This is a genomic window from Nitrospira sp. (assembly GCA_030653545.1).
In the GTDB taxonomy this organism is placed as follows: Bacteria; Nitrospirota; Nitrospiria; order Nitrospirales; family Nitrospiraceae; genus Nitrospira_D.
On sequence record JAURZE010000005.1, the window covers coordinates 111,449 to 284,494 of the forward strand.

Here is a 173,046-nt window from a genome sequence, read left to right on the forward strand (position 1 = left end):
GAAGCTGGATAGGCTTTCTGGGACGGCCGGCCGTGACGGAGAGATGAGCGGAGTCTGCTTAACACGGGAGAATAGGCGATGAAAGTTGTGATTGCGCTGGACCGGTCTCGGCATGCTCGTGCGGCGTTTCAGTTGGTCCAGCAGATGCGTTGGCCGGCCGGATCGGTTGTGACTCTGCTTCATGTATTAGAAATCGTCACCATCTCCGGTGGCTGGCAGCTCCACTACCATCCTGAGTTATGGAAGCAGTTTGTGGGTGAACGGAAAAAAGTGTTCGGAAACGCTCAACGCTTTCTGGAGAGAATGGAAGCGCTGGTGCGTCCTGGAAGCGTCCGATTAGATGCGATGGTTAAATGGGGTCTGCCGCTGACAGGGATCATCGATGTCCTGAAAAAACAGCAGGCAGACCTTGTCGTCGTGGGCTCTCGCGGGCTCTCCGGTGTGCGGCGATTCCTGCTTGGAAGCGTGAGCGAGGGCGTGCTCCATTCGGCGCCGTGCTCGGTCCTGATCAGCCGAGGACCACGAAAGCGGGGCGCACAGCCGCCAGCCAAAGGCCTCAGGATCCTGTTGGCGGTCGATGAATCCGATCACGCGTTGGCGGCCGCACGATGGCTTCGAGCGCTGCGTCTATCGGCGGCGGAGGTGACCATTCTGCACGTCGTTGCGCCACCAGGCGATGGGACATCCCAGCTGCTGACTCTGACGGCACCGAAATTTCGTGAGGCCGCACAGGCCATGATTCGTGTGACAAAGGAGCGGGGGAGGCAGGTGTTGGAGCGGATGCGGAAGCTCGTGGCGCATCGCGGGCTGACCGTTCATCCAGCATTGGTCGAAGGTCATCCAGCAGAGGAAATCATCCAAGCCGCACAGCGAACGCATGCCGACCTGGTGATCCTCGGATCGCGGGGTATGACGGGGTTGAAGGGCGCGTTCCTCGGCAGTGTGTCACGGAAGGTGGCGCGGCATGCACCCTGTTCGGTGCTGGTGGTGAAAAGCTGAGTCTGAGAGACTCTCGAAGGCGCGCGACCAGGATTCCTGGCGTGGGCCTCTCGGATCATGGGGCTTTCTGGAAGAAAGCCTCTCCTGCTGTGATGTTGACGGATACGGCGCTCTGCCGGAACCCGCATTATCACCGGGATACGGGTAGGCCGAATACATTGGCCTATCCCGCGATGGCTGAACTGACCGGAGGGCTCTATGATGCCCTGTTGGAGTTGGATCGGGCGTCGCGCGCAAGGTCTTCCTCGCTCCCCGCTGGCGGAGGTCTGATCGGCGCCCGACACGATCAAGGATAGCTGTGACGAGAGGGCCTCTGTGTGAGCCGGAAACCGGGGTCACCACGAGGAGTCGATGAACTTATGACTTTTGAAGAAATCTTCTGGGGGTTTCTGATCGCGTTGGGCGCTGGAGCGCTCATCGGCCTGCAACGCCAGCAGTCCAGGGACGAGGAGAAAGGCCCCGGCGTCGGCGGCGTTCGGACCTTTCCGCTCATTGCGCTCGCGGGAGCCCTCTCCGCATTTATCGCACATACGATGGGGATGTGGCCCGTGCTGGGCGCCATGGGGGTGATCGGCGTCTTCCTGGCCATCTCGCAGTATCACGAGTCGAGCCGAAGTGCGGATCCAGGAGTTACCACGCAAGTGGCGGCCCTCATCACCTTTCTCCTGGGGGTCCTGGCTCTCTCGCCGGGGATTCCCTTGCCTGTCGGCGACCGCTATCTCCTGATTGTCGCCAGTGCCGGTGTGGTGATGGCCCTGCTGTCGTTCAAGGAGCCGCTGCACCAGGCGGTGGCCCGCATCTCCGATGACGATCTGTACGCGACGGCGAAGTTTGTGGTGCTCGCGGTGGTCGTTCTGCCGTTGCTGCCCAACCGCACCTATGGTCCCTTCAATGTCGTGAATCCTTTCCATGTGGCGCTCATGGTCGTGTTGATCGCAGGGATGAGTTTCCTCGGGTACATCGCGATGCGGATTGCCGGTCCGCGTCACGGTCTGCTGGCGACCGGCATGCTGGGGGGACTGATGTCCTCCACGGCCGTCACGATCAGCCTCGCGACGAAAGCGCGGGAATCATCGCCGGTGGTCGCGCTCGCCGCCGTGGCGACGCTGCTGGCCTCGAGCACGATGTTTCTCCGCATGCTCGTGGTGATCGGTGTGATCAATCCCGGTCTTCTCCCGGGTCTGGCATGGCCGTTGGGGATCATGGCGCTCGGCGGCTATGGGACGGCGCTGCTGTTCTATCTCAAGTCGCGTCAGGTTCTTCACGAGGTGCCTCCGGTGCTCTATTATAATCCGCTCGAACTGGGCACCGCGTTGAAGTTTGGCCTCTTCTATGCAGTCGTGATTGTCGTGGCCAAAGGCGCGCAGATCGGGCTCGGCGACCAGGGCCTCTACGCCTCCAGTGTGCTGGCCGGGACGACCGATGTCGACGCGATCACGCTCTCGGTGGCTCGGTTTCACCAGGAAGGATTGGATACGCGGACTGCGGCGACCGCGATCACGGCAGCGGCGATGACGAACACGATCGCCAAAGCGGCTCTTGCCGCCTGGTTCGGCGGCAAGGCGTTGGCCTGGCGTGTCGCCCTGGGCTTGGGGGTAGCCTTAGTCGGAGGCGCTGTGACGCTGGTCTTCACCACATAGCCCATAACGCAAAGTGGCTGGGAGCAATCATGGGGGGCATTATGTTCCGCTTGTACGCACAGAAGTCCCTATGTGGGTGCTTGTCCTGAACTGCGGCAGTTCAAGCCTGAAGGTCCGGGTGGTCGACAAAATCGGCGAAGCGGCAACCCTTACGCTGGCAGTCGATAGGGTGCGCGAAGCGCCGCGTGATCGACAGATTCTCGACCATTGCCAAGCCGTCCCGTGGGTCTTTGAACGTCTGGGCGGCTTGCGCGTCGAGTCCGTGGGGGTGCCATCTTTCAGCAACCCGTCCGCATCGACGCGACCATGTTGGCTGATATCGAGCGGCTCAGCGGGCTGGCGCTGTTGCACAACCCGGCGTGTGTGGCTGGGATCACCGCCGCCCAGCGCGTGCTGGGCCTTGCACAGCGGCAACTGGAGCGGGTATCGGAGGCCTATCGAGCCGATGCGTTGGAGCAGGATCTGGTTTTTCTGGGGTTGGTGGCCATGAAAGACCCTCTCCAGCCGAAGGCGAAAGCGGCTGTCCCACTCTTTCTGGACGCGGGGATTCGGACGGTGATGATCACGGGGGATCACAAGGACACGGCGGCGGCCATCACCGCGGGGCTGGGATTGATGAAGGCCGGGGAATAGCCTTAGCCGGGACGGACCTAGACCGTCTGTCCGACGATGAGATGGTGAACGTTGTTGCCCATGTCTCGGTCTATGCCCGCGTTTCGGCCGAGCCTAAGCTGCGCATCATTCAGGCCTGGAAGCGGCGAGTGGCGATCGTGGCCATGACCGGGGACGGCGTCATCGATGCTCCTGCGGTCAAAGCGGCCGACATAGGCGTGGCGATGGGGGGGCAACAGAACGGATGTGACCAAGGAAGCGGCCGACATGGTCGTGACGGACGACAGCTTCGCCTCCATTGCCGCAGCGGTGGAGGAGGGGCGAGGCGTCTTCGACAATATTCGCAAGACCGTTCACTTCCTGTTGCCCTGCAATGTGAGCGAAGTGCTGGTCATGCTGTTTGTCGCCTTGCCGGGATTGCCATTGCCGCTGCTGCCGATCCAGATTCTGTGGATGAATCTCGTGACTGATGGCATTCCAGCCCTGGCTTTGGCCGTTGATCCCAAGGCTCCTGATTTGATGCAGCGTCTGCCCCGCCTGCCTGACGCTCGGTTGCTGGATGGTGGGCGGCTGCTTGCGATTGGAGCCGAGGGATTGATGTTGAGCGTCATCGCCCTCGGAGGTTTCAGCTATAACTTGTACGGATCGCATCAAAATGTTGAGCAGGCAAGGACCGTGGCGTTTACCGTGATAGTCGTCGCGCAATTGGTTCAGGCCTTCAACTGCCGGTGCGACCGGTTTTCGCTATTTCAGCTAGGCATTGGGACAAACCGGACGCTTTTGTGGGCTTTCCTTTTTTCCTGTGCCATGCAGCAGATCGCCGTGCTGACGGGTCCCGTTGCCTCGCCCATCTTCAAGGTCGCGGTATTGCCGCTCGAAGACTGGGTGCTGATGGGAACGATGGGTGCCTTGGCCGTTTGTGGTCATGGAAGCGGTCAAGTGGCAAAGACGGCGAAGAGTCCTGATCGGACAGGATCGATTCACCTAGTTATGGTTACAAGTCACTCGGCGTTTGCGTCAGGTATGCGATGAGTTCCACCCTATGAAGGAAGAGTGAAGGGCGATCTGTACAAGGGTATGACCCGGTTCCGTGAGCGAGGCGGCTTGTTGATGGACAGGCTGGCTCAGGCTAAGACCCCGATTCGTCCGTCAGCAGTTCCGGGTAGGCCGGGAGGAGCGTCGAGCTGAGGAACCGCTGCCCCCGCATCACCCGGTCGATGGCGCTAGGAAGTTCGTCAGCCGATCGTTTTAGCACATAGCCCCTCGCCCCAAGCCGGAAGGCCTCGGCGATATAAGATGGCCGATCATGCACGGTGAGGAAGATGATCCGCATCTGCGGCATGGCGACGAGCAGCCGGCGGGCTGCTTCGAATCCGTTCATGTGCGGCATTGCAACGTCGAGAAGGATCACGTCGGGCTTGAGCGCCAGGGCAGCTTGGAGCAAAGCCGTTCCATCGTGTACAACACCGACGACGGAGGCCGCCTTGCCGGCTGCTTGTCCCACCACATCTTCCATTTCAGGATGATCGTCGGCTAACAGGATACGCGTTCCATTCATAGGCTCCCTCTGCGAATCGGCTTTCTCCAGGAGATAGATCTGAGCGAGGACTGCGCCCCTCGTGCGCTTTCATGATGCCCTCTGATGCTGCACGGGCTCCGAATAGCTGCAACACTCGTTTCTATACATCGGGGGTAGCTCGACCGGTACTGGAGAAAGACCTAGTTTGTCTAACCCGCACTTACTAGGTGGCATCAGCCTGGATGGAATGGTAAGAATCGGCTAGGGCTGGGTACTGGCGAGACCCAGTGTGATTGCATACCGCATCAATTCCGCAGTGGTATGGATGTCGAGCTCTTCCATCAGGCGCGTCTTGTGGAACTCTACGGTTTTCACGCTTACGTTGAGTAACGTCGCGATCTCCTTGGTCCCTTTCCCTTCCCCGATCAATTGGAGCACTTCTCGCTGCCGAGGAGTGAGTTCGGATGCGGCGCCTTTGATGGCGGGCGGGTTTTCCTGCTTCAACGCCCGTTCCAGCACCGGTTTGGCGATCGAAGGGGTGAGATAGAGCTGCCCTTGTAGGGCGGCATCGATCGCCAGCGGCAATTCCAGCGGCGCAGACCGTTTGAGCAAGTAACAGCTGGCCCCGGCGTGAAACGCCTCCGTGGCATACGTCGGGCTCGTCTGCATGGTCAGAAAGATGAGTTTGATGTGGGGGCGGAGCTTCTTGATTTGCCTGGCGGCATCGATCCCGTTGAGCAACGGCATGGCGATGTCCAAGATGATGAGGTCCGGCTCCAGCCGTTGTGCCGCGTCCACCAGCGCACGGCCATCCTCGACCGTGCCGACGACGTCGCAGGTTTCCTCCGCGAGCTTGCGCAGTCCTGCCAGCATCAGGCTGTGATCGTCGGCTAAGAGCACGCGCGGTCTTTGTGCGTCGGGATCCTTCATTCTAGTACACGCTACGCTCACTGATTGGGGGATGCAAGGCGTTCGATCGGTCCCGTTTGATCGGGTGCGTCAGGTGGCATCCCGGACCACGGCACCCATGCGTGCACCTCCGCTCCGTCTCCGAGATGCGACTGGACACGAAACCTACCCTTCAACAGCCGCACCCGCTCTTCCATACTGATGAGCCCGAGTCCGCCTGAGCGGGGTTCCGTTGCGTCCGGATCAAATCCCATTCCGTCGTCACGAATACATACGCCGACGCCGGCGGCGGTGCCGAGCAACCGGATCAGCACCTTCGAGGCCTCGGCATGTTTGAGCACGTTTTGCAGACTCTCTTGGGTTACGCGATACAGGCATGTGGCCACGTCCATCGGAAGGGACTTGGGAACGCCCCGCTGCACGTACTGGACATCCAATCCGCTACGGCGCCGGAACTCATCGACGTGGTCTCTGACCGCCGCCTCCAAGCCCAGGTGTTCGAGGAGCGAAGGATGCAACCGGTAGGCGAAGTTGTGCACGTCATCGGCCAGTTGGGCGGCGGTTTTTCGAAGGCTCGCCAGATGGACCTCGAGTCGCGCGTCAGACGGACGAGATCGCTCAAGCGAGCCAATCTCCACGGCAAGGACCGCGAGTCGCTGCGTGATGTCGTCGTGCAGTTCGCGCGCGATCCGTTGCCGCTCGTGATCCTGCGCCTTCAGCAGATTTTCGGTGAGTGCTTCGAGTTGCGCCTGATGCTGGCGCAGTTGGGCCTCGGCCTGTTTCCGTTCGGTAATGTCCTTTTCCGATCCGACCATGCGAACGGCCCGGCCCGCTTCGTCCCAAAGCGCGATCCCGCGGTCTAGGATCCACATCCAGCTTCTGTCTCCGCGACAAATGCGGTACTCCTCGCGAAACTCTTGCCGCTTTTTCGCGAGGTAGTCATCCAGATGGCTAAGGACACGGATGCGGTCGTCGGGGTGAATGCGTGCCGACCACTGTTCAATGGTCTCATGGCCGCCCTCTCCGTCGAGCCCGTGCATCTCTTTCCAGTGGGAGGAGTAGACGACGAGCCGGGTCGTCAAGTCCCAATCATAGACGCCGTCATGCGTCGCTTGAGTCACAAGCTCCCAGCGATCCAGGGCGGTTTTGAGCTCGGCCGTGCGCTGGGTGACGCGGGCATCGAGCTCTTCATTGGCGAGGCGCAACGCCTGTTCTGCGTGTGTCCGCTGTTCGGCTTCTTGCCGAAGGCTTGCGTGGGCGCGCTCCAGTTCGACCGAGCGCTTGGCAAACATCTTTCCGCCCCAGAGGGCCGACCAGATGGCGAAGAAGGCCACGCTCCGGTTCACGAAGGACCAGATGAAGGATCCTCCCGGCGGAGAGACCAGCAGACCGATGACCAGCAATAGCGAGCAGAGGATGCCGAGGACGAGCGCAACCCGCCAGCCTCCGAGCCAGAGAGAGGCGAGACAAATCGGCACGTAGAGCATGAAGACGGCAAAGCCGAGCGGCGTGATCCAGTCGAGTGCAAATACTGCAGCCGTGGTAGCCGTGAGAAATCCAAGCAGAGGCACGCAGGTTGGTGGCCGTATCGTCATCAGGAGAGTTCCTTCGGTAATACGCGGAGGATCTTAGGCGCCTCCAGTGGTCCTCGCAAGGGCTCTGGCCCCTCAAGAGGTCGCCCGGTGCTACTCCTGGTAGCAAACGAGAGCGAGAGCTAGGTGGATCCCTAGGTTGCGGCCGTGCCACAGCGGGGGGTCGAGAAAGCGGGAATGGTGGATCTGTTCCTGCTATTCCAGGGCCGGACTTCGTTCTAGAGGCATACCGGCATGAACCATAGAGAACAGCCGAGCCGGCGCGCCGCGAATCGACTGGGTGCGCATCCGCTGGGAGATTCTTCGTAACTATCTGGGTCGTTCCCCAGTTGGGTGGAGACGAGTGAATTCGTTACGGTGCTGCACATGATGCTAATCACATTAGGCAGAGCTCGACGGATCACCGACGTGATGTTGTCGCGTATCGCCCCGTCCTGCAAGCGGTTTTGTCGCAAGACGCCTCAGTCACCCGTTTCCGAATGGACAGAGAGGACGAAAGGCCCGCGCACAAGTCGCGGAAAATGTTTGCATTCATCCGCTTTCCGTCCGCCGTGCAGTAGCCCGGCACCGTTCATGCGGTGGTATCGGGCCACTCCACTCGCTGTGAGAAAGTAAGGACTGTGCTGATGGACGCTCGGTGGTGTGGAGGATCGGTATTTGTGAGGGCCAATGCTGAAGGAATGGCGACCTGCCCTCGGTGTCGGGGGTTCATGGTGCCGATGACCGCCGAAGACGGGGACGGTGTGCCATTCTGTGCGAGCGAGCAGCCTGGCTGGCGGTGCGTCAACTGCGGTGAGCGGATCGATCTGTTGATTGTCGCCAACCGATTGGCGATGCGCAGTGGCACGCTGATGGAGTCACGGCCTCGGACTTGACGAACACAACCCGCAGGGATAGCCGAAAAAGAAAGCCACGTACGAGCGGGACATGCCGGCGACGGAGCCGGAGAAAGGATGGCGATCATGGTCGATCAAAAGCACGGAGAGACGCCGGTGTGGTCCATCGTATTGGCCGGCGGCGAAGGTGAACGGGTTAAGCCCTTGGTGCAGCGATGGCTTGGACGGCACCGTCCGAAGCAATATTGCGCATTCGTGGGCACGCGCTCAATGTTGCAACATACCGTGGACCGCGCCGCCCAGATCAGCACCCTCCGTCGAACGGTTGTGGTCGCGGCGAGCCATCATGAAGCGGAGCTTCGCGATCAATTGGCCGGGCGGCAGGTCGAGCATCTGCTCCTGCAACCGGCCAACTGCGACACGGCAGCCGGCGTCTTTCTCCCTCTCACCTATGTGCGGGCGCGTGATCCGAAGGCGACGGTTGTGATTTTCCCCTCCGATCATTTTGTGTATCCGGAAGCCCGGTTTCTCCGTTTGGTACGGCAAGCCATTCAGGCGGCGGAACGAGGGGCCGATCGCCTGGTACTCCTCGGCGTCCGGCCTGACCGATTGGAGTTGGAGTACGGGTGGATCGAGCCGGCACCGGAACAAGCCGGTGAGAACGCTGTGGAGCCGGTTCGACGCGTGCAGAGATTTCTGGAGAAACCGGAGCCGGCCCGAGCCGACGAAGCGATGCGGAACGGAGCTTTGTGGAATACTCTGGTATTGGCGGCGAAGGCGGAGGTGCTGTGGGAGTTGGGATGGCGATGTTTCCCCGAGATACTTGCGCGGTTTCAGCGGCTCGGCGATGCGATCGGCGGCCCGCGGGAGGCGGCGGTTTTGGCGGAGATTTATGAGGGGATGCCCCTCGCAAACTTCTCCGCCGACTTACTGCAGCGTATGCCGGAGGCCGTTGCGGTGCTGGAGCTTGACGGCGTTTTGTGGAGCGATTGGGGGAAGCCCGAGCGGATTGCTGAGACTCTGCGCCGGATCGACAAGCAGCCGGCCTTTCCGCCGTATTGCCTGGAACGTCCGTTTGCGCCGCATCCGCTGCCGCTCCAGGCGGAGGTCCGTTGGGCTTTGTAACGGTCGATGTGAAAGGAGCGAGGATGAAAATCGGGATGAGTCGAAAGAAACGAACAGGATCGTCGAGTCCGGTCAACGGAGCGGCCCCCGTACCTGCGACCGGAGAAGACGGCGTGCAGGCGCGGATCGCCGTGAGAGCGTACGAGATTTATATGGAGCGGGGCTTTCGGGAGGGGCACGAACTGGATGACTGGCTCGAGGCGGAACGTGATGTGCTTGGCGGTCAGATGTAAGCCGCCGAGGGGACGGTCTGCGTCGGCACTCCCATAAAGAAGTGATTCCTGGCTCAGGAGTGAACAACAAGTAGGGTGGATATGTATGTGCTCGCGCTGAACAGTGGAAGTTCGTCGCTCAAATTATTGTTGTGCGAGGGCGAGGGATCGACGGGTTCGGTGAAGGACTTGCCGCAAAGCCTGCGGGTCGTGCTACGCGGAGCCATCGAGCGGATAGGCGGAGAGACGACAGGAACAGGCACAACCAAATAGGGGAAGAGGTCGATGGTTATATGGTGACCGTCGACGAAGAGGGACGGATCGCGCGTGAGACCCTGCGCTGTTTGATCCATGCGAAAGGAACTGCTGTATGAAGGAACACCGGTTCGACGACGAACGGCTCGCTGAGCGGGCGGCGGATTGCCGACGGGGCGACTCTGACTTTTCGCGATGGGCCGAAGGGTACGGCGTAATCCGGCACAGCGACGAGACTCAGGTCCGCGTCCATAATCTCCTGCACGCACGCAACTCTTCCGGCACAACCGGCGACGCGGTTAAGGTCTATGATCTGCTCATGGCGTTGGATCGGCTCACCAGCGCCGGCCTCTGGCTGGTCGTGCATCAGACGTATGCGAGGAACGTGTATCTGGACGGTCGTCCGTTGGACGTCGAAGACTTCAAGGTCCAACCCGATGGCCACACCGGCGGCTCGCTCAACATGGTACCGGCCTATGCCGGGTATCTCGCCGCCAACGTCCTGACCGGCCACACGCGCGCCTGGCTGATGGGGCAGGGGCACTGCGTGGCGGCCGTGGACTCGCTCAATCTTCTTGTCGGGAACATGACAAGTGCGCACGCCGAACGGTATGCGACGACGGACGAAGGACTCACGCGCTACGTGCGAGATTTCTATGCCTATCGCCTCCGGGAGGATGGCCGTCAAGATTCGCCGCTGGGCAGTCACGTGAACGCCCACACGGCGGGAGGGCTGGCGGAAGGCGGCTATCTGGGATTCGCCGAATTGCAGTACGTCCACATGCCCTTGCAGGGCGAACGATTGGTGGCGTTCCTCTCCGATGGCGCGTTTGAAGAACAACGGGGCAGCGATTGGGCGCCGCGCTGGTGGCGTGCTGAGGATTCTGGGCTCGTGATGCCGATCATGATCAAGAACGGCCGGCGTATCGATCAGCGGACGACGATGTCCCAGCAGGGCGGCGCGGCCTGGTTCAGCGAGCACCTGAAATTGAATGGGTTCGATCCGATCGTGTTCGACGGCCGCGATCCCGCCGCCTTTCTCTGGGCAATTCTTGAAATGGAGCGCCGCCTGGAAGAGGCCGCAGATTCTGTTCGATCCGGACAGAGCCGTTACCCGATTCTTTTGCCCTACGGTATCGCCGTCGCTCCGAAAGGGGCCGGATTTCCCGGGGAGGGCACCAACCTCGCCCATAACCTGCCCTTGATAGCCAACCCGCGCATCGACCGCCGTGCCGCTGATCTGTTTAACAAGGGAGCGAACCGGCTCTGGATTCCGCAGGCCGATCTCGCGGCTGCCGTGACCCTCTTTCAGCGGCACAAGACATCCGGCCGGGCAAGGGAACGCGATCATGTGCTGGCGCACCGGAACCTTCCTGCGGCGGAGATCCCCGATCCCCCATTTCGACCGGTGTCTGAGGAAGCGCGCCGCGCATTGCACGGTTGGCCTATGGCTTCGCCGATGACGGCCATCGACGGCATGTTCGTCGCAATTCTCAAGGCCAATCCCCATCTGCGGCCACGAGTCGGCAATCCGGATGAAATGCGATCGAATCGTTTGATTGAGACGCTTGAGCGTCTGAAGTTCAGGGTAACTGATCCGGAACCCGGCATTCCGGAATCTGAACAGGGCGCCGTCATCACCGCACTCAACGAGGAGGCGGTGGCATCTGCGGCCCTGGCCAACAAGGGCGGCATTAATCTGATCCATACCTACGAGGCTTTCGGCAGCAAGATGCACGGAGCGATCCGGCAGGAGATCATCTTCGCCAATCATTGTCAGGAAGCCGGGCGACCGCAACGCTGGCTCTCGATCCCGCTGATCCTGACTTCGCATACCTGGGAGAATGGGAAGAATGAGCAATCCCACCAAGATCCCAGCATGGCCGAAGCGATGCTGGGCGAGTTGTCGCATGTCTCTCGTGTGGTCTTTCCTGCGGACTTTAACACTGCGGCGATCGTCATGGAGCAGGTCTACCAGACCCATGGACAGTTCTGGACTGTGGTCGTGCCGAAAGCCGACACGCTGCCCGATCTATTCACGCCCGATGAAGCCCGGCGACTGGTAACCGACGGGGGCATGTTGGTAGATTGGGCCGGCCATGAGCCGGACCGCCCGCTGATTATTCTGACGGCGGTCGGGGCCTATCAACTCGGGGAAGTTCTGGCCGCCTCCAGGCGGCTGGCCGAGCGCGCGGTGGAGCACCGCGTCGTCTATCTGCTCGAGCCGGGCCGTTTCCGCGCGCCACGCAGTGACGGCGAGCAGGTCCATCAGGCTCCAACGGCGCTGCGCGAACAGCTCTTCCCGACCCAGGTCCAACCCCGGCTGTTCGTGACCCATACACGTCCGGAAGTCCTTCTCGGCGTGCTGGGGCCGCTGCACACGGGATCGCGCACGAGCGGACTGGGCTACATCAATCAGGGCGGAACGTTGAATACGCCGGGACTGTTCTTCCTCAACCGCTGTAGCTGGGCACACGTGCTGGCTGAAGCGGCCGAATTGCTGGAGGTGCCGCGAGCGCGGCTCCTGAGCGCGGAAGAAATCCAGGCGCTCGATGGGCAACGCAGCCCGCACGGCGTGATCATTCCGGAGGTGGAGGGGTGAGCGTGCATCACACGTTCGGCACAGGGCGGGGGGAGAAGACACCCGGGGCAGGACCGCATCCAGACAGGACCGGTCGATCGTCGCGATGCAGAACGTGGATCGACCATGCGCCTGCCGGGCACAGCCCATCAGGGCCCACTCGGTGAAAGGTGCCATGGAGGAGTCGCCCCAGTTCTCTGCTCAGATGACTCGCACGATGTCCGTCCTCCGAGCGTTTCAAGGAGCGGCATGGGACTTTTGGCATCACGGCTGCACGACGTTGGCGGCGTCGCTGGCCTTCTTCTCCCTGCTGTCGTTTTTCCCACTGGTGTTTTTGCTGCTCTCGCTGGCCAGCGGACTCAGCCACCAGATGATGGGACATGAGTATTTGCTTGGGCTGCTGCAAGGCTTCATGCCGGAGCTGGGCGATCAATTGGCCATGGAGGTAGGGAGGCTGGCTGGGGAAGACACCGTGCGCTGGGTCGCGGCGATCTCCTTTGTGTGGTTCGGCTTGCTGGTGTTCTACGAGGTGGACTATGCCGTGAACATCGTATTCGGCGCCGGCCATTTGCGGCATGCGTTCGGCGCCACGGCCATGGCCGTCGGCCTGCTCGGAATCGTCGGCTTATTCTTCACGCTGTCGTTTCTCGTGACGCAGATCTTGCGGATGCTGCTCCATCAGGCTTCCCGGATCGGCAACCTGGATTTCGAGGCGTTGCTGATCAATCATTTCATGCTGTCGTATCTGGCGCCGTTCGTTCTGGTCTTCGCCGTCGCCACGGGCCTCTATCGCTATGTGCCGAGAAGCCGCCCGGCGTGGCGGGAGGCCGCCATCGGAGGGATCGCGCTCACGCTGCTGTGGGAAGCGGCCAAACACCTGTTCAGTCTGTACCTGCAGACGCTGTCGGTCTACAGCCTCATGTACGGGTCCTTCCTCGTGATGGTGTTTTTCCTGCTGTGGGTGTATTACTCGGCGGCGTTGTTGTTGTTCGGCGCGGCGGTCGTGCATCGGTTGCAAATGGCCCGCGTGGCGCCATGTTCGCCATGAGCGATCACGCCGCACATGATTGGACCGAAGGAGAGGATACGACACGCATGATTCACACAGATTCACAGGCCGCGGCCGTAGCGTGAGGCTGACGCTCGGAAGAGATTGCGTACTGTCGCATGGTGGTGTGCGCTCGTGGTGTTTCACGGGTTACCCTGCTTGACGGCGTCTAGTTCGGCCAGGCGGCGCGGCGAAAGGCACTGGTGATCCTCCTGAAACCGACGACGAAATATGGCCTAGGTGCAACCATGGGAAACGACATGAATTTGACACACGACACCCCTTCTGGAGGATGCCGATGAGCCAAGACCTCTATCCCGTTCCCGAAGAGTTCCGAACGCAGGCCCATATCACCGAGCCTCGCTATCAGGACCTGTACCAACGCTCGGTCGAAGATCCCGAAGGCTTCTGGAGTGAACAGGCCAAAAGGTCTGTGAGCTGGTCCGGGCCTTGGAGCAGAGTGCTGGATTGGGACTTCAAGACCGGTCATATCCGCTGGTTCGAAGGCGGCAAGCTGAACGCCTGTTATAACTGCGTCGACCGGCATCTGGTCGAGCGCGGCGAACAGCCTGCGATCATCTGGGAGGGGAATGAGCCGGATCAGAGTCGCAGGATTACCTACCGCGAACTGCATGAACAGGTCTGCCGCGTGGCCAACGTGCTCAAGAAGCGGGGCATCGGCACAGGCGACCGAGTGTGCATTTACATGCCGATGATTCCCGAAGCCGTGTTTGCCATGCTGGCCTGCGCCCGTATCGGCGCCATCCATTCGGTGGTGTTCGCCGGGTTCTCGTCCGAGGCTTTCAAGCATCGCGTCCAGGACTGCGATGCCCGGCTGGTGGTCACCGCCGACGGCTATTGCCACGGCGCCAAGACGATTGACCACAAGAAGAAAACGGACCAGGCGCTGGAGGAATGTCCCGGCGTCAAGACCCTGCTGGTGGTCAAACATCGCGGCGCGGCGATCGCCTGGAACAGCGAACGCGACGTCTGGTATCACGAGGCCGTCGCCGACAGTTCGCCCGAATGCCCGGTCGTGGAAATGGACGCCGAAGCCCCGTTGTTCATTCTCTATACCTCCGGCTCGACCGGCAAGCCGAAAGGCCTGGTGCACACGACGGGAGGCTATCTGGTGTTCGCCGCCATCACGCATCAGTACACCTTCGACTACCATGAGGGCGAGGTGTACTGGTGTACCGCGGACGTCGGCTGGATCACCGGCCATACCTACATTGTGTATGGCCCATTGGCCAACGGCGCGACCACGCTGCTGTTCGAAGGCGTGCCCCATTATCCGGACTATTCCCGATTCTGGCAGGTCGTGGATAAGCACCGGGTCAATATTTTCTATACGGCGCCCACGGCGATACGCGCCCTGATGGCTGAAGGCGAGGAGCCGGTGAAGAAGACCAGCCGCCGGAGCCTGCGGGTGCTGGGCACGGTTGGGGAGCCTATCGATCCCAAGGCCTGGGAATGGTTTTATCGAGTCGTCGGGGAGCAGCGCTGTCCCATTGCGGACACCTGGTGGCAGACGGAAACCGGTGGTCTGCTCTTGACCCCTCTGCCAGGGGCCATGCCGTTGAAACCGGGGTCGGTGGCCAAGCCATTCTTCGGTGTGGTCCCGGCCCTGGTAGATGAGAAGGGCGCTATCCTTGAAGGCGAGGCCCAGGGCCGGCTGGTCATCACCCGCCCCTGGCCCGCGCTGGCGCGCACAATCTATGGCAATCATGAGCGCTTCATCAAAACCTATTTCAGCAGATTCCCAGGCCTCTATGACACGGAGGACGGCGCCCGGCGTGACGCGGACGGCTACTACTGGATCACCGGACGGGTCGATGACGTCTTGAATGTGTCCGGTCATCGCCTGGGGACCGCTGAGCTGGAGAGTGCGCTGGCCAAGCACCCGGATGTGGCCGAGGCCTCCGTGGTCGGGTACCCGCATGCGATCAAGGGGCAGGGTATCTATGCCTATGTGGTATTGAACGAAGGCGTCGCACCATCGGACGCATTACGCGCAGCACTCGTCGGACAGGTGCGCAGCGAAATCGGCCCCGTGGCCAAACCCGACGTCATCCAATGGGCCGAGGCTCTGCCCAAGACCCGCTCCGGAAAGATCATGCGCCGTATCTTGCGGAAAATTTCGGCGTATGAACTGAGTGACCTGGGGGATACCTCGACCCTGGCCGATCCCACCGTGGTCGAGGCCTTGATTGCAGGACGCAGGACACCATAACTAAATGATTCGCGCATCATCATCTCGATGACATGTGTCAGTTGAACGTATCTGTTTGGACAGCGCGGCGGAGAAGGTAGTGCGGAGCGCACACAAAGGAGGGGCCATGAACGAAGCGTTGATCAATCGAGTCCTTGTCGCCACCGATTTTTCCGCCTGCGCGCGGCGGGCGCTTGCGTATGGCGTCTATGTTGCGCGGATCTGGTCGGCGCATATGGACCTGCTCCATGTGGTGGAAATGCAGCCGGGGTTGGAGCTTGACGCGTCCGTTCCTGATCCGCTGGTTGAGCTGCGCCGGAAGGAGTCGGAGCGGCTCCTTGGCGACCTGGTTTCCCGCGTGAAACGAGAAGGTCCGAGCGTGGATGGGCGCCTGCGTCAGGGGATTCCCAGCGAGCAGATCTCGCAGGCCGCGCTCGAACAAGGGGCCGATCTTGTCGTCGTCGGCACCCATGGGAGGACCGGACTGGATCATATTCTGCTCGGCAGCACGGCGGAGCGCGTCATCAAGCAGACGCCCTGCCCGGTGCTCACTGTTCGGGCCGCCCGTATCCGGGAGGAGGAGAGAGACGAGAGCGCGCCGCCCCGTATCCAGCACATCCTGGCACCGGTCGACTTCTCCAGCCCGTCCCTCGAGGCGCTGGAGTATGCGACTCAGGTGGCCGATCGCTTCGGAGCCCGGCTCACGCTGCTGCACGTGCTGGAGCCGGTCTACCTCGATCTGGAATTAGGGCCTGGGCGGATCGAGGATGAGCCCCAGAAGCGGGCTCACCGGGGGGCTCAGTTGGATGAGCTCGCTCAGGCGGTGAAGCGGTGCGAGGTGGCGGCGGAGTCTCTGATTCTCGGAGGGATTCCGTCCGAGTCGATTCTAGCCTGTGCCCGCGGGCAGGGCTGCGATCTGATCGTCATGGGGACCCATGGACGGCGGGGGCTGATGCGCTTCTGGTACGGCAGTGTGGCAGAAGCCGTGCTCCGGCAGGCACCCTGTCCGGTGCTCACGGTTCGAAGCCCGAAGTTCAGTCCCGGCCAGCGTCGGGTAGTCCCATCGACGATGACCGCGTCATAAAAAAGGAGCGTAGACATGGAACCGCGTGACATTTACATCACCGAATTCGACCTGGCCCGCTTACAGGAACTGCTGGAGGTGGGCATCAGCTTCAAAGAACGAGACCGGGAGTATCTGGAGAGTTTGCAGAATGAGCTGGACCGCGCCCATATTGTGGAGCCGGCCGCAATTCCTCATGATGTGGTCACGATGAACTCTCGGATTCGCCTCAAGGATATGGATACAGAAGAGGAACACGCCTATACGCTGGTGTTCCCCGCGGACGCCGACATCGAGGCGAACAACATTTCGATTCTCGCCCCGGTCGGCACGGCGATCCTCGGATACAAGGCCGGCGACCTCATCGAATGGCCGGTGCCGGCAGGCGTGAAAACGCTCCGCATCAAAGAAGTGTTGTATCAACCCGAGGCCGCAGGCCGGTATGACCTATGAGAGCTAGGCTATGAGAGCCGGTGAGCGGCACGTTCGCTGTCGGGAACAGGAGGGTATCGCATGATCGAGGCCGACAGACCCGTCGTCGCTTATTTGTCCATGGAGATTGCCTTGGAGTCTTCGATTCCCACCTATTCTGGAGGACTCGGGGTTCTGGCCGGGGATACGCTCCGGGCGGCAGCCGACCTAGGCATCCACCTGGTGGGTGTCACGTTATCGCACCGCCGCGGCTATTTCCATCAGCGGGTGGACCCTCTCGGCCGGCAATCCGAGGAGCCGGTCTCCTGGTCCATGGATGACTTTCTCGAGCCGATGGAGCCCCGCGTGACGGTTGAACTCGAAGGCCGGCCCGTGCAAATCCGAGCCTGGCGTTACCAGATCATGGGAGCGTCGGGATCACGGGTTCCCGTGTATCTCCTGGACACGGACCTGGACGGGAACGCGCCGGAGGATCGCGCGCTGACGGATGTGCTGTATGGGGGCGATCTGGCCCACCGGCTCCGCCAGGAAGCGGTCCTCGGACTCGGCGGCGTCCGGATGCTGCGGGCCCTGGGGTACCGGACGATCACCAGGTTTCACCTCAACGAAGGGCACGCGGCGCTGTTGATCCTGGCGTTGCTGGAGGAGGAGTTCGCGCGGCGCGGAAGCAGCATCGCCCTGTCGCCTGATGTCATCGAGGAGGTCAGTGAACGCTGTGTCTTCACGACCCACACGCCGGTCCCAGCCGGGCATGACCAGTTTTCGCTCGATCTGGTGCGCCAGGTCCTGGGCGAGCGCCTGGCTGGTTGGCTCAAAGCGTGCGGCCAGGACCCGATCGTCAATCTGACCGATCTGGCGCTACGCGGTTCCCGGTTCATCAACGGCGTGGCCATGAAGCACGGGGAAGTATCGCGGGCGCTGTTCCCTGGGTACCCGATCCGCTCCATCACGAACGGCGTCCATGCGGTGACCTGGGCCGCGCCGTCGTTTCACGCGCTCTACGACCGGCTGCTTCCGGACTGGCGCCGCGACCAGTTATCGCTGCGCTATGCGGTGAGCATTCCCGAGGCGGACATCTGGGAGGCGCATATGGACGCCAAGCGCGCCCTGGTGGACACTGTGAACCGCGAGACCAACGCGGGCTTCGATCGCGATGTGCTGACCCTCGGCTTCGCCCGGCGGGCGACCGCCTACAAACGCTGGACGCTGGTGTTTCACGATCTGGACCGGCTGAAGCAGATTGTCGCGCAGCGGGCCGCCTGCAGATCGTCTTTGCCGGGAAGGCCCATCCGCGAGACCATGACGGCAAAGAAGTGATCCGGCAGATCCACGCCATGCGCGAGGCCCTCAAGGGCGTGATTCCCGTCGCGTACCTGGCCAACTACGACATGGCTTTGGCCAGGCAGGTCTGCGCCGGGGTGGACGTGTGGCTGAACACGCCTATCCCGCCGATGGAAGCCTCGGGGACGAGCGGCATGAAGGCGGCGATCAACGGCGTGCCCAGCCTCAGCGTGCTCGACGGCTGGTGGATCGAGGGGCATGTCGAAGATGTCACCGGCTGGTCGATCGGCGATAGCGTCGACGCCTGCCTGGCCTCGGCTTCGGGCATGGATGGCTGCCATGCCGACGCGCTCTATGACAAGCTGGCGACGAAGGTGGCGCCCTGCTTCTATGAGGATCGCTCGCGGTATATCGGCATCATGCGGCATGCGATCGCGTTGAACGGCGGCTTCTTCAACACGCATCGGATGATGGTCCAGTATGTCCATAATGCGTACCGCCTTCCCGATGAATCCGTTGAGTTTTTGCGGCTGGATCGGTCGAACCGGTGAGGGATGATGATGCTGACCGTAGACGATGAGGGCGCATCCTGAGTCGTCCTGCGGCTGTAACCTGGTTGCGAGATCGATGCTCTGACGAGAGGGGTGCTGGCGCATGGTGGTGCGCGCTCCTGGTATTCCAAGGGTTGTTCCTGCTTGACGGCGGCGGGTTCGCCCGGGTGGCGCGCGCGGAGTGGCGGCTGAGCGGGGAGTCGGATGCGGCCTGGACCGACACAGTGGTGCAGTACTCGGCGGCATTCGCGCAGGCGCTACAGAAAGATCCAAGCTTCCCTACCCTGGATGTGTCTCTCGTCGGGGGTGTCATCATTCAGGGGGATGTCTTTCGTCGGATATGCCGGAGATCGTAAACGTCGGTGCCAGTCCTCGCAAGGGCCATGGCGCCGCAAGAGGACGCCGGGCGCTCCTCCGCTGGGAGAGTTTTCGCCGCCAACTGGGGTGTTCCCCAGTTGTCCGCAGAGGAGCGAGGTCGGTACGGTGCCCAGGCCTGCGGCGCCACGCTCGACAGGATTTGCGACAGGACTCGACGGATCGGCGCAGCGCCGCTGTCGTGCATCGCCCCATCCTGCAGGTGCTTTTGTCGCAGGACGCGTCAGTCAGCAGCCACCGAGATGATGGCGCAGAGGGGAGAAGTCCGCGCACAAGTCGCAGAAAGGGGGAGCATTCTCCTGCCTCTCGTGCGTGGCGCGGCTGCTTGGCGCGAGTTATGCGGTGGTGCTTGGCTATTCCGCTGGCGCCCGGAGCGATCTCGAGCTGTTGATCGCCATCTCCAACGGTGTCCTGTTCACCCCGATGCATTCGTGGTGGGGCCGGATCGCCGATGAAGACATGCTCCTCGTGACCGCCTCCGTGCGGGCTCTCGCGTCGGAGCATCCGTATTTTAACCATTCGCTCCCCGCGCGAAGCCGCGTGCCGACGGGAGCGTGCGCCGCTTGATAAAGGAGAAGCCATGATTGCATCGCCTGCGCGGACCATCCTATTTGCGACCGACTTTTCGGACTGTGCCTTGCGCGCGCAGGATTATGCCCTGTATTGGGCGGGTCGTTTGCCGACCAGGATCGATGTGTTCCATGTGGTGGATTGCCCGCGATGGCTAGAGGATTCTCCGGAGGTCGCCGCCTTCCTCGTCAAGGTTCGGCGGGAAGTCGACCGGCAACTGGAGGATGTTCGGAAGCTCTGTGAGTCGAAAGGGTTAGAGGTCACGGTCCGCCAGGTCACGGGGCTTCCCGGCATCGAGATTCCTACGGCGGCCTTGGATACCGGGGTAGAGTTGATCGTGCTCGGCGCTCGGGGAAGCTCAGGGTCGTCGGGTCCCCTGTTGGGAGGCGTAGTGGAACGGGTGACCAAGACGGCGCCGTGCCCGGTGTTGACCGTTCCGCTCCCTGGAGAGCGCGCCGGCGCCCAGCCGGTTCCGCAGTCGCCTCCGGTGGTTCACCGTATCCTGGCGCCGGTGGATTTTTCGAAACCGTCCTTGGAATCGGTCGAATATGCGGTCGATCTGGCACAGAAGCTGGACGCGACGCTCGAGCTCGTGCATGTGGTCGAGCCGGGGTATCAGGATTTGAATAAGGCGGTGCTCGGCGAGGAGGACCAGACGGACGCGCCGCCGGTTCGGAACGACAATCGCCTGAGGGAACTGGTGTCACTGATCAAATCGTTCGGTCTGCCGGGCGATGCCCTGATCCGAGGTGGGGTGCCTTCCGATGCCATCCTGGCGTGCGCCCAGGAACAACGAAGCGATCTGATCGTGATGGGTACTCATGGGCGGCGAGGCTTTTCGCGGCTGCGGTTCGGCAGCGTGGTGGAAACGGTGCTCCGCCTCGCATCCTGTCCGGTTCTGACCGTAAAGGGGCCGAAGTTCGCTCCGGACCATCGCCGCGTGGTGCCGACTTCCTGGGAGGAGAAACGATGATGGCTGCGAACGCAAACGCACCGACGCCGCTCGTGCGCTGGTTTGAGGAGATCGGCATCGAGGATGTGCCCCTCGTCGGGGGCAAGAACGCTTCGTTGGGTGAGATGTATCGGGAGCTGGCCTCCAAGGGGATCAAGGTGCCGAACGGGTTCGCAGTCACCGCGGCCGCCTATCGGGAGTTTCTCCGCGAGGCGGGCCTTGAGGCGACGATCGTTGAGGCCTTGAAAGACCTGGATGCCCAGGATCTGGAGAATCTCCGCCGCCGGGGCAGCCGCATCCGCCAGGCGATGCTGGCAGCGACCATCCCGCATGCGCTGGAGCATGCGATCATCGAGGCCTACGCGCGATTGAGCGAGGGGGCGCCGGAGCCGGTCGACGTCGCCGTGCGGAGCAGCGCCACCGCGGAGGACCTGCCGGACGCCAGTTTCGCCGGACAGCAGGAAACGTATCTGAACGTTCAGGGACCGCGCGCGCTGCTCGATACCTGCAAGCGCTGCTTTGCGTCCTTGTTCACCGATCGCGCGATCGCCTATCGCGTCGAGAAAGGCTTCGATCATCACAAGGTCGCTCTGTCGGTTGGCGTGCAGCGCATGGTCCGCTCGGATCTCGCCGCTGCCGGCGTCATGTTTTCGATCGATACGGAGACCGGGTTCGAGCAGGCGGTGCTGATCAATGCCTCCTATGGCCTCGGCGAGAACGTCGTGCAGGGGTCGGTCAACCCGGATGAATTCTATGTGTTCAAGCCCACCTTGAAGGAGGGGTACCGCCCGATCCTCAGTAAACGCCTCGGCAGCAAAGAATTCAAACTGGTGTACGACGTCGGTGGAAGCAAAATGGTCAAGAACGTGCCGGTGCCTCCCGACGACCGGGCCAGATTCGCGATCACGGACGACGAGATCCTCACCCTCGCCCGTTGGGCCTGCGTGATCGAAGACCACTACCGTACCAAACGCGGCGTTGCCAGTCCGATGGATATGGAGTGGGCGAAGGATGGGCGCACCGGCGAGCTGTTCATCGTGCAGGCGCGTCCGGAGACGGTCCATTCGCAGCGGGATATCGAGGTCGTTGAGACCTATCGTCTTTCGGAGCGAAGCCGGGTTCTCGTCAGCGGGCGGAGTGTCGGCGGCAAGATCGGCCAGGGAACGGTGCGGGTGCTCAAATCTGTCCAACAGATCGAGCAGTTCCGCGACGGCGACATCCTGGTGACCGACAAGACCGACCCGGATTGGGTGCCCGTCATGAAGCGGGCCGCGGCCATCGTCACCAATCGCGGCGGCCGGACCTGCCATGCCGCCATTGTGAGTCGCGAATTGGGGTTGCCGGCCATCGTCGGTGCGGAGACCGCCACCGACCGGCTGAAAGACGGTCAGGTCGTGACGGTCTCGTGCGCAGAGGGTGAGACTGGGTTTGTCTACGAAGGCCGGCTGCCGGTCGAGATCGACCGCGTGAGCGTCAAGGATTTGGGCCGCCCCAAGACGGCCATCATGATGAACGTCGCCAATCCCGAGGAGGCGTTCCGGCTCTCATTCTTTCCCAACGACGGGGTCGGACTGGTTCGCGAGGAATTCATCATCGCCAACTCTATCAAGGCTCATCCGCTCGCCTTGGTGGAGTACGATCGCCTCGGCGACCCTGCGCTGAAATCGGAGATCGACCGGCTTACCACCGGCTATGCGGATAAGCCGCAGTTTTTCGTGGACAAGCTGGCCCAGGGCGTCGGGATGATCGCAGCGGCCTTCTATCCGAAGGACGTGATCGTCCGGCTCAGCGACTTCAAATCGAACGAGTATGCCAATCTGATCGGCGGCCGACAGTTCGAACCCGTCGAGGAGAATCCCATGCTCGGCTTTCGCGGCGCGTCGCGGTACTACGATCCGCGCTACCGGGAAGGGTTCGCGCTGGAATGCCGCGCCTTGCGCATGGTGCGGGATGAAATGGGCCTGACCAATGTGAAGGTCATGATTCCGTTCTGCCGGACGGTGGAGGAAGGCCGCCGGGTGCTCGACGAGATGGCGGCGCACGGGCTCAGGAGAGGCGAGCGGGGGTTGGAGGTGTATCTCATGTGCGAAATTCCCAGCAATGTTTTGCTCGCGGAAGAGTTCGCGGAGATCTGCGACGGGTTCTCGATCGGTTCAAACGATCTCACCCAGCTCACGCTGGGGGTGGATCGGGATTCGGAACTGGTCGCGGCGCTGTTCGACGAGCGGAATCCCGCCGTGAAGCGGATCATCGCAATGGCGATTCAGGCAGCCAAAGCCACAGGCAGGAAGATCGGCATCTGCGGGCAGGCGCCCAGCGACTATCCGGAATTCGCGCAATTCCTGGTGGAGCAGGGCATCGACAGTCTCTCGCTCAATCCGGATAGTGTGTTCAACACGACTGCAGCGGTTCTGGCGGTGGAGCGGAGTCATAGACGATGACGAACGGCGAGGCATCCCGGGCCGTGTCCCAGCTGCGGCTGATGGGAACAGAACCTGTAGGATCGGAGGACATCACGCATGCGCCTGCACACGAGGCTTGCCGGAAGTCAGGTGTCATGGGTATAAAGGCAGTCGTATGAGCGCGCCGGGTTGGATAGCACTTCGGACGTCGCCCTTGCTGTGGGCCTTGACGCTGACTCTCGGTCTGTTGATCGGCATCGGGCTCTACACGTTCGGCTACGCGCGCGGCGGGTCCTATCTGACGGACAATCCCGCCGCCTGCACCAACTGCCACGTGATGCGCGAGCAGTATGCCGGCTGGCTCAAAGGCAGCCACCGGTCGGTGGCGGTGTGCAATGACTGCCATACTCCGGATGGCGTGATCGCAAAGTACGCCGCTAAGGCGAGGTATGGCTTCTTGCATGCCTATGCGTTTACGACCGGCCGGTTTCCCGACGAAATCCAAATCACGCCGCACATGCATGCGTTGACCGAGCACGCCTGCTTGAAATGTCACGCGGCGATCGTGGAGGCCATGACGATCACGGGCGCCCCTCACGACAAGCCGGCGTGCCTGCGGTGCCACCGCGACGTCGGACATCAATAACTGCGAGGTCTTATGAAAGCGACACGCAAACTAGTGGTAGTGCTCATACTGACGATCGTGGCGACAGTCGCGGCCGTCGCGCTTCTCGTCAACATCTTCCAGCGCAAGCAGGAGGAACGAACCGGGTTCTTCCGCGTCGTCGAATTGACCGATGAGACTGATGACCCGGCTGTGTGGGGAAAGAATTTCCCGTTTCAGTATGACGCGTACGCGAGAACCGTCGATCAGGTGCGAACGCGCTTTGGCGGCAGCGAAGCGATTCCCCGGACCCCGACCGGGGCCGATCCCCGTTCCGTGGTCGCCCAATCCAAGCTTGAAGAGGATCCACGCTTGAAAACCATGTGGGCCGGGTATGCCTTCGCCCACGATTTTCGTGAAGAACGGGGCCATGCCTATATGTTGGATGATCAGACCTATACGGAACGCCAGATTGTCGCCAAGCAGCCGGGAACGTGTCTGCAATGCCACTCGTCGGCCTATACGGCCATGAAGAAGCTCGGCGAGGGGGACCTCACCAAGGGTTTCGAGAAGATGAACCGTCTGTCGTATGGCGACGCGCGTCCCTTGGTCACCCATCCGGTCTCCTGTATCGATTGCCACGCGCCCGATACGATGCAACTTCGCGTCACGCGCCCCGCCTTCATCGAAGGCCTGCGGGCGCTCAAGGAGCATGAGGGGGTTCAGAACTATGACGTCAATAAGATGGCGACCAGACAGGAAATGCGCTCCTTCGTCTGCGGCCAGTGCCATGTGGAATACTACTTCAAGGGTCCGGAAAAACGGTTGGTCTATCCCTGGGCCAACGGTCTCCGGGTCGACGAGATCCTGGCCTACTACGACGAGACGCAATTCAAAGACTGGATACATGCCGAGACCGGGGCGCCTGTGCTGAAGGCGCAGCACCCGGAATTCGAGATGTGGAACCAGGGCATCCATGCCCGCTCGGGGGTCGCCTGCGCCGATTGCCACATGCCGTACAAGCGCGAAGGGGCGATGAAGATCAGCGACCATCATATCCGCAGTCCGCTGTTGAATATCAATCGGGCGTGCCAGACGTGCCACAAGTGGCCGGAGGCGGAGCTGAAGGATCGTGTCGAGACGATTCAGCACCGGACCTTTGAGTTACGCAATCGGGCGATGGACGCGATCGTGGCGCTGATCCGCGATCTGGCCGCGGCCCGGAAAGGCGGCCGAGGCGACGGCGCACTCGCGCCCGCGCAAGCGCTTCAGCGGAAGGCGCAGTTCATGGTGGATTTCGTGGAAGCGGAAAATTCGATGGGGTTTCATGCCCCCCAGGAAGCCGCGCGGATTCTGGGTGAGGCGATCGACTACGCCCGTCAGGGACAATTGGCCGTGAGAGAAGATGCTGGACCGAAGCACTAGCAGATGCTGAAAAGGTCCGCCAGCGGCGTTCCCTGCCACCGCCGAAGCGCTTCGCGCAGGCAGGTCGCATCGCTCAGAGGCTCAACGCACGGCACACAGTGCGTTGAGCCTCTTCGTTCGCTGCGGCCTTGCTGGACGGCCTTGTTGAGCATCGTGCGTGGCTGTTTGGTGTCGCCTCACACATCACAATTTGCGATGGCTTTAGGAGTCAAAATTGGTTTTCCCGCAGCCTGCTCGACGCGGCCTTCTGACCGCGCCCTGGCGGTGGGGGTGATGATTCGACGCCTGAACCCCGGTTTCGCAGGTCGTCCGATCCGCCTTCTGCAAACGGCACGACTAGCCTGTCGCTCGGCGACGGTCGCACGGCGGGGCCAGCCATCACGAAGGTATTGAAGGAAATGGATATTCAGTGGTTTTAGCGTCTGCGGGGCCACAGGGGTGAAGAGGAAGCGACTACTCGGAACGTTCGCAGTTCCTGGTGGAGGAGGGGGATCGACAGCCCCTCTCCCTTAATTCCGAGACCGTCATGAACATCACCAACACGGTTCTCACGATCGAAGCGGCCTCGTGAGAAATAAAGGGCTAGTTCTGCATTGAGCGTCCAGAAGCAAACCGGCCATGAGGGGAATAGCATGAAAGCGGCAACGAAGAAAGCCACGGCCTGCCTGCTGTTACCGACGGACTTTCAGCAACCGGCTCGGCGAGCATTCAACTATGGGGTCAAGTTTGCGCGTCTGCTCGGGCTTCGAATGGAGATCCTGCATGTGATCAAGACCCCGTCCGACAGGTCAGCCCCCCCGATTGACAGCCGCTATCTGAGATCCCTTAAGACGTCGGCGATGCTCGATCTGGGACGGCTGGCGCGAATCGCGACGGAAGCTGGAGTTCAGGTCGAGCCGTGCCTGCAATTCGGAGTTCCCGATGCCTGTATCTTGCGACAGGCGAATCATGCGCATGTCGAGATCATCGTCATGGGGACCGAAGGACGTGCGGGATGGGATCGCTTGCGTCTCGGCAGCACGGCGCACCGCGTTGTTTCTCAGACCCCCTGCCCGGTACTGGCTGTTCATGGAGGGCTTGCCGGAGATGCCGCTCGCCACCCTGCCCGAGTGAAGCTGGAGCGGCTGCTGGCGGCGACGGATTTTTCGCCTGACGCGGATCAAGCGCTGCAGATTGTTTCCACGCTGGCGAGGTTGACGCAGGCCAAGGTCTGTGTCGTGCATGTTGCCGGTAAGGGGATGGGCAGGAAGAACGGGGAGCGGAAACTGAACGTCCTGCTGGACGGACTCCGGCGACAAGGCCTTGCGGTCGAAGGTGTCTGCCTTCCGGGCGAGCCGGTAGAGACGATTCTAAGCCAGGCGGCCGGATGGGAAGCCGACCTCATTTCGGTTGGCACGCAAGGCCGGCGGGGACTGTCGCGATTGATATTGGGCAGCGTGGCCGAAGGCGTCTTGAGACGGGCCGGTTGCCCTGTCTTGGTCGTCAAGCACGTGTCGCCGCTCATTCAGACGGGTGCTTCCCCTGAGCGGCGGCACAAAAACGCATGACGCTCACGATCGAATATCTCTTGCTCGGGGCGTCTGTGCTGCTGCTGCTGAGCGTGATCGCGAGCAAAGCTTCCGGTCGCCTGGGTGTCCCGGTGCTGCTGTTGTTCCTCATCATCGGGATGCTCGCGGGCTCCGACGGGCCCGGGGGCATTCACTTCGACAATCCGTGGCTCGCCCAGTCGCTCGGCGTCGTCGCGTTAGTGTTCATCCTGTTTGCGGGCGGGTTGGACACGGAATGGGCGAGCGTTCGCTCGCAACTCGGAAGAGGCGTGATGCTGTCCACGGTGGGTGTGGCGATCACGGCCGGTCTGGTCGCCTTGTTCGCGACGACGATCCTGGGGATGTCATGGCCGGAGGGGGTGCTGATCGGCGCCATCGTCTCCTCGACCGACGCGGCAGCGGTATTCGCCGTGATGCGGTCGCGATATGTGAGTCTCCGCGGTCCGTTGACGCCGCTCCTCGAACTCGAGTCCGGCAGCAACGACCCGATGGCGGTCTTTCTCACGATCGGGATGATCAGCCTGATCACCGGCGCCTCTTCGTCGGTGGCCGACCTGGTTCCGATGTTCATTCGTCAGATGGTGGTCGGCGCAGCCATCGGGTACGGTATGGGCAGGTTGATGGTGGTGCTTGTCAACCGGCTGCGGTTGGAATACGACGGGCTGTACCCGGTGTTGACCCTGTCCCTGGTTCTGCTGATCTATAGCGGGAGCGCCTGGCTGGGGGGCAATGGGTTTCTGGCCGTCTATCTGGCCGGGTTGATCATGGGGAACAGCGATTTCATCCACAAGCGCAGCCTGCTGCGGTTTCATGACGGACTGGCCTGGCTGATGCAGATCGCCATGTTTCTGACGCTGGGGTTGCAGGTGTTTCCGGCGCAACTCGTGCCGGTCGCCGGAACGGGACTGTTGCTGGCGCTCTTTCTGATGATCGTGGCCCGGCCTGCTGCCGTCTTCATGACACTCGGGTTCACGACGCTGACGCTGCGAGAGACAACGATGGTGGCCTGGGTCGGCTTGCGAGGGGCCGTACCGATCATTCTCGCCACATTCCCGCTCCTCGCGGGCATTCCCCAAGCTACGCTGATTTTCAACCTGGTGTTTTTCATCGTGCTGATGTCCGTCCTGCTCCAGGGCACGTCGATTCCGCTGGTCGCGCGCTGGCTCAAGGTGGATGAGCCGCTGCAGCGCCGTCTCAATGCCTCGCCAGTCTGGAATGCGCCGACCGGTCTCAAAAGCGGACTGGTCGAAATGACCATCCCAGAACCTTCCGTGGTGGTCGGTGAGCGGCTCATCGATATCGGTCTGCCCAAGTCCACGCTCGTCATCTTGATCGGGCGGAAGGGGCAATGCTTCGTTCCCGACGGCAGCACGGTGCTGGAAGCGAACGATTCGCTGTTGGTCTTCACCGATCAAGCCTCATCCTTCCGACTCCGCGCCCTGCTTGACGCCAGTCGTCACGTGGCGGAGGAGAGTCCCTCAAAGGGGCAAGGAGGGGCCGTCGTCTCGTGAAAGACAAAAGGAGAGGAATAATGGAGAACGCTCAGCGCGAACGTGATGTGCCGTCACAGGCCTCGATGGGCAGCCACCACCATCTGCCTGCCCACGAGGTGGTGCTGTTGCTCGAAACCGACCTGGCGAAAGGCCTGTCCTCCGAGGAGGCGGCGCGGCGGCTGGAACGATTCGGCCCGAACATCCTTCCGAAATTCAGGCGCCATGGTCCGCTGGTGCGATTTCTCTTTCAGTTTCACCACCCGCTGATCTATGTGCTGCTCGCGGCGACCGCTGTCACGGCATTCTTGGACGAGTGGGTTGATGCGGGGGTGATTTTCGGCGTTGTTCTGGTAAACGCCATCGTCGGGTTCATTCAGGAGTCGCGTGCGGAGGCGGCGCTCGATGCCCTCGCGTCCATGATGAAGACCGAAGCCAGAGTCCGGCGGGACGGACAGACGGTCCGGGTGCCCTCCGAGGACATCGTGCCCGGGGATGTGGTGCTGCTGGAATCCGGCGACAAGGTCCCGGCCGATCTGCGGCTGACGAGAGTTCGTGAATTGCGGGTGGACGAGTCCGCGCTGACCGGAGAATCGGTGCCAGTGGAAAAGACCGATCATGTCCTGCCACCCGAGACGGTCGTCGCGGACCGCAAGAACATGGTCTTTTCCGGCTCCCTCGTCACCTATGGACAGGGGACCGGCGTGGTGGTTGGGACCGGTGTGGCCACCGAGCTGGGGCGGATCCACCAGTTGATCGGCGAGACCACCGAGATCTCGACGCCGCTGACGAAGAAACTCGCCTCCTTCAGCAAAGTCCTGACCGTGGCGATTCTCGGACTCGCGGCTGTGACGTTTGCTCTTGGCTTGTGGCGCGGGCAGGCGGTCACGGAGGTGTTCATGGCGGCGGTCGCACTCGCGGTGGCTGCGATTCCGGAAGGGCTGCCGGCGGCGGTCACCATCACGTTGGCGATCGGGGTCAGCCGCATGGCCCGGCGCAATGCCATCATCCGCAAGTTGCCGGCGGTGGAAACGCTGGGCAGCACCACCGTCATCTGTTCGGACAAGACCGGCACCTTGACGAAGAACGAGATGACCGTTCAGGCGATCTTTGCCGGAGGGGAGTCCTTCGAGGTGGACGGCGCCGGCTATGAGCCGGCCGGTCGCATACTGCGTGGGGGCCAGGCGATCGAATCCACGGCCAAACCCGCGTTGCGCGAATGTCTCCTGGCCGGGGTGCTCTGTAACGATGCGGAGAATGTGGAGCGAGACGGGCGATGGACCATCGTGGGTGACCCGACCGAAGGCGCCTTGCTGGTGGCAGCGAAGAAAGCCGGGATTGATGTAAACCAGCTCAACGCGCAGTTCCCGCGCGTCGATGCCATCCCGTTCGAGTCTGAACGCCAATACATGGCGACTTTGCACCAAGCCGAAGGGGGACGTGAGGCCGTGGTCTATCTCAAGGGCGCGGTCGAGCGAACCCTTCGCCTCTGCGACCAGGCCCTCGCCGAGGACGGAACGGACCGGGCCCTTGACGCCCAGGCCGTGCTCACCCGAGTGGAGACTTATGCCGGACGAGGGCTGCGCGTGCTGGCCTTGGCCCGCAAATCCGTTCCGGCCGGGATGGCGATGCTGACGGACCGCGAGGTGGAAGGCGGCCTGACGTTTTTGGGACTCCAGGCCATGATGGACCCGCCGAGGCCGGAGGCCGTCGCGGCGGTGCGCGCCTGCCAGCAGGCGGGGATTGCGGTCAAAATGATCACGGGCGATCACGCGCTCACGGCCCGGGCGATCGCACAGCAGATCGGATTGGACGGTCGGAAAGATCACCAGAACGGGGAATTGATCGCGATGACCGGCCAGGAGTTGGCGGCCATTCCCCAGGCAGAGCTTGCGGACGCCGCCGACCGCACGGCGGTCTTCGCACGGGTCTCGCCCGAACAGAAGTTGCGGCTGGTCGAGGCCTTACAGGCGCGGCGCCATGTGGTGGCCATGACCGGCGACGGCGTGAACGATGCGCCGGCCTTGAAGCAGGCGGATATCGGCGTGGCGATGGGGCGTGGCGGGACCGAAGTAGCGAAGGAAGCCGCCGACATGGTGCTGACCGACGACAACTTCGCCTCCATCGAAGCGGCGGTCGAGGAAGGCCGGTGCGTGTTCGACAATCTCACGAAGTTCATCGTCTGGACGTTGCCGACCAACATGGGGGAAGGGCTGGTCCTGCTCACGGCGATTGCGTTCGGGGTGGTGCTTCCCATCCTCCCGGTGCAAATCCTCTGGATCAATATGACGACGGCGGTGGCGCTGGGACTGATGCTGGCCTTCGAACCCACGGAGCCAGGCATCATGATGCGGCCGCCGCGCGATCCCGGCCAGCCGATCCTGACGGGCGTGCTGATCGAACGGATCGTCCTGGTGTCGTTCTTGATGCTGGCCGGCGCCTACGGCGTGTTTCTCTGGGAGCTGGATCGGACTGAATCGATCCTCGCGGCCCGCACGGCGGCGGTGAACGTGATCGTCATGGCGGAGCTGTTCTACCTGTTCAATTGCCGTTCGCTGGAGCTCACCATGTTCCATGTCGGCCTGTTCAGCAATCCCTGGATCTGGCGCGGGGTGACCGTCATGACCGCGCTGCAACTCCTGTTCACCTATGTCCCGGCCATGAACCGGTTGTTTCATACGGCCCCGATCGACGGGTCCGCCTGGGGGCTGGTTCTGGCGGCGGCCGTGACCGTGTACGTCGTGGTAGAAGTGGAGACCTGGCTGCGGTTGCAGTGGAACCGGCGGACAGCGCCCGGCGCGCCGACCAGGAGGAGCACGGATGACGCTCAACACGCTGCGTGAGATGTTGTTGTGGTGCGCCGTGATCAATTATGGCCTGCTCCTGGGGTGGTTTCTGCTGTTCACCGTCGCACACGACTGGTTGTACCGGTGTCACGGCCGATGGTTCCGGCTGTCGAGTGAACAATTCGATGTGATCCACTATGCCGGAATGGCGCTGTACAAGATCGGCATCCTTGCCGTCAACCTGGTCCCGTATGTTGCCCTGCGTCTGGGTGGGTGAAGCGAAGGCAACGATCCCTGGTTGTGAACGTCGACCTCGCGACCCAGTGTCTGATTGGTCGTGATGGAGGAACCTGCACGGTTCATCTACGGTCTTCCCCCAAGCCAAACACCCGTACTGTCCCTCGCCCCCAAAGTGGGGGCGAGGGACAGTACGGGGCAGGTCCCTGAGCAATTTTGCTCATTCCGCTTTCCGTCTTTATGCCACACTAACAAGCGATGTAACGATAGCGTCTTCCTGGCAGAACGGTGCGAATCCAAATGCAAAGCCGCCGTCAGTCTATGTCGAGGCAAAAGCTGGCTGAGGCAGAAAAGTATGAATTGTTATCGCCGAGAGTCAGCGCATATTACTGAGAACCGGTCTGTTGTAGGGGGTGCTGGCGTGCCGGTATGACATGTGTGTGAGTGTGCCAATGCCCGTGGCAAACGCTGAAGGCGTCTGTCGATTTCATAACCTTATGGAGGTGATGTCTATGTATACGAGAGAGTCCCGTTTGGATGTTTCGATGAAAGCAATCGGCGTGGGTGTATTCGCGTTGCTCGTTGTCGGCTGCGCCCATCCGCCAACGTCTAGGTCCGGTGCCGTGCATGATATCAGAGTGATCGAAGGCCCCGAGCCTGTGGATGTGGTCGTCAATCCCGGCGATGAGGTGCGCTGGGTGAACGCAAGGAACCTTGCCGTTCGTGTGGACCTTGTGGGGATCAAGCGCGAAGACCTCTCTTGTGAGCGAGGGTTCTCCAACTTGTTCGGGATGTTCCGGGAGTCGGCCACGATCGATCCAAATAAAAGCGCCAGCGTCTGTTTCAGCACAGCTGGCGCCGTCGGTTACAACGTCAGAATGGATTCGGCGCTCCCGGGGGGGAAGAAAATCGTTCCTGGCGTCGTCAGGATCGGCGAGATGAAGAAATAGCTCTTCTTTAAGCCGGACTGCAGCGGGAGCATTCGAGTCTGGAGGGCGTATGACTGCGACGACAGGACTCCTCCGGCGAAAGGTGGTTAGCATTCCGTCTCTCCAGGTTCAAGGAGTAGACGGCTCGAAACAAAGAAGGCGCCCAGACAGCCTGGTTTGGACGCTCGCACTAGACCCGGCCGATGACGATGAATGAAGGAGGAAACAATGAAGCACGTGACGTTTGGACTCATAGCAGCGGGAGCGATCATGCTGGTCGGGACGGTTGCCTTCTCGGCGCCGGAGAAAGACCCGCTGAAGCCGCGTGTACCGGTGGATCAAACGGAGAGCGCGAAAAAGCTGACCACGCCGTTGTTCAAAGAGGCGAAGCAGGCTCCGGCGAAGATGGTCGAGGAGGGCAAGGCCCTCTACGATGGCAAAGGCACCTGTTTTAACTGCCACGGCAAGGCTGGTAAGGGCGATGGGGCGGCCGGCGCCATGTTGGACCCAGGGCCGCGTGACTTCACTAACTGTGAGTTCCAAAAGAAGCGGACCGACGGCGAGCTCTTCTGGGTCATGACGAACGGGATTCAAGGAACCGGAATGATGGCCCTGACCCCGATGGCGGTGACCGAAGAGGAAGCCTGGAAGACCATCGCGTATGTACGGAGCTTCTGTAAGTCGTGAGATGCCACTTTGGCGATTCGAACGGTGACGCGCGATAGAGCTTCCTGTGGATCGACATCACCGTGGCTTCGCGGCTGAATCTGATTTGCGTACAAGCCGTGCCAAGCACGATAAGCAGCAGGAACGGGAACCACAGCCATGAGTGGATCCGGATGTGTATCCGTGCTCCGGATCGCGGGCGGACTCGAGCCCGTCCGGCGGGCGCCTGGTTTCCGGCTTATTTGAAGGAGCCTGTCTCGGCAGTAAATCAGCCGACGGTTCTTCGGCAGAAGCGTGGAACCCTGTCGCATGCAGCGAGGACTTGATGCCGATGCGCTGAGACAGCCGAACTGGGAAGAAGGCCGTCACTTAATGGGTTCACTGCCAACCGAGGAGGGAGACGCTATGAGGCATGATGAAAGGCCGTTGATTGTAAATACTCCGGGGCGCGGGAGGGCTCGCCAAGCAGGATGGGGCATCGTCGGGGCAACCGGCCTTGCCGCGTTGTTGTTGATTGCCGCTCCCGGAGAATCGATTTTGGAGCAGGCCCAGGCGGCCGACGTTTTGAAGACCCTCAAACATGTGGCGAAGGGCACTATCACCAAGATCGAAGGGGGGACCTACTGGGTCAAACTCGGATCGGGCGTAGAGGTCAAGCTGCCGGTCTCCAAGGACACGAACATGGTCTGTCCTACAAGGCCGGACGAGCAGGATGAACTCTGGCAACCCAAGCAGGAGCCGGGCTCTACCGGGTTCCGGATCGGTGATTGTCCGTTCCAAGTCGGCGACGTGATTAAGGCCGAAACCACAGACATCGGGACCGTGACATTTATGCGAACGCTTGACCGTCCGGCGCCGACTACCACCCAGCGACTGGGACTGCCGCAGGGTTACCACGGACCGATCCTGATGCCGATCGAACGATGAGCCGACGGCCTGATCGGTTCGGAGCGAGCTCTGCACGTGAAGACGGCTGATGCGATGGTCCAGCTTCGCTTACATCATTCCTGACGTTGTGACCAGTATCGCAGAATCTTTTATGTAAGCAGGCTGACGAAATAGGGAGTAGTCAATGACACAGAAGAGAACGTTGCTCACCCTCGAAGCACTGGCCGAGTTGGCATTAGCTCAGCAGCCGCCTTGTCTCTCGCTGTACCAGCCGACCCATCGGCGGCATCCCGAGAATCAGCAGGACCCGATCCGGTTTCGCAATCTCCTCAAGGAGATGGAGACATCGCTGCGGCAAAAGTATCCGGGCGTCGAGACCCGGCTCCTTCTGGAACCGTTTGAAGCCCTCGCTCACGATCATGACTTCTGGAATCATACGCTGGATGGATTGGCCGTGCTAGGCGGGTCGGGCTTGTTTCGAGTGTTTCCGCTGCAGCGCACGGTGGCTGAATTGGCAGTCGTAGCTGACAGTTTTCACACCAAACCCTTGCGACGTTATCTTCAATCGGTTGATCGCTACCAGGTGCTCGGGCTGAGCCTGCGCAAGATTCAACTCTTCGAAGGGAACCGCGACGCACTCGACGAGATCGATCCGGCCCCGGAAGTAGTGCGGACGATCACCGATGATTTGGGCAATGAGCTGACCGAGCCGAACCAGTCGGTTGCCTCCTACGGCAGTGGCGGAGGGGTGAGCCGGCCCACGCCCCACAGCCAAGGCGGGCCGAAGGACGTGGAAGACATTGACGCGGACCGGTTCTTCCGTGCCATCGACCGCGCGGTGCTGGAGCACCATTCCAAGCTGTCAAGCCTGCCGTTGATCCTGGCGGCGTTGCCGGAGCATCATCATCGTTTCCACCAGGTCAGCCACAACCCATTTCTGGCGCCCGAGGGGATCATGGTCAACTCCCACTCCGTGCCGGAAGCAGACCTTCGGGCCCTCGCCTGGCAGGTCGTTGAACCGCAGTACCACGCGCGGCTGACCAAGCTAAGCGAGGAATTCGAACAGGCCCGGTCGAAGGGGTTGAGCAGTGATGACTTGGCGCAGGTTGCACAGGCGGCTGCCGCCGGACGGGTCGCGGCGCTTCTGATCGAAGCCGACCGCCAGATTGCCGGACGGCTGGACAGTGCGACCGGTCAGGTCGAGTGCGCTGACCTGAGTCACCCGCAGGTCGATGACCTGCTCGACGATCTGGGCGAGCTGGTTGAAAAGATGGGCGGTCGGGTCCTGGTTGTTCCGATCGAGCGGATGCCGGGGCAGACGGGACTGGCAGCTACCTACCGACATTGAAGAACCCATACTCACGAAGGAGAATCGCATGCAGATCCAAGTGAATACCGACCGTAACATCGAAGGGCACGAGGCGCTGGTCGCTCAGGTCCGTGGCGTCGTGAAAAGCGCCCTGAGCCGGCATGAAGATTTCATCACGCGAGTGGAGGTCCACCTGAGCGATGAGAACAGCAACAAGAAGGGTGGTAATGACGACATCCGTTGCGTGATGGAAGCTCGCCTTGAGGGCCGCCAGCCCGCCGCAATCACGCACCAGGCCGCAACCGTGGAACAAGCCGTCGACGGCGCGACCGATAAGTTGATTAGCTTGATCGAGAGCACTCTCGGGCGTCTGCGTGATCAAGCGATACGCAGGACTGACCCGCCTTTGTCCGGGCCGGAGCTCACTGAGCCGTCATGAGCGTCACGACGGCGAGTGTGTGTTGAATGATCGGCGAAGCCGGAATGTCCAACGGTCCTCCGCGGGCAGGCGTCTAATTCTGGCATTCCTGGCCCTGGTCCTCGGCACCTCCGATCTGGTGCGCCATACTTTCACCGTGGAAGAACCGCGCATCGAGATGGCGACGATCCCGGCCGATGTGCGATTGGTTGAAGCTATTTTGCTCAAGATCGAAGAAGCAACGCTTACCGATGAGTCTGTGCCGGTGGAATAATAGGCGCGGTCGCTCACTGGGGATCCTTTCAACAAGGCCTACAAGTGGACGCTGAGCTATGGTCTGCGGAATCTGATCTCTGCTGTCTGGCCTTGTGGCCACTGCGTGTCATGACTGACGTGATAACCCACTCCGGTGGAGGATTGGGTTTGTACTAATGTTGTGGAAAGACGGCATGACGAGACACACAGCGAACTACCCGAACTCTCCAGTCGGCAGCGAAGAGATGCTGGACGCGCTTCAGCACCACGCGTTCGAATATTTCCTGCATCGGACCAATCCGAAAAACGGTCTGGTGGCCGACAGGACGAAACCGGACGCCCCCGCGAGTATCGCCGCTGTCGGGTTTGCGCTGGCGTCCTATCCGGTCGGTGTCGAGCGCGCGTGGATAACGCGAGCCGAAGCCGTGAAGCGAACTCTGGCGGCATTACGGTTTTTCTGGAAAAGCCCGCAAGGCACGTCGGCACGCGCCACGGGCTACAAAGGGTTCTACTACCACTTCCTCGATATGAAGACCGGACGGCGGGCCGGGAAGTGTGAGCTTTCCACGGTCGACACCGGTTTCCTGCTCGCGGGAATGCTTGCCGCCGCAACCTATTTTGATCAGGAGAGTGCAGACGAGCAGGAGATCCGCACGCTGGCCGATGCGCTCTATCGCCGCACCAACTGGCAGTGGGCTCGTCATGGTAAAGCGACGATCATACACGGGTGGAAGCCGGAAAGCGGGTTTTTGAAGTACCGCTGGGAAGGCTACGACGAGGCTCTGCTCCTGTACGCACTGGGTCTTGGGTCGCCGACGTATCCGCTGCCGAAGGAAAGCTATTCGGCATGGATTTCAAGCTACGAGTGGAAGAAGATTTATGGGCACGAGTACCTCTATGGCAGCTCACTCTTCATCCATCAATACTCGCACATGTGGATCGACTTCCGCGGGATTCAGGACGCCTTCATGCGCGGCAAGGGCATCGACTACTTTGAGAACAGCCGGCGGGCAACCCACGTCCAGCAGCAGTACGCCGTGCATAACCCTTTTGAATTTGTGGGCTATAGCCAATACTTCTGGGGATTGACGGCGACCGATGGGCCCGGCTGGACGGTGCGAAAGGTCAAGGGTGTCGAGCGCTCATTTTTTGATTATGCAGCGCGCGGCGTGCCGTACGGCCCGGACGACGGGACCATTGCACCGTGGGCGGTGGTCGCCTCATTGCCCTTTGCGCCAGAAATCGTCCTGCCGACGGTGTTGAATTTTCAGAAGGTCTACCCGCAGGTGATGGGCCGGTATTGTTTCAAGTGCAGCTTTAATTTGACCTTCCCGCACAAGGCGCATGGCCGGCTCGGCTGGAACTCGCCCTACCACTACGGGATCAACGCGGGTCCGGTCGTGTTGATGTGCGAGAACTTCCGGTCAGAATTACTCTGGCGATTGACGAAGCGGTGTCCCTATATCGTCACGGGGTTGCGCCGGGCGGGATTTGTGAACGGATGGTTATGAGGAGATATACATGCGGAAGTTAAAAACAAAAACAAGCTTTCAATCCGCAATTGCTGAGGAAGATCGACGCCTATTGGCGTGCCGCAAACTACTGCACGTGCGCGGTTTCAAGGAAGAAGGCACCACCTCAACCCCATTCGACATGGTAGTGATGAACGACCTGGACCGCTTTCATCTTGTCGCCGACGTAATTGATCGCGTCCCTGCCCTTGGGCCGCGCGCCGCCAACGCCAAGCAAGCCATCCGGGACAAGTTGATCGAACATAAGCAATACATCGCCAAGCACGACCAGGATTTGCCGGAGATTCGCAATGGGAAATGGAGCGCGGGATCCCGTAAGGGATCCGCTAGTTGCCATGGATGACGAGGCCGTTAGGGTAAATCTAGGCACGGTCGTCTCGGTGCGCGGCAGTGTTGTGGATATCCAGTTCGAGCGGCAGTTGCCGCCTATCTATTCGTTGCTGCGCGCGGGGAAGGACGGGTGCATCGTTATCGAAGTGCTGTCGCAACTCGATGCGCGTCGCGTTCGCGGTATCGCGTTGACGCCTACGCAGGGGCTTGCGCGCGGTATGGCGGTCGAGGACACGGGTGGGCCGTTACAAGCGCCGGTGGGCAAAGGGATTCTCTCGCGTATGTTCGACGTGTTTGGCAAGCCGATCGATGGCCAGGGGGAGGTGTCGGACGTGGAGTGGCGCACCGTCCATCGCGCTCCGCCTCCGCTAGCACGGCGTTCCACCAAGTCTGAGGTCTTCGAGACGGGCATCAAGGCGATCGATGTGCTCATGCCGCTGGAGCGCGGCGGAAAGGCGGGCCTGTTCGGCGGGGCCGGGGTAGGCAAAACCGTCCTGCTCACCGAAATGATTCACAACATGGTCGGCCACCACGAGGGCGTGAGCCTGTTTTGCGGCATCGGCGAACGCTGTCGCGAAGGCGAGGAGCTGTACCGCGAAATGAAGGAAGCCGGGGTCCTGCCGAACATGGTGATGGTGTTCGGCCAGATGAACGAGCTCCCCGGCAGCCGTTTCCGCGTGGGCCACGCCGCGCTGACGATGGCCGAATATTTCCGGGACGACGAGCACCGCGACGTGCTGCTATTGATCGATAATATCTTTAGGTTCATCCAGGCAGGCATGGAGGTGTCCGGCTTGATGGGCCAAATGCCATCCCGCCTGGGCTATCAACCCACGATGGGCACCGAGTTGTCGCGGTTGGAGGAACGCATCGCCAATACTGACACCGGGGCCATCACCTCGATTCAGGCGGTGTATGTGCCAGCGGACGATTTCACCGATCCGGCGGCGGTGCATACGTTCTCGCATCTTTCTGCGTCGATCGTGCTCTCGCGGAAGCGGGCGAGCGAAGGACTGTACCCGGCCATCGACCCGCTACAATCCAATTCCAAGATGGCCACGCCGGGCGTCGTCGGCGAACGGCATTATGCCTTGGCGCAGGAAATCAGGCGGACACTCGCGCAATACGCGGAACTCAAGGACATCATTGCCATGCTCGGCCTGGAGCAGCTTTCGTCAGAGGACCGCAACGTCGTCGCCCGCGCCCGTCGGTTGGAGCGTTTTCTCACTCAGCCATTTTTTACGACCGAGCAGTTCACCAGCCTCAAAGGGAAATTCGTCAGCCTCAAGGACGCGCTGGACGGCTGTGAGCGGATCTTGCGCGATGAATTCAAGGACTACCCGGAGCGCGCGCTCTACATGATCGGGGCGGTGGATGAGGTGAACGGAAATGTGAAGCCCGGGCAGCCCGCAGCCTTAACCGAATCAGAGACTCAAGCCGAAGCCCTGAGCGACCCGAAGCCTGCCCCCGATCCACGTCCAAAGCCGGATCCACGCCGACGCCGAAGGTCGGACTGAGGCCCACACCAGATGACAGACATGCAGACGCTACGCATGAATCTTAAAGTCCTTTTGCCATTCCATGTGTTTGCCGAGAAGGCCGGCGTGACCCGCATTGTTGCGGAAACCCGAGAGGGTTCGTTTGGACTTTTGCCGCATCGACTCGACTGCGTGGCCGCGCTTGCGCCGGGGATTCTGATCTACGAAGACGAATCTGAGGGCGAGGTGTACGTCGCCGTGGATGAAGGGGTGCTGATCAAGACCGGCCCGGAGGTACTCGTTTCCGTACGCAACGCCATAGCCGGAACGGACCTCCGCCAACTGCGCGAGGCGGTGGAGCGGGAATTTCTGAGCTTAAACGAACGAGAGCAGAGTGTGCGCTCGATGCTGGCGAAAATGGAAAGCGGTTTCATCCGCCGTTTGGCGGACGTTCATCATGACTGACGAACGGCAACATCAACCGTTGAAGCCGAAGGCGCCGCTCAGTCAGGAGGTCGGCGCGAAGGCGGCACGCAAACTCCGGGCGCAGCGCCATGTTACGCGGACCGTTTGGTTTGGCCTGGGCATGATGGGGCTGGTCGGCTGGTCAGTGGCGATTCCGACGCTGCTCGGCGCAGCGCTTGGTCTCTGGTTGGACAGACACTATCCGGGAGGCCGATCCTGGACGCTGGCCCTGTTGCTTGTCGGCCTCGCAATCGGATGCTGGAATGCGTGGTATTGGGTGGCGAAGGAAGACAAGGAGATACGAGAGGAACAGGAGGATACTAATGAATGAAACGGTGAAATTGGTCCTGGCTTTGATGGCCGGCGTGTCGCTCGGAGCGATTTTTTTCGGCGGCCTTTGGTGGACCGTGCGCAGGGGCCTCTCCTCGGAACGTCCGGCGCCTTGGTTCTTCGTCAGCCTCCTGCTGCGAACGAGCATCGTCCTGGCCGGGTTTTATTTTGTCTCGGGCGGTCAGTGGGCCCGGCTGCTGGCCTGTCTCCTTGGGTTTGTCATTGTGCGTTTCATCGTGACGCGGCCTGCAGACCCGCCAGTTAAACACCACAACTCCTCAGCGAAGGAGGCTGGGTATGCGCCTTAGTCCCGACGAAATTATCTTCTGGCAGCAGGGGTTCCTTAAACTCAACGCCACCATTGCATTCACATGGGGGCTGATGCTTGTGCTGGCCGTCGGCGCCACGCTCATCACTCGCAAACTTTCCATCGGCCTGAAACGTGCCCGCTGGCAGAATCTTCTCGAAATCAGCGTCATCGCCATCGAGAAGCAAATTGAAGAGATCGGCCTGAGTCAGCCGCAGAAATATCTGGGCTTTCTGGGCACACTCTTCTTGTTCGTCGCCGCCGCCAGCCTCTGTACCGTCATTCCCGGCTACGAGCCGCCGACTGCTTCGCTTTCGACCACGGCGGCACTTGCGCTGTGCGTGTTTGTGGCCGTACCTCTTTTCGGCATTGAGGAGCGGGGTTTGGGCGACTACCTTAAGTCCTACGCGCAGCCGACGGTCATCATACTGCCGTTCAATATCATCAGCGAAATTTCCCGCACGCTGGCCCTGGCCGTCCGCCTGTTCGGCAATATGATGAGCGGGGCAATAATCATCGGTATTCTGCTCACCATTACTCCCTTCATCTTCCCGATCATCATGACGGCGCTCGGCTTGCTCACCGGCATGGTGCAGGCCTACATCTTCAGCATCCTCGCAGCCGTGTACATCGCGGCCGCCACGCGAGCCCGTAAGTCCAAGCCTGAACTTGGGCAAAACATTGAAGCATGAACTACGATTCAACAAAAGGAGATGCGATGGATAGCATGACGCTTATTGCAGTGGCCTCTATTGTCACCGCCGGCATTACCACAGGTCTCGGCACGATGGCTCCGGCACTGGGAGAAGGGAAGGCGGTCGCGATAGCGCTGAGCTCCCTGGCCCAGCAGCCTGATGCCTCCGCGACCATCACCCGGACCTTGTTCGTGGGCCTGGCGATGATCGAGTCTACAGCCATCTACTGTTTCGTGGTTTCGATGATTCTCATCTTCGCAAACCCGTTCTGGAACCACGTCATCGCCCAAGCCGGGGGAAAGTAATCGATGTTCATCGACTGGTTCACCGTCGTTGCGCAGGCGCTCAACTTTCTCATCCTCGTGTGGTTGATGAAGCGCTTCCTCTACAAGCCCATCCTCGATGCCATCGACGCGCGGGAAAAGCGTATCGCCACGGAACTTGCGGACGCCGCCGAAAAAAAGGTCGAAGCCAAAAAGGAGCGTGATGAGTTCAAGTACAAGAACGATGAGTTCGAGAAGCAGCGCGACGAGCTCATGAGCCAAGCGACGGACGAGGCAAAGGTCGAACGTCAGCGCCTCCTCGATGAGTCGCGGCAGGCAGCCGACGCCCTCCGTATTAAACGACAGGACGCGTTGAAACGCGAACAACAGAAACTCAACGACGAAATCGCCCGACGAACCCGGGAGGAAGTGTTTGCCATTGCGCGAAAGACGCTGTCGGACCTCGCCGGGGCCAGTCTGGAAGAACGCATGAGCGAGGTATTCACGCGCCGCGTGCGAGAGCTGAACGGTGAGGCGAAGGAAGGTCTAGCGAAGGCATTGAAAACATCGACCGACCCGGCGCTCGTATGCAGCGCCTTCGAGCTGCCATCGGAGCAACGAGCCGCGATGCAACAGGCGCTCAACGAAACCTTCTCCGCTGAAATCCACGTCCGTTTCGAGACCGCGCCGGACGTGATCAGCGGCATCGAACTCACTGCGAACGGACGAAAGGTCGGTTGGAGCATCGCGGATTATCTCGTGTCACTGGAAAAGAGTCTCGACGAATTGCTGAAAGACCAGTCCAAACTCCAGACGCAAGTGGAGACGAAGCGTACGTCCGAATCTGGACCAGACGCGTCCAAGCCGGAGCCTATGGTTGTGTCTAAAGACGCAATCAAGGAGCAGCTCAAACATGAAGTCGATGTTCAGCCGAAGTCTGGGACTAAGCCTGCGGATCCTGAGGAAGAAAAATGAGCACGCAGCCTAACTCTTTGCAACGGATCTTCGACTGCGCCTTCGCTGACCTAATCCAGGCACGCGAAACCTTCACGCCGCGACTGGCGCCGCACGAGGTAGGCACGGTCACCGGCGTCTCCACGGGCATCGCCCGGGTCTCCGGCCTTCCCAGCGTGGGCTTTGACGAGCTGGTGAAATTTCCAGGCGATGTGTTCGGCATCGCATTCAACGTGGATGAGAACGAAATCGGCGTCGTGCTGCTCGGCGAATACTGGCATCTGCACGCAGGCGATCACGTCGAGCGCACGGGTCAGGTCATGGACGTAGCTGTGGGAGACGAATTGGTGGGCCGCGTCATTGACCCGCTCGGCCGGCCGCTTGATGGATATGGGCCGGTAGCTGCCACAGAGCGCCTGCCCATCGAACGTCCCTCCGCGCTGATCTTGGACCGCGCGCCAGTCAGCGTGCCGCTCCAAACCGGACTGAAGGTCATTGACGCGCTCATTCCTATCGGTCGCGGCCAGCGCGAGTTGATTCTGGGCGACCGGCAGACGGGCAAAACCGCCATTGCGATCGACACCATCATCAACCAGCGGGACCAGAATGTCCTGTGCGTCTATTGTGCCATTGCCCAGCGGGCGTCCGGCGTGGCGAAAGTAATCGCTGCGCTGCGCGAAAAAGGTGCGATGGATTACACCGTGGTGGTGGTCACCGAGGGCAACGACCCGCCGGGCCTCGCTTACATCGCTCCGTACGCCGCCACCAGCATCGCGGAGCATTTCATGGAGCGAGGCCGCGATGTGCTGATCGTATACGATGATCTCACCCATCATGCCCGCGCCTATCGCGAGCTGTCTCTGTTGCTGCGGCGTCCGCCCGGTCGCGAAGCGTTCCCCGGCGACATCTTTTATATTCACTCGCGGCTGCTGGAGCGCGCTACGCACTTGCGCGAGGAACTCGGTGGAGGATCGCTAACGGCGTTGCCGATTATCGAGACCGAAGCGCAGAACATCTCCGCCTACATCCCGACCAATCTGATCTCCATTACGGACGGGCAGATCTACCTCTCACCGTCGCTGTTCCAATTGGGAGTGCTGCCGGCGGTCGAGGTGGGGAAATCCGTGTCGCGCGTTGGCGGTAAGGCGCAACGGGCGGCCTACCGCGCGGTGGCAGGCGACCTCAAGCTCGCCTACTCGCAGTTCGAGGAACTCGAGACCTTTGCCCGGTTCGGGGCCCGCCTGGATGACGACACTCGCATGATCATCGAACATGGACGGAGAATCCGCGCCTGCCTCAAGCAACCAGAATTCGCTCCGGTGTCCGTACCGGCGCAAATCGCCGTATTGGTGGCATTGACCGCGGAACTCTTCGACCGCATACCGCTTGACCAGATGACAATTGCCGAGCAGGCTGTGCGCGCGGCAGCGGCGGACATTCCGGCGGAGGTATGCGGGCGATTCGAAACCGGCAAAACGTTGAGCGATGAAGATCGCAAAACGATTATCGAAATCGCCCGCGCATCGCTCGTCCGTTTCCAGTCTATGCCAGGGTCAAAACCCGAACCCAAAGTCGAACCCACGTCTGAGGCGGACGCCAAACCGAGGCCCGGGTCGACGACAAAGCTGAAGTCAGAGGTGGAGGCCAAGGAGCCGTCATGAGCGACACAACAGCGAGCCTGCGTCGCAAGATCAACAGTGCTGGAGATCTCCAGTCCGTGGTCCGGACGATGAAAGCCCTGGCCGCCGCGAGCATCGGACAGTACGAACAATCGGTGCGCGCGTTGGCCGACTACTATCGGACAGTGGAATTAGGGTTGGCCGCATGCTTTCGAGAAATGGAGCCGAGCGTCTCGACGGTGGAACGGAAAAGACAAACCGATGCGGGTGCCATTGGCGCTGTCGTGTTCGGTTCCGACCAGGGTTTGGTGGGCCAGTTTAATGATGTGGTGGCCGATCATGCGGTGAAAATCCTGGGAGATCTGACGGACACACCGCAGATCTGGGCGGTCGGCGAGCGCGTTCATGAGCGCTTGATGGACAGGGGCCTGCCGCTGATCGGCCTTTTTACCGTGCCGAATTCCGTGAAAGCCATTACTCCACTCGTCGGCCAGATCCTCACGGAAAGCGAGGCGCACCGCAGCCATGGCGAGATTGTCGAACTTCACCTCTTCTACAACCACCCCTCATCCGGAGCGGTGTACGTGCCTGTCAATCAGCAGCTGCTGCCGTTGGACGAAACCTGGCGCCGCAAGCTGGCCGAGCTTTCCTGGCCCATGAACAACTTGCCCCAGGTCGTGGGTGGCAACACCACGACCTTACGGGCGCTCATCCGCGAATATCTTTTTGTCTCGCTCTTCCGGGCGTGCGCCGAATCCCTTGCGAGCGAGAACGCGAGCCGCCTAGCGGCGATGCAGCGCGCCGATAAGAACATCGACGAGCTGCTGGAGGACTTCAACGGGACATTCCATCGGTTGCGCCAGGGTGGCATTGACGAGGAATTGTTCGACGTCATCTCCGGATTTGAAGCGCTGGCGAACGGGGGGAAACCCGCGGAGCGAGGATTCACGCCAAAGAGAATTGAGCCAGGATATTCGAATCGACTGACGAAAACAAAGGCTGGATAGGCGGAACTGCATCCGTAATGCGGGGGGATCACTTGTTGCCTGCGGATTGGCGCAGATTAAATGAAGGGGGATGTGATGGGAACAACCATGAAAGCATTCGTGATGCAAGCCATCGGCAAGGTGGGATTCACGGAGAAGCCGATTCCGAACGAGGTCGGGCCCAACGACGCCATTATCAAGACGACCCGCGCGCTCGTGTGCACGTCGGATGTGCACACCGTGAAGGGTGCCATCGGGACACGGGAGAACCTCACGCTGGGGCATGAGGCTGTTGGCGTGGTGTACAAGCTCGGCAGCCAGGTCAAAGACTTTCGCGAAGGGGATCGCGTGGCGGTCAATGCGATCACGCCTTGCTACACCTGCGACAACTGCCTGCGGGGGTACTCCTCTCAGTGCGGGCAACTCCTGGGGGGCTGGAAGTTTGCCAACAGCAAGGACGGGAGCTTTGCCGAGTACTTTCACGTGAATGCCGCCTGCGGAAATCTGGTCCATATTCCCGATTCCGTGTCGGATGATAGCGCGGTCTACACGTGCGACATGATGTCAACCGGATTTATGGGGGCCGAGCGGGCGAACATTCCGCTAGGCGGAGCCGTAGCCGTGTTTGCCCAAGGGCCGGTCGGGTTGATGGCGACGGTCGGTGCGCGGTTACTTGGCGCCGGGTTGATTATTGCGGTGGAAAGCATACCCGGACGGCAGCAACTGGCCAAACAGTTCGGCGCCGACGTGGTGGTGGACTTTACCAAGCATGATCCGGTCGAGGAGATTCTACGGTTGACGGGAAATCAGGGAGTGGACTCGGCCATTGAGTGTCTTGGCGCCCAGGTGACCTTTGAAGCTTGCGTGAAAGCCACGCGTCCGGGCGGCACGATTTCTGTGGCAGGCTACTTTGGAGATGGCGACTACGTAAAGATTCCGCGGCTGGCCTGGGGCGTGGGCCTGGGCGACAAGACGATCCGCACGGGGCTCTGTCCAGGGGGGAGAGAACGGATGGACCGCCTGATCCGCTTGCTTGAAGCCGGGCGGCTGGACCCGAGGCCCATGACTACGCACCGGTTTGCATTCGACCAAGTCGATCGGGCATTTGCTCTGATGGAGACCAAGGAAGGCGGGATCATCAAGCCCTTGATTAGTTTTCACGGATGACAGTCTCGATTCCTTATCTCCAGGATAAAGAGGAGCACCATGGAACCATTGGCCATTCTCGGCGGGATCGCCCTAGTTATCGGTATCGTTGGCCTATTCGTGCTGCTGAAAGGTAGGAGAAAGAACGTCCGTTTGACCGGTGGGACGGATAGGTGACTCTGTTGTATTCAGACATAGGGAGGTCGGCTATGAACAAACACAGAATGGTGGGATCACGAAGGGTGCGCTGGGGTACCCTCGCTGTCCTGGGGCTGATGGGGTGGCCGATGATCGGTGCGACGCCGAGCGTCGCGCTGGACGTCGCATCTGCGCAGGAACCGCGCATCGAGATCGTCATCCGCGACTTCAAGTACGTGCGCACGAAGATGGAGTCGATTCGCGCGGGAACACCGATGGTGTTCGTGGTCCGCAACGAGGATTTCGTCACACATGGATTCATCTCGCCGCTCTTCTTGGGCCGTTCCCTTCAGGGTGGAGGAGAGGGTATCGAGGCGTTCGGGACAGGCATCGAAGGATTTCACATAGATCCGGGCAAGACTCTGATGATTCGCCTGACGCCGGATCAACAGGGCAAGATCACATTTCGATGTGACCTGCATCCAGAGGTGCAAGGCGAATTGTATCTGCTCGACGTGCCGGTCGGGTAACCGCTGAAACAGCGGATCGCGTTGGCTAACGGGGGCGGTGCGGGGGCACGGCCATACACAATATTGAGAGGTGATCTATGATCGGACAATCCGTGAAGCTGACGACCATCCGCGGGATCGAGATCGGCGTCCATTACTCCTGGTTCATCATCTTTTTCCTGATTACTTTTTCGCTGACCACTCGGTTTGCATCGGAGCATCCCCATTGGACGCTGGCGGAGCATTATGCGGTGGGAATCGCGACGAGCCTCCTGTTCTTTGCCTCGATCCTTCTGCATGAACTGGCGCACAGCTTCGTGGCTCTGGCCAAGGGCATCCCGGTCCGCTCTATCACGCTCTTCGTCTTCGGCGGCGTCGCGCAGATCGGCCGCGAGCCGGACCGGCCGATGACGGAGTTTCAGATCGCGATTGCCGGGCCGATCACCAGCGCGCTGCTGGCCGTCGGGTTCGGCGCGGTGGCGCATCTGGCCGGCGATGAGTTTGAACGGATCTCAGCGCTCGCCGGCTGGCTCGCGTCGATCAACCTGATGCTGGCGCTGTTCAACCTCGTGCCGGGCTTTCCGCTCGACGGCGGGCGGATCTTCCGGGCGCTGCTCTGGCGGGTGACGGGCAATCTGGCCACAGCCACCCGGATTGCAGCAGGCACGGGCCAAACGGTGGGGTACGCGTTCATGCTGGTCGGCATCTGGACCGTGTTCACCGTGAACTGGTTCAACGGGATCTGGCTGGCCTTCATCGGCTGGTTCTTGCTCAATGCCGCCCAGGAGAGCGTCCTGCAGATGAGCATGCGGTCAGCGTTGAGCGGCCTGACGGCCGAAGACATCATGGCGCGTGATTGTCCCACCGTGTCGGGTCAACTGAGTCTTGCGGACCTGGTGCACGAGCATATTTTACGGACAGGCCAGCGATGCTTTCTGGTCTCGCAGAACGGACGGCTCGAGGGCCTCGTGACGCTGCACCAGGTGAAGACCGTGCCTCAAGACCGATGGAGAGACAGTTTCGTGGAGCAGGCGATGACGCCGATGGACCGGCTGCATGCGGTGGCGCCGGAGACGGCGATTCTGGATGTCTTGAGAGTCATGGAACAACAGGATGTCAACCAGGTTCCGGTCACACAAGGCGGCCGGTTGCTGGGCATGATCACGCGGGATCACCTCCTGCGGGTGCTCTATGCCAATCTGGAGCTAGGGGGTCGTGAGGCACCGGCCTTCAGTGTGCGTGCCCCGGAACGGAACCGGACGTGAGGGGGAGAATCTGGCGATGAAAGTCCTGCTCGCCGTGGATCGTGTTTTCACGGAAGCGTCTCCCGCAAAGTCGCGCTGTAGGCACCCTGTTTGGTGCTTGTGGTGAGAAGCCAAAGACGATGAGTATCAGGTCGGTAAGGGAATCGGCCATGCTGACGGTAGGAGGAATGTTTCTATTGAGTGCAGTGATGAATCATATCGCAGGAACCAGATTGTCTCACTATGCCGATCAAATTGCCGGGCATTCCGGTCTAGGGCGACTGTGGATCGGGGTGGTGGTACTGGCGGGAGCCACCTGCTTGTCGGAAGTCTTCACCGCGGTCAACGACGTGCTGATTGACGCGCCGAATATTGCCGACGGCGATTTGTTCGGAAGCAATGCCTTCAACATGGCGATTCTGTTGATGGCGGATCTGGCCTACGGGAAAGGCCCTTTGCTGGCGGCCGTGGATCCGACCCACGCGATAACGGCCTTTGTGAGTATCTCGCTGATGAGTGTGGGCATGATGGGGATTGTCTATCGGGCGGAAAAGCGCTTCATGCTGATCGAGCCGGACAGTGTCTTGATGATCGTGGGCTATGGCTTGGGGATGCGATTCACTGCGAGTACCGGAGGAGACGGATATGAGATCTGACAACGTGAGTAGGCTGATATCCGAGGCGCCCGGTGTGGCCTCAGTTGCGTGGCATGTGCTCACTGCTCCGGACATTGCGCAGCAACTGACTGTTGATCCGCAGACGGGTTTGAGTGCCGATGAAGTCGCCCGGCGCCTGTCGACCTACGGGCTAAACGCCATTCAGGAGCATCGGGCCCGCAGTCCCTGGCGCATGCTGCTGGACCAGTTCACCGATTTCATGATCCTCGTCCTGATTGCTGCGGCGATCATCTCGGGCATGATCGGCGAGCCGCCGGATGCCATCGCCATCATGGTCATTGTGTTGCTCAACGGCGTGATCGGGTTCATCCAGGAATACCGGGCGGAGCGGGCGGTCGCCGCGCTCAAGTTGCTCGCGGCGCCGAATGCGAAGGTGCTGCGTGAGGGCAAGCCGGCGACGATCCCGGCCTCGCAGCTCGTCCCGGGCGACGTCGTAGTGCTGGAAGCCGGCGACGGTGTCCCTGCGGATGTGCGGTTGGTGGAAACGGTCCAGCTCAAAGTCGAAGAGGCGGCGCTCACCGGCGAATCCGTGCCGGTGGAGAAGCAGGCGCGGCCGCTGACCGAGGTGGAACTCCCGCTGGGCGACCGTCTCAACATGGCTTACAAGGGGACGCTCGTGACCTATGGGCGTGGGACCGGTCTCGTCGTCGGGACCGGCATGCACACGGAGTTGGGCAAGATCGCCACGCTGCTGCGGGAAGAAGAGGAGGTCAAAACTCCGCTCCAGAAGCGGCTGGCGCAGTTCGGCCAACGGCTGGCCCTGGCGGCCCTCGCGATCTGTGCGATCGTCTTTCTCGTCGGCGTGCTCCGCGGCGAGTCGATGATCCTCATGTTCCTGACCGCCATTAGCCTGGCGGTCGCCGCGATCCCTGAAGCGCTCCCGGCCGTCGTGACCGTATCGCTGGCCTTCGGCGCCCGCAAGATGGTGAAGAAACAGGCCTTGATCCGGCGACTGCCGGCGGTCGAGACGCTGGGGTCCGTGACCTACATCTGTTCGGACAAGACCGGGACCTTGACGCTGAACAAGATGCAGGTCGAGCAAGTCATCGTGGGGGGGCAGGCCGCGGAGCGGGTGCCATCCGTTGGGGAACAGGGAGAGGCGGGACGGTTATTCGGCCAGGCGCTCGCGCTCAGCAACGACGCCATGCGTCAGGACCAGGATCGTGTGCTGGGCGACCCGACCGAAGTGGCCCTCTATGTCGCCGCGCGTGAAGCCGGGTACGACAAGGAGGGGTTGCAGATCAACGCGCCACGGCTCGCCGAACTGCCTTTCGACTCGGATCGGAAATGCATGACGACCTTCCATCGGGAAGGAGAAGGTCTTATCGCGTTTACCAAGGGCGCGCCGGAGCAGGTGGTGGCTCAATGTGAGCAGATTCTAGTTGAATCGGGGCCTACTCCTGTGAAGCGAGAGACGATTCTCGAGGAAGCGGAACGGATGGCGGCCAATGGCCTGCGGGTGCTTGCGGTGGCGTTCCGTCGCTGGCCCGCCCTGCCGGGCGAATTGGCGCCACATCAAGCCGAGCGTGATCTGATCTTCCTGGGATTGGTCGGCCTGTTGGATCCGCCGCGGCCTGAAGCGCAGGAGGCGGTCAAACTCTGCCAGTCAGCCGGCATCACACCGGTGATGATTACCGGCGATCATCCGGCCACCGCCCGCGCGATCGCCGTGCGACTGGGAATCATTACGAACGACGATGTGGTCATGACCGGGCAGGAACTGGCGCCCTTGTCGATTGAGGTGTTCGAAGAGCACGTCGAGCGGATCAGGGTCTACGCACGGGCCGCGCCGGAGCAGAAGATCAAGATCGTGAAGGCCCTGCAAGACAAAGGCGAGTTCGTGGCCATGACGGGCGATGGTGTGAACGACGCGCCGGCGCTCAGGCGGGCCGACATCGGCATCGCCATGGGATTGACCGGCACGGATGTCGCGCGCGAAGCCTCGCACATGATTCTCCTGGACGATAACTTCGCGACGATCGTGAGTGCGGTGCGGGAGGGACGCCGGATCTTCGACAATATCCGCCGGTTCATCAAGTACACGATGACCAGCAACGCGGGCGAGATCTGGACGATTTTTCTCGCGCCGTTCCTGGGTTTGCCGATTCCGCTGTTGCCCATCCACATTTTGTGGATCAATCTCGTGACCGACGGATTGCCCGGCCTGGCGTTGGCCGCGGAACCGGAGGAACGGGGAATCATGCAGCGGCCGCCTCGTCCGCCGAAGGAGAGCATCTTCGCGCGCGGGATGTGGCAGGACATTCTCTGGGTGGGGTTGCTCATGGGGGGCGTGTCGCTGATCACGCAGGCCTGGGCCTATCATACCGGCCATGCCCACTGGCAGACGATGGTGTTTACGGTCTTGACCTTGTCGCAGATGGGCAACGTGCTGGCGATTCGCTCGGAGCGCGAGTCCTTCTTCACGCTGGGACCGTTGACGAATCGCCCCTTGTTGGGCGCCGTGCTCCTGACGTTCGCTTTGCAGCTGGGCACCATCTATATTCCCGCGCTCAATCCGATCTTCAAGACCGAGCCGCTGGATAGGGATGAATTACTGGTCTGTCTGGCCCTGTCGTCGGTGGTCTTTATCGGCGTCGAAATCCAGAAATGGTTGATGCGCCATGGGTGGATGACGCGAGCATGAGGTTATGTGCCTCGACGCGCGAGGCGGTCGCTACCCGCGTTCTCGATTCAGACGGCGGGGGTTGACCATACCGGCAGTTTCACCGGTGTTCAAAGTGGCTTCCTTGCCGATCGAAGATTGGATGCTGATGGGAGCGGCCAGTTTAGTACCTGTAGTCGTGATGGAGTTGATGAAAATGTTCCGACGTCGATGAAACGGATGTCGATGAGAGGCGATCATCAGAGTGCGGTCAGTCGGAATGTCGGCTTGTCATGCCGGATGGGATTCGGTATGATCGCTCGTGATGAGGACTACACTGTATGCGAGCCGTTCACGGGGCCAGTTGCTGGTAGTATTCTGTCTATGCCTCTGCGTCATGGCCCAGATGCTTGGGGCGCCGGTGACGCTGCTCAGCCCCGCCGATGCTTCTGATCTTCTCGGGTCGTCGGTGTTGGAAGGATTTTCCGTCGTCCCCCCATCGCCGGAACTTATTTTGCCGAAGATCTCAATTGGAATATTGGACTTCTCACCGTCTGTGTCTGTCCTCGTGATTGCCGCCACGTTGTTTCGTCCTCCTGTGCGCTAGTCTTGGGTTAACGTCCAGATTCTTTCAAATCGCGTCGTGTCAAGAGCGGTCAGGCCCTGTTTTTGTTTGCTTATGCGAACCGGCTTGGTTCCGCTGAACGGATAAGCGGGACCGCTTCCTCACGGGTGGCGGTGACCGTTTGAAATTCCCATTAGAGCACGTCAGAGCACGTCGCTCCAGGGAGGGCTGACGGCAAACGCGGCATTGATGAGGCCGACGTGGGAGTAGGCTTGGGGAAAGTTTCCGCATTGGGTATTTGTGGAGGGAATGAAGTGTTCGGAAAACAGCCCGACATGATTGGATGCCGTCAGTACGCGGTCGAGGATCGTACGTGCTTCATCCACGCACCCCAGGCGAGCGAGGGCTTGGGCGATCCAGAAGGAGCAGATGACGAAGGCGCCCTCCGGCTTCCCGAAGTCGTCGTTTCGCACATAGCGGTAGAAAAACCCGGTATCCTCGCCTCCGATGCGGAGCGACAGCTCGCGGGTGATGTGGGTGACCGTCGACTCGCACAGGGGGCGGTTCGGGTAGCCGAGGATCGGCAGCTGGGCCAGCGCGGCGTCGAAAGTGGGGTCAGTGGGGCCGTTCCGGACGGCCCCCTCGCGGACGGCGCGGAGCAAGGCGTCTTCCGCCTGGATTCGTCCGGCCGTGAGGCCGGTCGAGACGGAGGGGAGATGCCCGGCCTGTTTGATCCGTTCCAGTCGTTCGAGCCCGGCCCAGCACAGCAGATTCGTGAAGGAATGCTCCTGCCAGCCGTTGCGAATCTCCCAGAGACCGGCATCCGGCTGGCCGATACTGCGGACGCACAGCTTCGCCAGATGCGCCAGCAGGGCATCGAGATCTCTCGTGCGCAAATCGACATACCGTTCGTCGAAGAAGATCGGAGTGAAGGTCAGGATCATTTCGGCGTAGGCGTCGTTCTGCACGTGCTCCGCGGCCTGATTGTAGCTGCGCACCGGTCGGCTGCTCTGGTAGCCGGACCAATTCGGATGCTCCGTCTCGGGAAGCGGCAATCCTTGGCTGAGCGTATACACCGGCCGTAGCCGGTCGCGGGAATGTTCATGCGTATGCGCAATGTTCAACAGGAATTTCAGGAAGGATTCCATCTCTTCGAAATGGCCCAGGTTATGAAATGCCGTGAGCGCAAAATAGGCATCGCGCAGCCAGCAAAACCGATAATCCCAGTTGCGCTGTCCGCCCGGCTGTTCCGGAAGGCTCGTCGTGAGGGCCGCCAGGATAGCTCCCGTGTCTTCGAAACAGTGCAGCTTGAGCGCCAACGCCGAACGGATGACTTCCTGTTGGTGCAGCAGCGGCACCGAACAGTTTTTGACCCAGGTGCGCCAATAGCGGGCGGTCTGCTCCAGAAAGTCGTGCGTGACCTTGATGAGATCGTCTTCGATGCCGAGTCCCCAGGTCATGGCGAAATAGAATTTCTGTGTCAGCGCCATCGGGATCTCTTCGCAGAGATAGGTCAGCGGCATGTTGGTCAGCAGCCGGAGGACGTCACCGCGAATCTCGTAGCGGAGGTGGTTGCTGCCTCGCACGGGTTGCACCGGAGTCTTGTCCCAGCCGGAAACCGGACAGCAGTTGACCCGGATCGCCGGAGTGCCCTGGAGCGGTTCGACCATCCGGAACAGGGCCGACGGCCGGTAGATACGGCCGTATTGTTCGAAACGCGGACAGAAGTCGGTGATCTGGAAAGCGTCGCCGTTCGGCAACGTGACGGTGGTGATCAGAATGTTCGTGTTCGGCAGATAGCGCTGCTCGGACCTGAGGCCGGAGGGCGCGAGGGGGCTCGAGATCGAAAAATGCCCGCCGTCCGGATCCAGCAGCCGGCCGAAGACCGGGGGACTGTCCGGGCGTGGCGCGCACATCCATTCCACGCTGCCGTTCAAGCCGATCAGCGCCGAGGTTTGGCAATTGCCGACAAGGCCGTAGGGATACATGCCTTCACCATAGGCGATTTGCTGTCCGATGTAAACGAGAGGTGAACTATGCGGTTATCGCTGCGATTCCTGTTGCCGCTGGCCCTGGTGCTGGCGGGTCTGGCTTATGCCGTTATTCCTCTTGTCGATACGTTGACCCTCAAATGGTTCGTCCGGGATCTTGAAATCCGGTCGGCCCTGATCGGCCGCATGGTCGAAAGTCCTCTGGTCGATCTTCTGGCGACAGAGTCGAAGACCAAGCTGCTGAACTACTTCCATCGGATCATTCAGGACGAACGGCTGTACGCCGTCGGATTTTGCGACCGTGACGGCAAATTGATCTACAAGACTCTCACGTACCCCGACTCAATATCCTGTGATGGTGCGAGTACGCTCAAAACAGGTCAGACGGCCCTTCTGCGTTTCTCCCAGGGGGCTGTTCATGTCGCCGCCGTGGGCATCGAAGGGAACGGCAGGGACTGGGGACGCCTGATGCTCGTCCACGACATGAGCTGGATCGAGCGGCGGAGCAGCGATACGAAGTGGTATCTCTTCTACCTCTTCGCTGTCATCGGCGGCGTGATCTCACTGGTGACGGTTCTGGTCGCGCATCTGAGTTGGCGGGGATGGATCGCAGGTGTGCGGTCGATGCTTCGAGGAGAGGGCCTGGTCGCTTTGATCGGAGAGCCGACGCCCGGCGCCGACATGCATCCGGTCGCCCAGGATCTTCGCGCCCTCATACACGATCTCGAGGCGGACAAACGCATGCGGGACGAAAGTCAGTTGAGCTGGACCCCCGCCACGCTGAAGACCATTCTTCACGACCACCTTGCAGGCGACGAAGTGCTGATTGTCTCCAACCGCGAACCCTATATTCACAATTGGCACGATCAGCAGCTTGAAGTGCAGGTTCCGGCCAGCGGAGTGGTCACTGCGCTGGAGCCTGTCATGCGCGCCTGTTCCGGTGTGTGGATCGCGCACGGCAGCGGGACCGCCGATCGGGAGGTCGTTGATGCGCGGGGCCATGTCCGCGTACCGCCGGACCATCCCGAATACGAAATCAGACGGATCTGGATGTCAGCGGAAGAAGAGGCCGGCTATTACTATGGATTTGCCAACGAAGGCCTCTGGCCGCTCTGCCACCTGGCTCACGTCCGGCCAGTCTTTCGTTCTTCTGACTGGCAGCATTACAAAGAGATCAATGAACGGTTCGCCCTGGCCATCATCGAAGAGGCCAAGACCGATAATCCGGTCGTGCTCGTGCAGGATTACCATTTTGCGCTGGTGCCGAAGATGGTGCGCGATCATTTGCCGAACGCGACGATCATCACCTTCTGGCACATTCCCTGGCCCAACCCGGAGCGCTATGCCATCTGTCCCTGGTATCGGGACATTCTTGAAGGGCTCCTGGGGAGCAGCATTCTCGGATTTCACACGCGCTTCCATTGCAGCAACTTCATCGAGACGGTGGACCGGTCACTCGAAACGAGAATCGACCGGGACAGCTCCACTATTTCTTATCAGGGGAAAATGACGGCCGTAAATCCTTACCCGATCTCTATCGCATGGCCCGGGCAGCAGATGGCCCAGTGGCCGCCGGTCTCCGAGTGCAAGACTCGTATTCGCACATTGAATACGCTTTCCCACACGCACCGCCTCGGGGTCGGGGTCGAGCGCCTCGACTATACCAAAGGCATTCTGGAGCGGTTTCTGGCCATTGAGCGGTTGCTTGAATTGCAGCCGGAATGGATCGGCCGGTTTTCGTTTATCCAAATCGCCGCCCCCAGCCGGTCGAAAATCGAGGAGTACCAGCAGCTCAGCCGGAATGTGCTGGCGTCGGCCGAGCGCATCAACGCCCGATTCGGCCGCGAGGGCTATCGGCCCATTCATGTGCGGATCGAGCATCACGAACCGCAGGAGGTCAACGTCTACTACAGAGGCGCGGACTTTTGCATCGTCAGCAGTCTCCATGACGGCATGAATCTCGTCGCGAAGGAATTCGTCGCCGCGCGGGACGACGAGCAAGGCGTGCTGATTCTCAGCCAGTTCACCGGGGCGGCGACGGAGCTGCCTGAAGCGGTGCTCATCAATCCGTACAATATCGATCAATGCGCGGCGGCCATGCATCTGGCGCTCACCATGGCGCCGACCGAACAACGGGCGCGGATGCGCAGCATGCGCGGCATCGTGCAGGAGTTCAACGTGTACCGTTGGGCTGGCCGGATGCTGATGGATGCCGCCCGCATGCGGCAACGGGCGCGCATTGTGCGTCAGACAGGAGCACGAGACGTGCGGACGATCACGGGAGGACAGGCATGATGTATTTGCTCTCGCCTGAGGGACGGGAAGCGATGAGAGCCCTCGCTGGCCGGCCGATGCTCTACGCCTTCGATTTTGACGGGACGCTGGCCAAGATTTCTCCGGACCGCGAGTCGGTCAAACTCACCCGCTCGATCCATGAATGGCTGGTGGAATTGGCCAAGCGCGCTCCCTGCGCCGTGATCTCGGGACGGGCCCTCAGCGATTTGGCGCCGCGAGTGAACGGGGCCGTTCCGTATCTGATCGGCAACCACGGGTTGGAAAGTCCGTTGACGCCATCGGTGACGCTCCTGTGGGCCGATGGGATCTGTGCCGGGTGGAGAGCGGCGATCAAGGGGGAGTTGGCCCCGCAGTTGGCCGATCTCGGCATTGATGTGGAGGACAAGCGGTATTCACTGACGTTGCACTATCGGGAACATGAAGACCAGGACCGCGTCCGTCTGGCTGTGCTGGCGCTGCTGACTCAGCTGAGCCCGGCTCCTCGTCTGGTCATCGGGAAACAATCGATCAATCTCTTGCCTCCGGGGAAGGGAGGCAAGGGGGGGGCGGCCCTCGCATTGATGCGGCATCTTCGCCAGTCTGGCTTCTTCTTCATCGGAGATGACGAGACGGACGAGGATGTGTTTGGACTGACGGAGGGGCTGGTTATGGGTGTGCGAGTCGGGCTGCACGCCGGGTCCCGCGCGAAGTTGTATATCAAGCATCAAGGGGAGATCGAAGATGTCCTGCGGTTCCTGATTCATCGCCTGGATCGGACACCGGAACAGGGCCAGCACGCTGATCGACCGGCGATGATTCACCACAAGGAAGCGGAACATGACGGCTAAGGCGGTAGTCTTGTGCGCCTGCTGTTTCGCCCTCGCGGGTTGCGGGAATCAGGATAATCCGGTCCAGACCGTCGTAGCCCACCCGGTCAAAGGGACAGATGGCGGCCGGCCGATCGGACAGGATGATGTTCCGGTCGCGGGTCGTCGGCGCTATGTGGCCTTCGAGTCTCGTGCCGCGAACCTGACGGCACACGACACCAACGGGGTGACGGATGTGTTCGTCTACGACAATGACTCCAAGCAAACCGTGCGTGTCTCCATCAGCAGCAGCGGAGTTCAGGGGAACGGCGGGAGTTTTTCGCCCGCGCTCACGCCGGACGGACGGGTCGTGGTGTTCGAATCCTTAGCCTCAAATTTGGTGCCTGAGGATACGAATCGCCATCGGGACATCTTTGTCCATGATCGGACGACCGGCCTGACCGCCCGTGTGTCGGTGGACAGCCGCGGCAACCAAGCCAACAATTTCAGTCAAGCTTCGCACCTCAGCGCCGACGGCCGCTACATCGTGTTCGAATCCCTCGCGTCGAATCTGGCGCCGGGCGACACCAACGGCGTGATCGACGTGTTCGTGCGCGATCGGCAGACAGGACGAACCAGCCGGGTGTCTGTCGGCAACAACGGGACTCAGGCCAACAACGCCAGCGTCAATCCGACAATCAGCGAGGACGGCCGCTACGTTACGTTCGAGTCGATTGCCACTAATCTGCTGCCGGTCACGCCGGAGCAAGCGAAGCAGGTCTTTGTCTATGATCTGAAGACGGGAGCGATTCAGCGGGTGCCGGCCGGCTCCCGGGCGGCTGGTTGATCGCGCGCCTCCAGGGGGATGCATGATGACTATCCATGATTGGATCGTGCTGGTCGGAGGAGTGATTTTTCTCATTCTGGTCGTGTTGCTGATCAGGCGCGCGATCCGGGATGTGAAGCGGCCGGGAAGATAGATTCAGAGTCCGTCGGGATTGCGGCGCCCGGAGGCGATTTCGTGAGCCGGAAGCCGCTCGTGAGATCTGCGTGTCGTAACTTCGTCGTGCAAGAGGAGCGCTACGGTGCCGCTGGCTCATCCACTATTCGTGACTTGTCTTGGCTCGTCGTTCGGTCGGTGCCCGTTGGATCGGCGGGGGACGAGCGAGAGCTTTATGGAGGCGCCGGTGCAGACATACGGTGCGGGGCGCGGCGGACCGCCGCACCCCGCCGGACCGGCCTACTTGCCGCTCTGGTCCTTTTTCTCATCCTTCTTGTCGTCGCTGAACACCACGTGGCCGCCCTTGTCCTTGTGCTCTTCCTTCTTATCGTCGCCGAACACGACCACGTGGCCGCCCTTGTCCTTCTTCTCTTCTTTCTTATCCTCATCGGCCAGGGCGAGCGTGGACATCGTGCTGAAGCTGAGGAACGCCACCAAGGCCATCAATCCGTTGAAGCGTGTCATAGGAACCTCCATAAATGAAAAATAAGGTGAAAATATTATTCCGGTCATGCCCCACGCAGAACCGATATCGAATTCTTATCAAGCGTGCCGCAGTCGGTACAATGGACAAAATCGCCGAATGGATAGCCGCTCTTGTCTAATGCGCGCAGATCGGAAAGGAGACACAATGAGTTCCATCGGACAATCCCATATGCTCAATAGAGACCGTGCCATGTCGGATCGCATGACGGCTGTCGGCCGTCTTGAAGAAGTGGTGTCGACTGCCGAGGACTTCGACCGGGTTGTCTCGCAATCGCTGCCCCTGTTGCTCGACCGGGCGGCCGGCTATACCAGACGTTTTCTTCGGGAAACCGGCCAGTGGAGCGATGATGTCGCCCATGAAAAATTTGTGCTGCGCTGGGGGGCGGAATATCTCGAACAGTTTCTCGTGTCGGGCCGGAGCGAGGTGCCCTGCCGTCCGCTCTTCCTGCTGGATTCGATGGTGGCCAGACAGCATAGCCGGCCGGAGCCCTTCTGTTATCACAAGGATCTGCTCACGCCGCTCGGCCGCTTTCTTGATGGACTGGTAGGGCGCGCAGTCGTCAGCCGTGACGCGCTGATTGCCCTATACCATCATTGTTATGGGTTAGGACCCGGCCAGGTGATTACGGCGCTCCGGTTGAACGGTTCGGAGAGCCCGCGCATCTACAAGAATTTTCAACGATGGCGGGAGAGCGGATGGAAGCGCACGCTTGATGATATCGGCCTCACGGAAGCCGACGTGCAAGGGCTGACCGAACAGCAACAGCAGCGACACCGGTTCAACGGCGAGGCCGAACGCCTGCTGCGTTTGGCGCAGGCTCATTATCGGAAGAGTGAGCCCGACCATTATCCCTGCCTGTCCCGGCATCAGTGGGAGGACATGTTTCTGGAGGGCTACGGGGTTGAATACCGGATCTGGCATCTGGCTCTGTGCCTGGATTGTCTGCAGTTGACCTGGGATCTTGGGCTTGACGGGGCCTCGGTGACGGAGAAGCCACGCGTGGTTTTCCAGCTCCTGCCGTAAGGTGAGTGGAGTCAAGCTGAGCCGGTGGGAAGCAATGGGAAGGAGGAGGATATGGATTCCGAACACGAATTTTCAGGCTATCGCGAGCACCTGCTGAATGCCATACGGACAGGGCCCCGGCGATCCGGTTGCGGCGGATCTGACCCGATCCATGTCTTTGTGAATCAGCGGCGCGTCGGCTTGTTGGAAAGTGCGGGCGCCGAAGCCACATTGCAGGTTCAGAGTCAGACTTCCGTTGACAGTGTTCAGCTGCGATCGGAAGATGGTGTGCTTCTCGGCGGACTGTCCGCTCCCGAGTATGGATTCAGGAGTTGTCGCATTGCCCTTACGCGAGCCGCCGTCGAACTCCGCGTTCATAATACTGCGCACGGCGGATCGGTCAATGCCGTGTTTCAACCTGTGCAGGGGTTCTGGAGCCGGGCGCGGCAAGCATGGAGCAGCGTAGCCGGAGGCACGGTCCCGCATCCGCTCACCGTTCCCCGCACTGGCGGCCGGGCACTTGTGTTCACACAGATCCTGCTGGCCGTCACGTTGGCCGGACTGGTTACCGATCGGTTCACCGGCTGGATGACGCCGGTGAAGCCGCCGTTGACCGTTACGCAGGCAGAAGTCCCCTGGGCGGCCCCGCTTGCGGAAGTGACCAAGCTTGAGCGGCAACTCGTCGAACTCGCGCAGATGCAATCGAAAGCGATCGATACCATTCAGTCGCAGCAACAGGGAATGGCGCAACTCCAGCGGACGATGGCCAAGTTGTCCTCGACCCAGGAAACCGTCGCGTCCAGCGTGCTGACCGTGAAGCAGGAGATCGAACAACGGCGGAAGGGGGCAGGCCGAGATACCGATCGTATGACGCGCGTGCTGATGAGCAAAGCCCTCAGTGAGCAGGAGCAGCTGGAAGCCGAGATCCACAGTCTGGTGATCGCGAACGAGCGGCTTGCCCGTGAACGGGCACAGTTGGAGCAACATAATCAAGAACTGAGCAAACGCCTGAAAACTGCCGGCACGGATATCTCAAAAGCGGTCGTTCCGGATCGTGAGAAACCGTTGGTGGCGCAGCAGAGTGCTCCGTCTCAATCGCCGCCGGTGGCGGAAGTGAAAGCCGTTCAACAGCCTCCGTTCTTATTCTGGGTCACGTTCAGTGAAGGGACCAGCCAGGACAGTATCGACCAGTGGGTGCGCGAGATGCGTGGGCGCAAGGGCGCTTTGTCGGACGGCTGGCAGGCCGTGGAGATTCTTCCGCCCACCGAGCCGATGGAACGTTTTCTGGACCAGCTTAAACAGGCGAAAATCGTCAAGGCGGTGAAAGTCAACCGGTGAACCGGAACGGGATCCTATCCGGTGCGACTCCCGTGCCGGACGGAAGCGGCCGCAGGTCCTGCCTCTCTGAACCCCCTGTCACGGGGTTGCCTTATTAGCTCCTTCTCTCCCTCCCACCAATAGGGGGGTGCGGTCGGGATGTTTGTTTGTCAAAAAGACGAATATGGCTTGGTCTCTCCCGGAAGACGATCCGTCCCGCCGCACCATCGCCACAGTATGTCTGCGCGATTCGCCCATCACAGTATACGGAGGGACTTCTCAAGGGTGGTACGCAGCAAGTGACCTGGCCATCGCCTGAGCCTCGGATCGCCGGCTGCCACAAAAACCCGATGGGAGTCAAGCCGTCGATGCTAGACATAATTTGATGGAGGCCGCCGGTTTTGTCTGTTGCGGCTAACTCAGTCGGTTTATAGAATCACACCATGAAGAGTGGGCTGGCGGTATCATGCCGGAAAGGTGGTCGTGTCGGGTTTGATCTCCGGAGACCAGGGAAAGGTGCCCTATGCCCTCGTGGAGATGCATCGCCATGGTCCTGGCACTCACTTGTTCGGGCGCGCGACGCCTGGGCAGGCGCAAGAGCCTGCGGCGGTCATGACGACGATCAGGGGAGTCTTGATCAGTATCAAAGGGGATGTGTATCTGATGCAGGATCTTTCCGGACGGTTTGTGACGTTTCATGCCGACGCGAATACGCAACGGCAGCGTCTCGTCGTGCCAGGGGAGCGAATCGAAGTTCAGGTGTCGACAACTCAACGGGCGATATCGATCAAACCGGCCCAGTAATCGAAACGATCGTCGGCATCGATCGATCAACAGTGGCTGAAAGGAACGGATCATGAGAATCGCGCAAGTCTCTCCGCTGTGGGAAAGCGTCCCCCCAAAATTGTACGGCGGAACGGAACGAATCGTGTCGTATGTCACGGAGGAGCTGGTGCGACTGGGACACGACGTGACGCTGTTCGCCAGCGGAGACTCCCGGACGGCCGCGCGCCTGGAAGCGATCTGTCCGCAGGCGCTGCGCCTGAACACGGGCATCTTCAACCGGGATGCCCCGATGATTATGCTGCAAGAGCGTGCTATGGGCGCGGCGGGCGACTTTGACGTGATCCACTCGCACTTGGATTTCCTGGGCTTTCCCTTGGCCAGAAGAAATGCTGTGCCAGTCGTGACCACCCTCCACGGGCGTCTCGATCTGCCGGAACTGGAGCCGGTGTTTCAAGAATATGCTGAGATGCCGCTGGTCTCAATTTCGGGTGCGCAGCGCATACCGCTGCCCCGGGCGAACTGGCAGGCGACGATACATCACGGGCTGCCGCGCGGCCTGTATTCGTTCCATCCGCAACCGGAAGGATATCTGGCGTTTCTCGGGCGTATTTCTCCTGAGAAGCGGCCAGACCATGCCATCGCGCTGGCCAAGCGGACCGGGCTTCCGTTGCGCATCGCCGCCAAGGTCGATCCCGCAGACGAGCAGTACTACCGCAAAGAGATCGAGCCGTTGCTCGACCATCCGCTCATTGAATTCCTTGGCGAGATTTCAGATGCGGAGAAAAATGACTTTGTCGGGAATGCCCTGGCGCTCGTCTGCCCCTACGACTGGCCGGAACCCTTTGGGCTGGTGTTGATCGAAGCGCTTGCATGCGGCACGCCGGTGTTGGCCTACCGGCGGGGATCGATCCCCGAAGTCATTGATCACGAAGTCACGGGCTTTGTGTGTGAGACACCGACGGAGATGGCGGAAGCAGTCGGGCGGCTCCCACTGATCGACCGGCGGCGTTGCCGGTCGGCATTTGAGGAACGGTTTACCGCCGATCGCATGGCGCGGGATTACGTCGCGCTGTTTGAGCGCTTGATTGCACAGAAATCCGCACAGGTTTCGCCGCGCACCAGTTCGAAGACCTCACGGCAGCCCATTGAGGATCCCTCCTCAGGGCGGCGTTCCGACGGGTCCTTGCGCATCGCCGGAGGCCGGCATGCCTGATGAATTCACCGAGAAGGTGGATGCCGGCCCCGCTCAGGGCACCTCCCGCGGTTGGGAGTTGCTCAGAACCAGGGACTTCGGTTTCCTGTTCGCCGGCCAGACGATCTCTCAGATCGGCGACAGCCTGAACAAAGTGGCGCTGCTCTGGTTTGTGTACGAGCTGACCGGCTCGGCCCTCAAGATGACGGTTGTCGGCCTGCTCCAGACGCTGCCGCCGCTACTCTTCGGGGCGCTGATCGGTGTGTATCTGGACCGCGTCAGAAAGAAGCCGGTAATGATTGGGGTCGATCTGCTGCGGACCCTGCTGATCCTGCTTATCCCCTTACTCCACTTGGCAGGCGCCTTGACACTGGAGCGGCTCTATGCCCTGGTGTTCGTCAACGGGATCGTCTCAACCATCTTCGGCCCGGCTTTGGCCTCCGCCGTCCCGTTGATTGTGCCCAAAGACCGGCTTGTCGCCGCCAATGCCTTGATGCAATCGACGACCAATATCGGGCTGCTGGTGGGGCCTGTGATTAGCGGGGTCGGGATTGCGATGGTGGGAGCCCAAAACGTGCTATATGCGGATGCGGCCACATTTTTGCTCTCCGCGCTGTGCATATTGCCCATCAGAATTAACGAAGCACTTCCCTGCGTGAACGGGGAGAGAAGAGGCTGGACAGACGGTGTGGGGCAGGACCTCCTTGCCGGGTTTCGCTTCGTGTTTGTTGAACAGAAGACGGTCCTGCTGTTGATGCTGACCGCAGCACTGTACAGTGTGGGAGTCAGCGCGTTCGTCTTCCTGCTTCCTGTCGTCGCGAAAGAGGTGCTGGGAATGGGGCCGATGGAGCTGGGCTGGCTTTGGTCATCGCTCGGGGTCGGGATGTTGATTGCCTCGCTCTGGCTCACGTCCACTACGCATGGGAATGTGTCCCGGCGGCTGCGCCTCATGGCGGGAGCCTTGGCTGTCGGCGGATTTGCCGTCGGTGCGCTCAATATTTTTCAGGCCCCCCTGGTGGCAGGCGCTTTGATTGCGGTGATCGGAGGCAGCACTGCTTTGTTTACTCCGCTCGTCTGGACTATGCTCCAAGAGCTGACGCCCGCCCATATGCTGGGTCGTGTGTTTACGAGTTTCGCGACCGGCGGGATGGCCGCGTCGATGGCCGGAATGGCGGGGTTCGGATGGGCCGCCGACGTCATGGGGCCAGGCGTCAGTCTCGCAGGCATCAGTTTGATTCTGTTGACGACTGCGGTGATGGCGGGAGTGTTCAGCCGACACAAGCCGTCTGCGCCGAGTGTGACGGCGGCTCACGGGTCCGGGACCTTCTCGCCCCAACCGGTCGCGGCCTCCTGACGAGGCCGCGTCGGGAACCAATTTCTACCGTATTTAGGCACACTATGAACACACCGGCAAGGTTGGCGATAAAGGGTGCTTCACGCACGAATGTATGGTCAAGCCGACTGTTTTTTTTCACATGGGCAGGAGGTTGCCTCCTGTCTGTGCTAGCCGGCACCGCGTGGCCGGAGCAGTCCGACAAAGAAAAGGGACCTGACAAATCTCCCGCTCAGCTGCATAATACCGGGCCGTCTCAGCCTCCTGTTGAAACCCAGCCTGCTCCCCCCAAACTTTCCGGTGAAACCAAACCGCAACCCCGCGTCACCCCTCCCGCGAAGGCCGACGCTCAGCCGGAGCACGATGTCAAGGAGAAAGAAACCTCCAAGAGACCGGTAGGGTCCCTTATTCTTACGGTCAAACTCGCGTTGCTGGCCGATTCCAGGCTGTTCCACTATGAGCTCGATGCCGAGGAGGATGAGCAGGCAATCACGCTGACCGGGCGCGTCTCAAGCGAGGAGGAGAAAATCATCGCCTCGGATGTTGCCCGCTTGGTTCCGGGAGTCAAAGCGGTCGCCAACAAGCTTGAGGTGTCTAAGGACCTTTCACGGGCGCTGGTCAGGAAGCTGGACGACAATATTACCGTCCTTGTCAAAGAGCGGTTCGCGAAAAGCGCCACGCTGAAAACGGCGAACTTCGACGTGAAAACCGATGAAGGCATCGTGTCGCTGAGCGGGGTTGTGCGCTTTCAGGTCATTGTTCTTGAAGCGGCTGAGGCGGCCCGGCACGTGCCGGGAGTCAGGGCCGTCAAGACAGAGAAAGTGCGGCTGGAGGGTGAAGGCTAATGCCGGGCCGTCTCGGCCCTGCGCCATCCACCGCTCCCGCTCGTCTCCTTACGCATCGTCCCTTGCTGCTGACCCGCGATTTCGGACTGGTCTGGTCCGGACAGCTGATCTCTCAAATCGGCGACGGCATTTCCAAGCTGGCCCTCTTGTGGTTCGTTTACGCGATCACCGGCTCGCCGCTCAAAACTTCCATCATCGGTCTCCTCCAGACCATCCCGCCGATCGTCCTGGGTCCGGTCATCGGCGTGTATGTGGACCGGCTGCCGAAAAAGCTCCTCCTCATCGTCAGTGATCTGCTTCGCGCGTTGTTGATCGGGCTGATTCCTTGTCTCATCCCGGTTGAGTCGTTTACGGTCACCGTGCTCTACGCGCTGGTTCTGCTGCATGCCATTGCAACCGCCGTGTTCGGCCCCGCGCTCACGGCCGCGATACCAGCCATCGTGCCCAAGACGCAATTTACCGCAGCCAATGCGCTTCTGCAGGGCACCACCAGTCTCGGGATCATCTTCGGTCCGGCGCTTAGCGGGCTGGGGATCGCAGCCTATGGATCGCAGGAAGTCCTCTGCTTGAACGCTGCGACCTACATGGTGTCGGCGGGCTTCCTGCTGTTCGTGCGTTTCGCCGATCCTCTTCCGAAAGGACTCCCTGCGGTTGCATCGACGACCCTGCTGGAGGATCTACGCGAGGGGCTGCGCTACAGCATCGTGAGCCAGCCGCTCATTCTGTTCTTGACCGCGACGGCGGCGCTGTATACCTTCGGCACCAGTGCCCTGACGGCGCTCTTTCCCGTGTTCGCCAGAAAACTGCTCGACTTAGGTCCGGTCGAGGTCGGCTATCTGTGGTCGACGTTAGGCGTGGGTTTGCTGTTCACGTCGGTCGGGCTCCTGCGGATCACAGACTGGACGCTCAAGGAACGGATGCGGCTGATTGTCGCCACAAGTGTCTTGAGCGGCGTTGCCATCTGTGCGCTGACCGTGACGCCCGATCCATACCAGGCCGGTTTCTTAATGGCCGTGATCGGCAGCGGGATGGGCGCGTTCACGCCGATTGCCTGGGGCGTCATTCAGGAACTCGCCCCCAGCCATATGCTCGGCCGGATACTAGGGCTATACGGAACCGGCGCCATGATCGCTGCCATCATCGGCATTTCCGCATTCGGATGGATCGCCGAACGGCAGGGTCCTGAAACCGGCCTTCTTGGAATCGGCATGGTGCTGCTTGTGACCGGACTGGTCGCCGAACGGATGACTCGCAGAAGTGCGACGCACCAAGGGAATGGTTCATGAACGACGTCATCCGCTGGAATGACAACTTCTACATTCGCGCATCGTCCTCGATGGCCGACGACCGCGTGGAGGTCCTCAAGCAGGGGGAGACGTTTGCCGTCTTCGATCGGTGCGGCGATATTCGCCCGATTCTCCCCGGTCCGCAAGGCCTCTACCATGAAGGGACGCGCTTCCTGTCCCGCTTCGAATTCTCGATCGGAGACCAACGCCCGTTGCTCTTGAGTGCGGCGGTAAGGGAGGACAATGCGCTCCTCACGGTCGATCTCACCAACCCGGACATGATCCGGGATGGACGGCCCCCATTGCCTCGCGGGGCGGTTCACCTCCGCCGAATGAAGTTCCTCTGGCAGGGAACCTGCTACGAGCGCCTCTGCGTGCATAATTACAGCCTCGCGGAAATTCCATTGACGCTCTCATTCGCCTTTGATGCCGACTATGCGGATCTGTTCGAAGCGCGAGGCCGCCAACGGACGCATCGGGGCCACCGCCTAGACACAGTTCAGACAGGCGACGGACTTGTGCTGGCGTATGAAGGACTGGACCACAGGGTCCGTCGTACCTATGTGCGTTGCACACCGGTCCCTGCGCAAGTGACACCGGATTGTTTCGTTCTCGACGCGCAGCTGGCACCCGATGCCGATGCCATATGGGATCTCACCATCGCCTGTGAAATCGAGCCGCGCCGGCCGCAGGCGTTCCTCTCCTATGAGCAGGCCCGCGTCGCGGCGGATCACACACTGCAAGAGGCCGCGTCTCGTGACTGCCACATCTATACCTCGAATGAGCAGTTCAACCACTGGCTGAATCGATCAGCCGCCGATCTCCACATGCTGATTTCGGAAACCCCGGAAGGCCTCTATCCCTATGCCGGCGTGCCCTGGTTCAGCGCCCCATTCGGTCGGGACGGGATCATCACCGCATTGGAGTTTCTCTGGGTGAACCCGGGCGTCGCCCGAGGCGTCCTGGCCTACCTCGCCTCCACCCAAGCAACGGAGGTGCGTCCGGAACAGGATGCGGAGGTCGGAAAAATCCTGCATGAGACGCGCGGCGGGGAAATGGCTGCGTTAGGGGAAATTCCGTTCGGTCGCTACTATGGCAGCGTGGATGCCACGCCGCTATTCATCATTCTGGCCGGTGCCTACTATGAACGGACCGGCGATCGGACATTCGTGCAAGCCCTCTGGCCGAACATTCAACTCGCCTTGCATTGGATCGCGCAGTATGGCGATCCAGCCGGGACTGGATTTGTCACGTATGATCGCCGGTCTTCCAACGGACTGGTGCACCAGGGGTGGAAGGATTCCCACGATTCTGTGTTCCACGCGGACGGCACTTTCGCAAGCGGACCGATTGCGCTCTGCGAGGTTCAGGCCTATGTCTATCAAGCCAAGAGGAAGGCGGCGGATTTGGCGCGTCTCGTCGGGGAGGTCCATCAAGCCGAGACGTTGCTGAGGGAAGCTGAATCTCTCCGCGAGCGGTTTGAGGGCGCTTTCTGGTGTGAGGAGCTCGGCTCCTATGCGCTGGCTCTGGATGGGCACGGCCGACCCTGCCGCGTTCGCTCATCCAATCCCGGCCATTGCCTGTTTGGCGGGATCGCGGGACCTGAACGAGGATTGCGCGTCGCACGATCCTTGCTCGCCGACGAATTCTTCAGCGGCTGGGGCATCCGGACGCTCGCGACATCGGAACGGCGGTACAACCCCATGTCTTACCACAACGGGTCGGTGTGGCCTCACGATAATGCTCTCATTGCTGGCGGTATGGCTGCGTATGGGTACAAAGAGGGCGTCATCAAGATTCTCGCCGGGCTCTTCGATGCCAGCCTGTTCCTTACGCTCCATCGAATGCCGGAGCTCTTTTGCGGGTTTGCCCGGCGCTCCGGAGAAAGCCCGACCCTCTATCCGACTGCCTGTGCTCCCCAGGCCTGGGCCGCCGCCGCCGGATTTTCCATCCTGCAATCCTGCCTGGGCCTGCAGATCGACGGCGCGCGCCGCCGGATCTGTTTCGACCGTCCGGTACTTCCCCCGTTTCTGGAGCGGGTCGAGATCCGAAACCTCTCGGTCGGAAGCGCGCACGTCGACCTGATTCTGGAACGGCATCAGGAAGACACGATCATGACCGTCGCCAGGCGCGACGGCGATGTAGAGATCTCGGTGGCGAAGTAGCCGACCGCCGTCAAGGCCGGTCTTCATGGTAGGGCACTGTGTCGATCGCCTGGTGAGCAGGAAGGGAGTCATGCGATCGTTGCCCCTTCGACCATTGCACCATCTTCTCCATGCACAAAGGGGTGCCGCTGTCGGCAACTGGCGTAGTGAGGGGCCTGCTGGCAGGCAAGACGGTCCATTGACTCGAATAATTCACGCCGAACGTTTTGCCGGCATTATGGCGCCACGGCTCGCTACGATCCTATCTCTTTCAGCTGCATCATCCGTGCTTCTATGATTTGCCGGCTGTAGTTTTCAGCACGCCGTTGCGGGGCGAATGCATCGCTGTGAGGTGGCTTTCAGCGTTTTTTTGGGGAAGCCCGTCGTCGGGTTTGGTCGAGGGACGCTCGGAAGCGGCGCCCGCTGCCATTTTGTCGTGATCACGATTTCGCGGTAATGGACAGTTGCCGATGCGGGTAGGCTGGGAAGGATCTTTGCCGCAGGACGCTCCGATGGCATGACGCCTGACCGGTGCCTCCCCCCTGGGTTGCGGAGACTGTTCGGACAGTCTCCTGACGGCATGAATGCGCGGGCCTGTCCCCCCAACCGATAGGATATGAAAGGACCATCATGTCAATGCCGCTCATTCCACGCTGGGTGTTTGTTGCCGCCGTATTGATCGCATCCGTTCCTTGCGCAACCCTCTTCCTCAATCATTCGGTCGTGAAAGGAGTAATCGTAGAACGTCTGAAGACCGATACTGGGATCGAGATCACCGATCTTCGCATCCGCCTCTTCCCGAGGCTCGTGATTGAATTCTCGAATTTGGTAATGCGGGACGATCGGCAGCCGGATGCGACCGTTCGCGTCCGTCAGGGCTCGCTTACGTTGCGTGTCCTACCCTTGCTGAGAAAGCAGGTCGCCGTCGTCAAAGTCGTCGCGGTCGAACCACAGTTCGTCCTCCGGAGGGATCGGGAGGGAGGTTGGCATGTTCCACTGGCCGGCGAGCCAGCACCGGCGGCACCCGGCCGCGAAGGGGGATTCCGGTTGCGGTGGCTCCTTCCTGACCTTCAGCTGACCGGAGGGAGCATCCTCATCGTGGACGAGCAGGGGCGGGAGACGCCCCACGAACTGAGAATCCAAAACGTGAAGGGGGAGCTGGACAGCGATTTTCTGCGAACCGAGGCGGAGCTGGCACTCACGGGAGAGGTCGACGAAGCCGGAGCGCCGGCTGCGATGACGCTCGCGGGGACTCTCTCCATGGAGGCGCTCTCCGCATCCTCCGCGATATTCGATGCCGACCGGCCTCCGGTTCGATTCGAGGGCTCCATCACGATTGACCGGTTCGATCTGGCGCCATGGATTCATGTGCCCGACAGGCCTGGTTCGCGCGAGGAACGGCCGTGGCACGCAGACCTGTCTGCCCGGGTTCTCGTCATGCCGGGGGGTGCGGGATATGACACGGAGATATCTCATGTCGAGGCGCGAATGGATTGGGTGGTTGTTCGCGGCCAGGGACGGATTCAGGACCTCGGCGCGGAGCATCCCGCCTATTCGGCAACCCTCTCGACGTCGCTGGTCGGGCTTGAGACTGCTCTGCGGCTGGTTCCGAGCGCGTGGATTCCTCCGAGCGTCCGCTCGGCCGCCAGCGAGCATGAATTGACGGGAACGCTCGAACTTGTATCTGCAACGCTCAGCGGGCGAATGGATCGGCCGGAACAGGGAGACTGGAAAGGGGTAGCCAAGCTCTCGCAGGGAGGCGGGCTGTTCGGACCCGACCGGACGCCCGTCCGGAACCTGTCGGGCACCGTGTTTTTCGGTCCGGCTCGGGTGGATGCGATGAACCTGGCAGGCGGCGTTGGGGCGTTGCAGGTCTCGGACGGCACGCTGGCGCTGTCTCATCTGGATGTGCAGCCGGCTCTCGATCTTCAATTGACCGGCACTGGGAAGATGCGGGCCCTGTTCGAGCTGCTGCGGGCCTTCAGCGGAACCGCCGCCGGCGTGACGGCGTTGAACGCGATTGCGGATCCGAAGGGGGATGTGCAGGTGTCGATCCATATCGCCGGGCCGCTTGCGCCGGTTCCGCACATCGATCTCGTCAGGGCCGAGATGACCGTTCATGATTTTGGCGCGCGTCTTCCGGAGTGGAACCTTTCGGCTGAACATCTTGACGGAACCGTTGGAATTACGCCCGGCTTCATAGAACTCAAGCATGTGCGGGGGAGTGTGGGGGCAATCCTTTTCGATGCTCAAGGCGCCGTGCAGTTGGGAGCGACGCCTCGCTTTGAGGATGTGACTGTGGAGATGTCCTCCGAGGGGGCCGAATTGCGCCGGTTTCTGTCAGCGAAGCTCTCCGTGGCGTCCGATGTCCTGCTGGAGGGACCGACCCATGCGACCGTTCACTTGTCCGGTCCTGTCTCCTCTCCCGGGTGGAAAGGCCGCATCGACATGACCGAGTTGGAGGTCGTGGTGCCGCCCGCAATCAGAAAACATCGCGGCGTGGCCGCGGCGCTGGAAATCGAGGGGACGCTGATAAAGGGCAACCGGCTGGCGGCACGCCGTCTTGCGCTAGTGTTGCCTCTGGCCCGTGTGGAGGGGCAGGCGGATCTGCGCCTGGGAAACCGGCCTGATTTCACCGTGCGTGTGAAGGTGAGCCCTCTTCCGCTCGCCAGACTGGCTGAAGGGTTCACCATACCGCCCGGGACAGAGGGAGTGTTCCAGGGCGCGATCACGGTGACGGGGCGCGGTTTGAATTGGCGCTCGTGGACTTCGTCAGGGTTCGTCGAGCTGCACCAGGGGGCGATCACGATTGACGGCCTGCGGGATCGGTTGCGGGAGGTGTCGCTCCGGGCGCAGGCGGCGGGCCGCGACGCCATGATCGAACGGGTGTCGTTCAAACTCGGGGACAGTGATGTGATGGTGCGGGGACTGGTGAAGAACTGGGCGACGCGTCCGGTACCGACACTCACGGTGGAATCCTCACGCCTCGATTTCAGCAGGCTGTTTTCGGACGGCGGCACGGCAGAGCCCGACGACGGTTCGCGCGATCGAGTTCGGCAATGGGCTCAATCCGGTCGCGCCGAGATCACCGCGCTGGTCAGGCAAGCCCGGTACCATCGGCTGCTGTTCACGATGCTTTCCGGTCATCTTCACGTCGGCGAGGGGAAGGCAGAATTCGCGCATCTGATCGGAGAGACTCCGCAGGGCAATCTCTCCGGGCGGATCGTGGCAACCATCCGGCCTCGAATGCCGATCGAGATCGAGGCCGAGATGAAGATCGACGGGATGCCGGTGCACCAGATCCTTTCGATCATCGACCCGGAGGCGGAGCCTCTCCGGGGGTTGCTCTCGTTGACCGGAGGTCTGCACGGGACGCTGTCCTCAGCCGCTCCCTTTCTCGGCACCTTGAACAGCCGCGGTCCGTTGACGCTGCGTCTCGACAAGGGGCGTGTTCTGCACGGCACGGTGCTGCCCAAAGTGCTGAAGGTCCTGAATCTGCCGGCTCTGCTGAAAGGCAAGGTGGATCTCGATCATGACGGGATCCCGTTCGACTCGGTCACGGCCACCGTCACGGTACTGGACGGAGTATTAACGTCTCGGAACATCGTGTTCGACAGTCCGTTGGTGAAGATCACCGGGGCCGGCACGCTTGATCTTCCGGCGGATGAACTCGATCTGGCCATCGCGGTGAGTCCGCTCGGCGCCTATTCCGATCTGATCGGCAAGATCCCGCTGTTCGGTCGGCTGCTCGCGGGCGATCGCCCCGGATTGTCCACGGCCCTGTTCGAAGTGAAGGGCCCTCGGAGCGATCCCGATATCCGGTATCTTCCGCTTGAGTCCATCGCCAAGGGGCTGACAGGCTATCCCCGCCTGGCCATCGACGTGCTGACGAACGTGTTCACGCTTCCCGGAAAACTGCTCTCGCCGGACGCGCCATAAGCAGTTCTGGAACGATCTCAGGAGCCGTAGTCTGCGAAGAGTGCAGTAGTTCCAGTTCAGATTCAGCCACGATTGGTCAGATACTCCTATGTTCGGGCTATGCCTAAATCGGGCAAGATCGCCGACGGCCATTGGGGGACAGCCGTCTGGTCCGATGTGGTGGTAGTCAGAGGGATCGCTGTTGTGTCGGTTGTCCAACAGCGGTGTCTTTTCACGCAGGCGGAGACGCCGTATTTGTTCCAAGCGCTTGCCGATGTCTGAAAGAATCTCTCATTTCCGGAGGGATCGCGCGGGAAGTACTCCCCTGGTGTAAGCATTTTCGGTGTGCTAGCTTGCTGATATAGAGGAAGAAGATTTTTCGGCGATTGCCGGTTTCCACAACATTGATGGGAGGTGTGATTATGCGCAGACAAGCGTCCTGCATTTCTGTCCCGATGAAAGCCATTGGCGCGTTTGCCAGCATTCTTCTCGCTGCCGCCTGTGCCGGTCCCATGACCACGAGGACCGGTGCTGTGCACGACATCAGAGTCGCTGAAGGCCCGGAGCCGGCAGACCTGGTCGTAAACCCGGGCGATGAGGTCCGATGGGTCAACTCGCGGACACTTCCGCTGCGCGTCGATCTGGTCAACGTGAATTCGGAAGATGTGTCCTGTCAACATGGGTTTTCCAATCTGTTCGGCATGTACAGGGAGTTGGCCACGATTGAGCCGAATGGAACCGCCAGCGCCTGTTTCTCGAAGGCCGGGGTAGTGCAGTACAACTTGCGGATGGATTCGGCGCTTCCTGGGGGGCGAAAAATCGTTCCCGGTATCATCAGGATCGGATCCATGGCGCAGTAAGTCTCATTCGGATGATCCGTGGAAATGCATCCGGAAGAGAGGAGCTGGATGCTCAGCGCTGACGCGCAAGTCCGGTTCCTGAGGCGTACCGCAGTTGGGCGCTAACGGACATTGTTCGGTGTTCACCACAACTTCCAACAGCAGCTGATATGTATCCGGATCGTTCTCATCCGACGGGAGCGATCCGGATGCCCACTGAGCTGAGCCCGCCGGATCGACCCCGATCCGGCAGCGGTCTTGATGGTGCTCTTGTTTAAGCCGGCCGGGTGGAGGATTATCGATTCATGGGGCGCCGAGTTGAAGCTGCACCCGAAGACTGGAGTCCTCGATGGCTCCTGTTGTGGAGAGGGACTCTGTATTCTTCGAGCTGTTGCAGCGTCTCCCGGATGGTCGGGATACCAGTCTGCAACCGCTACCATTAGATCGAAAGGAGACGGCGATGCGACAGCCTGCAATGGCAAGCGCGGTTTTCATCTCATTTCTCGTGACGGGCTGCGTGAGTACCGGCACCCACACCCAGACTCTGGAGGAGCTGGAGGGCGCGAAGAAATCCGCGGCAATATTGGAGGCCGACAAGAAACAGGCGGCGGTTCGGGTCGCAGCGCTGGAAGCCGACAACGCCAACCTGGCCCAGGACCTGGCGGCGTCCCAGGCGGCGGGCAGCCGGACCGGCCAGGCCCTTGCCACGTCCAATCAAAACCTCGATCGGGCGCTGGCAGGACTGCGCGACCGTGAGGAGGACGCCAAGAAATCGCAGGAGGAGGCTCGACAGGCGCAGATCACGTCGGGAGAATTGCGGCGGGAGCGGGATCTGCTCCGGGTGAAGGCCGACGATCTCGAACGGAAGCTTCAGACCGCTCAGCACGCGCAAGCGGCCTCGGCCCAAGCGGTCACGGAGGCCAATCAGCAGATTGCCGCGTCGGAGAAAGAGAAGGAACAGGTGGCGGCAGCGTTGCAGGCGGCCGAGAACCACGTCCGGGATTTGACGACGAACCTGAATGCGGAACAGGGCAAAGTGGCCGCGCTCCAGCAGGACAAGCAGAGACTCCTCGGTGGCACGACGACGGCTCAGGACGAGATCGCCCGGCTGCAAAAACGGGCCGGCGAACTGGAAACCGACGCCGCCCGCGTGAAGGATTTGGAGAAACGGCTTTCCGAGCGCGATCAGCAGATCGGGACGTTGCGCCAGGAGGCGACGGATCGCCATATCCTCGCCGCCAAAGCCGCCTTGTTGGCGGAAGAGCTGGAAAAGAACAAACAACGGGTCGTGGGGCTGACGAGCGAGCTGGCCAATCTCGGCGAAGAGGCGGCGGCCGCGAAGCAGGAGCGGGACCGGCTGCAGGCGACGGTGGAGGAAGAGCGTGCGCGGCTGAAAGCCGGAGACGCGGAGCGAGCCCGGCTCGAGCAGGAACGGGCGGCGAAGGAAGCGGAGATCGCCCGCCTGACCCGCACCCACGAGGATCTGACCAATTCACTCAAGGCGGAAATCGAGAAGGGGGATATCAAGATCAAGCAGGTGCGCGACCGGTTGACGATCAATATGGTGGATCGGGTGCTCTTCGATTCCGGCCAGGCGCAAGTCAAGCCCGCCGGCCTGAAAGTCTTGAAGCAGGTCAGCGACGTGCTGAAGAAGGTGACGGATAAGCAGGTCCGCATCGAGGGCCATACGGACAATGTGCCGATCGGCGTCAAGCTGCGGGAAAAGTTCGCGACGAATTGGGAGCTCTCCACGGCGCGCGCGACCAGCGTCGTGCGCTATCTGATCGAAGAGGGCGGCGTGGACCGCACGATACTGGCCGCCGGCGGCTATGCCGATACCAGGGCGGTCGACTCGAACGACACCGACGCCGGCAAGGCCGCCAACCGGCGCATCGAAATCGTGCTCTATCCGAAGGATCTCACGGATTTGGCTGGAACGATCAAGTGACGGAGCGTGTTGCAGGCCGGTCGTCCGACGGGCAGAACAGCGCTACGATGATGTTGTGCAGCGCAACGAAGGAAGCCGAGACCTTTACGAGGCGGTGAGGAGATGGTCTCCGGTGTCGTCAGAATCGGCGAAGTGAAGTAGGAGCTCTTGTTGAAGACATCTGGCGGTTGGACCATAGCAGCAAGAGGGAGCCGGATGTCTGGAGAGCTGCAGGATCCGGCTCTCCAGCGAGTTCCGACAGCGGGCACGTTGCCGAATAGGAAGTGTCCGATGGGTCTTAAGGACGCAGATCAGGACTAGATGGAAGCTCAGTTGAGGGAATGGAGTGCCAGAATCGGTCAATGGAAGGCCAAGGCCGATCAGGCTGAAGCCGGCGCCAAGATTGAGTACGACAAACAGATAAACGAGGTGCGAGCCAAGGTCGATGCCGCTGAGGTGAAGCTCCACGAGCTGAAGGCGTCGAGCGGCGACGCGTGGGAGACGCTCAAGGGCGGTGTGGAGCGCGCGTGGACCGACCTCAAGACTGCCGTCAACGGAGCCCAAAGTTTCACAAGCCCGCGTGCCGGTCCACGACCCCGGCGCCGTCTGAAGGATGGGTGAGAATTGATCATGGGGAGTGGGAAGAGGACTCACGCAGTGGGAGGACGCATGCAAGTGCTCGTTGTGGATGTGGGAGGCTCCAGCGTCAAGATACGGGTGTCGGGAAGCCGGGAGGTTCGCCGGTTTTTGTCCGGGCCGGAACTGACGGCAGCGCAGATGGTGGCCGGCGTGAAGCGGGCCGCGCAGGACTGGCGGTACGACGCGGTGACGATCGGCTATCCCGGGCCGGTTCGCCGGGGCCGGGTGCTCGCGGAGCCGAAGAATCTGGGGTCCGGCTGGATGAAAGTTGATTTCAGCCGCGCGTTCGGCCGGCCGGTCTTGCTGCTGAACGACGCCGCCATGCAGGCTCTGGGGTGTTACGCAGGGGGCCGGATGCTGTTTCTGGGGCTCGGTACAGGGCTGGGCAGCGCGGTGATCTCGGAGCATGCCGTCCTGCCGATGGAGCTCGGGCATCTCCCGTATAAAAAGAGACAGACGTTCGAGGACTATGTGGGATATCGTGGGCTCAAGCGATTGGGGCAGAAAAAGTGGCGGCGCGCTGTCGCCGATGTCGTGGCGCGCCTCAAGGACGCGCTGGTGGCCGACCATGTGGTGGTGGGGGGCGGCAACGCGAAAAAACTGCGGCGTCTTCCCGAGGGCGCGCGGGTGGGTCATAACGCGTACGCCTTCGTCGGGGGGGAACGAGTCTGGGACGCACGGTGGCGCGAAGACATCGAGCCGGAACCGCCGTCCCGATCACGGAAACGGCGAGTGATGAAGAGGACGTAGTAACCAAACCAAGGAGGAACTGATGCAACTGCGGATATATGCGCTATGTGTGACTACTGTGGTGTTGATGTCGGCCAGCCTGGCGGTCGCCGCCCCGGAAAAGGATCCGCTGAAGACGCGCGTGCCGGCGGCGCAACTGGAAGAAGCGAAGAAGCTCGCCACCCCGTTGTTCAAAGACGCCAAGAGCGCGCCCCAGAAAGTGGTGGAAGAGGGGAAGGTTCTCTATGAAAGCAAGGGCACCTGCTTCAACTGCCATGGCAAGAGCGGCAAGGGCGACGGCATGGCCGGCGCCATGCTTGATCCGGGAGCGCGCGATTTCACGAACTGCGCATTCCAGAAGGCGCGCACGGATGGGGAGCTTTTCTGGGCCGTCAAGAACGGCGTGCAGGGAACGGGGATGGTGTCCTTTGCGCCGGGAATGGTGACGGAGGAAGAAGCCTGGAAGATTCTTGCCTATGTCAGAAGTTTCTGCGGAACGAAATAGGACGGACGAGGATAGACGATTGCCGGAGGTTTGCCTATGGATCCGCTTGGATTGCTCGGTCTGCTTGCCATCATCATCGGGGTGATCGGAGTGGTGGTGCTCTTTAAAGGGAAGAAAAAGAGGAGAGGAGCGCGGTCTCACCCCCATGCCTAACGGGTCCGGAGGATGGATTGATATTACCGTTCCTCTCCGCGACGGGATGGTCCGCTGGCCGGACAATCCACCGGTGCGTGTGACGCGCGTGCAAGACCTGGAACGGGGCGACGACTGTAACCTGACCGAAGTTTCATTCGGAGTTCATACCGGAACCCATATGGATGCCCCCCTGCATTTCATCCGGACCGGGCAGGGCATGGAGGCCATGCCGCTCGAGGCCGCGATGGGGCCGGCCCGGGTGATCGAGATCAAGGACAGGGAGTTGATCAAGCCGGATGAATTGCGGCCGCATCGAATACGGCAGGGCGAACGCGTGCTCTTCAAGACCCGCAATTCTTCCCGGTGTTGGAAGACGGACGCCTTTTGTAAAGATTTTGTCTCCATCAGCGAAGAGGCCGCGTTTTGGCTGGCCGAGCGTCGTGTGCGTACGGTCGGGATCGATTATCTGTCGGTCGCTGGTTATGTATCGGACACTGCGGCCATCCATCGCGCCTTGCTGGAGGCGGGCATCTGGATTATCGAGGGATTGAATCTATCGTACGTGCGGGCCGGCTCATACGAGTTGCTCTGTCTACCGATCAAGATTGCGCGAAGCGACGGCGCGCCGGCCCGTGCGCTCGTGAAACCCATGCGTACCAGACAAACTAAACAAACCAGGTAGACCAAACAGACGAGACAACCCAGACAAAAGAGACAGACCAGATAGACCATGATTCACACGCTCGTTATCCTCGGCGCCTCCGGCGATCTGACGTCGCGGTTTCTCATGCCGGCCATCATGCGCCTGTACCAGTCGGCACAATTGCCCGATGGGTTCCGCATTGTCGGGCTCGCGCGCGATGACTGGGATACGGAGCAGTTTCGGCATCACCTGCGTGAGAAACTGTCGGCATTCCCCTTCAATGCCGTACCCGCTTCGCGCGAGGCCGTGCTCGCGATGAAGGACTATCGCCGGGTGGATGTGACGGACCGGCAACGACTGGCTGAGGCCATCGGCGCCGGTTCCGATCCGATTGTCATCTATCTTGCCCTCCCACCGGCGCTGTTTGAGCCGACGGTCACAGCACTGGCCGCGCTGGGCCTTCCGGCCGGCAGTAAGATCGTGCTGGAAAAACCGTTCGGCGAGAATCTGGCGTCGGCGCAAGCCTTGAACCGGCTGTTGCACGAATCTTTCCCCGAACGGGACGTCTTCCGGCTCGACCACTTCCTGGGCAAGCAGACGGTCCAAAACATCATCGGGCTGCGGTTCGCCAACCGCATGTTCGAGCCGCTCTGGAACTCACAGCATATCGAACGGATCGAGATTGTCTGGGACGAAACCATTACGGCGGCAGGCCGCGCTTCGTTCTACGACGGCACCGGAGCGCTGCGCGACATGGTCCAGAACCATTTGCTTCAACTGCTTGCGCTGATCGCGATGGAGCCCCTTCACACCCTGGATGAACGGACGCTGCGGGACCGGAAGGTCGATGTGTTCCGGTCGGTCCGTCGATTGTCTACGGAGGAGGTCGTCAGGCAGACGGTTCGTGGCCGGTACGGAGGGGGCAGAGTCGGAGATCAGGAGGTGTGTCCCTATGTCGATGAAGTCGGCGTGGATTCCGGACGGAAGACGGAAACCTTCGCGCAGGTCGTGCTGTCCATCGACAACTGGCGATGGGCCGGTGTTCCGTTCCTGCTCCGCTCGGGAAAGGCCCTGGGGCGCGAGCGCCGGGAGATCGCCATCCACTTCAAGCCGGTGCCGCACCTGGCTTTCGGGCGGGAGTCCGATCCCGAGCCGAACATGTTGAGGATCGAATTAGCGCCGGACCGGATCGCCTTGTCGCTGAATGTAAACAGGCCCTGTGATCTGTTCGACCTCGAGCGGGTCGAATTGGACAGCGCGTTCGGATCGGGAGGCCTGCCGGCGTATGCGCGGTTGCTTCTTGATGTCATGAGCGGCGACTCGATCCTGTCGATACGGGATGACGAAGCGGAGGAGTCGTGGCGGATCGTGGAACCGATTCTCGCGGTGTGGGCCGAGGGGGCCGTGCCGTTGGTCGAATATGCTGCCGGTTCAGACGGACCTCCCGCTTTGCATTGAGGAGACCGGTGATGTCCCTGACTTCCTTGGCCCTCGTCATCGGTGTGCAGGCGTTCCGCCCAAGCAGGATGGATGGATATCGAGGAATGCGGGACAACCCTCATTGACCGGTCCCTTACCCCCAGGAGGTTGCAATATGAAAGAGGGCAGCATCTGCGCATTGTGGACAGGGTTTCGAATCGTCGGTATCGTTTCTAGTCTTGCCGTCGCGGCGTGGGTCGTCTGGGCGCCGACGGCTGTGCGGGAGGCGATGGCCGTGGAGGAGCCGCGCATCGAGATCACCATCAAAGACTTCACGTATAGCCACACCAAGATGCAGCCGATCCGCGCGGGAGTGCCGATGGCGTTCGTTGTTCATAATGAGGACTCCGTCCGCCACGGATTCATCTCGCCGCTCTTTCAGGGCCGATCCGTTCGAGGCGGAGGAGAGGGAGTTGAGGCATTCGGAACAGGCATCGAAGGATTTTACATTGATCCGGGTAAGACGCTGGTGATCCGCGTGACTCCGGACCGGCAGGGGAAAATCACATTCCGGTGCGATTTGCACCCGGATGTCAAAGGGGAATTGTACTTTCTCGATGTTCCGGTCGGCTGACCTGTGGACAGCAGGACCTGCCGGGAACAGCGGAGGCGAAGTACCGCACAGCCATAGCAGAGGAGTGACAAAATGATCGGACAATCCGTGAAGTTGACAACCATCCGCGGCATTGATGTCGGGGTTCACTATTCGTGGTTCATCATCTTTTTTCTCATCACGTTTTCGCTGACCGGTCGGTTTGCATCGGCGCACCCCCAGTGGACGGTAGCGGAGCATTATGCGGTCGGGATTCTAACGAGTCTCCTCTTCTTTTCCTCGATCCTCCTGCATGAACTGGCGCACAGTTTCGTCGCCCTGGCCAAAGGGATTCCCGTCCGTTCAATCACGCTATTCGTGTTCGGCGGCGTGGCGCAAATCGGGCGAGAGCCGGATCGTCCGCTGACGGAGTTCCAGATCGCGATCGCCGGACCGATGGCAAGCGCGCTGCTGGCTGCCGGCTTCTGGACGATCGCCTCTCTGGCCGGCGATGAGTTTGAACGGATCTCAGCGCTCGCCGGCTGGCTCGCGTCGATCAACCTGATGCTGGCGCTGTTCAATCTCGTGCCCGGCTTCCCGCTCGACGGGGGGCGGATCTTCCGGGCTATCCTCTGGCACTTTACCGGTAATCTGAGCAAGGCCACGCGTATTGCGGCAGGTATAGGCCAGACAGTGGGATATGCCTTTATGGTGATCGGCATCTGGACCGGCTTCACCGTGAATTGGTTCAACGGGATGTGGCTGGCGTTCATCGGGTGGTTTCTTCTGAACGCGGCGCAGGAGAGCGTCGTGCAAGTCAGCGTGCGCTCCGCGTTGACCGGGTTGGTGGCGGAAGATGTGATGACGACCGAATGCTCTACGGTGGCGGGGGAGCGGAGTCTGGGCGATCTGGTCGAAGAAGAAATCTTGCGCACCGGTAACCGATGCTTCCTGGTGGTGAACAACAAACAGGTGGAGGGACTGGTGACGCTCCATCAGGTGAAGGCAGTGCCGCGCGAACAGTGGAGCCGGACGCCGGTTTGCGAGGCCATGACCCCGTTGTCCAGGATGCAGGTCGTCGCCCCGGAGACTCCGGTGATGGAGGTGTTGCAGACGATGGAGGAGCGGGACGTCAATCAGGTCCCGGTTATGAGACAGGGTGAACTCTTCGGCATGATTACCCGCGACCACCTGTTGCGGGTGCTCGCGGCGCATGTGGAACTTGGAGAGCGTGAGACGGTCCGCATTGCCCGCCGGCCGGTGCTGCAAGCGTAGGTGGCGGAAAGAGAGTCCATGAAGACTGGGCAATGCCTGGCATCTGTGCATCCAGTTGTTTTCTACCTGTTATGAAGAGAGCCCATCGATGACAGCTCATCAACTTGGGAGGAGAGGCGGGTGGGCGGGCCGGATTGTCCGTCTTGTCTTGGCAGGCGGCATTGCCGCTCTGATCGTGGCTATCTTCACTCCATTCGTCTCGTCGCTCCTGTGGGCGGGAGTCCTCTGCTATGCCCTGTACCCGCTATACACCAGGCTGGTCCTGGCGACCCGCGGCCGCCGCACGTTGAGCGCGCTGGTGATGTGCCTCGTTCTCGCGGTCGGGGTCATCGCACCTTTAGCGTACCTGTCTCTGCTCGTTGCGGAGGACCTGACGGAGGCCTATCGGACTGTGATTGCATCCATGCGAGAAGGGGACCAGTTGTTGCTCGAGAGCTGGCGGAAGGTGCCGTTTCTGGCTTCGTTTGCTGATGCGCTGCAGACCATGGAGCGCCTGACTGGGACTGCTCTGCGGACCAGCATCGCCGAGAATCTGGCCGAGTTGGGCAAGGCGCTCGTGGGGCAGGCAACGCGCGTCGTAACCCATGCTCTGTATGCGCTTGTCCAGCTCAGCATGATTCTACTGTGTGCCTTTTACTTTTTTCGGGACGGGGAGGTGCTGATCCACTGGCTCCGCGCACATTTGCCGATAGCGTCTGCCCGTCAAGATGTGCTGGTTCGGCGGTTTGATGAGGTCGTTAAAGGGGCGGTGTATGGGAACACGGTCATTGCCGTGCTGGAGGGCGTCATCGGCGGGCTGGCCTTTTGGTCGGTCGGGCTGCCGTCCGCGGTGTTGTGGGGTGCGGTAATGGCGATCCTCGCCTACCTACCGCTGTTCGGGGCTGGACTGGTATGGATGCCTGCAGCCGGCTATCTGTTCTGGCAGGGAGCCTATCTCAAAGGAGGCTTCCTGGTCGCGATTGGCGCCGTGATCGCCGTCATGGACTATCTCGTCCGCACGATCTTGGTCGGCGGACAATCGCATCTGCACACATTGCTGGTGTTTTTTTCCGTACTGGGAGGGCTGGCGGTTTTTGGATTGGTCGGGATCATCGCCGGTCCGCTGGTGGTGGCCGTGGGGATCACGTTGATCGAAAGCTACCGGACGGAATCGCCGGCACCGAAGTTTTAGCGCACGGAGGCTTTCGATGGAATGTTCATGGAACGAAGCCGACACGGGATCGTCCTTCTCGTGAGCGCAAGGCGGGCCTTCACCTCGGCATGGCTGATGACCCGTGCGGTGATCCTGAAATTCGACCGGGATTACGGATTATTTCTGGCCAGCGGCCTGGCCTTCAGCCTGCTTCTGTATATGATTCCGCTTGCGCTCCTTGCGATTTCCATTCTGGGCTACACAGTGCTGGAGTCGCAGGAGGCTCTGGAAGAAGTGCAATCCGTCATTCGGCAATTTCTTCCCCGGTCGGAACAGATCTTTGCTGAGCACGTGGGCGCCATTGTCGCCGATCGGGGACTGCTGGGGATCGTGGGATTTATCTCGTTTCTGCTGTTCAGCACGATGGTCTTTGGTTCGATCCGGCATGCGCTCAATATCGTGTTCCAAGCCGGCCCCGCCCGGAGTTTCCTGCGCGGGACGGCCCACGATCTGCTCATGATGGCTTTCTGCGTCGGTCTGCTGATCGTGGCGATCGGCCTCGCGTCGGTGGAGACCATCATCGGCAATCTCGGTGAGCATGTCCCCTGGGCAGGGGCTCTGTGGGGACAGGGCATGCAAGTGCTCCATCAGGTCATCGCGACCATGCTCGGCGGCAGTTTGATCCTAGGGCTCTACCGGTTCTCTCCGGTCAAGACGTTGAAGCTCGGGTCCCTGGGCGTGGGCGCAGGCGTGGCGGTCGTCCTGTTCTGGTTTGCCAGGCAGGGGTTTGCCTGGTACGTGCACTTCGCTCAGGCCAGCATAGCCTTATACGGGGCGTTGGGCGCCTTTCTCTTTTTCTTCGTCTGGCTCTATTACGTGTCGGTGGTGTTTCTAGTGGGCGCGGAAGCGGGCTGGGTCTTTGAACATTGGGAGAGGCCCGATCAGCCGGCGCGAGCGGAACGGTGAGGTTGTCGACCGTGATACACGCATGAGGAGGAAGACGAGATGGCAGCAAATCGGCAATCGGCACTGAACGGGCTTCATCGACTCGACGGCTATCTGCCGATCGAAGACTACGGCCTTGTCGGAGACGGAGCCACGGCAGCGCTCATCGGACGGGACGGAAGCCTGGCGTGGTTGTGTCTGCCTCGTTTCGATTCACCACCCTTGTTCTGCAGTCTGCTGGATCAAACGCACGGGGGCCATTTCACCGTCGCGCCTGCCAGCGTGCTGGAATCCCGCCAATTCTATGAACACGATACCGCCCTGTTGGTGACAGAGATGAGAACGTCCACCGGTCTGTTGCGGGTCACGGACTTCTGTCCCTTAGTGGCGGGAGCCGACCTCTCGGAGGACGTGTCGGCGACGCGGCGAGAATTGCTGCGGACTGCCACGGTCGTTGAAGGAAGCATAGATCTGACGATTCACCTCGAGCCTCGTGGCGGAGCTGAGGCGGATCCCCGTGACGGTGGGATTCGCATTCGTTGCCGCGCACAGCCCGATCTGACCCTTCACCTCTACTCCACTGTTCCGTTGACCGGGTTGCGCACGTCGGTGACGATTAAGGCCGGGCAATCGCTCCACCTGCTCCTCTGTTGGAGGCAAGGAGCTGCGCATGCTCCCCGCTTCGACGAGGCCGCGCTCCGCAGGGACACGGTAGCCGTCTGGCGTCGGTGGCTCGCGCATCTGACGTATCACGGTCCTCAGGAGGCGCTGGTTCGCCGGTCGGCCATTACCATCAAGCTGCTGGACCATTTTGAGAACGGCGCGATCGTCGCGGCTCCGACTTCTTCACTGCCGGAGCTCATCGGCGGGTCACGCAACTGGGACTACCGGTATGCGTGGGTGCGGGATGCGGCCTTCTCCGTCTATGCGCTCCATCGTGTCGGTCTCTCGCACGAAGCGGCCGGATTTCTCGGCTGGGTGCTTGATGCCGTGGACCGGGACGGTATGCCGAGAGTGATGTATGACCTCGATGGGCGGATGCCTCCGGACGAACGGGAGGACGGTGGATTGGAAGGGTACCGACGTTCAGGGCCAGTCCGGTGGGGCAACGCGGCGGCCGCGCAACATCAGCACGATGTCTATGGAGAAATTCTGGACTGCGCCTATCAATGGGCCGCGCATCATGGGGCCATTCCCGTTCCGCTCTGGGAGCGGCTCCGGAAATTGGCGGATGCCGCTGCCCGGGAGTGGCGGACGCCGGACCACGGGATCTGGGAAGTCCGCACAAGCGGGCGGCCCTTTACCTATTCAGCCGCCATGTGTCAGGTGGCGCTGGACCGCGCCGCCCGGATGGCGGAGCGGTTCTCCCTTCCCGGACCTTCCCAGACATGGCGATACACGGCAGATGAGATCGGGCAGGCGATCTTGAAAGAAGCCTGGGATGAGAAGCTGCAGTCGCTGACGGAACATCTGGGAGGGGGCGGGTTGGATGCGAGTCTGCTGACGCTGCCGCTTCGCCGGGTCGTGAAGGCCGATCATCCCCAAATGGTCGCGACGACCAGCGCGATCGTCAAGCGATTGGGCGCGGGGAAGGGGCTGCTCTACCGGTACTTGCCGGAGGAATCGCCCGATGGCATCGCCGGTCACGAAGGCGCGTTCCTGCTCTGCAGCTTCTGGCTGGTGGACAATCTCGCGCATCAGGGACGGCTTGACGAGGCCGTGGAACTATACGACTCGCTCTGTGCGCGGGCGGGGCCGCTCGGGCTGTTGCCCGAAGAAATCGACCCATCGACCGGGGCCTTTCTCGGCAACTACCCCCAGGCGTTTAGCCATATCGGTGTGATCGCGAGCGGGGCCAATTTGGCCAAGCAGCTGCGAAAGGCCGGACGAACCGTATGACCCTGTCGAAGACGACCAAAGGGCCGGCCCGTGACGAGGCCGGCGATCCGCCGCTCATTGATCCGATGGTGGAACCGTTCCGGGCATTCATCCATACGGAGTCGGCGGCGGGCATTCTGCTGATGGCCGCGACGCTCATCGCCCTGGTCTGGGCCAACTCGCCGTGGGCGGATGCCTATGCCGCGTTCCGGCGATTGCCGGTGACGTTCGGGGCGGGCGACTTCGTACTCACGGAACCGCTGGTCCTCTGGATCAACGATGGGTTGATGGCGATGTTCTTTTTCGTCGTCGGTTTGGAGATCAAACGAGAGGTGCTGGTCGGTGAACTCTCCTCCCTGCGCCAAGCCGCGTTGCCTCTCGCCGCCGCGGTGGGGGGAGCGGTCCTTCCCGCGCTGCTGTATACGGCGTTCAACGGGGGGACGGAAGGGGCCAAGGGCTGGGGCATTCCCATGGCCACGGACATCGCTTTCTCACTCGGGATTCTCTCGTTGCTCGGGAAAGGGGTGCCGCTGGCACTGAAAGTGTTCCTCGTCGCGCTGGCCATCGGCGATGACTTAGGCGCGGTCCTGATCATCGCCTTCTTCTACACCTCGACGATCTCCTGGGTGAGTTTGGAGGTGGGGGGCGGATTCCTGGTTGCCCTGATCGGCGCAAACGTCGTTGGTATTCGCCATCCGCTCGTCTACGGGATGCTGGGGATCGGCGGCTTGTGGCTGGCGTTCTTCCTCTCCGGTGTCCACCCGACGATCGCCGGCGTGCTCGCGGCGTTCACGATTCCGGCGCGAACACGGTTGTCCGGCGAGGAGTTCATCACGCGGAGCCGTGCGCTGCTCGATAGGTTTCAGAAGGCGATGGAGCCGGGCGGCCCTCCGCTTGCCAACAAGACCAGACAGAAAGTGGCCTCCCGTTTGCAACAGGCGGTCCGTGAAGTGGGCACTCCTCTCCAACGTCTGGAGCAGACCCTGCACCCGTGGGTGACGGCTGTGGTTCTGCCTATCTTCGCATTGGCCAACGCCGGCGTCACGCTCGAAGGCGATCCGGTCGTGACATTGGGTCATCCCGTCGCGCTCGGCATCCTGGCCGGCCTGGTCATCGGCAAGCCGGTCGGGGTGATCGTGGCGTCGTGGCTGGCGATTCGTGTCGGATTGGCGACCATGCCGCCGGATCTGACCTGGCGCCACATCATCGGGATCGGATTTCTGGCCGGTATCGGCTTCACGATGTCGCTGTTCATCGAAGGGCTGGCGTTCGGGAAAACGCCGCTCGACGCCCCGGCCAAAGTGGGTATCCTGACTGCCTCGGCGGTGGCGGGGACCATCGGGTGGTGGTTGTTGAGGCGGATTCACACGGAGGGAAGACGATGAACGATCAAGAACTGATCAATCGACCGCTAATCAGGGCCTGGTTGTGGTGGGCGTTGATCTGGTTAACGTTCTTTCCGATCGTGGGGGTGGTGGTCTCGATCAAATTCCACAATCCTGGATTTCTCGATGGCATCTCCTGGTTGACATTCGGCCGGTTGCGTCCGATCCATGTCAATGGCGTCATCTTCGGATCGTTCTCAACCGTCTTCCTCGGGCTCCTCTACTACATCGTGCCGCGTCTCTGCGGGGTGCGGATGTACAAAGAGGAGTGGGGCTGGTGGCTCCTGTGGCTATGGAACGGGTTTCTGGTTCTCGGCAACGCCTCATTTCTGTTCGGGTTCAATATGGGACTCGAAGCCGGGGAGTTCGAATGGCCCTTCAATCTGCTCCGGTTCGTTATCCTGGGTTTGATCACCGTGCAGGTGCTTGGCACCGTCTTTCGGCGGACCGAGCGGCGGTTCTACGTCGCGATGTGGTACACGACCGCCGCGCTGATCTGGACGATCATGAACCTGATTCTCGGCAATGTGCTGTTGACCTATGCCGAAGATATTGCGGGGGTCAACAGCGCGGCCATGCACGGGTTGTACATCCACTACATCGTCGGGCTCTGGATCACTCCCGCCGGCCTGGCGCTGATCTATTACTTCTTACCGCTCAGCGCCAAGACCCCGTTATATAGTCACAAGCTGTCGTTACTGGGATTCTGGGGGCTGGCTTTCTTTTATCCGTTTGTCGGCACGCATCACTATCTGTACAGTCCGATTCCGCACTGGACACAGACGATCTCGATCGTGACCAGCATGTTGTTGATCATCCCGGTCTGGACCGTGGTGGTCAATTTTTTCGGTACGATGCTGGGACGATGGGGCACTGTCGCCGGCGGGGGCGGAGGCGACAACTACGCAGCCAAGTTCCTGATGATGGGAGCGGTCTATTACCTGATCGGCTGTTTCCAGGGCTCGGTCGAGGCGCTGCGTCGGGTTCAGGAGTTGACTCACTTCAATGACTTCGTGATCGCCCATTCCCATCTCACCGTGTTCGGCACCTTCGTCGTGTGGGCGGTAGGCTCCGCCTATTATGTCTGGCCGCGCGTCACAGGCCGGAAGCTCTGGAGCGACAAGCTGGCGAGTTGGCACTTCTGGTTGACCGTCGTCGGCTTCACGGTGATGGTCGTGGGGCTGTCTGCTCAAGGGTTCGTCCAGGGTTCCATGCTCGAGTACGGGGCCAATTTCGTGGATACGGTGAAAGAGATGAAACCCTGGTGGGTCGCGCGCACACTGGGAGGCGTGGCAATGGACGTGGCGCTGCTCCTGATGGTCGTCAATTTCTACAAGACTGCGCGAGCGGGGGAGGCGTTGGAGCCGGAGGTGTTCGAGGCCGCCCGCCCGGCCGATACGCCGATAGAGGTCGTCGCCAAGGGAAGCTGGATCGAAAGCCCCTCCACGGTCTTCCTGGTTGCGGGGTTCGGGTTTTTCTTTCTTGCCGTCGGCGTGCAGGGCGTCACCCCCTGGTTGATGACTGAAACGCGCACGACCACCGTCGAGGACCCCGTCACAAAGTCGGCGATCCAGGTGGCGGACTATACGCCCGAAGAGCTGAAGGGCCGGCAGGTGTATATCCGCGAGGGCTGTTGGTACTGTCATTCGCAATACGTGCGTCCCGTCACCGGAGAGTCGTTCCGCTGGGGGCCGGTGTCGCAGGCCGGCGAATATGCCTATGACCGGCCACACCTGTTCAGCACGCGACGCATCGGTCCGGACCTGACCAGAGTGGGCCGGAAATATGGCGACGATTGGCATGCCGCCCATTTTTGGAACCCGCGGGAAGTCGTGCCGGACTCTATCATGCCGGTGTTCCCCTGGCTGTTCGAACCGGCCAAAGCCGGCGATGCGCCTGAATTGAACGACGACGGCAAGGCCTTGGTGCTGTATGTGCAAAAGCTCGGGACCGGCATCGGCGATTGGCGGGAAGGGTTCGTTGCCACACAGGTTTCGTCCGGCCAGGTGTTGAATGCCAGTCCTCAATCGCAGGACGAGCTGCTGATGCTCGGAAAGTCGGTGTACGAACGCCGCTGTCTCGGGTGCCATGGGGTCAAGGGTGATGGCCTGGGACCGTCCGCACGATTCATGACTCCGCGTCCGAGAGATTTCACGACCGGGATCTTCAAGTTTCGATCGACCTCCGGCAAGGATTCACTGCCGACCGACATCGATCTCTACAGCACCATTACCCACGGACTCTGGGGGACGGCCATGCCGGCCTGGCAGGAAGTTTCAGACCACGAACGGCGGGCCGTGGTGCAGTACATCAAGACATTTTCTGGCCGATGGAGAGACGAGGTCGTCCCGCCGTCGATGACGATCGCGGCGGAGCCTCCGATCTCGATCGTGTCGCTCGAGAAGGGGAAGGCCCTCTTCGGGGCGAACTGCATGCTCTGTCATGGCGCCGAGGGAAAAGGAGACGGGCCGATGGCGCCGATCTTAAAAGATGTGTGGGGGCAACCGTTGAAGCCGGCGAATTTCACCCTGCCGGCCGGTCTGTCCGGAGGCGTGAAGCTCGGGCACGATGGCGAGCATCTGTATAAGACCGTGATAACGGGAATCGGGGGAACGCCCATGCCGGTGTTCTGGGAGCAGCTCAGTCCGGAGGAGATCTGGGATATCGTCCACTACGTCCAATCGCTCCGCGTGAAGGCGCACGAGGCGGAGTTGGTTGCGGCCGGCTTGAAGGAGACGGATTGGGAGCAGGCCCGATCGCGCATCTGGGCTGCGCTTTCGCCCGCTGCCAGGCGGGGGGAGCTGGACAAGGACGTCGTTCAGCGATAGCCTGACGAACGGCAGACGGCTCGGCCGGCGGCTGAGACCGCCAATGAAAGGCGGCAACCATGAGAGATCGAGACGTGAGACAAACGAACGAGTCGAGCTCCGGGCCATCGGGGCCGGAGCGGCAGGATAGTTCGGATTCTGGACAGCCCTATCTGTACCGGCATGCGGGGATCACAGAGCGTGGCGGGCATATTCCGTTTTGGCTGATCCTGGTCGTGGTGGGACTGCTTCTCTGGAGTATTTATTACGCCATTGAATATTGGAGCCCGGGCTGAGATCGATCGAGTCGGGCAGACCGTTGACATGATTGGCACCCAACAAACACGCTCACGGGCACATTAAGTCTGGCCATATTGAGGAGACCACCATGCCCACGCTGTTCATTGCCTTGCTGTTCGCCATTCTGATTGCCGTCTTCGCGCTGCAGAACACCGTGGCTGTCACCGTCCATTTTCTCGTCTGGGACTATGATACGTCGCTGGTGCTGATCATTCTTGGTTCCGCCATGTTGGGCGCGCTGCTGACGTTTCTGGCATCGCTCGGTCCCAGATTCACGCGTGCGAAACAAACCAGGCAGCTTGAGGAGACTGTCCGCTCGCAAGGCGAGCGAATCCGTGACTTGGAACGGATCGCCAGTGGACCACGCGAGACTTCCCCTCCGGCGCCGTGAAAGACATCATGCCGAATATGGTCCGCTCAGAGAGAGGCGATGGTTTGCCGGGCCGCTGGGCTCGTTCGTCCAGATTCGGCAAGCCGCTTCCGCAAATCGGGAGAGGTCTGTTGGTAGCTGCCCTGGCTGTGCTCAGTGTCGGCTGTGCGCTAACGCAAGAAGTCTCTCGGACACCGAGAAGCGCGATCGAACAGCTATTACTGACGCAGGCAGTGGAACGGTCGCTGGCCGACCTCACCGTGCCGCTGCCGGAAGGCACGACGGTCATGGTGGAGGTCAGCGGGCTGCAGACCGACCGGGCACATATGCATGTGAGTGAAGAGGACGCCAGCTTCGCGGTGATCGATTCCCCCTCGTGGGATTTGGCCTATGTGCGGGACGCCGCTTCCGCGCGGCTGGGAGAATTGGGGTATTTCGTCAAGAAAACGGAAGGCGACGCGCCGTATCTCGTCCGCGTCAAGGTGGAATCCATGGGCACGAATCAGGGGAAAACGTTTTTCGGCCTTCCGCCCATCCAAAGCGTCATCATTCCCTTCGCGCTCCCGCAGATCACGCTCTACCAGGAACAAGATCAACTGGCGCACGTGCGGGTGCATCTGGATGTCTACGAGAACCATTCGGGGCGGTTTGTACGTGCTACGCCGAAGTACACAGGCTCGGCGTATTACAACCAGTACGTCGTGTTCTTTTTCTTCTCGTTTCGTTCGACGGACCTGATCGATCCCCCTTAGCCGACATGCCCGCTGAGATATCTTGCACGGCGCAGAATCCTTGCCGGCACCCCCGCTACTTGGAGACACGACTGATTCCACTCATGACGGCACGATCTATTCACGGGACCTCATTGAGAATTCTCTTGCCCCGGTTTTCTGTCCTGGCGGCAGGATGGCTTGCCGTGACGGTTCTGTTTTCGCCCTGCTGGGCCGACGAGGTGCACTTGCGCAATGGCGACCGCCTGACCGGCACGATCGTCAGGATGGAGGAAGAGATCCTTATCTTAAGTACGGCGCACAGCGGCGAAGTCAAAATTCGATGGCCGGAAATTCAGAGTCTCTCGGCCGACAAACCGCTCACGATCCAGTTGCATGACAAGGTCGAAGAAACGGGCTGGACCGAGTGGCTCTACACCCACCATGCGACCGTCGAAGCCGGCCGAATCGGGGTCGATGGCCCGTTCGCTCTCGATGCCGTAAAGGCGATCAATCCCCCGCCGCCGATCCGCTACCATGGAACGCTGAACGTGGGAGGCAATCGCACCCAGGGGAACACCGAAACACAAGCCGTCAATGCCTCCACCCGATGGACGGTTCGTTCGGATCGGCATCGCATGCTGGCTGAAGGTAAGTACAACTACGGAGAGGTGGGAAGCCGGGTCACGGTGCGCAATTCCCTCGCCTCTCTTAAATACGACTTTTTCCTGAGCAAGAAGCTCTTCGCCAGCGCCGAAGGCCTGATGGAAAAGGACACCTTTCAAAACCTGTCGTTCCGAAGCACCATCGGCGCCGGACTCGGGTATCAGTTCATCGACACGCAGCGGGCGTCGATCTCGGTCGTGACAGGCCTGGCGCATGTGAGCGAGCACTATACGAATGCGCCTTCGATAAAAACCCCGTCGGCCCGCTGGTCCTTGCGCACCGAGTTTGTGCTGATTCCGGACCGGGTGAAACTGTTCCACAAGCACGAGGGGTTTCTCGACTTCGATCAACGGTCGGCGTTGCGCATCTTTGCCGACCAGGGGCTTCGCGTCACGCTGCTCGGCAATCTGTTTTTCAACGTGGAGTATAACATCCGTTACAACGGTGCTCCTGCGCCGGGAAGAAAGCGGACCGATGAGGCCGTCATCTTCGGGGTCGGATTTGAATTCAAGAGTTAGCGGGAGTCTTAGGGTGCAATCGACAGGAAGGACCGGCCTCGTTAAGCGCGAACGGATGCCCGTCAGCGGACCCGCAATCGCAGGGACTTGTCCCTGTCCGGCCATCACCTCAACGGGCGTTCGCGCCATGACCCCTGTTGTCATGGCATTGTGTGCGGCCATGCTGGGCGCAATTGTAATTGCAGCGGGCCCGGTCGAGGCGGACATCTACGGTCCTGAACTGTCCCAAATGGATCGTGACCGTCCGATCCTGTTCATGAATACAGACGGCCGGTGGTTGACGCGTTTCTCTCCGGAACCGGCGATGCCGCGACAGGGTTTCGGACGGGCGGACTTTCGTGTGTGGTCGTATCCGGCCAGCGAGGTCGAAACGATTGAACGGGTCTCGGGAGAAGAAAAGGGGCCCCGGATTCCGGAGCCGATGGTGTTCGACCTGGTACGGCCGTTGGGGGAAAAACGAGGCGCCGGTGAGATCAACGTTCTTGGCCTGGTCCCTCTGAGGCGAACGAGCAAGACGGTCGACCATGCGCCGGACCCGCTGGGCCTCGCGAGGCGCAGCTCCGATAGGCAGGGGATGGAATGGGCGCCTGAAATCGAGTATACGGTGGCCGATGGGATCTCGATCGAGTTTGAGGCGCCGATGGAGAATGCGTCGCTTGAAGCATACAAAGCGGCCGGACAACTCACGTTCGGCACCGGATTCGACCATCGATTCATTCACGGCGCCCAGGTCATTGCTCAGTACGACCGCGATCCCGGCCTGTGGACGACGTCCTGGCTGTATCTGGCCGGATACCGGTTCGACCAGACTTGGAGCCTGTTCGCCATGGTCGGGCCCCGCTTTGAACATGGAGGTCAGATCGGCGGACGCAATACGGAGATGTTGGCCAACGTGACGCTCTTTGCCGATGTATCGGACCGGCTGGTGGCCGGCATCGAAGTCAACCACGCGCAGGTCATAAACGGCCACACGACGTTTCTCGTGATGCCGCAGGCGCATTACGAACTCGGCAGGCATTGGATGATACAAGCCGGTGTCGGCGCGCGATTCACGCAGGATCTGGCAATTCCGCAGATCGGGTTCCGCATGATCAGGGAATTTTGACAACGCGGCATGTTGTTATATCTCTAACCTACTTGATGAAGGAGCCCATATGGATACAGGGACACTGCAGGAACTCACGCCCTGGCTGATTTCGATGGGAGCGACCATCGGCAAGGCCGGCGCCAAGATCGCATTGATCGTCGTCTTGGGGCTTGTCGCGATGCGGTTTCTCCGGCTGGGCATTCGACACCTGGAATCTCTGGTAGCCAGAACCGGTATGCCGGGGGACGTGGACTCCGACACCAGCCGGAAACGGGCTGCGACGCTGACGGGGATTCTCCGCACCATTGTGATCAGCCTCATCTGGGCCGTGATTATCGTCGAAGTGCTGGACCAGATCGGACTGGATATCCGACCGATCCTGGCGGGGGCCGGGATTCTCGGCCTGGCCGTGGGCTTTGGGGCGCAGAATCTCGTCCGGGATTTGATCAGCGGCTTCTTCATCATTCTGGAGGATCAAATCAGGCTGGGTGATGTGGCCGTCATCAACGGCACCGGCGGCCTGGTTGAATCGATCACGTTCCGCACGATCACGTTGCGCGACTTTTCAGGAGTGGTGCATGTCTTCCCGAACGGCACGATCACGACGCTCTCGAACATGACGAAGGAATGGTCGGCGTTCGTACTGAACATGGGCGTGGCTTACAAAGAGGATACGGATCGGGTCGCCGACGTCATGCGCCAGGTCGGCGAAGAGCTACGGGAAGACCCTGCCTTTCGCGATAAGTTCGTCGCCCCCATCGAAATCATCGGCGTAGACGATTTTTCCGATTCAGCCGTCGTCATTCGTATTCGGATCAAGACCAGGCCGTTGGAACAATGGAATGTGGGACGCGAATACCGCCGGCGACTGAAGAGGGCCTTTGACGGGCAGGGGATTGAGATTCCGTTCCCGCACCGTACCTGGTATATGGGGGGAGCCAGCGCCCCCTTCAAAGTCGAGGTCGTCGCCGGATCGAGTATAGCCAAATCGTAGCCGAGCGCCTCAGCTGGGCCCATCTGTCGCACAGGTGCCACGGGATGCGTTCCATGGAGAGAATTCGGATGATGCCGCTCAGGCGATGTCTCCGTATCGCCTGAGCGGCTGAAGGAACAGTTACCCCTGTCAAAGGCGAGCGTCGCTCACCAGAGAGGGTTCGCCAAAGGAGAGATGCCGTGCCGTTAATTCATACGCTGACTATTCTGATCTGCCTGGCTGCGTTGTTCAGCTACGTCAACCATCGGCTGTTGAAGCTGCCGATTACCATCGGGCTGATGGCGGTGGCGCTGGTCTTTTCGCTTGCGTTGCTCGTGCTGGGCAAGCTGGGGTTTGGCGTCGAAGCGGAAGCCCAACGGTTCATCGGCGCCATCGACTTCAACGAGGCGCTCATGCACGGCATGCTGGGGTTTCTGTTGTTCGCCGGGGCGCTCCACGTGAAGCTGGATGAATTGCTGGACCTGAAGTGGGTGATCGGTTCCATGGCGGTCGTCGGGACGATCCTCTCGAGTCTCATCACCGGCCTGCTGGGGTACTGGCTCTTCGATCTCGTCGGGCTGCCACTCCCCTTTCTCTATTGTCTGATGTTCGGTGCGCTCATTTCGCCGACCGATCCCATTGCCGTCATGGGCGTGTTGCGGCAGGCGCGTCTCCCGAAGGCCCTTGAAATGAAGATCGTCGGGGAGTCGCTCTTCAACGACGGCGTCGGCGTGGTGATCTTTCTGGTTGTGTTGAACCTTGTGCCGAAAGCCTCGTTTAGCCCGGCCGATGTGCTGGCGTTGTTCGCCGAGGAAGCCCTCGGTGGCGCAGCCCTCGGGCTGACGCTCGGCTATATCGCCTATCGCATGCTCCGATCGGTGGACAATTATCAAGTCGAGATTCTCATCACGCTCGCTCTCGTGATGGGGAGTTTCGCTCTTGCAGATCTGCTGCACACTTCCGGTCCGATCGCTGTCGTCGTGGCGGGGTTACTCATCGGCAATCAGGGTCGCCAGTGGGCCATGTCCGAGAAGACGCGGGAGCATCTCGACAACTTTTGGGAATTGCTGGATGAACTCTTGAATGCCGTGCTCTTCGTGCTGATCGGATTGGAAGTGCTGGTACTGAGCTTCCAGCAGCCCTATCTCATGGCCGGCCTGGTGGCGATCCCGATTGTGCTCGCGGCGCGCTGGCTCAGTGTCTTCGTGCAAGTGAAAGCTTTCAGTTTCGTTCGTGATTTCACGGACCGCACGATCACAATCTTGACCTGGGGCGGACTCCGTGGAGGCATCTCGGTGGCCTTGGCACTGTCGTTGCCGGTTGGTCCGATGCGCGACGCCGTGGTCACCATCACCTATGCCGTGGTGGTCTTCTCGATTCTCGTGCAAGGTCTGACAATCAACCGAGTGTTGGGAAGCGGCGTGAGCGCAAAGAGCGAGGTAGCGCATTCGTAACGCAACACGCTGAGGTTTTATGGCTCGGGATACGGGAGCGTATCTCCTGACCTTGGATACCTCATTCCCAGACTGTTGGGGACGTAATGGCTTGGGTCTTCTTTGTCCTGAGTGCGGTCGTGACCGTCGTTGCGGGAACATTTGGCCGTGGAATTCGAACCCAATATCGACACATGGAACGGCTAACGCTCATGAAGGCGGGCGTGGCGGCCTTTATCCTGACATCAGGCGATCTGCAAGGCGAAGAAATGGCGCAGATCTTCGCGAAGACACTCCCTCGCATCACCCGCTTTTTGAAGAGCCACGCGAAACCGTTCATCGCCAAGATTGCAAATGATGGCTCGGTCTCACTGCTTATTCAATAGGTCACAGCTCTCGTCTTGCGAGCGAGGCACAATTCCCCGTCGAACATGCGGGGAAAGAGTGACTGAAAGAGGTCGGCAAGACGGCGCATGGCAAGGGCAACCATACGTAGATCTTCGATAGCGGTGACTGGATTAGCCCCGCACTGCTTGATCACATTACCTCAGCTCACGGTTGGGTCTTCATTGCCGGGATTGTTGCGGCGAGAAACTTCTGGACTCGCGAGGTGTTTGTGAACCGCTCGCGGGCAGAGTCGCTTCTGAAGAACAGGTTGTGGGTGCGATGCGGTAGAGGGTATCGAGCAGATGTTTGGGGCATAGAACACCGGCTGTCTCCCGCCGCTCAGTAAAGGCTCTGCGCAGCCGCTCGTATGTGCGACGGTACGGTGTCAGTGTCAGGGCGTGGCGCCAAGCGCGGTGCTCGCGGACAATCGCGGAAATTTGCTTGCAGTTGCCAGGGATCGCGGCTTCATACGGGGCATCGGGGTGGGAGTGGCTTCGCGTGAGAAGCATCGTGATGTTTCCGCCATCACTCGACAAGGCATGGGAGGTCTCATCGAATCCGGTGATTGTGGCCAGCTTGCGCAGCGTCGCCACGTTAAAGTTGTACAGATGCGCTTCATGAAATGTGCTCTTCGGCGATTGGCACGTCGCTTCGACATTGGGGACCTCGACAATCAGTACGCCGTCCGGTTTCAGCCAGGAGTGGAGTCTCTTCAAGACGGCACGCGGATCCTCGAGATGCTCCAGCACATGCCAGATGGTGATGACATCGAAGGTGCCTGGCGGGAGCGCACTGTCCTGGACCAGGCCGATATGGGCCGTTATCCCATAGTGCGTGACGGCATATTCCGCATATCCTCGATTCGGCTCAATGCCGGTCACGCGATGGCCCAGCGATGCGAGCAGATAGGCGAACTCGCCTCCTCCGCTGCCCACATCGAGCACGGTTTTCTGGCTGGACAGGAGAGACCGAATCCTGGCCAGGCGTGACAACGCCACCTTGCCGCCACGCAGGACATGTTTCAGGCGGGGCGTGTAGGCGCTTTTGTAGACGACGCGATAGTGCTCCCGATAGAACTGGTCCGCATCGTGAGGGCGTGGATCGGACCACACGAGGCCACAGTCCGTACAGATCACGGTGCGCAGCGGCTTTCCGGTCCGGCTTTTCTCCGAAAGCAGGGCCACGTTATGGCTGTCGCAGAGATTACAGGGGATGGCGCAGGATATAGACATCGACAGTTCCTTTCAGCAAAGCCTCTCTTGCTATGATTGTTTCCGGGACTCCACGTCATCCTGGCAGCCGTAACACAATGGCGTCGTTGGGCGGACGAGCAGACGCGCATACGGAATGGGCTCCTGGCATCGCAGACAGAACCCATACCGCTGCCGGTCGAGCCGCTCGATGGCGGCCAGCACCTGCTGGAATTCGAGATCGAGACGGCGCTGTTGACCGGCCGCCATTTGTTGTTGCTGCATGGCATCCATGCGACTGAGTCGCCCGATAGGCAACTCGAGTCCCACCGGTTGGGCTTCCGTCTTTAGCATGAAGCGGCGCTGCTCCAATTCCAGGCGCTGACCTTCCAGGACGCGGCGTAATTCATCCCGTTGAGGGTCAGTCCATGCGTCAGATTCTGTCATGGGCCCCCCATTTCTTCCGTTTCGGTCTCCTCCCGCGTGACACTGATTTCAGGCAGCTACAGGGAAGTCAGGGCATGTCTGCCTGGACCTTCCTCTCTGTGCCGCGAGGGTCCGTCGTCCCTTCCGCTTCCTCGATCGCTAGGAGTGCCCGCGGGAGACAATCTTGAGCAATTGTGCAGGCTTGGCTGTGGTGTTCTCCCAGCGATGAAGCGTGTGAGCTGGAATCGTGATGGCATCGCCTCGATGGAGCACATGAGTCGTATCTCCGACCTGAAGCCGAACTGTACCGCTAAAGACGATCGCAAGCAGTTCCGTGTCGCGCATGTGCAAGCGCCCGCCGCTGCTGCCGCCCGGATGCAAGGTGATGAGGAGCGCCTCCAATTTGCTGTTGACGCTCGGATGGCTCAATGATTCAATCTGTGCCAGAGACCACTTGCTCTGAAGCATGGGACGGTGGGACGCCTTAATAGGGGCTGGCGCCGTGGGAGCGGCCGTGACAAATAATTGACCAATTGTCGTGCTCAGCCCGTTGGCAATGCGTTCCAACGAAGACAGCGATGGGGATGCCTGATTCAGCTCGACTTGCGAAATGAAACTGGCGGAAAATCCGCAGTTGCGGGCCAGCGTCCGTACGGAAAGGCGCTGATTGTCTCGAAGCCGGCGAATCGCCTCCCCGAGGGATTGCTCCACCTGTTCATTCTGCTTTTGCGCTTTTCGCCGGGACTTGCCAGGTGCCCGCCCCTGGCGTTCACCTTTTGCCATCAGGCGGACTCCTCTTTTTCCAGGGTTCGCTCCAATCTCTTGAACCGCCCGGTCATCGACGCTTAAGCACTCGATGATATACGGTTTCGAGTCGCGCGAGCATCCTGTCCAAGGAATAGTGGTCTTCAATGAGCCGCCGGCCGTTCGCCCCTAGCCGTGCTCGGAGCGCATCGTCCTGAAGCATGACCACGATCTGCTCCGCTAAGGACGCGGCATCTCGCGGCACCGCCAACAGGCCCGTCTCTCCATGTTTGACGACATCTGGAATCGAGCCAAATGAGGTAGACACCACCGGCAAGCCGACAGCTAAGGCCTGCATGAGCGCTTGCGGGATGGTGTCCGCCTCCACCGACGGCAGCACGAACACGTCGAGTGACCGCATGGCCTCGACCTGGTCCTCGCGATACCCCAACAACAATACCCGGTCCGTCAATCCCAACTCTGCAATCTGTGTCCGGAGATTGAGTTCCTCCGGTCCCTCGCCAATGATTACAAACGTCGCATTCTTGACCTTTGAGAGGACTTGGGCCGCCGCCTCGACAAAGTACCGATGTCCTTTGTATGCGCGAAGATAGGAAACGATTCCAATTAGGCGATGGTCGCCCGGTATGCCCAATTCCTTTTTCAGGTCTTGTGCGGGTCGGCCTGGCCGAAAATGAGCGGTGTCGATGCCGATGGGAAATCCGTCCACGCGATCAGGATCAAGTCCGTCCCGCTCGATCAAGGCCTGTCGATTGAGTGCTCCGCCGGTCACAATCACAAAGTCGAAGAGTGTTCGATAGAGCAGGCGCGTGAGCAGGTTTCTGTTCAGTGGCACGGAGATGTGGCGGCTGCGCACAATCTTGGGTCTGGGACGGACCAGACGCGCGGCCACTGCCACGAGCCAGCTATCGCGGGAGCTATTGACATGCACGATGTCCGGCCTGAACCGGCGAAGGATGCGATGGATGGCGACAAACGCGGCTCCGAAGTTCTCCCGGCGCATCGGGACGGTCAGAACGGAGATCTTCCGCTCTATAGCCATCTGGTAAATGGGTACGTCCGGCTGGACGACGAGCTCGAGGTCGTGCCCGCGGGACCGCAGGCCTTCCGCGTACAAGAGGACGGCTAATTCCTGCCCGCCGACGGAGCCGGCTGCTTCTGTCATCACAATCTTCATGCGGATGTCTGGCTTGTGCGTGTGTCCGAAAACATCGTCAATGCCGACCGTCCTCTCGGCGAGGCTCACCGTGGATGTATCCTCAATCACTCTTGGCATCGGCATGTGTGCAGTATTACTGGACACATGTCTAGTGTGGAAACATGATATGTGCCGTCTCTATTATGTTTCTCGAGAGGCTACGGCTGAGAGGGCATTGGTGTTGCCGGAATGGTTGATGTTGCGTCGAATGAAGTGCATTGCCTACATAGAGACCCTTCTGTTGTCTCCTCCCGTCCTAACAACCAAGCTGTAGTGGGAACGAGTGTTACGCAGCAGGGAAGGTTGTCTTGGCGGCTGGTCCAGACAATTGCTGTGACAAGTTGAGACGCTTGTGGCGCCCTGGTTCGAACTCCTGGGGCGCGTTGTTATAGGGCGTCAGGTTCGTCCATTGGCGTAGAAGTATTTCTTAGCCAGCTCGGTGGTGAGGATGTATCCGGCGAGGATGGCGGCGAGGAGAAAGAGGAATGACAGCGGCATGGGCGTCAAACCTAGCGGTGCGGCAATCGGGAGTATGGGGAGCAACAGTGTGGTCGCCGCCACCGCGAGCGTGGCAAGTGCGAGGGCGCGACCCGGTGTGCTGGAGAAAAACGGCCGTCTGGTTCGAATGACGAGCACGATGGCCGAGGCGGAAATGACGGATTCGATAAACCAGCCAGTCCGAAACTGTTCCGGTGAGGCACCGAGAATCCACAGCAGCGCGCCGAACGTCAGGTAGTCAAAGACCGAGCTGACGAGTCCGAATGTCAGCATGAATTTTCGGATGAAGGCGATATCCCAGCGTCGCGGCCGGTCGATCAGTTCAGGGTCGACGCTATCGGTGGCGATCGTCATTTCAGGAATATCGGTCAGTAGATTCGTGAGGAGGATTTGCTTCGGCAGCAGCGGGAGAAACGGAAGAAACAGCGAGGCGCCGGCCATGCTGAACATGTTGCCGAAGTTTGCGCTGGTGGCCATGAAGACGTATTTCAACGTGTTTGCAAAAGTGGTCCGCCCCTCACGGACGCCCGGGATGAGCACGGACAAGTTCTTTTCGAGGAGTACAATGTCCGCCGCGTCCTTCGCCACGTCCACGGCGCTGTCTACGGAGATGCCGACGTCCGCCGAATGGAGCGCCGGGGCGTCATTGATCCCGTCGCCGATATAGCCCACGACGTTGCCGGATCGCTTCAGCGCGAGGATGATGCGGTCCTTCTGATTGGGCTCTACTTCCGCAAAGACATCGATATCATTCACGCGCTTGCTCAGCGCTTCGTCGGTCATGAGGCGAAGATCCGGTCCGGTCAAGAGCCGCTGGTGGTCCATCCCGACTTGTTGACTGACGTGGGCGGCCACGAGATGGTGATCGCCCGTGATGATTTTGAGGGAGACCCCCAGCCGGCGGAGCGAGGCGATGGTTTGTGCCATATCGGGTTTCACCGGATCGGCGAAGACCATCAGGCCGAGAAACGTCATCTCCGTTTCCTGTTCCTTGCCGATGTGGGATGTCTCGCCCATGTCACGAATCGCCAGGCCCAGCGTTCGGAGACCCTGTCGGTTCATCTCCTCAAATTGCTGTCGGATCTGATCTATGCGAGTCTCCATGGTGGCCGTCGACCCATCCGGCAATTCCGCGCGGGTGCAGACCGCCAGCATCGGCTCTACGGCCCCTTTGGTAATCAGGAGGTGCGTGATAGGCGAGGCCACCAGAATTGAGAGGCGCTTGCGAAGGAAATCGTAGGGGACTTCGTCCAGTTTTGTGTATCCGGACAGGTCACGAATACACTGTGTCCGGATCGCTTCATCGAGCGGGTTGATAAAGCCGGTCTCAAACGTGGCGTTGAGGGCCCCGTGGAAGAGGACGCGTTCGCTGGCAGTACCGTCCAGATTCAAGGCTGCATGAAAGCGCATGGTGCCTTCGGTGAGCGTGCCGGTCTTGTCGGAGCAGAGCACGTTCATGGCGCCGAAGTTTTCAATCGAGTGGAGGCGTTTCACGATCACTTTCTGCTGGGCCATGCGTTTGGCCCCGTGGGAAAGGTTGACGCTGATGATCGCCGGGAGCAACTGCGGTGTGAGGCCCACGGCCAGCGCCATGGAAAAGAGGAATGAATCAAGGACGGGCCGTTGCAGATAGACGTTGATGGCGAAGATGGTGAAGACGAGTAGGAGGGTCACTTCGAGCAGCAAATAGCCGAAGCGCCGGACGCCCCGTTCAAACTCCGTTTCCGGCGGGCGGAGCATCACATGGCCGGCGATGCGGCCGAAATCTGTGTCCTTTCCGGTCTGCACGATGACGGCGGTCGCATGTCCGCTGACGACGTGGGTGCCCATGAAAAGGCTGTTGGTCCGCTGGCTGAGGGAGGCCGTGGCAGACACGACCGAGGCCGATTTCTCCGCGGGATAGGTTTCCCCTGTTAGGGTGGCTTCATCGACGAAGAGGTCTTTGGATTCCAGGACGATTCCGTCACCGGGAATGCTCGAGCCGGCCGACAGCGTGATGATGTCGCCTGGCACGACCTCATCGAGCGGAATGTCGAGCGCCTTCCCCTCCCGCAAGACCGTGACGGTCACGCGGACGAGGGCGAGGAGCGAGGCGACGGCTTTAGCGGCGCCGTGCTCCTGCCAGAATCCCAGGAAGGCGCTGACTAGGATAATCGTGAGAATGATGAGCGCGTCGGTACGATCGGCCAGAAACAGCGACATGGTAGCGGCAAACAAGAGAATGAGAATGATCGGACTGCGAAATTGCGCGAGCAGGACGTACAGGGGACGAATATCTTGGCGGGGCTTCAGTCTGGAAGACGCATACTGCATTTGGCGCTGCCGTGCTTCGTCGGGATGGAGCCCTTCCGGTCTGGTTTGCAGCCGGTCGAGCAGTTCATCAGTCTGAAGACTCCAGAACGCAGGGAGTTGCTCGTTCATGAAGTGGCCGTGGACCTACTCATAATGGAGTGCCTCGATGGGATTCAGTTTTGAGGCTTTGTTGGCCGGATAGAGGCCGAAAAAGATGCCGACGACGAGGGAAAAGAAAAACGCGGCGGCCACGGCCGGCATGGAAATAATCGTCGGCCAGCCGATCAGTTTTGTCAGGAGCAGGGAGATGCCGATGCCGGCCCCGACGCCGAGGATGCCACCGATGGTGGTCATGATGATGGCCTCGATCAGAAATTGCAGCAGGATATGAATTCGCTTCGCGCCGACGGCCATGCGCAGCCCGATTTCCCTGGTTCGTTCCGTGACTGAGACCAGGAGAATATTCATAATGCCGATGCCTCCCACGATGAGCGAGATCGATGCAATGCCCATCAGCATGAGCATCATGGTGCGACTGGTGCCCGCAATCGTCTTCGCAATGTCTTCCATCGTACGGATCGTGAAGTCGTCTTCCTCTGACGATTGCAGGTGATGTTTCGCCCGCAGCAGATCTTTGATGTCGTCGACTACGGCCGGGATATCGTGGCGGGTGTGCGTCGCGACGAGGATGATGCCGACCGTGCCGAGAAACTGCGTGCCGAGCACTTTACGTTCCGCGGTCGTGAAGGGAAGGACGACAAGATCGTCTTGATCCTGGCCCGTAATCGATTGCCCTTTGGGAGTGAGAATTCCGATGACCCGGAGCAGGACATTGCGGATACGGATCTCGCTGCCGATGACCTCTTCGCCGGACTCAAACAGGTTTTGAGCCGTGGTTTTTCCGAGGATGGCGACTTTCGAGGCTGCATCCAAGTCTGATTGGGTGAAAAAGTTGCCCTGCGCGATCGGCCAGCTGCGAATGTCAGGGAATTCCGGCGTCGTGCCGAGCACGATCGTGCTCCAATTCTTGTTTTCCCGAATGACTTGCAGCACGGAGCGCGTGGCGTACATCACCATCGTTACGCTCGTGACCTTCTTTTCGATATCCTGGGCATCGTCGACGGTAAGTGTGGAGATGGACCCCAAGCCCCCGCGTACGCCGCCGACAGTGGTGGCGCCGGGAATGATAATGAGGACATTGGTCCCCAGGCTGGAGATCTCCGCCTGGACCGATGCCGTGGCGCCTTGTCCAAGGCTGACCATGGCGACCACGGCGCCGATGCCGATAATGATGCCGAGCATGGTCAGACCCGCCCGCAGCGGATTCCGGCGCAGGATGCGCAGGGCGGAGAGCATGGTGAGCCAGAGAAAGGACATGGGCGGTTACCGCATCCTTGGAGTGGAGTCGAACCCCGGCGGCAGTTTCTTTTGTGCCTGTTCCTCGGGGGTGTCAATGCCGAGGATCACCCGGTCGCCTTCCTTCACTGGCCCTTCAATGATTTCTGTAAACAGGGAGTCCGCAATGCCGGTGGTGACGTCGGCCTGATGCGCTTTGCTCTCGAGATCAAACACCCAGACCCGCGACGCTTTCTTGTCCACCGGAATGTTAGGCATCCGGAACCGTAGCGCGCCGTTCGGCACGCGTAGCGGGGATTCTTTCTTCGCGGTGATGATGGTCACGTTGGCCGTCATGCCCGGCTTGAGCTTCAGGTCTTTATTGTCGACCGTGATGACGACATCGTAGGTCACCACGTTCTGCACGCTGATCGGCGCATTCCGCACTTGTGTGACGGTTCCATCGAAGAAGTGTTTCGGATAGGCATCCACGCGAAAGTTGGCGGTCTTTCCCTCAACCACGCCGCCGATATCAGACTCGCTGACATTGGCGTTCACCTGCATCTTCATCAGGTCCTGCGCGATGACAAAGAGGGTGGGTGTCTGGAAGCTGGCCGCAACAGTTTGACCGATGTCCACGGTGCGGGAGATCACGATGCCGTTGACCGGCGAGTAGATGGTGGTATAGCCGAGATCCAACTCGGCGGAGGCGAGCGTCGCTTGCGCCTGGTCCAGCTGCGCCTGCATCACCTGCACATTGGCTTCGGCGTCGCGATAGTTTGTTTCGGCCAGATCGAGGTCCGCCTGCGAGACGAAGGCCTGTTTCCGGAGAGTGGCCATCCGGCCGCGCTCTCGCTTTCGCTGGGCTCCCATGTTCGTGGCCTTGGCCAGGTTGCCGGCGGCGCTTTTCACGGCGGCACGGGCCTGGTTGACGCGTGATTGGAAGGGGAGTGGATCGATCTGAGCGAGAGGTTGGCCTTGTTTCACCACGGCGTTGAAATCTACAAAGAGCTTCGCGATTTTGCCGGACACCTGACTGCCGACCAGGACGGACACCACAGGATTGACCGTGCCGGTTGCGGTGACGAGGGAGGTGATAGGGCCCCGGTCGACGAGGGCTGTCTTATACTGAATCGGAGGGGGACCGCCATTGAACCAGTACCAGATGCCTGTGCCGATCAGGAGCAGTGAGGCCATGCCGCCGAGCAACCAGGGGCGCCCCGATCTGGTTCGCCTCTGCGGGAGGGGAATCACGGTGATGGGGCGCGGACGGTCGTGTTCCCGTGCCGGATCGGAGGGAGGCCAGGCCGCCGGACTGGGGACGATTTCGCTGACGGGGATAGGCTGGATCGGTTCATTCGGGTCGTCGGTCATGATGCACTCGCTTTCTGTACCAGGTCAGTCGGCGCACGATGATGCAGCCTGTTCGCGATGATCTTACGAGCTTCCTCCGCCAATAGCAGCATGAGAGCGCCCAGCGTGAGCGGCCCGAAGATCCAGGCCGGCACAGGGCCGGTGCCAAAGATGTCATTCCCGATCGGTGTATAGGTAATCACCGCAAGTAGTAACAGCTCGATGGCAATCCCCCAGAGGATGAGGGGGTTGCTGCCCCAGCTGCTCCTGGCGGCGCTGAGTCGATTAGACCGGCAGGCAAACACATTCGCCACCTGGGCGAAGACGATTCCGGCGAAGGTCACAGTCGTGGCCTCCTTATAGAGGGGTGAAGACCAATCCAGATGAGTGCCCCAGGTCCATCCCTGGCTCGTGAGGTAGAGAAAGAATCCACTCATCGCCACGATGGCTTCGATCAGACCGAGAAACAGGTAGGCGCGCAGGAGGAGCGGGAGATTCAGGAGCCGTTCGGATCTCGGGCGCGGGGGAATATCCATGACGTCGGCCACCGGGCGTTCGGTGCCGAGACCCAGTGCCGGAATCATGTCGGTGCCGAGATCGACCGCCAATACTTGCGGGATCGTGAGGGCCAGCGGGATACCGAAGAAGCCATAGCCCAGGAACGGCACAATTTCAGGGACGTTGCTGGCCAGGATATAGCTGGTGAATTTGCGAATGTTTTCATAGACCGCCCGGCCTTCTTCGATCGCACCGACGATCGTGGCGAAGTTGTCGTCGAGTAAAATGATATCCGCGGTTTCCTTGGCGACGTCTGTCCCGGCGATGCCCATGGCCACTCCGATGTCGGCTTTCTTAAGGGCCGGCGCATCGTTGACGCCATCGCCGGTGACGGCCACCACGTGACCCATATCTTTGAGCGTGGCGACGATGCGCATCTTATGGCGCGGCGCCATACGGGCAAACACCGGATCCGGCTCTCCCGATCGCGACGGGGTCAGTAGTTGGCGAAGCACGTCATCGCTCATGCCGTCGAGCTGTGTGCCTTCGATCACCGGGACAAAGCCGGTCGGTTGTTGCGGTGCCTGTTCCGGCGCCAGGCCGATCTTGCGGGCAATCGCCAGAGCGGTGAGGGGATGATCGCCCGTAATCATAACGACACGCACGCCGGCTTTGCGGCATTTGAGGATCGCCTCGGGGACCTCACGGTGCGGCGGATCCATCATGGCGACGAGTCCGAGAAACGTCAGATTCTCCTCGATGGTCTCCACTTCGATTTGTTCGGGCTGATGGGCGACTTCGCGCATCGCCACGGCGAGCACGCGGTATGCCTGTTCGGCGAACGTCCGGCTTTGATTCAGGATCCGCGCCCGTTCGTCCGGTGTCATGGAGATGGCCTCGCCATGAACCAATGCCGTTGTACAGAGCGTGAGCACGGCTTCCGGGGCGCCCTTGGTAAAAGCTACGAGACGGCCTTCCGACCAGTGCAGGGTGCTCATCCGTTTGCGATCGGCATCGAAGGCCAGTTCTCCCATGCGGCGCAACGGGGGACGGTGAGCCAGCCCATGTTGAATGGCAAATTCCAGGAGCGCGACTTCCGTCGGATCGCCCGTCACGACGAACCGTCCGTCCGATTGCCGGACCCGCTTGGCGTTGTGGCAATTGACGAGGGCGTCGAATAGGGGTTGCCACTGTTCGGCGTCCGCCGTCGTGATCAAGCGGCCTCTGGTGAAGAGGCATCCCTCGCGCGATTCGATCACGAGCCCGTCGGTGCAGAACCGATCCACCTTCATCCGATTTTCCGTCAGCGTGCCGGTCTTGTCGGTGCAGATGACAGTCGTGCAGCCGAGCGTTTCGACGGAGGATAGATGCTTGATCAGGGCGTTGCGCTTCGCCATCCGTTGGCTGCTCATGGCCAGGGCGAGGGTGACTGTCGGCAGGAGACCTTCGGGCACGTTCGCCACGATGATGCCGATGCCGAAAATCGCGCTGATCCAGAACCCGAGTCCGGTGCCCATTCCGATCACAAAGAAGGCCGCTCCCATGGCCAGAGAAATGGCAGCGACGATGCGGGTGACAGTAATAATTTCTTTTTGCAGCGGGCTGAGGCCGATGGCGACCGAGGTCGTGAGATTGGCGATCTTGCCGAATTCTGTGCGCATGCCGACCGCAAACACGACCGCGCGCCCATGGCCGGAGAGGATGGTGGTGCCGGCGAAGACGATGTTCGAGAGGTCGAGCCAATGGCCATCCTTAGTAGATTCGGCAATCCGTCGCTTCGGGTTCGATTCACCGGTCAGGGCGGCGTTGTCCACTCGCATGCCGGTGGCTTCGATCAAGCGCGCATCTGCCGGGATTCGTTCCCCTTCCTCCAGGATGAGGATGTCGCCCGGCACGATGTCACTGCGAGGACGTTCAAGCGGTTGTCCTCCTCGCATGACCCAGGCCTTCTCTGGCAGCAGGCGATGGAGTGCCTGCACGGCGCGCTCGGCTTTGTACTCTTGAAAGAAGGCGAACACAGCATTGATGACGATGACACCGAGGATGGCCCAGCCCAGGGTGGCCATGCCCTCGCCGGGTTTCATGAAGTCGGCGGCGAATGCGAGGCCGGCAGCGATCCAGAGCAATAGAGCGAGGAAGTGGGTGAAGTGGCGGGTGAGTCCTCGCAGGGTCTGGTACCGGTCGGGTTCCGTGAGCCGATTGGCGCCGAATTGGACAAGCCGTTGCCGGGCCTCTTCCAGCGAAAGACCGCCGGTGGCGGTCTCAAGCCGCTTCAGCACCTCGTCGATGGCGAGGGTTCCAATATCGTGGTACCGGAACTCAGGCACGTGTGCCTCGCACGAGGAGGACCGAACAAGGCGCGTGGCGCAGAAGGGTTTCGGATACGCTGCCGAGATGCAGTCGCTCGGTCTTGGTCAGTTCACGAGAGCCGAATACCAGGAGATCATCGTGTTCGGCCTCCACGTGTTTGACGATGGTGTCGATCACATGATTCATCCGCACGTGGGGCACCGCCGGGTATCCGTCCTTGATAAAGTCGTCCCGCAAACCATTGACGAGGCTGTTGGCGCGATCCATGACCGGTTGAGTCAGAGACGCCACTTGCGATTCGGAGAGATAGCGGGCGGCGAGGTCTGTCACCGGGCTTTCGGCGGAAGTCAGAATCGACACCGTCGCGGAGTCCGGGAGAATGCGGGTTCGAAGAAAGCGGGCTGCAGCCCGTGAGGGTTTCGAGTCATCCACTGCGAGCGTCACGTGGCTGAACCTAGTGAGGGGCTGTTTAACCACCAAGAGTGAACAGGGGGCGACGGCCGCCACTTGCCGCGAGGTGCTTCCCAGCAGAAAGGCTTTGATGTCGCTTAATCCTCGAGACCCCATCAGGATAAGATCCGCCTTTAATCGTTTGGCTTGTTTGGCGATCGTCTTGGCCATGGGACCGTGCGCGAGGATGGTCTGGAATTGTGTGCGAGGGCCGGTGCCTGCTTGGCTGAGGGCGACCCGTGCTGACCGTTCCGCTTCACGCAAGAGAAGTTTTCCGGCTTTGTCTAAGGCAGCGAGGGCGCGGTTCGCGGCGACCGGATTCTTTCGTTTGTTTGCTTGGAGCGACGAAGGATCGACAACATGCAAGAGCACGACATGCTCAGGTTCCCGTCCGGCGAGCGCTTGGAGTGCCTGGACTCCCCACTGAGCATACTCTGACCCATCGACCGCACATATAATGCGCATGCGAGACTCCTTCTTCTAAAAAACTTCAGCGACCGCGAACATGTCAGGTATCTAATCTGCATTGGATATGCCCGTGGAGTCCGGCGATGACGATGGCGAATTTGCATCGTTTCCTGGGCTTGAAGGCCATGGACGTTTCGATTGGGCAGGCGACTGCGGCTTTTTGCAGCAGAGTCGAAATGGTTACTGTGGTGATTGGCCTCAGTCTTCCCGGGAGGAGGACGAGTTGAATGGAGAATGCGCGTTCCTGTGTGGAAATCCTGAGTCCGAACGATGGCGCGTTATGGCATTGTCATTGCGTGAGTGAAGGAGTGAGCCAAAAGGAGGACATATGAAACGAAGTCTTGTGTGGATGATCGGGTTTTCAGCAGTCTTCAGCGGGGGAGTGGGGCTGGCCGATGGCGGCGCGGTGGCACGGATCGGGGCTTCAAGTGAGTTTGTCGAGTTGAGTCATCAGATTGAAGGCAGAACGACGGTCGACTTGCTGCCTCTTCACCGGGTCGGCGACGTTCGGTACTTCAGTGCCGGTATTGGCCTTGAAGAGCGGGCGGCCCAGTACCCGCCATTTTCGTTGAAGCTCGTTTTTACGGCAGGAGGGAAACCGTTCCTCTCCGGGGTCTCCGTGACGATCCAACCGGTCAAAGGGGGAGCCGCCGTAACGATCCCTCAAGAACAGGTGGAGGGGCCTTGGCTCTTCGTTGATTTGGCGCCGGGTAGCTATAACGTCACGGCGATCCATCGTGACCGGAAGCAGGAACTAAAGGGGATTACAGTTGTAGCGGGGAAACAGAAAACGATGCATCTCCGATGGTCGGAGGATCGCGGTCTTGCCGGAGCGTTGCCGGCCGAATAAATGACCCCGTCGGTTGGTAATGTCTGTGCAATATAACCAAAGAAGGAGCGTGATGTCATGCCGAAGACGATGAACAAGAAGCCGGCAAAGAAGCCGGCAAGACTTCCGAAAGTACCGGACTTTGCTTCAATGCTGGTGAAGCCGGTGATGGAAAAGCGGGTACAGTCCGCCCGCGTGAAGACGAAGGGTGATGTGATCGCGTCCCTCATGATCGAAGGGTTTGGCGCGGTCCCGGTGGTGGATGGTGCGAGAAAGCTGATTGGAATCGTAAGTGAGCATGACCTGCTTGCCGCGATGGACGATGGGCATGCACTGGGGGAGCTGACGGCGGCTGATGTCATGACGGGCAATCCCTATTCAGTCCGGCCAGAAACGACGCTGGGAACCCTGGTGCATGTCCTGCGGGCCAGCGATCTTGTCCGCGTGCCGGTCGTGGATGCGAAGGACCGGCTCATCGGCATCATTGCCCGGCGCGATATCTTGCGAACCTATTTGGGGTCGAAGTCAACCCGCAAAAAGTGAGGGAGCTGCGATGCGACAAACAGAATTTTTCATGAAAGCCTGCGATCCGAAGACCTTGACCGTCGGTCAGTTGATGCAGGACGCGGTCACGCGTTGCACGTCGCGGACGGACGCCCTGACCTTGACCCACATGATGACCCATCGGAGTTTCGGGAGTCTGCCCGTGGTGGAGGAGGATGGGACGCTGGTGGGCGTGGTGAGTGAATACGATCTCTTGCAGGTGATGATCGAAGGGCGGGATCTGCGCAAGGTTCTGGCGACCGAGATCATGTCGGCCTATCCGGTGACGGTGACGGAAGACCAGACTCTCGTGCAAGTGGCCGATCTGTTCCAAGACCGGTATCTCACGCGAGTGCCCGTCGTGCGGAACGGCAAACTGGTCGGCATTCTGGCGCGACGGGATCTGCTGTTCGGGTATACGCAGGCGTCCCAGTATTGGTCTTAGTCGGCTGCTGAAACCGACCGGCAGCGGCGTTGCCGGGCAGTCAGTGTGAGCGCAGTTAGACCGTGCAGGTTAAGGAGTACTCTATGACGATCGATCACAATCACCGTCTCCGGGCCGAGTTGGATCAGCATGAGCTGGCGGCGCTTCAGCGTTTCATGGTGGCGATTCAGGAGGAGCCGTATGAATCTAAACCCCGTGTCGATGTCACGGAGGTGTTTCGCGGATCGGAAGGGCAGATCTTCGTGCCGGTGACTGTTTCCGGAGAGAGCCCTGACCCGCATCTCGCGATGCTGATGGGGCACAAGGCGGAACAGTTCTATAAACAGAGCGGATGCCGGTTTGTTCTCCTGCAGCGAATCGAGAGCGATCCTTCGCGGCAAACCTATGTGTGGGATGGGGCGGCGTGGAAGACGGTGCCGTAGCACAGCCAGAGAAGCGTATCCCGGCGATGTCACTGTTTCACATCTTCTGTAAACGACGAGCAAGAGATTGCAATGGGGATGTGAGTTTCATTCACTTCGCGGTGCTGCTGATTGCCCTGTTTCCTTCCATCGCCTTTTCGGAGCCGTCCAAGAAACATCCCAGCCCCTGTCAGATCGCCTATCCCAGCGATGCGACTATCGAGTGGAACTGTTGGACTATGCGGCCCGGTGAATCGCTTGAAAAGCTGTTCGGGGAGCGCTGGGTCGAAGTCGCACGGTTCAACCGGATTGATCGGCGTCATGCGCGTTCCGGCGCCTCGCTCAAAGTCCCGAAGCGGCTTGACGATTTGGACTCCTTCTCGCCGCTCCCGCTGTTGTATCCGCCCGCCGAGCAGGAGGATCGGTTCATCCTCATCGATCTTTCGGAGCAATTTCTCGGGGCCTATGAATACGGCGCCTTACGGTTTGCGCTCCCGATTGCTTCCGGGAACGGAGGCAACGAAACACCGCTCGGCGATTTCCGGATCACCGCAGCCCATCGCGTGCATCGGTCCTGTCTCTATACGGTCGAAGGAACGGACCGGCCCTATCCCATGAACTATGCGTTGCGTTTCTTTGTGAATCGGGCAGGCGTGTCCTATTGGATTCACGGGCGGGATTTGCCGGGCTATCCGGCTTCACATGGCTGTATCGGGCTCTATGATGAACCGATGCAGAAGGAACAGTACGGAATTCCGAAAGACCCGGAGTTGAACGATGCGAAGCGACTCTTCGAGTGGGTGTTAGGAGGCGAAGTGCAAGACGACGCGGTGATTCTGCTCGCCCAAGGTCCCAGGCTTCAGATCATCGGCGAGGCGCCGAAGCGTGAGCGGCGATGACGACCGAGGCCGGTCTGTTCCTTGGTTAGTGCGCCCGGCGATCGACCGATTCGGTCATAGCTTTCAGCGAATCAGAGACCCGTACTTCGTAGGAAGCGGCGGGTTCGAGCGCCTGCAGCGAAAGCGGGAGCTGGGCTAGTTGGTCAGCGGCATGGGCGCGGCTGTCAGTGAGAGAGGGAAGCGGCGCGATGAGCTGGCCGTCGCGCATGACCGGTTGGAGGAGGCCTTGTCCTTCCTGTCGATCCGTACTCGTCGTCAGCAGATCGTAGGCCCATTGCCCGTCGGCGGTGCGTTCGCGATAGACCTGTTTGCGTCCCGGCCAGGTGGCTTTGCCTTCGGACCGTTTGCGGCAAGGCCGGCCGGCGTATTCCTGAAGTTTGTAAGCGCAGTCCAGTGAAGGCGCATCCGTCGAGGTCGTCATCGCCGTGCCGACGGCGAAACTGTCGATCGGTGCGCGGCTGTGAATCAACGCTCGCAACCGGTATTCATCCAGATTGCCGCTGACGAGGATCGTTGCATGCGGTAAGCCTCCCTCGTCGAGAATCTTTCTGACGTTCCTGGCATGCTCGGCAAGATCGCCGCTATCTAGCCGAATACCTTTCACGGAGATGGCTTTGGCGAGTAGCGAGGGCGCGAGCGCCACGACCTTGTGCGCAGCGGCTTCGGTGTCGTAGGTGTCGATCAGCAGTACGACATTCTCCGGCTGGGCCTGCGCGAAGTGGGTGAAGGACTCGGATTCGTCCTCGTGGGCTTGGACGAACGAATGGGCCATCGTGCCGAAAATCGGGATGCCGAAGGCTCTGCCGGCCAGCACGGTCGCAGTACCGGCGAATCCGGCAAGATAGCTGGCGCGCGCGGCATAGAGACCGGCTTCGGCCCCGTGTGCGCGGCGAAGTCCAAAGTCGATGAGCGGCTTGCCTTCGGCGATCAAGACGGATCGCGCGGCCTTCGAGGCGATCATGGTCTGGAAGTTCAGTAGATTCATGATGCGCGTTTCGACCAGTTGGGCCTGCGGCATGGGGGCGACGATGCGTAAGATCGGCTCGTTGGGGAAAAAGATGGTGCCTTCCGCCATTGCTTCGACCGATCCCGAAAAGCGGAGTCCTTCCAAATAGCGCAGGAGCGTCGGCGAGAATCGGCCGGTCTGTGCGAGCCAGGCGATGTCGTCGGAGGTGAAGCGTAGGCGAGAAAGATAGTCCACGGCCTGCGGGAGTCCGGCAGCCATGAGGAAATTGCGATGGGGCGGCAGGCGGCGGACAAAAAATTCGAAGACGGCCGGTTCCTCCATGCCCTGCTCCAGATAGGCTTGGGCCATCGTCAACTGGTACAGGTCCGTCAGGAGTGCGTGGTCGGATGGATTCATTGTGTGAGCTGTTCCAACCGGATGGGGACAGCGCCGCTGCGGATCATTTCGTCGATCGCCCGCTGACCGTCGCCCGGTTGACGATTGACGGCGGCGATGCCGTCGAGCAGGAGGCAGGTCTCGTAGCCGAGTCTGCGCGCGTCTCTGACGCTGTAGAGCACGCAATAGTCGGTGGCCAGGCCGCCGATGAAAATACGCCGTACATGATCGCGCTGCAGCAGTTCATGCAGGGGTGTGTCTTCGAAGACCGAGTAGACGTCTTTGTCCGGTTTGGTGGCTTTGTAAATCGTCTCGACGGTCGATGGGATTGGGAACTGCGTGGGTGTCAGCGAGCCGGGCGTATCTGCCACGCAGTGCACGGGCCAGGGGCCGCCTTGTTCTCTGAACGAACAATGGCGCGGCGGGTGCCAATCGCGCGAGAAAATGATTGGGAGACGGCGTGTCACGAAACGGTCGCAATAGTGGCGCAGAACCGGCAGAAGCCCGTCGCCTCCGGCAATTCCGAGTGCGCCGCCGGGAAGAAAATCATTCTGCAGGTCCACGACCAGCAGCGCATCGCCCGGCGCGAGGACGACATGGTTAGACGATGGAGTTGCCGGATGGGTCGAGAGCAGCGTCATGGGTATTCCCGCTAAGCAGGCGGTCAGGCCAGTGGAGTCTCGGTTCGCTCACGGTTCCATGATGATCCGTCCGCCGGGATGTTCTTCGCCCTCACCCCACTCCGCGACGGCCTGCGCCATTTCGGCGAGGCGTTGAGCGGCACGGCCAAACACCGTGTCGGGAGGATATTCCCCGTCGATACCGCGTTCTCCGGCCGTCACGCCGGTGAGCAATTCAATGGCTTCTTCCAGCGTGTTCACCGCGTAGACGGTGAACTGTCCCGATTCCACCGCTTCGACCACATCGCGACGAAGGGCGAGATGGTTCGTATTACGCGCCGGAATGATCACGCCCTGTTTGCCGGTCAGTCCACGCCGTGAACAGGATTCAAGAAACCCTTCGATTTTCTCGTTGACGCCGCCGATAGGCTGGACTTCGCCCAATTGGTTGACGGATCCGGTGACGGCAAGATATTGCCGGATCGGCAGATCGGCTAGGCTGGACAAAATTGCGGTCAACTCGGCGACAGCGGCGCTGTCTCCTTCAATCTCGGAGTAGGTTTGTTCGAAGGTCAAGGACGCGCTCATGGCGAAGGGATGTAGCCCGGCAAACTTTCCTGCCAGGTAACCGGCGATGGTCATGACCCCTTTGCTATGGATATTGCCGGCCAACTCCGCTTCTCGCTGCACGTCGATGACGCCTTTGGTGCCGACATACGTGCGCGCCGTGATGCGGGTGGGGCGGCCGAACGCGTAGTCGCCGAGTTCATGGACGGAGAGACCATTCACCTGGCCGACGCTCTCGCCGTCGAGATCGACCATCAGGGTACCTTCTTTGATTTCGTCCTGGATCCAATGTTCGGCCAGATTCGACCGGTGGCGCTTGTGCGCGATGGCCGCGTCCACATCTCCGCGCGTCACAAACGAATGACCTTCTTTCCTGGCCCAGTAGCCGGCCTCGCGGATGAGGTCGCTCACGAGGCTGAATCGCAGTGACAGGCGGTCGTGCCGATCGGCAAAGCGGAAGCCTTGCCGAATCACTTCGGCGACCGCATCGGCGCCAAAGTGCGGCAGCCCTTCTTCGCGGCAGAGTTTTGCGATGAAGCGGGCGTACTGGCGATCCTGCCGTTCGCTTCGGACCACTTCCGTATCGAAGTCCGCCTTCACTTTAAAGAGCTTGGCAAAGTCCTCTTCGTAGGCTTGGAGCAGGTAGTAGATCATGGGCGGCCCGACCATGATGATTTTCACCGTGACGGGGATGGCTTGCGGCCGGAGGCCGGCGGTGGAGAAACCATAGAATTCGCCGGGGTCTTCGATTTTCACTTCAGCCGTTTTGATGACTCGCTTCAGCGCGTCCCAGGAAAATGGTTGATGCAACATGTCCAGCGCATTCACGATCAGGTAGCCGCCGTTGGCTTGGAGGACGGCGCCGGCACGGATTTCAGTGAAGTCCGTGTACATGACGCCCATATGTGCGCGGCGTTCGATTTTGCCGATCAGGTTGGTGTAAGTCGGGTGCGATTCGTCGATGACGGGCGCGCCGCCGGTCGAGTCATGCTCGACGATGAGATTCACGAGATAGCGGGTCATGTCAGGCCGACGGAGTTCCAGGCCAGGAATGGGTAATGCCGGTCCTTCATGGGGAAGAAATTCTTTGTAATGGTGGATGACGTTGTCTTTCACACGCTCGAGATAGGCGGAGACGGCCGGTAGATCTTGGTAGGACCGCAGTAACGCCTCATACCGGCCTTCGAGCACGTTGGTCACCACCTGGTGATCGAGGTGGCGGAGCTGGTGCTCCATTTCTTTATCGAGGCCGTGGAGACGCACATGAAAGTCACGGATCTCGCCTTCGAGGGCGAGCCGGCGTTCGGTGAGGTCCCGTTGTTCTGGTTCGGTCATGGCCTCCATGGCTTCGTCGGTCATGGGATGTCCGTCTTTGAGCGGCACGAGTCCGAATCCCGCCGGCGTTTCGTCGAACCCGAACCCGCGGGCGAGACTCAACTTGGTGAGCTCTTGGAACAGCGTTTTCTTCTTGGCTTCAGTTTCGTCATGCAGCTTGGCTTTGCCGTCGAGGTACTTCTTGCTTTCGAACGCGGCAGGGATGTCGCGCCGCAAGCTCTCGATGAACGTGGCCATGTCCCGTTTGAAGGCACCGCCTTGCCCGGCGGGAAAGGAAAGACCGACCGGCCGTGAGGGGTCCTGAAAATTGTTGACGTAGCACCAGTCGGAAGGAGCCTGGGCTGTCCGGGCCAGCCGTGTCACCATCTGACGGACCAGGGTGGCTTTCCCTGTGCCGACCGGGCCGGAGACGTACAGGTTGAACCCCGGGCTCTTCATCGAGAGACCGAACTCCAGCGCTTCGACCGCCCGCTCCTGGCCGATAATATCGGTGAGCGGTTCGAGTTCGCTCGTGTCTTCGAACCCTAACTGTGCGGGATCGACTGTGGGCGACAACATCGAAACGGGAACTCTAAATTTGTCCGTGCTCATCTACACTACTTTCGTTGCGACCACCGGAGGTGGCTGTACGGTTGTGGCCTGGGGGCCTTTCTTGCCTTGCTCCACCCCGAACACCACGTCTGTTCCGTCTTCGAGCTGCTCAAACGTGAGGCTGTGAAGTGCATTCGCATGAAAATACACTTCCCCCCCGCCCTCCTGGAGGATGAACCCATAGCCTTCCTTCGGGAAGAGCTTGCAGATCACTCCACGATTGGGTGGAACAGGTGGAAGGCGCACGTCGGTCTCTGCGCGCTTCTCACGAAACTTCCGCAGTTCAATCGTCACAGCTTCAAAGGCGCTCCGGATGGCTTCTTCGAACGTCTTATCTTCCTTGCGAGCGGTCAAGGTATGGCGGTCTGGGATTGTGACAACCACGAGCGCCTCCGCGACGTGGTCTTGTTTCTTGTGATGGCGGTTCTTTGTCAGAGTCACGCGGCCATGGGTGAGGTCGTCATGCCCCCGACGGAGATCCTCCATGCGGGCTTCGATTTCGGTCTTCCAGCGTGGCGTCATCTCGACATTTCGGCTTTGGATTTCTAAGTCCATCTGGTGCCCTCCTTTTCTTCAGTTTTAACTATCAGCAAGGCGGATGCCGCTTGCGTCAAATCCACCGGTTGGAGAATGGCCTCAGAAAGAGGCCATCGTTTACGCAGTTTTGCGAATGGCCATGCTTTCCACGTGGTAAATGACAGGGCAGACTGGCGCATTTCTCCTCAGTGGTCGCAATGTGGGTGAAGCGCAATGCGTCACTTGCAGCACCGTGAGAGGAGGCAGGAGATGGCGCAAGCGGAAATGTATCATTGGGATCGCTGTTACAGGCGGTCGTTCAGATGGCTGTTCGATTGGAATGTGACTTGCGTGTTATTTCTGTATGCCGACGCTGAGAAAACAGGCTCTCGAAGAGTATCTCCAGTCGCGTTTTGGGCCTGACGCTACGTTGCTGTCGTTCGGCGTGATCGGAAAGGCAAGTTCAGAAGGGGCGCATAAGCAATACGGCTATGGGACACCGGTCAAGCTGACGTTCCGTGTCGGCAACGATGTACGGTCGGCTGTGTTGGAAACCATGAAGCCCGGTCCCTTCGGGCACGAGCACATGGCTGATCGGGCGCAGGCGATGTTGTGGGACTACGAGTCCTATGGACGGCTCCCGCGCCATGTAAAGGCGCTCGACGTCGGCATCTTTACAGGCACACAGAAAATGTTGTCTGTTGCAGAGGGGCGGGAATACTTTGTCCTGAATCAATGGACCGAGGGAGTAAGTTATCACGAAGATCTGGAACGGCTCGCCAAGGGGCGATCGCTCCGTCCGCTCGATCGCAAGCGGACCGTCGCCCTTGCGCGTTATCTGGCGCAGATCCACGCGCATAAGAAACGGGATGCCGATTTATACCGCCGCCGTTTGCGGGAGTTAATCGGTCACGGCGAATGCATCATGGGGCTGACCGACAGTTACCCCGAGCGGTTCGGGTTTATCACGGAAGCCTTGTTGCGCGGAATTGAGGATGCCGCCAACCGTTGGCGGTGGCGTCTGCGCGGACAGACCAAACGATTGTCGCAAGTGCACGGGGATTTTCACCCTTGGAATGTGTTGTTCAAGAAGGGTGTCGATTTCGCAGTGCTCGATCGCTCACGCGGGGAGTGGGGTGAACCGGCGGACGACGTGACATCCATGACGATCAACTATTTCTTCTATTCACTCTGCCGGTGGGGACGGCTGAAGGGGCCGTACGAAGTGCTTTTCCGCCTGTTTTGGGAGGAGTATATCGAGGCAAGCGGCGATGAGGATGTGTTGGCAACAGCGGCGCCGTTCTTTGCGTTTCGCGGCTTGGTACTGGCGAGTCCTGTCTGGTATCCCACGTTGCCGATCGGTGTGCGTCGAACCATCTTTCGATTTATAGATCAGGTCCTCGCTGCACCGCGCTTCGATCCGTCACGGGTGAATGAGTATTGCGGGTGAGTTATGAGTTGTCAGCCATTAGGAGTCGTTGGATTCAAACGATGCTGAAAGCTGAGGGCAGATTGCTGATAGCTGTGTTCTGCTTATGAGTCGGACCCAAGGTTTCGCCATCTGGATTACGGGCCTGCCGGCTTCCGGCAAGAGCACGATCGTAAGGGCGCTCACGCCGCAGCTTGAAGCGGAAGGCCTGACAGTGGAAGTATTGGAGTCAGATGAGGTCAGACGTGTGCTCACGCCGGAGGCAACCTACTCGCAGGCCGAGCGGGACCTCTTCTACCGCGCTTTAGCGCTGATGGGGGCGAAGCTGGTGGCGCAGGGCGTGACCGTGATCTTTGACGCCACAGCCACCCGGCGTGAGTATCGCGACTTTGCCAGGAGGCTGATTCCCCGATTCATCGAAGTGGCGGTGGAATGTCCGCTGGAAATCTGCACGCAGCGTGACTACAAAGGGACGTATCAACGAGGGCAGCGAGGTGAGTCCAGCACTGTGCCGGGGTTGCAGTCCCCATATGAACCGCCGGTCAGCCCAGATCTGACCATCGATACGACGGAAGTCCCGGCGAGCGCAGCGGCGGAGAATGTACTCGCGCTTGTGAAGAAACGATTTCTTCAGTAAATAGCAGCTTCTTTTTATTCTTTTGCTTTTCCCTCTCGATGAAAGTGCCGCAGAAACCACTTGCATGCGTGCTCGGCTACCTGTTCCAGCGTGCCTGGTTCTTCAAATAGATGTGTGGCTCCGGGGACGACGGTCAGTTTCTTCTCACAGATGAGCATTTCGTAGGCTGATTGGTTCATCTCAATCACCGGTTCATCCCACCCACCGACAATCAGCAGAGTTGGCGCGGTCACCGAGGGCAGATAGGCTTCTGCCAAGTCGGGCCGTCCGCCTCGCGACACGATGGCCTGGATGTTTTGTGGGTCTCTGGCAGCGGCTTGCAACGCCGCGCCGGCTCCGGTGCTGGCGCCGAAATAGCCGATGCCAAGCTTCTTTGTGTGCGGGTCTTTATCCAGCCAGGCTTTGGCCAGCAACAGCCGATCGGCCAGCAGATCGATATCAAACACTTTCCGTCGGTCCTCGGCTTCGTCCGGCGTGAGCAGGTCAAGCAATAGTGTCGCGAGGCCGTTCTGCTGCAGATGGCGGGCGACGAAGTTGTTACGCGGGCTCAATCGTCCGCTGCCGCTGCCGTGAGCAAAGAGGATGACGCCGCTTGGATCAGGTGGGAGGCCTAGGATGCCCTCAAGCGCCAGTTTTCCGTAAATGATCTGGACATTGTGCTCGTGGCTAGTCATCATCGCTTGGTCCGATCGTTCATATTTGAACTATGTTAGCAAGTAGCTAATAAATAAGAGTAAAGAAATGAACGTGTTGGTCTTTGCTGTGGATATTTTCTCTAGAAGCGTACTTGCACGAAGACGGTTTTGACTAAGATTCCTGATAAATCGATGTCAGGGGCTATGCTCAGCGTATAAATGCGACAAGCTGTACAATAATGTACGTATAAGTAGTCTCCACAGAGACAATTTTAGGCAATTTATATTCTAAGTCATTGATAATTAGAAAACTGTAATGCTGGATCGCAACTTGCTCAATCCCCCAGGCATACGTCAACTTTCACCTGGGGAGGAAATAATCATGGGTTGTCCGAAATGCAAAGGCTTGATGATGTTGGAGCGCTTCTCGGATTTCTTTCTAGTGTTTTATGCTTGGAAGTGCGTCAATTGCGGAGCGATCATTGATCGGACGATCTCCAACAACCGCAAGAACAGTCTGGCTGCCAAAGCCGCGAAAGAAGTTGAAACCGCCGCTGCCTAACCGGTTGTCCGTTAGGCATTGGAACTCCGGCACGGTGCGTTCGGCATCGTCGAAATTGTGGGACTGTGCCGGCTGGAGTTCTTAGGTGGAGGCCCAGCCACAACCATTCATGGCCTGATTACAGCAGGTTGCCTGTCACGTCGATTCCTTCCGTCGCTCGCGGTTTTGCCCACCCTAAATCATCCCGCTGCCTCATAACTCCCTCATGCTTCGCCGCCGCCGGCATGCCAGCTATCGACCTCCGGCTTTCTTCTTTGTCACTGCGCAAGGCGCCGGTCGGCTGAGCTCCGCCGGCAACAGAGTCTGGTTATCAACACAGGCGGTATCCAGCTGTGCTTGGGTCAGTCCGGCCGATGAGGCCAGATTGGCTCCGTAGAAGTTCGCCTGACGGATGTCGGCCGCATCAAGGCGTGCGCCGCTGAGATCTGCCCCATTGAATGAGGCTCTCTGCAGCTTGGCTTCCTGCAGATTGGCGTGGGTCAAATTCGCATGGCTGAAATTGGCATCACTCAAATCGGCGGCGACGAGATTGGCTGAGTCGAGTGTGGCTTCATTGAATTGTGCCCGAGGCAGGGATGCTTTGGGGGCATAGATCTCGTGCAGGGCGGCTTTGGTAAAGACGGCGTCGGCGCCGCGTGTGCCGATCATGACGGCATGATGCAGGTTAGCGTCGCGAAAGTCGGCCTTTTCAATGACAGCCTTGTAGAGAATCACCATGCGCATTTTTGCTGATTGGAGTGAGGCCTTGATGAGGCGTGCGCCTTCCAGATTGGCGCCTTCAAGATCGGCTTGTGCGAGGCGGGTACCCTCCAGATTCGCATGACGGAGATCCGCTCCGCGGAGGATGGCATCGCGAAGATCGGCGTGTCTAAGGTCGGTATCATCCAGATAGGCGCTTTCTAGATCCGCTTCCATCATACGGGCGTCATTCAACCGAGCTCCGTCGAGCAGCGCCCCCTGCAGATTGGTCTGAAGCAGTAGGGCCTTCGACAAGTCGGTCCGGCGAAGATCCGCACCCATCAAATCGGCTCCGGTTAGGACTGCCTTCTGAAGATTGGCTCCGTAGAGGTAGCTGTCGACCAGCGTCGCGTTCGTAAAGTCAGCCGACGATAAATCGGCTCCCTCGAAATGGGCTCGCTCGAAGATGGCATCGTGCAGCTGGGCGCCGGATAACGCGGCGTTGTACAGCGCCGCTTCATCGCCGATCGCACGGAGGAGGTTGGCATGTGTCAGTTTGGCATGACGCAAGTCCGCACCGACTAAATTGCTGTCTTCGAGATTGGCTTTGGTGAGGTCGGCGCCTGCAAGGCTGGCTTGCGTCAGGATGCTTTGTCTGAGATTGGCCTGCCTGAGGTTGACGCCTTCCATCCGGGCACGTTCGAGATTGGCCCCTTCGAGGGAGGCCTGCCGTAAGTCGGCTCCACAGAAATCCGCCCGTTTATGCCCGGGGCTGTCTCGCTGTTCGAGCCATTCCTGGTGTGCGTGGAGTGTGCTGCGGATGGCGGCTGGAGACAAGGTGCCTTTCTTGTGTGGTTGCTCGCATCGCTGGACATGGTTTGGTGGCGGCGTTGTGCTTGCTGCCAAGATGGGAGTTGTGGCAATGGTGGATACAATCAACAGGAATAGTCCCTGGCGTAAGGCGGAATGGATCATCTCGGTCTCCTCTAGGTGGTTCGTTCTCACGGGCAATAGTCAATGGAGGTATGTCACTTGCCTTGCTGGGAGAGTAGCCGCACATAGGCCAACACATCAATCATTTGGCCCTCGGTCAGGCTGCCGGTCCAGGCATGCATAGGACTGAAGACGATCCCATGTTCGATCGTGCGCAGCAGCTCCTCATCGGATTTCAGAAAGGATCGAAACAGATGAAAGTTAGCCGGCGCGACTCTGAGCGATGCAGCGGTGGGGCCGTCCCCCCAGCCGGTCTGGCCATGGCAGGTTGCGCAGTGGTTCTGATACAGCGCCTTGCCTCGGTGCAGGTCGGCGGGAAGATCCTGGGCTGCAACGGACAGGGCACTGAGTAAGAGACTGACGCCGGCGGCGAATACGAGCGTTCGAGATGTCTTGTGCATCATCAACTCTTCTTGGTGGTGTGGGCAATGAATGAGGTGAATAGTTGTTGTAGATTCTTACTGCCGCAGGACGGACATTGCACGTCACCTCGTTCGTGCTCTTTCAGGGTCACCACGATCAGCGATTCTTTGCCGCAATCGAGACACTTATAATCATACATTGGCATTTCAGCAACGGCTCCGCTAGTGGAAGACCAAGAGTGGACATGGCGCATGATGAAGGACGGCATGCGCGACGCTGCCGAGCACCATCCGGCTCAGCCCGTGGCGACCGCGGGACCCCATCATCAGCAGATCGGCACTGATGGCTTTGGCCTCTTGGAGAATCGCTTCGACCGGAACGCCCAATGTTGATTTCGCATGAGTGCTGTAGCCCATGTGTTTCAGATCCGCGGCCACGGAGTTGATGAAGCTTTCGGCGCTCCGGAGCGCCTGGCCTTCCATTTCGCGCTCCGCGACGGCGTCGACCGGCCACGGCGGCCTGGTCTGCGGGAGCACCGTGAGCGCAGTGATCGTGACCGCTTCCCGGAATGGATACTGTCGGAGAAACAGGAGCGCTCGCTCGGCGTCTTGCGACCCTTGCAGCGGCAGCAGTACATGCGTTAGGGACTTCACAAAGTTCGGCAGGATCAGGACGGCGCTCTTGGAGAAGGTCAGCACCCGATGAGAGACGCTGCCGATCAGCCGTTCCTTGATCGGTCCAAGCCCGCGTGCCCCGACAAGAATGAGATCGATCTGATGCTGCGCTGCATACTCCACGATCCGATCGGCTGGTGAGCCGATCTCCATCTGTTTGGTCACGGGACCACAGTTCATCGGCAGGAGCGACACGATACGATCCAGCAACCGTGCGCCATCTTCACGCATCGTGCGCTCGATGGTCGTATAGAGTTCTTGCGCGACTTCCGGCACCATCATCGGATAGGCCGGTGACGGGACATCCAGGATATGCAGGAGATGCAGTTCTTCGGCCCGGGCCAGGTACTTGAGCGCACGAACCGCCTCATACGATTGATCTGATCCATCGATGGCCAGCAGTAATTTCATCGGTGACCTCTCCATTGCTCAGTGACAATCCGTGGGACAGAAGAAGAGGAGATACACGGCAATTCCCACACCCAGCATAATTGCTCCTACTAGAATCCAGTGCGTACGTGTCATGGGCGTCTCCTCTTACTCGAGTGAGTCAGCAAGTCCAATGCCGTTCCATCGTTTCGGATCGCAGGAGAGGAGTGTGAGGTGAAAGCGCAAGAGACGAAAGGGTTTCGCTCTGAATGATGTCTTGAATCCTTGCCCGTCCCTCTTCACTGAGAGCAACGTCTGTTGCCTTCTGCCCCAGGAGGTCTCGCGTGACTGTAGCAGGCCTCCCCGATGCGAGAGGAAGTGGTGAAGGCCCGGAGCTGTTGTCATGGACAGCGGCGAGCAAACCGTTGTTTCTATGCGAGGTCAGTCTCAGGATTGTGATTGTGATGCGGTGGCATTGGCCTTGCTGATAGGGGAGAGAGATCTGTTGAGTCGAGAGGTTGCCATGGGAGACAGCATGGGAGACAGATTGTTTTCCTCCATTCTAGTGCCGGTGGATTTTTCGCCTTGCTCGGAAGAGGCCTTTCGGGTGGCCTGCGGGTTGGCGCGGCTGTGCGGTGCCGAGGTCCTGGTGGCGCATGTGATCGATACGAGCGCGCTCAGCGCTTTTAATCGGATGGGATTGCTTGCGGTGCCATCCGATCGGACGGCCCAGAAGCGGCGTCTGCGGCATTTTGCCCGGTTGAATGTTCGTCGATTGCTCGATTCCGAGGTGGCAAAGGGGATTGAGATGACTCGGGTCGTGTTAGAGGGCGCGCCGTTTGTGGAGATTGCCAAGACTGCCAGGGTCGAAAAGGTCGATCTCGTCGTCATGGGCAGCTACGGAGGGCGGTCGGGGAGCGTTGATAAGATTTTCTTTGGCAGTACGGCAGAAAAGGTGGTGCGGACAGCAGGATGTCCAGTGCTGACGGTGCCGCTGCCGGTGAAGCCGCGATGATCACTATAATCTGCAATCAAGGAGGTTTGGCACGATGAGAACGAAGAGAGGGTGGATGTGGGGATGGGCGACCGTGGTGAGCATGACCTGGGCTTTGTGGAGCGGGGCGGAGCTTCCGCTCTGGTCGCAATCTGAACAGGTCGTGGACGTCACGATTAAAGACTTCAAGTTTGTGACTAAGCAAACCACGCTTCGGCTGGGTGTGGCGACGGTGATCAGGATTAAGAACGAGGATGCAGAGCGGCACGATTTCGGTTCAACCATGTTTGAAGGGATTCCGACGCAGGTGGAGAAGGACGGCGTGATCGTCTATGGACGAGGGGTCGGGGGGGTCTTCCTCGATGCGAAGCGGGATGCGGCATTGCGGTTCAATATGTCCCGTCCTGGCCGTCACGAATTTCGCTGCTCAATCCATCCGAATATGAACGGGGAGCTTCTGCTCTTGAACGTGGAGGCCGTGTGAACGGAGAGACCGACAGACCACGCATTCTTCTGGCAACCGATTTTTCCAAATGGGCCCTGCGGGCGGAGGAATATGCCTGTTGCCTGGCCGCGACGTGGCGGGCCACGTTGACCGTCCTCACGGTGCTGGAGTTCCCGCCCGGCATGAATCCGGAGTATCCCGTCAACCAGGTCTATCTCGGCGAGCTCATGAAGGCCGGGGCGAAGCAGTTGGTGGATTTGAAGGCGCGGGCCTCGGCTCGCGGGATTTCATTGCATACCCGTATCGCCACCGGAATTCCCTGTGAAGAGGTGTTGGCGGCCGTGAAGGCGGAGGATTCGGATCTGGTGGTCGTCGGTACGAAAGGCAAGTCCGGTCTGGCACATGTGCTGCTCGGAAGTACCGCAGAACGAGTCATTCGCACGGCGCCCTGTCCGGTGCTCACTGTGCGTATGGATCCGGATGAGGTGGCTTCAGCGGAGGCGGGTCCGTGCGGGGGAATCAGTCTCAATCGAATTCTGGTCCCGGTCGATTTCTCAGATTGTTCCCTGGAAGCCGTGGAGTACGCCGCACTCATGGCTCAACGGCATAGCGCATCTCTGACGCTGTTGCATGTCCTGGAACCTGTCTCCTACGGCTTGGATTTCACGCTTTTGCATAGCGGAAAGCGGGAGGAGATGCGGGAGCGGTTGACGGCTCGACTGGGTGATATGACGCGGGCGCTGGCCGATGCCAAGATTCAAGCCGATTCGCAGGTGCGTGGGGGAACTCCGTTTGAATCGATTCTCGACAGTGCCAGGACTATTCCGGCCGATCTGATTGTCATGGGAACGCATGGGCGTCGCGGGTTGTCCCATGCACTGAGCGGGAGTGTGGCGGAGGCGGTGCTACGCCAGTCTCGTTGCCCGGTGCTCACCGTCCGCAGCCCGAAATATGCCTCGGGGCATCGCCGGGTGTTACCCGGAATGACCACATAAGTGTCCAGTCTTTTACCAGGGGGGCTATTATGGCGACCGTGATCCGAAAGCGAAAGAATCCACCGGCCAGCCGCCCGTCACGCGCGGCCAATCCGATCGAATTGCCCGATGGCATGAGGGATCGTATCGCCGCGAAGGCGTATGAATTATGGAATGAGCGGGGTCGTCAAGAAGGCCGGGATCTCGAAGATTGGCTCGATGCGGAGGCGATCGTGATGGAAGAGATTCATGAAGCTCGCGAATGAATCAACGGCCGGTGTGTGGGCGCCGTTGCCGCCTGGGCTGGATGGCCTGGTGGATCGGTTGGAGGCACTGTCCCTCGGTCCGATGTTTGCGGTGGAGCGGGATCGTGCCTTGCGTCAGGCCTTGCGCCCCTATTTTGAGTTTGCCGGGAATGCTCCGCTTCCCCCGTTTGCTCAGGAGGTCGATCTCGCAACGTTCACGATCTATGCGGACTACTATCCCCAGGACGGACAGCTGACCCTGATCGAGCAGTTGCGCGATGTGGTGACCGAGCATATTCCTGAGGAAGAGCGGGCCTGGATGGATCCGCTCAAACACTCGTATCTGGACCTGGTCGAAATCGTACCCGCCGGCGACGCGACAGGGAAATGGGCCTGCCGGTCTTTGGGAAACGGCCGTCTTTATCAGGTGCAAGGCGGTGAGTTCAGCCTGGGGGCGCAGGCCGGTCAGGTGTTGTTGACGCGATTCGTGCAACAACCGGGCGATCCCGAGACGAATGAAGTCGTGCTTGCAGGGAGCGCGCTGGTGCTCTCTCCTGAAGAAGGCAAGACCTTGTACGACGCCGTGTGTGCGCTACGCCGCCAACGGGAAATCAACGCCGGGTCGTTCGAGCTTGGCGACTGGCATGAGTTTGTCAAACGATTCGGACATGAGTTGCTCTGGGTCTATTCGCAGATGCGTCTGCGAGCGCTGTACCAGGTCGTGGCTGGAATCCGGTACTGTCGTCTCGATGGGCAGCCGTATCTCTATTCGTTTGCGCTCTACGAACATCGGGAATTCAAGTTTCTTCGCGAGACCGTGAGCGGAATGAGCGGTCTGGATCCTGATCCGGCGACTGTTCACACGTCAGGCGGATCGGGCGCACGCATGCGGTGGGTGCAACATGGATCGGTTGAGGCGGGCAATCCGGCGGTTGTCACTCGTCTCACCTTGACGCCTACTCAACTGTGGGTGGAAACCGACTCGCGTGAACGGCTGGATACTCTGAAGCACCAGTTGGCGTCGGCCTTAGGTTTTTCGCTCCATTTCCTGGGAGAAGCGACCGTCCCTCCGCCACACCTGTTGAGTGAGGAAGAACTGGATGCCGAGCAGCCGGTGCAAGTCGTCGTGACCCCGGAGCAGGATGCGACGCTGTTGCAGGCATTTCTGGAACGCGCCTATCTGGATTGGACCGATCGGGAGGCGCCGGTGCTGGGCGGCAAAACCCCGCGTCATGCCGCCACGACGAAGGACGGGCGTGAACAGGTGGCCCGGTTGCTCGATGAGATGGAACAGAACGATCTCGGCTGGTCCCATATCGGCCGACCGGCATTTGACTATAACGTTCTTCGTGGGCATGTTGGGATTGATGAGGTGCGTCGTGAAAACACCCCTACCGAACGGACTCGATGACCTGCTGGTCCGTGCCCGTCCTCCACACGGGGAGCCTCCGGACATCCTTTGTGTGCTGCATGCGGTCCATGATTTGTGCGGACACATCGACGGACAACTCATTCCAGCGATCGCGCATTCATCGATGCTCGAACCGATGGCCTCAACGATTGGCTGTAGGCCGTTAAGTCCTGTACCCCGGAATGAACGGAGCAGATCACGGGTGTGCCGGCCGATCTGATTCGTGAGGCAGCCAGACGGTATGCGACGAGTGGCGCGTCTTTGTGCGTGCACGACCTGGGTATGACGGAGCATCGCTGGGGGAGCCACGGTGTGATGGCCTTGGTGGATCTGGCGCTGGTGACGGGGAATATCGGCCGGCCAGGGACCGGCAACAATCCGCTTCGTGGCCAGAACAATGTGCAAGGCGAGTCGGACGTGGGCTGCTTGCCGGTGTATTTTTCCGGCTATCAATTGCTGGACGATGCAAAGTTGGGAAGGCTGCATCAGCAGGTCACCGGGCGGCCCTTGCCGACGAAACGCGGGATGAAGACGCCGGACATGTGGGACGCGGCGTTGGCCGGACGGTTGAAGGGTTTGTGGATCATCGGCTATGACGTGGCGCAGACCGATCCTAATCTCAAGGGGGTCCGTGAGACCTTGAGAAGCATTGAGTTCTTGGTGGTGCAGGATTTGTTCATGAGTGAATCGGCCAAGCTGGCCCATCTCGTCCTGCTCGGCGCCGCGTTCCTGGAGAAGGACGGCACGTTCACGAACCTGGAGCGGCGGATTCAACGCATACGAAAAGCGGTCGATCCGCCTCATGGTGTCTTGCCGGACTGGCAGGTCGTCTGCGAGGTATTGACTCGCATGGGCTATCCGATGAGCTATCGGCACCCGTCGGACATCATGGATGAGATCGCGCGGCTGACGCCGATGTCCGCCGGGGTGTCGTATGACCGGCTGGAGGCGCCGGATGGGTTGCAGTGGCCGGTTCCTGCGGTCGGACATGGTGGTACCGCGCTCATGCATCGCGACCGGTTCCCGAAAGGAAAAGCGCGCTTCGTCGGGGTAGATTATCTGCCGCCCGGCGAATCGCCGACGGAGGAGTATCCCTTTACGCTCGCGACCGGACGGATCCTGCAACATTACAATTGCGGCGCACAAACGCGGCGGACCGATATTCTCGCGGTCGTGGATGTCGATGTGCCGGAGATGTATCCGGAAGATGCGGCGAGGATGCAGGTCGGGGGAGGGGATCTGATCCGGCTGGTGACTCCGAGATGTGCCGTCCTCTTGCCGGTGGTGGTCAGCGAGCGTGTGTAGCCAGGTCTTTGCCAGTTTCCATTTCCCCGCCAGCGACGTCAATTCTTTGCTGTCCTCCAGTTCAGATGACCTGTCGCGTTGTCCGGAATACAAGGTCTCGGTCGTCCAGGTCGAACGAGTGGAACGGAAAGAACTCGATGCGGAGGATGAGCGAGAACTGGAAGCCGTCCACGTGAGACTGATTACGTGAACGCGCCGCTGTCCACGTCTCCCTCAACCATTGTGCCCATGCCAGACGCCTGCGCTCCGGCGGAGGTGGCGGAGTGGGTCCGCGATGTCGGGGTGAAGAAGGCCACCGCTCCGGCAGTCACCCTGTTGGCCCTTGCGGTTCTTGCCGGAGCCTTCATTGCGCTCGGCGCACTGTTCTATGTCGTGACGGTGACAGCTGGGCCTGGCCAAACGAGCCATTTCGGATTCACGAGGCAGATTGGCGGGGCGGCGTTCAGTCTCGGGTTGATTCTCGTGGTGGTCGGCGGTGCGGAATTGTTTACCGGCAATAATTTGATGGCGATGGCCTGGGCCGCCGGGCGCGTGACTGGTGTGCAGGTTTTGCGCAACTGGGGACTGGTCTATCTTGGAAATCTGGCAGGCGCCATCGGGACGGTCGTGCTGGTGTTGTTGGCTGGGATTCCTCAAATGAGTGATGGCGTCGTCGGTGAGACGATGATCCGGATTGCGCGCGCAAAGTCACGCTCGACCCGTGTCGGCGCTGGCGCGAGGGGTGCTCTGCAATGTGCTCGTCCGCCTGGCGGTCTGGCTCTGTATGGCGGCGAGAAGTGTAACGGATAAGATCCTGGCGATCGTCTTTCCGATCAGTGCGCTTGCCGCCTGCGGGTTCGAACATTCCGTGGCCAGTATGTTCTTCCTCCCTTTGGGGATCGCGTTGACGGCTTCGGGGGGCGATCCGATCTCCTGGACAGGGGCCTGGGTCAATTTTGCGGTCGTCACCATCGGCAATGTGATAGGCGGAACAGGACTCGTAGCCTTGGTCTACTGGTTCGTGTATCTTTGTGGGGACGGCATGAGTCCCGAGGCCAGGGGGTAGAGGACGAAGGCGGTTCTCCCTACGGAGCGGCTCGCGAGATCCTATGATTTATACGGTCACTCTCAATCCGGCGTTGGATCATTTTCTCGATGTCGACGATCTGCGTGTGGACGATGCGAACCGAGTCCAGGGCGAGTGCCTCTATGCCGGCGGGAAGGGCATCGATGTGTCGCGGGCGATCCGGCATTTGGGCGGAGAGAGCATGGCGCTGGGATTTATCGGCGGGCATACCGGCCAGGTCATGATCGAGTTGCTGAAGGCGGAGGGGGTGACCTGTTATTTCACCGCCATTGCGCAGGAGACGCGGCGCAATATTATCGTGACCACCGCGCGGGGGCGTACCCAGACGATGCTCAATTCGCGCGGGCCGATGGTGACGAAGACAGAATGGGCCGCCTTTCTCGCGCACCTCACGCTGCTGAATCTTCGGGATGCCTACGTGGTCGTGAGCGGGAGTCTTCCGAGGGGCGTTCCGACTGATGCCTATCGTCAAATCATTGCGTTAGTTCAATCGCGCGGTGCCCGGGCGGTCCTGGATGCTGATGGCCCCTGTCTGAAATCGGGCCTTCGGGCAAAGCCGTTTGCCATCAAGCCGAATGTGAATGAACTGCGCCGGCTGACAGGGCGACCGCTGCGGTCTGAACGCGATCTCATTCGGGCCGCCGAACGAGTGCAGGATTCCGGGGTAGAGGTCGTCTTGGTATCGCGAGGGGCGCAAGGGGTTGTGGTGCTTGGGCCAGGGGAGCGGTATCGGGCGAAGCCCCCGGCAGTGAAGGTCCGCAGTACTGTCGGAGCGGGCGATTCGACGGTGGCGGGATTTGTGTTCACCCATGCCGCAGGAAAAGGGCTGGAGGCTTGTGCGCGGATCGCCACGGCGGCGGGGACTGCGGCGACGCTGGCGCCGGGGAATCAGTTGTGCCGCGTGGACGATGTGCGGCGATTGGCTCTCAAAGTGAAAGTGGTGTCGTTTTAATTTCGTGCACGATGGAGGACGTATGAAAGTGCTTGTGGCGACTGATGGATCGAAATATGGCCGATGGACAATTGAATGGGTGGCGAAACTCCCGCTGACGGTCAAGCCGGGCGTGCGGGTGTTGCATGTGGTAGATGTCGCGAGCCTCCGTGCGCCGTTCATGATTCAGCCGGTGGTGGTGGGGACCGAGCGATACATTCAGCAAGAAGTGAAACGCATGGAAGCGGCGGCGGCGTCTGCGAAGACGGAGTCGAAGGACTTGCTCTCGTCGTTGGGCATGAGCGGCACGGTCACCCTGGAGCGGGGCGCGGTGGCGGCGACCATCACGAAGCATGCCTCGCGAGGCGTCGGGTTGCTGGCGCTTGGGTCACGAGGGCTGGACGCGTTGGATCGTTTCATGCTCGGGAGTATCTCGACCCATGCGATCCATCATGCCGCTTGTTCGGTGCTGATCGTCAAAGAGGCCTCTCGTCCGCTCAAGCAGATCGTCCTGGCGATCGATGGATCTGCGGCATCGGACAAGGCGGTTCGGTTTCTCGTCAAGAATATCAATCCGCAGTCGAACGGGCCTGAAGAGCAACCGGTGAACGTCACCGTGGTGCACGCGATGCCTTTCCTCAAATATCCGGAAGTGCGGGAAACTGGTAAGGCGATTATTCAGCGGTATGCCGACAAATTGGCCAAGGCCGGGTTTCAAGTTCAAGAGGCTCCGAAGCTCGGCAAGCCGGCCGAGGAGATTCTCAAAGTCGCCAAGGCTCATAAGGCCGATCTGATCGTCACCGGTGCCAAGGGCCTCGGTGCCATCGGGCGAGTCTTGTTGGGGAGTGTGTCGACGCGCGTGGTGCAGCACAGTACCTGTTCCGTCCTGGTTGTCCGCTGAGCGCGGGAAGCGGCCGTCCCAGGTTCGGTTAGGCGCGGTAGATGATGTGGACGCGGGAGAGGAAGTCTTCGAGGGCGGCGGTCTGTCTCTTGATCGCGGGTTCGTCGCGTCGGCCTGCCGCCAACTCCATCACGCCGCCGATGTCGCTAATGGCGTTGAACCCATACCCGCCCCCGTCGCCCCGCATGCGGTGGCCCAGGATGCGAATCGTCTCGAAATCCTTTTCGGTCATGGCTGTGCGGAGCGTTTGAAGATCCTTCTGGCGGTTGGCCAGGAAGGTAGGAATGATGTCCTCCAGATCCGGATCGATATAGACGGTGATGCGTTCGGGAGAGGCGAGCTTCGGATTGGTCATGGGCGGTGTCCTTTACAGGCTTGTAAGAGCTCGATGAGGGTCGTCTTTTTGACGGGTTTGGTCATGTGCGTATTGCACCCGGCCTCGAAGATCTTCACCGCTTCTTCCTTCAAAGCCAAGGCGGTGAGGGCGATGATGTGTGTGGCTGGCAGATCGTGATCGCGCTCCCACCGGCGAATGGTTTTCGTGGCGGTCAGGCCGTCCATCACCGGCATTTGCATATCCATCAGAATCAGATCGTAGTGGCCGTTCTTGAATTTTTCGACGGCGATGGCGCCGTTATCCGCGATATCCAGGCGGTGGCTGGTGCTTTTGAGATATGAACGGATCAGCAGCTGATTGTCCGCGGAATCTTCGACCAGCAGGACTCGCAGGGATGTTGCCGGAGTGGTGTGTTCCGGGATGGCTGTGTCAGGCACAGGTACAGGTGTGCCTTTGGTGCGCCCCAAGGCAATGCCGATCGTTTGATACAGATCGGATCGTCGGATCGGCTTGACGAGATACCCTCCCAACCCAAGGTCATAGGTGCGGGCGATATCGTCGGCCCAGTGGTTGGACGTGAGCATGATAACCGTGAGCCCTTTTCGAATCGGCGAGGCGTTCAACGCTTCGGCCACGGCGAATCCGTCCATGCCGGGCATACGGCAATCCAGCAGGAGCAGTTCGTACGGCGTGGCGGATCCGGATGCATGTTCGAGCTCGGCCAGGCCTGCGGGACCGTTCTCTGCCTCGGAGACGGTGGCTCCCCAGGCACCTAACGTCTCCCTCAGAATCAGGCGATTGGTGGGGTGGTCGTCGACGACTAACGCATGCACGCCTGACAAGTTGATTTGTGGGGGCATCCGGCTCACAGGCGGATTGGAGGCGACGCCAAAGGCGAGCGTGCAATGAAACGTGCTGCCCTGTCCCACCGTACTGTCAGCCCAGATGCGTCCGTTCATCCGTTCCGCCAAGTGTTTGGAAATGGTCAGGCCCAATCCGGTCCCTCCGTAATGTCGAGCGGTCGAACTATGGGCCTGGGTAAAGCTTTCGAAGATCTTCGCCAGTTGCTCAGGCGGGACCCCGATTCCAGTGTCGGTGACGGAAAAGCGGATCACACCCGGGGTGGCGGCACCCGGCTCATTGGTAATCCGGACGATCACCGAGCCTTTGTCTGTGAACTTCAACGCATTGCCGATCAAATTAATCAGAATCTGGTTGAGCCGATGCGGATCGCCGATCAGCGAAGACGGGACCTCCGGTGCCAGATGACAGGCGAGCTCCAACCCCTTTTCGTTCGCGCGCATGGCGAGAATCTCGATCGCTTTGTCCAGGACTTCGTTCAGGTCGAAGTCGATGGATTCCAGGTCCAGATGACCGGACTCCACTTTTGATAAATCTAAAATATCGTTGATCAGGTTGAGGAGGTTCCCGCCGGCCCGTCGGAAAATACGCAGGTACTTTCGTTGTTCCGGCGTCATCTGGGTTTCCCAGAGCAGATCGGCCATCCCAATAATAGCGTTCATGGGGGTGCGAATCTCATGGCTCATGCTGGCGAGAAATTCGCTTTTCGCCTGGCTGGCCACTTCAGCCGCTTCTTTTGCGACACGGAGAGCTTGTTCGACTTCCCGCCGCTCGGCGGCCTCGAGCGCCAGTGTGGCCATGGTGGCGAGGGAGCTGGCGAGATGGATCTCATAGGGGGTCCATTGACGACTTCCGCCCACGTGTTCTGCACAGAGGATCCCGACCACCTGTCCTTTTTGTCTAATCGGAGCATCGAGCATGGCCCCAATGTGTTCCGGGCGCAGGTAGGTCTCTGAGAAATCTTTGGTTCGCGGGTCGGAGAGGGCATCGTGAGCCGCGATGGCATGCTCTTCACCGGCAATGGCGCGGAAGTACGCGGGGTAATCCGCGACCTTGAGGGAGGTCTCAGCATGGTGATGGCTGTGCCGGTCATAAAGGTCAATCCGTATGATGGCGAGCCGGTTTTTATCGAAGAGCCAGACGCTCGCGCGGGCTACCTGCAAGAGCGTGCCGCAGGTTTCCGTAATGGCCTGGAAGGCGTGGGAGAGGTCGCCGCCGGTCAGGGCTTCATTGTGCGCCAAGGCTCTGAGGGCGTCCTGATATTGCTCCAGGACGGTGGCTGGATCGACTGCTGGGTGTGTCGTGGGGATCGTGCTCTTCGTGGAGGACGTCGTGCGTGGCCGTCGGCGCGGAGTCGCAGCCGAGGGCCCTGCTGATTTTCGTCTGGGGAGGCCTGGTTGACGTGGCATGTCGCTCTTTTCTGCGCGAGGCCGACCGGTCGCCCTGACCGGGCTCAGTTATCGTGGGTGTCTTGTACCAAGGAGAGGAGCCCGGCTGGCTTGACACGGTTCCGGCCTTCCTGTTTGGCCTGATAGAGCGCTTGGTCGGCGGCCTTGATGAGATCGGTCGGCGAGGTATGGCGATTGGGAACCATGCTGGCATAGCCGACGCTGACCGTCACCAGGGCGTCGTCAGTGTGAGAAATCCGTAACTCCTCGACCCGTCGCCGGAGACCTTCGGCGACTTGTGCTGCGCCGTCGATGCCGGTGCCGGGAAGGACGATGACGAATTCATCTCCGCCGTAGCGGGCCACCAGGTCGCCTGGCCGGTTGACGGCTCCCGTGACGGCCGTGGCCACTTGTTTGAGACACTCGTCTCCCGCTGTATGGCCTTTGCTGTCGTTATAGGTCTTGAATCGATCGATATCAAACATGATGAGCGAGACCGGGGTCGACTCGCGGACGGCGCGTCGCCATTCCTGGTCGAGGAAATCGTCGAACTGACGCCGATTCGTAATGCCGGTGAGGCCGTCCAAGCAGGAGAGCCGGAGCAGCATCTGGTTGGCTTCCTGGAGCTGCCGCATGACTTCAAGGAGTTCCTGTTCCCGTGCCCGCCGTCGGTCGATTTCATGGACGAGGCGGAGCACCGACCGCACGCGGGTCAGCAGTTCGATCTTATTGACGGGCTTGGCGACGTAGTCCATGGCGCCGGCGGCGAACGCGAGTTGGAGTTCCACCGGGTCTGTCTTGACGGTCACCATGATGATGGGCGTATCCCGGAATCGGTCGTTCGCTTTAATCTGGCGACAGGCTTCGATCCCGCTCATGGCCGGCATGAGGATGTCCATGAGAATCAAGTCGACCCTGGCCGTGGCTTGCTTCCCGTTATCCAATCCGATGAGTTTGAAGGCATGATTGGCCGACTCGGCCACGAGAATTTGCTCGTATCCGGCGGCGGAGAGGATCGATTGCAACAGCAAGCGATCATCGGGAGAATCGTCGACGATCAGGATAGCCATGTGTGTAATGTACTCGTAGTAAGATGCTTGAAGAACCGTACCAGCTAGTCCGGATAAACACCAGGATAAAGCTTTTTGACACAGGGCTGGCAGAGGCCGTGGCTGAATTCGGCCTCGGAGTGGTCGCAGAGATATTCTTCCAGCTGCTGCCAGAAGCCCCCGTCGTTGCGGATCTTCTTGCAGGAGGCGCAAATTGGAATCAGGCCGCGAAGGACTTTCACCTCTTTGAGTGCCCGCTGCAATTCGTCGTTGCTCCGCTGTAGCTCGCTTTCCCGTTCTTTCCGGCAATCCATCTCGTGCTTGAGAGCCAGGGCAGAAGAGACGCGCGCAAGGAGTTCCACGCTGTTCACGGGCTTATTGATGTAGTCCATGGCTCCCGCTGCAAAGGCCTCTTTCAGATTACTGAGGTCGTTTTTTGCAGTGACCATGATGATCGGGATGTCGCGGAGGTGGCCGGTACCTTTTATCTGTCGGCAGGCAGAGACGCCGTCAAGTTCCGGCATCAGCACGTCCATGAGGATGAGATCGACCGGGGTGGACAGCGCGGGTCCCTCCAGATTGAGGGTGGCAAACGCGGCTTTGGCGGATTCCGCCGTCAGGATATCTCCGTGCCCCGCCTTGGTCAGGAGCGAGCGCAGGAGCAGATGCTGGTCAGGGGAGTCATCGACAATAAGAATAGCCATGATACTTTCTCTTAACGGATGATTGCAGAAAAAACTGGAGAGGGCATGGAGGTCCATCCTCTCCGCGGAATATTTCCTAAGTATAGCAAATGCGATTGGGGAGTCCGAGTGACGCCGGGAAATGATTACTGGAGTTTCGACTTGACGAGATCGCTGATGACTTTTCCGTCGACGGGTTGCCCGGCCAGGCGGACCATCACGGCTTTCATGACCGTGCCCATGTCTCTCAGTGCGCTCGCGCCCGACTCAGCGATCACGCTTCCGACAAGCTCCTCAAGCTGTTGCGGAGAGAGCGCTTGCGGGAGATAGCCTTCAATGATCGTGATTTCCTGGCGCTCTTTTGCCGCCAGCTCAGGCCGCTGGGCCTTCTCGTACTGTTCGACGGAGTCACGGCGTTGCTTGATCAAGGTCGTCATGATCTTGCTCATCTCCGCGTCGTCCAGATCTTTCTTGAGTTCCATTTCCTTGTTGATGATCGCGGCCTTGACCATCCGGATGACATCCATCCGAAGCTGATCCCTCGATTTCATCGCGAGTTTCAAATCTTCTGTTAAGCGGTCGCGTAACGACATGGTCACCTCAATCGTTCATTGGAATCAGTTTCAGCGATTCAGAATACTCTGGCCCCATGAGCGAGTCAACGAAGGGGGTGTCGTGGCGTTGGATGACATGAAAGCGTATGATGCATGACATGGAAAGCGGCCGGAGCGAGGTGGTCGGATAGGCGAGAGGAAAGGGGAGGCTATGAGGAATCGCGTTCGAGTGACGGGAGTCGGAGCGGTGATGGCGAGTATGCTTTTGGGTCTTGGCGGTTGTGCGAGCGAAGCTCCGAAGTCGACGTCTACGATGACGCCGGAGCAGGTGCGCGGTCATGCCGACAAGGCCTTTGAGAAATTGAAGCTGGAAGAGCAGGGACGCTCGGCCGATCCCGCGATGCCCCGCTAGTGAGAGGATTACTCCGGCAGTCGAAGGAGTAGCGCGCCCAGGGGTTTGATCAGCGGGAGTTCCAGAAATAATCGCGCCGAGGTTCGCTGTTCGACTCGCCGGGGTTCGTGAAACGTTCGGAGTAAGGCGAGAGAGATGACGAGTCGCAGGCTTCCTGAGATGAAGAAGATAAATGGGAGATTCGATACAGGATCAATGTGAAGAGATCCGAATCGGAGATCCCCCGGCACGGTGCCGATGAGCCAACTGCCGACAAGCGTGCCCATGGCCCATCCGATCGCATTCACGGTGCTTGAGACAGCCACCGCTTTTGCCCGATCCGCCGGACGCACGGCATCGAAGACGTAGTTGCTCAGCCCGAGCGACAATCCCGCCCAGACCACCCCTCCAAAAAAATTCACGAGCACCAGAAACAGCCAAGTCGTGCTGATCAGATACAGCATGGGGAGAAACGCCACGAGCAATCCTGTAAAGGTGAGCAGCGCCTTGTTCCCAAAACGGTCTCCGAATTCGCCCCAACCAGGGAGGGTCACAAACTGGCCGACAATGGCGGCAGCGGCCCAGGTACCGTAGGCCCAGTACGAGAGATGCAAGTCCTGCAGCATATAGATCACGAAGAACGGACCGGAGATCAACACGGCGAGGTGCATCAGGCCTGAAAAGAGAAGGAAGTGGCGGAAGTCCCTCGAGGTGCCGGTGCGGAGAAAGGCAAGAAACCCCCGGCTTGCCGGTTCTTCGTGTTGGATCGGGAGATCGGTGACCTTGGCCAGCGAGAGCGCGGATAGGCTGCGGAACACTCCTGCGATCAGGAAGAGCAGGGTGAATCCGACCCAGAGGCGGTCATAGTGTTCGAAGAGACTGAGGAGTGCGCCGCCTAAGCAAAGCGCTGCAAAACTCGTGATGGCCATGAGTCGCGAGCGCCGGGCAAAATAGGCGCCTCGCTCGTTGGCGCTGAGTAGATCGGTGATCAGGCTTATCCAGGCAGGGGAGGTGAAATGGGTCGCCCCAAAGTAGAGAGCCGATCCGGCGACGAGCAGCCATGGCCCCCATTGGGGGAAGAGGAGCGGAAGTGTCAGAATGGGCAGCCAGGCGATAGACTGGCCGATGATGCCCCAGAGTACGTGCGTTTTGCGATGGGGAAACCAATGAGACACTTTCACGGACACGAATTGGGTCCATGTGCCGAGCAGCTGGGGGAGCGCGGAGAGCAGGCTCAACTGAAACGGGGTGGCGTGGAGCATGAGGGCAAAGGCCGAAAGATATTGCTCGCCGGCCCCCTGTGTCGTGGCCTGAAAGATGCCGTCGCGCAGACCAAACCGCCGGCCTGAATCATGCGCGGCGGCTGTTTCGACTGATTCCTGAGTCAAGGCAGCGGGAATGGCTGAATTCATTCGGTTCGGTTCGGTTCGGTTCGGTTCGGTTCGGTTCGGTTCGCTGAGAAGTATGACCGTCACGGCACTCTATCACAGGACGCGACCAACCAATCTTTTCATCGGTCGAGGCGAGCGGATGGTTGACCCCTGTTGCTGAGTCCCGATACCATGAGTACGAGGATGAGGACAATGGGAAGTCTCTGGCTCAGAGTCTGTGAGAACCGATGGCGTACCTTGGTGACGTCATCTCCTGTGGGATGTTGCCTCTTGGTCCTGGGCCTCTGGGTCTCTCCGGCAAACGGAAAAGACTTGATGCCTCAAAAGGAACAGGAAACGACGGAGTTTGGATCAACGCAAAGCCCCTCGTTCGACGATCAGAAAGCCGGAATTCCTCAGTCGCTGTTTACCTGGATCAAGATGGCCAGGGGGTACGAAGTCGAGTGGGATACGTTCGGCCGAAAGGGCTGGTACACGCAGGACCCACGATTGAAGCCTGTGGATCCCACCTCGGTGTTCCCGCCGGATGCCGCGGCGGTCTACATTGTGTTTGAATCGGCTCCCTTGGAAGACCCCACACAGTTTAGTGCGCAGTGGTTCTTGGAGGGGGAGGGCGGTACCCTGCCGGCCAAGCCGTTTGGGCAGGATATTCTGGAACTGCCTGGCTACGAACGGTATGGGTTTCTTGAGTTGAAGCGACCGGGCGAACGCTGGCCGATGGGGAGCTATGTGGTCAAGTTGTATATCGCTCCGCATGGGCAACAGTCCTTTCATGCGGTCAATCAGGTGGGGACGCTGCGGTTTACGATTACCGACAAGATGCTCCCCCCCGCTCCGCCGGCGCACTGATCTATACCAGTCCACACATGAGTTCATGACGAGACTACGAAGGAGTACAGGCCACAATGGGAGAACGCGTGAAGGTGTCTGATCTAGAGAAACTGACCTTGCTCTATGAGCGATTTCGGGATGTCTGTTTGGTCGAAAAGGAAGTGTGGAAAGAGATCTTCATGCCGCGGGATATCACCCTAGGTGGGCCGGTTCGGACCAATGTGCAGGATCGCTACGATGTCGAGATCGATGACCTCGCTATCGAAGATACGCTTGAGGCGAATATCCCGCTCGGGAAGGCGTCACTCGAGGCGGCGATCCAGGAGTATCGGCAGCACATCACGTTCTATCGCAGAGCGTGATGTGACTACTTGGTTGCGAGTACCCGTTCTACTTCTTTGATGATTTCAGGCGATGACGGCTTCATGCGGTGCGGAAAGCGCGCCACGACATTGCCGTTTCGATCGACCAGGTACTTCTGGAAATTCCATTCCACTTCGCCGGGGAACGGACTTTTTTCAGTCAGGTATTGATAGAGCGGGTGCTTGTCCGATCCCTTGACGCTGATTTTGCTGAAGAGGGGAAAGCTGACGCTGTACTTCGTCAGGCAGAAGCCCTTGATCTCCGCGTTTGTTCCCGGTTCCTGCTGGCCGAAATTGTTGGCAGGAAATGCCAGAATCTCAAACCCCTTGTCATGGTATTGCTCATAGATGGCTTCAAGCTCTGTGTACTGCGGGGTATTGCCGCAGAAGCTGGCCGTGTTGACGACCAGAAGCGCCTTGCCTCTGTAGTGTCCGAGGTTGACCGGTTTCCCATCGATATCGTCCATCGTGAAGTCATAGAGGCTGGTCGTTTTCGCCGTCATCAGTAGTCCTTCCGGTTCAGCTTGCACAGCAGGGATCGCCATGAAGAGCCCGCTCATGAGCGTCGCTAGAGATGCTGCAGTGAGGAATGTGTTCATCATGGGCTCCTTCTTCCTTTAGAGCTGTTCTAGCGCCGCGACCCGCTCTTCGATCGGCGGGTGTGTGGCGAGGAGATGCATGAATCCTGAGGTGTTTCCGGATATCTTCATCGTAGCCAACGCATCCTGGCCGCTGGGCTGAAACTGCGTGCGGCTGACCCATCGATCGATGCCGCGCAACGCCCCGATCATCGAGTCTTTCCCATAGACCTTGGCTGCAAAGGCATCGGCGGCAAACTCACGACGGCGTGAATGCCAGCTTACGACGATCATGGCGAGGAACGAGAGCACCACTTGCAAGACGATGTAGACCACCAAGCCCAGAATCGGGTTGCCTGCGGAGCTGCCTTCTTCCCGGTCCTGCCCCGAGGGTTGCCCCACCATGCTGGAGAGGAAATTGCTGATGTAGTGCACGAAGGTGTTCATGAGCCCGGCGAGTACCGTGGTTGTGAACATATCGCCGTTATAGACGTGTCCCATCTCATGGGCGAGCACGGCCTTCACTTCAGTGTCCTTCAAATTCTGTAGCAGCCCGGTGGAGACAGCGACCATGGAGTTGTTCTTGCTGGGACCGGTGGCAAACGCGTTGGGGTCCGGTGAGCTGTAGACCCAGACTTCGGGCATGGTAATCCCCAACCGTTGAGCAATCTCCTGGACCGATCCAAAGATCACATGCTCCGCCTGCGTCCGGGGCTGGGTGATCTGCTCGCAGTCGAGCATCGCGCGGGCCATCTGTTTCGAGAAGGCCAAACTGATGAACGCGCCGCCGAATCCGATTACAAGCGACCAGACGAGGAGTTGCTGGCTAAACACCCCGCGCACATCGATGCCGAATGCCGGGAGCACCGTATTGACCAGCAGGTTGGCCGTGAACGAGAGCGTCAGATAGATTAAGAAGTTCGCAATTAAGAAGAGCCCAATGCCCTTAAGCCACTTCATCGATATCCTCCTTGGGAACAGAAACTCGCCGCCGGTAGGGGGCGAGTGATTTTTTGTTGGTTTGATTATACACAAACCGCTCGTTCGAAATGTAGACGACGGTACGTGGCGTCACGACGATGGAATATAAGGCTCGATCGGCAAAGGTCAAGACACCGGAAGCTTCTGAATGTGTGGGGGAAAGTTGACCCCTTCGTCGTGATCCTGTTAGAAGGGTCTCATCGTGGAGGTGCATATGGGAGCGTGTAGGCTGATCGGTGCGGTTGGGTTGATAATCGCTTTGCAGATTGCGGTTGCCCAGGCTGCGGATGTTCCCCAGCCGGGTCCGCCCTTTGTCGTTCCTCTGGCGGCTGATGGGATTCAACGCGCCACGATCACTCTCGACAGCTACTCCTATACGCCCAACCATGTCATTGTCGAATCGGGGAAGCCGGTGGAATTGATCTTGACGAGTATTACGACCATTACGCCGCATAACTTTATTATCAAGGAGCTCTCTGTCGAGCAGGACGTGTCGGCAGGGAAGACCGTCGTCGTCAAATTCACACCGACGCAGACGGGTGTGTTTCCTATCTATTGTGACAAGCGTCTCTGGCCCCTGCCCAGCCATCGCGACAAGGGGATGGAAGGCAAGTTCGAAGTAAAGTAGAGGTTGTTCCACGAGTACGAATCCCTCCAAGACTGGGCTGCTTCGCGACCTGCTCAAGCAAGTGTCCCGCCTGTTCTATACGACGTTAGTCGTAGTTCCGGCAGATGTACGGGATCAGGTCGGCTTGGGCTACTTGTTTGCCCGTGCCGCCGACACGATCGCCGATACGGATCTGATTGATCGTTCGCGGCGTCTCGACTTCCTCAGTCAGTTGAAAGCGCAGTTTGTGAGCGACCAGATCTCCTGGTCGCAGATTCGTGACATCCAGCAGGCGATGGGCCCGCTCCAGCAGGATTCGTCCGAGCGTGTGCTGCTTGAACGGCTGGAAGACTGTTTTCGACTCTTCCAGGACTGTTCCCCGGAGGATCGCCGTCGTATACAGCGGCTCATGACGACACTGACGCAGGGCATGGAGTTGGACCTCGGCCGCTTTCCCGGACAGTCGGTCGAAGATCTCGTGGCGTTGAAGACGCTCGACGATCTGGATCGTTATACCTATTACGTGGCCGGTTGCGTCGGCGAGTTCTGGACCGATCTCATGTGCGCCCATCGAAAAGCGTTGGCCTCATGGAATGTGAAGCACATGTCTGACGTGGGCGTGCGGTTCGGGAAAGGACTGCAGCTCACGAACATTGTGAAAGATGTCGCGCACGATCTGCAGAAGGGGCGCTGCTACATTCCGGAGACGATGCTGGATGAGGCGGGGCTCACGCCGCGCGACCTGCTGAACCAGGCCAATCTGTCACGCTTTCGGCCGGTCTTGAGCAAGCTGGTCCGCATGGCCACGGAGCATCTCGATCAGGGCTGGATGTATACCATGTCGATTCCGCGCCACGAAATGCGGCTCCGGCTGTCCTGCATGTGGCCGATCCTGTCAGCCGGCGAATCGCTCAAGCTGGTGTTGCAGTCGCCGGATCTGTTGAATCCCGCCGTGAAAGTGAAGATCCCGCGCAGTAAGGTCTATCAGATCCTGGCACTCACCACCTTCACTGGTGCCTGCGGCTCTGTCGGAACGGCCTATTGGGGAAGACTGAGGAAGCAGATCGCCTAGGCTGGTTCTACTTCTTCTGCGGCTCCAGGAGCTTTTCGCCCTTCTTGAACACTGCGAAGATCGCTTGTGACGGGCAGGCGTCCAGGCAGAGGCGGCAGCTTTCCAGGCAACGGGAGGGATCGAACTTATAGGGAGGTGTCGAGAGCCAGGCGCTGGTCGGGCAAATAGGGATGCAGATGCCGTTGTGGAGGCAACGGTCGGGATGGCGGACCAGGTGATCGCGAATGACCATCATGGGCTTTACTCCTTCAAAGAGACCTTGGGAGAAGATCTCAAACATGTTTTTGTCGGGAAGACTGCTCACTTCCACTCCTTCACGAGGGCTTTCAGCCGGTCTTTGAGTTCGGGGTTCTGTTCGAGATTATTCTCAATCGCGCCGATGATCTTGTCCACTCGGGCTGACTTGAGCGCATCCTTATCTTTCTTGGCCAGGCGATCATACTCCGCATAGGCTGCCTGGTGTTTCGGCTCAAGATGAGCCCGGGCATCAATCAGTGCCTGCCCGAATTCCCAGGCTTCCGGCGCCAACGGGGGGACGATGGTAAATGCGCCGTCGGTATAGACGATCACAGCCGCACCCTGTTTCCCAGTTAAGGGAAGCACCACTTGAACGGTTTTGCCTTCACAGGCTTTCCAGTCCAGTGTCAGCCCGGGAAACTGTTTGGTGAAGGCCACCTTTTCCTGGTTGGCTTTCCACTTTTCTTCGACAGCCATAGTGTCCGTGTACCGTCTTATTGGGACAACGGTGGGAGTTTCGCCGAGGCCGGGTGATCGGGCATGAGCAGCCGGGTGACGACATCGCCCTTCATCACGTGGCACTCCATGATTTCTTTCACGTCGGCTTCCGACTTGACCGTGTACCAGACGCCTTCGGGATAGATGACTACGCTAGGTCCTTCGGCGCAACGGTCCAGGCAGCCGGCCTTGTTCGCACGGACGGTGTGCTTCAAGTCCAGCCGCTTGGTCTCCTGCTTGAACGCATCGTGCAATGCTTGCGAGCCCAGCTTTGAGCAACTGCCGCGAGGGTCATCGGCGGACCGCTGGTTGGTGCAGACGAAAATATGTCGTTTGAATCCAGGCATCGGTAGTGTCCTATACGGGCATGGTGGCGGTGTTGAGTCGTTCCATCAGCAACTGGACCTCTGCAACATGGAGAAACGGAGATTGGCCGGGTTGGGCGTCCAGGATGGTGCGGATTTCACGCAGTCGCAGGAACGCGCGGCGAAACTCTTCGCCCTTGGCCAGTTCAGAGGATTGAGCGGCAGAGAGCTTGTCGTACTCCGTTCCGATATCGCGGAAGTCTCGCTGCAAAGTCTTGTGCATGGAACAGGATTCGCAATACCACTTCGGACTTTGGTCGGAAGAGGGCGACAGCCGATCGTAAGGGCGACCGAAAAAGTCTTTTCCCAGTGAATACTTAATCACCGGCCCGGAAGAAGCCTGACAGGCATGACACGATCCGGTCGACAGGTCCATTGCGTGCCTCCACGATAAGATGAGCGGGAAAGTATTCAACGGCGCGCGCATCTTACACCAGGGGTTTTTGGGCTGTCCAGTTGCATTGAGGGTGCATGTGTTATCAGAGATATAGGATGGTGCGAGTCCTCTTGACGACAGAGGTTGGCACCCTGGAACGCTTATGAGATGATGGCGGCATGTTCGCTCTGGCCACCAGTTGAGGATTTATTATGATTATCGGTGTTCCCAAAGAAATCAAAGACCATGAATATCGCGTCAGCCTGACGCCGGATGGGGCGTCGGCGTTGCACAAGGCTGGACATACGATCTGGGTGGAACCGTCGGCCGGGGCCGGGAGTGGATTCACCGACGAGGAGTATCGACGGGCCGGTGCGACGATCGCTTCATCCAAAGGAGAGGTGTTTGAGAAGGCGGACCTGATCGTCAAGGTCAAGGAACCGCTCTTGTCCGAGTGCCCATTGTTTCGTCCCGGGCAGGTTCTGTTTACCTATCTGCATCTTGCCTCCCTTCCCGAACTCACGAAGACTCTCTTGGAGACGAAGATCATCGCCATCGCCTACGAAACGACGGTGGCACGCGATGGCAGCCTCCCGATGCTGAAGCCGATGAGCGAAATTGCCGGGCGCATGTCGGTTCAAGTCGGCGCGCATTACTTAGAAAAGATTCAGGGGGGGCGCGGGGTATTGTTGGCTGGCGTACCCGGAGTTGAGCCTGGGAACGTTGTGGTGCTGGGAGCCGGCGTGGTTGGGGCTTCAGCGACCCGGATCGCGGTCGGGTTGGGCGCGCAGGTCACGGTGATTAATCTGGATGTGGACCGGCTGCGCTATCTGGACGACTTGTACCAGGGGCGTATTGTCACGCGTGCGGTGAATGAGGCGGCGGTCGAACAGGCGGTGTGCGAGGCTGACCTGGTGATCGGCGCGGTGCTCGTTCCGGGGGCCAAAGCGCCCAGGCTGGTCTCGCGGGCTTTGCTGGCGCGCATGAAGCCGGGAGCGGTCGTCGTAGATGTGTCAGTCGATCAAGGCGGCTGTTTCGAGACCACCAAGGCCACGACACATTCGGATCCCGTCTATCTTGTCGATGGCGTGCTGCACTACTGTGTGGCCAACATGCCGGGCATCGTCCCGCGGACCTCGACGTTCGCGCTCACGAATGCCACCTTGCCGTATCTGCTTCGTCTGGCTTCAGACGGCGTCGATCGGGCCGTGCAATCCGATCCAGGATTAGCCAAGGGTGTCAACCTAAAAAACGGTCAAATCACTTGCCCTGGAGTTGCTGAAGCACATGGCTTGCGTTTTACCCCCATCTTGTAAGACAATCCGGTTCCCGTTTTTATGAGTCGCCTCGTCGGGGCGTAGCGCAGCCCGGTAGCGCACTGCGTTCGGGACGCAGGGGTCGAAGGTTCAAATCCTTTCGCCCCGACCAAACCGCACTTCGTTCGGCCCGCGTGCTCTTTGTCGATGTATTGTAATTGACGCACGCGGATAAAGACCTCCAGCAGCGTTAGGTGTTGATTCTCTCCCGCCCCGGAGCCTCCTCCTTCATCGAGGCGACGGGCGGGTTACCCAAGCTTCCTGTTCAATTCACCCATTACGTCGTGCGAGTCGGCCTCTCTTGATCGGTGCATCACCGTGATGGGCCGGACACACAACCGTCATGATTTTTCTCGCGTATGGTCTGCGCGGAAGTCACAGGCACAATGTTCCCGCGCGCGCGGCTGAATCCGCGACGGGCCGGCTCTGGTTGTGTGTTCGTAGGCTCGCGTAGATTTGCAAAACGCGTGACGGGTCTGAGGAGGTGTGAGAGTATTCCACCGTGTTGCGCAATCTGTTGGGGTTCGCAAGGTTGACTCGAGTATGACATCTCAGGTGCGCGCTCACATTGTGGTGAATGGTCGTGTGCAGGGAGTCGGATACCGGGCCTTTGCTGCCCGAGTGGCCGCGCAGCGCAAACTGGTCGGGGGTGTGCGTAACCTCGACGATGGTCGAGTCGAGTTGGATGTCGAAGGGCCGCGCGAGGCGATCGACGCGCTGCTCACTGAGCTTGGCGTTGGACCTCCGGCCGCACGGGTTACGGCGGTGACGGTGGAATGGAATCCGGGAACCGAACGATTTACCGAGTTCCAAATCTGGTACTAGCGAACCGAGTCAAAGGATACCGACCGATATGAGTCGACAGGACGAGGAGCTTCAGGATATGAGTGAAGCCCGACGACAGTCGGCCGATGAGATCGAGGGGATTGAAGTGGACGGTCCGCCTGACCGCGAGGAGAAGTCCTCGAATCGGTCTGAAGGACTGGACACGCTCAAGAGCTATCTGCGCGAAGTGCGTCGCTCGACGCTGCTCAATTTCAAACAGGAACAGGAATTAGGGAAGCGGGTGCAGGCCGGCGATGAGCAGGCCCGGCAGATCATGATCGAGTCCAATCTCCGCCTGGTGATCAGCATCGGCAAGCGGTACATCAATCGAGGCTTTCCTTTTTCGGATATCGTCGAGGAAGGCAATCTTGGACTGATCAAAGCGGTTGAGAAGTTCAACTATAAGCGCGGGTTCCGTTTCAGTACCTACGCGTCCTGGTGGATCCGCCAATACATTGAACGGGCCATCATCAATCAGGGCAAGCTCGTGCGGTTGCCGGTCCATGTGGTCGAGCGGCTGAACCGGTATATGGGGAAGGTTGAGCAACTGGTACAGGAGCTTGGCCGGGAACCGCTGCCGCACGAAGTGGCGAAGAAGATGAAGACCAACGAGGAGGAGATCCTCGACCTGAAGCAGTTGACCCGGACGACCTGTTCGCTGGATAGCCCCATTAATGATCGCACGGATACCTTCCTGCGCGATGTCATCGAAGATCCCATGTGCATGTCTCCGGACGACACGGCGGATGGGATCCGGCGTCGCACAGAACTGATGAGTTGGGTCAAGGAGTTGCCTGAAAAAGAGCAAACTGTTATTGTGTCGCGGTTTGGGCTCGACGGTGATGAGTCTAAGACGCTGGAAGAGATAGGCCGGGCGATGGGGTTAACCCGCGAGCGGGTCCGCCAGATCGAAACAACGGCCTTAGTCCGGCTTCGGGGCACGATCGAGCGAAAGACCATGACGCAGGCCGACCTGCTTTAGTTCCGGAGACCGCCATCAACTATCAAGCCCTCATTCGCGAAGTGCCGGATTTCCCCAAGCCCGGTATTCTCTTTTACGACATTACGACATTGCTGAAGGACGCAGCGGCGTTTCGCAAGCTGAGCGACGACCTCACCGCACGATACCAAGATGCACGGATCGATAAGGTGGTGGCCATCGAGTCGCGCGGGTTTATCTTCGGCGGCGTGCTGGCGGAGCGGCTGAAGGCCGGGTTTGTGCCGGTTCGCAAACCGGGGAAATTGCCGGCCGATTGCTTCGAGGTGAAGTATAGCCTTGAATATGGATCGAACACCTTGGCGATTCATCGGGATGCCATCGGAATGGGAGAGCGGGTGCTGATCGTAGACGATCTCCTCGCCACGGGTGGAACGGCCGAGGCCACTATCAGTTTGGTCCGCCAACTCGGAGGAGAAGTCGTGGGCCTCGACTTTCTGGTCGAGCTCAAGGGGCTTAAGGGAAGAGACAAACTCGCTGGCTATCCTGTGCATTCGACGATCCTCTATTCCTAGGGCCCTCCCGGTTAGTGACCACCAGCCCTTGTCAAAGCCTACATGCCGTGATATAGATGCCGGACTTTTTTTGGGGGACTCTCTACCCAAGGAGCATTATTCTATGGCTACCAAAGTGCCTGCGAAAAAGAAGACGGAAGCAAAGAAGACCAAGCCGGCCCCTGCGGTTGAGTCCAAGAAGGCTGCTCCTGCTGTCGTCGTGACGGCAAAGGCAGCTCCTGCACAGATTATTATTGAGGCGATGCGTCCCAAAGAATCGGCGAAAGACCGGGATGCCCGTGAACGCCGCCAAGAAACATTGCATCAGATGTTGATGGGCAAGCGCCAGGAGATCATCCGCGAGATCGAAGGCAACCTGGGGCAGTCATTGACCGAGGATCAGCAGCGTCGCCTGGAGTCGGCCCGTGATGTCGGTGACCAGGCGTTGATGGATCTTGATCGCGAACTCGGCATCTCCCTCATGGAGATGCGCAATCGTCGTCGGCAAGCCATCGATGAGTCGCTCAATCGCTTGCGTGACGGCACCTATGGCATGTGCGCCGAGTGCGGTATCGAGATCAGCGAGAAGCGGCTTCAGGCCGTGCCGTTCGCCAAGCTTTGTGTCGAGTGTCAATCCAAAGCCGAGTTGTTGGAAAAGATTGAAAAGGAAGAAGATCGCGATTGATCGCCCCCTTCCTTCCGCGCCCCGTCATGTGCTGAGCCGCGTCCCTCTTTCTTTGCGGTGCTGCATGCAATCTCATGCCGGGGCTGAGATCTCCTGGGTCCCCTCCATTCATGCCGCATGATGCAACATCCCAGCGCCGTGCCGTTGTCCTCCTGAGTGGGGGGCTGGATTCGACGGTCACGGTCGCCGTGGCCAGGCAGGAGGGGTACGAGCTCTTTTTGCTGACCGTCGCCTATCGCCAACGACATGCGGTCGAGATCGAACAAGCCAAACAGGTGGCGGCTGCATTCGGCATCCACAACCATCTGGTCGTGGAGGTGGATCTCCGAGCCCTCGGCGGATCGGCGCTGACCGGAAATCTGGTCGTTCCCAAGGATCGTCGGGAGCAGGAGCGGGCGCAGGGTATTCCGGTCACCTATGTCCCTGCCAGAAACCTGATCTTCTTATCCCTGGCTGCCGCCCATGCCGAAGTCGTGGGAGCATCGGCTATTTATTTCGGAGCCAATGTGCTGGATTACTCAGGCTATCCCGATTGCCGTCCGGAATTCATCCACGCATTCGAACAGGCCGTGGCGGCCGGCACGAAGAGCGGGGTCGAGGGGGCGCGCCTGGAAGTCCGTGCTCCTTTGTTGACGTTGTCCAAGTCGGAGATCATTCAACTGGGCATGAGACTCCAGGCCCCGCTCCAGCTGACGCATAGCTGCTATGATCCGATCGGATCGCTGGCCTGTGGCCGGTGTGATAGCTGTCTTATTCGTCGACAAGGATTTGCCCAGGCGGGAGTTGAGGATCCGGTCGCATATGCGGTACGGTAGACTCCAACGGAAAGAGGGTTGTGATGTCTCCTGAAGAATTTTTCATGTATCTCACCATCGGCTTGATCGTCCTCGTCCCGGTCGGTGCACGGGTGTATCGTCGGATTACGCTGGCGAAGACGCAGGCGATGCTGCAAGAACAATTCGGGCAGCCGTCCCGGCCACCCGATCAATCCACTCCGAAGGGGTAAGTCGTCGATGAAGATCTCACGGGCGTGCGGCATGGCGGTCCTCTTCTGTGTTGTGGGTGTCGCTCCGGCCTGCAGTCAGGGCGAGTCCGCACCCAAGGCGGCGGTGAATGCAGTGGTTCCCGCGGAGGTGCAGCCGGGAGAGGGAAAATTTAAAGCCAACTGTGCTGCCTGCCATGGGGGCGGTGGAGTCGGGACAAGTCAGGGCCCCCCGCTGGTCCATAAAATTTATGAACCGAACCATCATGGCGATGCCGCGTTTCAGCGAGCGGCTGCGAACGGAGTGAAGGCTCACCACTGGGAATTCGGGAATATGCCCAAGATCGACGGAGTGACTCCTGACGATGTCGATCAGATCATCAAGTATGTGCGCTGGTTGCAGAAACAAGCCGGTATTTTCTAGCGGCTTTTGCGACATCCCCTCTTCTGTCGTCAGTTCTCCTCGACTCGTGACGTAGCCTCTTTCCCTGGTTTGACAATCCGTCAAAGCGCTTCGTAAGGTATTGCCATGAGATTGGTTCGCCGCTGATAGGCGCCGGCTATTCACCCATCACCGTCTGCGATGGAGACGGGGCTAACCGAGGAGGGGCGTATGAGGAGAGACGCGAGCAGTTTGTGTGGAGTCGTACTGGCATTCGGATGGATGGCCTTAGGGACCGGGTGTGTGGCTATCGAGGCAGGTCACGAAGGGGTATTGGTCGAACAGCCATTTTTCTTCGGCCATGGCGGCGTCGATCCGGTGCCCACCAAGACGGGCCGCGTGGTCGTGGCTCCCACCACGAAAGTCGTCGATGTCGATATCCGGCCGATTCAGTACTCCGAGCACTTCGATATTATCTCGGCAGAAAATGCGCCGGTCTCGTTCGATGCGTTCCTGATCGCGAATGTCATCGAGGGAAAATCGCCGGAGCTGATCAGCAAGTACGGCCCCAATTGGTATGCGAATAATGCGAAGGAAGCCTTTCGCACTTTCGTGCGCGAAGAAGTGCAGAGGTATCCCCTCTTCCAGCTGACGACCGATCCCACCACCAGGCAGAAGTTGCAGGATGCGATCGCCAAAGAAGTGCAGACTAAGCTGATCGAGAAGCAGGGCATCCCGGTTCGGCTGAATCGCGTGGTCGTCGGAAGCATTCTGCCGCCCAAAGGCGTGGTGGAGCAGACGACGCAGACCATTATCCAGGAACAGCGCAAGATCACGATGGTGGAATTTCAGAAAGCGGAAGAGTCCCGTGAAAAAGCCGAAAAGCAGCGCGGCATCGCCGACCGGGCCTACCGCGAATCGTTGGGGCTGACTGCGCCAGAGTTTGTGGATTTGCGTCGCATCGAAGTGCAGAAAGAAATCGTGCAGCATTCGCCGGCAGCCCTGACCGTCATCATGGGCTTAGAGCGCATCGGCATCAACATGCCGCCGCCGGCAGCGGGCCAGTAGGCGACAGACTCTTTCTTCTGACCGGGGCGCGCGTGGGCTATCGAAATGCCTGCTCGCGCCCTTGTTGTTTGAGCATTAAACGGTAGGGGTTACTAGCACCAAATTAAGGCAGCAACATACTAGACTCACCAGCCGAGGGGATGTAAGGTGACCCTCAAGACGGTTCGAGGAAGTCGTGTATACAGCTTATGGCGATGAGAGTGCCGACGAGACTAAGCAGAGGGTATTTGCCCTTTCTGGACTTTTTGGCAGCAAACCTGACTGGGATGCACTCAGGGAGAAATGGCGAGCCCGCACCGGTGGAAAGAGTTTTCATGCAACGGACTGCGATACAGATCAGGGCGACTATAAAGGCATAGAGCATGCGCAAAATAAAAAACTCTATGCCGATCTAACGCGCCTTATTGCTGACAGCAACTTAATCGGATATGTAGCAGTTATGGACCTGCAGGCCTACAGGGAGATCGTAGCGCCAGCACTGCATGAGGAACCTTACTACTACGCTTTCTATTCTGTCGTAATTACTATTGCCAAGAAAGCCTCCCTCTCTATTCCGAGAGGCCGGATTAAGTTCTTTTTTGACCGCAATCAGCAAATCGAATACAACGCTGGCGCACTCTATGACAGGATAATAAATCGTTCATTGCCATCTAGAGAATTAATGGACGATGAAATTTCATTTGTTACTAGAGAGGAAATTGGAGTCCAAGCCGCTGATCTTGTGGCACGCGAAGGCATGAAGTTGCTCGATAACGAACTCGGTCCGGTCTCTCGCCCGACTAGGCTGTCGGCCCAGGTTCTAATGGCGACCCACCGAATTAACTTTCGTTTTTATAGGCGAGCCTGGTTTATTTCGCTAGTTGAAGGCTCAAGACTATCGGAGACGGGATATTCATGGGCAGAGTATCAGAAGTGGCTGGATGAGCACGGTCTCACCCATACGGTTCCCAATAAATTGAGATATGAGGCTACACGCCAGGACCTTCAGGGTAAGGTACGGAAGCTGTTTGATGAGTTTAGGGAGGATACTTCGAACTGACGAACGGACTTACCAGCGTGGCCAGAGCAAGAGAGAATCTGGTGAACGCACTCTTCCAACTCAACGCCGCCCGCGTCAACCTCGCGCGCTCAACCGGCTCGCTAAATACGCTGCAGTAAGGAGCTGCGATGGACCGCGCAGTCCGAGACCTCCTGCGCGGAGGACTGTAGCGCATCGCTCTTGGGCCGCAAGGTTTATTCTAAGGAAGGTCTGATTAATTCCCGTTTACGCCGCGCCATCGGTTTCTGAGGGCGTTAGCACGGGTACTCAGCTGGAAATTCGCTGGGCCGGGAGCGTTTCCCGTGGGGGGCGCCCGCCGTCGGGCCGCCCAGAACCCCGTTCGCACACCCGTCCGCTAGACTCCCGCCAACAGGCGCCGCCGCACCACGTACAGATTCGCCAACCCGCAGCTGATGAACAGCCAGTGGGTATTCTTCGCCAGCCCCCGATACCGCACTTTAGCCCAGCCGAAGATTCGCTTGATCACCAAGAACGCATGCTCGACCTTCGCCCGGACTTTCGACTTCGTGCGGTTGCGGGCTCGCTCTTCCTCCGTCAGCGGCCGATGCCGATGCGCTTTGGTCTGGATGAAGCTCTGGGCCTGGGGCGCATGCTGCCGGAGGACGTCGCGTTGTCCGCTATACGCGGCATCGCCCCACACCCGCGTCTCCTGCCCATGCAGCAATTCCGGCAACATCTGACTGTCGTGCACATGGGCGGCCGTCGCCGCCACCGAATGAATCAGTTTGGTCTGGCTGTCCACGCCAATATGCGCCTTCATGCCGAAATGCCACTGGTTGCCCTTCTTGGTCTGATGCATCTCCGGATCTCGCTCCTTCTGGCGATTCTTCGTCGAACTGGGGGCACTGATAATGGTGGCATCCACGATGGTGCCGCGGCTCACCTGCAACCCCTGCTGGGTCAGATACTCCCCGATCCGGGCAAAGAGCTGTTCCCCCATCTTATGGGCCTCCAGCAGATGCCGAAACTTGCAAATCGTCGTCTCATCGGGCACCGGCTCGCGGCCCAGATCAATGCCCACGAATTGCCGCATGGCGCGTGAATCATACAGGGCTTCTTCGACGGCGGGATCCGACAGATTAAACCACTGTTGCAGGCAATGGAGGCGCAGCATGCGCTCGACGCCGACCGGCGGACGCCCGGGGCCGTCGGCTTTGGGATAGACCGGCTCGATCACCGCGACTAATTCCGCCCAGGGCACTACGCGATTCATTTCCGCGAGGAATCGCTCGCGGCGGGTGGATTTGCGATACGGCTCGAACGTGGCCTCGGCAAATGTCGCTTGCTGCATGGACGCGCCTCCAGTTCAGTGCGATATTTCTCTTAGCACATCAGGCGAGGCGAATAAATCAGACCTTCCCTAAGTTAGCCTAGGTTACTTGAGAGGGATCATGACGCTGATGGCGCCGCCGAGGTCGCCTTCTTTGCCGCCTTCTCGTGCATATCCAGAGATGTCCCGTTCGCCTTTCGGTTCCCCGTGGCAGGCCAGGCAAGATTTCTCATAGTAGAGCGGGAGCATCAAGCGAGCGCTGCGTCCTCCGTCCACCAGCTCGCTGATGATTTGGTGTTTGCTGGATCCGGACGGGGAACCTCCGAACCGTCCGAAGGCAGCCGTCTCATAGGCGTCGGGCTTGTTTTTTAGATTCCGTACCAAATGGTCGGGTGCAGTCTGCTTCATATAGATCTGGGAAAACTTTTGAAACCGGGCAGCGGTCTCGGTGCCGAAAGTTGCCGGGATGAGGCCTTTGTATCGCATCGCTGGAAGGCTGAGGACGGGTTGGTAACTTTGGATGGTTCCAATGCTGTCTTTGAGGAGTTGGGCGAGAAGCGGTTTGGCCATGACCGGGAGGGTCGTTCCTTCAAGGGCGTTGAGTGCGATTCCGGTCTGCCGCTGAAACTCAGCTTGCACTTCTTGTTCAAATAATTCCGGCGTGAATTTCTTGTCTGTCTGATTCGGAGTATTGATGAGGTCCTGGTGCTTGGCGATCGTGACCCGCCCGGAATCCAGCAGGACTGCCAGTAACCGTGCCGTTTCCAGCGCGTCGTCTTGTTGGCCTCCGAACAGGCGGGATGATAGGACGGCAAGGGTGAACAGCGCCATTGCCACGAGCAGCCGGAACCGATGCGTCTTCATGCGGTAATCATCCCTTTCCTTCCAGTCACTGATATCCGTCGGGGTGGATACCCTACCGCGTTGGGAGTGCGCCTGGCCACTCCTCAAAAGAGGGGAGTGGAAGCTGTACGAGAGCGTTTTTTTAGGTATGGGGTTTGGGTGGGTTACGGTATGGGGGCCAAGGCACGGATGTCCCGTGCCGGCAGATTGCGTGCGAGGGATGAGGCCGCTGGTGGGCCGTATGCGATGGCGCGTTGAATCGGAGCGGCGGAAGAGTGGGCCGTCGCTCCCCGGACTCTATGCTGCCATCGCCAGTGGGTAGATGAACGAGAGGGTGTCTTGCAGTTGGCTTTGGGCTTCTGTGAGCAGAGCCGGGCACTCGTCGGGATTGAACTTCGTACAGTAGAGTGAGAAGGGATCAAAGACTGGAGGCTGCTTGGCACGGATGGGGTCTAATTCAGCGTGATCGACGACGGCGCCTGCGAGGTGGACGATTGACGCATGGAGATTGTACTCCCCGGCTTCATTCGGACTCAGTTGATGGCGAATAGCCTGTTCGATCTGGCCCGGCATGCCCCAGAAGCGAATCAATTCTGCGCCGACTTCGGTGAAGTCGAAGCCGATGTTCGACTGTTCCACTTCCGCCAGCGCGGTGCCGAAGTTGCCCGCTTCGACAAGGGCCGACTGGGCCCGTTCCGGAATCGTCTGATACAGCACCAAGTGGCCGATATCCCGCAGCAGGCCTTCGATAAAGAACCGCTCGCTGTCCTCGATTCCACAGGCCTTCGCAATCTTGCCGGCCAGCAAGGCGCAGAGCACGCTCTTGCGCCAGTAGGCCGGCAGATCCATCAAGTCCGAGGTCATGCCCGAGAACGTACGTCCGATGGTAGTGGCCGCGACCAGGTCGCTGACGGCTTGCATCCCGATCAGATTCACTGCGCGGGTAATGGTATCAATCTGTTTGGGAAATCCGTAGAGCGGGCTATTGACGATGCGCAGCAGCCGGGCGGAAATCGCCGGGTCGAGCTTGAGCGCGTTGGCCAAGTCATCCATGGTCGAGGTCGAGTCGTCGACGACGTCGCGCACGCGAAAATAGATTTCAGGAAGCGTGAAGATGTTGGAGCAGGATTGGACGAGTTCTTGTGCTGACGACATTGCCGTGCACCCTCCCTACTTCATAGATGCGGGACTGGTTCGAAGAGGCTCTCGGCTATCTCTATCGGTTGTGACCCAGTCGAACTAAAGGGGGAGGCAGAATAAATCTGTGGAGGCGGGTCGGGAGGCGGCGGAAATGGCTGGTGATGCGGGCTATTTCACCAGCCAGACACGATAGGTTTTGCTGCCGGCCGGTTTGGCCGCTTTGAGGACGGCGATGGCTCCGGGATTCATGACATCATCGCCGGTTGCCGTGCGCCTGGCCGGGTAGCGCTCGGTCTTCATGAGCAAGCCCTGATCATCATAGAAATCCACCATGATATCCGCCGATTCCCGTAACCCGCCCTGATAGTGGGTGCCGAGCCAGTCCAGCCGCTTGAGGGCTTGGTATTGAATCGCAATGGCGCCCGTCGCGTCTTCCTTCACAGCAAGGATCCGCAACACACGGTTTTGGTCGATCCCTTCAGTCGGCGAAGGGCCGCTGGTGAGCTGTGTGCGAATGACGCGCGCGCTCTCGTCTGTCTGGAGATACCCATGGACTCGGCAGGAGATGGTTCGTCCCTGTTCAGATTGTTCGACGATCTGGGGGTCGTGAACATGACGATTCGCAAGGGTATACGACAGCTCACGCAAGAGGGGGGAGTCGATCACGGAGGCGGTGGATTCCCGATAGAGGGACGAGCTGATGACGGCCTGGCGCCAGGCTTCCCGGCAGGCCAGCGCTTTGGCGTCGGCGACAGACTCTGATTCGCGCGCGGCATATCGATACTCGCCGATGATTTCAAGCCGGCCGTTCGTGGCTTCCGCCGCGTGTACCGAAAGTGGAATGCCGATCAGTGCGGAGAGGAGCAGGACACCGGTGGTGGAGTGACGGACAGCCATAACGCCTCCTCTGAGGTGGACGAACGAGAAACGACTCAACCTTCGTCGTCGATACCTGTCATGCTACCACGCGAGTTGCGCACTCACAACGGTGGCCCGGTCGGGTTGGCGAGCGCTTCAAGTACCGCTTGGACGGTGAGCGGGCTGCAGCCCTCGGATCGATTATTCACGAGGACATACGAGGACCGTCCATCCCCCGCTGCTTGCGTCACAAGCGCGATGGTCTCCTCCCGCATACGCGGTTGCGGTTGCACGATGCGATCGTAGGGGGCGTAGCGTTCGACCGCTGTTTCATAGGCCAGCCCCAGCGGGGTCAGGAGTCGAAGGACGGTGAAGGGGGCGGTGAATGTGCCGGCCATTTTCTGATGTTGTTCGGACAGCGGAGGCATGGCCGTCCAGTGATTGTAGACATGGGCCACGCCGTGCGCTCGAAGCATGTCGTGATAGCGCGGGCCGAGGATGGCGGGATTTCTCACTTCGGTCGCGTAGGCGGGGCCGGGTGGCAGCTGTTCGAGAAACCGGTCGAGCTGTTGCAGAAAGACGGCTGGATCAAGGCCCCAGCGCTGAAACTCGAAGATGAAGGGGCCGAGCTTTTGGCCCAAGCCCTCCAAGGCCGGCTGCAGGACGAGGTCACGAAAGGTGCCGAGCTCAAGAAACCGCGGATTGGGCTTGCCGGCCTTCGCGCCGTATCGCGGAAGGTTGGCATAGGCGGGGACGGTGATCTCTTCCCACACTTTCTGGCAGAAGCGAAACTCGTCCGGGACTTGCTCGGCGTAGTGGGCGAGTTGCTTGACGCTGGCCGGTCGGTAAAATGAATGATCGATGCCGACGGTGGTGAAGAGGGGCGTGTCGTATATGCGATACGCGGCATATTCTGCGAGCGTGTCCTGGCTGAACCGACTTTTCGGATAGGTTCGATGGTAGACGAGTCCTTGCCAGCCTTCGTAGGCCCATGAACTCGTGCCGAAGCGGGGAACCGTCGTATCCAATGGCATTCCGAATAGTCAGAAATAGTCTACGGAAACAATAGGATAGCTTGACTTACTGATGGTCGTCACGCACACTCTCCGACATGTACGACCTGCCGGAAGCTGAACTCCTGTACCTTCTTTCCGACCGTGCCGGTATCGCCGCAGACTACCACGACATCGCCGGGACCCGCCATGTGACGACCGATGACACTCGTCGAGCCATTCTTTCGGCCATGGGGTTTCGCGTGGGTGATCGTACTGCGCTGATTGAAGAACTCACCGCCTGGGATCAACGGCCGTGGGCGCAGGGCTGCGACCCGGTGTGTGTGGTGCGGACTGGTCAGGCGCCTCGCGACTGGTCGTTGCACGTGCGTTGCGAGCCCTCGGATGACGGGCAGCTTCACGTCCATTGGATGGTGTTCGGCGAAAGTGGCGAAAAGCACGGTGAGTGGAAAGAGGGGCCGGGTCTTCCGATTCATGAAGTGCGGCTGATCCAGAATCGTCGCTATATCCGGCTGGCGTTCCCGCTACCGCTGGATCTGCCGATCGGATATTACGATGTAAAAATCTGGGTGCAGGGAGGATCGGCGACGGTCGAACTCCAGTTCCGTCTGATCGTGGCTCCGGCGCGTTGCTATGTCCCTGAATCGTTTCATGCCGGCACGCGGACGTGGGGGCTCGCCCTGCAACTGTATTCGCTGCGCAGCGAACGGAACTGGGGAGTCGGAGATTTTGGAGATTTGTCCACGCTCGTCGAGTGGGCGGGCAGGCAGTTGGGTGCCGGTGTCATCGGGTTGAACCCCTTGCACGCTCTGAAGAACACCAGGCCCTATCATATCAGTCCTTATTCGCCGAGCAGTCGGCTCTATCTCAACGAGCTCTATATCGATATTGACCGGGTGGCTGAAGCCAAGACCACGCCGGATGTGCAGAATCGCCTGGCTGATCCCGCCTTTCGCGCGCAACTCACGAAGGCCCGGACGAGCGAGTATGTGGACTACGAAGCGGTCTCGGCGCTCAAGCGGACGGTGCTGGATCTCTGCTATCGGACCTTTCTGCGTGACAACTTTGAGGGGATGGAGCCGGATCTGAAGCCGACGACGGCCCGTGGCTGGTTCTTTCATTCCTACGTTCAGCAAGAGGGGACGCCGCTGGCTGAGTACGCGCTCTTTCAGGCGCTCGAAGATGAGCGGCAATTTGTGCAGTCCCGCTCGGCCGTGTGGGCGGATTGGCCGGAAGTCTATCGCATGCCCGCGAGCGACGCGGTCGCCGAATTCAAGCGCCGGCATATGAAGCGGGTGCGGTTCTTTCAGTATGTGCAATGGGTGGCGGCTGAGCAACTGATCGCCGTGGGGTTGCAAGCGGACGAGGCCGGGATGCCGTTGGGCTTGTATCACGACCTCGCGCTGGGCAGTGATCGCTACGGTGCAGACGGATGGCGCTTCCAGGAGGTATTGGCGCATCAAGCCGATTGCGGGGCTCCACCCGACGCCTTTGCGCCGGAGGGGCAGAATTGGGGGTTGTCGCCGTCCGATCCGGTGAAGCTGCGCGCCAGCGGCTATCAGTTCTTCATCGAACTGCTCCGGACGAATCTGCGGTACGGCGGGGCGATTCGCATCGATCATGTGATGGCCTTATTCCGGCTCTTTTGGATTCCGCGCGGGATGCCGGCTTCCAAAGGGACCTATGTGCATTATCCGGCGGACGATCTCCTCGCGATTCTCGCGTTAGAGAGCATGCGGGCCAAGACGCTGGTGATCGGCGAAGATCTGGGAACGGTGCCCGATTGGGTGCGTGATCGGCTGGCCGCGGCCGGCGTGCTTTCGTATCGTGTCCTCTACTTTGAACGGAACGGGGACGGCAGTTTGAAGTCCCCCTCGGCCTATCCCGCTCAATCGCTCGGGGTCGTGACAACCCATGATTTGCCGACACTGAGCGGCTACTGGGACGGCACCGATATCGAGACGCGTGTCAGCCTGGGGCTCTGTGCGAGCGAGGAGGCTCGTCGGGGCGCGCTCGCTGAACGGCAAGTCGACAAGGCTCGGTTGCTCGCGGCGTTGAGATCCGAGGGCCTCCTGCCGAATGGCGTGTCGGACGATCCGGCACAGAGTCCGGTGATGACCGCGGATCTGATGGCGGCGCTGCATCTCTATCTCGCACGCACGCCCTCATGGGTCGTCCTCGCGAACGTGGAAGATGTGCTCGGTCAACGGGCGCAGACCAATGTGCCCGGCACCGTCGATCAGCATCCCAACTGGTCCAGGAAATTGACTGCGACCGTCGAGCAGATGGTGCAGGATTCCCGTTTCGCGTCGCTCGCCGCGCAGTTGCGTTCAGCCCGTCCACTTGTGTAAGAACGAGGGGCGCGCGCGCATCGGTCCTTCCGCCTCTTCCACCGGAGTGAGTGCTGCACGATGAAGACCCGCAATTGGCTGGTGCTGAGTATTGCCGGCGCCTGTTTCCTGACCATCGTCATTATTGAAAAGCTGGCCCCGGCAAACGTCGTCGGCGCCTACGGCTATGTGCTGCCCATTCTCCTCGTGGCAATCTTGCGCAATCGGCCGCTGATGCTGGTGACGGTGTTGGCCTGCGTGGTCGCGACCTATGCCGGGCTTCTCCAGCCGACGAAGCCGGGACGGTTTCAATCCGCCGTGATCAATCGCACGGTGGTCGTCGGCGTGTTGCTGATTGTGGCCTACATCGGCATGAGCTGGGAGGAACGGAAGGCCCGGGAAGAAGCGGCCCGCGCCGCGCTGGCCCGGCAAACGGAAAATCTGTTGCGCGCCAATGCGCAGTTGGTCGACGTGAAGGATCAGCTCAACCGATCTGAACGGCTCGCGGCCGTCGGGCAACTGGTGGCGTCGGTGGCGCATGAGGTGGGCACGCCGTTGCATTCGATCGCCTGGCACGTGCAGGCGTTGGCGGAAGAACCGACGGTCACGCCGGATATGAAGAAGCGCATCGATGTGATCGACGGGCAGCTGACGCGCGTGGTCGGCATTATTCAGGATCTCTTGTCCTCGACCCGGCAGCGGAAGCCCGATCCCACCTGGTTGCCGGTCGATCATGTCGTGACGCCCGTGGCGGCGTTGATGGAGCCGGCGTTTCAAGCGAAGGGCGTGGCGCTCCGGGTTGAGCTTGGGGACGCCTTGCCGCTGGTCTGGGCCGATGCCGAAAAGCTGCATCAAGTGTTAGTCAATCTGTTTGCCAACGCCATCGCGGCGACATCGGAGGGCGGGACCGTGACCATCAGCGCCGGGAGCCGAGCGGCCACGCCGGACGAGATCGAGGTGGGCTTGCGCGTGGGGAATGCGACGTTCATCACGATGGTCACGATCGTCGTCAGCGATACGGGCTCAGGTATGCCGGAGGAGGATCTCCAGAAAGCGTTTACGCCGTTCTTTACGACAAAGGCGATCGGGAAGGGGACCGGTCTGGGACTGTTCATTAGTCGGGAAACTATCCAGGCGCATGGCGGGACGCTCACGCTGGAAAGCGAAGTAGGGAAGGGGACGACGGTTGTGATATCGTTGCCCGGACAACGTTCAACTGCCACAGCGCTAATCTAGGGGGTGGAATGTCGGCAGCAAAGATTCTCGTAATCGACGACGATGCTGTGGCCCGCGAACTCCTGGCCGATGCCTTGAAAAAGGATGGGCATGAGGTGGAGTCCTTTTCCAACGGGACGGACGCGCTGGCTCGCGGGCAACAGACAGTGTTCGATCTCGTGCTCACGGATATTCGCATGGGGACCGTGGATGGACTGACTGTGTTGCGGGAGTTCAAGCGGTTCAGCCCGGATACCTCCATCGTTCTGCTCACGGCGTTCGGATCACTGGAAGGAGCGATCGAGGGAATCAAGCAGGGGGCCTTCGACTATCTGGCCAAGCCCTTTCGAAAGGAAGAGGTAAAGCTCGTTGTTCAGCGAGCGCTTGACCATTGCAAATTAGTGAGGGAAAACAAGCGCTTCAGAGTAGAACTGAAAGAAAAGGAGGAGTGGTCTCCATTGGTCGGAAGCAGTCCGGCCATGCTGGATGTCTATAAGCTGGTGGCTCGCGTGTCGGAGAGCCGCAGCACCGTGTTGCTCCAGGGAGAAAGCGGGACCGGGAAAGAACTGATTGCCCGGGCCATTCATGCCAATAGCCCACGGCGAGACAAGCCCTTCATTCCGGTGAATTGCGGCGCCTTGCCCGACACGCTGCTGGAGTCCGAGATGTTCGGCCATGAGAAGGGGGCCTTCACCGGTGCGGTGGGACTGAAGGCCGGCCTGTTTGAAGCGGCGACGGGTGGGACGCTGTTTCTCGATGAGATTGGCGAGCTCGGGCCGGCGCTGCAAGTGAAGCTGCTGCGAGTCATGCAGGATCAGGAGGTCCGGCGCGTGGGAGGGACCGCGTCCGTCAAAGTCGACGTCCGCATCATTGCCGCGACGAATCGCGATCTGGAGCAACTCGTTAAAGAAGACAAGTTTCGAGACGATCTGTTTTATCGCTTGAACGTGGTGCGGATAACCCTGCCTTCGCTGGTGGACCGCAAAGAAGATATCCCGATGCTGGCCCACCATTTTCTTCAGAAGTATGTCGGCGGGACGCCGTCAGGGGTGCGCGGATTTCTGCCGGACACGATGGCGTTGCTCAAGGAGTATCGGTGGCCGGGGAATGTGCGGGAGCTGGAGAACGCGGTGGAGCGCGCGGTGTCGTTGAGCCACGGCCCCTTAGTTACGCCGGACGATTTGCCGGAAAGTATCCGGACGGCTGCGCAGGTGGACGCGAAAGCCCCCGCAGCGCCTGAAGGGGATGAGGTCTGTCTGACGCTCGAAGAAGTGGAGAAGCGGCATCTGATCCGCGTGTTGAAAGAAATGAAGGGGAACAAGGTGAAGGCGGCCAAGATCCTGGGTATCGACCGCCGGACACTCTACCGGATGGCGGAACGGTTCGGACTGGATTTGGGGGACGATCCCGACGCCGGTGACAAAGAGCCGGCAGAGAAGTTATAGCAAGTGCAGGGCGTTCTTGATGAGCCGCAATTGATTGTCGGCACCTTGGGGCAACGCGCTGGGAACCTGATCCCAGCTGGTAAAGATCCCGTCTTTTCCCTCTGACCTCACTTCCAACTTGAGTGCAGTGGTCTGCTCATCAGCGGCTGTCACCGTCGCATTCACCCGGCTCTTGATCGTGCCGAAGCGCCAGCGATTGAGCCAGCTCCAGGGGCCATGCATTTCTTTCCGATAGCTGGTTTCCAACGTGGAGTCATTCTTCCAGTCGACATCGTAACCGCCGTCGGTGAGGACCTGTGTGAGGGCGGTTTTGACGGTATCGAGCGGGGCGGCCAGCCGAGTGTCGATGAGATCGGCCGGAAGGGGATGGGGTGCTCCGCTGCAACCGATCATCAGCGCTATGGTTGCGAGGAGGAGGCCTGTTCTCAGAATCATTTTGCGTTGCTTTCCAGTGTACGGTAGACGAGATGCGTATCGGTTTGTGTCACGCCTTCAATGCCATGAATCTTGCTCAGGACCAGCTGCGTCAGTGCATCCTGATCGGCCACGTCGGCGACGACAATGATGTCCGGTTTTCCCCAACAAGGATCAATGGTCTTGATCGCTTTGATCTGCCCGAGCGCTTTCACGACGCTGGATGTCAATCCGGGACTCACATTGATCATGATGTAGGCCCGGTCGGACATCAGGGACGCTCCCGCGTTTGGCGCGTGAATCGTAAAGGGAATAGCCGGTGGATCGGGCTGCGGCTCACCGTAGCGAACTCCCTGCGGCGGTGTCAATACGGACGTGGCGCGGGCCGATGAGGCAGCGGCGGATTTTGGTTTTCTTGGCATAGTTGATCGGGCCTCACTTCGGCGCGACGAGGACGTCCACAGTGAAGGCGTCGCTCACGCTGGTTAGGTCCGTTTCGAGCCGCGTCGGACTGCCGATGCGCCCCTCCGGATCGTAAATAAAGCAGAACAAGTGGACACAGGGGTGACGCGAGGCGTAGTGGGCGGCGTCGGCGGCAACCTGCTCGGCCAACTCCTTGGTGGTCAGGCCGGAGCGGGTTTTCTTGGCGACTACGGCAAGGCGATCCCGATTCAACAGCAGAGTCGTGCGCGTCGAGCCGCCGGCGTAGGGCGGCGTCCATTCGTCGGCCCCCACTTCATCGAATTCCAATTTCAGCAGCGCGCACAGCAAATCTTGCAGATCGTAGTCGTCTTCCACTTCCAGCGTCGTGCGGTAGTCCTTCCGCAAGCGGAGTTGCCGGGCTACGGCGTGAAAGCGCAGGCAGACCTTCCGGAGTGCATCGACCGGATCCGACGTGGGCTGTTCTCTGCGTGTTACGACAGTGGGCGAGGCCGGTGTCGGAGTCGGATGTGGCGATGGGACCGGAGATGGCGGTGGCGCTATGACGGATACGGCCGGTGCACTGGGTTGATCGGGCGGCTTCTGCAAGCTCTCGCTTGCGAGGAGCGGGGGCGTTGGTGGCGGCGATGCTAATGGAGAGGAGAAGGCTCCGATCTGTGGTTGAGGAGGAGCGGTGACCTGCAGCGGTGCAGTCGGTGCTGGTGCGAGGGGCGCGATAGGCTCCTGCCTGGTGGCTGGGGCCTCGGCCGCAGGTATTGATGTCGGGGCTGGTGCTGCCGGTTGTGGATCTGGAGGCATGGTGCGAAAGCGAGCCGACTCAAGATGGCTTGGCGGAATCGCCGACGTCGCTGGGTGAACCGGCGCAGGCGGTGTGAACGCAGGTGTTTGCGGGGGCGGCGCGGTTGGCTGGCTCAAATTGGTCGTGATGGCGACGGACATCGTCACCGGCGGCGTACTCCCCGGGGTGGATTGCGCCATAGTAATCTGAGCCGCCGGCGTCGTCGGTGGGACCAAGGTCATTTGCGGCGGGCCAGAGGCTGCGGGATTCTGTCCGGTTTCAGGCGCCGGCGTCGCAGGAGCAAGTCCTTGCAACTCCAGTTTCTTGCGTTCCAACGCCGTAATGAATGACTTGACCAGATGCACGCTCTGCGTCGTTTCAGCCGGAGTGGAGATTTTGAGCTTGTGGGCGCGGTGTGCCTGATATTCCGGAGAGCGCTCGCCGAACAGCCGGCGAACGGTTTCACGAATCTGCAACTCGGCTTTGGCCCGCGCGCCGTCGCGATAGGGAAACCCTTCCCGGCTGAAGTCTTCAATCGAAGTCAGAATGTTCTGAAAGGTAGCGAGGCCTTGCGCGACCTCTTCGACCGCGGCGGTCTTCGAACGTGTGCGGGGAGACTCTGCGGAGCGTGTGCGTGCCATACGATTGAACGAAGCTTAGCCCAGGGTCCGCACACTGGCAAGAAAACGAGGGATTCTCGCCGAGGAGGGATCGAACAAAATGAGATTGATGCGCGCCGGGCCGTGTATCTGTTTCGCCTTGGGCGTCGACGACTTAGCGCGCTTGTCTCGTTAAGGACGGTCAGACAATGATGCTGTCCGGTCAGTCGCCCAGGCAGGATCGGTCACGAACATTTGTGCGCGCTGCGTTTCTCGATATAGGCGTCTTTGTATGACCATTGGCAGGCGACGCCTTTGGGGTCGAAGGTCATGGTGATGGTGCCCACGCTGTTGGGAGCCCACGTCACCGGCCATTCACAGGCTTCTCCGCCTGATTTGAACGTATGGCAGCGTGTGGGAATACCCTGGTCTTTCACACGGTCGTCTTTGGTGGTGCCGATCCACGTATTCCACGACTCATCGGATTTTCCATAGACTGCCTCGGCGCAGCCATAGAGCGAGGTGCACACGGCAAGAAGAACCAGTAGTCTGCCCATCATCGATGCTCCTTCGAATGGATCACGCGCGTGGAACGAGTACGTGTGGGTTGGTGCCCCCGATACGAATTGAACGTACGACCTTCGGTTTAGGAAACCGCTGCTCTATCCAACTGAGCTACGGGGGCATGGCGTGAATCTAGCGCACTTCTGAAAGTGGTGCAAGCGAAGGCCACTAGGGACGTGGCATCGCGATGCCACGCGGTTATTCATCGATGGTGATCGTGGAGAGCGCGTACCAGCCGTCTGGACGTTTGCCTTCGATCGCGAGTTCGACGAGCGCTGATCCGCCGGTTTCATGCAGCAGGGCGACATCCAGCCAATAGATTCCTGACGCAATCTGGGCAGGGATTCTCAGGGTATCCTCAATCTGGTAGCGCGTCCCAGGAAGCCATTGCTTCACGTCGGCGTTGCTGGTCCACTGTGCAACAACATCGTCGGTCGCATTCCTCAGCCGGAACGCGAGCGGCCAGGGCCGGTAGACGGGGGCCACGCCGATGTTTTCCCATTCGGTCTGAAGCGTCCAGGCCGGACCAACCCTGACTTCCGCCGGGTGGCTGACGGTCCGCAGCACCAGCCGATAGCCGATCTTCTTGAGGAACTCATTGACCTTGGGCCGCCAGCGGGCCGGCACCGGAGAGGACTTCGCGTTCAGGACGGAGACATGCCAATCCAGCCCTTGTTGCAGAATGCGATCGATGTCGAAGCCCTTGTCTTCCCAATCCTGCATGACGCCGCAGACTTCAAACTGCACCGGACCGCGGGTCCATGCGGCGGCGATGACCGGATCCTGGAGCACCGGCGGATAGGCGTGCTCCATATGATTCCAGTCAGGGCCAAAGTAGCCATAGTCGCCGAAGCAGTCTCCTCGCCACCCTGCTCCGCGCCCGGTGGCATACCGGAGTTGCCCTCCATGCAGCATGACTAACGGGACCTGCGGGAAATATTTGAAATACCAATCGGTGATCGCGATCTGGACGTCTTCGGTGGGGAAGTACTGTTTGCATTGCCGTTCTACGCCTTGGCAGCAGGCCATATTCCATTCGCCCCAGCATCCGATCGATCCGATATCCACATGATCGATGTCCGGCGATCTGCCATAGCGCGCGCCCAAGGCCTTGATGAGTTTTTCATGATAGTCGAGAAAGATGGGGTTGTTGTAATCGGGGAAGCGGCCGCCGCCGACGGCAATGGCGGGGACGCCTTTTGCCAGCAGCCAGGCCGGAGACCCTGAACGATATTCGGACATGACGCGGAATGCCAGCCGCTCTCCTTTGGCTTTGGCCAGCTCGATGGTGCGATCAATCAGATCGAAGGCGTACTGGCCTTCCGCCGGTTCGAGATCGGCCCAGGACCAGCGGAAGTAGGCCACGGTTGAGCGCGGATAGGTGCCCGGCGCGGGGGGGTGGTCGAATCCGAAGTGAAAATCGGCGAATCCCATTCCCGGGTTATAAAGGGTATCTGTAATTTCCAGAGGATAGAGGGTCACTCTCTGTATGCGGGAGAGCTCTGCTATCTCCTTCTTGAAAGGCCCGACGCACGATGTGCCGGTTATCAAGAGGGCTACCAATATGAGGGGTAACGCAAGGGGCATTTGATTCATCGGTTCACCGGTTCCTTCTCTTACAGCCGAATCCTTCTGGTGTCGGGTTTGACATGGAAAACTGTATCGATACGGTACCTGAGCCTTCTCTCACGCTCAAGTCTCTCTCTGTCAAGATCCGAGGGGGGGAGGGGACTGTGGACAGGTCTGTAGGCAGAACATTGATAGGCAGAGCATTGGATGGTCTGCTCGGACCCCCCCCTTAACCATTGACCTTGAGCTCGCTTTGCTTCTTGCAAGCGCTCTCTGGCACAGGCAATATCTGCAGGTTGATGGCAGGAGTGCTGTCCGCGCCTTGCCGGGATTGTTTCGTTCCATTGGACCACACTGACCATGCTGGAAACGATTGATCTGGCCTGCGCGCGCGGGGAGCGTGAACTGTTTTCCGGCCTCACGATCGCGGTGACACCGGGACTCCTCATCGCGATTGTGGGGGAGAACGGCAGCGGGAAATCGAGCCTGCTTCGCACGCTGTCCGGCCTACTCCCGAGAGAGCGAGGGATAATCCGATGGAACGGCGCCGATATTGACGAATTGAATGACGACTACAGGCGGCAGCTGACGTATCTCGGCCATCTCAATGGCATCAAGGACGATTTGACGCCGATTGAAAATCTGCAGATCTCCGCTGAATTATTCGGGGACGACCGGTCGGTGCCATCCGCCCGTGGGGCCTTGCAGGCGGTGGGGTTGGGCCGGCAGACACAGTCATTACCGACGCGGGTGCTCTCCCAAGGGCAGAAACGCCGGGTGGCGCTGGCTCGACTGTGGTTGTCCAAACGGCCTCTGTGGATTTTGGATGAACCGTTTGCCGCCTTGGACGATGTAGGAACCGCGTTGCTGACCGAGCAGCTGTCGCGCCATCTGGAGGCCGGCGGGATGGCAGTGGTGGCGACGCACCAAGCCGTCGGGGTTCGTGAAGAGTCGCTCCGTTCGCTGAGGCTGCCCGGATGAACCAGGCTGGGCTGGGCGCGGTGGTTCAGGCGATAGTCAGGCGGGACCTGCTGTTGGCGTTTCGGCGGCAGGCCGATGTGATGACGACGGTGTTTTTCTTCGTCATCGTGGCGAGTCTGTTTCCACTTGGCGTCAGTCCGGAGCCCGCGGTGTTGCGGATGATTGCTCCGGGTGTGTTGTGGGTGGCGGCCTTGCTCTCCTGTTTGCTCTCTCTCGGACGAGTCTTTACTGCGGACCATCAGGACGGCGTGTTAGAACAGATGGTGTTGATTCCGCATCCGCTTGCGGTGCTGGTGTTGGCCAAGGTCTTTGCCCATTGGCTTGTTTCAGGGTTGCCGGTTGTCTTGCTGTCGCTGTTGCTCGGTGTGCAGTTCGGTTTGGAGGGAGAGGCGCTGGCCGTGCTCGCACTGTCCCTTCTTCTCGGTACGCCGACATTGAGTCTGATTGGTTCCATCGGTGCCGCGCTGACGCTGGGTGTCCGTGGCAGCGGGATGTTGGTGGCGTTGCTCGTGTTGCCGTTGTTCATTCCGGTCTTAATTTTCGGTGCGGGCGCGGTGAGCGGCACCCTGTCTGGAATCGGGGCCGAGGCCAATCTCTCGCTGCTCGGGGCTTGTTTGATGGCGGCGATTCCGCTGGCTCCCTGGGCCGCGGCGGCCGCGGTGCGCATTGCGGTAGAGTAAGCAGGAACGTATGAGCGAATCCCGCATCACATGGTCGAAATATTCCTCGCCGCAGGCGCTGTATCCGCTTGCCGGGACACTCATTCCCTGGTGCGCGAGCGCGGCGATCTTATTTATGGCGGTAGGGCTCTACCTCGGGTTCTTTGTGGCTCCGACCGACTTTCAACAGGGGGACGCCTATCGCATTATCTTCGTGCATGTGCCGGCGGCCTGGATGTCCATGTTTCTCTATGTGGTGATGGCGCTCTGGGCCGGTCTCGGCTTGGGACTAAAGGCGCGTCCATCGTTTATGATGGCGCAAGCGATCGCTCCGACCGGCGCGATGTTTACCTTTGTGGCGCTTCTCACCGGTGCTCTGTGGGGCAAGCCGACCTGGGGCGCCTGGTGGGTCTGGGATGCGCGGCTCACCTCGGAGTTGATTCTCCTATTTCTGTATCTGGGGGTGATGCTGCTGCATGCCTCCATCGATGATCTTCGGCGGGCGGACCGGGCAAGCGCCCTGTTTGCGTTGGTCGGCGTCGTCAATGTGCCGATCATCTACTTTTCCGTGCGCTGGTGGAATACGCTGCATCAAGGCGCGTCCGTCAGCATGACGGCGGCGCCGAAGATGGCCGCGACGATGTTGACGGCCATGTTGCTCATGTCGATCGGGTTCTGGCTATACAGTATTGCCGTGATTCTGGCGAGGCTGCGTTGTGTGATCCTTGAGCGGAACCGTCAGGCCCGGGCGAGCCAGAGCGCGTTCGGGCAGGGTGCGAAGGAGGTCCGTGCATGACGTGGGGAAGTCTTTCAGAGTTCCTGGCCATGGGTGGCTATGGTTTCTATGTGTGGATGTCATTTGGCACGACCGCCTTGTGCATGGTCTGGGAAGTGTTGATGGTGCGTCGGCGTCAGGCGAGGGCCTTACCTATCGAGTCTTCTGAAGAAGGAGTGACCCACTGATGACCGCGCGACAGAAACGGTTTAGCCTCATCGGTCTCGGACTCGTGGCGTTGGGGATCGCCGCAGCGTTGGTGCTGAATGCGTTCAATAGCAACCTCGTGTTCTTTTTTACGCCCACGCAGGTCGCCAATGGGGAAGTGCCGAAAGGGCAAAGCTTTCGCATCGGCGGAATGGTCGAGGCCGGGACGCTCACGCGTGAGAACGACGGTTTGACCGTCCATTTCGTCATGAGCGATACGGTGAAACGGGTCCCGGTCACCTATAAAGGCATCCTCCCGGATCTGTTTAAGGAGGGGAAGGGTGCGGTCGCGCAGGGGAGGCTCTCGTCGGAGGGAACCTTCGTGGCCAGTGAGGTGCTGGCGAAGCACGACGAGAACTATATGCCGCCGGAAGCCGCTGAAGCGATGGCCAAGGCCAAAGCGACGGGGAAGCAGAGCAGCAACACGCTCGTAGTCACTCCGTAAGCGATAGAGGATACACCTGCATGATCCCAGAAATCGGCCACTTTGCGTTGATCCTCGCCCTCTGTGTCGCGGCTGTGCAGGGCACCGTGCCGATTTTCGGCGCCGCATCCGGCAATTCTTCATTCATGGCGGTCGCGAAACCTGCGGCGCGTGGGCAGTTTCTGTTAGTGCTGATCGCCTTCTGTTGCCTGGGCTATGCATTCGCCGACAAAGATTTTTCGGTGCTCTACGTGGCGGCGAACGCGAATTCAAAGTTGCCGCTCCAATATCGTCTGGCCGCCATTTGGGGAGCCCATGAAGGCTCGCTCCTCTTGTGGACCTTCATCCTGACGCTCTGGATGATGGCGGTCACGCTCTTCTCAAAACATCTCCCGGAAGCGATGCGGGCGAGGATTCTCGGCGTGATGGGCTTGGTGAGCCTGGGGTTTCTCTTGTTCATGTTGACGGTCTCGAACCCCTTCGAGCGATTGATCCCGGTCGCGCCTGATGGCCGCGATCTGAATCCTTTGCTCCAGGATCCCGGTATGGTCATGCATCCGCCGATGCTCTATATGGGGTATGTGGGATTTTCGGTCGCGTTCGCTTTTGCCATCGCCGCGTTGCTAGGCGGCAATCTGGATGCAGCCTGGGCCCGGTGGTCTCGCCCCTGGACCACGGTTGCCTGGTGCTTTCTGACGGTCGGCATCGCGTTAGGCAGCGGATGGGCCTATTACGAGTTGGGTTGGGGCGGGTGGTGGTTCTGGGATCCGGTTGAAAATGCGTCCTTCATGCCCTGGCTGGCCGGAACCGCACTGATGCACTCGCTTGCCGTAACTGACAAGCGGGGTGGGTTCAAAGTCTGGACCGTACTACTCGCGATCCTGGCCTTCTCGCTCAGTTTGCTCGGTACATTCCTCGTACGTTCCGGGGTCTTGACCTCGGTTCATGCCTTCGCGACTGATCCGAAGCGCGGGCTGTTTATTCTTGTCTTTCTCGCGGTCGTCATCGGCGGATCGTTGTTGCTCTATGCGTGGCGTGCGCCGCGTGTGGGCCTGGGGGGCGGGTTCGATCTGGTCTCGCGCGAAGCGATGCTGCTGGCGAATAATGTTCTCTTGGTCGTCGCCATGGGCTCGGTGTTGCTGGGGACGTTGTATCCGTTGTTTCTGGACGCGTTGGGCCTCGGAAAAATTTCGGTGGGCCCTCCATATTTCGATACGGTCTTTGTTCCTCTCATGACCCCCGCCATTTTTCTGATGGGGGTCGGTCCACTGGCCCAATGGAAGAAAGCGAGTCTGCCGGCTCTGGCGCTGCGGCTGCGCTGGGCGTTCGGCACCAGCGTCGTTACCGCACTGCTGCTGCCGTTTATACTGGGGAAATGGACGCCACTGCTTAGCCTCGGTTTGTTGTTGGCGCTGTGGATTGTGACAACGGCCGTCGTGAATGTGCGTGAGAGACTGACCCATCTTGAGGGAGCCAGTCTTACGAGTCGTCTCGCGTCGGTTCCGCGTTCCTATTGGGGCATGATCCTGGCGCATTGCGGGATTGCCGTTTTCATCGTCGGGGTGACGATGGTGAAGGGGTTTGAGGTCGAGCAAGATCTGCGGATGAATGTGGGCGAGACTGCCACGATCGGCGGCTATACGTTTCAGTTCGACGGCGCGAAGGATCATGTGGGGCCGAACTATATTGCGGCACGCGGCACGTTTCGCGTGACAAAGGATGGCCGTGAAGTGACGACCATGTATCCGGAGAAACGCCGGTATATAGTGCAGAGCCAGACCATGACGGAGGCGGCGATCGACTCCGGGGTTTTTCGCGATCTCTACGTATCCTTGGGGGAGCCGCTGGAAGGCGGGGCCTGGAGCGTGCGGCTCTACCACAAACCGTTTATCGACTGGATCTGGGGCGGCTGCTTGATCATGGCGTTCGGCGGAGTCTTGGCGATCACTGATCGCCGCTATCGCCTTGCCTGGCGCCGTGAACAAGAGGCAGCGCCCGCTGTCTCTCAACCGGTCGGAGCGCCGATTGTATGAAGCGGTTCTTGCTCCCGCTGGCAATCTTTGTGGTGATGGTGGGATTTCTCGCGGTTGGCTTGACCTTGAACCCGCGCGAAGTCCCGTCGCCGCTGGTGGGAAAACCGGCCCCTGATTTTTCACTGCCTCAGCTGCATGAATCCGACAAGATGTTTTCCCCGAAAGATCTGGCCGGGAAGGTCTGGTTGCTAAACTTTTGGGCCTCCTGGTGCAATGGATGCAAGGATGAACATCCGATCCTGATGCAACTAGCAAAATCGGGCGAAGTCCCGATCTACGGGGCGGATTATAAGGACACTCGGGAGGAAGCGCTCACCTGGTTGCGGCGTTGGGGTAATCCGTACCAGTTGGTCGCCGTGGACGAAGCGGGCCGGGTGGGCATCAACTATGGCGTGTACGGCGTTCCGGAGACCTACGTGATCGATAAGGCCGGAACGATTCGGTATAAACAGATCGGGCCGGTGGATCAGGACGTTTTGGAAAAGAAGATTCTTCCTCTTGTGCGGGAGCTGCAGCAGCAATGATGCGAGTTTGGACGTTGATTCTGGCGCTGGCAATCCCCGGTCTGGTGGCCGCTCAAGAAGCGCGCCCGCTGGCCGAGAACCCGCAAGCTGAGGCCCGGCTCAAGGCGCTCGCGGTCGAGTTGCGTTGCCTGGTCTGCCAGAACCAAACGTTGGCGGATTCCAATGCCCCGTTGGCTGAGGATCTGCGCCGGGAAGTGCGCGAGATGATCGCAAAGAACATGAGCGATCAGCAGATCATTGATTTCCTCGTGGAACGTTACGGCGACTTTGTTCTGTACAGGCCGCCGTTACGGGTGACGACGACGCTGCTGTGGGTCGGACCATTTCTCCTGCTGGCCATCGGAGGGACGGCGTTGATCCTGGCCGTTCGGCGTAGGCAGAAGACCCTTCCTGAGGCGGTGGTGTCCGATGCCGACCACGCACGAGTGGAGCAATTGTTATCCGATGGAGCCAAACACCCATGATTGTGACGTTTTGGCTCATTGCCGCCGGTTTGACGATCCTGATTCTCGGCTTCGTGCTGTGGCCCTTGCTGCGGGGGACAAGCACGCCGGCTTCCGGCGAACAGGAGAAGCGGCTGTCCGTGTATCGACAGCAGTTTGTTGAGTTGGCGCTGGATCACAAGAACGGCGTGTTGACCGATGAGCAATATCAGATTGCACGGCGGGAATTGGACCGTCGTGTTCTCGATGAGACCGGCAGCGCTGAGCTCCCGGCAGCCGGATCCTCGCCCCAATTGAACAGCAAGACGGTGGCTGTGGCCCTCGCGGTATTGATTCCCATCGTCAGCGTGGTTCTCTACGAAAAACTCGGCAGCCCATCGGCCCTCTCGCCTGCGGACTCTTCAGCGTCGGGCGAATCAGGGAACAGGGGGCGTGAACCGTTCTCGTTAAGCGAGATGGACGCGTTGACTGAGCGATTGAAGGCGAAGCTAGAACAGAATCCCGGCGACGGGGTGGGCTGGGCGTTGCTCGCCCGGGCCTATGTCGAGTTAGGGCGTCATCCGGAAGCGGTGCAGGTGTATGAAAAGGCGATACAACTGATTCCCAACGATGCTCAATTATTGGCGGATTATGCCGACGCTCTGGGAGTACTCAACGGGCGGAAGTTGGAGGGGCGTCCGGAAGCCTTGATTCAGCAGGCCCTCAAGGCCGATCCCCGCAACGTCAAGGCTCTGATGTTGGCCGGGACGGTTGCCTACAACCACAAAGAGTTTGGTCGCGCCGCTTCATACTGGGAAGAAGCGCGCGCCCATCTCCCTCCGGCGACGGATCCAGAGGCAATCCAAGAAATCATGGCCGGAATTGCCGAAGCGAGAGAACTCGCGGGTGGTCGCCAGGCAGCGACGGTTGTCACGCCATCAGCGCCGGCGAAAGTGACTGCGCCGGCTGGACCGTCCTTGGCTATCAGCGGACAGGTGACGATCTCCCCAGGCCTTGCGGCCAAGGGGGCATCGACCGACACGCTTTTTGTATTCGCCAAAGATATGAACGGCCCGCCGATGCCGGTGTCGATCGTGCGCGCGACGAGAAAAGATTTGCCGTTCACGTTTCGACTCGATGATTCGACCAGCCCCATGCCGTCGAGAAAACTGTCCGACATGGGAACGGTCGTCATCGTGGCGCGTCTGTCGAAATCCGGCGAGGCCATGCCGAAGAGCGGCGATCTTCAGGGGATGAGTGCGCCGATGAAACCCGGAGCCAGCGGCATCGCCATTGTCATCGATCAGGAAATCCCCTAGTGTAGTGTCTCAGTAATATCTTTCCAATATTGGTTGGTTCTGGTATCGTCTGGGGTATGTGGAAACCAACCGACTCGTTGCCGATGACGGGAGAACAGAAACAGACGTTGGAGGCGTGGATGCGGGCGAAGACCA

At 60.0% G+C, this 173,046-nt stretch carries 169 protein-coding genes, 2 tRNA genes and 2 pseudogenes; 127 read left to right on the forward strand and 46 right to left on the reverse strand.

The annotated features are described in order from the left end of the window. Positions 1-78: 78 nt before the first annotated feature. The 5 genes and pseudogenes from Q7U39_00960 to Q7U39_00980 all read left to right on the forward strand — a co-directional run bounded on the left by Q7U39_00960 (position 79) and on the right by Q7U39_00980 (position 4,283). On the forward strand, positions 79-999 hold the full coding sequence (locus Q7U39_00960; protein MDO9116500.1) for a universal stress protein: 921 nt from the start codon (positions 79-81) through the stop codon (positions 997-999). A 41-nt stretch (positions 1,000-1,040) separates the two neighbouring features. Continuing rightward, positions 1,041-1,295: a hypothetical protein gene (locus Q7U39_00965; GenBank protein ID MDO9116501.1), complete on the forward strand. Its 255-nt coding sequence runs from the start codon at positions 1,041-1,043 to the stop codon at positions 1,293-1,295. A gap of 63 nt (positions 1,296-1,358) precedes the next feature. Further along, on the forward strand, positions 1,359-2,639 hold the full coding sequence (locus Q7U39_00970; protein ID MDO9116502.1) for an MgtC/SapB family protein: 1,281 nt from the start codon (positions 1,359-1,361) through the stop codon (positions 2,637-2,639). Positions 2,640-2,903: 264 nt separating this feature from the next. After that, positions 2,904-3,272, forward strand: a pseudogene (locus Q7U39_00975) (hypothetical protein). A gap of 225 nt (positions 3,273-3,497) precedes the next feature. Beyond that, the gene (locus tag Q7U39_00980; protein ID MDO9116503.1) at positions 3,498-4,283 is read left to right on the forward strand and encodes a cation transporting ATPase C-terminal domain-containing protein; all 786 of its coding nucleotides are present in this window, start codon (positions 3,498-3,500) and stop codon (positions 4,281-4,283) included. Positions 4,284-4,380: 97 nt separating this feature from the next. On the opposite strand, the gene Q7U39_00985 is transcribed toward Q7U39_00980, so the two are convergent. The 3 genes from Q7U39_00985 to Q7U39_00995 form a co-directional block, all read right to left on the reverse strand. Next, on the reverse strand, positions 4,381-4,809 hold the full coding sequence (locus tag Q7U39_00985) for a response regulator transcription factor (protein ID MDO9116504.1): 429 nt from the start codon (positions 4,807-4,809) through the stop codon (positions 4,381-4,383). 222 nt (positions 4,810-5,031) lie between these two features. Beyond that, positions 5,032-5,700 carry a response regulator transcription factor gene (locus tag Q7U39_00990; GenBank protein MDO9116505.1) on the reverse strand — a complete coding sequence of 223 codons (669 nt, stop codon included), beginning with the start codon at positions 5,698-5,700 and terminating at the stop codon, positions 5,032-5,034. A gap of 17 nt (positions 5,701-5,717) precedes the next feature. Then, positions 5,718-7,274, reverse strand: a complete 1,557-nt coding sequence (locus Q7U39_00995; protein ID MDO9116506.1) for a PAS domain-containing protein — start codon at positions 7,272-7,274, stop codon at positions 5,718-5,720. Between the two features lie 959 nt (positions 7,275-8,233). On the opposite strand from Q7U39_00995, the gene Q7U39_01000 reads away from it, so the two are divergent. The 41 genes from Q7U39_01000 to Q7U39_01200 all read left to right on the forward strand — a co-directional run bounded on the left by Q7U39_01000 (position 8,234) and on the right by Q7U39_01200 (position 51,602). Further along, positions 8,234-9,232, forward strand: a complete 999-nt coding sequence (locus Q7U39_01000) for a sugar phosphate nucleotidyltransferase (protein ID MDO9116507.1) — start codon at positions 8,234-8,236, stop codon at positions 9,230-9,232. A 23-nt stretch (positions 9,233-9,255) separates the two neighbouring features. Then, positions 9,256-9,465 carry a DUF2934 domain-containing protein gene (locus tag Q7U39_01005; protein MDO9116508.1) on the forward strand — a complete coding sequence of 70 codons (210 nt, stop codon included), beginning with the start codon at positions 9,256-9,258 and terminating at the stop codon, positions 9,463-9,465. 81 nt (positions 9,466-9,546) lie between these two features. Beyond that, positions 9,547-9,717, forward strand: coding sequence for a hypothetical protein (locus Q7U39_01010; protein MDO9116509.1), 171 nt, complete (start codon positions 9,547-9,549; stop codon positions 9,715-9,717). A gap of 97 nt (positions 9,718-9,814) precedes the next feature. Then, the gene (locus tag Q7U39_01015; GenBank protein MDO9116510.1) at positions 9,815-12,301 is read left to right on the forward strand and encodes a hypothetical protein; all 2,487 of its coding nucleotides are present in this window, start codon (positions 9,815-9,817) and stop codon (positions 12,299-12,301) included. 196 nt (positions 12,302-12,497) lie between these two features. Next, positions 12,498-13,328, forward strand: coding sequence for a YihY/virulence factor BrkB family protein (locus Q7U39_01020; protein MDO9116511.1), 831 nt, complete (start codon positions 12,498-12,500; stop codon positions 13,326-13,328). A gap of 298 nt (positions 13,329-13,626) precedes the next feature. After that, entirely contained in the window at positions 13,627-15,561 is a 1,935-nt protein-coding gene (acs, locus tag Q7U39_01025) for an acetate--CoA ligase (GenBank protein MDO9116512.1), read from the forward strand. A gap of 106 nt (positions 15,562-15,667) precedes the next feature. Then, positions 15,668-16,624: a universal stress protein gene (locus Q7U39_01030; protein ID MDO9116513.1), complete on the forward strand. Its 957-nt coding sequence runs from the start codon at positions 15,668-15,670 to the stop codon at positions 16,622-16,624. A 15-nt stretch (positions 16,625-16,639) separates the two neighbouring features. After that, the gene (gene rnk, locus Q7U39_01035; protein MDO9116514.1) at positions 16,640-17,056 is read left to right on the forward strand and encodes a nucleoside diphosphate kinase regulator; all 417 of its coding nucleotides are present in this window, start codon (positions 16,640-16,642) and stop codon (positions 17,054-17,056) included. Positions 17,057-17,116: 60 nt separating this feature from the next. After that, positions 17,117-18,352, forward strand: a complete 1,236-nt coding sequence (gene glgP / locus Q7U39_01040; protein MDO9116515.1) for an alpha-glucan family phosphorylase — start codon at positions 17,117-17,119, stop codon at positions 18,350-18,352. Then, complete coding sequence (locus Q7U39_01045) at positions 18,349-18,867, forward strand: glycogen/starch/alpha-glucan phosphorylase (protein MDO9116516.1); 519 nt, start codon at positions 18,349-18,351, stop codon at positions 18,865-18,867. The genes glgP and Q7U39_01045 overlap by 4 nt, the downstream gene beginning before the upstream one ends. Positions 18,868-19,822: 955 nt before the next feature. Beyond that, positions 19,823-20,785, forward strand: a complete 963-nt coding sequence (locus tag Q7U39_01050; GenBank protein MDO9116517.1) for a universal stress protein — start codon at positions 19,823-19,825, stop codon at positions 20,783-20,785. After that, on the forward strand, positions 20,782-23,205 hold the full coding sequence (ppsA, locus tag Q7U39_01055) for a phosphoenolpyruvate synthase (protein MDO9116518.1): 2,424 nt from the start codon (positions 20,782-20,784) through the stop codon (positions 23,203-23,205). Before Q7U39_01050 ends, ppsA begins: the two co-directional genes overlap by 4 nt. Before the next feature lie 136 nt (positions 23,206-23,341). Further along, the gene (gene nrfH, locus Q7U39_01060; protein ID MDO9116519.1) at positions 23,342-23,812 is read left to right on the forward strand and encodes a cytochrome c nitrite reductase small subunit; all 471 of its coding nucleotides are present in this window, start codon (positions 23,342-23,344) and stop codon (positions 23,810-23,812) included. 12 nt (positions 23,813-23,824) lie between these two features. Next, positions 23,825-25,195: an ammonia-forming cytochrome c nitrite reductase subunit c552 gene (locus tag Q7U39_01065; GenBank protein ID MDO9116520.1), complete on the forward strand. Its 1,371-nt coding sequence runs from the start codon at positions 23,825-23,827 to the stop codon at positions 25,193-25,195. Between the two features lie 632 nt (positions 25,196-25,827). Next, positions 25,828-26,742 (forward strand): universal stress protein, encoded by a 915-nt coding sequence (locus Q7U39_01070; protein ID MDO9116521.1) that lies wholly within the window; start codon positions 25,828-25,830, stop codon positions 26,740-26,742. Beyond that, entirely contained in the window at positions 26,739-28,253 is a 1,515-nt protein-coding gene (locus Q7U39_01075) for a potassium/proton antiporter (protein MDO9116522.1), read from the forward strand. Before Q7U39_01070 ends, Q7U39_01075 begins: the two co-directional genes overlap by 4 nt. 20 nt (positions 28,254-28,273) lie before the next feature. Continuing rightward, positions 28,274-31,075 carry a cation-transporting P-type ATPase gene (locus Q7U39_01080; protein MDO9116523.1) on the forward strand — a complete coding sequence of 934 codons (2,802 nt, stop codon included), beginning with the start codon at positions 28,274-28,276 and terminating at the stop codon, positions 31,073-31,075. After that, positions 31,053-31,295 carry a hypothetical protein gene (locus tag Q7U39_01085; GenBank protein ID MDO9116524.1) on the forward strand — a complete coding sequence of 81 codons (243 nt, stop codon included), beginning with the start codon at positions 31,053-31,055 and terminating at the stop codon, positions 31,293-31,295. Before Q7U39_01080 ends, Q7U39_01085 begins: the two co-directional genes overlap by 23 nt. A gap of 472 nt (positions 31,296-31,767) precedes the next feature. Next, positions 31,768-32,205 carry a hypothetical protein gene (locus tag Q7U39_01090; GenBank protein ID MDO9116525.1) on the forward strand — a complete coding sequence of 146 codons (438 nt, stop codon included), beginning with the start codon at positions 31,768-31,770 and terminating at the stop codon, positions 32,203-32,205. Positions 32,206-32,412: 207 nt separating this feature from the next. After that, the gene (locus Q7U39_01095; protein ID MDO9116526.1) at positions 32,413-32,871 is read left to right on the forward strand and encodes a c-type cytochrome; all 459 of its coding nucleotides are present in this window, start codon (positions 32,413-32,415) and stop codon (positions 32,869-32,871) included. Positions 32,872-33,255: 384 nt separating this feature from the next. After that, positions 33,256-33,777 (forward strand): hypothetical protein, encoded by a 522-nt coding sequence (locus Q7U39_01100; GenBank protein ID MDO9116527.1) that lies wholly within the window; start codon positions 33,256-33,258, stop codon positions 33,775-33,777. A gap of 145 nt (positions 33,778-33,922) precedes the next feature. Beyond that, positions 33,923-35,086 carry a hypothetical protein gene (locus tag Q7U39_01105; GenBank protein MDO9116528.1) on the forward strand — a complete coding sequence of 388 codons (1,164 nt, stop codon included), beginning with the start codon at positions 33,923-33,925 and terminating at the stop codon, positions 35,084-35,086. A gap of 28 nt (positions 35,087-35,114) precedes the next feature. Beyond that, entirely contained in the window at positions 35,115-35,486 is a 372-nt protein-coding gene (locus tag Q7U39_01110) for an HPF/RaiA family ribosome-associated protein (protein MDO9116529.1), read from the forward strand. A gap of 19 nt (positions 35,487-35,505) precedes the next feature. Next, entirely contained in the window at positions 35,506-35,739 is a 234-nt protein-coding gene (locus Q7U39_01115) for a hypothetical protein (GenBank protein MDO9116530.1), read from the forward strand. A gap of 175 nt (positions 35,740-35,914) precedes the next feature. Beyond that, positions 35,915-37,231: a glucoamylase family protein gene (locus Q7U39_01120; protein MDO9116531.1), complete on the forward strand. Its 1,317-nt coding sequence runs from the start codon at positions 35,915-35,917 to the stop codon at positions 37,229-37,231. Between the two features lie 10 nt (positions 37,232-37,241). Next, positions 37,242-37,595, forward strand: coding sequence for a hypothetical protein (locus Q7U39_01125; GenBank protein MDO9116532.1), 354 nt, complete (start codon positions 37,242-37,244; stop codon positions 37,593-37,595). Further along, entirely contained in the window at positions 37,588-39,099 is a 1,512-nt protein-coding gene (atpD, locus tag Q7U39_01130) for a F0F1 ATP synthase subunit beta (GenBank protein MDO9116533.1), read from the forward strand. The genes Q7U39_01125 and atpD overlap by 8 nt, the downstream gene beginning before the upstream one ends. A 36-nt stretch (positions 39,100-39,135) precedes the next feature. Next, positions 39,136-39,525 (forward strand): F0F1 ATP synthase subunit epsilon, encoded by a 390-nt coding sequence (locus Q7U39_01135; GenBank protein ID MDO9116534.1) that lies wholly within the window; start codon positions 39,136-39,138, stop codon positions 39,523-39,525. Beyond that, complete coding sequence (locus tag Q7U39_01140; GenBank protein ID MDO9116535.1) at positions 39,518-39,856, forward strand: AtpZ/AtpI family protein; 339 nt, start codon at positions 39,518-39,520, stop codon at positions 39,854-39,856. The genes Q7U39_01135 and Q7U39_01140 overlap by 8 nt, the downstream gene beginning before the upstream one ends. Beyond that, on the forward strand, positions 39,849-40,163 hold the full coding sequence (locus tag Q7U39_01145) for an ATP synthase subunit I (protein ID MDO9116536.1): 315 nt from the start codon (positions 39,849-39,851) through the stop codon (positions 40,161-40,163). The genes Q7U39_01140 and Q7U39_01145 overlap by 8 nt, the downstream gene beginning before the upstream one ends. Further along, positions 40,153-40,854, forward strand: a complete 702-nt coding sequence (locus Q7U39_01150) for a F0F1 ATP synthase subunit A (protein ID MDO9116537.1) — start codon at positions 40,153-40,155, stop codon at positions 40,852-40,854. The genes Q7U39_01145 and Q7U39_01150 overlap by 11 nt, the downstream gene beginning before the upstream one ends. Positions 40,855-40,880: 26 nt before the next feature. Further along, on the forward strand, positions 40,881-41,162 hold the full coding sequence (locus Q7U39_01155; protein MDO9116538.1) for a F0F1 ATP synthase subunit C: 282 nt from the start codon (positions 40,881-40,883) through the stop codon (positions 41,160-41,162). 3 nt (positions 41,163-41,165) lie between these two features. Continuing rightward, positions 41,166-42,095, forward strand: coding sequence for a F0F1 ATP synthase subunit delta (locus tag Q7U39_01160; GenBank protein MDO9116539.1), 930 nt, complete (start codon positions 41,166-41,168; stop codon positions 42,093-42,095). Further along, positions 42,092-43,735 (forward strand): alternate F1F0 ATPase, F1 subunit alpha, encoded by a 1,644-nt coding sequence (locus tag Q7U39_01165; GenBank protein MDO9116540.1) that lies wholly within the window; start codon positions 42,092-42,094, stop codon positions 43,733-43,735. Before Q7U39_01160 ends, Q7U39_01165 begins: the two co-directional genes overlap by 4 nt. After that, on the forward strand, positions 43,732-44,700 hold the full coding sequence (locus Q7U39_01170) for a F0F1 ATP synthase subunit gamma (GenBank protein ID MDO9116541.1): 969 nt from the start codon (positions 43,732-43,734) through the stop codon (positions 44,698-44,700). The genes Q7U39_01165 and Q7U39_01170 overlap by 4 nt, the downstream gene beginning before the upstream one ends. Positions 44,701-44,775: 75 nt before the next feature. After that, positions 44,776-45,846, forward strand: a complete 1,071-nt coding sequence (locus Q7U39_01175) for an NAD(P)-dependent alcohol dehydrogenase (protein MDO9116542.1) — start codon at positions 44,776-44,778, stop codon at positions 45,844-45,846. A gap of 188 nt (positions 45,847-46,034) precedes the next feature. Next, on the forward strand, positions 46,035-46,493 hold the full coding sequence (locus Q7U39_01180) for a cupredoxin domain-containing protein (protein ID MDO9116543.1): 459 nt from the start codon (positions 46,035-46,037) through the stop codon (positions 46,491-46,493). Positions 46,494-46,570: 77 nt separating this feature from the next. Continuing rightward, complete coding sequence (locus Q7U39_01185; protein MDO9116544.1) at positions 46,571-47,737, forward strand: site-2 protease family protein; 1,167 nt, start codon at positions 46,571-46,573, stop codon at positions 47,735-47,737. A gap of 149 nt (positions 47,738-47,886) precedes the next feature. After that, positions 47,887-48,372 (forward strand): hypothetical protein, encoded by a 486-nt coding sequence (locus Q7U39_01190; GenBank protein ID MDO9116545.1) that lies wholly within the window; start codon positions 47,887-47,889, stop codon positions 48,370-48,372. After that, positions 48,362-51,037: a calcium-translocating P-type ATPase, PMCA-type gene (locus Q7U39_01195; protein ID MDO9116546.1), complete on the forward strand. Its 2,676-nt coding sequence runs from the start codon at positions 48,362-48,364 to the stop codon at positions 51,035-51,037. The genes Q7U39_01190 and Q7U39_01195 overlap by 11 nt, the downstream gene beginning before the upstream one ends. A gap of 283 nt (positions 51,038-51,320) precedes the next feature. Then, positions 51,321-51,602, forward strand: coding sequence for a hypothetical protein (locus Q7U39_01200; protein MDO9116547.1), 282 nt, complete (start codon positions 51,321-51,323; stop codon positions 51,600-51,602). 161 nt (positions 51,603-51,763) lie between these two features. On the opposite strand, the gene Q7U39_01205 is transcribed toward Q7U39_01200, so the two are convergent. Then, the gene (locus Q7U39_01205; protein ID MDO9116548.1) at positions 51,764-53,548 is read right to left on the reverse strand and encodes a glycoside hydrolase family 15 protein; all 1,785 of its coding nucleotides are present in this window, start codon (positions 53,546-53,548) and stop codon (positions 51,764-51,766) included. Positions 53,549-53,596: 48 nt separating this feature from the next. On the opposite strand from Q7U39_01205, the gene Q7U39_01210 reads away from it, so the two are divergent. Genes Q7U39_01210 through Q7U39_01220 form a run of 3 tightly spaced genes read left to right on the forward strand, consistent with a single transcriptional unit; the run spans position 53,597 to position 57,478 of the window. Beyond that, on the forward strand, positions 53,597-55,846 hold the full coding sequence (locus tag Q7U39_01210; protein MDO9116549.1) for a trehalose-6-phosphate synthase: 2,250 nt from the start codon (positions 53,597-53,599) through the stop codon (positions 55,844-55,846). Further along, the gene (otsB, locus tag Q7U39_01215) at positions 55,843-56,673 is read left to right on the forward strand and encodes a trehalose-phosphatase (protein ID MDO9116550.1); all 831 of its coding nucleotides are present in this window, start codon (positions 55,843-55,845) and stop codon (positions 56,671-56,673) included. Before Q7U39_01210 ends, otsB begins: the two co-directional genes overlap by 4 nt. Further along, positions 56,663-57,478, forward strand: coding sequence for a hypothetical protein (locus Q7U39_01220; protein ID MDO9116551.1), 816 nt, complete (start codon positions 56,663-56,665; stop codon positions 57,476-57,478). Before otsB ends, Q7U39_01220 begins: the two co-directional genes overlap by 11 nt. A 393-nt stretch (positions 57,479-57,871) precedes the next feature. On the opposite strand, the gene Q7U39_01225 is transcribed toward Q7U39_01220, so the two are convergent. After that, on the reverse strand, positions 57,872-58,096 hold the full coding sequence (locus tag Q7U39_01225; GenBank protein ID MDO9116552.1) for a hypothetical protein: 225 nt from the start codon (positions 58,094-58,096) through the stop codon (positions 57,872-57,874). Between the two features lie 166 nt (positions 58,097-58,262). Here Q7U39_01225 and Q7U39_01230 point away from each other — a divergent pair, with 166 nt between their 5' ends. The 32 genes from Q7U39_01230 to Q7U39_01385 all read left to right on the forward strand — a co-directional run bounded on the left by Q7U39_01230 (position 58,263) and on the right by Q7U39_01385 (position 95,234). Further along, positions 58,263-59,141 (forward strand): hypothetical protein, encoded by an 879-nt coding sequence (locus Q7U39_01230; GenBank protein ID MDO9116553.1) that lies wholly within the window; start codon positions 58,263-58,265, stop codon positions 59,139-59,141. Positions 59,142-59,192: 51 nt separating this feature from the next. Continuing rightward, the gene (locus Q7U39_01235) at positions 59,193-60,458 is read left to right on the forward strand and encodes a hypothetical protein (GenBank protein ID MDO9116554.1); all 1,266 of its coding nucleotides are present in this window, start codon (positions 59,193-59,195) and stop codon (positions 60,456-60,458) included. A gap of 462 nt (positions 60,459-60,920) precedes the next feature. Further along, complete coding sequence (locus Q7U39_01240) at positions 60,921-61,241, forward strand: hypothetical protein (protein MDO9116555.1); 321 nt, start codon at positions 60,921-60,923, stop codon at positions 61,239-61,241. A gap of 52 nt (positions 61,242-61,293) precedes the next feature. Beyond that, positions 61,294-62,436: a glycosyltransferase family 4 protein gene (locus tag Q7U39_01245; protein MDO9116556.1), complete on the forward strand. Its 1,143-nt coding sequence runs from the start codon at positions 61,294-61,296 to the stop codon at positions 62,434-62,436. Next, on the forward strand, positions 62,429-63,769 hold the full coding sequence (locus Q7U39_01250) for an MFS transporter (protein MDO9116557.1): 1,341 nt from the start codon (positions 62,429-62,431) through the stop codon (positions 63,767-63,769). The genes Q7U39_01245 and Q7U39_01250 overlap by 8 nt, the downstream gene beginning before the upstream one ends. A 146-nt stretch (positions 63,770-63,915) precedes the next feature. Next, complete coding sequence (locus Q7U39_01255) at positions 63,916-64,593, forward strand: BON domain-containing protein (GenBank protein MDO9116558.1); 678 nt, start codon at positions 63,916-63,918, stop codon at positions 64,591-64,593. After that, complete coding sequence (locus Q7U39_01260) at positions 64,593-65,879, forward strand: MFS transporter (GenBank protein MDO9116559.1); 1,287 nt, start codon at positions 64,593-64,595, stop codon at positions 65,877-65,879. The genes Q7U39_01255 and Q7U39_01260 overlap by 1 nt, the downstream gene beginning before the upstream one ends. Beyond that, positions 65,876-68,044: an amylo-alpha-1,6-glucosidase gene (locus Q7U39_01265; protein ID MDO9116560.1), complete on the forward strand. Its 2,169-nt coding sequence runs from the start codon at positions 65,876-65,878 to the stop codon at positions 68,042-68,044. Before Q7U39_01260 ends, Q7U39_01265 begins: the two co-directional genes overlap by 4 nt. A gap of 609 nt (positions 68,045-68,653) precedes the next feature. Beyond that, a complete protein-coding gene (locus Q7U39_01270; GenBank protein MDO9116561.1) occupies positions 68,654-71,962 on the forward strand; it encodes an AsmA-like C-terminal domain-containing protein in 3,309 nt (1,102 codons plus the stop codon). 99 nt (positions 71,963-72,061) lie between these two features. Next, the gene (locus tag Q7U39_01275; protein ID MDO9116562.1) at positions 72,062-72,223 is read left to right on the forward strand and encodes a hypothetical protein; all 162 of its coding nucleotides are present in this window, start codon (positions 72,062-72,064) and stop codon (positions 72,221-72,223) included. Positions 72,224-72,363: 140 nt separating this feature from the next. Then, positions 72,364-72,801, forward strand: coding sequence for a hypothetical protein (locus Q7U39_01280; GenBank protein ID MDO9116563.1), 438 nt, complete (start codon positions 72,364-72,366; stop codon positions 72,799-72,801). 439 nt (positions 72,802-73,240) lie between these two features. Then, positions 73,241-74,728, forward strand: a complete 1,488-nt coding sequence (locus tag Q7U39_01285; GenBank protein MDO9116564.1) for an OmpA family protein — start codon at positions 73,241-73,243, stop codon at positions 74,726-74,728. Positions 74,729-75,028: 300 nt separating this feature from the next. Next, positions 75,029-75,328, forward strand: coding sequence for a hypothetical protein (locus Q7U39_01290; GenBank protein ID MDO9116565.1), 300 nt, complete (start codon positions 75,029-75,031; stop codon positions 75,326-75,328). 48 nt (positions 75,329-75,376) lie between these two features. After that, complete coding sequence (locus Q7U39_01295; GenBank protein ID MDO9116566.1) at positions 75,377-76,096, forward strand: ROK family protein; 720 nt, start codon at positions 75,377-75,379, stop codon at positions 76,094-76,096. A 22-nt stretch (positions 76,097-76,118) separates the two neighbouring features. Then, on the forward strand, positions 76,119-76,580 hold the full coding sequence (locus tag Q7U39_01300) for a cytochrome c (GenBank protein ID MDO9116567.1): 462 nt from the start codon (positions 76,119-76,121) through the stop codon (positions 76,578-76,580). A gap of 145 nt (positions 76,581-76,725) precedes the next feature. Further along, positions 76,726-77,397, forward strand: a complete 672-nt coding sequence (locus tag Q7U39_01305; GenBank protein ID MDO9116568.1) for a cyclase family protein — start codon at positions 76,726-76,728, stop codon at positions 77,395-77,397. A 48-nt stretch (positions 77,398-77,445) separates the two neighbouring features. Then, on the forward strand, positions 77,446-78,816 hold the full coding sequence (locus Q7U39_01310; protein ID MDO9116569.1) for a glucose-6-phosphate dehydrogenase: 1,371 nt from the start codon (positions 77,446-77,448) through the stop codon (positions 78,814-78,816). Between the two features lie 136 nt (positions 78,817-78,952). Then, positions 78,953-79,411 (forward strand): cupredoxin domain-containing protein, encoded by a 459-nt coding sequence (locus Q7U39_01315; protein MDO9116570.1) that lies wholly within the window; start codon positions 78,953-78,955, stop codon positions 79,409-79,411. A 72-nt stretch (positions 79,412-79,483) separates the two neighbouring features. Continuing rightward, positions 79,484-80,644 (forward strand): site-2 protease family protein, encoded by a 1,161-nt coding sequence (locus Q7U39_01320; protein ID MDO9116571.1) that lies wholly within the window; start codon positions 79,484-79,486, stop codon positions 80,642-80,644. An 88-nt stretch (positions 80,645-80,732) separates the two neighbouring features. Then, positions 80,733-81,815: an AI-2E family transporter gene (locus Q7U39_01325; protein MDO9116572.1), complete on the forward strand. Its 1,083-nt coding sequence runs from the start codon at positions 80,733-80,735 to the stop codon at positions 81,813-81,815. A gap of 27 nt (positions 81,816-81,842) precedes the next feature. Continuing rightward, positions 81,843-82,742 carry a YihY/virulence factor BrkB family protein gene (locus Q7U39_01330; GenBank protein MDO9116573.1) on the forward strand — a complete coding sequence of 300 codons (900 nt, stop codon included), beginning with the start codon at positions 81,843-81,845 and terminating at the stop codon, positions 82,740-82,742. A gap of 39 nt (positions 82,743-82,781) precedes the next feature. Beyond that, complete coding sequence (locus Q7U39_01335) at positions 82,782-84,620, forward strand: glycoside hydrolase family 15 protein (GenBank protein ID MDO9116574.1); 1,839 nt, start codon at positions 82,782-82,784, stop codon at positions 84,618-84,620. Further along, positions 84,617-85,984 carry a Na+/H+ antiporter NhaA gene (gene nhaA / locus Q7U39_01340; protein ID MDO9116575.1) on the forward strand — a complete coding sequence of 456 codons (1,368 nt, stop codon included), beginning with the start codon at positions 84,617-84,619 and terminating at the stop codon, positions 85,982-85,984. The genes Q7U39_01335 and nhaA overlap by 4 nt, the downstream gene beginning before the upstream one ends. Then, on the forward strand, positions 85,981-88,812 hold the full coding sequence (locus Q7U39_01345; protein MDO9116576.1) for a cbb3-type cytochrome c oxidase subunit I: 2,832 nt from the start codon (positions 85,981-85,983) through the stop codon (positions 88,810-88,812). The genes nhaA and Q7U39_01345 overlap by 4 nt, the downstream gene beginning before the upstream one ends. A gap of 59 nt (positions 88,813-88,871) precedes the next feature. Further along, complete coding sequence (locus tag Q7U39_01350; protein MDO9116577.1) at positions 88,872-89,087, forward strand: hypothetical protein; 216 nt, start codon at positions 88,872-88,874, stop codon at positions 89,085-89,087. A gap of 92 nt (positions 89,088-89,179) precedes the next feature. Then, positions 89,180-89,482: a LapA family protein gene (locus Q7U39_01355; protein MDO9116578.1), complete on the forward strand. Its 303-nt coding sequence runs from the start codon at positions 89,180-89,182 to the stop codon at positions 89,480-89,482. Between the two features lie 8 nt (positions 89,483-89,490). After that, positions 89,491-90,213: a hypothetical protein gene (locus tag Q7U39_01360; GenBank protein MDO9116579.1), complete on the forward strand. Its 723-nt coding sequence runs from the start codon at positions 89,491-89,493 to the stop codon at positions 90,211-90,213. Between the two features lie 83 nt (positions 90,214-90,296). Continuing rightward, positions 90,297-91,355: a DUF481 domain-containing protein gene (locus tag Q7U39_01365; GenBank protein ID MDO9116580.1), complete on the forward strand. Its 1,059-nt coding sequence runs from the start codon at positions 90,297-90,299 to the stop codon at positions 91,353-91,355. A gap of 127 nt (positions 91,356-91,482) precedes the next feature. After that, a complete protein-coding gene (locus tag Q7U39_01370; protein MDO9116581.1) occupies positions 91,483-92,460 on the forward strand; it encodes a hypothetical protein in 978 nt (325 codons plus the stop codon). Positions 92,461-92,509: 49 nt separating this feature from the next. Then, entirely contained in the window at positions 92,510-93,436 is a 927-nt protein-coding gene (locus tag Q7U39_01375; GenBank protein MDO9116582.1) for a mechanosensitive ion channel family protein, read from the forward strand. A gap of 179 nt (positions 93,437-93,615) precedes the next feature. Then, the gene (locus Q7U39_01380) at positions 93,616-94,869 is read left to right on the forward strand and encodes a sodium:proton antiporter (protein MDO9116583.1); all 1,254 of its coding nucleotides are present in this window, start codon (positions 93,616-93,618) and stop codon (positions 94,867-94,869) included. 86 nt (positions 94,870-94,955) lie between these two features. Beyond that, a complete protein-coding gene (locus Q7U39_01385) occupies positions 94,956-95,234 on the forward strand; it encodes a hypothetical protein (protein MDO9116584.1) in 279 nt (92 codons plus the stop codon). Between the two features lie 180 nt (positions 95,235-95,414). Here the strand turns inward: Q7U39_01385 and Q7U39_01390 are convergent, their stop codons facing one another. The 9 genes from Q7U39_01390 to Q7U39_01430 form a co-directional block, all read right to left on the reverse strand. Further along, entirely contained in the window at positions 95,415-96,467 is a 1,053-nt protein-coding gene (locus Q7U39_01390) for a class I SAM-dependent methyltransferase (GenBank protein MDO9116585.1), read from the reverse strand. Positions 96,468-96,497: 30 nt separating this feature from the next. After that, the gene (locus tag Q7U39_01395; protein MDO9116586.1) at positions 96,498-96,872 is read right to left on the reverse strand and encodes a TraR/DksA C4-type zinc finger protein; all 375 of its coding nucleotides are present in this window, start codon (positions 96,870-96,872) and stop codon (positions 96,498-96,500) included. Positions 96,873-97,010: 138 nt separating this feature from the next. After that, positions 97,011-97,634 (reverse strand): cupin domain-containing protein, encoded by a 624-nt coding sequence (locus Q7U39_01400; protein ID MDO9116587.1) that lies wholly within the window; start codon positions 97,632-97,634, stop codon positions 97,011-97,013. A 52-nt stretch (positions 97,635-97,686) separates the two neighbouring features. Continuing rightward, on the reverse strand, positions 97,687-98,862 hold the full coding sequence (locus tag Q7U39_01405; protein MDO9116588.1) for a glycosyltransferase family 4 protein: 1,176 nt from the start codon (positions 98,860-98,862) through the stop codon (positions 97,687-97,689). A gap of 348 nt (positions 98,863-99,210) precedes the next feature. Further along, entirely contained in the window at positions 99,211-101,733 is a 2,523-nt protein-coding gene (gene mgtA, locus Q7U39_01410) for a magnesium-translocating P-type ATPase (GenBank protein ID MDO9116589.1), read from the reverse strand. A 15-nt stretch (positions 101,734-101,748) separates the two neighbouring features. Beyond that, entirely contained in the window at positions 101,749-102,981 is a 1,233-nt protein-coding gene (locus Q7U39_01415) for an ABC transporter permease (protein MDO9116590.1), read from the reverse strand. 6 nt (positions 102,982-102,987) lie between these two features. Then, positions 102,988-104,313: an efflux RND transporter periplasmic adaptor subunit gene (locus Q7U39_01420; protein MDO9116591.1), complete on the reverse strand. Its 1,326-nt coding sequence runs from the start codon at positions 104,311-104,313 to the stop codon at positions 102,988-102,990. Further along, positions 104,310-107,117 carry a cation-transporting P-type ATPase gene (locus Q7U39_01425; protein MDO9116592.1) on the reverse strand — a complete coding sequence of 936 codons (2,808 nt, stop codon included), beginning with the start codon at positions 107,115-107,117 and terminating at the stop codon, positions 104,310-104,312. The genes Q7U39_01420 and Q7U39_01425 overlap by 4 nt, the downstream gene beginning before the upstream one ends. Next, a complete protein-coding gene (locus Q7U39_01430) occupies positions 107,110-108,015 on the reverse strand; it encodes a universal stress protein (protein MDO9116593.1) in 906 nt (301 codons plus the stop codon). Before Q7U39_01430 ends, Q7U39_01425 begins: the two co-directional genes overlap by 8 nt. A 331-nt stretch (positions 108,016-108,346) precedes the next feature. Between Q7U39_01430 and Q7U39_01435 the strand changes: the two genes are divergently transcribed. From Q7U39_01435 to Q7U39_01455, 5 genes are all read left to right on the forward strand, one after another. Then, positions 108,347-108,868 carry a hypothetical protein gene (locus tag Q7U39_01435; GenBank protein MDO9116594.1) on the forward strand — a complete coding sequence of 174 codons (522 nt, stop codon included), beginning with the start codon at positions 108,347-108,349 and terminating at the stop codon, positions 108,866-108,868. A gap of 57 nt (positions 108,869-108,925) precedes the next feature. Next, on the forward strand, positions 108,926-109,390 hold the full coding sequence (locus Q7U39_01440; protein ID MDO9116595.1) for a CBS domain-containing protein: 465 nt from the start codon (positions 108,926-108,928) through the stop codon (positions 109,388-109,390). A gap of 10 nt (positions 109,391-109,400) precedes the next feature. After that, positions 109,401-109,835, forward strand: coding sequence for a CBS domain-containing protein (locus tag Q7U39_01445; GenBank protein MDO9116596.1), 435 nt, complete (start codon positions 109,401-109,403; stop codon positions 109,833-109,835). Positions 109,836-109,918: 83 nt separating this feature from the next. Further along, positions 109,919-110,257 carry a hypothetical protein gene (locus Q7U39_01450; GenBank protein MDO9116597.1) on the forward strand — a complete coding sequence of 113 codons (339 nt, stop codon included), beginning with the start codon at positions 109,919-109,921 and terminating at the stop codon, positions 110,255-110,257. A gap of 80 nt (positions 110,258-110,337) precedes the next feature. After that, positions 110,338-111,135, forward strand: a complete 798-nt coding sequence (locus Q7U39_01455; protein ID MDO9116598.1) for a L,D-transpeptidase — start codon at positions 110,338-110,340, stop codon at positions 111,133-111,135. A gap of 25 nt (positions 111,136-111,160) precedes the next feature. On the opposite strand, the gene Q7U39_01460 is transcribed toward Q7U39_01455, so the two are convergent. From Q7U39_01460 to Q7U39_01475, 4 genes are read right to left on the reverse strand one after another with little or no spacing between them, the layout of a single operon-like run. Continuing rightward, complete coding sequence (locus Q7U39_01460) at positions 111,161-112,498, reverse strand: nicotinate phosphoribosyltransferase (protein ID MDO9116599.1); 1,338 nt, start codon at positions 112,496-112,498, stop codon at positions 111,161-111,163. Continuing rightward, complete coding sequence (locus Q7U39_01465) at positions 112,495-113,118, reverse strand: isochorismatase family protein (GenBank protein MDO9116600.1); 624 nt, start codon at positions 113,116-113,118, stop codon at positions 112,495-112,497. The genes Q7U39_01460 and Q7U39_01465 overlap by 4 nt, the downstream gene beginning before the upstream one ends. Before the next feature lie 48 nt (positions 113,119-113,166). Next, positions 113,167-115,590, reverse strand: coding sequence for an AAA family ATPase (locus Q7U39_01470; protein ID MDO9116601.1), 2,424 nt, complete (start codon positions 115,588-115,590; stop codon positions 113,167-113,169). Beyond that, entirely contained in the window at positions 115,591-116,145 is a 555-nt protein-coding gene (locus Q7U39_01475) for an HPF/RaiA family ribosome-associated protein (GenBank protein ID MDO9116602.1), read from the reverse strand. It abuts the gene before it with no gap. A gap of 325 nt (positions 116,146-116,470) precedes the next feature. Between Q7U39_01475 and Q7U39_01480 the strand changes: the two genes are divergently transcribed. Next, a complete protein-coding gene (locus Q7U39_01480; GenBank protein ID MDO9116603.1) occupies positions 116,471-117,556 on the forward strand; it encodes a phosphotransferase in 1,086 nt (361 codons plus the stop codon). 85 nt (positions 117,557-117,641) lie between these two features. Beyond that, the gene (locus Q7U39_01485) at positions 117,642-118,172 is read left to right on the forward strand and encodes an adenylyl-sulfate kinase (protein ID MDO9116604.1); all 531 of its coding nucleotides are present in this window, start codon (positions 117,642-117,644) and stop codon (positions 118,170-118,172) included. A gap of 14 nt (positions 118,173-118,186) precedes the next feature. Here the strand turns inward: Q7U39_01485 and Q7U39_01490 are convergent, their stop codons facing one another. After that, complete coding sequence (locus Q7U39_01490) at positions 118,187-118,849, reverse strand: alpha/beta fold hydrolase (protein ID MDO9116605.1); 663 nt, start codon at positions 118,847-118,849, stop codon at positions 118,187-118,189. A gap of 340 nt (positions 118,850-119,189) precedes the next feature. On the opposite strand from Q7U39_01490, the gene Q7U39_01495 reads away from it, so the two are divergent. Continuing rightward, entirely contained in the window at positions 119,190-119,369 is a 180-nt protein-coding gene (locus tag Q7U39_01495; protein MDO9116606.1) for a hypothetical protein, read from the forward strand. A 231-nt stretch (positions 119,370-119,600) separates the two neighbouring features. Here the strand turns inward: Q7U39_01495 and Q7U39_01500 are convergent, their stop codons facing one another. Genes Q7U39_01500 through Q7U39_01515 form a run of 4 tightly spaced genes read right to left on the reverse strand, consistent with a single transcriptional unit; the run spans position 119,601 to position 122,488 of the window. After that, entirely contained in the window at positions 119,601-121,022 is a 1,422-nt protein-coding gene (locus tag Q7U39_01500) for a pentapeptide repeat-containing protein (protein ID MDO9116607.1), read from the reverse strand. 53 nt (positions 121,023-121,075) lie between these two features. After that, complete coding sequence (locus Q7U39_01505; GenBank protein ID MDO9116608.1) at positions 121,076-121,444, reverse strand: cytochrome c; 369 nt, start codon at positions 121,442-121,444, stop codon at positions 121,076-121,078. Continuing rightward, complete coding sequence (locus Q7U39_01510; protein MDO9116609.1) at positions 121,444-121,608, reverse strand: zinc ribbon domain-containing protein; 165 nt, start codon at positions 121,606-121,608, stop codon at positions 121,444-121,446. Before Q7U39_01510 ends, Q7U39_01505 begins: the two co-directional genes overlap by 1 nt. Before the next feature lie 16 nt (positions 121,609-121,624). Next, on the reverse strand, positions 121,625-122,488 hold the full coding sequence (locus Q7U39_01515) for a universal stress protein (GenBank protein ID MDO9116610.1): 864 nt from the start codon (positions 122,486-122,488) through the stop codon (positions 121,625-121,627). Positions 122,489-122,981: 493 nt separating this feature from the next. Here Q7U39_01515 and Q7U39_01520 point away from each other — a divergent pair, with 493 nt between their 5' ends. From Q7U39_01520 to Q7U39_01565, 10 genes and pseudogenes are all read left to right on the forward strand, one after another. Beyond that, the gene (locus Q7U39_01520) at positions 122,982-123,461 is read left to right on the forward strand and encodes a universal stress protein (protein MDO9116611.1); all 480 of its coding nucleotides are present in this window, start codon (positions 122,982-122,984) and stop codon (positions 123,459-123,461) included. 34 nt (positions 123,462-123,495) lie between these two features. Next, positions 123,496-123,924 (forward strand): cupredoxin domain-containing protein, encoded by a 429-nt coding sequence (locus Q7U39_01525; GenBank protein ID MDO9116612.1) that lies wholly within the window; start codon positions 123,496-123,498, stop codon positions 123,922-123,924. Further along, on the forward strand, positions 123,921-124,880 hold the full coding sequence (locus Q7U39_01530; GenBank protein ID MDO9116613.1) for a universal stress protein: 960 nt from the start codon (positions 123,921-123,923) through the stop codon (positions 124,878-124,880). Before Q7U39_01525 ends, Q7U39_01530 begins: the two co-directional genes overlap by 4 nt. Positions 124,881-124,909: 29 nt before the next feature. Continuing rightward, positions 124,910-125,125 carry a DUF2934 domain-containing protein gene (locus Q7U39_01535; protein ID MDO9116614.1) on the forward strand — a complete coding sequence of 72 codons (216 nt, stop codon included), beginning with the start codon at positions 124,910-124,912 and terminating at the stop codon, positions 125,123-125,125. Beyond that, a complete protein-coding gene (locus tag Q7U39_01540; protein ID MDO9116615.1) occupies positions 125,109-126,515 on the forward strand; it encodes a hypothetical protein in 1,407 nt (468 codons plus the stop codon). The genes Q7U39_01535 and Q7U39_01540 overlap by 17 nt, the downstream gene beginning before the upstream one ends. A 195-nt stretch (positions 126,516-126,710) precedes the next feature. Further along, a complete protein-coding gene (locus Q7U39_01545) occupies positions 126,711-127,820 on the forward strand; it encodes a molybdopterin-dependent oxidoreductase (protein ID MDO9116616.1) in 1,110 nt (369 codons plus the stop codon). Further along, complete coding sequence (locus Q7U39_01550) at positions 127,813-128,010, forward strand: hypothetical protein (protein MDO9116617.1); 198 nt, start codon at positions 127,813-127,815, stop codon at positions 128,008-128,010. Before Q7U39_01545 ends, Q7U39_01550 begins: the two co-directional genes overlap by 8 nt. Before the next feature lie 38 nt (positions 128,011-128,048). Further along, positions 128,049-128,865 (forward strand): annotated as a pseudogene (locus Q7U39_01555) (formate/nitrite transporter family protein). A gap of 43 nt (positions 128,866-128,908) precedes the next feature. Beyond that, the gene (pfkB, locus tag Q7U39_01560) at positions 128,909-129,838 is read left to right on the forward strand and encodes a 1-phosphofructokinase (protein MDO9116618.1); all 930 of its coding nucleotides are present in this window, start codon (positions 128,909-128,911) and stop codon (positions 129,836-129,838) included. A 22-nt stretch (positions 129,839-129,860) separates the two neighbouring features. Then, entirely contained in the window at positions 129,861-130,718 is an 858-nt protein-coding gene (locus tag Q7U39_01565) for a universal stress protein (GenBank protein ID MDO9116619.1), read from the forward strand. 28 nt (positions 130,719-130,746) lie between these two features. On the opposite strand, the gene Q7U39_01570 is transcribed toward Q7U39_01565, so the two are convergent. The 5 genes from Q7U39_01570 to Q7U39_01590 form a co-directional block, all read right to left on the reverse strand. Then, on the reverse strand, positions 130,747-131,073 hold the full coding sequence (locus tag Q7U39_01570; protein ID MDO9116620.1) for an Hpt domain-containing protein: 327 nt from the start codon (positions 131,071-131,073) through the stop codon (positions 130,747-130,749). Beyond that, the gene (locus tag Q7U39_01575) at positions 131,070-133,325 is read right to left on the reverse strand and encodes a response regulator (GenBank protein MDO9116621.1); all 2,256 of its coding nucleotides are present in this window, start codon (positions 133,323-133,325) and stop codon (positions 131,070-131,072) included. The genes Q7U39_01570 and Q7U39_01575 overlap by 4 nt, the downstream gene beginning before the upstream one ends. A gap of 44 nt (positions 133,326-133,369) precedes the next feature. Then, positions 133,370-134,374, reverse strand: coding sequence for a diguanylate cyclase (locus Q7U39_01580; protein MDO9116622.1), 1,005 nt, complete (start codon positions 134,372-134,374; stop codon positions 133,370-133,372). A gap of 44 nt (positions 134,375-134,418) precedes the next feature. Next, positions 134,419-135,057 carry a response regulator gene (locus tag Q7U39_01585; GenBank protein ID MDO9116623.1) on the reverse strand — a complete coding sequence of 213 codons (639 nt, stop codon included), beginning with the start codon at positions 135,055-135,057 and terminating at the stop codon, positions 134,419-134,421. Between the two features lie 125 nt (positions 135,058-135,182). After that, the gene (locus Q7U39_01590; protein MDO9116624.1) at positions 135,183-135,629 is read right to left on the reverse strand and encodes a GatB/YqeY domain-containing protein; all 447 of its coding nucleotides are present in this window, start codon (positions 135,627-135,629) and stop codon (positions 135,183-135,185) included. Positions 135,630-135,801: 172 nt separating this feature from the next. On the opposite strand from Q7U39_01590, the gene Q7U39_01595 reads away from it, so the two are divergent. Continuing rightward, entirely contained in the window at positions 135,802-136,002 is a 201-nt protein-coding gene (locus Q7U39_01595; protein MDO9116625.1) for a hypothetical protein, read from the forward strand. 8 nt (positions 136,003-136,010) lie between these two features. Here the strand turns inward: Q7U39_01595 and Q7U39_01600 are convergent, their stop codons facing one another. Next, on the reverse strand, positions 136,011-137,393 hold the full coding sequence (locus tag Q7U39_01600; protein MDO9116626.1) for an MFS transporter: 1,383 nt from the start codon (positions 137,391-137,393) through the stop codon (positions 136,011-136,013). Between the two features lie 294 nt (positions 137,394-137,687). Here Q7U39_01600 and Q7U39_01605 point away from each other — a divergent pair, with 294 nt between their 5' ends. Together Q7U39_01605 and Q7U39_01610 are read left to right on the forward strand one after the other, a co-directional pair. After that, on the forward strand, positions 137,688-138,221 hold the full coding sequence (locus Q7U39_01605; protein ID MDO9116627.1) for a hypothetical protein: 534 nt from the start codon (positions 137,688-137,690) through the stop codon (positions 138,219-138,221). Between the two features lie 56 nt (positions 138,222-138,277). Further along, positions 138,278-138,565, forward strand: coding sequence for a hypothetical protein (locus Q7U39_01610; GenBank protein MDO9116628.1), 288 nt, complete (start codon positions 138,278-138,280; stop codon positions 138,563-138,565). Positions 138,566-138,570: 5 nt separating this feature from the next. Here Q7U39_01610 and Q7U39_01615 read toward each other — a convergent pair whose 3' ends face one another. Both Q7U39_01615 and htpX read right to left on the reverse strand, forming a co-directional pair. After that, entirely contained in the window at positions 138,571-139,167 is a 597-nt protein-coding gene (locus Q7U39_01615) for a glutathione peroxidase (GenBank protein MDO9116629.1), read from the reverse strand. 15 nt (positions 139,168-139,182) lie between these two features. Then, positions 139,183-140,103, reverse strand: a complete 921-nt coding sequence (gene htpX / locus Q7U39_01620; GenBank protein ID MDO9116630.1) for a protease HtpX — start codon at positions 140,101-140,103, stop codon at positions 139,183-139,185. A 235-nt stretch (positions 140,104-140,338) separates the two neighbouring features. Between htpX and Q7U39_01625 the strand changes: the two genes are divergently transcribed. Then, on the forward strand, positions 140,339-140,752 hold the full coding sequence (locus tag Q7U39_01625) for a cupredoxin domain-containing protein (protein ID MDO9116631.1): 414 nt from the start codon (positions 140,339-140,341) through the stop codon (positions 140,750-140,752). Between the two features lie 61 nt (positions 140,753-140,813). Further along, on the forward strand, positions 140,814-141,803 hold the full coding sequence (locus Q7U39_01630; GenBank protein MDO9116632.1) for a phytoene/squalene synthase family protein: 990 nt from the start codon (positions 140,814-140,816) through the stop codon (positions 141,801-141,803). Positions 141,804-141,810: 7 nt separating this feature from the next. On the opposite strand, the gene Q7U39_01635 is transcribed toward Q7U39_01630, so the two are convergent. The 4 genes from Q7U39_01635 to Q7U39_01650 form a co-directional block, all read right to left on the reverse strand. Further along, positions 141,811-142,038, reverse strand: a complete 228-nt coding sequence (locus Q7U39_01635) for a hypothetical protein (GenBank protein MDO9116633.1) — start codon at positions 142,036-142,038, stop codon at positions 141,811-141,813. 65 nt (positions 142,039-142,103) lie between these two features. Next, positions 142,104-142,517: a hypothetical protein gene (locus Q7U39_01640; protein ID MDO9116634.1), complete on the reverse strand. Its 414-nt coding sequence runs from the start codon at positions 142,515-142,517 to the stop codon at positions 142,104-142,106. Positions 142,518-142,534: 17 nt separating this feature from the next. Then, complete coding sequence (locus Q7U39_01645; protein MDO9116635.1) at positions 142,535-142,885, reverse strand: (2Fe-2S) ferredoxin domain-containing protein; 351 nt, start codon at positions 142,883-142,885, stop codon at positions 142,535-142,537. Between the two features lie 10 nt (positions 142,886-142,895). Beyond that, positions 142,896-143,279, reverse strand: a complete 384-nt coding sequence (locus Q7U39_01650) for a hypothetical protein (protein MDO9116636.1) — start codon at positions 143,277-143,279, stop codon at positions 142,896-142,898. A 212-nt stretch (positions 143,280-143,491) separates the two neighbouring features. Between Q7U39_01650 and ald the strand changes: the two genes are divergently transcribed. From ald to Q7U39_01705, 11 genes are all read left to right on the forward strand, one after another. Further along, entirely contained in the window at positions 143,492-144,595 is a 1,104-nt protein-coding gene (gene ald, locus Q7U39_01655) for an alanine dehydrogenase (protein MDO9116637.1), read from the forward strand. 35 nt (positions 144,596-144,630) lie between these two features. Beyond that, positions 144,631-144,707: transfer RNA gene (locus Q7U39_01660), tRNA-Pro, on the forward strand. Positions 144,708-145,138: 431 nt separating this feature from the next. Next, positions 145,139-145,420 (forward strand): acylphosphatase, encoded by a 282-nt coding sequence (locus Q7U39_01665; GenBank protein MDO9116638.1) that lies wholly within the window; start codon positions 145,139-145,141, stop codon positions 145,418-145,420. 58 nt (positions 145,421-145,478) lie between these two features. Beyond that, positions 145,479-146,402: a sigma-70 family RNA polymerase sigma factor gene (locus Q7U39_01670; protein ID MDO9116639.1), complete on the forward strand. Its 924-nt coding sequence runs from the start codon at positions 145,479-145,481 to the stop codon at positions 146,400-146,402. 14 nt (positions 146,403-146,416) lie between these two features. Further along, positions 146,417-146,932 carry an adenine phosphoribosyltransferase gene (locus Q7U39_01675; GenBank protein MDO9116640.1) on the forward strand — a complete coding sequence of 172 codons (516 nt, stop codon included), beginning with the start codon at positions 146,417-146,419 and terminating at the stop codon, positions 146,930-146,932. A gap of 103 nt (positions 146,933-147,035) precedes the next feature. Further along, entirely contained in the window at positions 147,036-147,596 is a 561-nt protein-coding gene (locus tag Q7U39_01680; protein MDO9116641.1) for a TraR/DksA family transcriptional regulator, read from the forward strand. 110 nt (positions 147,597-147,706) lie between these two features. Beyond that, positions 147,707-148,411, forward strand: coding sequence for a 7-cyano-7-deazaguanine synthase QueC (queC, locus tag Q7U39_01685; protein ID MDO9116642.1), 705 nt, complete (start codon positions 147,707-147,709; stop codon positions 148,409-148,411). A 23-nt stretch (positions 148,412-148,434) separates the two neighbouring features. After that, positions 148,435-148,602, forward strand: a complete 168-nt coding sequence (locus Q7U39_01690) for a hypothetical protein (protein ID MDO9116643.1) — start codon at positions 148,435-148,437, stop codon at positions 148,600-148,602. 7 nt (positions 148,603-148,609) lie between these two features. Beyond that, the gene (locus Q7U39_01695) at positions 148,610-149,002 is read left to right on the forward strand and encodes a cytochrome c (protein ID MDO9116644.1); all 393 of its coding nucleotides are present in this window, start codon (positions 148,610-148,612) and stop codon (positions 149,000-149,002) included. 189 nt (positions 149,003-149,191) lie between these two features. Beyond that, positions 149,192-150,028 (forward strand): SPFH domain-containing protein, encoded by an 837-nt coding sequence (locus tag Q7U39_01700; protein MDO9116645.1) that lies wholly within the window; start codon positions 149,192-149,194, stop codon positions 150,026-150,028. A 175-nt stretch (positions 150,029-150,203) separates the two neighbouring features. Continuing rightward, positions 150,204-151,067, forward strand: coding sequence for a hypothetical protein (locus tag Q7U39_01705; GenBank protein MDO9116646.1), 864 nt, complete (start codon positions 150,204-150,206; stop codon positions 151,065-151,067). Between the two features lie 355 nt (positions 151,068-151,422). Here Q7U39_01705 and Q7U39_01710 read toward each other — a convergent pair whose 3' ends face one another. The 5 genes from Q7U39_01710 to Q7U39_01730 form a co-directional block, all read right to left on the reverse strand. After that, a complete protein-coding gene (locus Q7U39_01710; protein MDO9116647.1) occupies positions 151,423-152,379 on the reverse strand; it encodes an IS5 family transposase in 957 nt (318 codons plus the stop codon). An 84-nt stretch (positions 152,380-152,463) separates the two neighbouring features. After that, the gene (locus Q7U39_01715) at positions 152,464-153,222 is read right to left on the reverse strand and encodes a DUF3365 domain-containing protein (GenBank protein ID MDO9116648.1); all 759 of its coding nucleotides are present in this window, start codon (positions 153,220-153,222) and stop codon (positions 152,464-152,466) included. A gap of 276 nt (positions 153,223-153,498) precedes the next feature. Further along, positions 153,499-154,356, reverse strand: a complete 858-nt coding sequence (locus Q7U39_01720) for an HDOD domain-containing protein (protein MDO9116649.1) — start codon at positions 154,354-154,356, stop codon at positions 153,499-153,501. 153 nt (positions 154,357-154,509) lie between these two features. Continuing rightward, the gene (locus Q7U39_01725) at positions 154,510-155,238 is read right to left on the reverse strand and encodes a hypothetical protein (GenBank protein MDO9116650.1); all 729 of its coding nucleotides are present in this window, start codon (positions 155,236-155,238) and stop codon (positions 154,510-154,512) included. 83 nt (positions 155,239-155,321) lie between these two features. Then, positions 155,322-156,233, reverse strand: a complete 912-nt coding sequence (locus Q7U39_01730; GenBank protein MDO9116651.1) for a DUF72 domain-containing protein — start codon at positions 156,231-156,233, stop codon at positions 155,322-155,324. A 77-nt stretch (positions 156,234-156,310) separates the two neighbouring features. Here Q7U39_01730 and malQ point away from each other — a divergent pair, with 77 nt between their 5' ends. From malQ to Q7U39_01745, 3 genes are read left to right on the forward strand one after another with little or no spacing between them, the layout of a single operon-like run. Continuing rightward, positions 156,311-158,563 carry a 4-alpha-glucanotransferase gene (gene malQ / locus Q7U39_01735; GenBank protein ID MDO9116652.1) on the forward strand — a complete coding sequence of 751 codons (2,253 nt, stop codon included), beginning with the start codon at positions 156,311-156,313 and terminating at the stop codon, positions 158,561-158,563. A 60-nt stretch (positions 158,564-158,623) separates the two neighbouring features. Next, a complete protein-coding gene (locus Q7U39_01740; protein MDO9116653.1) occupies positions 158,624-159,778 on the forward strand; it encodes an ATP-binding protein in 1,155 nt (384 codons plus the stop codon). An 8-nt stretch (positions 159,779-159,786) separates the two neighbouring features. Next, positions 159,787-161,202, forward strand: a complete 1,416-nt coding sequence (locus tag Q7U39_01745; GenBank protein MDO9116654.1) for a sigma-54 dependent transcriptional regulator — start codon at positions 159,787-159,789, stop codon at positions 161,200-161,202. Here Q7U39_01745 and Q7U39_01750 read toward each other — a convergent pair. From Q7U39_01750 to Q7U39_01775, 6 genes are all read right to left on the reverse strand, one after another. Further along, positions 161,197-161,637: a hypothetical protein gene (locus Q7U39_01750; protein MDO9116655.1), complete on the reverse strand. Its 441-nt coding sequence runs from the start codon at positions 161,635-161,637 to the stop codon at positions 161,197-161,199. The genes Q7U39_01745 and Q7U39_01750 overlap by 6 nt on opposite strands. Next, positions 161,634-162,038: an Lrp/AsnC ligand binding domain-containing protein gene (locus Q7U39_01755; GenBank protein ID MDO9116656.1), complete on the reverse strand. Its 405-nt coding sequence runs from the start codon at positions 162,036-162,038 to the stop codon at positions 161,634-161,636. Before Q7U39_01755 ends, Q7U39_01750 begins: the two co-directional genes overlap by 4 nt. A gap of 13 nt (positions 162,039-162,051) precedes the next feature. Continuing rightward, positions 162,052-163,476 carry a hypothetical protein gene (locus Q7U39_01760; GenBank protein MDO9116657.1) on the reverse strand — a complete coding sequence of 475 codons (1,425 nt, stop codon included), beginning with the start codon at positions 163,474-163,476 and terminating at the stop codon, positions 162,052-162,054. Positions 163,477-163,679: 203 nt separating this feature from the next. Continuing rightward, positions 163,680-163,994, reverse strand: a complete 315-nt coding sequence (locus Q7U39_01765; GenBank protein MDO9116658.1) for a hypothetical protein — start codon at positions 163,992-163,994, stop codon at positions 163,680-163,682. Positions 163,995-164,042: 48 nt separating this feature from the next. Next, positions 164,043-164,119: transfer RNA gene (locus Q7U39_01770), tRNA-Arg, on the reverse strand. A 77-nt stretch (positions 164,120-164,196) separates the two neighbouring features. Then, positions 164,197-165,480, reverse strand: coding sequence for a DUF4832 domain-containing protein (locus tag Q7U39_01775; protein ID MDO9116659.1), 1,284 nt, complete (start codon positions 165,478-165,480; stop codon positions 164,197-164,199). Between the two features lie 447 nt (positions 165,481-165,927). Here Q7U39_01775 and ccmA point away from each other — a divergent pair, with 447 nt between their 5' ends. The 9 genes from ccmA to ccmI are packed head-to-tail and all read left to right on the forward strand — an operon-like array spanning position 165,928 to position 172,911. Then, the gene (gene ccmA / locus Q7U39_01780) at positions 165,928-166,548 is read left to right on the forward strand and encodes a cytochrome c biogenesis heme-transporting ATPase CcmA (protein MDO9116660.1); all 621 of its coding nucleotides are present in this window, start codon (positions 165,928-165,930) and stop codon (positions 166,546-166,548) included. Further along, complete coding sequence (gene ccmB, locus Q7U39_01785; GenBank protein ID MDO9116661.1) at positions 166,545-167,228, forward strand: heme exporter protein CcmB; 684 nt, start codon at positions 166,545-166,547, stop codon at positions 167,226-167,228. Before ccmA ends, ccmB begins: the two co-directional genes overlap by 4 nt. A 10-nt stretch (positions 167,229-167,238) precedes the next feature. Then, positions 167,239-168,003, forward strand: a complete 765-nt coding sequence (gene ccmC / locus Q7U39_01790) for a heme ABC transporter permease CcmC (protein MDO9116662.1) — start codon at positions 167,239-167,241, stop codon at positions 168,001-168,003. Next, a complete protein-coding gene (gene ccmD / locus Q7U39_01795; GenBank protein ID MDO9116663.1) occupies positions 168,000-168,170 on the forward strand; it encodes a heme exporter protein CcmD in 171 nt (56 codons plus the stop codon). The genes ccmC and ccmD overlap by 4 nt, the downstream gene beginning before the upstream one ends. Continuing rightward, on the forward strand, positions 168,170-168,634 hold the full coding sequence (gene ccmE / locus Q7U39_01800) for a cytochrome c maturation protein CcmE (GenBank protein ID MDO9116664.1): 465 nt from the start codon (positions 168,170-168,172) through the stop codon (positions 168,632-168,634). Before ccmD ends, ccmE begins: the two co-directional genes overlap by 1 nt. 20 nt (positions 168,635-168,654) lie before the next feature. Continuing rightward, positions 168,655-170,646: a heme lyase CcmF/NrfE family subunit gene (locus Q7U39_01805; GenBank protein ID MDO9116665.1), complete on the forward strand. Its 1,992-nt coding sequence runs from the start codon at positions 168,655-168,657 to the stop codon at positions 170,644-170,646. Next, positions 170,643-171,170, forward strand: coding sequence for a DsbE family thiol:disulfide interchange protein (locus tag Q7U39_01810; protein MDO9116666.1), 528 nt, complete (start codon positions 170,643-170,645; stop codon positions 171,168-171,170). The genes Q7U39_01805 and Q7U39_01810 overlap by 4 nt, the downstream gene beginning before the upstream one ends. Beyond that, complete coding sequence (locus Q7U39_01815; protein MDO9116667.1) at positions 171,167-171,634, forward strand: cytochrome c-type biogenesis protein CcmH; 468 nt, start codon at positions 171,167-171,169, stop codon at positions 171,632-171,634. The genes Q7U39_01810 and Q7U39_01815 overlap by 4 nt, the downstream gene beginning before the upstream one ends. Next, positions 171,631-172,911 carry a c-type cytochrome biogenesis protein CcmI gene (ccmI, locus tag Q7U39_01820; protein ID MDO9116668.1) on the forward strand — a complete coding sequence of 427 codons (1,281 nt, stop codon included), beginning with the start codon at positions 171,631-171,633 and terminating at the stop codon, positions 172,909-172,911. The genes Q7U39_01815 and ccmI overlap by 4 nt, the downstream gene beginning before the upstream one ends. The last annotated feature ends 135 nt before the right edge of the window (positions 172,912-173,046 follow it).

Excerpts from the sequence above, each read along its gene's own strand:
- Q7U39_01810 (MDO9116666.1), top strand. The coding sequence starts at position 170,643 with ATGAAGCGGTTCTTGCTCCCGCTGGCAATCTTTGTGGTGATGGTGGGA.
- rnk (MDO9116514.1), top strand. The coding sequence starts at position 16,640 with ATGGAACCGCGTGACATTTACATCACCGAATTCGACCTGGCCCGCTTA.
- Q7U39_01445 (MDO9116596.1), top strand. The coding sequence starts at position 109,401 with ATGCGACAAACAGAATTTTTCATGAAAGCCTGCGATCCGAAGACCTTG.
- Q7U39_01110 (MDO9116529.1), top strand. The coding sequence starts at position 35,115 with ATGCAGATCCAAGTGAATACCGACCGTAACATCGAAGGGCACGAGGCG.
- Q7U39_01385 (MDO9116584.1), top strand. The coding sequence starts at position 94,956 with ATGGCTTGGGTCTTCTTTGTCCTGAGTGCGGTCGTGACCGTCGTTGCG.
- Q7U39_01500 (MDO9116607.1), bottom strand. The coding sequence starts at position 121,022 with ATGATCCATTCCGCCTTACGCCAGGGACTATTCCTGTTGATTGTATCC.
- Q7U39_01490 (MDO9116605.1), bottom strand. The coding sequence starts at position 118,849 with ATGATGACTAGCCACGAGCACAATGTCCAGATCATTTACGGAAAACTG.
- Q7U39_01470 (MDO9116601.1), bottom strand. The coding sequence starts at position 115,590 with ATGAGCACGGACAAATTTAGAGTTCCCGTTTCGATGTTGTCGCCCACA.
- Q7U39_01375 (MDO9116582.1), top strand. The coding sequence starts at position 92,510 with ATGGATACAGGGACACTGCAGGAACTCACGCCCTGGCTGATTTCGATG.
- Q7U39_01670 (MDO9116639.1), top strand. The coding sequence starts at position 145,479 with ATGAGTGAAGCCCGACGACAGTCGGCCGATGAGATCGAGGGGATTGAA.
- Q7U39_01725 (MDO9116650.1), bottom strand. The coding sequence starts at position 155,238 with ATGGCTGTCCGTCACTCCACCACCGGTGTCCTGCTCCTCTCCGCACTG.
- Q7U39_01605 (MDO9116627.1), top strand. The coding sequence starts at position 137,688 with ATGCCTCAAAAGGAACAGGAAACGACGGAGTTTGGATCAACGCAAAGC.
- nhaA (MDO9116575.1), top strand. The coding sequence starts at position 84,617 with ATGACCCTGTCGAAGACGACCAAAGGGCCGGCCCGTGACGAGGCCGGC.
- Q7U39_01805 (MDO9116665.1), top strand. The coding sequence starts at position 168,655 with ATGATCCCAGAAATCGGCCACTTTGCGTTGATCCTCGCCCTCTGTGTC.
- Q7U39_01005 (MDO9116508.1), top strand. The coding sequence starts at position 9,256 with ATGAAAATCGGGATGAGTCGAAAGAAACGAACAGGATCGTCGAGTCCG.
- Q7U39_01015 (MDO9116510.1), top strand. The coding sequence starts at position 9,815 with ATGAAGGAACACCGGTTCGACGACGAACGGCTCGCTGAGCGGGCGGCG.
- Q7U39_01465 (MDO9116600.1), bottom strand. The coding sequence starts at position 113,118 with ATGACGCTGCTCTCGACCCATCCGGCAACTCCATCGTCTAACCATGTC.
- Q7U39_00985 (MDO9116504.1), bottom strand. The coding sequence starts at position 4,809 with ATGAATGGAACGCGTATCCTGTTAGCCGACGATCATCCTGAAATGGAA.
- Q7U39_01180 (MDO9116543.1), top strand. The coding sequence starts at position 46,035 with ATGAACAAACACAGAATGGTGGGATCACGAAGGGTGCGCTGGGGTACC.
- Q7U39_01030 (MDO9116513.1), top strand. The coding sequence starts at position 15,668 with ATGAACGAAGCGTTGATCAATCGAGTCCTTGTCGCCACCGATTTTTCC.
- Q7U39_01360 (MDO9116579.1), top strand. The coding sequence starts at position 89,491 with ATGCCGAATATGGTCCGCTCAGAGAGAGGCGATGGTTTGCCGGGCCGC.
- Q7U39_01635 (MDO9116633.1), bottom strand. The coding sequence starts at position 142,038 with ATGATGGTCATTCGCGATCACCTGGTCCGCCATCCCGACCGTTGCCTC.
- queC (MDO9116642.1), top strand. The coding sequence starts at position 147,707 with ATGCCGCATGATGCAACATCCCAGCGCCGTGCCGTTGTCCTCCTGAGT.
- Q7U39_01010 (MDO9116509.1), top strand. The coding sequence starts at position 9,547 with ATGTATGTGCTCGCGCTGAACAGTGGAAGTTCGTCGCTCAAATTATTG.
- Q7U39_01295 (MDO9116566.1), top strand. The coding sequence starts at position 75,377 with ATGCAAGTGCTCGTTGTGGATGTGGGAGGCTCCAGCGTCAAGATACGG.
- Q7U39_01330 (MDO9116573.1), top strand. The coding sequence starts at position 81,843 with ATGGAACGAAGCCGACACGGGATCGTCCTTCTCGTGAGCGCAAGGCGG.
- Q7U39_01570 (MDO9116620.1), bottom strand. The coding sequence starts at position 131,073 with ATGACCAATCCGAAGCTCGCCTCTCCCGAACGCATCACCGTCTATATC.
- Q7U39_01395 (MDO9116586.1), bottom strand. The coding sequence starts at position 96,872 with ATGACAGAATCTGACGCATGGACTGACCCTCAACGGGATGAATTACGC.
- pfkB (MDO9116618.1), top strand. The coding sequence starts at position 128,909 with ATGATTTATACGGTCACTCTCAATCCGGCGTTGGATCATTTTCTCGAT.
- Q7U39_01285 (MDO9116564.1), top strand. The coding sequence starts at position 73,241 with ATGCGACAGCCTGCAATGGCAAGCGCGGTTTTCATCTCATTTCTCGTG.
- acs (MDO9116512.1), top strand. The coding sequence starts at position 13,627 with ATGAGCCAAGACCTCTATCCCGTTCCCGAAGAGTTCCGAACGCAGGCC.
- Q7U39_01690 (MDO9116643.1), top strand. The coding sequence starts at position 148,435 with ATGTCTCCTGAAGAATTTTTCATGTATCTCACCATCGGCTTGATCGTC.
- nrfH (MDO9116519.1), top strand. The coding sequence starts at position 23,342 with ATGAGCGCGCCGGGTTGGATAGCACTTCGGACGTCGCCCTTGCTGTGG.
- Q7U39_01390 (MDO9116585.1), bottom strand. The coding sequence starts at position 96,467 with ATGTCTATATCCTGCGCCATCCCCTGTAATCTCTGCGACAGCCATAAC.
- Q7U39_01300 (MDO9116567.1), top strand. The coding sequence starts at position 76,119 with ATGCAACTGCGGATATATGCGCTATGTGTGACTACTGTGGTGTTGATG.
- Q7U39_01700 (MDO9116645.1), top strand. The coding sequence starts at position 149,192 with ATGAGGAGAGACGCGAGCAGTTTGTGTGGAGTCGTACTGGCATTCGGA.
- mgtA (MDO9116589.1), bottom strand. The coding sequence starts at position 101,733 with ATGAACGAGCAACTCCCTGCGTTCTGGAGTCTTCAGACTGATGAACTG.
- Q7U39_01090 (MDO9116525.1), top strand. The coding sequence starts at position 31,768 with ATGTATACGAGAGAGTCCCGTTTGGATGTTTCGATGAAAGCAATCGGC.
- Q7U39_01575 (MDO9116621.1), bottom strand. The coding sequence starts at position 133,325 with ATGCCACGTCAACCAGGCCTCCCCAGACGAAAATCAGCAGGGCCCTCG.
- Q7U39_01515 (MDO9116610.1), bottom strand. The coding sequence starts at position 122,488 with ATGAAATTACTGCTGGCCATCGATGGATCAGATCAATCGTATGAGGCG.
- Q7U39_01225 (MDO9116552.1), bottom strand. The coding sequence starts at position 58,096 with ATGACACGCTTCAACGGATTGATGGCCTTGGTGGCGTTCCTCAGCTTC.
- Q7U39_01140 (MDO9116535.1), top strand. The coding sequence starts at position 39,518 with ATGACTGACGAACGGCAACATCAACCGTTGAAGCCGAAGGCGCCGCTC.
- Q7U39_01505 (MDO9116608.1), bottom strand. The coding sequence starts at position 121,444 with ATGATGCACAAGACATCTCGAACGCTCGTATTCGCCGCCGGCGTCAGT.
- atpD (MDO9116533.1), top strand. The coding sequence starts at position 37,588 with ATGGATGACGAGGCCGTTAGGGTAAATCTAGGCACGGTCGTCTCGGTG.
- htpX (MDO9116630.1), bottom strand. The coding sequence starts at position 140,103 with ATGAAGTGGCTTAAGGGCATTGGGCTCTTCTTAATTGCGAACTTCTTA.
- Q7U39_01750 (MDO9116655.1), bottom strand. The coding sequence starts at position 161,637 with ATGATTCTGAGAACAGGCCTCCTCCTCGCAACCATAGCGCTGATGATC.
- Q7U39_01105 (MDO9116528.1), top strand. The coding sequence starts at position 33,923 with ATGACACAGAAGAGAACGTTGCTCACCCTCGAAGCACTGGCCGAGTTG.
- Q7U39_01080 (MDO9116523.1), top strand. The coding sequence starts at position 28,274 with ATGGAGAACGCTCAGCGCGAACGTGATGTGCCGTCACAGGCCTCGATG.
- Q7U39_00970 (MDO9116502.1), top strand. The coding sequence starts at position 1,359 with ATGACTTTTGAAGAAATCTTCTGGGGGTTTCTGATCGCGTTGGGCGCT.
- Q7U39_01235 (MDO9116554.1), top strand. The coding sequence starts at position 59,193 with ATGGATTCCGAACACGAATTTTCAGGCTATCGCGAGCACCTGCTGAAT.
- Q7U39_01370 (MDO9116581.1), top strand. The coding sequence starts at position 91,483 with ATGACCCCTGTTGTCATGGCATTGTGTGCGGCCATGCTGGGCGCAATT.
- Q7U39_01365 (MDO9116580.1), top strand. The coding sequence starts at position 90,297 with ATGACGGCACGATCTATTCACGGGACCTCATTGAGAATTCTCTTGCCC.
- Q7U39_01435 (MDO9116594.1), top strand. The coding sequence starts at position 108,347 with ATGAAACGAAGTCTTGTGTGGATGATCGGGTTTTCAGCAGTCTTCAGC.
- Q7U39_01000 (MDO9116507.1), top strand. The coding sequence starts at position 8,234 with ATGGTCGATCAAAAGCACGGAGAGACGCCGGTGTGGTCCATCGTATTG.
- Q7U39_01325 (MDO9116572.1), top strand. The coding sequence starts at position 80,733 with ATGACAGCTCATCAACTTGGGAGGAGAGGCGGGTGGGCGGGCCGGATT.
- Q7U39_01095 (MDO9116526.1), top strand. The coding sequence starts at position 32,413 with ATGAAGCACGTGACGTTTGGACTCATAGCAGCGGGAGCGATCATGCTG.
- Q7U39_01760 (MDO9116657.1), bottom strand. The coding sequence starts at position 163,476 with ATGGCACGCACACGCTCCGCAGAGTCTCCCCGCACACGTTCGAAGACC.
- Q7U39_01430 (MDO9116593.1), bottom strand. The coding sequence starts at position 108,015 with ATGCGCATTATATGTGCGGTCGATGGGTCAGAGTATGCTCAGTGGGGA.
- Q7U39_01085 (MDO9116524.1), top strand. The coding sequence starts at position 31,053 with ATGACGCTCAACACGCTGCGTGAGATGTTGTTGTGGTGCGCCGTGATC.
- Q7U39_01745 (MDO9116654.1), top strand. The coding sequence starts at position 159,787 with ATGTCGGCAGCAAAGATTCTCGTAATCGACGACGATGCTGTGGCCCGC.
- Q7U39_01665 (MDO9116638.1), top strand. The coding sequence starts at position 145,139 with ATGACATCTCAGGTGCGCGCTCACATTGTGGTGAATGGTCGTGTGCAG.
- Q7U39_00960 (MDO9116500.1), top strand. The coding sequence starts at position 79 with ATGAAAGTTGTGATTGCGCTGGACCGGTCTCGGCATGCTCGTGCGGCG.
- ccmA (MDO9116660.1), top strand. The coding sequence starts at position 165,928 with ATGCTGGAAACGATTGATCTGGCCTGCGCGCGCGGGGAGCGTGAACTG.
- Q7U39_01415 (MDO9116590.1), bottom strand. The coding sequence starts at position 102,981 with ATGTCCTTTCTCTGGCTCACCATGCTCTCCGCCCTGCGCATCCTGCGC.
- Q7U39_01175 (MDO9116542.1), top strand. The coding sequence starts at position 44,776 with ATGGGAACAACCATGAAAGCATTCGTGATGCAAGCCATCGGCAAGGTG.
- Q7U39_01815 (MDO9116667.1), top strand. The coding sequence starts at position 171,167 with ATGATGCGAGTTTGGACGTTGATTCTGGCGCTGGCAATCCCCGGTCTG.
- glgP (MDO9116515.1), top strand. The coding sequence starts at position 17,117 with ATGATCGAGGCCGACAGACCCGTCGTCGCTTATTTGTCCATGGAGATT.
- Q7U39_01480 (MDO9116603.1), top strand. The coding sequence starts at position 116,471 with ATGCCGACGCTGAGAAAACAGGCTCTCGAAGAGTATCTCCAGTCGCGT.
- Q7U39_01355 (MDO9116578.1), top strand. The coding sequence starts at position 89,180 with ATGCCCACGCTGTTCATTGCCTTGCTGTTCGCCATTCTGATTGCCGTC.
- Q7U39_01680 (MDO9116641.1), top strand. The coding sequence starts at position 147,036 with ATGGCTACCAAAGTGCCTGCGAAAAAGAAGACGGAAGCAAAGAAGACC.
- Q7U39_01740 (MDO9116653.1), top strand. The coding sequence starts at position 158,624 with ATGAAGACCCGCAATTGGCTGGTGCTGAGTATTGCCGGCGCCTGTTTC.
- Q7U39_01640 (MDO9116634.1), bottom strand. The coding sequence starts at position 142,517 with ATGGCTGTCGAAGAAAAGTGGAAAGCCAACCAGGAAAAGGTGGCCTTC.
- Q7U39_01205 (MDO9116548.1), bottom strand. The coding sequence starts at position 53,548 with ATGTATCCCTACGGCCTTGTCGGCAATTGCCAAACCTCGGCGCTGATC.
- malQ (MDO9116652.1), top strand. The coding sequence starts at position 156,311 with ATGTACGACCTGCCGGAAGCTGAACTCCTGTACCTTCTTTCCGACCGT.
- Q7U39_01220 (MDO9116551.1), top strand. The coding sequence starts at position 56,663 with ATGACGGCTAAGGCGGTAGTCTTGTGCGCCTGCTGTTTCGCCCTCGCG.
- Q7U39_01580 (MDO9116622.1), bottom strand. The coding sequence starts at position 134,374 with ATGGCTATCCTGATCGTCGACGATTCTCCCGATGATCGCTTGCTGTTG.
- Q7U39_01070 (MDO9116521.1), top strand. The coding sequence starts at position 25,828 with ATGAAAGCGGCAACGAAGAAAGCCACGGCCTGCCTGCTGTTACCGACG.
- Q7U39_01715 (MDO9116648.1), bottom strand. The coding sequence starts at position 153,222 with ATGAAGACGCATCGGTTCCGGCTGCTCGTGGCAATGGCGCTGTTCACC.
- ppsA (MDO9116518.1), top strand. The coding sequence starts at position 20,782 with ATGATGGCTGCGAACGCAAACGCACCGACGCCGCTCGTGCGCTGGTTT.
- Q7U39_01450 (MDO9116597.1), top strand. The coding sequence starts at position 109,919 with ATGACGATCGATCACAATCACCGTCTCCGGGCCGAGTTGGATCAGCAT.
- Q7U39_01050 (MDO9116517.1), top strand. The coding sequence starts at position 19,823 with ATGATTGCATCGCCTGCGCGGACCATCCTATTTGCGACCGACTTTTCG.
- Q7U39_01720 (MDO9116649.1), bottom strand. The coding sequence starts at position 154,356 with ATGTCGTCAGCACAAGAACTCGTCCAATCCTGCTCCAACATCTTCACG.
- Q7U39_01265 (MDO9116560.1), top strand. The coding sequence starts at position 65,876 with ATGAACGACGTCATCCGCTGGAATGACAACTTCTACATTCGCGCATCG.
- Q7U39_01195 (MDO9116546.1), top strand. The coding sequence starts at position 48,362 with ATGAGATCTGACAACGTGAGTAGGCTGATATCCGAGGCGCCCGGTGTG.
- Q7U39_01645 (MDO9116635.1), bottom strand. The coding sequence starts at position 142,885 with ATGCCTGGATTCAAACGACATATTTTCGTCTGCACCAACCAGCGGTCC.
- Q7U39_01345 (MDO9116576.1), top strand. The coding sequence starts at position 85,981 with ATGAACGATCAAGAACTGATCAATCGACCGCTAATCAGGGCCTGGTTG.
- ccmC (MDO9116662.1), top strand. The coding sequence starts at position 167,239 with ATGAGCGAATCCCGCATCACATGGTCGAAATATTCCTCGCCGCAGGCG.
- Q7U39_01190 (MDO9116545.1), top strand. The coding sequence starts at position 47,887 with ATGCTGACGGTAGGAGGAATGTTTCTATTGAGTGCAGTGATGAATCAT.
- Q7U39_01710 (MDO9116647.1), bottom strand. The coding sequence starts at position 152,379 with ATGCAGCAAGCGACATTTGCCGAGGCCACGTTCGAGCCGTATCGCAAA.
- Q7U39_01695 (MDO9116644.1), top strand. The coding sequence starts at position 148,610 with ATGAAGATCTCACGGGCGTGCGGCATGGCGGTCCTCTTCTGTGTTGTG.
- Q7U39_01160 (MDO9116539.1), top strand. The coding sequence starts at position 41,166 with ATGTTCATCGACTGGTTCACCGTCGTTGCGCAGGCGCTCAACTTTCTC.
- Q7U39_01270 (MDO9116561.1), top strand. The coding sequence starts at position 68,654 with ATGTCAATGCCGCTCATTCCACGCTGGGTGTTTGTTGCCGCCGTATTG.
- Q7U39_01155 (MDO9116538.1), top strand. The coding sequence starts at position 40,881 with ATGGATAGCATGACGCTTATTGCAGTGGCCTCTATTGTCACCGCCGGC.
- Q7U39_01290 (MDO9116565.1), top strand. The coding sequence starts at position 75,029 with ATGGAAGCTCAGTTGAGGGAATGGAGTGCCAGAATCGGTCAATGGAAG.
- Q7U39_01510 (MDO9116609.1), bottom strand. The coding sequence starts at position 121,608 with ATGCCAATGTATGATTATAAGTGTCTCGATTGCGGCAAAGAATCGCTG.
- Q7U39_01125 (MDO9116532.1), top strand. The coding sequence starts at position 37,242 with ATGCGGAAGTTAAAAACAAAAACAAGCTTTCAATCCGCAATTGCTGAG.
- Q7U39_01610 (MDO9116628.1), top strand. The coding sequence starts at position 138,278 with ATGGGAGAACGCGTGAAGGTGTCTGATCTAGAGAAACTGACCTTGCTC.
- Q7U39_01245 (MDO9116556.1), top strand. The coding sequence starts at position 61,294 with ATGAGAATCGCGCAAGTCTCTCCGCTGTGGGAAAGCGTCCCCCCAAAA.
- Q7U39_01520 (MDO9116611.1), top strand. The coding sequence starts at position 122,982 with ATGGGAGACAGATTGTTTTCCTCCATTCTAGTGCCGGTGGATTTTTCG.
- Q7U39_01400 (MDO9116587.1), bottom strand. The coding sequence starts at position 97,634 with ATGGCAAAAGGTGAACGCCAGGGGCGGGCACCTGGCAAGTCCCGGCGA.
- Q7U39_00995 (MDO9116506.1), bottom strand. The coding sequence starts at position 7,274 with ATGACGATACGGCCACCAACCTGCGTGCCTCTGCTTGGATTTCTCACG.
- Q7U39_01335 (MDO9116574.1), top strand. The coding sequence starts at position 82,782 with ATGGCAGCAAATCGGCAATCGGCACTGAACGGGCTTCATCGACTCGAC.
- Q7U39_01170 (MDO9116541.1), top strand. The coding sequence starts at position 43,732 with ATGAGCGACACAACAGCGAGCCTGCGTCGCAAGATCAACAGTGCTGGA.
- Q7U39_01535 (MDO9116614.1), top strand. The coding sequence starts at position 124,910 with ATGGCGACCGTGATCCGAAAGCGAAAGAATCCACCGGCCAGCCGCCCG.
- Q7U39_01075 (MDO9116522.1), top strand. The coding sequence starts at position 26,739 with ATGACGCTCACGATCGAATATCTCTTGCTCGGGGCGTCTGTGCTGCTG.
- Q7U39_01440 (MDO9116595.1), top strand. The coding sequence starts at position 108,926 with ATGCCGAAGACGATGAACAAGAAGCCGGCAAAGAAGCCGGCAAGACTT.
- Q7U39_01320 (MDO9116571.1), top strand. The coding sequence starts at position 79,484 with ATGATCGGACAATCCGTGAAGTTGACAACCATCCGCGGCATTGATGTC.
- Q7U39_01100 (MDO9116527.1), top strand. The coding sequence starts at position 33,256 with ATGAGGCATGATGAAAGGCCGTTGATTGTAAATACTCCGGGGCGCGGG.
- Q7U39_01540 (MDO9116615.1), top strand. The coding sequence starts at position 125,109 with ATGAAGCTCGCGAATGAATCAACGGCCGGTGTGTGGGCGCCGTTGCCG.
- otsB (MDO9116550.1), top strand. The coding sequence starts at position 55,843 with ATGATGTATTTGCTCTCGCCTGAGGGACGGGAAGCGATGAGAGCCCTC.
- ccmD (MDO9116663.1), top strand. The coding sequence starts at position 168,000 with ATGACGTGGGGAAGTCTTTCAGAGTTCCTGGCCATGGGTGGCTATGGT.
- Q7U39_01145 (MDO9116536.1), top strand. The coding sequence starts at position 39,849 with ATGAATGAAACGGTGAAATTGGTCCTGGCTTTGATGGCCGGCGTGTCG.
- Q7U39_01275 (MDO9116562.1), top strand. The coding sequence starts at position 72,062 with ATGCCTAAATCGGGCAAGATCGCCGACGGCCATTGGGGGACAGCCGTC.
- Q7U39_01305 (MDO9116568.1), top strand. The coding sequence starts at position 76,726 with ATGCCTAACGGGTCCGGAGGATGGATTGATATTACCGTTCCTCTCCGC.
- Q7U39_01200 (MDO9116547.1), top strand. The coding sequence starts at position 51,321 with ATGAGGACTACACTGTATGCGAGCCGTTCACGGGGCCAGTTGCTGGTA.
- Q7U39_01280 (MDO9116563.1), top strand. The coding sequence starts at position 72,364 with ATGCGCAGACAAGCGTCCTGCATTTCTGTCCCGATGAAAGCCATTGGC.
- Q7U39_01730 (MDO9116651.1), bottom strand. The coding sequence starts at position 156,233 with ATGCCATTGGATACGACGGTTCCCCGCTTCGGCACGAGTTCATGGGCC.
- Q7U39_01230 (MDO9116553.1), top strand. The coding sequence starts at position 58,263 with ATGAGTTCCATCGGACAATCCCATATGCTCAATAGAGACCGTGCCATG.
- Q7U39_01150 (MDO9116537.1), top strand. The coding sequence starts at position 40,153 with ATGCGCCTTAGTCCCGACGAAATTATCTTCTGGCAGCAGGGGTTCCTT.
- Q7U39_01595 (MDO9116625.1), top strand. The coding sequence starts at position 135,802 with ATGAGGAATCGCGTTCGAGTGACGGGAGTCGGAGCGGTGATGGCGAGT.
- Q7U39_01615 (MDO9116629.1), bottom strand. The coding sequence starts at position 139,167 with ATGATGAACACATTCCTCACTGCAGCATCTCTAGCGACGCTCATGAGC.
- ccmI (MDO9116668.1), top strand. The coding sequence starts at position 171,631 with ATGATTGTGACGTTTTGGCTCATTGCCGCCGGTTTGACGATCCTGATT.
- Q7U39_01600 (MDO9116626.1), bottom strand. The coding sequence starts at position 137,393 with ATGAATTCAGCCATTCCCGCTGCCTTGACTCAGGAATCAGTCGAAACA.
- Q7U39_01590 (MDO9116624.1), bottom strand. The coding sequence starts at position 135,629 with ATGTCGTTACGCGACCGCTTAACAGAAGATTTGAAACTCGCGATGAAA.
- Q7U39_01120 (MDO9116531.1), top strand. The coding sequence starts at position 35,915 with ATGACGAGACACACAGCGAACTACCCGAACTCTCCAGTCGGCAGCGAA.
- Q7U39_01315 (MDO9116570.1), top strand. The coding sequence starts at position 78,953 with ATGAAAGAGGGCAGCATCTGCGCATTGTGGACAGGGTTTCGAATCGTC.
- Q7U39_01765 (MDO9116658.1), bottom strand. The coding sequence starts at position 163,994 with ATGATGGGCAGACTACTGGTTCTTCTTGCCGTGTGCACCTCGCTCTAT.
- Q7U39_01485 (MDO9116604.1), top strand. The coding sequence starts at position 117,642 with ATGAGTCGGACCCAAGGTTTCGCCATCTGGATTACGGGCCTGCCGGCT.
- Q7U39_01210 (MDO9116549.1), top strand. The coding sequence starts at position 53,597 with ATGCGGTTATCGCTGCGATTCCTGTTGCCGCTGGCCCTGGTGCTGGCG.
- Q7U39_01565 (MDO9116619.1), top strand. The coding sequence starts at position 129,861 with ATGAAAGTGCTTGTGGCGACTGATGGATCGAAATATGGCCGATGGACA.
- Q7U39_01065 (MDO9116520.1), top strand. The coding sequence starts at position 23,825 with ATGAAAGCGACACGCAAACTAGTGGTAGTGCTCATACTGACGATCGTG.
- Q7U39_01165 (MDO9116540.1), top strand. The coding sequence starts at position 42,092 with ATGAGCACGCAGCCTAACTCTTTGCAACGGATCTTCGACTGCGCCTTC.
- ccmE (MDO9116664.1), top strand. The coding sequence starts at position 168,170 with ATGACCGCGCGACAGAAACGGTTTAGCCTCATCGGTCTCGGACTCGTG.
- Q7U39_01260 (MDO9116559.1), top strand. The coding sequence starts at position 64,593 with ATGCCGGGCCGTCTCGGCCCTGCGCCATCCACCGCTCCCGCTCGTCTC.
- Q7U39_01350 (MDO9116577.1), top strand. The coding sequence starts at position 88,872 with ATGAGAGATCGAGACGTGAGACAAACGAACGAGTCGAGCTCCGGGCCA.
- Q7U39_01310 (MDO9116569.1), top strand. The coding sequence starts at position 77,446 with ATGATTCACACGCTCGTTATCCTCGGCGCCTCCGGCGATCTGACGTCG.
- Q7U39_00990 (MDO9116505.1), bottom strand. The coding sequence starts at position 5,700 with ATGAAGGATCCCGACGCACAAAGACCGCGCGTGCTCTTAGCCGACGAT.
- Q7U39_01020 (MDO9116511.1), top strand. The coding sequence starts at position 12,498 with ATGTCCGTCCTCCGAGCGTTTCAAGGAGCGGCATGGGACTTTTGGCAT.
- Q7U39_01420 (MDO9116591.1), bottom strand. The coding sequence starts at position 104,313 with ATGACCGACGACCCGAATGAACCGATCCAGCCTATCCCCGTCAGCGAA.
- ald (MDO9116637.1), top strand. The coding sequence starts at position 143,492 with ATGATTATCGGTGTTCCCAAAGAAATCAAAGACCATGAATATCGCGTC.
- Q7U39_01585 (MDO9116623.1), bottom strand. The coding sequence starts at position 135,057 with ATGGCTATTCTTATTGTCGATGACTCCCCTGACCAGCATCTGCTCCTG.
- Q7U39_01625 (MDO9116631.1), top strand. The coding sequence starts at position 140,339 with ATGGGAGCGTGTAGGCTGATCGGTGCGGTTGGGTTGATAATCGCTTTG.
- Q7U39_01495 (MDO9116606.1), top strand. The coding sequence starts at position 119,190 with ATGGGTTGTCCGAAATGCAAAGGCTTGATGATGTTGGAGCGCTTCTCG.
- ccmB (MDO9116661.1), top strand. The coding sequence starts at position 166,545 with ATGAACCAGGCTGGGCTGGGCGCGGTGGTTCAGGCGATAGTCAGGCGG.
- Q7U39_01460 (MDO9116599.1), bottom strand. The coding sequence starts at position 112,498 with ATGAATCCATCCGACCACGCACTCCTGACGGACCTGTACCAGTTGACG.
- Q7U39_01185 (MDO9116544.1), top strand. The coding sequence starts at position 46,571 with ATGATCGGACAATCCGTGAAGCTGACGACCATCCGCGGGATCGAGATC.
- Q7U39_01135 (MDO9116534.1), top strand. The coding sequence starts at position 39,136 with ATGAATCTTAAAGTCCTTTTGCCATTCCATGTGTTTGCCGAGAAGGCC.
- Q7U39_01475 (MDO9116602.1), bottom strand. The coding sequence starts at position 116,145 with ATGGACTTAGAAATCCAAAGCCGAAATGTCGAGATGACGCCACGCTGG.
- Q7U39_01525 (MDO9116612.1), top strand. The coding sequence starts at position 123,496 with ATGAGAACGAAGAGAGGGTGGATGTGGGGATGGGCGACCGTGGTGAGC.
- Q7U39_01755 (MDO9116656.1), bottom strand. The coding sequence starts at position 162,038 with ATGCCAAGAAAACCAAAATCCGCCGCTGCCTCATCGGCCCGCGCCACG.
- Q7U39_01250 (MDO9116557.1), top strand. The coding sequence starts at position 62,429 with ATGCCTGATGAATTCACCGAGAAGGTGGATGCCGGCCCCGCTCAGGGC.
- Q7U39_01650 (MDO9116636.1), bottom strand. The coding sequence starts at position 143,279 with ATGGACCTGTCGACCGGATCGTGTCATGCCTGTCAGGCTTCTTCCGGG.